Origin of the sequence: Curtobacterium sp. SP.BCp (assembly GCF_051903255.1) — a bacterium.
In the GTDB taxonomy this organism is placed as follows: domain Bacteria; phylum Actinomycetota; class Actinomycetes; order Actinomycetales; family Microbacteriaceae; genus Curtobacterium.
Window position 1 is genome coordinate 1,632,688 of record NZ_CP194338.1, and the last position, 225,828, is coordinate 1,858,515.

Here is a 225,828-nt window from a genome sequence, read left to right on the forward strand (position 1 = left end):
AGGGCACGGCGCCCGACGAGCCGGAGGAGCCCGACGAGCCCGACTCGCTCTACCCTGGGCAGGATGGACACGTCGCTCCGACCAGCCGTCGCCGCCGACATCGACTGGCTGGTCGAACTCCGCGCGGTGGTGCTCCGTGATGACCTCACCCGGCTCGGCGTCTTCGACGAGATCCGGGTGCGCTCCCGCATGCGGGACGCGTGGCAGCCGGAGTGGAGCCGCGTGGTCGTCGTCGACGGTGCCGACGTCGGCTCCGTCACGACGCGGCTCGACGGAGACACCCGGTGGATCGAACACCTCTACCTCGCGCCCGAGGTGCAGGGGCGGGGGATCGGCGCCGCCGTGCTCCGGGCGGTGCTCGACGAACCGCACGCAGGGCCGACGCGGCTGAACGTGCTGCAGGGGAGTGCCGCCCGTCGCCTGTACGAGCGGCTCGGGTTCGTCAGCGACGAGGAGGACGACGTCGACGTGTTCATGACCCTCCGTGCCGGCGAGGTGTGACCGTCAGACGTCGCCTGCGGTGAGCTCGAAGTGTCGCAGGACGACGTCAGCGACGTCGGCAGGCGCGATGGTGTCCGTGTCGACGACGAGTTCGTCCAGGTCCGCGGCTGCTTGTCGTTCGGCGATCCGCTCGAACCTGTCCAGATGCCACTCGAGGTGGTGCTGACGGCGCTGGTCGTACCGGGTCCGCAGCCGAGCCTCGATCGTCGCCGGGCGCGCGACCAAACGGATCGACCGCACGGGCAGGTCGACCGCCTCCGCGTACCGGTCGAGGTCCGCGCTGCTCGTGAGGACACCGCTGAGGACGAGCTGCCGCGGGCCCGCGGCCCGGTAGTTCGCCCAGGCGGCAGCGATGTTCCGCGCCTCGAGGACGGTGTTCTCCGTGTCGCCCTCCGCGACCGGCCACGACCGGTGGAACCAATCCACGTCCATCAGGCTGAACGCGCGTCCGGTCGCAGCGAAGCGGTCGCCGACAGCATCGAGCACCGCGGACTTTCCGACGCCGTACGAGCCGTTGAGGAAGATCGCGTACTCGCCATCGCGCGCCATGCCCCCGACCCTACGGTTGCCGGGGGCGTTCCGTTCCCGAACGCCCCTAGGATGGTGCGGCAGGGGCTCTTAGCTCAGTTGGTAGAGCGCTTCGTTTACACCGAAGATGTCGGCGGTTCGAGTCCGTCAGGGCCCACCACCGCCACCGCGGCCGTCAGGGCCCACCACCGCCACCCGGCAGCGGCCCGCGCACACCCGTTCATGCCCGGTTCGCCAGCCACTCCGAGAACGACGGTCCCTGCACGACCGCGTCCGGTCCGGGGAGCAGCGCGCCACCGCGGAACGCGGAGCCGAGTCGCCCGGGGATCGGCAGTGGCAGCGGCCACGGTCGGTGACCGCCGAGCCTGCGCGTCATCGACCAGAGCGTGGTGGTGTCCGGGCCTGCCACCTCGTCGACGGGCGCATGGTCCGCGTCGAGTGCTGCAGCGGCGATGACGTCGGCCACACTGTCGAGCGCGACCGGCTGGATCAGCATGCCCGGGACGAGGGCGATCGGTCCGGACCGCATCCGCTCGAGGTTCTGCTCGGTGAACTCGAACCACTGGGTCGACCGGACGATGCGCAGGTGTCGGCTGGTCGATCGAGCGAGCGTCTCCTGGGCCGTCTTGCCGGCGAAGTACCCGTACCCCTGCACGTCCGGTCGGGTGCACTGCGCGATGGACAGCAGGACGTGTCGTGCGCCGGTCCGGTTCGTGGCGTCGGAGACCGCCTTCGTCGACGCCGTGAAGAACGCCGAGGCTCGTCGGCGGCTCGTCGTGAAGCGCCCGGTGGCCTCGACCACGGCGATCGCGTCGCCGATCGCGGACTCGACGTCGTCGCGGGTGACGTCGAACCCGCGGGAGGGTGAGAGCAGGACCGGGGTCCCGCCTGCTCGCTCGATCGCGGCGGCGATCGCCGCGCCGGACCGACCGCCGCCGATGACGGCCACCCGCGCTGTTCCCATGACGTCCTCCCCATCCTCTACAAATGTAGAGGATGATACGGTCGGGCGTCCAGAGGGGGCCAGGCATGACCAGACGCGACGACATCGGTGACGCCGGCATCCGTTGCATCGCCCGAGGCGGCTCGCGAGCCCTCACGCACCGTGCTGTCGATGCCGAGGCATCCCTGCCGCCGGGATCGACGTCGTACTACGCGCGGTCACGACGCGAACTCCTCCGGCTGGTCACCGGGCGGATCAGCGCACAGCTCGACGCGGACCTCGACGCGCTGGCGCTCCCGGCCGAGGGCGATCCGGCTGTCGTCGCAGCGACGTTCCTCGACACGATCGCCGAACGTCACGCCGCCCAGGTCGCCCGGTACCTCCTGCTCGTCGAGCTGCGCGACGACGACGAGCTCCGCAGCACGCTCACCGCCGCGGACGCCGTGCGGCAGCGGCTCGACGCCGTCGGCACCGCGCTGCTCCGCACTGTCGGAGTCTCCGATCCGGAGCAGCGTGCCCCGGAGCTCGTCGCACTCGTCGACGCGCTCCTCCTCCAACGGATCGCCGACGCGGCACCACTCGACGTGCGGTCGGTGCTCGCCGCGTACCTGCGTGGGATCACGGACGCGCACTCGCGCTGACCCGCAGCCGTACGACAGGATGAGAGCCCAGAACCCCCGGAGGTGACCGGTGCCCGCAGCGCACGACGACGGACCCCGCGCGGGCCGCGTCCCGGCCGCCGGACGCCTGGGCGTCCTCGCGATCGTCGTCACCGCCGTGCTCTGGGGCACCACCGGCACCGCCGCGGCCGCCGCCCCCACCGCGGGTCCGCTCGCGATCGGCGCCGCAGCCCTCGGCATCGGTGGACTCCTGCAGGCGGCGATCGCTGTCCGACCCCTGCGTGCCGCCTGGCCGGTGGTGCGACGGCACCGCGGGCTGGTGGTCCTCGGTGGTGTGGCGGTCGCCGTCTACCCGCTCGCGTTCTACAGCTCCATGCACGTCGCCGGGGTCGCGATCGGGTCCGTGGTGTCGCTGGCGTCCGCGCCGCTCGCCTCCGGCGTCCTCGAGCGGGTCGTCGACCAGCGTCCGCTCGGGCGTCGGTGGGTGGTCGCGGCGGCGATCGGCGTCGCGGGCAGCACCGTGCTGTGCCTCTCCGGGGCGGGCGCGGCACACGGCGCCACCGACGCGGCCGCCGACGCGGACCCGGGCGCCACGGTGCTCGGCGTGCTCCTCGGCCTCGTCGCCGGGGCGACCTACGCCGTCTACTCCTGGGCGGCGCACCGCCTGATGGGCGCCGGCGCAGGACGAGCCGCGTCGATGGGCGCGGTCTTCGGCACCGGCGGCGTGCTCCTGCTGCCGGTGCTCCTCCTGACCGGCGGCCCGTTCGTCACCTCACCGTCCGACGCTGCGGTGGGGCTCTACATGGCGCTCGTCCCGATGTTCCTCGGCTACCTGCTCTTCGGCGTCGGCCTCGCGTCCGTGCGACCGAGCACCGCGACGACGATCACCCTCCTGGAACCCGCGGTCGCGACGGTCCTCGCCGTCCTCGTGGTCGGCGAGCGCCTCGGCCCGGCTGGCTGGGCCGGCCTCGCACTCCTCGGCATCGCGCTCGTGCTCCTCGTGGCACTGCCCGTCCGGCGGCCCACCCGGTCCTGACCACACCAGCCACGGCCGGGAGGCGCGGTGCGCGTCGGACGCGCACCGTGCCTCCCGGCCGTGGCCAGGGATCGACGGACGGCTGCCGCCGTCGACACGGCGAGCACCCGACGCGGCGACCACCCGACGGACGGGGCGTCAGCCGACGGGGACGTCCTCGCGGCGCTTCTGACGCCACGGCTCCGCCGGCTGCTCCGGTCCGTTCCACACCTGCACGACGCCCCACGCGGCGGCGAGGAGCGGCACCGAGATGATCGCGCCGGTGACCCCGCCGAGGACCGTGCCCGCGGTGAGGCCGACGAGGATGACGAGGCCGTGCAGGCTCAGCGTCTTGCCCATCAGCACCGGCTGGAGGAAGTTGCCCTCGATCTGGTTCACGAGGACGACGATCGCCACGACGATGATCGCCTGCACCGGGCCGACCGACACGAGCGTCACGAGGGCGGCGAGCGTGCCCGCGATGGGGGCGCCGATCATCGGGATGAACGACGTCACGAACGCCACGACGGCGAGCGGGATCGTCAGGGGGACGCCCAGGATCGCCAGACCGGTCCCGATCGCGAGCGCGTCGAACGCGGCCACGGCCGCCGTCCCGCGCACGTAGCCGCCGAGCGTCTGCACGACCCGGTCGCCCACCCGACGAGCACGGTCGTACTGCCCACCGGTGAACGGGCGGAGCAGGAACTCCCAGAGCGCCGGACCGTCCTTGAGGAAGAAGAAGAGGATCACGGCCATCAGCACGGCGCCCGTGACGAAGTTCGTCACCGCCGAGATGCCGGCGATCGCCCCGGAGCCGAACTGCGGACTCGTGACGAACGACACCACACCGTCGACGGCGTCGTTGATCTGCGAGTCCGTGATCCGGACCGGGAGGTCGTGCAGCACGTCCTGCAACTGCTGCAGCCCGCTCACCGCCGACGACTGCAGGCTCGACCACTGGTTCGCCACCGCCGCGACGAGCAGCCACGTCACACCGGCCATCACCGCGAGCACCGCGACGAAGCACGCGATCGTCGCGAGCACCGACGGGACGCCGTGCCGCCGGAGCCACGACACGAGCGGGAACAGCGCCGACGCCACGATGAGCGCGAGCAGGACCGGGATGGTCACGAGGCTCAGCTTCACGGTCGCGAGGACGATCATCGACGCCACCACGACGACCACCACGAGCTGCACGCAGCGCACCGCGAGCCGCCCGAACGGGTCGGACCACAGCGACCTCCGGCCGTCGATCGGGGCGGTGGTCCGGTGCAGGAAGGGCATGGCGTCCTCGGGGTCGGTGCGGTGGAGCGGGCAGGACCCCGTCGTCACCCGACCGACGCTACCGACGCGCGTCCGTCACCGCTCACCGGAACGGACGGACGTCGCTCGTGGTCTCGCCCCGCGGCGACAGCCGCACGAGCCGGTACGACGCACCACCGTCGTACGCGAGCACCACGGTGTGGCCCTGCCACAGGTAGGGGTACGCACTCGGCTTCGGCCGGTTGGCCGTGAACTCCGACAACACCGCGCTCCGGACGAGTTCCCCGCCCCGCCGGTCGTACACGGCGACCTCGTCCGGCGAGCTCGCGGTCGCCAACGAACAGGTGGTGTCCACCAGGTACTGCTGGCCGCCGTCCCCGCGGAGGTCGCCCGAGGCCGTCACCAACGACGCGAGGTCGCCGTCGCAGCTCTGCAGGCCGGGGTGCGGCGTCGCAGCGATCGCCTGCTGCAGCCCGGCGACCGACGTCGCCTCCGGGTACGCGTCCTGCGCGCCGGGCCGCGGCGGCTGCCCGGACGGGAACCCGGCGCCCGCACCCGCTGCGGCGCTCCCCGTCGCACCGGTCGCACCCGTCGCACCGGCCGCCTGGGACGGGGGAGCGGCCGAGGCGGTCGCCGTCACGGCGGGGGTCGCCGTCGGTGTGGACGCCACCGCCGTGGGGGAGTCGGACCCCGCCGAGGTGACGGACGCGGGGGACGACGGCTCCACGGCGCCGGAGGCGGCACACCCGGAGAGCGCGAGCGTGGACGCGGCGACGACGATCATCGCCGAACGGACGAGAGGCGTGTGGAACTGCATGGTCTCGACCGTAGCCACCCGTCGTCGCAGCACCACGACAGCTCCGTCGCGGTGACGAGCGCACGGCGTTCCCGAACCGCACGACAGCGTGGGAACATCTGTCACGGGACTGACACATCCCTGCAGCGCGACCGAGACCGGCAGGACGGAGGCTCACACCATGACCCGAACCGTCCCCTGGCGGACCACCGGCCTCGCCGCCGCCGCGCTCGCCGTGGTGAGCGTCCTCGTCGCCGCCACCGGCGCCATGGCCGCACCACTCGGACACGACGCCGCGCCGGTCCGTGCCGACCCCGCCGTCCGCACCGCCTACTACGCCGGCTGCGGCGACCAGGCCGTCGCCGAGCCCGTGTCCGTCCCGATCTGGTGCCAGTCCGCCGACCAACGCCTCGAGGACCTCACCTGGTCCTCCTGGGGCGGCAGCCGGGCACTCGCGACCGGCGTGTTCACCGACAACCCGTGCGACTGCGCCGGCGGCTCCGTCACCACGTACCCGGTCGCGGTCCGGTTCGACGACCCCACCACCGTCGGTGCGGCGCAGCGGTACGGGCGGCTCAGCATCACGTTCGCCGCTGACCGACCGGCGTGGGCCGTCCGACCCACCATGCACTTCCTGTGGGGCGACCTCGGCTTCCTCACCGACCAGGAGCGCCCGTGAGACGCGGGAACGCCGACGGACCGGCCCCGCTCGTCCTGCTCGCCGAGGACGACCCCGACGTGCGCGAGACGACCCAGCTGCTCCTCCTGCGCCGAGGCTGGTGCGTGACCCCGACCGCGGACGGCGTCGACGCGCTCGCCGCCGTGGACGTCGAGGTGCCCGACGTCGCCGTCGTCGACGTCGCGATGCCGCGGATGAACGGCCTCGACCTCACAGCACGGTTGACGGCGCTCGGCATCCCCGTCGTGCTGCTCACGGCCCGGAGCCTCCCCGTCGACGAGGTCTCGGGACTCGCCGCCGGCGCCGACGACTACGTCACGAAGCCGTTCGACGCCGACGTCCTCTCGGCACGGCTCCACGCGGTGCTCCGCCGTGCGCGAGGGGTCGTGTCCGAGGCCGTCACGATCGGCGACGTCCGGATCGATCTGCGCGCCCGACGGGTCGAGCGGAACGGGGTGCCGGTGAGCCTCACGTCGGTGGAGTTCCGTGTCCTCGAGGCCCTGCTCCGCGAGCGTGGTGCGGTCCTCAGCCGGGAGCAGGTCGTCGCGATGGCGTGGGACAGTACCTGGCAGGACCCCCGCATCGTCGACACGAACGTGCAGCGGCTCCGGCGGAAGCTCGGCGCCGAGGTCGTCGAGACGGTCCGTGGGTTCGGCTACCGCATCGAGGCCGACCGCGCATGAGCCGGGCGTGGTCCTCCGCGGACACGGTGCGTCGCCCCGCGGCCCCCAACGAGCGCGTCCCCTGGTGGCGCTCCCTCCGCTTCCGGACCGCCGTCGCCATGACCCTCCTCGCGACGACGCTCGTCGTCGGTGCCGGCGCGGTGTTCGCGCGGACCGCGATCGACGGGGCGACCGCGCAGCTCCGGCAGCAGGCGCTCACGCAGCTCGACGAGACGACGGCGACCCAGGCGTTCGGCGGCAACCTCCCGCCGCGCGCCACCGACGACCCCTCGGCGCTCCCGGCGGCACTCCGACGGGCGCTCGACGCCGGCGGTCCCGTCACCTACGACGACGGCGACTCGATGTGGGCGGCGCGTCGACAGAGCTCCGGCATCATCGCGACGCGGATCGACGACACCCCGGTCCGGGAGCAGTGGGCGAACCTGCAGCGAACCTTCGTCGTGGCCGCCGTCCTCGCCGCGGCCGTGGCGGCCGTCGGTTCCTGGATCGCCGCCGGACGACTCACCGCCCGACTCCGGCGGGCCGCGGCGGCGGTGGACGACACCGTCGCGGGACGCACGCCCGACGAGGTCACCGGGGACGACGAGGTCGCCGTGCTCTCCCGTGGGCTGGCGGAGACGGCCGCCGCCCTCGCGCGGAGCCTCGACCACGAGCGGGCGGTCACGGCCGAGGTGGCGCACGACCTCCGGACGCCCGTCACCGCCCTGGTCGGTGCCGCCGAGCTGCTGCCGGACGGCCCGGACGCCGCTCGGGTGCGACGGGTGGCCGACCGCCTCCGCCAGCTCCTCGACGACCTGCTCGACCTCTCGCGCGCCGCGCACGACGCCGGTGCCGTGCACGCCGTCCCGCGCGACCTCGGGAGCACGGTCGATGAGCTGCTCCGACGCGAGGGGCTGGACGGCCGGGTGGAGCGCGACGCCCAGCCGACCGACACGGCGATGGTCGACCCGGAGCACCTCGCACGGGCGGTGACGAACCTCGTCACGAACGCCGAACGGCACGGCGCCCCACCGGTCGTCGTCCGCACCGAGGGCACCACGCTCACCGTCCGCGACGCCGGCCCCGGGTTCCCCGAGGAGCTGCTGCGCGACGGCCCGAGGCGCTTCGGTGCGCTGGGATCGCACGCCGGTGCCGGCATCGGGCTCGCCATCGTGCTGCAGCACCTCGCCGCGTTCGGGGCGGTACTCCGGCTCGAGGACCCGGGGGACGGAGCGGCGGCGGTCGTCGAGCTCCGGGCGGCCGACCCCGACGCACAGTCGGGTGTCAGCGCGTGACCGGGAGCACCCACAACACGGCGAGACCGACGATCACGGTGAACGTCACGGCGATCGCCACCTCGAGCAGCAGCACCACGAGGTCGTCCTGCGCGGGGGAGTCGTCGGTCTCGTGCGTCGGGAAGGTCATGGCGTCATGGTGGGTCCCACGCGTGACAGCCGTGCGGCAGCTCCGTGTCCGGACGCCCACCGATGAGCCCCGAATCCCGGTGCGTCGGCTCGTGTGCTGTCACCGAACTGCCACGGACCGACCGCAACAGCGCACCCTGTACGATCGCTCAGATGGGGAAACAGCAGCTCGCCGGATGGTCCTGGATCGCCGCGGCGATCGCGCTCCTCGCCCAGCTCCTGGTGGCGGCGGCGTGGCCCAACCAGTACTCCTGGGCCGACAACACGATCAGCGACCTCGGCGCGACCACCTGCGGTGTGTTCGACGCCGGCACCAGGGTCGAACGCACCGTCTGCTCACCGCTGCACGTCGTCGCGAACGCGGCCACCGTGGTGAACGGTCTGCTGCTGACGGTCGGCGCGATCGCCGTGACGCTGGTCCGGTCCCGCCCGCTCGGGGTCGTCGGACCGGTGCTGCTCGCGGTCGGCGGTCTGCTCGTGGTCGGCGTCGGTGTCACGCCGCTCGACAAGGCACCGGCCGCGCACGAGGCGTTCGCGCTCGCACAGGCTCCCGTCCAGTGGACCGGGATGGTCGTGGCCGCTCTCGCCGCCCGGCGAACGGGCATGGGGACCCTGGCGGTCGTGACGCTCGCCGCGACGGCGGCGTCCGTGGTCGGCCTCGGCCTGTTCGTCAGCGCGGTCGGCGGGGGAGCCGCCGCCGCGGTGGGCGTCGGCCTCGTCGAGCGGTTGGCGTTCGACACGCTGACGATCTGGGGCGTCGTCGCCGGCGTGCTCCTGCTCCGCCGCACCGTTGCGGTCTCCGCCTGACGGTCGGGAGGCACGGTGCCGGCCCGCACCGTCCTCCCTCGCAGGCTCGGTCGGCGCACCCCGCGCAACGCTCCGCGTCGCAGCTGAGCGGCATGCGCCCGTCCGTCAGGACGCGCGTCGATGCGTCAGCAGTCGGCCTTGCTGATCGCGAGGTCCAGCGTCTTCTGGTCGCTCGCGAACACGTAGTGGTACTGCATGCCGATGCCGTCGTCGAGCAGCTTCTTCGTCGCGCTCGTGGTGCAGGCGTTCGACACGACGGACTGCCGCAGCGTGCTCTGCTGCACCGATGACGAGTCAACCGACTCCGAGATCGTGTAGTCGTAGCGGATGGCCTTGCCGCGTGCCTCGATGTCGGTGAGCGTCGTGACGGAGTCGATCTGCTTCGGCAGGTCGTAGTCCTTCTTCAGTTCGGTCACGCCCTGCTGGACCTGCTCCTCGGCGGAGGGCTGCATCGCCGACGTGATGGCGTACCGGACGCCGAACGCGACGACGGCCGCGACGACGACGGACGCGATCGTGATGCCGATCGCGGCGGCACGGGACCGCCCGGCCTTCGGCGGCGGCGCGTACGGCGCGGCCCCCGGGTACGGCTGGCCCGGGTACGGCGGGCCGGGCTGCGGCTGCTCCGGGTACTGCTGACCGGCCTGCGGCTGCGCCGGGTACTGCTGACCGGCCTGCGGCTGCGCCGGGTACTGCTGACCGGCCTGCGGCTGCGCCGGGTACTGCTGACCGGCCTGCGGCTGCGCCGGGTACTGCTGGCCGGGCTGCTGCGGCTCGCCGGTCGGGCCGCTCGGTGGTGTCGTGCTCATGCGTTCCCCCTGTGCTCCTGCGCGCGACCACCCCGGCCGCGCCCCCGAGACAGTACCAGCGTGGAACGACGGCACGGCAGGCGGACCCGGGACGGCCGGTGGCCGATCCGGTGCGCGCACCCCGGGGATCGCGCACCGGATCGGCCACAGGCCGGATCGAGGTCGTGGTCGCCGTCGTCAGGGCGTGACCATGCCGCCGTTCACGTTGAGCGTCTCGCCGGCGACGTAGCTCGACTCCTGCGACGCGAGGAACACGTACGCCGGTGCCAGCTCGGCCGGCTGCGCGGCACGCCCCATCGGCGACTCGCTCGACCCGAACTCCGGCAGCGTCGACGGGTCGACCCCGCCGCTCGGCTGCAGCACGCTCCACGTCGGGCCGGGGGCGACCACGTTCACCCGGATGCCGCGCTCGACGAGCAGCTGCGACAACCCCTTCGAGAAGTTGTTGATCGCACCCTTCGACGCCGCGTAGTCGAGCCGGTCCGGAGCCGGCTTGTACGCCTCCATCGATGCGGTCGTGGTGATCGTCGAGCCGGGCTGCAGGTGCGGGAGTGCCGCCTTGACGAGGCGGAAGAGGCCGAACACGTTGACGTCGAACGTGGCCTCGAACTGCTCGTCGGTGATGTCGAGCAGGTCCGGCTGCCAGCGTTGCTTGCCCGCGACGCTGACGAGGGCGTCGAGTCCGCCGAGGCCCTCGACGGTGCGCTCGACGAGTTCGCTCGCGTACGAGCGGTCGCGGAGGTCGCCGGGGACGGCGACCGCGGTGCGACCGGCCGCCTCGATCTGCTCGACCACATGGTCGGCGTCCGACTGCTCCTCGGGCAGGTACGCGATCGCGACATCGGCGCCCTCGCGGGCGAACGCGATCGCGACGGCCGCTCCGATGCCGGAGTCGCCACCGGTGACGAGGGCCTTCCGGCCGGCGAGCCGGCCGGTGCCTCGGTACGTCGACTCGCCGAGGTCGGGCACCGGAGTCATCTCGGACTGGAGGCCCGGCTCGGCCTGCGTCTGCGGCTCCGGTGAGACGTCCGGGTAGCGGGTGCGGGGGTCCGCCCAGCCGTACTGGTCGGAGGGCGCTGCCTGGTCGTCCGTGCTCATCGGGTCGCCTCCAGCTCCACCTTGATCCAGCCCGGCTCGCGCCGGTCGAACGCCTCGTAGGCCTCGATCGCCGACCCGATCGGCTCGTGCTCGGTGATCAGTGCGGTCGGGTCGAACTGTCCCGCGGCGACCATGTCGATGAGCGGGGGCGTCACCGAGTGGTGGTCGCAGTTGCCCATCCGGACGGTGAGGTTCTTGTTCATCGCCTCGCCGATCGGGTAGTGCTCGGCGGTCGGCCCGTAGACGCCGATGATGCCGATCCGGCCGTACTTCGCGACCGACGCGACGGCCCAGCGCGCAGCCTGCGACGGCCCGTCGCCCGGCTTCCACTGCTGCTCCTCGCCGCGCCCCTTCGCCGAGGCGTCGGGCGCGACCTGCGCCACCTCGTCGTCGAAGTCCGCCGCCTGCTGGTCGTCGACCGCCGCCGGACCGTGCTTCGGCCGCTCGGCGTCGATCCCGACGGCGTCGATCACGCAGTCCGCGCCGATCCCGTTCGTGAGGGCCGTGATGGCCTGCACGGGGTCCTCGGTGTTGTAGTTGACGACCTCGCAGTGCTGCTCGAGCGCCGCGGCGAGCCGGGTCTCCTCGCCGTCGACGACGATGACCCGCGCAGCACCGAGCTTGTACGCCGAGGCGGCGGCGAACTGACCGACGATGCCCGCGCCGAACACGACGACGACGTCGCCGCGGGTGACACCGGCGAGTTCGGCGCCGAACCAGCCGGTCGGGAAGATGTCGGACAGCAGGATCGCCTGCTCGTCGCTGACGTTCTCGGGCAGCGGGTGCATGGTGTTGCGCGCCCAGGGCACCCGCACGTACTCGGCCTGCAGGCCGTTGACGGGGCCGGTCGACTGCGGACCGCCGAAGAAGCTCGTGCCTGCTTGCGGTCCGTTCGGGTTCGCGACGTCGCACTGTGCCGTCTTGCCCATCCGGCAGTACCGACAGGCGCCACAGGAGATCGTGGAGTTGATGACCACGCGGTCACCAGGGCTGAAGCCGCGGACCGCGTCGCCGACCTCGGTGACGACGCCCACCGCTTCGTGGCCGAGGATCGTGCCCGCGTCCATCGGTGCCATCGTGCCGCGGACGAAGTGCAGGTCGGTCCCGCAGATCGCGCTCTTGGTGATGCGGACGATCGCGTCCTCGGGGTGCTGGATGGTGGGCTCCGGGACCTCGTCGAGTCGGATGTCCCCGATGCCGTGCCAGACGACTGCGCGCATGTCTTCCTCTCCTTCGTGGGGTTTCGCGCAGACCACACAACCCGCCGACCGCTCCGAGGACGTGGAGCGTCAGTCCGCTGGGCGCACCGCACCCCGACGATCAGGCGGATCGGGTTGGGTCGGAGCATGAGCGACGACCAGAAGGAGATCCGCGACGACTTCGCGGACGCCGTCAACATGACCGCCTCGGAGCTGAAGAAGTGGCTCGACACCGACGAGTCGAAGGAGGTCGGGCAGAAGTCCGACGGCGGCGGCGAGTCGACCGGGCACGAGAGCGGGCGGCACATCGTGCGGATCCTCGAGAAGAAGCAGGGTGACTACACCGACGACGACTACGCCCACATGAAGAAGGTCGTCGGCTACGTCGCCCGACACTCGAAGCAGCGGCCGAAGGGCGACGTGCACGACACCAAGTGGCGGTACTCGCTCATGAACTGGGGCAACGACCCCGAGAAGGACTGAGGGCCGCGGCGTAGCCTCCGGGCCATGCCGAACCAGTTGAAGAAGCCGGACATGTACGAGGAGCTCCGCAAGGAGGGCGCCTCGAAGGAGAAGGCCGCGCGCATCAGCAACGCCGCTGCCGCCCGGGGCACGAAGGCCGTCGGGAAGAAGGGCGGTGAGTCCGGCTCCTACGACGACTGGACGGTCGCCGACCTGCGGAAGCGGGCGAAGGAGCTCGGACTCACCGGGTACTCGTCGAAGCGCAAGAGCGACCTGATCGACGCGCTGCGCAACCACTGAGCCCGGACATCACGCCACGTGGGCGTTCCGTCGGACGGAGGGCAGGGGTCGGTGGTCGCGGACGAGGGCGAGGACTTCGCGGAGGCGTCGGTCGATGCCCCACTTCGTGACCAGGGTGAGTGATTCGCGAACGATGTTGCCGCTCATCTTCGACACCCCGTGCTGCCGTTCGGTGAACGTGATCGGCGTCTCGACCACGTGCAGCCCCGCCTCGAGGGCACGCCAGCACAGGTCGACCTGGAAGCAGTACCCCTTCGACGCGATCCCGGCCAACTCGATCCGCTCCAACGCGCTGCGGGTGAAGACCCGGAACCCGCCGGTGGCGTCGCGGACCGCGATCCCGAGCGCGATCCGGGTGTAGAGGTTGCCGCCGCGGGAGAGCGCTTCCCGGTACCAGGGCCAGTTCTCGACCTGTCCGCCCTTGACCCAGCGGGAGCCGAGGACGAGGTCGTTGGTGTCGGCGAGTTCGAGCATCCAGGGCAGGTACTCGGGGTGGTGGGAGCCGTCGGCGTCCATCTCGACGAGCTTGTCGTAGCCGTGTTCCAGCCCCCAGGCGAAGCCAGCGAGGTAGGCGCCGCCGAGGCCGTCCTTCACGGTGCGGTGCAGCACGTGCACCCGGTCGGTCTCGGTCGCGAGCTGGTCGGCGATGTCACCGGTGCCGTCGGGTGAGTTGTCGTCCACGACCAGCACGTGCACCGTGTCGTCGGTCGCGGCCAGGGTACGGCCCACGATCGGACGGATGTTCTCCGCTTCGTCGTACGTCGGGATGATGACCAGTGACTCGTCCATCGTCGTCTCCTGTCGGGTCGGTCAGTCGTGCACGAGGGTCGCGAACACGATGAGGTTGTCGGTGTAGTGCCCGGTGGCGGTGTCGAAGGTGCCGTCGCACGTGATGAGCCGCAGCGCCGGCGTCGGGGAGGTGCCGTAGACGTCGCTCGTGGGGAACGCGGACTTCGCGGCGCGCTCGGAGCGCTGCACCTGGAACACCCGTTCGCTGCCGTCGGACATCCGGACGGTGATCCGGTCACCGGCGACGAGTTCGTCGAGTCGGTAGAACACGGCTGCGCTCGTGGGGGAGTCGACGTGGCCCGCGATCACGGCCGGGCCGACCTGTCCGGGGACGATGCCGTCGCTGAACCATCCCGCGCTGTCCCAGTCCTTCGGCGGGTCGAGCTCGCCGGCCGACCCGCGGTGCAGGTCCTCCAGCCCGCTCGACACCCCGATCGCGGGGATCTCCACGTGGACGGGTGTCGCCGTCGAGGTCGCTGCTGGCGCCGCCGGGTCCTGGAACCCCTCGGTCGCGGAGTCCGACCGGCCCGCCCCTCCCGTCGCGCCCGCAGCGCTGGTGGCGCTCGCGCTCGCTGTGGCCTCCGGGGTGCCGCCGTTCGACGCGGCGACCGCGACCCCGGCGACCGTCCCGCCGAGGAGCAGCACCGCGACGCCGACAGCGACGGCGAGCAACCGGCGACGCGGCGAGCGCGGAGCGCCGGGCGTCCGGTGCGACGCAGCCCGGCGGCTCACGAGTCGCTCCCGGAACCGGCCGCGCACCCACCGAGCACGTCCGAGGTCAGCATCGTCGCGCCGAGTGCCGCCCACGCGTCGCCGTAGTAGGTCGGCGTGGTGGCCGCGGTCCGGTCCGCCCGTTCGAGGTCGGCCCGTGCCGCCGACGTGCTGCCGGCAGCGTGTTCGGCCGCCGCCCGCGCTGCGTAGGCGAGGGCGTTCGTGTCGCCCGTGACCGCGGTGCCGCCGAGGTCGAGCTGCGCCGCGAGCTGTGTCGTGCGGCGGAGCGTCGGCGCGATCGACCCGGCGAGCTTCCGGTCGGCACTGGTGCACGCCTCGGCGTACCGCAGCGGGAGGCGCATCGCGTCGTAGCCGTAGAGCACCCGTCCGTCGTCCGCCGACGCGGGCATCGGTTCGACGCGGCCGTCCGCGTGCACCTGTGACCAGTCACTCGGCAGGTCGGTGGCGCGCAGGAGGGAGGCGGTCACGGTGCGCGACCCCGTCTCGAGTTCGTTCCACCGGTCGTCGCCGGTCGCCTGGGCCAGGATCCGGTAGGCGGCGGGCGAGGCGTAGGAGGCGTCGTACCGGTAGGGCTCCTGGTCGGCCCAGGGACCGGCGAGCAGGATCCGGCCGGCGTCCGTCTCGACCGTCTCGTGCTCGAGGATCGCCGACGCGATGCGCTTGCCCGCGGCGGTGTAGCGGGGCTCGTCCCACGCCTTCCCGGCGAGGACGAGGGCCCGCGCAGCGTCGAGGTCCGCGTCGCTCGCGGACTGCTCGTCGGCGACGCCGCCCTTCGTCGTCCACCGCCAGGCGAGCAGGTCGTCGTCGGTCAGGAGGTGCCGCGCGGTCCAGCGCCACACGTCGTCGAAGGTCGAGCGGTCGCCGGCGGCGTAGGCGATGAGCAGGCCGTACGCCTGGCCCTCGCTGACGGTGTCGCCGCCCTGGTCCTTCCGGACGACGCGGCCGTCCTCGACGTAGCGGTCGAGGAACGCGGTCCGCAGCTGCGCGGCGGACCGGGTGGTGTCGGGGGCGGTGGTGGAGGTGGGGGTCGAAGCCGCCTGCGGCGACTGCTCGTCCGACCAGGGGTGGACGGCGACGACCGCCGCGCCGGCGGCGACGGCGACGGCCGCGATCGCGGCGACCGGGATCCAGGTCCTGCGCTGCACGGGGCCTGCCTCTCGTTGGGTGTCGGGTGGGGGTGCGGACGGGAGGCACGGTGCGGGTGAGCCGGTCGACGCACCGGCACCGCGCCTCCAGGCCGTCACCCGAAGATGCTGCGGAACGCGGCGACGAGCGCGTGGAACGCGTCGGTGGCCGGACGGTCCGCGGCGGTGCCGCCGCCGCCCGTCTGGACACCGCCCTTCGGGGTGGCGGCGGTCGCCGCCGCGTCGGTCACGGGCACTACCGTGAGGTCGCCCTTGCTGTCGTCGAGCACGAACAGCGTCGAGACGGTGTTGCCGGCGAGGTCGACCTTCGCCGTGCCGCGCTGGCCGCTGCCGCTCACGTCGAGCGTCCACTTGCCGCTCTTCACGGTGGCGTAGCCGGTCGCGGTGCCGAACGCGGCGTCCTCGGCCACGGTGGTGCCGGTCGAGGTCGACACGTCGACGCGCTTCGCGGTGGTCGCGGCCTGCACGAGCCGGAGCTTCGCCTTGCCGTCGCCGGGCTGCTCCAGGTCGTCGGTGAACGCGGTGGTCTTGAGGTCCGAGTTCTTGCCGTAGGCGACGACGGTGTTCGCGTCACCCGCGCTGACCGTGACGTCGGTCGAGATCACCGGGGTGGAGTCCGGGGCGTCGGCGGCGCGCATCGACAGGACGTACGTGCCGACGGGCAGCTCCTGGTACGGGCTGACCTGGCCGTAGGTGACGTCGTCGAGTTCGAAGACCTTCTTGCCGCCGGACAGGCTCGACAGCTCGACGTCGACGCCCTTGGTGTCGGGGGAGAGGTGCCCGACGCGGAGCCAGCCGTCCTCGGGAGTCGCGGCCGATGCGGTCTGGGGCGCGAGGCCGACGGTCGCGGCGACGAGGGCCGCGGCGAGGGTGCCGATCACGACGGGGCGTGCGGTGCGGGTGCGTGCGGTCATGGTGGTGCTCCTTCGGATGGAGGTGCGGTTCGGGTTCGTGCGGGGGCGGCGGACCGGCGCACTGCCGGGTCGCCGGCGTCGCGTCACGCGGCGGTGGGGGCGGTGGTCGGGTCGATCGGCGCGTAGGTCACGGCGAGCTCGTCACCGTGCCGTTCGACCGACTCGGGGCGGTACGAGTCCGACATCGCGTCGAGGGTGCGCTCGATCCGGGTCGCCGCGGCCGCTCCGTCGGCGTGCAGGACCACGCGGCGGAATGCCTGGCCGGTCTCCCCGGCGAGCGGGGTGAAGCGGTCCACGCTCACCGGCTGGTCGGCGAGCACCTGGCCGAGGGCGATCATCGCCCGGCTGTCGACCTGGCCCGCGCGGAACTGGGACTTCGTGCCGGCGTTCGCCTCGAGCGCGGGGTTGGCGGCGAGCTCGGTGCCCATCGTCTTCCGCTGGTCGGTGGCCTTCGTGATGGCCCGCTCGGCTGCGGCCTCGCCCTCAGAGTGGATGCGCCGGACGTCGACCTGCTGGTCACCCGTGCCGAACACCGCGACCGTGGTCGAGTTGCGGATGGCGTCGGCGACGTCCTTCGACGAGTTGCCCCCGGTGCGCATCGAGTCGGTCGTGACGACGTAGTCCGAGTCCTTCCAGCCGTTCGGCGACTGGCGCTCCACGGCGGCGTCGGTGTCGAGCTTGTAGTACCAGACGACGTTGTCGCGGGCGAAACCGGCCTTGACCAGGTCGACCCACATGGCGTCGTCGACGAGCAGGCGTGAGGACTTCGGCACGTTGTCCCCGACCCAGCGCTCGGCCTGCTGCATCGGCTGGTCGAGGTTGCTCGTCGTGAAGCCGCGGAGCTGCGCGGTCCAGAGCGGTGCCGCGACGGCGAGGGCAGCCACGGTGACCGCTGCCCACGTGATCCCGAGGGTGCGACGGACGCCACCGGGGAGTCGGGTCCGGCTCCGAGACCACCCGGCGATCGCGACGACGGCGCGGTCCGCGGTCCACGCCACGAGGAGCGCGGCGAACGGGATGAGCATGATCACGTACGGCACGGGCAGGTAGCCGTTCGGCCGGAACATGAACGCCAGCAGGAAGACGAGCATCGCGGCGATCGGGCGGACCCGGCGGAGGAACAACCCCACGACGGCGGCCAGGCTGCCGAGCACGATGAACACCGGGTCGAGCGCCCACCACTGTGCTGCGGCCTGGTGCGCGAGGCTGTCCCCCGCGAAGATCGACCCCGACGCGGCGCGCGAGCCGAGCTGGTAGGTGATGCCCTCGAGGAGGCTGACGCGACCGGGTCCGGGGAGGAGCTCACCCTTCACCGCGGCGAGCAGGAGGTAGCCGCCGCCGATCACCGTGAGCACGGCACCGGCGACGCTGAGCGTGTACCGGCGGGTGCTCCTGTCGGCCCCGCGCACCGCCATCCAGATGAGGAACGGCAGCGCGAGCAGGTAGGTCTCCTTCGAGAGCACGGCGATGCCGAGGCAGGCGGCCGCGCCGGCGAACCCGGCGAGCTGCTTGCGGCGGCTCAGCACCAGCACGAACGCGGCGAGCAGCCACGGGGTCGCGACGTTGTCGATGTAGACGGTGCGGTGGTACTGGAGCGCGAGCGGCGACAGCGCGAAGACGAGCACGGCGACCGCTGCCGTGGGACGTGCCGCACCGATGCGACGGGCGAGCACGAACAGCAGCACGCTCGACACCGCGGTGAAGAACACCATCGATTCACGCGCTGCCTCGACGGCGAAGGGGTAGCGGGCGAACGCACCGGTCACGGACGTGTACGCCGCGATCTGGATCCAGCCGAGCGGCGGGTGGTCGTACCAGTACGTGTAGTGCGTGAGCTCGCCGAGGTTGGTGATCGCCCACGCCTGCGCGGTGTAGGTGCCCTCGTCGTCGATGCGCTGCGGCGTGCCGGTCATGTTCCACAGCTGCACGGCGGCGGCGATCGCGAGGACGGGGAGCAGCCAGGCGAGGCTGACGGCGTGGCGGCGGACCCAGCCGGCCGCGCCGGTGTGGGCGATCGCACCCCGGATCGGGATGCCGGTCGTGTGCGTCGTGCTGGCGGTCATCGGGTGCCTCCGGTGGTCTGCAGCTCACGGGCGTCGACGGCCTGGGGGTCGTCCTCGGACACGGCGTCGGGGAAGCCGACGACCTCGGGCGCGGGCGTGCGGTGCTGCCCGGTGTGCTCCGTCTTCTCCCAGCCGTTCTGGCCCTGGACGTGTCGCACGACGGCGCGGACGGCCGCCGCGGCGAGGAACACCTGGTACGGGATCAGGCCGAGGACGAGCTTCACGTAGTCGCGGATCCGGACCTTCTCCTTGTAGAGCCGCCCGAACTCGCCGAGGCCGACGATCTCGACGGCCAGCAGCATGAGGGTCGGGGCGAGCGGGATGAACGAGATGAGCGCGATCGAGGTCGGGACCTTCACGAACGCGATCATGAGGACGCTGAGCGGGATGAGGAGCCCGGTCGCGGCCTGGATGAACGGCATCGTCAGGAGGTACCGCGCGAAGAAGCGCTGCTTGCGGGTCGGGAGCTTCTTCCACTCGCCCTTGCCGAGCACCTGGAGGAAGCCCTGGTTCCAGCGCGTGCGCTGCTTGAGCAGGGACGCGAACGTCGGCGGGGTCTCCTCGCGGGTGACCGCCTCCGGGGAGTACGCGACGACGACCTTGGCGTTGTCCGCGCTCAGCCGCACGCCGAGCTCGCAGTCCTCGGCGAGGCAGTGGGCGTCCCAGCCGTTCGACCACTCGAGTCGCTCGCGGGTCACGAACACGGTGTTGCCGCCGAGCGGGATGAACTTCGACTCGGCGTGGAAGTGCAGGCGCGAGCGGAACCAGAAGTAGTACTCGAGCACGTTGCGGAGCGACCACCAGCTCGACTTGAAGTTCATGAGCTGCACGCCGCCCTGCACGACATCGGCGCCGGTCTCCTGGAACCGGGAGTCGACGAGCGTGAGCAGGTGCGGGTAGACCTCGTCCTCGGCGTCGAACACGCCGACGATGTCGCCCGTCGCGTACTGGAGGGCGAGGTTCATCGCCTTCGGCTTGTTCTTCGGCGCCGTGTCGTCGACGACCACCCGGATGAGTTCCGGGTGCCGTGCGGCGGCGGCACGGACGACCGCGTCGGTCTCCGGGTCGTCCTCACCGACGATCGCGATGATCTCGAAGTCCGGGTGGTCCTGCGTGGCGAGCATGTCGAGGGTCTGGCCCATCACGTCCTGCTCGTGCCGACCGGGCACGAGCAGCGTGAAGCGGTGCGCGGCCGGACGCGGCGTCTCGCTGAAGCGGGTCGCCTTGAGTGCGTCGCGCGATCGCCACGCGTGCAGCATCCACCAGAGGGTCGACAGCGCGACCAGCGTGAGCAGGACGGAGACCGCGACCAGCGCGGAGTAGCCGATCCACTCGCCCAGCGTCCAGGCGGCGTGCGGGAGCTGCCCCGAGCCTCCCGTCGGGGCGTTCGTGGTGCCGCGGTTCGGCACGGTGCCGGACGTGGCGGGGGAGCCGGGCTGCAGCAGGGGAGCGGCCGCGGTGACCAGCGCGGCGGAGAGGGTGGTCGTCATCAGGCCGGAGCCTCCTTCGTGGGACGAGCGTCGGTGGAACGGAAGACGAGGGCCTTGTACGCGGCGAAGCGGAACGCTGTGCCGAGGACCAGGCCGACCCCGTTGCCGGCGACGTTGTCGGCGAGGGTGGATCGGAGACCGAGGACGTAGTGCGAGACGAACAGGCAGGCGGCCGCGATGCCGAGGCCGACGAGGTTCGCGAGGGCGAAGAGGAGCCCCTCGCGGACGGTGGCGCGACGGTCGACGCCGCGCTCGGAGCGGAAGGTGATGGACCGGTTCGCGATCCAGGCGACGGCGGTCGACACCACGGCCGACACGACCTTCGCCCAGATCGGGCCGTCGGGCAGGACGGTGGCGCGGAGCAGGTTGTACACGGCGAGGTCGATCACGAAGCAGACGGCGCCGATGGTGCCGAAGGACGCGATCTGGCGTCCCAGGGTGAGCAGGCGCGCGGCACGGGCAGCGCGGACCGGAGATGGGGCCTCGGTCTCGGGTGACACCAGAACGGGGGTATCGGTCGAGGTCATGCCCCCGATTCGGGGGGCTTCGCGGACCGGTTTGGTCGGGATTGCCCGATGCCAGGCGATTGCCAGCTTGGCGACATCTGCTGTTCATCCGGGGGACAATCAGCCGAACCGGTCTGTGTACGGCCGGGGTCTCGGACGGTCGCGGTGTCGGCCACGGTACGCGACAATGGCCGGGTGAGCTTCACCGGCATGCCCCGCTTCCGCAAGTTCTGGTCGACCGTGCAGGTCGCCGTGCTGTCCGCGGCCGTGGTGTTCTGCATCGTGATGCTGGTCATCGGGCAGGGCAAGCTCGACCGGGTCTACGCCGTCGCGGCGATCTTCTTCGGCCTGGCGCTCGCCGGGCACGCGACGTACCTCTGGCTGACCGCGCGGGCGGCGCGCAGCGGCCGCTGACGGCGCGCGGGCGGCGCGGTGCGGCGAGTCGTGGCGCGGCGTGTCGTGGCGCGGCGTGTTCTGTCGCTTTCGCGAAAGCGACAGATCGCCGGGCGGAGACGGCGGCGATCTGTCGCTTTCGCGACGGGCACCGGCGCGGCGAGGTGGGATCTGTCGCTTTCGTGACCGAGGGGCGGACTGGAGGCGCGGGGTGGGCCCGCCACGTCTGCCCTTGCAGGCTCGGGCAGCGCGCCCCGCGTGGCGCTGGCGCGTCACCGCTGAGCGGGGCGCGCCACGCCGACGTCAGGCGAGCTGGGAGACGCGCACCCAGTCGACGAGCATCTGCTGCGGGAAGCGCGTGGTCGCGTCCGGCGACCCCGGCCAACCGCCGCCGACCGCGACGTTGAGGATCACGAAGAACGGCCCGTCGAACACCCACGGGTTCGAGCCGACGTCCGCGCGGGTGACCGTGCGGTACGCCACGCCGTCCACGGTCCACGTGATCGAGTCCGGACGCCAGTCGACGCCGAAGACGTGGAAGTCGTCGGCGAACGCTGCGCCGGACGGGTTGCGGTAGGTCGACGAGATGCCGTTCGCGCCGGAGTACCCGGGGCCGTGCACCGTGCCGTGGACGAGCGTGGGTTCGTAGCCGACGTTCTCCATGACGTCGATCTCGCCGCACGCGGGCCAGCCGACCTGCCCGATGTCGGCGCCGAGCATCCAGAACGCCGGCCAGATGCCCTGACCGCGGGGGATCTTGATGCGGGCCTCGACCCGGCCGTACTGGGCGGTGTAGGTGCCCTCGGACTTGAGCCGCGCGGAGGTGTAGGTGCCGTCGGGCTCGCGGCGGGCGGTGATGACGAGGTTGCCCTTGCCGTCCAGCTGCGAGTTCCGCCGCGAGTCCGTGTACGTCTCGAGCTCACCGTTGCCCCACCCGCCGGCGCCGAGGTCGTACCGCCAGATCGACGGGTTCGGGGCGCTCCCGGCTGCTCCGTCGAACTCGTCGGCGGCGAGGAGCGTCGTGGTGCCCGTGGTCGCTGCGCGGGCGCTGTCGGAGCCGCGCACGAGTGCAGCGGTCGTGGCGGCTGCGGTGGCAGCGGCGCCGGTGAGGCCGAGCGCCACGAAGCGGCGTCGGTCGATGGCTGGTCCCTGATCCATGAGCGGAATTGTCCGATGCAACGTCGACGGGGTCCAGTGATTCGCCGGAACCCGCAGGTCCGCGTGGCCCGGAGCGGTCCGCGGGGCTCGGAGCGGCCGCGGGGCTCGGAGCGCGTGTCAGCGGGTGAGGTGCCAGATGAGGGGGAGGATCAGCCCCGCGACCCAGGCGGCGACGACGACGAGACCGCACACGGCGATCCACCGGCGTCGGCGGCGGAGCTTCGGGCTGCGGTCCTCTCCCCACATCTGCGCGCGGACGAGGACCCGGTTCGCCTGGTCGACGACCTTCTGCACCTCGGGGTCGTCGAGCGGGAGGGTGCCGGACCGGGCGTGCTCGGCGATGGCGGTCGCCTCTTCGACGGTCAGCTCGTCCTTGCGCATGGTCCCATCGTCGCATCCGCGGAGGCCTCGGCGCCCGCGCTCGTCGCATTCGCGGGTGCTTCGGCGTCCGAGCTCGTCGCATTCGCGGGTGCTTCGGCGTCCGAGCTCGTCGCTGTCGGCGCGTAGCGGACCGCGACCTCGTACGGCAGCGAGCCCTGGAGCTCGTCGACACGCGGGTCGTGCAGTCGTCGCCCGTCGGCGGTCGGCAGGTCGAGGTAGCTCCGGCGCACGACGTGGCGGTACACGCCGACACCGGAGGTGCGACCGACCCGCAGCCGCCACCGCTCGGGGTGCCGCCGGAGCGTACGGGCCTCGTCCGCGGTCGACGGATCCGTCGCGAGGAGCGCCCAGAGCTCGTCATCGGTGGCGGCAGCGAGCTGCCCGTCGTCGAGCAGACCGCCGGCGACCGCGCGCGACACGAGCGCTCGCAGCACCGTGACCGGCACGAGGTTGGCGGTCGAGCGCTGCGCGCGGGCCTCCCGGACGGCGAGGTCGACGAGTTCCGCGGCGTCGTCCGGGTCGGCATCGACCGCGCCGTCGACCAGTCGGAGCCGCCGGAGCAGTTCGTGCGGCGGCGTCGTCGTGCGGCCGTGCACCTGCCCGCTCCGGAGGAACGAGTCGAGGTGGTCGAGCTTGAGGCCGCCGTGCGCCGGGGTCAGCACCGAGGGGACCCGACCGTCGTCGGTGGCGATGAGCCGCTCGGCGTCGATCGGGTGGTCCTCGGCGAGGGCCCGGACCGCGGCGCGCCCGAGGGTGTGGTGCTCGAGACCCGCGATCCCCTCGAGGGTGTGGCTGAACGGCAGGTGCCCGACGTCGTGGAGCAGCGCCGTGACGCGGGCGTCGTGGTCGTCCGGGGCGAAGTGTGCGACCAACGCGAGGACGCCGAGGGAGTGCTCGAGCCGCGAGTACGCCTGGGTCGTCGTGATCGACGCGGCGCCGGCGTGGGCGACGAACGCGAGGCGCCGAACCGGCCACGCGGTGAGCAGGGCACGCTCCGTCGGGGTGAGCGCGACCTCGACGCGCCAGAGCGGGTCGAACCACACTCCGTCGTGGCCCAGGGTGTCCACCGCGTCGTCGTGCACGCCCCCACGCTAGCGGGCGGCACCGACGCTGCACGCCGGCGCGCCAGCCGGCGTCGTCGCCTGTCCTTCCTGTGCTGTGGCGGACGCGTGACCGGGTACCACGGAGTGCATGGCACATCGGTTCCGCGGTCAGGTCGTCGTCGTCACGGGAGCATCGAGCGGCATCGGGAGGGCCGCGGCACACGAGTTCGCGCGGCAGGGTGCCACGCTCGTGCTCGCCGCGCGCTCGCTCCAGAGCCTCGAGGCCGCCGCTGCGGAGTGTCGACGACTCGGGGCCCCCGAGGCGATCGCGATCCCGACCGACGTCGCCGACGAGCACGCGGTCGCGGACCTCATCGGGACGACGACGACCCGTTTCGGACGGATCGACGTGTTCGTCGGCAACGCGGCCCTGTTCGTCTACGGCCTCTTCGAGCAGACCCCGACGGACTCGTTCAAGTGTGTGGTCGACACGAACCTCTACGGCCACCTCAACGCGATCACCCACCTGCTGCCGCACTGGAAGCAGCGCGGGAAGGGCACGTACGTGCTGGTCGGATCGATCCAGTCGCTCCTCAGCGCCCCGTACCAATCGGCGTACGTGACGAGCAAGCACGCCGCCCTCGGTCTGGTCGACGTCCTCGGGGACGAGTACGCGGGCACCGGGATCCGCTTCACCTCACTGCTGCCGTCGACGATCGACACGCCGATCTACCAGAACGGCGCGAACTACACCGGCAAGGCCTCGCACCCGCTGCCTCCGACGGTCTCGGTCGAGCGGGCCGGACGTGCGGTCGTGCGTGCGGCACTCCACCCGAAGCGCTACCGCTTCGTCGGGCGGGTGCAGGCGTCCCTCGTGCCGCTGCAGTACGTGTTCCCGGGGCTGTTCCACCTGATCACGAAGCCGATGGTGGAGACGTTCGCGCTCCGCGGGCGGCAGGAACCCACCGACGGGAACCTGCACGTCCCCGCCGACGCCGGGAACGCGACGAACGGCGGCTGGGTCGCGAAGCGGCGGCGGGTCACCCGGCCGCTCGTGTGGGGCGGGGCGCTCGCCGCCGCCGCGGCGCTGGTCCTGCGTCGGCGCGGGTGAGGCCGGCGCGCAGTACACCGCGGGCGCCCGTCGCGGCGGGCGTGCGACGAAGCACGTCGTGATCGACGCGTGGTTCGTCGCGATCGGCACGCGAACGTCGATGCGGGTGCATGGTGCAACGATGCGCGGCGGGATCGACGCGTGGTTCGTCGAAACGCGCGCGTTTCGTCGACCGGCACCGACTCTCGCGAGCGGGGGACGAACGGGAGGCACGGGGCGGGGTCGACCCGCGCCTCCCGGCCGTCAGGTGGTCGCCCTGGTGGCGGACGAGAGCCGCGCGATCGACGCGCCCGCGTCCTCGGCCACCGCGAACGCGAGTTCGCAGAACATCGCGTCCGCCCACGAGAACCACGGCCGCGAGAACGCCGACGGGTCGTCCACGTCGAAGGACTCGTGCATGCGCCCCGTGCCGGCGTCCGTCGCGAGGAGCACCTCGACGAGCTCCCGACGGCGCGACGGCGTGCCGGTGAGCCCCTCGACCGCGAGGGCGATCGGCCACACCCGGCCGGGCTCGGTGTGCGGGCTCCCTATGCCCGCGGCGGCCGAGCCACTGAACCAGTACGGGTTGTCCGGCCCGAGGACGAACGTCCGGGTGGCGTCGGCGACCACCGGGTCGAGGACGTCCGGCGCGTCGAGCGGCAGGGACAGCAGCGACGGGGTGTTCGCGTCGTCCATGAGCACCACGCCGCCGAGACCGTCGACCTCGTAGGCGTAGACCTGCGTGCCCGGGTCACGCGGGTGCGGGACGACGCCGTGCTCCGCCACGCCGCGCAGGATGCCGTCGCGGAGCGCGACCGCGTCGGCGGCCAGCGCCGGGTCCGACCAGACGTCCGTCGCGAGCGCCGCCAGGTCGCCGAGCGCCGACGCGGCGTGCAGGTTCTCCGGCACGTTGTAGCCGTACGTGCAGGCGTCGTCCGAGGGGCGGAAGCCGCACCACGTCATGCCGGTGACGGCGACCGGGGTGCCGCGGCCCTCGCGGACGAGGGTCTCGGTCGGCTCGGGCGCGGCCCGGACGAACCGGTACGGCGACCGGTCGTGGTCCGTCTCGAGGCGGAGCTGGTCGACGATCGTCAAGGCGACCGCGTGTGCCTCCGGGCCGAGGTGCTCGGTCCGGCCGGTCGCGCGGTGGAGCGCCGCGGCGAACTGCACCGGGTAGGCGAGGCTGTCGACCTCGTACTTCTGCTCCCACACCGTCGGGTCGTCGCACAGGTCGCGGTCGTCGTAGTGCGCGCCGGTCGGGCCGCGGTTGAACGCGTTGGCGTACGGGTCGTGCGCGATGCTGGCGAACTGCCGCCGGACGACGGCTACGAGGACGTCGGCGAGCTCCCGGGCGGCGGGGTCTCCCGGGGTCGCCGCGGCCACGAGCCGCAGGTACGGGAGCATCTGCGTCGTCGAGTCCCGCATCCACATCGCCGGGATGTCGCCGGTGATGACGAACGCCGTGCCGTCGTCGTCGATCGTGATGGTGTCCTCGAGGGTCCGGCGGAGGGCGTCCTCGACCAGGTCGCCCGCGCGCTCGCCGACGCTCGTCCGGACGGCGTCGGCCGCGGTCCTGAGCAGCGCGGCGACGCCCGCGCCGACGATCACGGCGACCCCGGACGGTCGGCGCCGTCGCGGGCGGTCACACCGACACCGGGCGGTCGGCCGTGCGGACGGGGGCGATCGTGCCGGTCCGGGCGCCCTCGTAGGCAGCGAGGATCATGCCGAGGACGGCGAGTCCCTCGCGCTCGGTGTGGATCGGCCGGGTGCCGTCGCGCAGGCAGGCGCCGAACGCGGCGATCTCGGCCGAGAACGTGTCGACCTCGTCGAAGGTCACGGTCTCGCTGGTCGTCGGTCGACCGCCCGCGTCGCGCAGGTCCCAGCGGAGGGTCGTGCCGTCACTCGTCAGCGACCCGAGTTCGCCCACGACGCTGAACCGCTCGGTCCCGGCGGCAGGCTCGTACGCCCAGCTCGTGACGAGCTGCCCGACCGCGCCGTTGTCGAAGCGGAACAGACACTGTGCCGAGTCCTCGCCCTCCATGAACGTGAGGCGGTGGGTGGAGAGCATCGCGGTCGCCGACACCGGGACACCGCCGGCGAGGTGCATGAGCAGGTAGCTCGGGTGGTAGCCCGTGTCGATGAGCTCGCCGCCGCCGCTCGTCGACGCGTGAGCGCGCCAGCCCATGTTCGACGGGTCGAACTCGTTCCGGAACGAGTCGGTGGTGCGGACCTCGTACACGGTGCCGAGTGCGCCGCCGTCGATGAGCTCCTTGGCCTTCGCGACCGCGGGCATGAACAGCTGGTTGTGGGCGCACATGAGGGTGACGCCGGCCTCGCGGACGGCGGACTCGACGTCCGCGGCCTCCTCGGGCGTGAGGCAGAGGGGCTTCTCGCAGAGGACGTGCTTGCCGGCTCTGGCAGCGGCGACGATCGCGTCGCGGTGGAGGTGGTGCGGCAGGCAGATGTCGACGGCGTCGATGTCCGCCCGCTCGAGCATCTCGCGGTAGTCGGTGAACGAGGGCACGCCGAGCTCGGTGCCGCGGGCCTCGGCGGTCGCGGGGACCGCGTCGGCGACGGCGCCGATCGTGATGGTGTCGGCGTGCTCGCGGTACCCGTTGATGTGGAAGGTGGCGATGCCGCCGCCGCCGATGAGGCCGACGCGGATCGGGGTGGGGAGGGAGGTGGTCATGCGTGTGCTCCGGTGGTTGGTGGTCGTCGGTCGGGTGCAGGTGCGGGGGAGAGGCAGGATCAGGCGTGGACGGATGCGGCGGGCGCGGCGGCGGGCGTCGCGGCGCCGCCGGCTGCGGCCGCGTTCGCCGCGACGACGAGTCGTGTGAGCTCGATCGCCCGCGCGACGTTGTCCTCCGCCCGGGTGCCGTCGTGGACGTGCGTCACCCACTGCGCGAAGGCGTCCGGGGCGTCGTCCGGCACCGGCAGCTCGATGGTCTCGCCGCCGTACCCGGGCCCGCCGGCGGTGAGGCGGTTCCCGTCGTCGGTGTACGAGACCCGGCCGGAGGTGCCGAACAGGTCGATCGTGAACGGCGTGCCCGCGACGAAGCCCGCCTCGATCACCCCGATCGCCTGCGACGGGTAGCCGACCGTCACGACCGCGTGGTCCTCGACGGCACGGCCGGTGACCGAGCGGTACACGGCCGACACGGAGTCCGGGGCGGCGCCGAGGAACAGCTGTGTCAGGTAGACCGGGTGGCAGCCGAGGTCCGTCAGTGCGCCGCCGATCGCCGTCGCCGGGTCGAAGAACCGCTCGGGCAGCCACGGAGCGATCGCGCCGTCGTGCGAGAGCCGCACCCGGGCGTACGTGAGCTCGCCGAGTCGACCGCTCGCGATCTCGTCCCGGATCGCCGTCGTGTACCCGTGGTACAGCCGGGGCAGGGAGACGACGAGGGCGACGCCGGCCTCCTCGCAGGCACGGACCACCGCCTCGCACTCCTCGACGGTCGGCGCGAGCAGCTTCTCGGTGAAGACGTGCTTGCCGGCGCGCGCCGCGCGGGTGATGACGTCGTGGTGCACGTCGGTGGAGGTGGTGATCGTCACGGCGTCGACGTCGTCCCGGGCGAGGAGGGCGTCGAGGTCGTCGGTGTACGGGACGCCGAAGCGGTCGGCGCCCTCGCGGCCGCGGGCCTCGTCGTCGTCCCAGACGGCGACGAGTTCGGTGTCCGGGTGGTCGACGGCCTGCTGGGCGTAGTCGCCGGCGTGGACGTGCCAGAAGCCGAGGACGGCGACGCGGAGGGGGGCGGTGGGCATGCGGATGGTCCTTCTCGGTTCACGGTTGTCGGTGGGTCCGGCCCGTCGGGCGCGGGCGGGCAGGCGCGTCGTTCCGGCCTGGAGGCACGGGGCGCGCCGCACGGGCGGGTGGCGCTCCGCTAGATGCGGACCTTGTCGTAGTCCTTCGGCAGCTTGAACGGCGCGTAGGTCTGCATCATCGGGTCGACGCGGTTCTGCGCCCGCTCGACGGCCTGCTCGGGGGTCGCGGTGCCGAGGAGCACGCTCGAGCGCGCGTCGGCGAGGGAGTCCCACCACGCGCCGCCGACGGGCAACGGTGGGCGGCAGGTGCTCGCGGTGATGGACTCGACGAAGTAGCGGATCGACTTCGCGGAGCCGTTCGGGTCCTCGAGCGCGGCGATGTTCGTCGGCACGCTCGTCGCGGGGACCATGTAGGTCTCCTGGCCGCGCTTGCCCGTGAAGTACTTCATGAGCTCCCACACCGCCTTGGTCTTCTTCGACCCCTTCGGCAGGCAGAGCGCGAAGCCGCCCGACCAGGTGTACTTCGGGTCGCCCTCCTTCTGGACGGGCAGGTACGCGGTCGTCCAGTCGAGGTCCTTCGGTCCGTAGTTGTCGAACGTCTGGATGGTCGACGGCACGCTGACCATGAACGCCATGCGGTTCGCGAGGAACGCGGTCTGCCCCGGCGGGTGGCCGGTGGGCTCGTAGGTCGCGATGAAGGTGTCGGCGTCGCGGTACCCGTAGCGCTTCGCCCACTCGGCGTAGAAGTCGTAGATGCCGCGGACGCTCGCGGAGTCCATCGTCATCCGCGAGTCCTGCTGGTCGTAGTAGGACGCCCCGAGTCCGAGGCCCCAGGTGAACGGCCAGCCCTCGCCGTACCAGGGCAGGAGCCCCATGTGCGTGTAGTCGCCGGCGGACTTCTTGGTGACCTGCTGGCTGACCTCCCACATCCGGTCCATCGTCACCGGGCCGTTCTGCTCCCAGTCGAACTCGTCGAGGTCCACCCCGGCGTCCTTGAGCATGGTGCGGTTGACGAACATGCCGCGGGCGTCGGTGTCGTGCGGCAGGCCGTACGTCTTGCCCTCGTAGGAGACCTCGCCGACGGCGAACCCGAGCCACTGCGACAGGAACTCCTCCTTCGACTGGTCCTCGTACTCGGCGATGAGGTCGTCGATGGGTTCGATGAGCCCGATCGCGGCGTACTGCGCTGCGCTGAACCGGTCGAGCAGCCACAGGTCCGGAGCGGTGCCGCCGCGGACCGCGGTGATGATGCTCGTCGCGTCGCCGGTGCCCTGCGACGGCACGACGTCGACGCGGACGTCGACCTCGGGGTGCAGCTGCTTGAACTGGTCGATCACCTTCGTCTGGAAGGGGACGAACGTGCCCGTGACGCCCCAGAGCGACACCTGGTTCGGGTTCGAGGACCGTGATCCGGTCGCGCACCCCGCGGCGAGCAGCGCGAGGGCTCCGGCCCCGGCCGTGGCGGTCGCCCCGCGGAGGAAGGAACGGCGGCTGAACGCGGAGGTCATTTGAAGCTCCCGATCTGGACGCCCTTGAGGAACGTCCGCTGGAACACGAAGAACAGGATCACGAGCGGCAGGATGATGAGCACCGAGGCCGCCATCAGCTGGTTGAACTGGAAGTCCTGCGAGTTGTTGAGCCGGAACACCTGCAGACCGATCGACAGCGTCTGCACGCTCTGGTCCTGCAGGTAGATGAGCGGCCCGAGGAAGTCGTTCCACGCGCCGACCGCGGCGAAGATGCCGACCGTCACGAGCGCGGCACGCGCCTGCGGGAACACGATCGTCCAGAGGATCCGCCACTCCGACGCCCCGTCCATGCGGGCGGCGTCGAGGAGGTCCTTCGGGATCTGCAGCAGGAACTGCCGGAGCAGGAACGTGTAGAACGCCGACCCGAACAGCGCCGGGACCACGAGCGGCAGGAACGTGTTGATCCACCCGAGTCGCGCGTACAGGTCGAACATCGGGATGAGCGTCACGGGGAACGGGATGAACAGCGTCGCGAGCACGACGTAGAACAGCCGGTCGCGGCCACGCCACTCGATGCACGCGAACCCGTACGCGATGACGAGGTTCGACACGACCGAGAACACCGTCACGAGGACCGTGATGATCAGCGTGTTCCGGAAGAACGTGAAGAACGGCATCGCCTGCACCGCCTGGGCGAAGTTGCCCCAGTCGAGCCAATGCGGGAACCAGGTGGCGGGGAAGGTGCCGAGCTCGGTGTTGCCCTTGAGTGCCGAGATCACCATCCAGTAGATCGGGATGAGGAAGAGCACGCTCATGGCGATGAGCACGATGCGCGCCGTGATCGACGACCAGACGGACCGGACGGACCCGTCGGCGTTGCGGGACGCCCCGCGATCGCCCTTCGCGGCAGCGGTGGTGATGGACTTCGTCACTTCGGTGGTCACGTCGGTCACTCCCCGGTCACGTCGTAGTTCACGAACCGCTTGGACAGCCAGTAGACGAGCCCCGAGAGGATCATCCCGGCGAGGAACAGCAGGACGGCCATCGCGCTCGCGAACCCGAGCTGCGCGTAGCTGAACGCGTTCTTGTAGAGGTAAAGCATGTAGAACAACGTCCCGTTGTCCGGCGACCCGAGGCCTCCCGTCCCGGACGAGATCACGTACGCCTCCGTGAAGACCTGCAGCCCGTTGCTGATCCCGGTGATGAGGTTGAACAGGATCACCGGGGAGAGCAGCGGCAGCGTCAGCGCGAAGAACTGCCGCACCGGTCCGGCGCCGTCCACGCGGGCTGCCTCGTACAGCGTCTTCGGGATGCCCCGCATGCCCGCGAGGAAGATCAGCGCGGCGTTGCCCGCACCCATCTGCGCGAGGGCGATGATCACGAGCTTCGCCGTGGTCGGGTCCCCGAGGAGGTTCGTCGCCGGGACGCCCACGAGCTTGAGCGCCTGGTTCACGAGTCCGGTCTGCGGGTTCACCAGCACGACGAAGATGAACGCGAGCGCGAACGTCGGGATGAGCGACGGGATGTACAGCGCCGTCCGGTACCAGCTGATCTCCCGGACGTCCTGGTTCATGGCGATCGCGATGATGATCGCCACCACGATCCCGACCGGCACCGCGATGACCGCGTAGAACACCGTGTTGCCCACCGCGGTGTGCACCAGCGGGTCGATGAACGCCGCGACGTAGTTGCCGAACCCGACCCACGTCGCGCCCTGCATGCCCGAGTACCGGGTCAGGCTGATCGCGAACGAGTACACGAGCGGGTAGCCGATGAACACGAGCACGCCGACGATCCACGGGGACACGAACGCGAGCCCGATCCGCAGGCGGCGCTTCTCGGCGGCGGTCCACGGGTGCTTCTCGCGGTGGCGTCGGCCGGAGCCCGCGGTGGTGATGCTGCGGGTCGTCGGCCTCGGAGGTGCTGCGGCCCCTGTTCGTGTCATCGTCGTCACGAGCGTCCTCTCGGATCCCGGGCCACCTCGTCGTGGCCTCGGTCGAACTCGAGGTCCGCCCGACCGGATCGCTTCAATCCAATCGATTGACAAAACCCCTCGAGCAGCGATGCTAGGGAGCATGGAGCAGCCCCGTCAACCCTCCCGGCGCACCGTGCTGCACGGTGGAACGTCCCACGGCGGGACGAACATCGCCGACGTCGGCAGCCGGAACCGTGCCCTCGTGCTCGACCTCGTCCGCCGCACCGGGCCCGTCCAGCGGGTCGCACTCGCCCGCGGCACCGGCCTCAGCGCGCAGACCGTCTCCAACATCTCCGCACGACTCGTCGCCGAGGGACTCGTGCGCCAGGACGAGGACCGGGCGCTCGCCGTGGTGCCCTCGGCGCGGACGGGGATCGGCGTGCACCTCGACCCGGCCGCGTTCGAGGTCGTCCTCGTCGACCTCTCCGGGACGGTCCTCGCAGCGGAGCACCACGACCTCGCGGCGAGGACGGCGCCCGGCGCGGTGCTCGACGTGATGGCGGCGGCGGTCGGACGACTCCGAGCCGAGGCACCCGGGCAGGTCGTGGACGGGATCACCGTCGCCGTCCCGGGCCCGATCGACACCGTCTCCGAGCGGCTCCGGACCCCCGCCCAGCTGCGCCCGTGGTCGGCGTACCCACTCGCCGCCGAACTCGCCGCACGGACCGGCGCCGAGGTGCACCTCGAGAAGGACGCCATCGCCGGGGCGTTCGGCGAGGCCTGGACGACACCGGAGCGCGAGGACCTCGTGGCGGTGCACCTCGGGAGCGGGGTCAGCGCGGCAGCGGTGGCCTCGGGCGAGGTCGTCCGGGGCGCGACCGGCAACGCGGGGGAGTTCGGCGGCATGCCCGTCTACGCGCACGGTCGGTGGACCGCGGTCTGGGAGGCCTGCCAACCGCTCCAGCAGGTCCGGCGCGCCGTCTCCGCCGGGGTGCTCGACGCCGAGGTCTCCTCCGATGACGCCGCGGCCGTCCGCGCCGCCTACGCCCGGATGTGCCGGGAACCCGCGGCCGCTGAGTTCGTCACCGAGGGCGGCGCAGCCCTCGGATCGGCACTCGCGCACGTGGTCGAACTCCTCGACGTGCCGCGGGTCACGATCGGCGGCAGCGCGGCCGTCCTCGGCGGCGAGCCCTTCCTCGCGGCGGTCCGGTCGCGCCTCCGGGATCGCCTGCCCCGCGGGCCGTTCGCCGAGGTCGCGTTCTCGACCGCGGGCGTCGTCGCCGTCGCGCGCGGCGCGGCGTGCTCCGCCATCGCGCGGAGCCTCGCGACGGCGCCGCGCGTCCCGGCGGTGCGGCAGCGGACGGGAGGCACGGGGCACGCCCGCAGCATCAGCCACCCCTGGTGAGCGACGTGCGTCGGGCAGGTGGGCCGTGCCTCCAGGACGGCGCTGTGTTACCGGCCGCGTCGCGGCCGCGGCCCGAGCGTCGTACGGTCGCTGCATGACGACCTCGACGACCGCCCCCTTCGCCGCCGACTGGACCACCTGGCACGACGCACACGAGGCCGCACGGTCCGCGCCGCACGGGTTCCTCGCGATCACGAGCATCCGGTGGCTGCAGGCCGAGCCCGAGCGGTTCGAGGACGCACCCGGGGCGTGGTCGACCTCCGAGGACGGGCCGGTCGTGGCGCTCGACCCGGGGCAGTCGATCGAGGTGGACGGCCAGGCCGTGACCGGCACGTACCGGTTCGGGTCGCTCGCCGAACGGTCCGGCGTCGACGCGGTGTGGCACGACGGCGACGAGACCGTCGTCATCGAGGTCGCACGGCGCGGCGGCAGCGACATCATCCGGCCGCGGCGTCCCTCCGCCCCGCTGCGCACGTCCTACCGGGGGACGCCGGCGTACGCGCCGGACCCCGCGTTCGCCGTCGAGGCTCGCTTCGAGCCGTTCGACGAGCCGCGCGAGGTGACCGTGGGGTCGGTCGTCGACGGCCTCCAGCACGTGTACACCGCGCCCGGCGTGCTGCGGTTCGACCTCGACGGGCCGCGGACCCTCACGGCGTTCAACGGGTACGGCGACGGGCTGCTCGTGCTGTTCACCGACCGGACCTCGGGCGTGACGACGTACGCGGCGACGCGGAGCCTCGACGTGCCGGCGCCGGACGCCTCGGGCCGGACGACCATCGACTTCAACCGTGCGACGAACCTGCCGTGCGCCTACACGCCGCACGCGACCTGCCCCCTGCCGCCCGCCGAGAACCGCCTCGGCGTCGCCGTCGAGGCCGGCGAGCGCCTGCCCGCGTAGCGGCGCCGCTGCCCGCGAGTTTCGCGCTGAGCGACTTCTCTCGCGGCCATCGGCCCGAGCAGTGTCGCCCAGCCCGAGACTCGGCGCGCGTCAGGTGGGCAGGGGCAGCCGCTGCCAGTCGCTCGTCGCGCGCCACGACACCGGGTCGAGCGTCAGCACGCTGCCCATGCCCGGCTGCTCGGCTGCTCGTGAGATCGGTCCGCCGGACAGCGAGGCGAGCAGCAGCGCACCCACCGCACCGTGCGACACGAGCACGACGTCACCGGCCCCGGCCTGGGCGCGGACCGCCGCGACGATCCGTTCCTGGGCGTCGACGGCCCGTTCCCACCCGCGCACCGACTCGGACGGCCGGGCGAAGAACGCGTCCACGACGGCGTCGAACTCGTCGAACGGCAGGTACCCGGTCGCACTCCGGTCGATCTCCCCGAGGGCCGGGTCCTGCTCCACCGGACGGCCGCCGGCGACGAGCTCCGCGGTCTCGACGGCCTTCCGCTCGGTGCTCGTCACCACCGGGGAGGCCGGCGCACGCCACGCCCCGGCCCGCGTCCGGCCGACGGGGGAGAGCCCCCACGTCTCGATCGGTGCGGCCGGGTCCACGACGGGCTCCGCGTGCGTGACGAACCAGACGGTCATGGTCCGAGCCTCGCACGGTGGTGCCCGAGTCTCGTGGCGGCCCGCCCGAGTCTCGGCGTCAGCGACGTTCCTCGCGCCCGCGGCCCCGAGCAGTGTCGCCCAGCCCGAGACTCGGCGCACCCGCCCGGCGCCGCCGGCTGCCGGCGCGCCGCCCGCCCCGTGACGGTGCGCGACATCGCCGCGCCACCGCTCGCGTCACACGACGCAACGTCCGGTCACGTGCGGCAACACCGGTCGTGGGCAGTGCGGATCCGCCGTAGCGTCACGGCATGACCGACGCCCAGCACCGTCCGGAGGCGCACCGTGCCTGACCGCACCACCCTCGTCACCGCCCTGCACGGCGCCGGCTGGCACCCTGCCGCCTGGCGCGTCGCCGGTCCGACCGCGACACGGCTGAGCAGCCTCCGGCACTGGCGCGACCTCGTCGTGGAGCAGGACCGTGCGGGCATCGACGCCGTCACGATCGAGGACTCCTTCACCGCCGGCCCCGCCGACGCGACCGGCGACCTCGACACCTCGACGGTCGTCGGACACCTCGACGCGCTCCTCGTCGCCAGCGCGGTCGCCCCGGCGACCCGCGCCGTCGGGTTGGTGCCGACCGTCTCGGTCACGCACACCGAACCGTTCCACGTCGCCACGGGCCTCCAGACCCTCGACCACGTCTCGCTCGGCCGCGCCGGCTGGCGTCTCCAGGTCAGCCCGTCGACGCGCGAAGCCGCGCTCTTCGGCCGCCGCCCCGGCGGCGAGACCACCGAGCGCCTCTTCGCCGAGGCCCGCGAGGTCGCCGAGGTCGTCAGCCGCCTCTGGGACAGCTGGGACGACGACGCGATCATCCGCGACGTCACCACCGGTCGCTTCATCGACCGCGACCGCATCCACGGCGCCGCGTTCGTCGGGGAGCACGTGTCGGTCCACGGCGCGTCGATCGTGCCGCGGTCGCCGCAGGGGCGGCCCCCGGTGTTCGCCCTCGCGCACCGCGCCGACGCCGCCGCCTTCGCCGTCGACGCCGCGGACGTCGTGCTGGTCACGCCCCGACTGGACACGGACGCACGGTCCGGTCTGACGGGACGACCCGACCTGGAGGCACGACCCGCCCTGACACTCGTCCGTGATGCCGAGCAGGCGGCCGGGTCGGACCGCGTGCGTCCGGTCCTCGCGGACGTCGCGGTGCTCCTCGGGTCCTCGGCGGCGGAGGCCGCCGACGACCTCGCCGCGCTCGACGCCGCGGCCGGTGCGTCGTGCGCCGCGACCTCGGACGCGGCCGTGCTCGCGACGACCGTGCCCGCGCTGGTCGAGCACATCGCCGAGCTCCGCGCGCTCGGGTACGCCGGTGTCCGGCTCCGGCCGCTGCGCATCCCCGAGGACAGCACCGCGATCGCCCGACGACTGGTCCCCGCACTCGTGACGGCCGGTCTCCGGGCCGACGTCGCCTCCCGTCCCACCGCCGACCTGCGGACGCGGCTCGGCCTCGCACCCGCCGTCAGCCGCCACGCCACCGAAGGGGTCCCCGCATGAGCCGCAAGCGTCAGGTCCACCTCGCCGCGCACTTCCCGGGGGTCAACAACACCACCGTGTGGAGCGACGAGCGTGCCGAGAGCCAGATCGCGTTCTCGTCGTTCGAGCACTTCGCCCGGAACGCCGAGCGCGGGTTCTTCGACTTCCTGTTCCTCGCCGAGGGGCTGCGGCTCCGCGAGCAGAAGGGCCGCATCCACGACCTCGACGTCGTCGGGCGGCCGAACACGCTCGCGATCCTCGCCGCCCTGGCCGGCGTCACCGAGCACATCGGTCTCGTCGGGACGCTGCAGACCACTTTCAACGAGCCCGTCGAGCTCGCGAAGCAGCTCGCCACGCTCGACCACCTCTCGGACGGCCGGGCCGGTTGGAACGTCGTGACCAGCTCCGACGCGTTCCACGGCGCGAACTTCCGCCGTGGCGGGTTCCTCGACCACGCCGACCGGTACACGCGAGCAGCCGAGTTCGTCGAGCTGTCCCGCGAGCTCTGGGACTCATGGGAACCCGACGCCGTCGTCGCCGACGTGACCGCCGGACGGTACGCCGAGCGCTCCCGCATCCGCGACGTCGACCACCACGGCCCGCAGTTCGACGTCGTCGGGACCTTCCCGGTCCCGCGGAGCCCGCAGGGGCACCCGGTCGTCGTGCAGGCGGGCGACTCCGACGAGGGCCGCGACCTCGCCGCCCGGCACGCCGAGGTGATCTTCTCGCTCCACACCGAGTTCGAGGACGCGCGGGCCTTCCGCCGGGACGTCACCGCGCGACTCGAGGCCGTCGGCCGGACCGAGGACGAGCTGCTCGTGCTGCCCGGTGCGACGTTCACGATCGGCGACACCCCGGCCGACGCCGAGGAGCGGTCCCGGGCGATCCGACGGGCTCAGGTCAGTCCGGCCACCGCGATCGCGTTCCTCGAACAGGTGTGGAACCGCGACCTGTCCGACCACGACGTCGACGGCCCGCTGCCGACGGTCGAGCCGGACGTCGTCGCCGACGCGATCACCCGCGGCCGGGTGCGGCACGTGCGGGACCCCCGCGCGACCGTGCAGGAGTGGCGGGACCGTGCCGCTGCGGAGCACCTGACCACCCGGGAGCTCGTCATCGCGGTCTCGACCCGCGGCGGCTTCGTCGGCACGCCCGACCACCTGGCCGCCGAGATCGACCGGTACGTGCAGGAGCGGGCATCCGACGGGTTCGTCGTCGTGCCGCACACGAACCCGTACGGCCTCGACGAGTTCGTCGACCGCGTCGTGCCCCTGCTGCAGGAGCGCGGGGTGTACCGCGAGTCGTACGGCGACGAGGCGACGCTCCGGCAGACGCTCGGCCTGCCGGGCACCATCACCCAGCGTCAGGTGGTGCCCGCATGAGCGCCACCCCGCTCTCGGTCCTCGACCTCGTCCCGGTGCCGTCCGGCTCGACCGCCGCGGACGCCCTGCACGCCACGGTGGACCTCGCCCGCGCGGCGGAACGTGCCGGGTACGCCCGGTACTGGCTGGCCGAACACCACCTCAACCCCGGGGTCGCGGGCAGCGCGCCGAACATCGTGATCGGAGCCGTCGCGGCCGCGACCTCGACGATCCGCGTCGGCAGCGCGGCCACCCTCGTCGGCAACGTCCGTGGGCTCCAGATCGCCGAGGCCTTCGGCACGCTCGCGGCGCTGTACGGGCCGCGCATCGACCTCGGGCTCGGCCGCTCCGGCGCTCCCGCGCCCGGCGCCCCGAAACCGCCGGTACCCGCGCCCCGCGGCGACGAGGTCGTCGACGGGTTGCTCGTCCCGGCGCCGTACGCCTTCCGCATCGCCCCCGGCTCGCGCTTCGCGTTGCAGGGGGAGCTGCTCGGTCGGGTCCCGGGGGACGTCGAGCGCTTCGCCGACGAGCTCGCCCTGGTCCGCGCGCTCTTCGCCGGGGACCACACCGTCGACGGAGCGGTCGTGGAGGCGCCCCCGGCGTCCGGCGCGCCGGTCGAGCTGTGGATCCACGGGTCGACCGGCGGTGAGAGCGCGCGGATCGCCGGATCGCTCGGTCTGCCGTACGGGGCGAACTACCACTCGTCGCCGGGCACGGTCCTCGACTCCGTCGCCGCGTACCGGGCGGCGTTCCGACCCGGGGTGCGCGCCGCGCCGCACGTGATCGTCTCCGCGGACGTCGTCGTGGGCCGCAGCTCCGACGAGGCGGACGGCCTCGCGCTCGGCTACGACCGGTGGGTGCACTCGATCCGCTCGGGCGTCGGCGCGATCCCGTACCCGACGCCGGACGAGGCGCGCGCACACCCGCTCGACCCCGCGGACGCGCTGTCGGTGGCCGACCGGGTGGCGACCCGGTTCGTCGGCACCGCGTCGTCCGTGGCCGACCAGCTCGACACCCTGCGCCGGGTCACCGGAGCGGACGAGTTGCTCGTCACGACGATCACGCACGACCACGCCGCGCGGGTCCGCTCCTACGAGCTGCTCGCCGAGGAGTGGGCGCTCCGGACGATCCACACACGAGGAGACGTCGCGGTCCCCGCCTGACGGACGCGCGCATGATGGGCTCCGAGGCGGAAGGGGTGACCGATGCAGCTCACCATCCACGAACAGATCACGCTCGACGGCATCGCGCAGGCGAACGGCGGGAACGACGAGGACACCGATCCGGGGTTCACCCGCGGTGGCTGGGCGCTGCCGCTCGGTGATGCCGAGGGCGTCGCGTACATCCTCGACGCCTGGCGTCGTCCGGACGCGTTCCTGCTCGGACGGCGGACCTACGACCTCTTCGCGTCGTACTGGGGCTCCCGCACCGGCGACGGCGGCTTCGGCGACGCCATCAGCGACAAGCCGAAGTACCTCGTGTCGAACACCGTCACCGAGCCGCGGTGGGCGGGGACGACGGTGCTCTCCGGGGACGTCGCGTCCGCGATCCGGGAGCTGAAGGCCCGACCGGGCGGCGAGCTGCTCGTGGTCGGCAGCGTCGCCCTCGCGCGGTGGCTGCTCGAGCAGGACCTGGAGGACCGGATCGACCTCGTGCAGTTCCCGGTGCTCGTCGGTGAGGGACGTCCGTTCTTCCCGGTCCCCGGGCAGGACCACGCCCTCGAACTGGAGTCCCACCGGGTCTTCGACACCGGGGTCGTCGCGCACACCTACCGGGTCGGCGGCCGGCCCGAGTACGCCTGATCCTCCCGCGCCCGCCCGGGAGTCAGGCGGGCTCGTCGGCGGGGTGCATCCAGAACGGCGACCAGTGGTACCCGTCCAGGTCGTCGAACTGGCGCTGGTACATGAACGGGTACTCGTCGGTGTCGCCGATCCGACCTCCGGCGGCCCGGGCACGTTCGACGAGGTCGTCGACGGCCTCGCGGCTGGCGAGGTCGAACGACACGGTGACCTTCGACGGCGTGTCCGGCCCGCCGACGAGGTCCTCGGTGCCGCCGACGCTCGCGTACGCGGCGCGGGAGCTCAGCATGACGAACTGGTCCGGGGCGATCGCGGGCAGCTGATGAGCAGGCTCATGCGGCCGATGCTCGCGCGGTCCGTGGCACACGTCAACGCCCGCGGCGCGCGTCGACGCCCCCGTCACCGATCGGCGACGGGGGCGCGGTGACGCCGAGCGGGTCAGCTGTTGTCGAGCGGGAGCCCCTCGGGGTTGACCTCGGAGGTCTTCACCGACTCGTTCGACAGGTTGTACGCCTTGAGCCACTTCGCGTAGGTGCCGTCCTCGATGAGCTCGTCGATCGCCGCGGCCACGGGCTTCGCGATGCCGCTGCCCTTCTTCGTGGTCGCCGCGATGAGCCCCTGCAGGGTCGAGCCGGCTCCGGAGTACGTGCCCGCGGTCGTGGTCGGCTTCGCGGAGCCCTTGCTCTGGGTGTTCTGGTACGCGATGGTCGGGTTCGGACCGAAGTAGCCGTCGATCTTCCCCGAGTCGAGCGCGAGCTTGATCGCGTTGCCGTCCGGGTAGTACTTGATCGTGAACTCCTTCCCCTTCGCCTGGAGCTCCTGCTGCCACTCGAGCAGGATCTTCTCCTGGTTCGTCCCGGAGCTGACCGACAGGGTCTTGCCGGCGAGCACGGACGGGTCGCCGTCGAACTTCCAGGCCGTCGACGCGAGCACCTGGAACGCGAGCTCGTCGCGGCGGTAGGAGGCGAAGTCGTACTTCTCCTTGCGCTGCTCGGTGACGGTGATGTTCGAGAAGCCGGCGTCGTACTTGCCGCTGTCGATGCCGACGAAGAGGTTGTCCCACGTGGCGTTCTGCACGTCGGCCTCGAGTCCGAGCTTTGCGGCGACCAGACGGCCGAGGTCCGGCTCGGAGCCGGTCAGCGTCTTCTGGTCGTCGCCCGTGAACGCGAGGGGTGGGAACCCGGACGGCAGTGCACCGACGCCGATGGTCAGCTTGCCGGACTGCTTGACCGCTGCCGGGAGCTCGTCGTGGAGCTTCGTGTCCTCCTGGACGGTGAGCTTCGTCTCGGTGGCCGCGCCGTTCGCATGGGCGCCGATCGTCACGGTGCCGTCGGCGTTCGACGTGTCTGCCGAGGCGTTCGCGGAGCAGCCCGCGAGGGCGGCGACGACGCCGGCGGCGAGGACGAGGGCGCCGACGCGGTGCGGCCAGCGGGGGAGCGTGGTGGTGGACATGGTTCTCCTGGGGTCGGGTCGGGGCAGTGCGGGACGAGTGGGGTCAGCGCGGGACAGGGCGGACAGCGCGGGACAGGGCGGTCAGCGCGGAACGGGGAGGACCGGGTCAGCGCACGCGGGCGAGGAAGTCGCGGGTCCGCGGGTGCTGCGGGGCGTCGATGACCTGGGCGGGCGGCCCCTCTTCGACGACCCGTCCGTGGTCGAGGAAGACGACGTGGTCGGCGACCTCGCGGGCGAAGGCGACCTCGTGGGTGACGATCACGAGGGTCGTCCCGGAGTCGGCCAGCGATCGGATCACGCCGAGCACCTCGCCGACGAGCTCCGGGTCGAGCGCGGAGGTCGGCTCGTCGAGGAGCACGACCGACGGCTCGAGGGCGAGCGCCCGGGCGATCGCGACGCGCTGCTGCTGGCCACCGGAGAGCTGCCTGGGTCGAGCGTCCCCGCGGTCGCCGAGGCCGACACGGTCCAACAGCTCCCGCGCACGCGCGAGCGCCGTCGCGCGGGGCACCCCGGCGGCGATCGGCCCCTCCGCGACGTTCTCCAGCGCGGTCAGGTGCGGGAACAGTTCGAACCGCTGGAACACGAACCCGATCCGCGACCGCTGGCGCCGGATCTGCCGCTCGGGGAGCTCCCGGTAGCGTGCCGAGCCGTCGCGACCGGTCCGGAGGCGAACGCCGACGGTCTCCCCGCCGATCGTGACGACGCCCCGGTCGAGCGGTTCGAGGTGGTTGATCGCCCGGAGGAGCGTGGACTTCCCGGAGCCCGACGGCCCGAGGACGGCCGTGACGCTGCCGGCGGCGAGCGACAGGTCGATGCCGTCGATGACCCGCAGGTCGCCGAAGGACTTCACGGCGCCGGTGACGGCGATGGACGCGCTCACGAGATGACCTTCCCGTCGTTGTCTCCGGACGTGACCACGCGCCGGGCCGAGGCGGCCTGCGCACGGTGATCCGTGCCTCCAGGCCGGCCCCGCCGCACCGCGGCACGCAGCCGCTGGAACGGCGTCGGCGGGAGCGCCCGTGCGGAGCCGCGTGACGTCCAGCGCTCCACGTAGTACTGGGCGACCGACACGGCGCTCGTCAACGCGAGGTACCAGATCGTCGCGACCACGAGGAGCGGGATGATGTCGGTCGGGTAGGTGCTCGACAGGTTCTGGACCACGCCGAACAGGTCGAGCAGCGACACGTAGAACAGCAGCGACGAGGCCTTGAGCAGCCCGACGATCTGGTTCACGAACGCCGGCACGATCGAGCGGAGTGCCTGGGGCAGCACCACCCGGACGAACTGCCGGCGGCGCGAGAGACCGAGGGCCTGCGCGGCCTCGAGCTGCCCGTGGTCGACGGCGAGCACCCCGGCGCGGACGATCTCCGACGCGTACGCGATCTCGCTGAGGCTGAGGCCGATCACCCCGATCGCGAGGTCACCGAGGACGTTCGCGGTCGGGACCTCCCACTGCGGGCCGAACGGGATGCCGATGCCGATCGTCGGGTACAGCGAACCGAGGTTGTAGAGGAACACGAGCACGAGGATGAGCGGCACCGACCGGAACAGCCACACGTACCCCCACGCGAGGCCGGACAGCACCGGATTCCGCGACAGCCGGGCGACGGCGACGACGACACCGCCCGCGAAGCTGATCACCGCGCTCAGCGCCGTCGCGACGAGCGTCAGCTGCAGACCCGTGAGGATCGCCGGGCTGAACAGCCACTTCCCGACCGCGGGCCAGCCCCACTGCTCGTTCGTGAAGAGCGTCTCGACGAAGTTGAGGAGCACGACGAGGACGAGGGCGGCGGCGATCCAGCGGACCGGGTGGCGGAGCGGGACGACGGGACGGTCGAGTGCTGCGCGACCGGCGGCGGTGAGGGCGTCGTCCGCTGGACGCTGCGTGTCGTCCGTCGCGTCGTCGCTGCGTTCCGGCCTGGAGGCGCGGTGCGCGTCCGCAGTGCCCGCCGCGTCGTGGACGCGGGTCGCGTCGTGCTCGCCGGTCGCGTCCGCGCTCGGCGTCGCGTCGTGGACGCGGGTCGCGTCCGCGGTCGGCGTCGCGTCGTGGACGCGGGTCGCGTCCCGTCGCGGGACCTCGGTGGTGTCGGTCATGCGGCGACCGTAGGAGGCCTCATCGCACCTCGACAACGGTGGTCGAAACAGTCCGGCACGCGACGGAACACACCGTCACACGGGGGTCCGATCGTGACGTCGAGTGACGCACTCCGGCGCTGTGCGGGGCTTCTGTGACGCCGTGTGCAGCGCTACCGTGAGCGCATGACCGGACACCGAGTGACCGCCCCCGAGCCGCCCGCCGTCGGTACGAAGGCGACGGGGCCGCAGTCGTACTTCCCGAGCATCGAGGCGAAGTACAGCCGCCCCGTGCAGGAGTGGCTGGACCTGGTGGCCGACCGGCTCGACGACCACCAGCACATGGAGGTCGTGTCCTGGCTCAAGGAGGAGCACGGCCTCGGGCACGGTCACGCCAAGGCCCTCGTCGCGTACGCCCGGAACGCACTCGGGCGCTGAGCGGCGCGGCCACGGTCCTAGCCGCGGAGCACGCTCGCGAGCCGCGGGAGCGTCGCCGTGTCCTCGTGTGCGCCGCCGCCCTCGTGGCCGTTGTACTGCCACACCGTGATCTCCTTCGGGCCGGCGTAGGCGTTGTAGGCCGCGTACACCGTGGACGGCGGACAGATCGGGTCCATCAGCGCCGTGGAGAACCACGCCGGAGCCGTCGCGCGTGCCGCGTGCAGCGCTCCGTCGAAGTACGCGAGGGTGCCGAACACCTGGTCACGACGATCCCGGTGCACCGTCAGGTAGCGGGCGATCTCACGGTAGGGGTCGGCGTCGGTGATCACCGAGGCGCGGGGGAAGTCGCACAGGAACGGCACCCGCGGGAACACCCCGGCCAGCCCCTCGACGAGCCCGGCGACCGCGATCGCAAGGCCACCGCCCTGGCTGACGCCGAGGACCGCGACCCGCTCGGGGTCGACGAGGTCGATCGACCGGACGGCGTCCACGGCGCGGACCGCGTCGACCGTGAGCCGCCGGTAGTAGTAGGTCTCGCGGGACTCGATGCCCCGGGTCATCACGCCGGGGGCTGCCGGTCCGCTGCCGTCCGGGTCCGGGGTGTCGCCCACGGACCACCCCGAACCCTGGCCACGCGTGTCCATCACGAGGTGCGCGTACCCGGCGGACGCCCACAGCAGGCGCTCGGTCGCGAGTCCCCGCCCGCCGCCGTACCCGATGTACTCGACCACCGCCGGAAGCGGCGCGTCGGCCGAGGTGCCCGCCGGCACCGTCAGCCAGCCACGGACGCGCTGTCCGTCCCAGCCGGCGAACGACACGTCGTACGTGTCGAGCGTCGACAGGCCCGTGTCGACCCGGGACAGCTCGACGGCGCTCGGGTGCTGCCGTGCGGATGCGAGGGTGTCCGCCCAGAAGGCGTCGAAGTCGGCGGGTTCGACGGCGCTCCCGCGGTGGGTGAGGAGCTCGGGGCCGGTGATGTCGGTGTACACGCTCTCGACCCTGGCACGGGTGCGCATCGGTCGCCAGGGAGCCGAACGGACTGTGGACGGCCCGCGCTCCGGCGCTCGCTGTGCAGGACCGGTTGTCGGCGGTCGCTCCTACCGTGGCGACGTGGTCGAACCCGTGGACGCGTGGTGGCGCCGCCGACAGTGGTCGCGTGGCGTCGCGGTGCCGTACGCCGTCGGCGAGTTCCGCGCCGCGTGGGAGTCCTACCCGGTGCTCGTCCGGCAGTACCACCCCGAGTGGAACCACGGCGTCGTCCTGACCCAGGTCCCGCCGGCGGCCGAGGTCCTGCTCACGTGGGAGTGCGACGTCGGACACGTCTTCGTCGCCACCCCCGCCGAGCAGCGCGGACGGCCGGGCCGTGAGCGACGCCGGTCGGTCTGGTGCCCCGAGTGCGCCGTGCAGGCACAGCCGCAGCGGTGGCCCGCCCTGCCCGCCGACTGGCCGGCGGCCGTCCCCGCACCCCAGCGGGTCGTGCGGCTGACCGGCCGGCAGACCCTGCCCGCCGCACCTGCTCGGGGTGTCCCGGCCGGAGCGGTCGCGACGTCGCGGAACCGACCCGACCGCAGCGGCGCGCGGCGGACGGGCGAGCGGCGGCCGTCGGTACCGCGCACGATCTGCCCGAAGACCCCGCGCGTCCCCTCGGGTGAGGCGTTCACGAGCGTCTGCGCTCCCGCGACGGCCTCCGCGGTCGAGGCCGAGCTCCGTGCGGCCCTCTCCGGCCGCTTCGACTTCACCTTCGACCGGAACGCGATCCGCCTCGACCGGCCGTTCTTCGACCACGTCGAGGCCTGGCCGGACATCGTGCTGCCGGAGCTCCGTGTGGCGATCGAGTACGACTCCACCGGGCGCCACGGTCTCGAGCACGTCGGGCCACGGCAGGAGACCGACCGGCGGAAGGACCGTGCCGTCCGCGCCGTCGGGTGGGAGGTCGTCCGCATCCGGACCGGTCGGCTCCCGGCGCTCGGACCGTACGACCTGCAGGTGTCCGGCATCTCCAAGCGGACGATCGAGCAGCTCGTGGACACCCTGCGGGACCTGCGCGGGCCGTTGTTCGTCGACGCCTACGCCCGCTGAGCCGGGGTCAGCGCCAGAGCCACCGCAGCGCGTCAGGCAGGACCACCCCGCCGTGGTTCGGGCTGTGACCGCCGTCGCCGAGGACGAGTCGGTGGTCGTACCCGCGTTCGGCGAGGGCGGCGGCGACCAGCAGGTTCTCGCTGTACCAGTTCCGTTCCCGCTGGTCGTGTCGCAGGTCGAAGCGGTTCGCCTCCAGGAAGACCCGGATCGGCTTGTCCTCGGCCGAACGGATGAGTGCGGGGTACGGGTCGCCTCCGGGGATCTGGGCGAAGCTGGACACGAAGCCGAGCACGAGACCGAATGCGTCCGGTCGGTGCCAGGCAGCGGTGAACGCACAGTTGCCGCCGCTCGAACCGCCGCAGATCGCGCGCCGCGCGGGGTCGTCGGTGAACCGGACACCGGTTCGCTGCTCGACGGCGGGCAGTACCTCGTCCAGCAGGAACGTGACGTAGCGGTCGTCGGCAGGGTCGTACTCGGCGTTGCGGTTCGTCGGCTGGCCCGGATCGACGAAGACCCCGACGGTGACGGGCATCGAGCCCTCGTGCACGAGGTTCTCGAGGACGGTCCCGGCACGCATGTCCTCGGCATCGTCGAGGTACAGCCGACCGTCCTGGAAGACCATGAGCGCGGCCGGCTCCGAGCCGTCGTACTGGGCGGGCACGAACACGCGGACGGTCCTGGTCGTCCCGGGGTACACCGTGCTGTCGGTGAGGTCGAACTGCACGACCCGACCTCGCGGCACGCCCTCCGCCCGTCTCGACGACGGCCCGTGGGTGTAGTGCATCGCGCCGGTCACGACCGGGAGCGGGGAGAACGGCAGCGGCGACGTCGACACGTCCGCACCGTACCGTGTCGGGAGACGGGTGTGGTGTGCTGAGCGCATGACCGTGCACGAGTACCTGTCGAGGTACGACGCGTTGTGGGCCCGTGCGCGTTCCTCGTACGAGACGGGGGACCTCGTGATCGACCGCCCGCCCGTGGACGGCGATGCCCGCTGGGGGCTCAGCCTCGTCGTGCTCCCGGGTGCGGAGCTGCACGCACGACTCGTCGAGGCGACGGATGCGCTCGCCGACCGGATGGCCGGCCCACAGACCGTGGTCGCTCCGTCCGATCTGCACATGACCGTCACCAGCCTCGAGCCGTACCGCGACGAGGTGGACCCCGTACTCGTCGACGCCTACTGGGTGGCGGCCGGAGAAGCGCTCCGTGGAGGGATGCCACAGGTGTCCTTCCGCGGCCTCGGCGGTTCGGCTGCTGGCGTGTTCGCACAGGGCTTCGCCGACGACCGGCTGCTCGCCGTCCGGCGACGGATGCGCGAGGTCGGTGCCGCCCTGCACGGCGGAGAACCGCCCACGCCGGCGTTCATCCGCGACACCGCCCACGTCTCCCTGACGGTGCACCGCGCAGCCGCGCCGGAATCGCATGTCGCCGCGTTCGTCGACTCGGCGCGCGACGTGCCGCTCGGCGACCTCCGAGGAGCGTGCCTCGCCCTCGTCCGGTACCGCGAGGTCGGCGGCGCGATGCGGCTCGAACCGATCGCGTCGACAGACCTGAGCGGTTGACCGCAGATGTCGATCAGCCCCGCAGCGCCAGCGCCTCGCTCCGCCACCGGGCCAGGAGCTGCCACGGGTCCCCGACGCCGGCAGCGACCACGTCGACGTGGGCGAGCAGCTCCGGAGTCGTCCGGAACCACTCGGTGCCCGGGTAGCGCGTCGCGGCGAACTGTGCGTGCCGTCGACGTTCGACCGTGCGGTCGCCGCGCTCGAACGTGAGGAGGTCCTGGTGCGCGATCGCCGCGAGCCGCTGCCGGGGGTTCGCGGTCGTCCCGATCTTGATGCGGTCGCCCGAGGCGTCCCGCATCCGCAGGTAGTACACGACGTCGACCCGTGGGGGAGCGAGGTCGCCGTCGGGCACGTCGCCCCAGCGCCACTCGCAGACGGCGCACACGGCACCGCTCGGGTAGCGGACGCCGACCCGCGATCCACAGAGCAGGCACGGGCCGGGCAGGACGTCCTCGACCCCGGCCGCGTCGAGCACGGCCTCGTCGATCACGGCCTCGTGGTGCACGCCGCAGAGCGGCACCGCAGCGGCAGCGTCCGTCGCGGGGGAGTCGCACCCGGGTGCACAGCAACTCGTCACCCGGCGAGTCTCACACGAGCCGACGACACAGCGTCCCCGGCCCGCGACCGAGACGCTCCCGACCCTCGTAGGGTTCGGGCATGCACTGGCAGCTCGACCTCCTCGAACGGCTCCGCACCGCCGCCCCGACGGTCAGAGACGTCCGCCCCTACGGGTCCGTCACGACGCCCGATCACCTCGACCGGTGGAGCGACCTCGACGTCGAGCTCGACCTCACCAGCGACGCGGACGCCGGGCAGCTCTTCGACGGGACGCCCTGGGCGTGGCAGGACACCCGGGACCGTACGGACCCCACCGTGCAACGCCTGCGGCTCGTCCTCGCCGACGGTCGGCGGGTCGACGCCGCGGTCCGGGGCGGGACGGTGCGGCTGCCGGAGCCGTCGCCGGACAACGCCGTGCGCTTCGACCTCGCCCTCGCGGCCACGCGGTTCGGCCGCGGCGCCGACCTGATCGGCCTGCACCTCGTCCTCGGCGTCGTCAGGAGCACGCTCGAACTCTGGATGGCCGTCGAGGACCGTCGCACCGGGACCACGCACCACCGGTCCGGGTCCGCGACCGACGCGGCCGCAGCCCGCGCCCTCGCCGCGTTGGCCGGCCCGCTCGGCCCGGCCACGGTCCTCCAGGCCGCTGCTCTGCACGACGAAGCCCGCGCCGCACTCCAGGAAGCCGCACGCGCCGAAGCGCGCGCCGCCCTCCGCGAAGCCGCGCGCGCCGCCGCGCACGACGGCGCACGCGCCGACGTCGACACCGACGCCTCGACGCCCGACTGGACCGCCCTGCGCACCATCGTCGGTCAGACCGGAACGGACCCGGCCTGACCGACGCGGAGCGACCGCTCACGCCCCCGGCTGCACCGCCTGCACCTGCAACTGCTCCACACCCGACGCCGTGCACGCCGACAGCTCCAGCTGCCCCGCGTCCACGAACAACGACTGCTTCGACCCCGGCGGGTACACCCGGAACCCGTCCGCCGTCGTGATCCCGCAGTCCTCGTAGTTCCGCGCCTGCGCCACGAGCAGCGTCGCGTGCGCCGTGCTCCCGGCCGCGATCGTCACCGTCCCGTGCGCACTCGACCGGTCGAACGTCGCCGGCGCGCCGAGCTGCGTCCCGTTGCCCTTCCCCACGAAGGACACCCCCGGCCAGCCCTGCAGGGTGCACGGCGACGAGCCCGTGTTCCGGAAGACGATCTCGTACGCCTGGTGCCCGGCACTCCCGCCGCCAGCCGCGGTCGTCACCGACCCGTGCAGGTGCGTCGCCGTGCACGCACCCGAACGGAGCGACCCGGCCTCCGACGACGTCCCGTCGGCGTCGCTCGCCGACGACGCGGTCGCCGGACTGGAGGCGCTGCTCGCCTCGGTCGCGGACGCCGCGCCGGCAGCGCTGTGCGTGCTCCCCGTGGTCGGTTCTGCCTGTACAGCGCCGCCGCTCGCACACCCGGCGAGGGCGACGAGGGCGATGATCCCCGCAGCCCCCGCGAACGCCGCGCTCTTCCACGTCGTGGTGGTCATCTCAGGTTCCTTCCTGTCTGCCTGCGTCCACGCTCCGCCCGCGAGCATGAGGTTTCGATGAGGCGCGGGCGTGACCCTGCCGGAACCGCACGACCACGGTCAGCCCGGGGTGCTCGGCGTCCTCCGGGGCGGTGGGCAACAGGGACAGCTCGGCCCGCTGCGCCCGCGCCGCCCACTGCACGATCGCCAACCCGGTCCCCGTCCCGAGCCCGCCGGTCGCCCCCGGACGCAGGGCCCGCCGACGGTCCCGTGCCGGGACGCCCGGGCCACGGTCGGCGACCCGCAGCGCACCGTCCCCGACCCGGACCGCGACCGGCGCAGCCCCGTGGCGCTCCGCGTTGGCGAGCAGGTTCTCCACGATCCGCTCGACCAGCTCCGGGTCCGCGTCCACCACCGTCGGCTCGGTCCGCAGCTCGATGTCGGCGTCGACGGCGGCACCGGGACCTGCCGCCTCGACGTGGGCGATCAGGGCGCGTTCCACGACCTGGTCGAGCCGCACCGGCACCGTCGACACCACTGCCGGACCCGCCGAACGCGCCCGGAGCAGCAACCGCTCGGTCAGCGCCACGAGCCGGTCCACCTGCCGCACGGTCTGCTCCGGCGGCGCCCGACGCTCGGCCAGCACCCGCAGCGTCGCGAGCGGGGTGCGGAGCTCGTGCGCTGCCTCCACCAGGAACTGCTCCTGCGCCTCCAACCCCCGCACAGCCGGACGCACCGCGATCCCCGCGACGACGTGCGCGAACGCCGCGGCCACGAGCGTCAGCGCGCCGGCCGCGAGCAACAACCCGGTGCGGAGCTGGGTGTGCCCGACCGCGGCGGCCACCGGCTTGCCCGCGACGGCGATCCCACCCGTGTACCCGCCGTCCACGTAGGTCCCGAAGTCCGTGATCGTCGCCGCCGCCCAGTGCAGCTCGGGGCCGTCGGGAGCCGAGGCCTCCGGCGCGACGAACGTCACGACCTGCCCGTCGGCTCGCCGGGCGTCTGCGAGCGCTCGCCGCAGCACACCGTCCGACGGCAGCGCGTCCTGCCCGGGTTGCGCGTACGCGATCGCCCGGTCCGTCACGAACCCGTACACCGGCACGGACTCGGCGGCGTGGCTCTGCTGCACCGGTCCGAGGTTGAGCGCCTGGTCGTCGCCGAACGTGACGAGGTCCGCGAGCGTCTCGGCGCGCTGCCGGAGGTCGGTGTCGGTCGCCTCGCCGCGCGACGCGAGGTCGATCCGGAGCGCCGCGCCCACGAGCACCCCGAGGCACGCGGCCGTCGCGGCGGCGAACACGAGCGTCGTCGTCCACCGGATGCGGGCGATGCGCCGGCGTGCCGGGTCCGACCGGCGTCGGTCCCGGCTCACCCCGTCACCCGGTAGCCGACACCCCGGACGGTCTCGATCGGGTCCGGGCTCCCGAGCCGGCGTCGGAGCTGCCCGACGAGGACGTCCACCACGTTCGAGCCCGGCGCGCTCATCTCGTCCCACCCACGCTCGAGCAGCTCCGTCCGGCCGACCACCCGCCCGGCCGCGGTCAGCAGCACCTCGAGCACCGTGAACTCCTTCGCCGTGAGCGACACCGGCTCTCCGCCGCGGTGGACCTCGTGCCGGGCGGTGTCGAGCTCGAGGTCCCCGACCCGGAGCACCGGGGGAGCCGGGTCCGCCGCCCGACGCCCGAGTGCCCGGATCCGCGCGGTCAGCTCCGCGAACGCGAACGGCTTGACGAGGTAGTCGTCCGCGCCGTGCTCGAACCCGGCGACCCGGTCGGACACCCGGTCCCGCGCGGTGAGCAGCAGCGTCGGCGTGGTGTCCCCGGCCCGTCGCAGCGCGTCGACGAGGGCCACGGCGTCACCGTCGGGGACCATGCGGTCGAGCACGAGGCAGTCGTAGTGGGTCACGGAACGCTGGAGGTCCGCGTCCCGGAGCGTCCCCACGTGGTCGACGACGAACCCCTCGTCGCGCAGGCCGTCGACCACCGCGGCGCCGAGCTCCACGTCGTCCTCGAGCAGCAGCACCTTCACGGCGCCGACGCTACGTCCTCGGGTCGTGCTCGTCCGCGGCGCACCCTGTCACTCCTCGAAGATCACGCCGATCGGCTCCCGCTTCTCCTCCTGGAACCGGTCCTCCGCCCGCCCGAGCGCCCAGTACGCCGACAGCGACAGCTCGGACTTCTCGAGCCCCCAGTCGTCCTGCAGCAGCCGACGGATCGCCTTCACCGCGGTCCGCTCGCCGTGCGCGAAGACCTGCACCGGCCGGGAGGGACGGGGCAGCGAACGCGCCGCCTCCAGCAGCAGGGTGCCCGGCTCGGCGCCGGTGGCGTCGCGGTGCAGCCACCGCAGGTCGACACCCGCCGGGTGGGCGATCGGCTGCTCGTCGGCCGGACCGGCCACCTCGACCAGGGCGACGCCCGTGGCGGCGTCGGGCAGTGCCTCCAGGGCGGACCCGATGGCGGGCAGCGCGCTGTCGTCGCCGAGGAGCACGTGCGTGACCGACGTGTCGGTGGACGGCGCGTAGCCGCCGCCCGGGCCGGACAGCGCGAGCCGGTCGCCGGGTCGCGCCGCGGCCGCCCAGGGCCCGGCGAGGCCGTCGTCGCCGTGCACCACGAAGTCGATCGCGATGGTGCCCGCAGCGTGGTCGATGCTCCGCACCGTGTAGGTGCGGCGGGCGGGGCGGTCCTCCTTCGGCAGCGCGGCGCGGAGCTCGTCGAGGTCGTACGGCGGCTCCAGCCCGAGCCCCGGCCTCGCGAGCAGGAGCTTGACGTAGCGGTCGGTCGCGGCGATCCGGGCGGGGTCGGCGCCGGACACGAAGTCGGCGAAGGCGGGGCCGCCGAGGTGCACCCGGACCATGTGGGGGCTCAGCCGCTCGGTGCGGTCGACGACGAAGACGTGCTGGGGGCGGTTCGGCTTGGGACTCATCGGGGACGAGTCTCCTCTCGGTTGCGCGTGCGTGGTGCTTGACTCTCCAGGAGGTGAGGTTAGCCTTACCTCATGGACACCACCGTCACGCCGTTCTCGGAGCTGCTGCGCCGCCGCACCCGGCGTGCCGTCGGTTCCGCGACGGGGGACGGCCTGCTGCACGACCTCGCCGCGGGGACGTGCGACGTGGCGGACCACGCGGACCTCCTCGGCCAGTACGCCTTCGTGTACGACGCCCTCGAGCGCGCTGCCGAGCGGATGGCGGACCACCCCGTCGTGGCGCCGTTCGTGACGCCGCAGCTCACCCGGATGCCCGCGATCCGTGCCGACCTCGAGTACCTCATCGGGCCGGACTGGCCCGAGCTGGTGTGCCCGCTGCCGGCGACGACCGCGTACGTCCGACGGCTCAACGAGGTCGCCGCCACCTGGCCGGGCGGCTTCGTCGCGCACCACTACACGCGCTACCTCGGCGACCTGTCCGGCGGTCGGGCGATCGGCACAGTGCTGAGCGACCGCTTCGGTTTCGAGACGAACGGCGTGCTGTTCTGGATCTGCGAGCAGGTCGCGGACCCGGCGGCGTTCGGTGACACCTACCGCGAGCAGCTCGACCGGGCGCCGTGGGACGCCGACGAGCAGGAACGGGTGATCGCAGAGGTCGAGACCGCCCACGCCCTCGACCGGCGGCTCCTCGCCGAGCTCGAGGCGCTCCGGACGCCCGCGTCCGCTCCGCGAGTCGTCCACGGCTGACCCGCGCCACCGACCCGCCGGGACCGCGGCGCACGGCGATTGCAGGGGTGCTCCTGCCGCGTGCCGCGGTCCCGGTGCTCATGCTGCCTGCTCCGCGCCGCCGCGGTGGCGGATGCCGTCGTCGCTGCTGTTGGTCCGTCCGGATGCCGTCGTCGCTCCTGCTGGTCCGTCCTGACGCCGTCGTCGCTGCTGCTGGTCCGTCCGGACGGTTGTCGTCACCCGTCCCGGCGGCCCGATACGCTGCTGGGATACCGGGGCTCGTCCCCGGCAGACCCGGAAAGGACGACATGACGGCGATCGACGGCCAGACGCGTCACGGACGCGCCAGGGACGACGTGAGCGGAGCGGTCGACAGCGACCTCCGCGCCGACGTCCGCTACCTCGGCAACCTGCTCGGGCGGGTGCTACGCGAGGTCGGCGGCGACGACCTGCTGCGCGACGTGGAGACCCTGCGTGCCGCGGTGATCGAGGCCTACGAGGGCTCCGGCACCGACGGGGCAGCGCGGGCCGAGGAACTCGTCGCGGGCATGTCCGCCGAGCGGGCCGAGGCCGTCGCACAGGCGTTCACCACGTACTTCCACCTCACGAACCTCGCCGAGGAGCACCATCGCGTGCGCGTGCTCCGGCAGCGCGGCGACGACGGCGGTCTCCCCGGCGACTCGTTCCCGGCGACGTACGGTTCGCTCGTCGAGCAGGTCGGCGCCGACGAGGCGGCGGCACGGCTCGAGGGGCTCCGCTTCCACCCGGTCCTCACCGCGCACCCGACCGAGGCCCGTCGCCGCGCCGTCACCACCGCCGTCCGACGCATCACCGACCTCATCGACGAGCGCGACCGCGCGCGGAACGCCACCGCCCGCGCCGAGAACGAGCGACGCCTCCTCGAGGAGATCACCACACTCCTCCGGACCTCGCCGCTCCGGACCACCCGGCCGACCCCGCTCGACGAGGTCCGCACGGCCATGAGCGTGTTCGACCAGACGCTCTTCGAGATCGTCCCGCAGGTGTACCGCCTGCTCGACGACCGGCTGCAGGGCGACGACGCGGGCCGCGCCCCGGTGGTCGCCCCGGCGTTCGTGCGCTTCGGCACCTGGATCGGCGGCGACCGCGACGGCAACCCGCACGTGACCGCCGACGTCACCCGGCAGGCCGCCGAGATCGCGTCCGAGCACATCCTGCTCGGCCTCGCCCGTGCCGCGACCCGCATCGGCAGCGCCCTCACCCTCGACGCGAGCGAGACCCCGGCCGACGCCGGACTCACCGCCCTCGTCGCCGAGCAGGAGCGCCTCGACCCCGCCGTCGCCGAACGGATCGGGGTCCGCGCGCCGAACGAGACGCACCGTCGGGCGCTGCTGTTCGTGGCCGCCCGCATCCGTGCGACGCGTCGCCGTGACGACCGCACCGCCTACGCGAGTCCCGAGGAGCTCCTCGCCGACCTGCGCACGATCCAGGCGTCGCTCGTGGCGGCCGGTGCCGTCCGACCGGCGAACGGCGAGCTCCAGAACCTCGTGTGGCAGGTCGAGACGTTCGGGTTCCACCTCGCCGAGCTCGAGGTCCGGCAGCACTCGCAGGTGCACCGCACCGCCCTCGCCGAGATCCGCGCGGGCGGCGCACTGAGCGACACGACCCAGGAGGTCCTGTCGGTCTTCCGGACCATCGCCGACCTCCAGGCCCGCTTCGGCGTCCGTGCCGCACACCGGTACATCGTGTCCTTCACGCAGTCCGCTGCGGACCTGGCGAACGTCCACGAGCTCGCGGTCGCCGCACTCGGGTCGGCCGAGGCGGCCCCGGTGCTCGACGTCATCCCGCTGTTCGAGACCTTCGCCGACCTGCACGCCAGCGTCGACATCCTCGACGAGGCCGTCCGCACCGAGCCGTTCCAGCGTCGACTCGCAGCGACCGGGCGTCGGCTCGAGGTCATGCTCGGCTACTCGGACTCGTCGAAGGACGTCGGTCCGGTGTCCGCGAACCTGGCGCTGTACGACGCACAGGCCCGCATCGCCGACTGGGCCACGGCGAACGACGTCGAGCTGACGCTGTTCCACGGCCGTGGTGGATCGCTCGGGCGTGGGGGCGGACCGGCGAACGAGGCCGTCCTCGCGCAGCCGCCGGGGTCGATCGACGGACGGCTCAAGCTCACCGAGCAGGGCGAGGTCATCTTCGCCCAGTACGGCGATCAAGACATCGCCGCGCGGCACCTCGAGCAGATGGCGTCGGCCACGCTGTTCGCGTCCTCGCCGTCGAACGAGCAGCGCACGGCCGCGGCGGCCACCGAGTTCGCCGACCTCGCGCAGCAGCTCGACGACGTGTCGCGCCAGGCGTTCTACGACCTGGTCAAGGCCGACGGGTTCGCTCCGTGGTTCGCCCGGGTCACCCCGATGGAGGAGATCGGCCTGCTGCCCCTCGGGTCGCGGCCGGCCCGTCGCGGGCTGTCGGTCGAGTCCCTCGAGGACCTCCGCGCCATCCCGTGGGTGTTCTCGTGGACGCAGGCGCGGATCAACCTCGCCGGCTGGTACGGCCTCGGTTCGGCGCTCGAGGCAGTCGGGGACGTCGACGTGCTCCGCCGTGCCGCCGCCGAGTGGCCCCTCTTCGGCGCGATGATCAAGAACGTCGAGATGTCGCTCGCGAAGACCGACGAGTACATCGCCGGCCGGTACCTCGAGCTGGCGGACCGCGACGACCTCGCCGCACGCGTGCTCGACGAGATGCGCCGCACCCGGGCCTGGGTGTTGCGGATCTCCGGCGGCGCGGACGTCCTCGAGGACCGCCCCGTCCTCGCCCGCGCCGTCCGACTCCGCAGCCCGTACGTGGACGCGCTCTCGCACCTGCAGCTCCGGGCGCTCCGGTCCATCCGGACGAGCGGCAGCACCGACCCGACGGACGGCGACCACCGCCTGCTCCTGCTGACCGTGAACGGCATCGCTGCCGGCCTGCAGAACACCGGCTGACCCGGCTTCTGGCCCACGAAACGCGCGCGTTCCGACGTCCCACCCGTCGAACGACGCGCGTTTCGTCGTGCTCGGCGCGCGTCACGTCCCACTCCTCGATGCCGCGATCCCACGCCCCCCCCCGCCCCCCGATGAAACGCGCGCGTTTCGTGGGCTTGGCGCGCCCCCGGCGCAACGCGACCGCCTGGAGGCCCGGGGCGCGTCCGGCGAGCCGGCACCGGTCCTCCAGGCCGTGGCTGGTGCACGAAACGCGCGCGTTCCGACGTCCCACCCGTCGATCGACGCGTGTTTCGTCGTGTCCGGCGCGCGGTGCCCGCCCGTCGTTGTCGAACGACCGCGCCGCTGTCGAACGACAGCGACCGCGTCGCTGGTTGCGCGTGCAACCGTCCGCGCACCGAGCGTCGCGCCCCCGGCGCAACGCGACCGCCTGGAGGCCCGGGGCGCGCCCGGCGGTCCGGCACCGGTCCTCCAGGCCGTGGCTGGTGCACGGGACGCGCGCGTTCCGACGTCCCGCCCGTCGAACTACGCGTGCGGTGTCGAAACGCGCGCGTTTCGTCAGCCGATCTCCGTGTCGAATCGATTCGAGGCGGCGTAGCGTGGGCCGGGTGACGAGGGAGCGCGGCGCGGAACTAACGACCACCCAGCGGGGAGCGCTGCCGCCGATCGTGCCGCTCGCCCTCATCGTCGGGGTGTCGCCGTTCGCCACGGACATGTACATCCCCGCGCTCCCGGCGATCGCCCGTGACCTCGCGACGACCCCCGGAGCCGTACAGCTCTCGTTGACGGCGTTCCTCGTCGCGTTCGCCGTCGGGCAGCTGCTCGCGGGCCCGGTGAGCGACGGGATCGGACGTCGGCCGCTGATGCTCGTCGGCACCGCCGTGTTCGCCCTCGCGTCGGTCGGCTGCGCACTCGCCCCGGACGCCGTGACACTCGTCATCGCGCGCGTGCTCCAGGGACTCGCGGGGGCAGCCGGTGCGGTTGCAGGACGGGCGATGGTGTCCGACGTGACGGACGGACCGCGGATGGCGAAGGTGTTCGGCACCCTCGCGGCCATCAACGCGATCGGCCCCGTGGTCGCGCCGCTGGCCGGGGGAGCCGTGCTGGCGGTCGCGAGCTGGCGCCTGATGTTCGTGGTGCTCGCGGCGCTCGGAGTGGTGTTCTTCGTGTTCGTCGTCCTGCGGTTCCACGAGACCCTGCCGCGAGAGCGTCGCGGCGGCGTCGGGTTCTCCGCGAACCGGGACCGGATCCGGCAGCTCCTGGCGATCGGACGGTTCCGCGCCTACGTGCTCACCGGGGTGCTGTCGACGATCGGGTTCTTCGCGTACATCGCCACCAGCTCGTTCGTGTTCCAGACCCAGTACGGGTTCAGCGAGGGCCTGTACACGCTCGTCTTCGCCACGAACGCCTCGATGATGATCGTGACGACGCTGGTGTTCCGGCGGGTCGTCGGGCGGTGGTCCGAGGACGGGTTGCTCTCCTTCGGTCTGGCGGTCGGGACACTCGGCGCGCTGGGGGTCCTCACGTCGGCGCTGCTCGGTCTCGGGCCGGTCCCGGTGTGGTGTTCGCTCGCCGTGGTGACCGGGGCGTGGGGCTTCGTGCTCCCCGCCGCCATGACACGGACGCAGCACGTCGGGGCGGCACACCCGGGGACCGCAGCGGCGCTCCAGGGTGGCTTGACCTTCGGCCTCGGCGGGCTCGGGACACCGCTCGCCGGTGCGCTCGGGGGCACCGCGCTGGCGATGGGGTCGGTCATGGCGGCCCTCATGGCCGCAGCGGTCGTCGTGCAGCTGATCGCCACGCGCCGGGCCCGCGTCGACGCGTGACCGGTGGTCGGCACGCTCGTGCGCCGGGCGAGCATGCCCACGCGCCGTGCCGGTGGCGACGCACGACCCGGGTTGCCCGGTAGGTTCGACGCGGTAGGTTGCGAGCACGAACCGAAGGGGAGCGCACCGGATGGACATCGTCGTACACGAGGCATCAGCGAACACAGCCGTCCTGGAGTGCAGCGGCCGACTCAACATGGTCTCCGCTCCGGCCTTCCGCGAGCGGGTGGCCGAGGTCGTCGGAGGCGGGCGCGCGAACCTCGCGGTCGAGCTGTCCGGGGTCGACTTCATGGACTCCTCGGGCCTCGGCGCCCTGGTCGGGTCGCTCAAGACCGCACGCCAGGCCGGGGGAGACCTCCGCATCGCCGCACCGTCGGAGCAGGTGCAGATGGTCCTCAAGCTGAGCAACATCGACAAGATCCTGCGGACGTACCCCAACGGGGACGCCGCGGTGTCCGACTGGCTGTGACCACCGCGACCGGCGCGCACCGCGTCGAGTTGGACTGCCCGCCGGACGACGTCACCGCGGTGCACGAGTTCCTGGCGCGCGTGTGGCAGGCTGAGCCGTCGGTGTCCGCCGAGGATCGGATGGCGCTCGAACTCGCGCTCGTCGAGCTGACGTCGAACGTGATCGAGCACGCGGGCCGCGGGCGGCAGCTCGCGTGCCGGGTGGACCTCTCGTGCTCGTCCGACGGGTACGCCGCCGTGGTGAGCGACGACGGGGCCCCGGCAGGCGTCGACCCGGGGGCGGCCGAGCTGCCGGACGACCTCGCCGAGAGCGGGCGTGGGCTCGCGCTGGTGAAGATGGTCGTCGACGACCTCCGCTACGACCGGGTGGACGAACGGAACCGCTGGTCGCTCCAGCGCGCCCGGCACGACTGAGGCTCGCTCGACTGATCCACGGACCGCACTCGTCGGGCCGTTTCCCGCACGGAGCGGACACCGATTGCCCGATGCGCGACCCGTCGTGCGACGCTTCGGACGATGAGCACCGCCGCCGCCGCAGACGCACGGGCCGACCGCGATCCCCGGTCGACCTTCGACGTGTCCGGCACCGATCCGGACGAGGCCGTCCGGATGTACCAGGACGCTTACGAGGGCGCGGGGTTCGCTGCCGACCGGACCGACCGGGTGTTCGGGTACCGCTTCAAGGTCGTCGGTGACGACACGATGACCTTCCGGTCCACCCGCTTCGACGGGCGGATGCGCGGCGAGGTCGAAGTTCGGGACGAGTACGTCGTGATGTGGACCGCGGAGGGCGGCGGCCGCGTCGACATCGATCGCGACGAGGTGGCCTTCGGACCGCGGACGCCGATGATGTTCCCGTCCGGGCGGCCCTTCGTGTTCGACCTCGCCGACCTCCGTCAGAGCCTCGTGCAGTTCGACCGCGCGTACCTCGAGGGCGTCGCCGCCGAGGTGCACGGGGTCCAGCCGGGGCCGCTCGTGTTCGACCACGCGCGGACCCCGGACCCTGCGGACCTCCGGGCCTGGAACGCGCACGTGCAGCGCGCCGCCCGCATCGTCCTCGGGCCGGCACCGCTCTCGGGCCTCGCCCTGGCGGAGACCACTCGCGAGACCGCGCACGTCCTCCTCCGCACCTTCCCGCACACGGTCCTCGCTCCAGAGGTGCTCCTGCCCCAGGGCGCGACCGGACGGGTGCGCACCGCCATCGAGTACATGCACGCGTCGGCGCACACCCCGATCACCACGACGGACGTCGCCGAGCGGGTGGGTCTCAGCGTGCGCGGGCTCCAGCAGGCGTTCCAACGCCAGGTCGGCACGGCGCCGAACGCGATGCTGCGCGGCATCCGACTCGACCGGATCCACGACGAACTGGAGCGCGGCCGCCCCGGCGAGACGACCGTGGCGTCCGTCGCCGTGCGCTGGGGCTTCGCGCACCTCGGTCGGTTCAGCGCCGCCTACGCCCGGCGTTTCGGCGAGTACCCGCGCGACACCCTGCAGCGCTGACGCGGGAGTGCCTGCGCGACACCCTGCAGCGCTGACGCGCGGCACCCTCCAGCGCTGACGCAGACGGACTCCAGTGCTGACGCAGACGGCCGTCCCCGGCCGGACCTGCTGGACGACGCCAGTGTCGACCCGACGCGGCCGACCGGCCCATCTGCCCCGTGCCGACCCGACCGCTACGCTGCTCCCGTGCAGCGACCGCGACCGTGGGTGATCGTGCCCGGCATCTGGAACTCCGACCCCGAACACTGGCAGTCCCGGTGGCAGGCGGACCGCGAGGCCGCGGACGGACGGGTGGTCCGGATCGCTCCGGCGTCGTGGTCCCACCCGGACCCCGAGGACTGGCAGGCGGCGATCACGTCCGCGGTCGCGTCACTCGACCCGGCGGACGGGCCGCCGGTCCTCGTCGCGCACAGTCTCGGCGTCCTCGCCGCCGCACGGTGGCTCTCCGATCCCGCGCGCGGCGACCGCGAGCGACGCACCGGCGGTGCCGCCCCCGTCGCGGGAGCGCTCCTCGTCGCACCGCCGGACCCGGAGGCACCCGGCTTCCCCCCGGAGGCAAGCGGGTTCACGGCACCGGCGCACCGCTCCGTGTTCGGCAACGTGCACCTCGTCGTCAGCGACGACGACCCGTACTGCGCAGCCGACCGGGCACTCGCGTTCGCCTCGACGCTCGGCGCGACGGTCCACCGGATCGGCGCGGCGCAGCACGTCAACGTCGCCGCCGGCGTCGGTGAATGGGAGGCCGGACGGGCCCTGCTCGGGACGATCGACCGACCGGACTGAGGCCGCACCGGGCCGTCCGGCGCGACACGCCGCTCACGTCCGGGTGACATGGCAGCGGATCTCGCGACACTCCGCGGATCTCCCACGGTTCTCCGCCTCCGATATTTACGGTTCGGGCATGGAGACGCAGTCCGGTGCACGCACCCCCCTCGTCGACCCCTTCGGTCGCGAGCTCGAGGAGTGGCTCCGTGACGCCCCGGCCACGCGCGCACCGTACCTGGCGGACCTCGTCGTCCCGCCGGTCACCGGTCCCGTGCAGCGACCGGACGCCGCGACGCTGACCACCCCGACCGCCGAGCCGGCGATCGACCACAGCGACGAGTGCACCGACGCTGACGACACCGCCGTCGCGGCCCCCGACACCGCCGCCGAGGCCTTCCGCCGCCCGCGCGACCGCGCCCGCCACGCTGCGTGCGCCCCGTCGTTCCCGGAGCCCCCGGCGCGCCTCGCCCTCCGCATCGAGGACCTCGCGATCGAGGTCGACCCCGCCACCGGACGGCCCACGATCGAACGCATCGTCCTGCTCGAGGACGAGGTCCGCCGCCGTGACGAGGACCTCGCGCGCCTCGCCGCGTGGGAGGCCACCGTCGCCGACCTCGACGACCCCGAGGTGCGCGCCGCCCGTGCATTCGCCCGCACGGTCTTCGCCGACCTCCTCTCCGATGCCGCCGTCGAGGCGGACCGCCGCGAGCGCGCCGCAGCCCGCCGCGCGGCGACCGCCCCGGTCCGCACCGTCGCCGGACCCGTACCGGCGGCCGCGACCACGGTCGCGACCGTCGCAGCGCCGACCGCGACCCCGGCACTGGTCGAGCCCGAGCGTGCACCGGAACCCGTCGCCGACCGCGACGAACCCGTCCGACCCGCACCGGGCCTCCTGGCCGTCACGCCGGTGTCCGCGAACACGCGACCGACGCCGCTCGTCCAGCCCGCCACCGGACCCACCGTCATCGACCGCCAGGCGTTCGCCGCCGCGCTCACCGCGCACGTCGGCGCCACCGCGAGCACGCCGGTCGTGCTCCCCGAGGCGGCTCGCCCGGTCGACGCGGAGCCGACGGCGGAAGCCGCTCCGCAGGAGCGCGAGCAGGAACAGCACACCGGCTGGTGGCAGCGGCTCGTCGCCCGCATCCTGCGGGTGCTCGGACGCGCCTGAAGTGCGGCCTGGAGGCACGGATCGCCCGGGCCGCACGACCGACGTGGTGCGTGTGGTCGGCTCGGTAGACTGACGGGATGCCGAAGCTCCGCGAGATCCAGGACGTCGTCGAGCAGCTGTGGCCGTCCGCCGGGGCGGAGTCGTGGGACGCGGTCGGCCTCGTCGCCGGCGATCCGGATGCCGACGTGCAGCACGTGCACCTCGCCGTCGACGCCGTCCCCGCGACCGCCGCGGAGACCGTGGCGCTCGGGGCAGACCTGCTCCTGACGCACCACCCGCTGCTGCTCCGCGGTGTCACGACCATCGCCGAGTCGACGTACAAGGGTGCCGTCCTCGCGACCCTCGTCCGCGGTGGCGCCGGACTCCTGGCCGTCCACACCAACGCCGACGTCGTGACCACCGGCACGTCCGCCGTGCTCGCCGACCGCCTCGGTCTGACCGACCAACGACCGATCGACCCCGGAGCCGACCCCGCGACGGGGATCGGTCGCGTCGGCACGCTCGCTGAGCCCACCACGCTCGGCGCCCTCGCCCGGACCCTCGTCGACCTCCTGCCGGGGACCGCTACGGGCGTCCGCGTGTCCGGCGGGTACGACGACCCGGTCCGGACCGTCGCGCTCTGCGCCGGCGCGGGCGATTCGCTGCTCGGGCACCCCGCCGTCCTCGGCGCCGACGTCTACGTCACGAGCGACCTTCGTCACCACCCGGCGTCCGAGTTCCGCGAGCAGGCACAGCTCGCCCTGGGCCCCGCGCTCATCGACACGTCCCACTGGGCCACCGAGTGGCTCTGGTTCGACGTCGCCGCGTCGGAGCTCGCCGCCGCCGCGGGGGTCCGGGTGACCGTGAGCGACCTCCGGACCGACCCGTGGGACTTCGCCGTCCTGCCGGCTGCCGGGCCCGACGGGGCCGCGGCCGGACCCACCACCGAAGCAGAAGGAGCCTGACCGTGAAGGCAGCACCCGAGGACCAGGCCATCCTCCTCGAAGTCCAGCGACTCGACAACGACGTGACCCGCATCGAGCACCGCATCACCGCGCTCCGCAAGGGCGACCAGCTCACCGAGCTCAGCACGAAGGCGGCGAAGCTCCGTGGCGAACTCGCCGCGGCGACCGGCCTCGTCGAGGACGCCGAGCGTGAACTCGCACGCCTCGAGTCGGACACGGCGATCGCGCAGGCACGGGTCGAGCGCGACACCACGCTCCTGCAGAACGTCGCGAACGCGAAGGACGCCGCAGGCCTGCAGAGCGAACTCGACTCGCTGCAGCGGCGCATCGGCGACCTCGAGACGAGCGAACTCGAGGTCATGGAGCAGCTCGACGGCCTCCGCGCCCGCGTCGGGGACATCGAGGCGCAACTCGCCGACGCGGACGCCGCGCGCGCCGGACTCGTCTCCGAGCGGGACACCGAGATCGCTCGGCTCGAGGCCGACCGGACCTCCGCCGTGCAGTCCCGCGCGGACGTCGCCGCGAAGGTGCCGGCGGACCTCCTGGCGCTGTACGACCGGCAGCGCGCCCGGTACGGCTTCGGCGCGTCGCTCCTGCAGGGTGGCGTGTCGACGGCCTCCGGCGTGACCCTGACGAACTCCGACCTGCAGACGATCCGTGCGGCGGCGCCGGACGACGTCGTGCTCTGCCCGGACAGCGACGCGATCCTCGTGCGCACGCCCGAGTCGGGGCTGTAGACCCGGCCACCGGAACGACGGGAGGCCCGGTGCCAGCTGGCACCGGGCCTCCCGTCTGTGCGAACGGGCCGGCCGTACGCCGGGTTCTGTCCCGCTCTCGCGGTGACGGCCATCTCTCTCGGACCGACGTTGCCGTCGGCCTCCAGCGGTCTACCCGAGGACTCGGCGAGCAGCCTCGACGTCCTCTGTCTGACCTTGCTCCGGGCGAGGTTTACCGAGCGGATCCGGTCACCCGGACCCCTGGTGGTCTCTTACACCACCGTTTCACCCTTACCGACGTCGCCGCCGGCGGTCTGCTTTCTGTGGCACTGTCTCGCGGATTGCTCCGGGTGGGTGTTACCCACCGCCCTGCTCTGTGGAGCCCGGACGTTCCTCGGCACTCCCGGGGGAGTGACGCGACCGTCTCACCGACCCGTTCGCAGTGTCGAGTGTACCGGTGGACGCGCCCGTACAGCGTCCACACCGGCGACCCGTTCGCAGTGTCGAGTTCACCCGTGGACGCGCCCGCACAGCGTCCAGCGGTGCGCTCGCCCTCCGAACCGCGAAGGCGACATCGAACCAGACCGCGCGGGTGGTTCGATGTCGCTTTCGCGGTTCGGCTGGCGTGTCTGCTGCCGCCGCTACTGCTGCGGCTGCGACCGGGCAGCGAGCGTCGCCGCGCCGATGATCCCCGCGTTGTTGCGGAGCGTCGCGGGGATGATGCCCGCCTGCAGGTCGAGCAGCGGCAGGAACTCCTCGTGGTGCTTCGACACGCCGCCGCCCACGACGAAGAGCTCGGGGGAGAGCAGCGCCTCGAGCGTCGAGTAGTACTTCTGCAGGCGCTTCGCCCAGTGCTTCCAGGACAGGTCGTCCCGCTCCTTCGCGGCGAACGAGGCCTTCGTCTCGGCGTCGTGCCCGTCGATCTCGAGGTGCCCCAGCTCGGAGTTCACGATGAGCACGCCGTCGTTGATGAGCGCCGTGCCGATCCCGGTGCCCAGGGTCGTGACGACGACGAGGCCGTCCTTGCCCTTCGCCGCGCCGAACTGCTGCTCCGCGAACCCGGCGGCGTCGGCGTCGTTGACGAAGTGGATCGACCGCCCGAGCTCCTTCTCGAAGAGCGCCTCGGCCTCGAAGCCGATCCACTTCTTCGACACGTTCGCCGCCGACATGGTCTTGCCGTCGCGGACGATCGCCGGGAAGCACACGCCCACCGGGACGTCCGCTGCCGGCGCGAGCTCGTCGAGGATCGACTTCGCCACCGCGACGATGTCGTGCGGCTTGCCGCCCTCGGGCGTGGCCTTCTTGATCCGGTCGGTCTGGAGTTCGCCGGTGGCGACGTCGACGATCGCGCCCTTGATGCCCGTACCGCCGATGTCGACGCCGACTGCGAGGGTGGTCATGAGGAGCCTTTCGGTAGGGAGGTCAGGGGCTGTCAGGAGACGGTGAGGAGCTCGGCGCCGCGCTCGGTGACGACGAGGGTGTGCTCGGACTGCGCGGTCCACGACTTGTCGCGCGTGGAGACGGTCCAGTCGTCCGACCAGATGTCCGCCTCGATCCCGCCGAGGGTCAGCATCGGCTCGATCGTGAACACCATGCCCTCCTCGATGACGGTGTCGTAGTGGGGCGCGTCGTAGTGGGGGATGATCAGCCCGGAGTGGAACGCCCGTCCGACCCCGTGCCCGGTGTAGTCGCGGACGACGCCGTAGCCGAAGCGCTTCGCGTACGCCTCGATCGCGCGGCCGATGACGTTGACCTGCCGCCCGGGAGCGACGGCCTTGATTCCGCGGCGGAGGGCTTCCTCGGTGCGGGTGACGAGGTCCTGCACCTCCGGGGCGGCCTCGCCGACGAGGAACGTCCGGTTCGTGTCGCCGTGCATCCCGTCCTTGTAGGCGGTGATGTCGATGTTGACGAGGTCGCCCTCCTGCAGCACGGTGTCGTCCGGGATCCCGTGGCAGATGACCTCGTTGAGGCTCGAGCACAGCGACTTCGGGTACCCGCGGTAGCCGAGCGTCGAGGGGTAGGCGCCGTGCGACACGACGAACTCGTGGCCGATCCGGTCGAGCTCGTCGGTGGTGACGCCCGGACGGATCGCTGCGCCGACGGCGTCGATCGCCTGCGACGCGATGCGTCCGGCGGTCCGGATCCGCTCGACCTCCTCGGCGGTGTACGTGTCACCGTGGCCGTGCTCGTCGGGCTCGGCGCGGCCGACGTACTCGGGCCGCTCGATGTCCTTGGGGACGGGTCGCTGCGGGGAGATCCGGCCGGCGGTCAGGTGTCCGTGTGCGTCCCGGGGCATGCCGACCACTCTATCCGGGCGCGCGGGCGAGGACGCGCGGGTGCCGACGCGGTGCGCGGGCGAGGACGCGCGGGTGCCGACGCGGTGCACGGTGACCGCCTGGAGGCCCGCAGGCCGCCCGGCGGGCCGGCACCGGGCCTCCAGGCGGTCGCGTCGGGCGCGGGGCGCACCGCGGGGGCGACAGATCTCGCCGCAACCGCGCAGCCCGCGCGCCACGCAACGCCCCACTCCGACCCCCGCCGCCCGCCCGTGGGTACGGTGGCGGCATGAGCGACGAACGCATCGAGTCCCAGTGGTGGTTCAACGAGAAGACGCACGAGGTGGAGCAGGGCCCGCAGTCCCCGCAGCGCGACCGCATCGGCCCGTTCGACACGCGTGAGGAGGCGCAGCACGCCCTCGACCGCATCAAGGCGAACAACGAGCGGTGGGACGACGAAGACTGACCCGGGAACCAATAGGCTGAGCATCCCAGCTGCTCCACGGAAAGGGCGTCAATGGACAAGCAGACGGACTTCGTGCTCCGCACCATCGAGGAGCGCGGCATCAAGTTCATCCGACTCTGGTTCACCGACGTCATCGGGACGCTCAAGTCGGTCGCGATCGCGCCGGCCGAGGTCGAGGGTGCCTTCGCCGAGGGCATCGGCTTCGACGGCTCCGCGATCGAGGGCCTGACCCGCAGCTACGAGGCCGACGTGCTCGCGCACCCGGACCCCTCGACGTTCCAGATCCTCCCGTGGCGCGGCGAGATCGACCCGACCGCGCGGATGTTCTGCGACATCACGACGCCGGACGGGCAGCCCGCCGTCGCCGACCCGCGCAACGTCCTCAAGCGGACGCTGGCGAAGGCGAGCGAGCGCGGGTTCACGTTCTACACGCACCCGGAGATCGAGTTCTACCTCCTCAAGAGCCGCGACTGGAAGGACGGCGGCCCGCAGCCCGTCGACCAGGCCGGCTACTTCGACAACGTCCCGGGCGGCAGCGCACACGACTTCCGCCGCCGCTCGGTCCGGATGCTCGAAGACCTCGGCATCTCGGTGGAGTTCTCCCACCACGAGGCCGGCCCCGGCCAGAACGAGATCGACCTCCGCTACGCCGACGCACTGACGATGGCGGACAACATCATGACCTTCCGTACCGTCGTGAAGGAGGTCGCGATCGAGCAGGGCGTCTACGCCACGTTCATGCCGAAGCCGATCTCCGGCCAGCCGGGGTCGGGCATGCACACGCACGTGTCGCTCTTCGAGGGTGACCAGAACGCCTTCTACGAGGCCGGCGGCCAGTACCAGCTCTCCGAGACCGCGAAGCACTTCATCGCGGGCGTCCTCCGCCACGCGCCCGAGATCACCGCGGTCACGAACCAGTTCGTGAACTCGTACAAGCGCCTCTGGGGCGGTGACGAGGCCCCGTCGTTCGTGACGTGGGGGCACAACAACCGCTCCGCCCTCGTCCGCGTCCCGCTGTACAAGCCGAACAAGGGCCAGTCCGCGCGCATCGAGTACCGCGGTATCGACTCGGCGGCGAACCCGTACCTGGCGTACTCGCTGCTCCTCGCGGCGGGGCTCAAGGGCATCGACGAAGGCTACGAGCTCCCCGCCGAGGCCGAGGACAACGTCTGGAGCCTCTCGGACTCGGAGCGTCGCGCGCTCGGGTACAAGCAGCTCCCGGCGAGCCTCGACCACGCGCTCGGCCTCATGGAGGACTCCGAGCTCGTGGCGGAGACCCTCGGCGAGCAGGTCTTCAACTTCGTGCTGCTCAACAAGCGGCAGGAGTGGAAGGCCTACCGCGACCAGGTGACGCCGTTCGAGCTCGACACGAACCTCGGCGCCCTGTAGTCCAGCGCACATGACCGGTCGGACGAAGACGTCACGGTCCGAGCTCGCCAGGCTCGGCTTCGCCGAGCTCTCGGAGAGCCTCGAACGGATCGCCGCCCTCGAGCGGACCACCGGCCTGGAGGCACGGTTCGGCCCGGTCCTGCCCCAGGCGGGGAACGGGTCTGCCGCGGTCGGCGGCGGGGCCGCTCCCGCGGGCCCGGCCGGGTTCGACCCGGCCGCCGTGTGGGGTGCGACGGCAGACCCGGACGGCGCCCTCCGACTGCTCGAACGCCTGTCGGAGCGCGCGTCCGAGGAACTCGGTGCCGTCCTCGCCGACGGTGCCGCGGCCGAGCGCCTGGTCCGGCTGCTCGGGGCATCGGTCGGGCTCGGTGAGTTCCTCCACCGTCGTCCCGCCGAGCTCGCGTTGCTGTTCGACCCCGTGACGCCCCCGTGGACGCAGGAGGCCTACACCGCCTCGCTGCTCGACGCCGTCGACGGAGCCACCGGTGAGGACGCCCGGCTCCGGCTCCGCGTGCGCTACCGGCGGCACCTCGCGCACATCGCCCTCTTCGATGTCCTGCACGAGGCCCCGACCGAGGCGTTCCCCGCCGTGGCTGCCGGGCTCGCCGACCTCGCGGGGGCGGCGCTCGAGGCCGCGGTCGACATCGCCCGGCGCGAGGTGCCGTTCCCGGCCGCGGACGTCGCGGCGACCCCGCTCGCGGTCATCGCGATGGGCAAGGCCGGCGCACGCGAGCTCAACTACGTCAGCGACGTCGACGTGATCTTCGTGACCGAACCGACGCGCGACGACGAGGCCGACACCGGCGTCGGCACCGATCGTGCGGTGCTCATCGCCACCCGTCTCGCCGTGGCCGCGACCCACGCGATCACCGACCTCGCCGCCGAGCCCGCGCTGTGGGAGGTCGACGCGAACCTCCGACCGGAGGGCAAGGACGGCGCGCTCGTCCGGACGCTCGACTCGCACGTTGCCTACTACCAGCGCTGGGCGAAGGAGTGGGAGTTCCAGGCGCTCCTCAAGGCGCGGCCGATCGCCGGCTCCGCGGACCTCGGGCAGCGCTACGCCGACGCCGTCGCCCCCTTCGTGTGGAACTCCGCCACCCGTCCAGGGTTCGTCGAGTCCGTGCAGCGGATGCGGGAGCGCGTCACCGAGCACATCCCCGACGCCGAGGTGGACCGTCAGCTCAAGCTCGGGCCCGGCGGGCTGCGGGACGTCGAGTTCACGGTCCAGCTGCTGCAGCTCGTGCACGGCCGCGACGACGAGAGCGTCCGCGAACGCTCGACCCTCGACGCGATGGAGGCCCTCACCGCCGCCGGGTACGTCGGCCGGCCCGAGGCCGCACGCTTCGGCCCGGACTACGCCCTGCTCCGCGTGCTCGAGCACCGCATCCAGCTCCGGCGGCTGCAGCGCACGCACCTGATGCCCTCCGACGAAGAGGAGCTGCGCGTCCTCGCGCGGGCGAGCGGCTTCGCGACATCGGCGGCCGCGCTGGAGACACGCTGGCGGTCGGTCAAGCTCGAGGTACGTGGCCTCCACGAGCGGCTGTTCTACCGTCCGCTGCTGTCGGCGGTCGCTGCGACCGACGGCGACATCGTCCTGACCAGCGACCAGGCGGCCGACCGCCTCGGCGCGATCGGCTTCGCGGACCCGGCGGGAGCGCTCGGCCACATCCGTGCCCTCACGCAGGGCACGAGCCGACGAGCGACGATCCAGCGGAACCTGCTCCCGGTGCTCCTGCGGTGGATGGCCGAGGGGCCGGCGCCGGACCGGGCGCTGCTGGCGTTCCGGCGGCTCAGCGACACCCTGGGGGAGTCGAGCTGGTTCCTCCGGATGCTCCGTGACTCCTCGGGGGCGGCACACTCGCTCACCACGGTGCTGTCCGAGTCGGCGTTCCTGTCCGGTCTGCTCGAACGCTTCCCCGAGGCCGTCGCGTGGCTCGACGAGCCCGAGTCCCTCCTGCGGCCGAGGCCGATCGACTCGCTGCTCGCCGAGATGACCGCGACCACGGCCCGGCACGGGGACGACGTCGACGGCTCGGCTGCCCTCGTGCGGTCGGCTCGACGTCGGGAGACCCTGCGGCTCGGCATGGCTGCGGTGCTCGGGTGGCTCGACGTCGACGCCCTCGGACCTGCCCTGACCGACGTCACCGAGGCCACCCTCGCCGGCGCACTCACGCTCGCCCGGCGGAACGCGCCGGAGGGGCTCGAGTTCGGCATCGTCGGGATGGGCCGGTACGGCGGTCGGGAGCTCGGCTTCGGCTCCGACGCGGACGTCCTCTACGTGTACCGCGTGGCGGAGGGAACTGAGTCCGAGGTCGCTTCCCGGGCGGCGCAGGCGATCGTGCGCGAGCTCGGCCGGCTGACCGAGGACGCCATCCACCCGTTCGAACTCGACGTGGACCTGCGACCCGAGGGGAAGAACGGACCGCTCGTCCGCACGCTCGACTCCTACGCCGCCTACTACGCCCGCTGGTCCCTGACGTGGGAGGCGCAGGCGCTGCTCCGTGCCCGTGGTGCCGTGGGCGACGCGGGGCTGCTCCGTGACTTCGAGCACCTGGCCGACCGCACCCGTTACCCGGAGCGCATCGACGACCACGCCGTCCGCGAGGTCCGCCGCATCAAGGCCCGTGTCGAGTCCGAACGGCTGCCGCGTGGCGCGGACCCCGCTCGGCACCTCAAGCTCGGCCGTGGCTCGCTGAGCGACGTGGAGTGGTTCGTACAGCTCCTGCAGCTCCAGCACGCGCTCACGGTTCCGGGCCTCCGGACGACCTCGACGCTCGAGGCCCTGGCGGCCGCGACCGAGGCCGGACTCGTCGCGGCGGACGACGCCGAGCGGCTCGGTGCCGCGTGGCGGTTCGCCTCCCGGGCCCGCAGCGCCCTCGTGCTGTGGTCCGGGAAGACCACGGACGTGCTGCCCGTCGACCGCATCCAGCTCGAGGGGATGGCGCGGCTCATGGAGTACCCGCCGGGCTCGGCGACGCGGCTCGAGGAGGACTACCTCGGGGTCACGCGGCGCGCCCGTCAGGTGTTCGAGCGGGCGTTCTACGGCGCCTGACCCCGGTCGCAGCGCCGGCGCACAACCGAAGACGCCGCGAACCACGGTTCCCCGCGGTGCGAGCCGCCTGTGGTTGTGCGGACGCAGCTCGCGCCGCGTGAGCGCCGGCGTGCGCCAGGGCGGACGGGAGGCCTGTGGCGGGGCCGCCCCGCGCCTCCCGTCCGTCGCCCGGTCACGTCCACCGCGCCGCCGTCCACCGCGCCGCCGCACAACCGAAGACGCCGCGAACCGGGGTTCCCCGCGGCGCGAGCCGCCTTTGGTTGTGCGACGGTAGCTCGCGCCGCGTGAGCGCCGGCGTGCGCCAGGGCGGACGGGAGGCCTGTGGCGGGGCCGCCCCGCGCCTCCCGTCCGTCGCCCGGTCACGTCCACCGCGCCGCCGAGCGCCGCGCCGCCGCACAACCGAAGACGCCGCGAACCGGGGTTCCCCGCGGCGCGAGCCGCCTTTGGTTGTGCGAACGCAACTCGCGCGCGCTGCGCGCCGCGCACCCCGACGCCCGCCGCGCTCCGCCGCCGCCCAGCGCGCCTCGACACGCCCGGGGTGACGCGTCCGGTCCGGAGATGACGCGTCGTCGAAAGTGAATTCCACGTGTCCGGAACCGTCCCCCACTGTCGCCGCGCCTGTACCCCGCAGATGGGACCGCTCCCACACGACGAGCCGCCGGCTGTGGTCGTGTCTACAACCATCAGGGTGACGGTCGACGGTGCGGCAGGTCGCCACACAACCCCCTGCTGATCGGGGATTTCCGCCTGAGTCGGCACGCGCCTCCCGGCCGGCCGCCGACCCTGCGAGCACGCGACGGTCACGCGGAGCGGTCCACCGCATTGCTGTCAGCACTGGTGGGGACAACGCTCGTCCGCCCCGAGGCGGACAACCGTGTACCCCGTAACGCGCTCGTAACACCCCCGGACGGGGGCCGTGTTGCGAGGGGTGTCACGTTTCTGCATCAATGGCTCCACCCGAACCGACCACTGGTTCCTCGATGAAGCGGAATCCCCACCTCGAACGTTGAAGCAGGGATCGATGTTCACCTTCATTCTGCAGATCCGGCAGATGGTCGAAGGGCACCCCGAGTTCTACCTGTTCGCCGTGTACTCCGCGGTGATCTGGTTGCTCTGGCTGCTCAAGGTCGTCCTGTCCGCCCGCTACCGCCCCTTCACCGGCACCTACACCGGTACCACCAGCGTCGTCGTCCCCGTCGTGGACGAGCCGCTCGACCTCTTCCGGGACGTCATCGGCCGCATGGTCGAACAGCAGCCCGGCGAGATCATCGTCGTCATCAACGGCGCCCGGAACGAAGCGCTCGAGGGGGTGTGCGACGAGTTCGCCCCGCTCGTCCGCTGGACCCACACGCCGATCCCGGGCAAGCGCAACGCCGTCAAGGTCGGCACCGAGATGTCGACCGGCGACATCACGATCCTCGTCGACTCCGACACCGTGTGGACCCCCGGCACGCTGTCCGAGCTCCTCAAGCCGTTCGCGGACGAGTCCGTCGGCGGCGTGACCACCCGGCAGCGCATCCTCGAGCCGACCCGCAGCTGGATCACCCGCTGGGCGGACTGGCTGGAGAACTCGCGCGCGCTCTACTCGATGCCCGCGCAGAGCGTCCTCGGGCAGATCGGCTGCCTCCCCGGCCGGACGATCGCGTTCCGCCGGAACATCCTCGTGCGCGTCATGGACAAGTTCATGCACGAGAAGTTCATGGGCGTCTTCCTCGAGGTCTCGGACGACCGCACGCTGACGAACCTCACGCTCAAGGAGGGGTACCGGACCGTCTACCAGTACACGTCGCTGGTCTACACGGACGCCCCGCTCCAGGTGAAGAAGCTCTTCAAGCAGCAGCTCCGCTGGGCCCGCGGATCGCAGTACAACACGCTGCGGATGCTCCCGTGGATGATCGGCCACGCGCCGGTCCTCGCGCTGTTCTTCGTGACCGACATCATCCTGCCGTTCATGCTGTTCGGCGTCATCGCCGGCTGGATCTACCGCGCGGTGACCGGTCAGGGCGAGAACCTCTACCAGGGCATCCTGCAGCAGTACGGCTTCTCGACCGGGTTCGTGTACGTGGCGGCCCTCATGGTCGTGTCGAGCGTGCTGAGCATGGCGATCCGGCAGATCCGGCACCTCTCCGAGAAGCCGAGCGACTTCTTCCGCCTGCCGATGTTCATCATCGTGTCGACGTTCTTCCTCATGCCGATCCGCCTCATCGGCTTCTTCCGCCTCGCGCACGCGTCCGGCTGGGGGACCCGGGCGGGTGCCTACGCCGGCGGGCCGATGGAGGAGGACCCCGCGCAGCCGCAGGAGCTCGCGGCGCAGACCCCGGTCAGCCCGGTCGACGCACTCCGGTACCCCGACGACCAGGCCGCGGCCGACCGGGCGTTCGACGAGATCTTCGGCGCCGGCGCCAGCACCCGCCGGACCGACTTCGACGACGGCGCGGACGCGACCACCAACTCGACCGCGACCGTGCTCGCGACCCGACGCTCGCCCGAGCACGCGCTCACAGCGGTCCCGACCAGCTCGGCGACGCCGACCCGCGCGGCTGCGAAGCCGGCCAAGGTCCGCCGCTACAACCCGTACGCCGCGATCCCGTACCTGATCGGCATCGCGATCTTCGCCCTGGAGGCGTTCCTCATTGTCTGACCTCATCCGCTCCTCCGGTGCCTGGTGGGCCCAGTCCAGCAAGCACGCCCGACTCACCGCTGTCGGCACGACCGCCATCCTGGTCGTCCTCGGCCTCATCACCTGGACGGTCTGGGTGTCCCCGGCCGGCCCGGTGTCCACCGCCGTCCACCAGGCCCTCGGCGTCACCCCGCCGAAGAAGCAGGTCTCCGCCGCCGAGCTGCAGACGAAGCTCACCGCGGCCCAGGAGAAGATCTGGGCCCTCGAGGGCAAGCTCGACTCCTCGACCGCCAAGGCCGGGTCGCGTGGCGACCAGATCGCCGACCTCAAGGCACAGCTCGCCTCGCTGCAGTCGCAGCTCGGCGCCGCGAAGGGTCGGTCGGGAGGCTCGGCGAACGCGAGCGGGTCGGGTTCCGGCTCCGACGGGGCCGGTTCCTCCGGCGGGTCCGGGTCGGGCACGTCGGCCGGCGGGTCCGGTCCGTCGGGCGGCGACGCCTCCGCTGGCGGCTCCGGCGCGTCCGCCGGCGGGTCCGGCTCGGGCGGCAACGCGTCGAACCCGAACACCGGGCCCTCCACCGACCCGGGCCCCGAGCCCGTCACCGCGCCGAGCAAGGCACAGGTCCTCGGGCAGCAGTCCCGGTGGTACGGCCTCTACACCGCACAGTCGCCGTTCAACTGGTCCGAGTACGACCAGGTCTCCCAGGAGGTCGGCAAGGCCACGAACATGGTCGGCTTCTTCCAGGGCTTCGACCAGGACTTCAACGCGAACGCCGTCCAGCGCTCGTGGGCGAACGGCCGTCTGCCGATGATGACGTGGGAGTCCGTGCCCGCCAAGACCGGCAACGACGAGCCGTACGTGCCGGGCTACACGAACGAGGACATCCTCTCCGGGAAGTTCGACGCCTACCTCACGAAGTACGCGAAGGACGTCGCCGCGAACGGGATGCCCCTCGTGATCCGCTTCGACCACGAGATGAACGGCCAGTGGTACAACTGGTCCGAGTCGACGAAGCAGCAGAACGCGGCCGGCTCCTACGTTGCGATGTGGAAGCACGTCTGGCAGGTGTTCCAGGACAACGGCGCGAACCAGTACGCCATCTGGGACTGGTCCCCGTCGCGCATCGACAAGCTCGGCAACCCGAAGTACCAGACCGTCGACTACATGCGGAACTACTACCCGGGCTCGGAGTACGTGGACTGGGTCGGCATGAGCGGCTACTACCGCGACGCCACCGAGCAGCCGACGTTCGAGAACACCTTCGGTGCCACGCTCGCCCAACTCCGCGAGATCGCCCCGGGCAAGGGCATCGTCCTCAACGAGATCGGTGCCACCGAGACCGGCGGCAGCGTCTCCGACTCGCAGAAGTCCCGCTGGATCTCGTCGCTCTTCGACGCTCTCGCGGACCCCGCGAACGCCGACGTCATCGGTTTCAACTACTTCAGCCTGACCGCCACCACGATCGTCGACGGTGCCCGCACCACCAACGACTGGCGACTCAACTCCCGCGCCGACAGCCTCGAGACCTTCCGAGAGGGCATCGCGCGGACCGACATCGACTACGACCTGCAGGAGGTCGAGCAGTGACCGCTCAGAAGAAGACCCCGTCCGCATCCGCGACGTCCTCGTCGGACGTCCGCCCCGCACCCGTCATCAGCGTCATCGGCACCGGTTACCTCGGTGCCACCCACGCGGCCGCCATGGCCGAGATGGGCTTCGAGACCATCGGCGTGGACGTCGACCCCGCGAAGCTCGCCGCCCTCACCGCCGGCGCGGTCCCGTTCTTCGAGCCCGGGCTGCCCGAGCTCATCACGAAGCACGTGGCGAGCGGCAAGCTCCGGTTCACGGCGTCGCTCCCCGAGGCCGTCGCCGCGGCCGACGTGCACTTCGTCTGCGTCGGAACCCCGCAGAAGGCCGGCTCGCACGCCGCGAACCTCGCGTACGTCGAGGCAGCCACCCGCGGCGTCGCCGAGCACCTCACGCACCCCGGCCTCATCGTCGGTAAGTCGACCGTCCCCGTCGGCACCGCAGCCCGCCTCCGCGAGCTCGTCCGGGAGTTCACGCCCACCGGCATCGACGCGGAACTCATCTGGAACCCCGAGTTCCTCCGCGAGGGCAAGGCCGTCGAGGACACCCTGCACCCGGACCGGCTCGTCTGGGGCGGCGCCTCGCCCGAGGCCGACGCCGTCATCCGCGAGGTCTACGCCGCACCGATCGCCGAGGGGTGCCCGGTCATCACCACGGACCTCGCCACGGCGGAACTCGTCAAGGTCAGCGCGAACGCGTTCCTCGCGACCAAGATCTCGTTCATCAACGCGATCTCGGAGATGTGCGCCATCACCGGTGCCGACGTGTCGACGCTCGCGGACGCCCTCGGCCACGACGCCCGCATCGGCCGGAAGTTCCTGAACGCCGGCCTCGGCTTCGGTGGTGGATGCCTGCCGAAGGACATCCGCGCGCTCATGCACCGCGCGAACGAACTCGGCGCCGGTCGGGTCGTCGGCCTCATGCAGCAGGTCGACGAGATCAACATGGGCCAGCGCGAGCGGGTCATCGACATGGCGATCGAGGCCGTCGGCGGATCGGTGCTCAACCGCCGCGTCGCCGTCATCGGGGCCGCGTTCAAGCCGCTGACCGACGACGTCCGCGATTCCCCGGCGCTCAACGTCGCCGCGGCGCTGCACCTCCGCGGCGCCCAGGTCTCGCTGTGGGACCCGGAGGCGAACGAGACCGCCCGCCGTTCGTTCCCGACGCTGACCTACGCCGTCACGAAGGAAGCCGCCATCGAGGGCGCCGACGTGGTCCTGGTCCTCACCGAGTGGGACGAGATCATCGAGGCGTCGCCCGTGTCGCTCGGCGAGGTCGTCGGGCGCCGCGTCGTGATCGACGCGCGCAACTGCCTCCCGGTCGAGGACTGGGTCGAAGCGGGTTGGACCGTCCGTTCCCTGGGACGGCCCACCCCGGTCACGGGTGCACCCGTGAGCGTCGCCGCGGGGGCGAACGACGTGCTGGCGACGGCGCGCTAGTCCTGCCACCGCAACGAGCGGGGTCCGTGCCGGGGGCGGCGCGGGCCCCGCTCCGTCGTGCGCCCCGCGCGGCCGCGGTACGGCGGCGCGATCTGTCGCTTTCGCGAAAGCGACAGATCGCGCCGGAACGTTCGCGCGGGACTGTCGCTTTCGCGGGATCTCCGTGGCGGGCTGACGCGCATCTGTCGCTTCCGCAGTGGACGCAACCGACTGGAGGCGCGGTGCCGGTCCGCCGGACCGGCACCGCGCCTCCAGACCGGGTCGCCACACATGCGGAAGGCCCCCGCACCTGACGGTGCGGGGGCCTTCGTCGTCGTGCGTCAGACCCCGAAGTACAGTTCGTACTCGAACGGGTGCGGGCGCTGCGCGAGCGGGAGGATCTCGTTCTCACGCTTGTAGTCGATCCAGGTCTGGATGAGGTCCTCGGTGAAGACGTTGCCCTTCGTGAGGAACTCGTGGTCCGCCTCGAGCGCCTCGAGCGCCTCGTCGAGGGAGCCCGGCACCTGCGGGATGCCCTTGGCCTCCTCCGGCGGGAGCTCGTAGAGGTCCTTGTCGACCGGCTCGTGCGGCTCGATGCGGTTCTGGATGCCGTCGAGGCCCGCCATGAGCTGCGCGGCGAACGCGAGGTACGGGTTGCCCGAGGCGTCCGGCGCGCGGAACTCGATGCGCTTGGCCTTGGGGTTCGTGCCCGTGATCGGGATGCGGATCGCAGCGGAGCGGTTGCCGGCCGAGTAGACCAGGTTGACCGGCGCCTCGAAGCCCTTGACCAGACGGTGGTACGAGTTGATCGACGGGTTCGTGAACGCGAGCAGCGCCGGAGCGTGCTTCAGGATGCCGCCGATGTACCAGCGCGCGACGTCCGAGAGGCCGCCGTAGCCGTTCTCGTCGTAGAACAGCGGCTTGCCGTCGTTCCACAGCGACTGGTGGGTGTGCATGCCCGAGCCGTTGTCCCCGAAGAGCGGCTTCGGCATGAACGTGGCGACCTTGCCCCACTGGTCCGCCGTGTTCTTGACGATGTACTTGAACTTCAGGATGTCGTCCGCGGCGTGGACCATCGTGTCGAACTTGTAGTTGATCTCCTGCTGGCCGCCGGTGCCCACCTCGTGGTGCGAGCGCTCGAGCTCGAAGCCCGCCTCGATCAGCTTGAGGGTGATGTCGTCGCGGAGGTCAGCCGTCTTGTCGACGGGGGAGACGGGGAAGTAGCCGCCCTTGTACGGGGTCTTGTTGGCGAGGTTGCCGCCCTCTTCCTCGCGGCCGGTGTTCCACGCGCCCTCCTCCGAGTCGACGCTGTAGAACGACTTGTTCTGCGTGACCGAGTAGCGGACGTCGTCGAAGATGTAGAACTCGGCCTCGGGGGCGAAGAACGCGGTGTCCGCGATGCCCGTCGACGCGAGGTACTTCTCCGCCTTCTTGGCGACCTGACGCGGGTCGCGGCCGTAGATCTCGCCGTTCCGCGGGTTGTAGATGTCGAAGATCATGATCAGCGTGCGCTCGGCGCGGAACTGGTCGATGTAGGCCGTCGTCACGTCGGGGATGAGCTGCATGTCCGACTCGTGGATCGACGCGAAGCCGCGGATCGACGAACCGTCGAAGAGCTGTCCGACCGAGAAGAAGTCCTCGTCGACCGTCGACGCCGGGATGTTGAAGTGCTGCTGGACACCGGGGAGGTCCGTGAAGCGGATGTCGAGGAACTTGACGTCCGTGTCCTTGATGAAGGCGAGCACCTCGGAGGAATCGCTGAACATGTGTGTCGATCTCCTGTGGGGTTGGGTGATGTCGGCAGGGACCTTTCGGCACCCTCCGACGAGGCTATTGACACCGAGTTTCCCGGACGTGACTGCATTGTTTCGTGCGTGTTACGCGGCGGCGCTCGCCTACGCTTGGAGCATGCCCCGCAGCACCTCCCCGTCGTCGTCCGCCGCCCCGCACCCCGACGGTTGGCCCGGCAAGGACCTCGGGCTCCCGGAGGACGGGCCGCGCAGCGTCGGGCGGATCGGCCGGCGCGTCGTCGCACTGCTCATCGACGGGGCCCTCGCCGACCTCGTGGCCTACGTCACCGGCGTCTGGTCGCCGGTGAACGGATCCGGCGACATCGCGCACTCGTGGATCCAGATCGCCATCTTCGCCGCGCTGCAGGTCCTGTTCATCTGCCTGCTGTCGGGCTCGTTCGGGCACATCTGCGTCGGCCTCCGTGTCGTGCCGCTCCGAGGTGGCTACGTCGGGGTGTGGCGTCCGGTGGTCCGGACGGTGCTCCTCTGCCTCGTCGTGCCGGCGCTCATCATCGACCGCGACAGCCGAGGTGCACACGACCGGATCGCCGGGACCGTGCTCGTCCGGCGCTGACCCGTCCCGCGCCCCGCACGCAGAACGCCCCCGACCGAGGTGGTCGGGGGCGTTCCGTGTGTACCGGGTCCGCGGATCAGCGCGGGCGGCCGGCGCGTGCCCGCATCGGGTCCATGCCCTTCGGGATGGCGGCGGCCGGGCTCTGCGTCAGCGAGTCGAGCCGGTTGGCGACCGCGAGGACCTCGCTGCGGTTGAGCGCCTTCTTGAACTTGTTCATCGCGCGGGGGAGCTTGTGCAGCGTGACGGCGTCGTCGCCGCCACCGACGTGCACGACGTGCACCGGGACGTTCGGGACGATGCGCTGCACCTTGCGACGCTCCTCGTCCACCTGACGGGTGAGGTTGCCGAGCTGGCCCTCGGTGATGAGGACGACGCCGGGGGTGCCGACGGCGCGGTACACGGCGGCCTGCGAACGACCGTGCACGGCCACCGGCATCTCGCTCGAGCGCCACTGGCGACGGAGCGAGTTCGAGAGGACGGCGCCGACGGCACCGGGCTGGCCCTCGATCTGCGAGTACGCGGCGCGCTCGGCGAGGCGGCCGAGGACGATGAGGAAGAGCAGGACGCCGAGCAGGACACCCGCGACGATCCAGAGGAGGACCGCGAGCCAGTTCTGACCCGGCAGCAGCAGTGCCAGGAGGACGCCGAGGACGACGGGGACCAGGAACGCGAGGGCGAACCACCAGACGGACGTCGGGTCGGCCCGACGGGTCATCTGGAAGACCTGGTACATCTGCTTGAGACGACCCGGCTCCTTCGCCTTCGTGTCGGAAGAACTGCTGCGTGCCATGCACACAGGATACGGCCTGAGCAGGCACTCCGAGACCGGCTCGGAGGAGGCTGTGGGCGAACGGCGTCGCTCCACAGTCGTCCGTGCGGAGACCCACGCCGGTGCAGCCGGTACGAGCATCGACGCGTGGACACGGACGAGGAGCGCAGGACCTGGTGGGCGGCCACGTCCGAGGAGTCCTTCCTCGCCTGGGTCGCTGCCCGTTCAGCGGCGACGGAGCGGCACCTCGGACCAGTGCTCGCGGTCGGTCGCAGCGGCGCGGGCGTCCTGGTCGCCGAGACGTTGCAACCCGCCGGCCCGTCGATCGCGGCGGCGCTCGACCGTCTCGGGACACCCAGCGTCGGCGTCGCGGTCACCCTGACCACGCCGCTGCTCGACCTGGCCGTCGCCGCGTCGCGCGGGGCGGTCCTGCTCGGACGTGCGCGCCCCGACGACGTCGTGGTGGACGACTCCGGAGCCGTGGTGTTCTGCGACCGGCCGACGGGTGCCGCAGCGCTCGTCGCCGGGGCGAGCGCCGACACGGGTCTCGTCGAGGGCGTCACCGCGCTGCTGCTCGCCGTCCGGGTCGTGTGGGAGCGGGTCGACCCGCGGGAGCCCTGCCGTCCGGGCGTCGACGCAGCTCTCGTCGCGGCGCGGTCCGGCGACCCGGGCGCGCTCCACGTCCTCCTGGAGACCGTGCGGGCTGCCGGGGCTCCGCGGCCGGTGCGCTGGGATCCGCCGGCGGGACTCTTCACCTTCGAGGAGGCGGTGCCGTCCGCCCCCGGGACGCTGTCGGACCAGTCCGTCGTCGACGCGGCGATCGGCCGGGTGCGGGACCTCGTCGAGCGCGGCGTACCGGTCGGCCGACGGCGGTTGCCGGTGCGACAGGTCGTCGTCGGTGTCGTGGTCGCGGCCGGACTGGCGGCCGCCGCGGTGACGGCACTCGGCGGGTGACGTGCGGGCGCGGCGCGGTCCGTCCTGTCGGGGACGCGGAACGGCCCCGCTCCCTGGGGAGCGGGGCCGTTCCGTCGAGCCGGGCCGGAGCGCCGGGTCTCAGCGCCCGAGGGCTGTGGTGCGGTGCCCGAGGGCAGTGCCTCAGTAGCCCAGGTTCGGGGCGAAGTTGCCCTCCTCGAGGCGGTTCTTGACCGCGACGAGGTAGCGCGACGCGTCCGCACCGTCGATGATGCGGTGGTCGTACGACAGCGCGAGGTAGACGAACGAACGGATCGCGATCGCCTCCTGTCCGTCGACCTTCACGACTGCCGGACGCTTCGTCACGATGCCCGTGCCGAGGATCGCCGACTGCGGGAGGAACACCACGGGGGTGTCGAACAGCGCGCCGCGCGAACCGGTGTTCGTCAGCGTGAAGGTGCCGCCCGCGAGCTCGTCCGGCTTGAGCTGGTTGTTGCGCGTGCGCTCGGCCAGGTCGGCGATCGACTGCGAGAACTGCGCCAGGTTCAACGACGCAGCGTCCTTGATCACCGGGGTGAGCAGACCGCGCTCGGTGTCGACCGCGATCGAGACGTTCTCGGTCTCCGGGTACACGATCTCGTCGCCGTCGACCGTCGAGTTGATCTTCGGGTGCGCCTTGAGCGCCTCCGACGCCGCGAGGGCGAAGAACGGCATGAAGGAGAGCTTCGAGCCGGTCTTCTCGAGGAACTCGGCCTTGTGCGCGTCGCGGAACTGCGCCACCTTCGTGACGTCGACCTCGACGACGCTCGTGAGCTGCGCGGTCGAGGTCATCGACTGCACGGCACGCTCGGCCACGACCTTGCGGAGCCGGGTCATCTTCTCGCGGGTGCCACGGAGCGGCGACACCTCGGCGACGAAGGGACCGGACGGAGCCGCTGCGGCCTGACCGCCACCGGCGGCGGGCTTCGCGGCTGCGGCGGCGAGGACGTCCTCCTTGCGGATGCGTCCGCCGACACCGGAGCCGGTCACGGTCGACAGATCGACGCCCTGCTCGTTCGCGAGCTTGCGCACGAGCGGGGTGACGTAGCCGGAGGCCGAGCCGTCCTGCGTCGGGTTCGGCACGGACGCCGACTGGCCGGAGGCGGCCGGAGCGGCGGCAGGGGCCGGCGCGGCTGCAGGAGCCGGGACGGCTGCCGGGGGAGCGGCGGCGGGCGGCGGGACCGGAGCGGCCTGCGGCACCGGAGCGGCGGCCGGCGGAGCGGACGGCGCCTGCGGGGCGGCGGGCTGCGTCTGGCCGCCCGGGGCGGGCTCGGCCTGCTGCGGCTCGGGAGCCTTCTGCTCCTCCTGCTGCTCAGTGCTCGGGGCCGGCTCGGGCTCGGTGGCGTCGGCCTGGGCCTCGTCGGAACCCTGCGCGGAAGCGTCCTGCTCGGGTGCGCCCTGGTCGGAGGCACCCTGGTCGGCGCCGCCCTCGTCCGAGCCGCCGTCGGAGGAGCCGGAGCCGTCGCCGATCTTCACCAGCGCGGTGCCGACCTCGACGGTCTCGTCCTCCTGCACGAGGATCTCCTCCACGACGCCCGCGACGGGCGAGGGGATCTCGGTGTCGACCTTGTCGGTCGAGACCTCGAGCAGCGGCTCGTCGACCTCGACCCGGTCACCGACGTTCTTCAGCCATCGGGTCACCGTGCCCTCGGTGACGCTCTCGCCGAGCGCCGGGAGGTTGACGGATTCGCTCATCGGGTGGACTCCTCTTCGCAGGGGTGGATCGTGGTGGTGGTCATGGTGTTCACAGGGCGTGCAGCGGCTTGCCCGCGAGGTGCAGGAACGCCTCGCCCAGCGCCTCGTTCTGCGTGGGGTGTCCGTGGACCAGGGGAGCGATGTCCTCCGGGTAGGCCTCCCAGTTGACGGCGAGCTGTGCCTCGCCGATGAGCTCGCCGACGCGGGCGCCGATCATGCTGACGCCGACGACGGGGCCGTCGACCACGCGGACGACCTTGACCGAGCCGGACGTGCCGATGATGTGGCTCTTGCCGTTGCCGGCGAGGTTGTACTCGTAGGAGTCCACCTTGTCGGCGCCGAACTGCTCCTCGGCCTTCGCCTGGGAGAGCCCGACGGACGCGACCTCGGGGTCGGAGTACGTGATCTTCGGGATGTTCGTGTCGGAGATGACGACCGGGTTCAGACCGGCGATCTCCTCGGCGACGAAGATGCCCTGCTGGAAGCCGCGGTGCGCGAGCTGCAGGCCCGGGACGATGTCGCCGACGGCGTACACGTTCGGGACGTTCGTGGCGAGGCGCTCGTTCGTCGTGACGAACCCGCGGTCCATCGTGACGCCGACCTCCTCGAAGCCCATGTTCTGGGTGAGGGGGCCGCGACCGACGGCGACGAGCATGACGTCGCCCTCGAAGGTCTTGCCGTCCTCGAGCGTGACGACCACACCGTTCTCGTGCTGCTCGACGCTCTGGAAGCGGACACCGAGCGAGAACTCGATGCCGCGCTTGCGGAACGCGCGCTCGAGCTGCTTCGACATGGACTCGTCCTCGGCCGGGACGAGGTGGGGCAGCGCCTCCACGATCGTGACCTCGGCGCCGAAGGACTTCCAGACGCTCGCGAACTCGACGCCGATGACGCCGCCACCGAGGATGACGACCTTGTTCGGGACGTAGTCCATCTTGAGCGCGGTCTCGGAGGTGATGACCCGGCCGCCGATCTCCAGCCCGGGGAGGGACCGCGAGTAGGAACCCGTGGCGAGCACGACGTTCTTGCCGGTGACGGTCTGGTCGCCGACCTGCACGGTGTTCGGGGCGGTCAGGCGACCCCAGCCCTCGACCACGGTGATCCCCCGCGCCTTGATGAGGCCCTGGAGGCCCTTGTACTTGGACGAGATGACGCCCTGCTGGTACTCGATGACCTTGGGCACCTCGACGCCGGCGAACTCGGCGATGACGCCGTACTTCTCGGCGTCACGGGTGCCGTCGGCGATCTCCGCTGCGTGCAGGAGCGCCTTCGTCGGGATGCACCCGCGGTGCAGACACGTCCCCCCGAGCTTGTCTCCCTCGATGAGCGCGACGCTCATCCCGAGCTCGGCGGCCCGGAGCGCTGCGGCGTACCCACCGCTGCCGCCACCGAGGACCACGACGTCGTAAGTCTGTTCCGTCACCTGGTGCAACTCCCTCGTGCGTGTTCGGGACCGGTCAGGCCCCGTGGACACCGCGGCGAGCGGCGTCCCACGGTCGGACCGTGTGGTTCCGGTCCCGTCCCGTGTGGGTCCGGCGGGGTGCGCGCACACGCGGCCGCCCCGCCGGACTCAAACCTACTACTTGGACTGGAGCTCTTCTGCGAGGCTGATGAGTGTCCGGACCATGACGCCCGTGGCGCCCTTGCCGACCCACCCGTAGCCGCCGCCCTTGTGCTCCGAGGGCCCCGCGATGTCGAGGTGCGCCCACGGGATGCCCTCGCCCACGAACCGCTCGAGGAACTTGCCCGCGAGGAGCATGCCGCCCGCCGGGTTGCCGACGGTCGCGTTGACCATGTCGGCCACGTCGCTCGCGAGTCGGGCGTCGAGCTCCTCGGGCAGCGGCATCGGCCAGATCGGCTCGGCCACGGCGTCCGCGATTGCGCGGACCTGTGCCACGAGGTCGTCGCTGCCCATCAGGCCGGTGGTGCGGTCGCCGAGCGCCACGACCTGCGCGCCGGTGAGTGTCGCGACGTCGACGATCGCGTCCGGGCGCTCGAGGGACGCCGCGGCCATGCCGTCACCGAGGACGAGACGGCCCTCGGCGTCGGTGTTCGTGACCTCGACGGTCTTGCCGTTCTTGAGCGTCAGGACGTCGCCGGGGCGGGTGGCCGAGCCGGACGGCATGTTCTCGGCGAGGCACAGCCACGCGGTGACCTTCGTGTCGAGGCCGAGCTTCGCGGCGGCGACCGTGGCGGCGAGGACCGTCGCGGCGCCGGTCATGTCGGTCTTCATGCCGAGCATCGAGGCGGCCGGCTTGAGCGAGAGGCCGCCCGAGTCGAACGTGATGCCCTTCCCGACGAGCGCGAGGTGCCTCGACGCGGACTCCGGGGCGTACCGGACGACGACGAGACGCGGCGGACGGACCGAACCGCGGCCGACCCCTGCGATGCCGCCGAAGCCCTGCGCCTCGAGCTCGTGTTCGTCGAGCACCTCGACGGTGAGCGGCAGGTCCGCGGCGAGCCCCTGCGCGACGTCCGCGACGTCGGACGGGCCGAGGTCGCCGGCGGCGGTGTTCACGAGGTCACGGACGGTCGACGCGGCCTCCGCCACGACGGACGCGCGGGTCGTGTCGACCTCGACGCCGGCGGGCGCCACGACCGCGATGCGCTGGTCTCCGCGGGCGGGCCCGGTGGTGCCGGTGCCCTTGTGGGCGGTGAAGGCGTAGGAGCCGAGGGCGGCCCCCTCGAGCGCCGCCTCGACGAGCTCGGCGGAGTCGGTCGGCAGGGCGATCGCGATGGACCCGACGAGCGGGAGCTGCCGGACCGCGCTGCCGGCGGCGCTCCGCACGGCGGCAGCGTCGGTGGCGGCGCCGAGACCGACGAGGGCGACCGAGGACGCGGCGACGCCCGTCCCCGGGAGGCGGACGAGCTGGTCCTTCGCGCCCGTGACGCCGATCGCGGAGAGGTCGAGGTCGCCGAGGAAGTCGGCGCCGACGGTGGTCGCGGGACCGCCGTCGACCCCCGGCCGGACACCGACGACGAGGACGTCGGCCTCCGTCCCTGCTGCGGCGGACGAGACGGTGGAGAGGATCGGTCGGACCATGCCCCAACCCTATCCACGCACTGTTCGCTGTCGGCGTGGCCGGGCATCCCGGGCCGCGGTGCACGCCCGCCTAGCATGGGGACGGTGAACCACCCCGAGGACCTCTACTCGTTCGTCGACGGCGCCCCCGAGGTGCCGGCGGGCCTCCACCTCGTCGCTGCGCTGACCGGCTTCGCCGACGCGGGAGCCGCGGTGGCGCAGGTCACGACGGCGATCGAGGGCACCCTCGAGGCGACGACCATCGTCGAGTTCGACCCCGACGTCCTGCTCGACTGGCGCGCCCGTCGGCCGGTGATCACGTTCGAGCACGACCACATCGAGTCCGTCACGGTCCCGCGGCTCACGCTGTCCCTCGTGCGCGACGAGATCGGCCAGCCGTTCCTCTTCCTCTCCGGGTACGAGCCCGACTTCCGATGGAACGCCTTCGTCGCCGCGGTCACCGACCTCGCCGAGCGGCTGCAGGTCGTCGACACGACCTGGGTCCAGTCGATCCCGATGCCCGTGCCGCACACCCGTCCGATCCGCATGACCGTGTCCGGCACGCGCGCCGACCTCGTCGAGCAGATGAGCGTGTGGAAGCCGGAGACCCAGGCGCCGGCGAACGTGCTGCACCTCGTCGAGCACCGGCTCGCGCAGTCCGGACACGACGTGACCGGGCTGGTCCTGCTCGTGCCGCACTACCTCTCGGACACCGAGTTCCCCGACGCCGCGGTGGCTGCCCTGGCGGGGGTCTCCGCCGCGACCGGCCTCATCTTCCCGTCCGACGCCCTCCGCGAGGAAGGGCGCGAGTTCCTCGCCCGCGTCGACGAGCAGGTCGGCGGGAACGGCGAACTGCAGCGGCTCGTCTCGGTGCTCGAGGAGCGGCACGACGAGTACATGGCAGGCAACCCGATCGGCTCGCCGCTCACCGGCGTCGACGGCGAGGTGCCCTCCGCCGACGCGATCGCGGCGGAGCTCGAGCGGTTCCTGGCGGACCGGCGCGGGCAGGCGGACGGCACCGCCGACTGACGGGGTGACCGGCCGGCGGACGCGGGTGCTGCGGTCGACGCGTGACGGGCCTCCCGGCCGGTCCCTGCCTGGAGGCACGGTGCACGTCCGCCCCGCCCGTCGCGTTCTCCACAGCTCGCCCCCGGCGGCCGTGGCGGCGCCGGTAGCCTGGCCGGGTGAACTCGCGCCGTGCCTTCCTCGTCTGGGGCATCGCGGTGCTGGCCTACGTCCTCGCCGTGGTGCAGCGGTCCACGCTGGGCGTCTCCGGCGTGGACGCGCAGGAGCGCTTCGCGGTGTCCGCCGCCGTGCTGTCGACGCTCGCGGTGGTGCAGATCGCCGTGTACGCGGCGCTGCAGATCCCCGTCGGCATCGCGCTCGACCGGTTCGGGCCACGGCGGCTCGTGCTGCTCGGCGCGGTGCTCCTCGTCGTCGGGCAGGCGGTCGTCGCGGTGTCGCCGACGATCGGACCGGCCGTGGTCGGGCGCGTCCTCGTCGGCGCCGGTGACGCGATGACCTTCATCTCGGTGATCCGGCTCCTGCCGATGTGGTTCAGCGGGCGGATCCTGCCCCAGATCTCGCAGTGGACCGGCAACCTGGGGCAGGTCGGGCAGGTGCTCTCGGCGTTCCCGTTCGCGCTCCTGCTGCACACCACGGGCTGGGGCACGGCGTACGGGGTGGCCGCCGGCGCCGGGGCCGTCGGCCTGGTGCTCGCGTTCGTCTTCGTCCGCAACGGTCCGGTTCCGGTGCGCACCGGCGCGATCCCGCTGCCGCACTCGTGGGGCGGGGCGCTCCGGACCTTCGCGCACGCGGTCCGGCGCCCCGGGACGCAGCTCGGGTTCTGGTCGCACTACGTGACGCAGTCCTCCGGCACGGTCTTCTCGCTGCTGTGGGGCGTGCCGATGCTCCGCGGGCTCGGCTACACCCCGACCGAGGCCGCCGGCTTCCTCACCGTGATCGTCGTGACGGGGTTCGTCGCCGGGCCGTTGCTCGGTGTCCTCTGCGCCCGGTACCCGCTCCGCCGGTCGAACCTCGTGCTGGGGTGCGTGGCGCTCCTCGCCGTGGTGTGGACGGCGGTGCTGACCTGGCCGGGGCAGCCGCCGACCTGGTTGCTCGTGCTGCTCGTCGTCGCGATGGGCATCGGCGGACCGGGATCGCTCATCGGGTTCGACTTCGCCAGGTCCTTCAATCCGGTCGGCGCGCTCGGCTCGGCGAACGGGCTCGTGAACGTCGGGGGCTTCCTCGCCGCGTTCGTGATGATGTACCTCGTCGGCACGATCCTCGACGCCGCGTCCCACGCCACGGGGCAGACCGTCTTCGCCTGGGCGAACTTCCGGATCGCCCTCACCGTGCAGTACGTCGTCGTCGGCTTCGGGGTCGCGATGCTGCTGCACGCACGCCACCGGACCCGCCGTGTGCTGCACGAACAGGAGGGAATACGCGTCGGCCCGCTCTGGGTTGCACTGGTTGCACGTCTGCGGAAGCGCGGCGTGCAATAATGACTACCGGACCCATCGGGCCCCTCGTGACCAACCACTCCTCGGAGCGCGCGGAAACCCGGGGACTTGACATGGGTCCTAGTGCTGCCCGGATTGGTAGGACCGGCTGACGCGGGGGACTGCGGCGACGGCCCTGGGCGGCGAGGGAGGCCACGACCCCACGAACGTGGCACGACGAGAGAGGTGATCGCATGGCTGCCCGGAGCACGACGATCGATCCCACGAAGGACACCGAACCCGAGGGCACGGCGGCTGAGTCCGCCGAGGCCGAGGGCACGGCCGCGCCGAAGAAGCGCGCCACCAAGGCGCCGGCGAAGAAGGCCGCGCCGAAGAAGACCACCGCCAAGGGCGGGAAGAAGGCCAAGGCCGACGATGACGAGCTCGACGACGAGCCGGTCGAGCCCGTGGACGAGGCGGCGGACGACGCCACCGACGACGCCGACGCCGACGAAGAGGCCCCGAAGGACACCAAGGCCGAGGCCGCCGCGGTCGCCGCCGGCGCTCTCGTCATCTCGCAGTCCGACGACGACGAGGCCCCGGTCTACTCGACGACCATCACGGGGGCGACCGCCGACCCCGTCAAGGACTACCTGAAGCAGATCGGCAAGGTCGCGCTCCTCAACGCCGAGCAGGAGGTCGAGCTCGCGATGCGCATCGAGGCCGGCCTGTTCGCCGAGGACAAGCTGCAGCACTCGACGGGCCTCTCCAAGCCCAAGGAGCGCGAGCTCCGCTGGGTCGCCCGCGACGGTCAGCGCGCGAAGTCGCACCTGCTCGGCGCGAACCTCCGCCTCGTCGTGTCGCTCGCCAAGCGCTACACGGGCCGCGGCATGCAGTTCCTGGACCTCATCCAGGAGGGCAACCTGGGCCTCATCCGTGCCGTCGAGAAGTTCGACTACACGAAGGGCTTCAAGTTCTCGACCTACGCGACGTGGTGGATCCGCCAGGCGATCACCCGCGCGATGGCTGACCAGGCCCGCACCATCCGCATCCCGGTGCACATGGTCGAGGTCATCAACAAGCTCGCGCGCGTCCAGCGTCAGATGCTCCAGGACCTCGGTCGCGAGCCCACTCCGGAAGAGCTCGCCCGCGAGCTCGACATGACCCCGGAGAAGGTCGTCGAGGTCCAGAAGTACGGTCGCGAGCCGATCTCGCTGCACACGCCCCTGGGCGAGGACGGCGACTCGGAGTTCGGTGACCTCATCGAGGACACCGAGGCCGTCGTGCCGGCCGACGCGGTGGGCTTCACGATGCTGCAGAAGCAGCTCGAGAGCCTGCTCGACTCCCTGTCCGAGCGCGAGGCGGGCGTCATCCGCATGCGCTTCGGCCTCGGTGACGGTCAGCCGAAGACCCTCGACCAGATCGGTGACACGTTCGGCGTGACGCGCGAGCGCATCCGCCAGATCGAGTCGAAGACGATGGCGAAGCTCCGCCACCCGTCGCGGTCGCAGTCGCTGCGCGACTACCTCGAGTAGGCCGATGCGCTTCCTCATCCCGATCCTGGTCGGGCGGATCCTCCGTGCCCTCGCTCGTGCGCGGGGCGGAGGGTCCGCCTACCCCGGCTACATCGTCCTCAAGCTCGTGCCGGACTTCCTGCAACACGTGACGAAGCAGTTCCCGAACGGCGTCGTCTTCGTGCTCGGGTCGAACGGCAAGTCCACGACGACCCACATGATCTCCGACATCGTGCGGGCGCACGGCCTCCGGGTCTTCACGAACCCGTCCGGTGCGAACCTGCCGCAGGGCATCGCGTCGGCGCTCCTCTCCGAGGTGTCGCTGACCGGCAAGCTCAAGGCAGACATCGGCATCCTCGAGGTCGACGAGGCGTTCGCGGTCGAGCTCGCCGGCATCCTGTCGCCGTCCACGGTGACGATGCTGAACGTCCAGGTCGACCAGCTCTACCGGTTCTTCGAGACCGAGCGCGTCGCCACGATGATGCTCGACACCGCGGCCCTGTCGGCGCGGAACGTCATCACCAACCGCGACGACCAGTTCCTCGACGCGTACGCGGGCACGGCCGGGCAGCAGGTGCTCCGCTTCGGTGCCAGTGCCGAGGTCGTGGCCGCGGCCCCGAACGGCCTGCAGAACGCCGACGACTTCGACCGGCAGGACGCCGTGCCGAACGTCGCCGACGCCGAGGTCGTCGTGAACACCGGCGACGGTGCGACCATCCGGTTCGGCGGTGCGGACATCCCCGTGCGGCTCCCGGCCCGTGGCCTGCACTACGCCGTGGACGCCGCGGCCGCCACCGCCACCGCGAGCGCAGCCCTGGGCGACCAGTTCCGTGCGGACGCGGTCACGAAGGCGTTCGGCACGATGAAGCCGGCGTACGGCCGTGGCGAACGGCTCCCGATCGCCGGCGAGGCCGCCGAGTTCACGATGTTCAAGAACGCCGCGAGCCTCCAGCTGAACCTCGACGCGCTCCCGGACCGCCCCGAGCAGGTCCTCATGGCGATCGACGAGGGAACGCCGGACATCTCGTGGATCTACGACATCGACTTCTCGGCGCTCGACCACGTGGACGTCGTCTCCGGCGACAAGGCGTGGCAGATCGCGATCGCCCTCGAGCACGCCGGCGTCCGCATCGGCAAGGTCGAACCGGACGTCGAGGCTGCCATCCGGCACATGGAGCAGCTCGGCGCGACGTCGAGCGGGACGAAGAACTTCATCGTCAACTACGAGATCATGATGATCGCCCGCAAGGCCCTCGGCCACCCGGACATGGAGAAGACGGCATGACCGCCGACCGGTTGACCATCCTGCACGTGTACCCGCGGCAGATGGGCGTCTCGGGGGACCGCGGCAACGTCGCTGCCCTCGTCCGCCGTGCCGAGACCGCGGACATCGCCACCGAGGTCGTCGAGTACGCGCCGGGTGACACCCTGCCCACCGCTGCCGACGTCGTCGTGATCGGCAACGGGCCGCTCAGCGCCATGCGGTCCCTCGGGGGCGACGTCACCCGGGTCGGTGTGGCACTGCGCGACTTCGCGACCGCGGGCGTCCCGGTGGTGGCGGTCGGCGGCGGGTTCGACCTCGCCACGAACGCCGTCGTCGCGACCGACGGTGCCGACGTCCCGGGCTTCGGGGTGTTCGACGCCCGAGCCGTGCGCGGCGCCGAGCGTCGGGTGAACTACTTCGTGCTCGAGACCCGCTACCCGCTGCTCGGCGACGCCTCGACCCGCCTCGCGGGCTTCGAGGACCACGCGACGCGCATCGAGCTCGGCGACGGCGTGACGCCCTTCGCCGACGTCGTGTCGGGCGGCGGCAACCAGGCGGGCAGTCCGGTCGAGGGTGCGATCACCGGCACCTCGTTCGGCACCCACACCCAGGGTCCGATCCTGCCGCTCAACCCGCAGCTGACCGACGGCGTGCTCGCCGCCGCCACCGCGCGGCTCGGTCGCGAGTACACGCCGGACGCGCAGCGGACGGCGTCGATCGACCGGTACGCGCGCGAAGCGCGTGCGACCATCGACCGCTACGTCGACAAGGCGTTCAAGCGGATCGCCTGACGCGACGCGGGGTCACGCACCCCACGGCAGACGGGAGGCGCGGTGCCAGCTGGCACCGCGCCTCCCGTCTGTCACATGCGGACGCTGTCGCGTCCGGACGCTACTTCGACTCGTAGAGTCGGCTGCTCTCGTCGTGCCACTCGATGGCGGTGGCTGCGAGCTTGTCCTTGAACTCGGCGCCGTGGTGGGCGCAGAAGAGGAGCTCGCCGCTCGCCATGGTCGCTCGGATGTAGGCCTGCGCTCCGCAGCTGTCGCAGCGGTCAGCAGCGGTGAGCTGGTTGCTGCCGAATTCGTCGATGGAGAGGTCCTGCACGGTCTGGGTCATTGCTGTGCTCCTCACGGATCGCAGGGCGGGTGCCGGGTTTCCACCCAACGGGTGCCGGTTGCTGACCATTTGAACACGTGGTGCCTGGATGTACGGCATTTTCGGGGCACGTTTCGCTCAGCGCGGACCCACTGGCCCCAGACCGAGTGTCAGGGCGCTGGGCGTCGGTGGTGCTCAGTACGATCGGACGGTGAGCTCCGACTACTCTGCGCGCCATCTCTCCGTCCTCGAGGGGCTCGAGGCGGTCCGCAAGCGGCCGGGCATGTACATCGGCTCGACCGACTCCCGCGGCCTCATGCACTGCCTGTGGGAGATCATCGACAACTCCGTCGACGAAGCCCTCGCCGGGCACGGTGACGAGATCGGCGTGGTGCTGCACCCGGACGGCTCGGTCGAGGTCCGCGACACTGCTCGTGGCATCCCCGTCGACGTCGAGCCGAAGACCGGCCTGACCGGGGTCGAGGTCGTGTTCACGAAGCTCCACGCGGGCGGCAAGTTCGGCTCGGGCTCGTACGCGGCGTCCGGTGGTCTGCACGGTGTCGGGGCGTCGGTCGTCAACGCGCTGTCGGAGCGGCTCGACGTCGAGGTCGACCGCGGCGGCAAGACCTACGCGATGTCGTTCCACCGTGGTGAGCCGGGGACGTTCGCCGGTGACGGTCCCGATGCGCCCTTCACACCGTTCACGTCCGGCAGCGAGCTCCGGGTCGTCGGCAAGGTCAAGAAGGGCGTCACCGGGTCGCGCATCCGCTACTGGGCCGACAGGCAGATCTTCACGCCCGATGCCCGCTTCAGCACGCAGGACCTCGTCAACCGTGCGCGCCAGACGGCGTTCCTGGTCCCCGGGCTCGGGATCACCATCACGGACGCCCGACCGTCGTCGATCGAGGCGGCCGCGTCGCGTGCCGCCGCCACGGGTGCGCCGCTTGAGGACGGTCCGGTCATCGAGCGCTTCCGGTACGAGGGGGGCATCAGCGAGTTCGTCGAGCACCTCGCCGTCGACGGCGCCGTGACCGACGTCTGGCGCGTCCAGGGCACGGGCACCTTCACCGAGACCGTGCCGATGCTGGACGACAAGGGGCACATGGTGTCGACGTCGGTGTCGCGCGAGTGCGAGGTCGACCTGGCGCTGCGGTGGGGCAGCGGCTACGAGACGGTGTTCCGCAGCTTCGTGAACATCATCGCAACGCCGAAGGGCGGGACGCACCAGGCAGGCTTCGAGTCTGGTGTCGTCAAGGCGGTCCGCGCCCAGGTCGAGGCGAACGCCCGCAAGCTGAAGGTCGGGCAGGACAAGCTCGAGAAGGACGACGTGCTCGCCGGACTCACCGCGGTGCTCACCGTGCGCCTGCCCGAGCCGCAGTTCGAGGGCCAGACGAAGGAGGTCCTCGGCACGCCGGCGGTCCGGAAGATCGTCGACCAGGTGGTGTCGAAACGGCTCACCGAGATCCTCACCTCGACGCAGCGCACCGAGAAGGCCCAGGCCGCGACGTTGCTCGAGAAGGTCGTCGCGGAGATGAAGACCCGCATCTCGGCCCGGGCGCACAAGGAGACCCAGCGGCGGAAGAACGCGCTCGAGAACTCCTCGCTGCCGACCAAACTCGCCGACTGCCGCAAGCAGGACGCCGAGGGCACGGAGCTCTTCATCGTCGAGGGCGACTCCGCGCTCGGCACCGCGAAGCTCGCGCGGAACAGCGAGTACCAGGCGCTGCTGCCGATCCGGGGCAAGATCCTCAACGTGCAGAAGGCCTCGGTCTCGGACATGCTGTCGAACGCCGAGTGCGCGTCGATCATCCAGGTCATCGGCGCTGGCTCGGGTCGGACGTTCGAGATCGACCAGGCGCGCTACGGCAAGATCATCATCATGTCCGACGCCGACGTCGACGGCGCCCACATCCGCACGCTCCTGCTCACGCTCTTCTTCCGGTACATGCGCCCGATGATCGAGCAGGGCCGGGTCTTCGCTGCCGTGCCGCCGCTGCACCGGGTCGTCGTGGTGAACCGCGGCAAGGCGAACGACACGCTGTACACCTACTCCGAGGCCGAGCTGCAGGCGGTCCTGAAGAAGCTCGAGAAGCAGGGCAAGAAGTACCAGGAGCCGATCCAGCGATACAAGGGCCTCGGGGAGATGGACGCCGACCAGCTCGCCGAGACCACGATGGACCGCACACACCGGACCCTCCGACGGGTGAACGTGCCCGATGCCGAGAACGCTGCGAAGGTGTTCGAGCTGCTGATGGGGAACGACGTCGCGCCGCGCAAGGAGTTCATCCTCGCCGGCGAGGGGCTCGACCGCGACCGTATCGACGCGTAGCGCGCTGCGACGCGCATCGTGCCGCGTCGTCGTCCGTGCCGCGAAAGCGACAGGGTCCCGCGTGTGTACGGCCACACTTTGTCGCTTCGGCGGGTTGATCCGGGTCCGTGCACCGCGCGGCGTGCGACCTGCGAATGCGACAGCGTGCTGGGTGCAGTCGCCGTCCGTGCCGCGAAAGCGACAGATCGCGGGGCTTCGTTGCCGTCCGTGCCGCGAAAGCGACAGATCGCGGGAGAACTCGGCGGTGAACTGTCGCTTTCGCGAGATGAAGCGGGAGCGCGGCGCGGCGCGGCGCGGCGCGGGAGCGCGGCGCCGCCCGCGGCGCCCGCGGCGCGCCTACTGCGCGGCGCGGCAGCGCGGCGCCGCCTGCCGCGCGCCTACGCCTCGCCCGCGGTCCCGTCGAGCGCGGCCGCGCTCCCACCGATCGTGCCGATGACGGCGTCGAGCGGACTGCCCGAGCCGTCGCGCTTCGACAGCCAGTCGGGCAGGGTCCGTGCTGCGCCGTCCGTGCCCACCGCGTGCGGCGGGGCGATGCCCGCCCACGCCACGGTCAGGCCGTCCTCGCCCTTGAGGAACGCGTGCGCCCGGACGCCCTGGGTCGCGCGGCCCTTCGCCGGGAACTCGGACAGCGCCGACACCTTGGCGCGCCCGTTGTCCGTCCCGGGCAGCGCGGCCGACGACGTCGACACGGTTGCCACCACGGCGTCGTCGGAGCGGGGGACCGACCCGAACCAGATGACCGATGCACCGGCAGCGAGCGCGACCCCGGCGACACCACCGGCGGGCAGCCCCTGCGGCCGGACGCCGGACGCCGGGAACCGCAGGAGCTGGGCGTTCGAGGTGATGAACACGAGGTCGTCGTCCTCGGGCGCCTGGACTGCGCCGACGACCGAGTCACCTGGCTTGAGGCCGATCGCGACGACCTCGGGCTTGTCCGGCCACGCGCCTGCGATGACGCGCTTCACGACGCCCTGGGTGGTGCCGATCGCGACGGAGTCTTCGCCGGTGAGCGCGACGAGCGCCACGACCGTCTCGGTGCGGGGCACGCCGAGGTACTCCGACACCCGGACGCCGGCGTCGAGCCGCACGGAGGCCGGCGGCACCGCGGGGACGTCCACGGGGGAGAACCGCACCACGCGGCCGGTCGACGTCAGCGCGCCGAGCTGACCACGGACGGTGGAGACGACGGACGACCGGACGGCATCGTGCTTCGAGCGCTTCGGCACCCGCACGATCCCCAGGTCGGTGTCCGGGATGTCGACGCGGACGAGCCGCCCGGTGGTGGAGAGGATCACCCGGCACGGCGAGTCCGCGATCTGCAGTGACTCGGGGTCGACCGCGGCCTTGCGACCACCGCGGACCGGGGCGTCGGCCTCGGTCAGGAGGGTCCGGCGTGGCGTCGCGAACCGGTCGGACACCTCGGTGAGCTCGAGCGACACCTGCGCGCGGAGCCGCTCGTCGGACCCGAGGAGCTCCTCGAGCGCGGCGATGTCGGCGAGGAGCTGGTCGCGCTCGCCCTCGAGCTCGAGGCGGGAGAACTTCGTCAGGCGGCGGAGCCGGAGCTCGAGGATGTACTCGGCCTGCACCTCGGACAGGTCGAACACGGTCTGCAGCCGGGAGCGCGCGGCCTCGGAGTCGTCGGAGGACCGGATGACCTCGATGACCTCGTCGATGTCGAGGATCGCGATGAGCAGGCCCTCGACGAGGTGCAGCCGTTCACGACGCCGTGCCAGCCGGTACTCCGACCGTCGCGTGACCACGGACAGACGGTGCCGCACGTAGACGTCGAGCAGGTCCCGGAGGCCGAGCGTCCGCGGCGAGCCGTCGACGAGTGCGACGTTGTTGATGCCGAAGCCGTCCTCGAGGGGGGTGTGCTTGTAGAGCTGCTCGAGCACGGCGGTCGGGTTGAAGCCGGACTTGATCTCGATCACGAGCCGCAGCCCGTGGTTGCGGTCGGTGAGGTCCTTCACGTCGGAGATGCCGACGAGCTTCTTCGACTGGACGCCGTCCTTGATCTTCTCGATCACGCGCTCGGGGCCGACGAGGTAGGGGAGCTCGGTGACGATGAGCCCGGCCTTGCGCGGCGTGAGGTTCTCGACGCTGACCTTCGCCCGGGTGCGGAACGAGCCGCGGCCGGTGGCGTAGGCGTCACGGACCCCGGAGAGCCCGACGATCGTGCCGCCACCCGGCAGGTCCGGCCCCGGTACGAACTCCATCAGCTCCTCGAGGGAGGCCTGCGGGTTCATGAGGAGGTGCTTCGCCGCCTCGACGACCTCGCCCAGGTTGTGCGGCGCCATGTTCGTGGCCATGCCGACCGCGATGCCGGACGCGCCGTTGACGAGGAGGTTCGGGAACGCCGCCGGCAGGACACCGGGCTGCATGATCTGGTTGTCGTAGTTCGGGACGAAGTCGACGACGTCCTCACCCAGGCCCTCGGTCATCGCCATCGAGGGTTCGGCGAGCCGTGCCTCGGTGTAGCGGGCCGCGGCGGGGCCGTCGTCGAGGGAGCCGAAGTTCCCGTGGCCGTCGACGAGCGGCACCCGCATCGTGAACGGCTGCGCCATGCGGACGAGGGCGTCGTAGATGGCGCTGTCGCCGTGCGGGTGCAGCTTGCCCATCACCTCGCCGGTGACGCGCGCGCTCTTGACGTGCCCGCGGTCGGGTCGGAGGCCCATCTCGGCCATCTGGTAGAGGATGCGGCGCTGCACGGGCTTGAGGCCGTCGCGTGCGTCGGGGAGCGCCCGGGAGTAGATGACGGAGTACGCGTACTCGAGGAAGGAGCCCTGCATCTCCTCGGAGACGTCGACGTCCTCGATGCGTTCACCGTCGGGCAGGCCGACTGCTTCCGTGCGTGCCATGGCACCCTTCTGCGAGACTGGGGGGAATGGGAACCAGCGTACCGACGGCCCCCGACGCCGCCGCGAACCTCGCCGACGTCTTCCCGAGTTGCCTCGTGGCGCTCGGCGCTGCGGACGACGCGTGGTTGCGAGCACACGGCCTGGAGGCACGGATCGCCCTCCGCCCCGCCCGCTCGGCGGTCGTCGTGCTGGTCGACGGGCTCGGCTCCGCCGCGCTCTCGGCGCGCGCCGGGCACGCGCGGTGGCTGGTCGCCCCGCCCGCGAGCGGCTCCGCGAAGAAGCTGCGGAGCGGGTTCCCCACGACGACGGCCGCGGCGCTGAGCACCCTCACGACCGGTCGACCGCCCGGTTCGCACGGGGTCGTCGGCTACAGCGGGTGGAACCCGGACACCGAGCGCGTGATGAACCTGCTCAGCGGGTGGGACGACGAGGTGCCGGCGGACTGGCTGCTCGGCCCGACGCTCTTCACCGAGGCCGCGGCGCTCGGCGTCGACCCGGTCGTCGTCGGCCCCGGGCGGTACCGGTCGTCGGGCATGACGGCGAGCGTCCTCGGCGGCGCGCGGTACGTGTCCGCCGACTCGATCGCGCAGCGCGTCGACGCCGCCCTCGCCGAGACCGCGACGGGCCGCTCCCTCGTCTACCTCTACGTGCCCGAGCTCGACTCGGTCGGGCACAAGCACGGGTGGCAGTCCGACCGGTGGACCGCGGTGCTCGAGCTGCTCGACGGCGAGCTCGCCCGCTTCGACCGTGCGCTCCGCCCGGACGTGGGGGTCGTCGTGACGGCCGACCACGGCGTGCTCGACGTCCCGGAGCACGCGAACCTGCCGATGGACCCGGCGCTGCTGACGGACGTCGTCGGGGTCGCCGGAGACCCGCGCTGCCGGCAGCTCGCCGTCGCGCCGGGCACCGACGTGCGGGACCTCGTCGGCCGCTTCCGGGCCCGCTACGGGAAGAAGGCGTACGTCGCGACCCGTGCCGAGGCGATCGAGGCCGGGTGGTTCGGTGTCGTGGCACCCGAGGTCGTCGACCGCATCGGCGACGTCGTGCTCGTGGCCCGCGGCTCGTGGGCGTTCAACGACGACCGGGCACTCCGTCCCGGGGAGGTCCCGAAGCGCATGCTCGGGCAGCACGGCGCGATGACCGACGAGGAGACCTTCGTCCCGCTCCGCCTCGCCGGCGCCTTCGCCGGCTGACGACGCGAGCGAACGCGGACGCCCTGGACGGGACCGGCCCCGTCACGCGCGGTGCGTGACGGGGCCGGGCCGTGCCTCCAGGGCGGGGATCAGGCGGGGTCCTCCGGGCGCGTGCCGAATACGATCTCGTCCCAGCTCGGCATCGAACGGCGGCTCCGCTTCTTGCGGTCGCGCGCCTCGGGTTCCGGGGCCGACGACGGACGTGCATCGGGCTGCGGGGCGGTGTCCGACGAGTCCTCGAAGCCGTGCAGCGGCACGTCGACGACGCTGATCGAGGTCCGGCGGGGCTCCTCCTGGTGCTCCGTGAACGATGCGGCCTCACGCTCACCCCGGCGGCGACGGAGGGCCTCGAGCAGGTCGGCGGTCTCGTTGCCGGGAGCGCGCTCCTCGGGAGCGGCCGCGCCGATGCGCGGGAGCGGGGCGCGGAGCGGGGCACGCTCGGCGACCTCGGGGTTCGTGAGCTCTTCGTCGGCGGACTCGACCCGGAAGGCGCCGGAGTCGAAGCGGGTGCCGTCGGCGTCCTCGTGCTCGAACTCGACCGCGCGGAGGCGGGGCGCGATGCCCTCGTCGTCGGTGTGCGAGAGCCGGTGCGCGTCGCCGTTGTCGGGCACGAGCGTCGAGGTCTTCGGGTCGAAGCGCCACTGTGCGTCGTGCTCGACCTCGTCGACGGCGTAGCGGACGCGGACCTGCCAGCCGGTGTCGACGTGCTTCCACGACGCCCACTGCACGCTCGACGCCTCGCCGGCCTCGAGCTTGGCGGTGATCGCCTCACCGAAGGTGTCGGGCGCCTCGTCGTCGACCGGGGTCACGGACACGCGGCGGGCGGCGTCGAGGATGAACGCGCGCTCGGCGAGCACCGGGCCCTCGAAGCGGCGGACGTAGTCGACGTCGACGTCGAGCGCGGCCGCGACGTCGGCGGCGTCGGCACCACCGCGGATGCGCGCCTGCACGTCCTTCGGTGACACGCGCTTCTGCGGTCCGCCCTCGGGGTTCGCCTGCCGGACCTGGCCCGGGAGGGACGAGGTGACGGGCAGCCGGTACTCCGTGCCGCCGTCCGTCGCGAGCAGGAGTGCGCCCGACTCCACTCCGATGACTCTCAGGTCCTGCATGGTTCCGCCTTCCGATGCGTGCGTACGGTCGTGCGTCGTACCCCGTGAGTATGCAGCGCGCGGACCCCGATCCCGGGGAGGCGCACGGCGTGCCGCGAGGTGCGGCCCACGGCTCCGGACAGTGCGGGAATGGCGGGGCTCGACGGCGGGTTGCAGCGCCAGAACGAACCGCCGGGACGCTCGGTTTGCACTCCGGCGGGTCGTGGTGCAAACTGTCGCCGCCGATCACCGGCGACGACCTCTCGATACGAGAAATGGATGGGCATGGCCACCGATTACGACGCCCCCCGGAAGACCGACGACTCCTCGGACTCGGAGTCGATCGAGGCTCTGAAGGAGCGCGTCCCCGACAAGATGTCGGGCGTCGTCGACGATGATTCCGACAACCCGGGCTCGTTCGAGCTCGCCGGTCAGGACCTCTCCGACGTCGACCTCGACGTCGTCGTCCTCCCGCCCCAGGTCGACGAGTTCACCTGCGTCGAGTGCTTCCTCGTGAAGCACCGATCGCAGCTCGACCACGAGTCGAAGCTCGGCCCGGTGTGCGCTGAGTGCGCGGCACTGTAAGCACGCGATCCTCGAGACCCCGTCACCCTCCGGTGGCGGGGTCTCCTGCGTGTCCGGCCGCGCGGCGCGGCTGCCGAGTCTCGTGGCGCCGATGCCGAGTCTCGTGCTCGTGCGCACGAGCGTTGTCCGCCACGCCGAGTCTCGTGCGGCTGGCGGCCGGCGGCTGCGGCCAGCGGCGCGCGACCAGCGCGTGCGCGCCGCGCCCGGCGCTACGAGCAGACGGACGGGAGGCTCCCCACCCGCCACGAGCCTCCCGTCCGTCAGATCGCGGGTCAGGCGCGGAGCGCCGCCACCACCTCGTCCGGACGACGGACGCTCACCAGCCAGTAGGGGGTCGGGTCGGCCTCGTCGCGGACCTCGACCTTGACGACGCCCCGGACGTAGCCGCGGAAGAGCGTCCACGCACGGGCGTCGAGCTGCGGTCCGCGCTGGGCCGTGGCGTCGGCGCCGGTGAAGCCCTCGACCTCGCCGACGAGCTCCCGAGGCAGGTGTGCCCGGCCGGCCCGGAACTCGGTCTCCGTGACCTCGACCGTCGGAGCGAGCGCCCAGAGGAGCACGAGCACCCCGATCTCCATCCCGATCGCCACGAGGACCCCGGCGAGCACGCTGATGGGGAGGAAGACGAGCAGGCTGGCGGGGATCACGAGGGCCGTCGCCAGGTAGAGCGCCGGCGGGGCCCAGAGTCGTTCGCGGTACAGGGTCACGAGACCATCCCACCACGAGTCGGGCTGCGTCCTCACCGCACATCACGGAACGGTCACGGTCTGCACTACCCTCGTCACGTGACCGAACCAGTCGACGTCCTCTGGACCGGGGAGAACCCGCCCCACTACGCCCACCCCGGGGACGCCGGCGGCGACCTCGTCTCCGCCGAGGCCTTCGTGCTGCAGCCCGGGGAGCGTCGACTCGTCGGCACCGGCCTGCGGATCGCCTTGCCCGAGGGGTACGCGGCGTTCGTCGTCCCGCGGAGCGGACTCGCGGCGAAGCACGGCATCACGATCGTGAACTCGCCGGGCACCGTCGACGCGGGCTACCGCGGCGAGGTGAAGGTCGCGCTGCTCAACACGGACGCCTCCGAACCGTACGAGGTCCACGTCGGCGACCGCATCGCGCAGGTCGTCGTCATGCCCGTGCCCCGGGTCGTGTTCACGCGCGTCGACGAGCTGCCCGAGAGCGTCCGCGGCCAGGGTGGGTTCGGCTCCTCGGGCTACGGTGACCGGAGCGGTACCGTCAGCAGCGCCGCAGAGAACGTCCAGGAAGGATCCCGCGCATGAAGTTCGGCCGCCGCAAGCGTGACGAGGTCGAGGTGGCGGACGCCGTCGCCGACGAGGTGGAGGTCGCCGAGACGACCCCCGAGGTGGACATCGCCACCGACGCCGACGCCGACCTCGACGAGGTGGACGCGGTCGCACCGACCGACAAGTCCGCTCCCGAGGACCGCGCCGAGAACGGCCCGCACGACGAGACCGAGGCGAACCTGGTCCGTCCGTACGTCGACCTCGGCGGGGTGAAGGTGCTCCCGCGCGAGGGCCTGCACCTGCGACTCGAGGTCGAGGAGGGCTCGCAGCGCGTCGTCGCCGTCGGGCTCGACTTCGACGAGTCGACGCTCCAGGTCCAGCCGTTCGCCGCGCCCCGTTCCACCGGCCTCTGGCACGAGATCCGCGCGCAGATCGCCGAGCAGATCGAACGCCAGGGCGGCGAGGTCACCGAGGTCGACGGCCCGTTCGGCCCCGAGCTCCGCGCCCAGGTCCCGGTCGCGAACGAGGACGGCGTCACCGAGGGGGCGCGTCCGGCGCGCTTCGTCGGCGTGGACGGTCCGCGCTGGTTCCTCCGCGGGGTCATCGCCGGCAAGGCCGCCGAGTCCCCGGACGACGCCGCCGACATCGAGGAGCTGTTCCGCAGCGTGGTCGTCGTGCGCGGCACCACGCCCATGCCGCCGCGCGACCTCATCCCGCTGCACATGCCGAAGTCGACGCAGTCGGCGATCTGACCCCGCCTGGAGGCACGGTGCCGGACCACGACGACACCCCCCGACCCGACGGGGTCGCGCCCGACGGGATCGCACGCGACGGGGTCGCGCCCGACGGGCTCGCCTCCGACAAGGTCGCGCCCGACGACGACCGCTTCGCGGCGGAGCGCGCCGAGCCGCTGTCGCTGAACGCCCAGCTCCGCGACGCCGTCCGGAACGCCGGCATCGGCCAGGTCGCCCCGGGCGAGGCGCCGTCCGGCCGTGCGCTGCTCACGGCGGTCGGTGGTGTCCGGGGCCTCGCGGAGTCGGTGCTGCCCGGGTTCGGTTTCCTCATCGTGTACGCGGTGACGAAGGAACTCGTCCCGAGCGTCGTGATCCCCGTCGTCATCGGCCTCGTCTTCGTCGTGCTCCGGCTCGTGCAGCGGCAGTCGCTCGCGATGAGCTTCGCGGGCATCCTCGGCGTGGCGATCTCGGCGGGGCTGGCGCTGCTGACCGGGAAGGCCGAGAGCAACTTCATCCCGGGCATCGTCATCAACGTGGTCTGCCTCGTCGTGCTGCTCGTGACGCTCGCGATCCGGCGGCCGCTCATCGGGCTGATCGTCGGACTGCTGCTGCCGCAGGACGAGGACGGCACCGGGACCGACTGGCGCGCGGACCCGGGGAAGCGCCGCGTCCTGACCGTCGCGACCTGGATGTGGGTCGGGCTGTTCGCGCTCCGGCTGCTCATCGAGATCCCGCTGTACCTCACCGCGCAGGTCGAGCTGCTCGCCGGCATCAAGCTCATCACGGGCGTCCCGCTGTACGCCGCGCTGCTCTGGGTGACGTGGTTGCTCGTCCGGACGGTGTTCCGGCACGAGGACGAGGACGACACCGCCACGGTGTAGAGTTGTCTCGACATCGAGATACTTTCCGCCGGACCCTCGCGGGCTGGCGGGTTTAGGTTTGCCTTGCTGGTGGGACGTTCTGCGGCCCGCTTGGATGGGGGCACACCGATCAACCAGGGAGGCGGCACAGTGGCTGCAGTCAACAGCTTCGGCTCGAAGGACACGCTGTCGGTTGGGGGTGTCGACTACGCGATCCACCGGATCGACACGGTGCCCGGGCACGAGAAGCTCCCGTACAGCCTGAAGGTGCTGCTCGAGAACCTCCTCCGCACCGAGGACGGTGCGAACGTCACCGAGGAGCAGATCCGCGCCCTCGGTTCGTGGCAGCCCGACGCCGAGCCCGACACCGAGATCCAGTTCTCGCCGGCCCGCGTGGTCATGCAGGACTTCACGGGCGTCCCGTGCATCGTCGACCTCGCCACCATGCGTGAGGCGATGGCGCAGATCGGCGGCGACCCGAACAAGATCAACCCGCTGTCGCCGGCCGAGATGGTCATCGACCACTCCGTCGTCGCGGACCTCTTCGGTCGCGAGGACGCCCTGCAGCGCAACACCGACCTCGAGTACGAGCGCAACGGTGAGCGCTACCAGTTCCTCCGCTGGGGCCAGACCGCCTTCGAGGACTTCAAGGTCGTCCCGCCGGGCACCGGCATCGTGCACCAGGTGAACATCGAGTACCTGGCGAAGGTGACCTACACGCGCGAGTTCGACGGCGAGCTGTACGCGTACCCGGACACCCTCGTCGGCACCGACTCGCACACCACGATGGTGAACGGCCTCGGCGTGCTCGGCTGGGGCGTCGGCGGCATCGAGGCCGAGGCGGCCATGCTCGGTCAGCCCGTGTCGATGCTCATCCCGAAGGTCGTCGGCTTCAAGCTGTCCGGGTCGATCCCGGCCGGCGTCACCGCGACCGACGTGGTGCTCACGATCACGCAGGAACTCCGCAAGCACGGCGTCGTCGGCAAGTTCGTCGAGTTCTACGGCGAGGGTGTCTCCGAGGTCCCGCTCGCGAACCGCGCGACCATCGGCAACATGAGCCCGGAGTTCGGCTCCACGGCCGCGATCTTCCCGGTCGACGCCGTCACGCTCGACTACCTGCGCCTGACCGGTCGCTCCGAGGAGCAGATCGCCCTGGTCGAGGCGTACTCGAAGGCCCAGGGCCTCTGGCACGACCCGTCGGTGGAGCCCGCGTACTCCGAGTACATGGAGCTCGACCTGTCCACGGTCGTCCCGTCGATCTCCGGCCCGAAGCGCCCGCAGGACCGCATCGAGCTGTCGAAGGCCAAGGACCAGTTCGAGGTCGACCTCGAGAACTACGCCACGGCCGACCACTCGCAGCAGGACAAGGCCGTCGCCGACACCTTCCCGGCGTCCGACCCGGTGGCCGCGGCCCCCGGTGACGAGCACGCCGTGCAGGACGACGAGTACGCCCAGCCGTCCGAGACGCACGTGTCGAGCGCGCCGACCACGATCACGAAGCCGACGAGCGTCACCGTGGGCGACGGCGACGCGTTCACGATCGACCACGGCGCCGTCGCGATCGCCGCGATCACGTCGTGCACGAACACGTCCAACCCGTCGGTCATGATGGCCGCCGGCATCCTCGCGCGGAACGCCGCGAAGAAGGGCCTCAAGGCGAAGCCGTGGGTGAAGACCACCCTCGCGCCCGGCTCGAAGGTCGTCACCGACTACTACGAGAAGGCCGGTCTCACCAGCTACCTCGAGGACCTCGGCTTCTACACGGTCGGCTACGGCTGCACCACCTGCATCGGCAACTCGGGTCCGCTGCCCGAGGAGATCTCGCAGGCCGTGCAGGACAACGACCTCGCCGTCACCGCGGTGCTCTCGGGCAACCGCAACTTCGAGGGCCGCATCAACCCCGACGTGAAGATGAACTACCTGGCCTCGCCGCCGCTGGTCATCGCGTACGCCCTCGCCGGCTCGATGCACTTCGACTTCGACAACGACGCCCTGGGCACGGACCAGGACGGCAACGACGTCTTCCTCAAGGACATCTGGCCCGACGCCGGCGAGGTCCAGCAGGTCATCGACGACTCGATCGACACCGAGATGTTCACCCACGAGTACGGCTCCGTGTTCGAGGGCGACGACCGCTGGAAGAACCTGCCGACCCCGACGGGCGACACCTTCGAGTGGGACAGCGAGTCGACGTACGTCCGGAAGCCCCCGTACTTCGAGGGCATGACCATGCAGCCGGACGCGGTCTCGGACATCTCCGGCGCCCGAGTGCTCGCGAAGCTCGGCGACTCGGTCACGACCGACCACATCTCGCCGGCCGGGTCGATCAAGGCCGACAGCCCGGCGGGCCAGTACCTCGCCGAGCACGGCGTCGACCGCAAGGACTTCAACTCCTACGGCTCGCGCCGCGGCAACCACGAGGTGATGATCCGCGGCACGTTCGCGAACATCCGTCTGCGCAACCAGCTGCTCGACGGCGTGGAGGGAGGCTACACCCGCGACTTCACGACGCCCGACGGCGCGCAGTCGTTCATCTACGACGCCTCGCAGCACTACCAGGAGCAGGGCATCCCGCTCGTCATCTTCGGCGGCAAGGAGTACGGCTCCGGGTCGTCCCGTGACTGGGCGGCGAAGGGCACGAACCTGCTCGGCGTCAAGGCGGTCATCACCGAGAGCTTCGAGCGCATCCACCGCTCGAACCTCATCGGCATGGGCGTCGTCCCGCTCCAGTTCCCCGCGGGTGAGACGGTCGAGTCCCTCGGTCTCGACGGCACGGAGGTCGTCTCGATCTCCGGCCTGACCGAGCTCAACGAGGGTCGCACGCCGAAGACCGTGCACGTCACGGCCGAGCCGAGCGAGCACTCGCCGGCGGGCAAGCAGACGGTCGAGTTCGACGCGGTCGTCCGCATCGACACCCCCGGAGAGGCCGACTACTACCGCAACGGCGGCATCCTGCAGTACGTGCTCCGTTCGCTCGTTTGAGCAGCGCCCGTACCGGTCGCTGACGCGACCACCTGACGGACTGGAGGCGCGGTGCCAGCTGGCACCGCGCCTCCAGTCCGTCGCCCGATTGCGTGGATAGTGTGGGGACCTGCCCCACGAAAGGAGCGCCCCGTGGACCTGCTTCCGAGCATCACGTCGCCGCGCGACCTCAAGCGTCTGTCCGACGCGCAGATGACCGACCTGGCCGCGGAGATCCGGCGGTTCCTGGTAGCGGAGGTCGCGAAGACCGGTGGGCACCTCGGACCGAACCTCGGGGTCGTGGAGCTGACCCTCGCGATGCATCGCGTGTTCGACTCCCCGCACGACCCGATCGTCTTCGACACGGGCCACCAGTCCTACGTGCACAAGCTCGTGACGGGGCGGCAGGACTTCTCGCGGCTCCGGGAACGGGGCGGCATCGCCGGGTACCCGCAGCGCAGCGAGTCCGAACACGACATCGTCGAGTCGTCGCACGCGTCGTCGTCGCTGTCGTGGGCGGACGGCATCTCGCGCGCGTTCCAGCGCACCGGACAGGCCGACCGGACCGTCGTCGCCGTGGTGGGTGACGGGGCGCTCACGGGCGGGATGACCTGGGAGGCGCTCAACAACATCTCCGACAGCAACGACCGTCGGCTCGTCATCGTCGTGAACGACAACGGGCGGTCGTACGCGCCGACGATCGGCGGCATGGCACGGTTCCTCAGCTCGGTCCGGACCCGCCGCGAGTACCGGGCGCTGTTCGAGAAGTCGCAGGCCGTCGCCTCGCGCTTCGGCGCCCCCGGTCGTGCGTTCTACCGCGGGATGCGCGGCGGGCTGCACGGGTTCCTGTCGCGGTTCACGAACAACGAGGCCCTCTACTCGAACCTCGACATCAAGTACATCGGCCCGGTGAACGGGCACGACCAGCGGGCGATGGAGGCGGCTCTTCGTCAGGCGAAGGCGTACGGGGCGCCCACGATCGTGCACGCCATCACGGAGAAGGGGCACGGGTTCGAGCCGGCGCTCCGCGACCAGGCCGACCAGTTCCACGCGGTCGGGCACATCGACCCGGAGACGGGGGAGTCGCTCGACGTCTCGTCGGGGCCCTCGTGGACGTCGGTGTTCGCGTCGTCCCTCGCAGAGGTCGGTGGTGCGGACGAGCGCATCGTCGCGATCACCGCAGCCATGCTCCGGCCGACCGGGCTCCACCTGTTCCAGGAGCAGCACCCCGACCGGGTGATCGACGTCGGGATCGCCGAGCAGCACGCGGTGACCACCGCCGCCGGACTCGCGTACGGCGGGCTGCATCCCGTGGTCGCCCTGTACGCGACGTTCCTCAACCGGGCGTTCGACCAGGTGCTCATGGACGTCGCCCTGCACCGGGCCGGCGTCACGTTCGTGCTCGACCGGGCGGGGATCACCGGGCCGGACGGGCCATCGCACCACGGCATGTGGGACCTCGCGCTCCTGCAGGTCGTGCCGGGCATCCGGATCGCCGCACCCCGTGACGCCGCGACCCTCCGTGAGGAGTTCCGCGAAGCCGTCGCCGTCGACGACGCCCCCACCGTGCTGCGGTGGTCCAAGGGGCAGGTCGGGCCGGACATCCCGGCGCTCCGTCGGCTGTCCGACGGTGTCGACGTGCTGCGGTCGCCGTCGTCAGACCAGGAACGCGACGTCCTGTTCGTCGCGGTCGGGTCGATGGTCCCGGTCGCGCTCGAGGCGGCGGCGCTGCTCGAGGCGCAGGGCATCGGGACGACCGTCGTCGACCCGCGGTGGGTGGTGCCGATCCCGGCGTCGCTCATCGACCTCTCGCGCGACCACCGGCTCGTCATCACGATCGAGGACGGCGTCCGCGTCGGGGGTGTCGGGACGCGGTTGCGGCAGGACCTCCGCGCGGCCGGGGTGGACACGGGCGTGAACGAGCTCGGGTTGCCGGACGAGTTCATCGACCACGCGTCGCGGTCGCAGATCCTGCAGGACGTCGGGCTGACGGCGCAGACGATCGCCCGCGAAGTGATCGACCAGGTCGTCGGGACGAAGGTGCCGCAGGCGAAGCCCGCGCGGTCGCGGCAGACGAGCTCCGCGGAGCGTTGATGCTTGTGTACACATCGGCTACGGTGTGCACATGAACAGCATCTCCGCATCCCTCACGACGAGAGAATTCCGTGCTGAGCTCGCTGCCGTGATGGGCCGGGCCACGTTCGGCCACGAGCGCATCGCCGTGACCCGCAACGGCAAGGTCGCAGGCGTCGTGATCGGCCTTGATGACCTCGAACTCCTCGAGCAGCTGGAAGATGCTGCGGATCTTCGTGCATACCGCGATGCGAAGGCTGAAGACGACGGGTCTCGCGTCTCCCTCGACGATCTCCGCGGGGAGGCGTGAGTCGCTACAGCGTCGAGTTCACCTCTGCTGCAGCGAGAGCGATCCGGAAGCTCCCGAAGAACGTCCGGACGCGCTTGCTCGACGCCACCGAAGGACTGCGTGACGACCCTCGGCCGAGCGGATCGCGGAGGCTGAGCGGCACTGAGTTCGCCTGGCGCATCCGGATCGGTGACTACCGAGTGATCTACGAGGTCGAGGACGACCTGCTGCTCGTCACTGTCGTCCGTGCTGCCCATCGTCGAGAGGTGTACCGGTGAGCGCCGAGGCCTTCTCGAACGTCGGCAATCGGACGAGTATGCAACTGGTGCTCGCGTCAGCTTGCACCCTCGCGGTCCTGGCGGCGGTCTGCACCGTCGTTGCGATGCTGGTCGTCCAAGACCTGACGGATGGCACGTTCGGGGACTCTGCGCACGTCGTTCTTACAAACGTCGGAGGGGGCATCGCAGGTTCGCTCGATGCTTTGTTCGGCGGCGCGCTGGCACTCCTTCTCGGGTTCTACGCCGTTGTCATCGGGCCGCGTGTGGTCCCGGGTGCCATGCCTGTCCCTGAACTGAACCGTGCAACGCGGTACGCGGTCCCGCTCTCTGCGTTGTTCTCGACTTGCGCCGTCCTCGTACTGTTCTGGTCGATCGGGGTGCAGCACGACACCGGAAGATCCCTCGTGGCGTTGCTCGAAGTGCTCGTGGTCGTGGTGCTCGCCGGTGATCTGGGTTCGGAGACACTTGTGCGGCATGACCTACGACTCGATCGAGCGCGCGCGGAGTTTGCGCAAGCTGACGCGCGTGTCGCTGATGCGCGAGCGCGACTCGCTGAAGCGAGTCATGTCACTGCGACGGGAGCCATCCTCGGCGGAATCGGGGTCCCGTCACTCACGTGCCTCGTTCTGGGCTTTCATGATTCACCCCCATCTGTGCTGGACATCTCGATCACAGTTGGGCTGTTCCTTGTGAGTCAGGGGTTGTTCGCATGCGCCATCGCGCTTCGCGACACCGAGAGCAACCCGTTCCTCCGCATCTTCGCGATGCTGTTCGCTGCTCCAGTGCCACTGTTCCTCTTGTTCTTCGGCGCTCTCCTCGCTGCAGGAGGGCAGACCTGGACAGGAGTTGGCTTCTTCCTGTCCACGACGATGATCATCGCGGCGAACGTCCTTCCGCGGAGGGCATGGTTGTCCCGGTTGTCATGGCGGAGGGCAGTGATCTCGTCCCAGCTACGAGCAGCAGAGCAAACGAAGCGACGTTGGTCGGGACGGCTCGAGGAATTCGACACTCAGAGATCGCAAGACGAATTCGATGAGCACGCACTGCGTGACGCTCTGATCGAAGGACTCAGCCGTCGCGCAGTCCCCGAAGGATCGCGCGAGCCATCGGGGTGACGAACAGCACGCGACCGAAGTCTGCGCCGTCGCGGCCCTCACGGAGGATCTCGACGCGGGACGACGACGGTCCCTCTCGGTGGAAGGCGAACACGATGTTCTCGGCGCGGAGCGCGAACGAGGTCCGGCGTCCGACCACTGCGCCGTCCTCACAGATCTCCATCGCCGCGGCTCCCGGCACGGCATCGACCGCGCGCTGGAGCAGCGCCGGTACCTCGGCGAGCGGGACCGGCACGACGACGGACGGACGGTTCGTCGTCCTCGGTGCCCACCACTCCTGCCGCATGGCTGCACGCTACGCCGGGCAGCAGAGGCGAGGCGCGCGACGGCGCGGTGCGCGTGGTTCCGATCGCGTTCGCACAACCGAAGTCACCCCGAACCGCGGGGGACCGTGGTTCGGGGTGACTTCGGTTGTGCGGGCGGCGGCCGCAGCGCGGGGCGTCAGCGCGAGGCGGGCCCGACGATCGCGGGGTCGTGGAACCGGCCGCCGAACACCCGCTCGGACGCGCCGGAGCGGTCGAGGTACGGGCTGATGCCGCCCGCCTGGAACGGGTAACCCGCGCCGAGGATCAGCCCGAGGTCGATCTCCTCGACGTGCTGCACGACGCCGTCCTCGAGCATGCGGTGCACCTCGTCGGCGAGGGCGTCCTCGAACCGCTGCTGCATCGTGGCGGCGTCGACCGGCTTCGCATCACGCCGAGCCGGTGCGACGAGCTTCACGGCAGCGGGGTCGTACCCGGTCGCGTTGCCCTTCTTGTCGCGCGTGAGGATCTTCCCGTGCTCGGCGATGCGCTTCAGGCCGTCACCGGGGTAGAAGCGCTCCGGCCAGGCGGCGTGGTGCGAGTCGAGGACGTGCGCACCGACGGGCAGGCCGACGAGTTCGAGCAGCTCGAAGGGCGACATGGGCAGACCCAGGGGAGCGGCGCCGTCCGCGACGGTCTCGAAGGGGGTGCCCTCCTCGACACCGCGCATCGCCTCACCGAGGACCCGCGCGAGCACGCGGTTCACGACGAAGCCCGGCTGGTCGGCGGTGATGATCGCCGTCTTCTTGAGGGTCTTCGCGACCGAGAGCGCCGTGGCGAGCACCTCGTCGGACGTGTCCGCCGTCCGGACGACCTCGAGCAGCGGCATCACCGCGACCGGGTTGAAGAAGTGGAAGCCGACCAGGCGGGAGGGGTCGGACAGCACGGACCCCATCTCGGAGACCGAGAGCGACGAGGTGTTCGTGGCGAGGATCGCATCCGGCGCGATGACCTGCTCGATCTTGCGGAACACGTCCTGCTTGACGCTCATCTCCTCGAAGACGGCCTCGATCACCCAGTCGGCGTCCGCGAAGGCGTCGTACGACACCGAGCCGCTGACGAGCGCCTTGATGCGGTTCGCCTCGTCCGGGGAGACACGACCCTTCGCGAGCATCTCGTCGACCGACTCGTGGATGCGGGCGACGCCGGCGTCCACGCGCTCCTGCGACACGTCCGTGATGACCACGGGGACGCTGAGACGACGGGCGAAGAGCAGGGCGAACTGGGAGGCCATGAGTCCGGCGCCGAGCACGCCGACCTTCGTGATCTTCCGCGGCTCGACACCCTCGGGGGCACCGACGGGACGCTTCGCACGCTTCTGCACGAGGTCGAACGCGTACATCGACGCCGCGAACTGGTCACCGGACAGCAGGTCGGCGAGGGCGTCGTCCTCGTCGGCGAACCGCTCGTCGAGGGAACCCCCGCGAGCAGCGGCGACGAGGTCGAGCGCACGGAACGGCGACTTCGGCACGGTGCCGATCTTGCCGGCGACCTGGCCACGCGCGACCTTCACGACCGTGCCCCACGCTGCCTTCTCGAGCATGCCCGGCTCGTTCTTCCGGACGACCTTGGTCCGGCCGGACACGACGCCGTCGGCCCAGGCGACGGCGGACGGCAGGAAGGTCACCGAGGGGATGAGCGCATCACCGATGCCGAGCTCGACCGCGGCCGTGCCGTCCATGAGCCGGTTGTTCTTGAGCGGGTTCTCGACGATGACCCGCAGCGCCTTCTCCGGGCCGATGAGCCGGGGGAGCAGTGTGGCACCGCCCCAGCCGGGGATGATGCCGAGGAAGACCTCGGGCAACCCGATGCCCTGCGCGGCCGACGAGAACACGCGGTAGGTGCAGTGCAGCGCGATCTCGAGTCCGCCGCCGAGGGCGATGCCGTTCACGAACGCGAACGACGGCACTCCGAGGTCGGACAGCTTACGGAGCGTGGCGTGTCCGAGCACACCGAGCTCGTGCGCCACCTCGCGCGAGGGGAGCGCTGCCGCCTGTGACAGGTCCGCACCGGCGGCGAAGCAGTACTCCTTGCCGGTGATCGCGACCGCCTGGATGCTCCCGGCGGTCGCCGCTTCGCGCAGGGTGTCGAGGACGTCCGACAGCTCGCGCATCGTGCGGGGACCCAGGGTCGAGGGCCGCTTGTAGTCCTTGCCGTTGTCGAGCGTGACGAGGGCGAGCGTGCCGCCCGACGGAAGCGGGACGTGCTTGACGTACGAGTGGGTGACGACCTCGTCGGCGCTGAGCTCGGTCAGCTGGTCGATCGGGGTGGTGGTCATGATCAGGCGTCCTTCCGGGCGGAACGGGCGGCGGACTTCGAGTAGTTCGGGTTCTCCCAGATGACGGTGCCGCCCTGACCGAGCCCGATGCACATCGTGGTGATGCCGTACTGCACGTCCGGGCGTTCGGCGAACTGCGCGGCGAGTTGCGTCATGAGACGGACACCACTGGACGCGAGGGGGTGACCGACGGCGATGGCTCCGCCCCAGGCGTTCACGTTCGTGGAGTCCTGGGCGATGCCGTAGTTGTCGAGGAACGCGAGAACCTGCACCGCGAACGCCTCGTTGATCTCGAACAGGCCGATGTCGTCGATGGAGAGCCCGGCCTTGGCGAGTGCCTTGTCCGTCGCGGGGACGGGGCCGATGCCCATCACCTCGGGATCGACCCCGGCGAAGGCGAAGGACACCATGCGCATCTTCTGCGGCAGGCCGTGCTCCTTCGCGGCGTCGGCGGAGGCGAGGAGGCTCATCGTGGCGCCGTCGTTCAGGCCGGCCGCGTTGCCCGCGGTGATGCGGCCGTGCGGGCGGAACGGCGTCTTGAGGGCGGCGAGTGCCTCGAGCGTGGTGCCCGGGCGCGGCGGCTCGTCCTTCGTGACGATGTCCCAGCCCTCGCCGGTGTTGACTTCGACCGGGACGACGTCGGGCTGCAGCTTGCCGGCTGCCCACGCGGCGGCGTACCGCTGCTGCGACTGCACGGCGTAGGCGTCGGTGCGGTCCTTGGTGATGGCCGGGAAACGGTCGTGGAGACGCTCGGCGGTGGAGCCCATCACGAGCGCGTCGGTCGCGACCATGCGCTCGGCGACGAAGCGCGGGTTGACGTCGGCACCGAAGCCCATCGGGTGACGGCCCATGTGCTCGACGCCACCGGCGATCGCGACGTCGGCCGCGCCGAAGGCGATCGCGCCGGCGAGGGTCGTGACGCTCGTCATGGCTCCGGCACACATGCGGTCGATCGCGTAACCAGGCACCGACTTCGGCAGGCCCGCGAGCATCCCGACGGTTCGACCGAGGGTGAGCCCCTGGTCGCCCTGCTGCGTCGTGGCCGCGACGGCGACGTCGTCCACGGCGGCACCGTCGAGGGAGGCGTTGCGGTCGAGCAGGCCGCGCATCGCGTGGACCGCGAGGTCGTCCGCGCGGGTCTTCCAGAACACCCCCTTCTCTCCGGCACGTCCGAACGGTGTCCGCACGCCGTCAACGAAGACGACGTCTGCTGCCTTGGGCAATCTGGGCCTCCAGATCCTCATCGATCGAGTCGGGGCACGTTCCGCCCCGACCGGCCGGGTCGTACCCGGCGACGGTACCGACGCTATGCCCGCCGCCTGGGCGGACGCATGCCGGTTGGGGTGTTCCTACGAGCCGGTGTTGCTCTCAGCAGCAGGCTCCTGTGCAGCAGCGACAAAGGCCTGCGCGATGATCGACGCCGTCTCCTCGACCTGCCACGGCCGGGCGTCGTGCGCGGCGAGGGCGGCTCCGACGGTCTCGGTCGCGATCGACGCGGGCGGCTCCCACGACACGACACGGAGGGTCTCCGGCGTCAGGAGGTTCTCGACGGGCAGGTCGAGTGCCTCGGCGCGCGCGACGACCGCGGCACGTGCCGCCTTGTAGCGACGGTCGGCCTCGGGGTTGCGATCGGCCCACGCACGGGGCGGCGGCAGCGACGGGTCGCCGACGGCGCGGAGCCGGGGGAGGTCCTCGGTCGTGCGACCGGCTTCGACGGCGGCCCACCAGCGGTCCATCTCGCTCCGGCTCGCACGTCCGGTGAAGGCCTTGAGCCCGGCGAGCTCGCCCTTCGACGCGGGGTTCGCGGCCGCCGCTGCGACGATCGCGGCGTCGGGGATGGTCCGACCCGGGGCGATGTCCGCCTCGCGGGCGTACTCGTCGCGCGCCGTCCACAGCGCACGGGCGATCGCGAGCGCACGAGCACCGCGCAGGGCGTGCATGCCGGAGAGACGACGCCAGGGCTCGGCGCGCGGGGGCTTGGGCGCGCGAGCCAGCACGGCGGCGAACTCCTCCTCCGCGATCCGCGTCTTGCCCGCCTCGTCCAGGACCGCCGCGAGGGCGTCCCGGAGGTCGGGGAGCAGTTCGACGTCGAGCGCGGCGTACACGAGCCAGGACTGCGGGAGCGGTCGGGTCGACCAGTCGGCGGCGGAGTGCGCCTTCGCGAGCGTGATGCCGAGCAGCTGCTCGACGACGGCGCCGAGCCCGACCCGGGGGAACCCGGCGATTCGCGCACCGAGCTCGGTGTCGAAGATCCTCGTGGGGACGAGTCCGACCTCCTGCAGGCACGGGAGGTCCTGCGAGGCGGCGTGGAACAGCCACTCCTCGTCCACGATGGCGTCCTGCAACTCGGCGAACGAACCGATCGCGATCGGGTCGAACAGGAACGAACCCGCTCCTCGCCGGAACACCTGGATGAGGTAGGCGCGCTGTGAGTACCGGTACCCGCTGGCGCGTTCGGCGTCGACGGCGACCGGCCCGTAGCCACCCGCGAGCGCCTCGACCGCGGCGAGGTACTCGGTGCGCGACTCGATCACGTGTACCGTCGCGTGCCCCTCCTCGAACGGGGACGAGTCCGACGCGGCAGCACCGGTCGACGGAGCGGGGTCAGTCACGTGCGGTCCTCCTCGGGGCCAACAGGGTCACGCCGTCCGAGGTGGGCGGCAGGCCCGCGAGCATCGCGACGATGTCCTCCCAGGCTCGGACGTGCGCCGTGAGGTCCTCGTCACGCGGCGTCCACGACGCCCGCAGCTCGAGCTGCGCGCCGTCGCCCTGCGCCGCGAGGTCACCGTACCCGCGCGAGATGATCTTCGTGGCCGTCCCGGACGCGTGGTCGTACGTCGCGCCGTGCGCTGCGAGGGCGTCGACGAGCCAGCTCCACGTCACGTCGGCGACGAACTCGTCGACACCGATCTCCGGCTCGAGCGGTGCCTGCGCGAACGTCACGATGCGGAACGCGCCGTCCCAGCCCTCGGGTTCTTCGGGGTCGTACAGGGCGATGAACCGGCCGGTGCCGAGGTCGGAGTCGACCCCGTGGGCGGCGCCGGAGACGTCCGCCGCGAGTGCGAGGGACCACGGCGCGATCCGCGACGGGGAGGGGATCTCGGTGACGGTGGTCTCGGTGCGCGGCCGGTCGGACGCCACGAACGCACGGAGCCTGGCGAAGGCGTCGGGCTCTCGGGATTCGGACACGGATGCAGACTAGGCTCCCGGGCATGCCCGGATCCGCACGACCCGCCGAGGACGCCCTCCAGCGATCGGCCCGGTCGGCCGGGGTGGTGGCGCTCGGGGCGGGGATCGCGGCCGCCACGATCGGCGCGGCGGTCGTCGGCGGGTTCGTCGCGGCGGTCGCCCGGGCCGTCGTCACGCCGGACCGCAAGCGCACCGAGCGGGTCCCGATCCACGCGGTCGACCCCGGTGCCCGCACGGTGACGATCGAGCGCACGGCGGACACGGAGCTGCAGGGGCGGTACAGCCTCTGGTTCGGCGCCGGCACCGGCCACATGCGCGTCGGCGAGGTCCTCGGGACGACCGACACCACCGTCACGCGCCGGATCATCGCGATCGACGCCGGTGACCCGACGAACGCCCGCCGTGGTCGGTGGGGCGGATGGTTCTACCTGACGCCCGGCGAGCTCGACGTCCCCGTCGAGGACGTCGACGTCCCCACCCCGAACGGCCCTGCGCCGGCGTGGGTGGTCCGTGCTGACGACCCGGAGGCGCCCTGGGCGGTGCTCGTGCACGGCCGCGGTGTCACCCGCGCCGAGACCATCCGCGCCGTGCCCGTGTTCCGGGCCGCGGGCTACTCGGTGCTCCTCGCGTCCTGGCGCAACGACGGGGTCGCCCCGCGGAGCGTCGACGGGCGGTACGGCCTCGGCAGCACCGAATGGGAGGACGTCGACGCCGCCCTGCGCTGGGTCGCCGGCGAGGGCGCGACGAGCGTGGTCCTGATGGGCTGGTCGATGGGCGGCGCGGTCGTGCTCCAGACACTCCTGCGGTCGTCGTCGGCGCACCTCGTGGACGGCGTGGTCCTCGAGTCCCCGGTGGTCGACTGGCACGCGGTCCTCAAGTCGCAGAGCCGCCTGCTCCGCTTCCCGAAGACCGTGCGGAAGGTCGCACAGTGGCTCCTCCGGGCGCCCGTGCTGCACCGGGTCGCCGGACTGCGCGAGCCCGTGGACCTGCGCGAGCTCGACATGGTCGCCCGCGCCGACGAGCTCCACGTCCCGATCCTGCTGCTGCACTCCGACGACGACGGCTTCGTTCCGTCGTCGGCGTCCCACGACCTCGCGCGCGTCCGACCCGACATCGTCCGGCTCGAGGTGCAGCACACCGCACGGCACACCAAGCTCTGGAACCACGACGCCGACTGGTTCGACGCCCGCATCCTCGCGTGGCTCACCGAGGTGGTCCAGCACCAGGGCGCGGCGCGCGCGTCGTAGACACGACCACCTGACGGACTGGAGGCGCGGTGCACGCTGGCACCGCGCCTCCAGTCCGAGGGTGGGCGGGATCAGGCTGAGGCGAGCGTGCGGACCTGCCGCTGCACCCGGCCGAGCATCCCGACCATGCCGCGGATGCGCAGCGGGCTGACCGCCTCGGAGAGCCCGATCGTCAGCGGGTAGTCGGCCGGGACGGCGAGGACCTCGTCGACCGTCAGGCCGGACAGCCCCTGCGCGAGGATCGACGCGAAGCCACGGGTGGTCGGGGCCTCGCGCGGTGCGGTCGCGTGCATCCGGACGACGTCGGGGGCGTCACCGTCCTCACCGACCGTGACCGTGATGAACACGGGGGACTGGCACTCCTCGACGCGTTCGAGCTCGTCCTCGTGGCCCTGCAGCCGCTCGGGCAGCGCCGGGAGTTCGTCGGAGAACTCGAGGAGCAGCTGGAGCCGGTCCTGCTGGGAGAGCTCGAGGAAGTCGTCCCGGATCTCCGCGAGCGTCGCCGGCAGCGCCGTGGTGTCGTCGGTCATCGGGTCGGGGCCTCGCCCGGCTCGGAGCCCTGGACGATCGGGACGCGGACGGCGCTGCCCCACTCGGTCCACGAGCCGTCGTAGTTGCGGACGTTCTCGTAGCCGAGGAGGTGCTGCAGCACGAACCACGTGTGGCTCGACCGCTCACCGATGCGGCAGTAGGCGATGACCTGATCGGCGTCGCCGATGCCGGCACCGTCGCGGTAGATCGCGTCGAGCTCGGCACGGTCCTTGAAGGTGCCGTCGGGCGCTGCCGCGGTCGCCCACGGGATGTTGACCGCGGTCGGGACGTGTCCGCCACGCAGCGCGCCCTCCTCCGGGTAGTCCGGCGCGGTGGTCCGCTCGCCCGAGTACTCCGGGGCGCTCCGGACGTCGATGAGCGGCTTGCCGAGGTGGGCGAGCACGTCCTCCTTGAAGGCGCGGACCTGCTCGTCGCTCCGCTCGACGACCGGGTACTCGACCGGGGTGACCTCGGTGCGGTCGGTCGTGAGGGCGCGGTCCTCGGCGATCCACTTCGCCCGCCCGCCGTCGAGCAGTCGGACGTCCTCGTGGCCGAAGAGCGTGAAGACCCAGAGGGCGTACGCGGCCCACCAGTTGTTCTTGTCGCCGTAGACCACAACGGTGGTGTCGCGCGCGATGCCCTTGCCACCGAGCAGCCGGGCGAAGGCCTCGCCGTCGATGTAGTCGCGCTGCACCGGGTCGTTGAGGTCCGTGTGCCAGTCGATCTTCACCGAGCCGGGGACGTGCCCGGTCTCGTAGAGCAGGACGTCCTCGTCGGACTCGACGACGACCAGGTCCGGAGCGCCGACCCCGGCGTCGAGCTGCTCCTGCAGCCACTCGGTGGAGACGAGGCGCTCCGGGTGGGCGTAGGCGGCGAACTTCTCGGACGGGTCGACCGGTGCGGTCATGGCGTGCTACCTCCAGGTGGTGATCGGGCGCCGGACTAGGATCGGTCCTCGGTGCCTGTGGGCAACGGTACGCGTGCGGACCGTGCTCCAGCCGCAACGTTGCACCGCACGACATGCTTCCCGGAAGGGCCGTCCTTGCCTGAACACGCCTCGGTGCCGAGCCACCTCGTCGACCGCGACCCGCAGGTGTCCCCGCAGCAGATGGCCGCGGCCCTCGTCCCGCCGCCGCAGTTCACCGACGCGTCGTTCGAGTCGTACCGACCGGACCCCGACTACCCGTCCCAGGCGTCGGTCCGGGATGCCGTGGAGGCGTTCGTGACGGCCGGCGGCGGCGGGGCAGCGCCGCGACGGGGACTGTTCGGGCGGCGCCGGAGCGCCGCACCGGAGGCAGCCGCCAAGTCGGGCGTGTACCTCGACGGCGGGTTCGGTGTCGGCAAGACCCACCTGCTCGCCGCGGCGTACCACGCGGCCTCGGGGCGGAAGACCTTCGGCACGTTCATCGAGTACACCGCACTCGTCGGGGCGCTCGGGTTCCAGGGCACCGTCGACCTCCTCCGCGGCACGGCACTCGTGTGCATCGACGAGTTCGAGCTCGACGACCCGGGCGACACGATGATGATGACGCGGCTCATCAAGGAGCTCTCCGAGACCGGCACCCGCTTCGCCGCCACCTCGAACACCCCGCCGGGAGCCCTCGGCGAGGGTCGCTTCGCCGCACAGGACTTCCTCCGCGAGATCCAGGCGATGTCCGACCGGTTCGACACGCTCCGCATCGACGGGCTCGACTACCGCCGTCGCGCCGTCGACGAGTCCGCCGCGGTGGTGTCCGACGTCGCCGCGGCACTGCCCGCCGGTGCCGTCACCCTCGACGCCTTCGCGGACGTCGTCGCCCACCTCGGCACCGTGCACCCCTCGAAGTACGTTGCGCTGGTCGAGGGGCTCGACGCGGTCGGCCTCACCGATGCGACGCCGTTCACGGACCAGACCGACGCGCTCCGCTGGGTCGCGCTCGTCGACCGGCTGTACGACGCGCAGGTGCGCATCGTCGCGTCGGGCACGCCGCTCGACGCGGTGTACCCGCAGACGATGCTCGACGGCGGGTACCGGAAGAAGTACCTCCGCGCGGCGTCGCGCGTGGTCGCGCTGACCCGCGCCGCCTGAGGCGACCACCCGACGGCCGGGAGGCGCGTGGCGGGCCCGCACCGCGCCTCCCGTCCGGTGGTGCCCGCCCTGGTGGCGCGACCGTCCAGACGGTCGCCGGGGACCCACCGCCCGCCGAAACACAACGTTCACACGGCGCGACGTCGCGTTACATCCGCGAAACAGATCGTGCTCATCGGTGAAACAGCACCTCGCCAAACTCGACAGCACCCGAGGCGGTCCAAGAGCCGTTCGTGCAATCGAGAGGTGAACAGATGCTTGATCAGGGCAACACGACCTTCGTGTTGGTCATGGCGGCGCTGGTGTTGTTCATGACACCCGGCCTGGCCTTCTTCTACGGCGGTCTGGTGAAGGCCAAGTCCGTCATCAGCATGATGATGATGTCGTTCGGCGCGATCGCGCTCGTCAGCGTCCTCTGGGTGCTGTACGGCTACGCGATCGCCTTCGCGAACACCGGTCCGCACACCGCCGTCAGCGGCGTCGTCGGGTTCTTCAGCATCGACTGGAACCTCATCGGCCTCGGCCAGGCGTTCGAGGAGGCCAAGGCCTCCACGATCAACGCCGCGTACCCGTCGATGGCGTTCGTCGGCTTCCAGGCCACGTTCGCGATCATCACCGTCGCCCTGATCTCCGGCGCCATCGCCGACCGCGCCAAGTTCGGCGCCTGGATGCTCTTCGCGGGCATCTGGGTCACCGTCGTGTACTTCCCGGTCGCGTCGTGGGTGTTCAACCTCACCTCCGGTTGGGCCGCCACGTGGGGCGTCATCGACTTCGCCGGTGGCACCGCGGTGCACATCAACGCCGGTGCCGCGGGGCTCGCCCTGGCGATCGTGCTCGGCAAGCGCGTCGGCTTCGCCAAGGGCGCGCACAAGCCGCACAACCCGCCCTTCGTCCTCCTCGGTGCCGCGATCCTCTGGTTCGGCTGGTTCGGCTTCAACGCCGGCTCCGAGGGTGCTGCGGACGGCATCGCCGCGATCGCCTGGGTGAACACGCTCGCCGCCCCGGCCGCCGCCATCCTCGGCTGGCTGCTCGTCGAGAAGCTCAAGGACGGCAAGGCCACCTCCGTCGGTGCCGCCTCTGGTGCCGTCACCGGTCTCGTCGCGATCACCCCGGCCTGCGCCGCCCTCACCCCGGGCTGGGGCATCCTCCTCGGGTTCCTCGCCGGCATCGTCTGCTGCTTCGCGATCGACTGGAAGTACAAGCTCGGCTTCGACGACTCGCTCGACGTCGTGGGCGTCCACCTCGTCGGCGGCATCTTCGGCACGCTGTTCCTCGGCTTCTTCGCCAACGACACCGGCCTGATCTACTCCGGCTCGTTCGTCCAGCTCGGCAAGCAGGCGGCCGCCGCCGGCGCCGTCGGCCTGTACTCCTTCGTCCTGGCCTTCGCGATCGGTTGGATCATCGAGAAGACCATCGGCTTCCGCGTGAAGACCGAGGACGAGGTCGCCGGCATCGACACCGCGGTCCACGGTGAAGAGGGCTACGTCCTCTACGAGGAGCGCGACGAGACCCCGGTCTCCGTCCGGTAGCTCCGGCTCTCTCCGCCCCGTCCGACGGGCCCCGCGCACACAGCAGGCGCGGGGCCCGTCGTCGTGTGCGGTCGTCGTCGGGCTCGCCGTGGGTGTCGGTGTCGTCGCCGTCCCTGGCAGGGTGGGGGCATGACGACGACGTCCACGCTCACCAACCTCCGGCCCGTCGGCGGACCGGACCTGCAGGCCGACCGCTCCCGCACCGTCCACCGCGCGAACACCGAGCCCGTGTCGCCGGCGGCGTACCCGGCGGACCTCGCACTCGTGGTGGACCTGCGCCGCGAGGACGAGGTCGCGCGCGTCCCGCACCCCCTCCGGGAGTCGACCGGCTACCGGCAGGTGCCGATGTTCGACCCGTCCGTGCCCGAATCCGGTGCCTCAGCGGTCGCGTTGGAGGACCAGTACACCGACTGGACCGAGCGCCACGCTGCCGGGATCGCCGCCGCACTCCGGGCCGTGGCCGGGACGCGGGGCGACGTGCTCGTGTGCTGCTCGGCGGGGAAGGACCGCACGGGCATCATCGCGGCACTGCTGGCACGGCACTGGGGTGCGTCGATCGCCACGGCCGCGGAGGACTACGCGGCCAGCGCGGCCGGGCTCGTGGAACGGTTCGCTGCCGAGCGGGCGGCGAGCGAGGACCCGGAGGCGACCGCGGTCGCGCAGCGGTGCGTGCCGGAGATCATGCAGACCGTGCTGGAGCGGATCGAGGCGCGCTGGGGGAGCATCGACGGCTACCTGCGCTGGCTCGGGTTGAGCGAGGAGGAGGTCGCGGCGCTCTGACGGCGCGGTCGGCGTCCCCGCGGGGCGCGGTCGGTGCGGGTGGCGCGTGCGGGGGCGCCGACGCAGCGCGTGCGGGGCGTCGGCGCCGCGGGCGGAGTGCAGGGCGCGGTGGGCGCGGCGAGCGTGTGCGGGCCGCCATCGACGCGGGCAGCGTCTGTGGGGCACGGTCGACGCGGTTCGCGCGGACGGCCTGGAGGCACGTGGCGAGCCGTCGAGACGGGCGCGCCACGTGCCTCCAGGCCGGTCTGGCGATCACCGGATCCGACCGGCGGGTGGCGCCGGATCTGTGGATCGGGTGACCGCCGATCAGGCGGGTCGGGTCACCAGGCGTAGTCCTCCGGGGAGGTCTCGTGCCCAGGGAAGATCTCGTCGAGGCGCGCGAGCGCCGCGTCGTCGAGGCGGATGTCGACCGCGCGGACGGCGGACTCCCACTGCTCCATCGTGCGCGGCCCGGTGATCGGCGCGGTGACGGCCGGTTGGTGCAGCAGCCACGCCAGCGCGAGCTCACCCGGCGTGTGGCCGAGCTCCTTCGCGAAGGCCTCGTAGGCCGACAGCTGGTCGTGGTGGCCCTCGACGTACTCGGCGCTGCGGCCGGACAGCCGGCGTGAGCCGTTCTCGGTCTTCTCGATCACGCCGCCGAGGAGTCCGCCCTGCAACGGCGACCACGGGATGACGCCCAGTCCGTAGTGCTCCGCGGCGGGCAGCACGTCGCGCTCGACGTCTCGGACGACCAGGTTGTAGATCGACTGCTCGCTGACGAGGCCGAGGAAGTTCCGGCGGGCCGCCGCCTCCTGCGCCTGCGCGATGTGCCAGCCGGCGAAGTTCGAGGAGCCGACGTAGAGCACCTTGCCCTGGGCGACGGCGACCTCGAGGGCCTGCCAGATCTCGTCCCACGGCGTCGCACGGTCGACGTGGTGGAACTGGTAGAGGTCGATGTGGTCGGTCTGGAGGCGCCGGAGGCTCGCGTCGAGTGCCTGACGGATGTTGTAGGCGCTGAGCTTCCCGCCGTTCGGCCAGTCGATCATGTCGCCGTAGACCTTGGTGGCGAGCACGGTCTTCTCGCGCCGACCGCCGCCCTTCGCGAACCAACGGCCGATGATCTCCTCCGTTGCGCCCTTGCCCACCGAGCCGCCGTAGCCGTTCGCGGTGTCGAAGAAGTTCACGCCGAGCTCGTGTGCGCGGTCCATGATGGCGTGCGAGTCGTCCTCGCTGGTCTCCGGTCCGAAGTTCATCGTCCCGAGCACCGCTCGCGACACCGACAACCCTGTCCGTCCGAGGTGTGTGTAGTCCATGGAGCCGGTCTACGCGGGGTGCGCTGGGTGAGCCAGGCCCTGGCGGTACCGGTTGCGAGCTTTTGTCGCGCGTGTGCGCTCGGTGCGGGGCGCATGCGTTCGCGGGCATGCATCGGTCGTCGGTGGGAGTAGCGTGCCGCGGGTGAACATCCCCGCACTCCGAGGCAGCCGGATCATCGGGTTCGGCCACCACCAGCCCTCGCGCATCCTGACCAACGACGAGCTCTCGACGATGGTCGACACGAACGACGAGTGGATCACCACCCGCACCGGCATCAAGACGCGCCGCATCGCCGGGCCGGACGACACCGTCACCACGATGGCGGTCGAGGCCGGGCGTGCGGCCCTCGCCGATTCCGGGGTCGATCCGTCCGACGTCGGGCTCGTCATCGTGGCTTCCACGACGCACGAGGACCGCGCGCCGTACACCGCCGGACGGGTCGTCGCGGAACTCGGACTGTCCGCGCGGGCAGCGCCCATCGACATCAACACCGCGTGCAGCGGGTTCGAGTACGCGATGGGCATCGCCGACCAGGCCGTGCGCACCGGATCCGCCGACACCGCGCTCGTGATCGGGTCCGAGAAGCTCTCGGCCATCGTCGACTGGACCGACCGCTCGACCTGCGTGCTCGTGGGCGACGGAGCCGGGGCAGCGGTGGTCGGGGTCTCCGACGCGCCGCAGATCGGGCCGGTCTCGTGGGGGAGCGTGCCGCACCTGCAGCAGGCCGTGCGGGTGTCCGGCGACCCCGCGCGGTTCTCCCAGGAGGGCCGCTCAATCTACCGGTGGGCCATCACGGAGGCGGCCGACCACGCGCGCGCCGTCGTCGCCGCTGCCGGGCTGACGATCGACGACATCGAGGTCTTCGCGTTCCACCAGGCGAACCTGCGGATCATCGAGCCCCTCGTCGAGGCGCTGGGCGGATCCCCGAGCTACGTCGTCCGTGACGTCGTCGAGTCGGGCAACACGTCGGCGGCGAGCGTGCCACTGGGGCTGTCGAAGGCGTGGTCGCGCGGCGAACTGCCCGAAGGGGTGCCGGCGCTGTTGTTCGGTTTCGGCGGTGGCTTCGCGCACGCAGGGCAGGTCGTGACGACGCCGGTGCGCCGAGACTGAGGGGTCGCCGGACTGCGGAGCTGGGCTCGGCTCGGCGCTGGTCGGTGTCGGCTCGGTGCTGAACCGGTGCCGGTTCGGTGCCGGTTTGGTGCCGATCGGCCGGGCCGGTGTCGGTCGGCCGGGCCGGTGTCGGCTCAGCGCTGGTCGACCGGACCCGGGTCGGGTGTCTCCGCCCAGAGGTCCTCGTCCGCCTTGCGACGTCGCCAGGGCAGCGCCTTCCGGCCCTCGGACGTCGGCTCGCGACGCTCCTTCGCCGCGCGGGTCGGCTTGGCGTCGAGTACGATCGGGAACTGCGCCGGGGGCGTCCCGAAGCCGGTCCGCGAGGCGTTCACCACCTTGCGCCCGAGCGCGTGGTTGCCGAGCCCGCCCACCGCAGCACCGATCCCGAAGGGCAGGGCGCGCCCGACGATCGTCGACCCCTGCCGAGCCGCGAAGCGCCGGACGAACTGGTCGCGGACCTGACCGCCGATGCCGGACACGACCTGCTTCGGCAGCGAGGCCGTCACCATCTCGCCCCAGAACGCCGTCCGCGCCTGACCCCCGGCCGCCTGACCGGCGAGCTGCTTGATGAGCTGGGTCCCCGGGGTGCCGAGGATGAGCGCCATCACGAGCGTGCGTGCGCGCTCGGGGTCGTCCAGCGCGATCCCGTGCACCTCGGTCACCGACTGCGCGAACAGCGCGGTGGTCTCGAGGAACCCGACCGTCTCCGCACCACTCAACCCCAGGGCCGCGGCCATGCCGACGCCCGGGATGACGGCACTCGCACCGACCGCCGCGCCGCCCGACGTGACCGCCGTGAGGTACTGTCGCTCGAGGATCTGGATGATCTCCGCGGGGCTGGCGTCCGGGTGGCGGCGACGGAGCCGGTTGACGTGTGCGACGACGATGGGGCGCTGCACGCTGAGCACCCGGTCCAGCCACTTCACCCAGCCGGTGCCGGTGTCCAGACGCTTGCCGTCGGCATCGGGTGCGGGGGTTTCGACCGGGGCGACCGGCATCGGGATGATCGCCTGGTCCTTCTGCTGTCGGGCCATGGAGCAGACCGTACGCCGCGGGGGTGGGAGCGGTCCCCACGGTCACCGGCACGGCACACCCGCTCGGCGGAGTGCGGCACGGACCCGCTCGGGGTGGGCGAGGTCCTGCCAGGAGAGCCGGAGGACGAAGCGGACCTCCGGGAAGGACCGCACGAAGTCCTCGCGACGCTTCTCCCGCCAGTGCGCCTCGGCCGTCGATCGCCCGTCGAGCATCGCCGGGTCCTCGTACTTCCCGCGCCCGTCGACCTCGACCACCACGCCCTGGTCAGGGAACCAGAAGTCGACGATCGCCGCAGGTTCACCAGGACGGCGGAACTCGTGCTGCTGGATCGGCTCTGGCGTGCCGAGCTGCCGGAAGCGGACGCGGCACAGCGACTCCGCGGGCGACCCGGACAGCGCCGACCCCATCTCGACGACGCTCTGCGCCTTGGTCGCTCCGATCTCGAGTCGCCCGACCTCGCGGCCGAGTGCCTGTGGTGTCGCCAGGCCGACGCGGAGCACGTGGTCGACGACTGGGAGAGCGATGACCGCAGATCGGCGCGCCGCGATGTCGACCGCGGTCCGGGCGCCGTCGGACGTCCGAAGTCCGAGGGCATCCAGAACGGTTGCGATCGGACGTCGGCGGACTCCGTGACGGACGAAGTGGGCCGAGACGCGGGTCGTGCCGGTCGTGGCGTCAGCGAGGTGCACCCGGACCGGCCAGTCGCCGATGACCGGGATTCCGAGGAGCGCGCACGCGGACTCGTGTGACACCACGGCACGCTCGTCGATGAACGGCGCGTTTGCCCGGAGGACGACGAGGTGACGCTCTTCCGGCCACAGACCGTCGAGTGCACCCGCTCGCACCAGGACGCCCGGCCGTACTCGTTGCAGGAGCCCGCGCATCGCCGATCGTTCCACGGCACGCCGTTCAGCGCTCGGCAGACCCCGTGTGCGGATCAGTTCGACGTCCAGTGCTCGTTGCATGCGCCGACGATGTCGTGGACCTGCGCGTCCTCGGACCCGAGCGGCAACAACCGTGGACGACTGTCGTTCGACCGGCTCCTGTGCAGGAGATGTACCGCGTTCGCACGAGACCGAGTGCGACAACACGCGTGTCGATCGACACGTGCTTCGTCGCCCCATGCACGTGCATCGGATACGGGTGCATGTTCCGACGTCCCACACGTCGAACGACGCGCGGGACGTCGAAACGCGCGCGTTTCGTGGACCCCGATCCGCCCGACCCGCCGCGCCCTAGCGGCGAGCGAGCTCCGCGCGCAGCGGGAAGTCCTGGTCCTCGAGGATGAGCTGGGCGCCGACCGAGGTCCGGGCGTTCACGACGACGGGAGCGAGCAGGTTCACCGTGGTGCCCTCTGCTGCCGGGTTCGCGACGACGAGGAGCATCGCGTCCTCGGGCGCGGTGAGCCCGAGCACGTCGACCTGTGCGGTGGAGAGCACCGGCTCGTACGCGGGCAGGTGCACCGCGGCGTCGAGCAGGAACAGGCGCGAACCGTCCCCGACCAGGGTGAACAGCCCCTCGGAGCCGTCGACCGGGGTCAGCGTGAAGGCGGAGCCGGTCAGGCCGAACGGCGGGACCGGGAACGTCAGGTCGATGCTCATCGGAGGTAGTCCATCAGGGTCGGCTGCAGCACCTTCGCGGTCACGGCGAGTGCTGCCTGGTAGTTGGTCTGCTGCACCTGGAGGTCGAGGACGGCCTTCGCGAGGTCCTTGTCCTCGACGTCCGACCGGCGCCCCTCGAGCGCGACGGACGCGGTCTTCAGCGTGTTCTGCGCGGTCAACGCAGCGGCGTGCCGGACACCGACGTCGGCCTGCGCACCGCGCACGGTGTCGATCGCGCCGTCCACCTCGTTCAGCCTCGGGTTCACGTTCACGCCGTTCTGCAGGTCGGACACGATCGAGTCGATCACCGAGAACACCGAGCCGGTCCCGCTGCCGAACACGGCCGCGCCGGGGGTGTCGACCCGGACGGACTCGGCGTCACCGACGCGCCGCGAGACGGCGGTGCCCGAGGCGGCGAAGCCGGTGGCCGGGTCGTACGCGGCGGCGGCGGTCGACGAACCCGCGAACACGTTCCTGGTGCCGTACGTCGTGTTCGCACGGGCCTCGAGGTCGGACTTCAGCGCCCGGAACTCGGTGATGAAGGCATCGCGGTCGGTGTCGCTCATGGTGCCGGAGTTCGCGGCCTGCACGGTGAGGTCGCGCACGTTCGTGAGCACCGAGTACACCGAGGTCAGGGTGCTGTCGGTCGTCGCGAGCCAGCCGACGGCGTCGTCCGCGTTCCGGGCGTACTGCGCGTTCGCGGCCTGCTCCTTGCGGACCTGCATCGACGTGCCGGTGCCGACCGGGTCGTCGGACGGCCGCGAGATGTTCTTCAGCGAGGTCGCCTGGTCGGTGAGCTGCGCGACCTTCGCGGCGCCGGCCTGCAGGCGCGCACTGGCCGCGGCCATCGACATCTGGGTGGTCACCCGGGTGATCATGTTCAGCTCCTGCCGACGAGGCCGACGCGGTTGATGATGGTGTCGAGCATCTCGTCGACGGCGGTCAGGACGCGCGCGGCGCCCTGGTACGCGTGCTGGTAGCTCAGCAGGTTGACGTTCTCCTCGTCGAGGTCGACGCCGGCACCCGACTGCTGCTGGGTGCGCGCGCTGGTCAGCGCGAGGCCGGTGAGCGTCGATTCCGAGGCGGCCGACCAGGAGGCACTGCCCACCCCCGTCACGAAGGTCGCCCAGGCAGCGTCCGGGCCGTCGGAGGCCGCCCCGAGTCGCGCGAGCGCGTCGGCGAACGAGTCGTCGAGTTCCCCCGCCGCGTTCCGCGTCGCCAGACCGCTCGCGTCCGCGGGGATGACGGACAGCCCCTGTGCTGCTGGCACCCCGGTCGCGACGGCGAAGAAGGCGTGGCCCGTGGTGCCGTCCGCCGTGGAGCCGGTCTCGTGCACCGCGTTCACGACGGCCGCGAGCTTCGTCGCCACGGCGTCGTACGAGGCAGACGCCTGTGCGAGCGCACCGCCGGTGCCCTGGGCGTCCGCGGGGGCCAGGAGCGACAGCGCGCCGCCGATCGACCCGCCGGACAGCGACACCGCGCCGGCCTGCCCCGAGGTCCAGGTCAGGGTCACCGAGGCGCCGTCGCGCAGCGCGGTCGCGCCGCCGAGGGCCAGGGAGCGCGCGTCGGTGCCCTGCACGATCGGGTTCCCGCCGATGAGCACGTCGGCCGTGCCGTCCGCGTTCGTCCGGACGGTCCCGCCGGCCAGGGTCGCGATCTGCTCGGTGAGCTGGTCGCGCTGGTCGAGCAGTTCGTTCGCGTTGCCGCCCGCAGCGAGCGCGGACCGGATCTGCCCGTTCAGGTCGGCGACCTGCTTCGCGGCGTCGTTCAGCTGCGTCACCTGGGCGGCGACGGTCGTGCGGACCTGCGACCACTGCTGGTCGAGCGCCTTCGAACCGCTCGACAGCGTCGACGCGACGGTGTTCGCGGCGCCGAGGAGCGTGCTCGCGGCACCGGGGTCGTCGGGGTGTGCCGCGACCTGGCCCCACGCCGACCAGAACGCGTCGAGCTTGGCGGAGAGGCCGTCCTTACCGGGCTCCTGCAGGCCGGTCTCGAGGGCGCTCAGCGCGGTGGCGCGGGCGTCGGCGTACGCGGAGGACCCCGCGGCGACGCGCACGCCGGCGTCGAGTGTCAGGGACCCGAGCCGGGCGATGCCGTCGACCGAGACGCCCTGCCCGGCGAGGGCCGCCGTGCCGCGCATGAACCCGGTCTGGGCGGCGGGGATCGACGACTGGGTCACCCGCTGCCGGGTGTACCCGGCGGTCCCGGCGTTCGCGATGTTCTGCCCGGTGACGTCGATGCCGGCGCGGGCGGCGGCCAGGCCGGAGTACGCCGTCGCGAGGGAGCCGAAGGTGCTGACCACGACTACAGGTTCCCCTCGAACAGGCGCGCCCCGTCGGCGCCGGAGCCACTCGTGCCGGTGGCGTCGTAGGTGGCCGGGGCACCCACGGTGCCGGCGAGGGTCTCCTCGGTCGCGTGGGCCGCGGCACGGAGGAAGCGGTCGTTCTCGTCGCGGAGCGCACCGATCTGCGTCGTCAGCTCGACCATCGCGGTGAGGTGTGCGCCGAGGATCTCGCCCCAGGGGCCGTTCGGCGCGGCGGCGACGACGTCACGCAGGGGAGCATCTGCTGCGACGCCCCACTCCTCGGCGACCTCGGCGCTCGACGCGGCCCGCTCGAGCCCCGTGCTGCGGAGTCGTTCGAGCACCTGCTCGACCTCACGGCTGGCGTGCGACACCCAGCGGGAGCGTCCGGCGGCGAGGAGCAGCTGCTCCTCCTCGAGCTTGAACGTGAGCAGTTCGAGCAGTTCGCGTTCGCGCCACAGTACGGCGGACAGGTCGTTCACGCTCATCAGCTCCTCCCGGGTGGTGGTTCGGTCCGTCATCCTGCGGACACCGTGGACTATCGGTCCGCGAGGTGGTGACGTAAGCGCCGTGCGCTGACGTGCGTGCAGACCCGATGGGACGCGATGCGGCGCGACCGGCGGGGCGGGCGTACCCCGGGCCTCCCGTCCGGACCGCGATCGGGGGACAGAACCGGCTGTCCCGGGCCTCGTGTCCTCCCAAATGCCGACCCGGATCGACGGGGGTCACCCCCGCACTGGGTACGGATGAGGGCCTGTTCAGAGCCTTCCCAGCCGATACATTCAGAACGCACCCCGGGGGACAGACCCGGCACGCGTCGCAGGGACGCGGAGGTGCTCGCCCGGAGGGACCCGGGCGGTCTTCGACGTACGTTCCGGCCTGCCGAGGCCGGTGTCCGTCGTGCCCACCGACGGGCGACCCACGGACGGGCTTCAGGTCGATCAGGGGATCAGCAGCATGGACCGCACCGAACGCAACACGATGATCGTCGAGCACCTCCCGCTCGTCGGCTACATCGTCGCCGACGTCCGAGCACGCGCCACCCACCTCGACCGGGACGACCTCGCCGCCGTCGGTTCCCTCGCCCTCGTCGCCGCCGCCGACGCGTTCGACCCGACCCTCGGCGTGCCGTTCGGTGCGTACGCCCGCACCCGCATCACCGGGGCGATCGCCGACGACATGCGTTCCGCCGACTGGGCCTCCCGCGGCACCCGGAAGCGCATCCGCGAGACCCTCGCCACGCAGGAGGCGCTGTCCGCCCGGCTCGGCCGCTCCGTCGGTGTGCAGGAGATCGCCGACGCGATGGGCGTCGACCGCCAGACCGCCGCGGACGCCATGAGCGACGCCGGCCGCACCGTCACCGCCATCGACGAGACCGTGCACGACGTCGTCGCCGCGGACATCGCGCTGCCGGGCGACGACCTCCTCGAGACCGAGAAGCGCCGGTACCTCCGTGCCGCGGTCGAGGCGCTCCCGGAGCGGATGCGCTTCATCGTCGAGCAGGTCTACTTCGGCGACCGGTCCGTCACGGACGTCGCCGCCGAGCTCGGGATCACGCACTCCGCGGTGTCGCAGCAGCGCTCCGAGGCGATGCGCCTGCTCCGCGACGGACTCGCCACGCACTACGGGGACGGCGGGGCCACGCCCGAGCCGGCGTCCCGGACCACCGCCGCCCGCCGCAGCGCCTACCTCGCGAAGGTGGCCGCGAACGCCGCCGCCGGGGTGGCCCGCGCCGTGCACGACGCCGCCGCGGCGCCGGTGCCCGCGGCGGGGTAGCCGTCCCGTTGCGGAACTTTTCCGCAACGGGCACTAACGACTCGACGCCGCCGGCCGAGAGTCACCCGTGTCAGCCCATGGACGGGCAGGCACCGAACCCAAGGATTCACGGAGGAAACCACCATGGGTATGTCCATCAACACCAACCTCTCGGCACTCAACACGTACCGGAACCTCAACGCGACGCAGAACGACCTGTCGAAGTCCCTCGAGAAGCTCTCGTCGGGTCTCCGCATCAACCGTGCTGCCGACGACGCTGCCGGTCTGTCGATCTCCGAGGGGCTGAAGTCCCAGGTCGGTGGCCTCACGGTCGCCGCCCGCAACGCCCAGGACGGCATCTCGGTCGTGCAGACGGCGGAAGGCGGTCTCACCGAGACGCACGCCATCCTCCAGCGCGTCCGTGACCTCGCCGTCCAGGCGGGCAACGACTCGAACAACGCGGACTCGCGCACCGCGATCTCGACCGAGGTGACGCAGCTCAGCGCCGAACTCGGCCGGATCGCCGACTCGACGAACTTCAACGGCATCAACCTGCTCGACGGCACCGCCGGCACCGCAGGCGACGGCAAGCTGAACTTCCAGGTCGGCGCGAACGGCGACGCCGCGAGCCAGATCACCGTCGACCTGTCGGGTGCGAACGTGAAGACGGTCTCGACCGCCGTCGCCGCGCTCAAGTTCGACACGGCGGCCGACGCGCAGGCGTCGATCACCGCGATCGACGCGCAGATCAAGGACGTCTCGTCCGCTCGTTCGAACATCGGTGCCATCCAGAACCGCTTCGACCACGCCATCAACGTGACGAACGTGGCCAAGGAGAACCTCACCGCGGCCGGCTCGCGCATCACCGACGTCGACATGGCAGAGGAGATGGTCAAGTACACCCGCGACAACATCCTCAGCCAGGCCGGCACCTCGATGCTCGCGCAGGCGAACCAGAGCACGCAGGGTGTGCTCTCGCTGCTCCGCTAGTGAACCCCGCGGCGTCCACCGGCAGAGTTCAGGCATGCCGGTGGACGTCGCACCCCCTCTGAGTCCCGTCAGAGTCCGTCGGAAGGAGCGCACGTGTCGTCCGTGTCCTCGGCGTCGTCGCTCGCGATCGACGGCCTGGTCAGTGGCCTCAAGACCACCGACCTCATCAACTCACTGATGTCGATCGAGCAGGTCCCGCAGACGCTGCTCAAGAACAAGGTCACGTCGACCAACTCGTTCATATCGTCACTGCAGACGATCAACGGGCTCGTCCAGACCCTGGCCACCAAGGCGTCCGACGCCGCGAAGGCCACTTCGCTCGACGTCTTCGTCGCCACGTCCTCGACGCCGTCGGTCACCACGACGACCGGCACCGGCGCCTCGGCCGGCTCCGTGTCGTTCACCGTCGGCTCCACCGCGACCGCGCAGGTCGGGGTCACCGCCGCGATGTCGACGTGGTCGGCGGACGCGGGCCCGCTGACGATCGTCGGCTCCGACGGCACGAAGACCACCGTCACCCCGGCGTCGGGTTCGCTCGACGACACCGTGTCAGCGGTGAACAAGTCCGGCGCGGGCGTCACGGCGACGAAGGTCGCCGCCGGCACTGCCGCCGACGGAACGAAGCTGTACCGCCTCCAGTTCACCGCGTCGACGACCGGTGCGGCGGGCGCGTTCAGCGTGTACCGCGGGTCCGGTGTCGACGTCGACGCCGGGACCGCTACGGACGTGCTCGCCGGGACCGGAGCGGCCGTCGTCACGCCCGCGAAGGACGCGAGCGTCACCCTGTGGGCGGGGACCGCCGCGGCGCAGACCGTCACGAGTGCCTCGAACACGTTCACCGACCTGCTGCCGGGCCTCAGCGTCACCGTCACTCAAGTGACGAGCGACCCCGTCACGGTGACCGTCGCGCAGGACACCACGAAGGCCCAGGCGGTCGCGTCGGGCCTCGTCGACGCGCTCAACGCCGTCACGAACTACTACGGCTCGAACACGGGCGTCACCAGCACGACCAGTCCGACGACCGGCACGACGACGACGACCGCGGGCGTCCTGCTGGGAGACGCGACGACCCGCTCGGCCGTGCAGGCCCTCAGCTCCGCGATGTCCGCCCCGGTGAACGGGAAGTCCCCGTCGTCCATCGGCATCGTCGTGACGAAGGACGGCGACTTCACGTTCGACGCCGACGCCTTCCAGAAGGCCCTCGCCGCGGACCCCGCAGGCACCCAGGCGATGCTGTCCGGGATCGCGGTGACGGTGGGTGCGGCCGCCACGGCGGCGTCCGACAAGTACGACGGTTCGATCACCTCGGCGATCTCCGGTCAGCAGTCGGTCGTGAAGGACCTGAACACCCAGATCGACAGCTGGACCGACCGCCTCACCATGCGCCGCGCGACCCTGCAGGCGCAGTACTCGGCGCTCGAGACCAGCCTCAGCAAGCTCCAGTCCCAGTCGAGTTGGCTCGCCGGCCAGCTCTCCGGACTGTCGAGCTCGAGCTCCTGACGGGAACGACCATGACCTACGACCTCCAGACCGCCGCCTTCCGGCAGGCCGCCCAGCCCCGGACCGTGACCGACCAGCGTCGCGCGCAGTACACGAACGAAGCCGTGCGCTCCGCGACGCCGGCCCAGCTCGTGACGATGCTGTACGACCGGCTCCTGCTCGACCTGCACCGCGCCGAGGCCGCGCAGACCGGCTCCGACTGGGAGGCCGCGCGCGAGCAGCTCCTGCACGCGCAGGCCATCGTCGGCGAACTCTCCTCCACCCTGCGCATCGACGCGTGGGACGGCGGCGAGGGTCTCCTGGCGATCTACAACTACGCGAGCACCTCGCTCATCACGGCGAACGTGCACCGTGACGTCCAGGCGACGCGCGACTGCATCCGCATCCTCGAGCCGCTCCGGCAGGCCTGGCACGACGCCGCGGCGTCGCTGCCGGCGGCGTCCGCCGCACCGGTCGTCGGACACGCGGCGGGCGGGGCGCTCGGTGTCGCCTGACGACGGCGCCCTCCGGGCCGGCTGGGAGGCACTGCTCACCTCCCTGGAGCAGGACCTCGCCGCGCAGGTGGCCGGGTCGGCGACCGGACCCGATGCGGAGTCGGTGACGGTGGCGTGGACCGAGCCGACGGGGATGGGACCGGTGCCGCGCGACCTGGTGGGTCGTGCCTCCCGGCTGTTGGCCGCGCAGCGGGACCGGGCGAGTGCCCTGGAGGCCGAGCGTGCTGCGGTCCTGGAGCACCTCGGAGCCCTGCGCGCCGTCGACGCGACGCGCGAGCCGCGCGGCGCCGTGTACCTCGACGCCTCCGCGTAGCGCAGCCCCCCGAAACGCGCGCCCCACGCCCCACCAAACGCGCGCGTTCCGACGTCGCACGTGTCGATCGACGCGCGGCACGTCGGAACGCGCGCGTTTCGTGAACCGCCCTGCCCCGCCCCCCGTTCGGGGCGACGGCTAACGCCCTCGCGCACGGCGGCCGACAGGCCCGTACGAGCAGGGATCGCTCGCCCAACCGGCCACGGATCGGCCACCGCACATCGACGACGTCAGGGGACGCGCGTCGACCGAGGGGACGGTCCAACTGTGTTCGATTCCGTGACGAGCGCCGCACTGCAGAGTGCCCTCGACGGCCTGTCGATGCGCCAGCGGGTGATCGCGAACAACGTCGCGAACATCAACACGCCGAACTACCACGCCGAGAAGGTGCAGTTCGAGGACGCCCTGGCGAAGTCGATCGTCGACGGGAACGGTGCGACGACCCCCACGGTGGCGCGCAGCCTCGAGCCGACGAACACCAACGGCAACAACGTGAACCTCGACGAGGAGACCCTCTCGAACGTCGACACGGTGCTCCGCTACCAGTTCGCGACACAGGCGATGAACTCCGAGCTCACCAGCGTCCGTGCGGCGATGCGGACGAACTCGTGACCACGTTCGACGCGATCGGCATCGCGAGCACCGGCATGACCGTGCACCGGAAGTGGCTCGACGCGATCTCGGACAACATCGCGAACGTCAACACCGTCCGTTCGATGGACGACTCCGCGTTCCAGGCCCGCTACGTCGAGGTCCAGGAGGGTGCCGGTGTCTCCGGCGCCTACGTCAAGGGCGCCGCGTTCGGCAGTGCCGCCGGCCGGGTGACGTACGACCCGGACAACCCGCTCGCGAACGCGGAGGGCTACGTCCGCATGCCGGACATCGACCTCGGCACGCAGATGGCGGACCTCATCATGGCCCAGCGCGGCTACCAGGCGAACGCCGCCGTGGTCGACCGTGCCAAGACCGCCTACGAGGCGGCACTGCAGATCGGGAAGAACTGATGCCCATCGACGCCGTGAACGGTGTGACCACCAACGCGATGACCCGTGCCTTCGCCGGCGCGACCGACGCCGCGACCGGCGCCGGTGCCGTCGGCGCGACCGGGGTCGGGACGAGCGCCGCGACCGGCACGTCCGGCGACGGCTTCGCCGCGAGCCTCGGGAACGCGGTCGACGGCCTCCAGCAGCTGCAGAGCGACTCGAAGACGCTCGCGCTCAAGGCCGTCACCGGCAACCTCGACGACATCCACGACGCCACCATCGCCGCCACCCGCGCGCAGGTCACGCTCGAGCTCGTCGCAGCGGTCCGCAACAAGGGCGTCGACGCCTTCAACGAGATCATGAGGATGCAGGCCTGATGCCCGTCGCCGTCAAGAACGTCTGGGCGCGCCTCGCCGCCTACGTCAAGGGGTTCAGCGCCGCCCAGCGCACCATCGCGATCCTCGTCGTCGCCGCGCTCGTGCTCGGCGGCATCGCCCTCGCCAGCTGGCTCGGCAAGGCGTCCTACGCGCCGCTCTTCACCGGCCTCGCAGCCGCGGACGCCGCGAGCGTCACCGACCAGCTCACCACCGACGGCGTCCCCTACCAGCTCACCGACGGCGGTGCGACGATCCTCGTCCCGCAGGGCTCCGTGTACTCCGAGCGCCTCAAGGCCGCGGCGAACGGCCTGCCCTCGTCGAACGAGGGCGGCTACTCGCTCCTCGACCAGATGGGCGTGACGAGCTCCGAGTTCCAGCAGAACGTCACCTACAAGCGCGCGATCGAGGGCGAGCTCGCGAAGACGATCCAGGCGATGGACGGCGTGCAGACCGCGTCCGTGCAGCTCGCGATCCCGGAGAAGACAGTGTTCGTGTCCGAGGAGAAGGACCCGACCGCGTCGGTGTTCATCGCCACGAAGAACGGCGCGCAGCTCAGCTCCGACCAGGTGCAGGCGATCGTGCACCTGACGAGCGCCGCGGTCGAGGGCATGCAGCCGACCGACGTGTCCGTCGTCGACTCGAAGGGGCAGACCCTCTCGGCCGTGGGCACGGGCGCCGCCGGCAGCGGGACCGACCAGGCGGCCGACTACGACCAGGCGACGAGCAAGAAGATCCAGGACCTCCTCGACACGACCCTCGGCGCGGGCAACGCGACCGTCGTCGTGTCCGCCACGATGAACCAGAACACCGGCACGAAGACGTCGGAGTCGTTCGCGGCGCCCACGAGCGGCCCGGTCGCCCTCAACGAGTCGAGCACGACCGAGCAGTACGGTGCCGGCTCGGGAACGGGCGGTGCCGGGGCCACCGGCGTCCTCGGCCCGGACAACATCGCGGTCCCGAACGGCACCGCGAGCAGCGGCACCGGCAACGACTACAAGAACGAGTCCGCGACGAAGAACAACGCCGTCGACCACACGACCGAGACGACGCAGATCCCGGCCGGGGCGCTGGAGAACCAGTCGATCTCCGTCGCGCTGAACTCGAAGGCCGCGAGCGTGCAGAACGCGAACCTGCAGAGCATCAACGACCTCGTGTCCCGGGCCGCCGGCGTCGACTCGAACCGCGGGGACAAGGTCGCCGTGGCGATGATGGACTTCGACACGACCGCCGCCTCCCAGGCCGCTGCCGCGCTCAAGGCGCAGCAGCAGGCCGACCAGCAGGCCTCGCTCTGGGCGACGATCCGGACCGCCGGCATCGTCATCGGCAGCCTGCTCGCCCTCATCGCGATCATGTGGGTGATCGCCCGACGTGCCCGGCGCCAGGAGCGCGAGGCGGTCGACCTCGGCGAACTCGACGCGTTCGCGGGGGAGACGTTCCAGCTGCCGCTCGCGGTCGACGAGCCCGACGCACTCCGCGCCGGCGACGCCCCGACCGTCGCACTGCCGACGCTCCCCGTCGAGGACGCCCCGACCGAGCTCCTCACCACCGAGGACATCAGCGCCGAGCGCCGCCGCCAGGACATCCAGTCCCTGGCCGAACGCGACCCGAAGCGCACGGCCGACCTCCTCCGCGGGCTCCTCGACGACCGGGCGTCGGTGTGAGCGCCCTCAGCCCGAGCGGCGGCGGTCTCGGCGGCCCCGGCTCGTCCGGCGGCGTCGACCGTCCCCTGACCGGGTCGCAGAAGGTCGCGCTCATCCTCATGCAGATGGAGACCGACCGCGCCGCCGAGGTGATGAAGCAGTTCACCGAGCTCGAGGCCGAGGAGATCTCCGCCGAGATCGTCCGGATGCGCCGCGTCGACGACACCGTGGTCGACCGCACGATGACCGAGTTCCACCGCATGACCCAGAGCGGCCGTCTGCAGAAGCGCGGCGGCAAGGAGACCGCGATGGGGCTGCTCGAGGCCTCCTTCGGAGCCGAGCGCGCCGCGGGCGTCATGGACCGGCTCGCGTCGAACCTCGCCGGGCAGTCGTTCGACTTCCTCGACGACGCCGAGCCCGGCCAGGTCGTCACCCTGCTCGAGGGCGAGCTCCCGCAGACCATCGCGCTCGTCCTGGCGCACCTGAAGCCCGGACAGGCGAGCGCGGTGCTCGCGGGCGTCGACGAACGTGCCCGCACCGACGTCGCGCAGGCGTTCGCCACGATGGGCTCCGCCACCCCGGAGGCCGTCGGGATCGTCGCCGGGGTGCTCCGGCAGCGTGCCGGCGCCGTGGTGTCGCCCCGCGAGAGCGTCGAGGTCGTCGGCGGCATCGCACCCCTGGTCGAGATCATCAACCGGTCCGACGTCGCGACGGAGAAGGCCGTGCTCGACGGACTCGAGGCACGGGACCCCGAACTCGCCGAGGACATCCGCTCCCGGATGCTCACCTTCGAGGACATCGTCAAGCTCGAGGCGCGCGACATCCAGCAGGTGCTCCGCGGCATCGACTCGAAGATCCTCGCGACCGCCATGAAGGGCGCTGCCGGGCCGGTCGTCGAGACCATCCGCGCCAACGTGTCCGAGCGCAACCGCGAGCTCCTCGACGACGAGCTGCAGGCTATGGGTCCGATCCGCGTGTCCCAGGTCGAGGAGGCCCGCGCCGAGGTCGTCCGCTCCGTGCGCGAACTCGAGGCCCAGGGCGTCATCACCGTCCACCGCGCCGAGGAGGACGAGCTCGTTGACTGACCAGACCGTCCAGCGCATGACGTTCCCCGTCCTCGGGTCGGGTGCCGGCACCACCGCCGACCCGGCGGCCGAGGTCCGTGGGCACGCCGCCGGCTACGCCGCGGGGCTCCGTGCCGCGCAGGCCGAGACCGCCGCACTGCGGGTCCGGTTGCAGGCCGAGCACGACCAGCGCCTCGCGTCGCTCACCGCCGACACCGTCCGACGCGTCGCCGTGCTCGACGCCGCGACGAACGCGCTGCTCTCGCAGGTGGTGCCGGTCCTCCGTGACGCCGAGGCGTCGCTCGCGGACGCGGCCATGGACCTGGCCGAGGCCGTCGTCGGGTACGCGATCCGTGCCTCCCGTCCGGTGGACGCCACCAGCGACGGCTCGGAGGCACGGGGTGCGTCCGGCGCGGAGGCCACCGTCCTGCGGGCGCTCGCCTCGGTCGACCCGACGGTCGCGCTCCGCGTCCGCGTCAGCGTCGCCGACGCGGCGCGCGTCGCCGACCTCGACACGGCGGTCCCCGTCGTGGGCGACCCGTCGCTGTCCGACGGGGACGCCGTCGTCGACCTGCCGGACGGGCTGCTCGACGCCCGCATCGCCGCGGCGCTCGACCGTGCACGCGAGGCCCTGGGAGCTGCCCGGTGACCGCGACCCTCCTGCGTCCGCGCGGCCTCGACGCCGCGGTCGCCGATGCCCGGCCCGTCCGCCAGGGCGTCGTGACGAGCGCCGTCGGGCTCGGCCTCACGGTCGCCGGACTCGACGCGCACGTCGGCGAGGTCGTCCTCGTCGGCGCCGAGGGGGCATCGCAGACGGCCGTCGAGGTCGTCGCGACGGACCCGTCCGGGGTGCGGTGCATGCCGCTCGGACGGCTCACCGGGGTCACCGCCGGCACGCCCGCCCGACCCACCGGTCGTCCGGTGCTCGTCCCGACCGGTGCAGGACTCTTCGGGCGGGTGCTCGACGGGCTCGGACGGCCGATCGACGGCCGCGGACCGCTCGACGCCGACGTCATGGTGCCGCTCGACCACCCGACGCCGAACGCCATGGGGCGCGCCCGCATCGACACACCGCTGCAGCTCGGTGTCCGTGTGCTCGACACCCTGACCACCGTCGGCCGTGGGCAGCGCATGGGCCTCTTCGCGGGCTCCGGCGTGGGGAAGTCCTCGCTGCTGTCGATGATCGCGCGGGGGAGCGACGCGGCCGTCAACGTCATCGCACTCGTCGGGGAGCGCGGCCGCGAGGTGCGTGAGTTCCTCGAGGACGACCTCGGCGCGGAGGGCCTCGCCCGGTCGATCGTCGTCGTGTCGACCTCGGACGAGCCGGCCCTGATGCGCCTCCGTGCTGCGTTCGTCGCCACGCGGATCGCCGAGTCGTTCCGCGACGCCGGCCAGGACGTCGTGCTCATGATGGACTCGCTGACCCGCGTCGCCATGGCCCAGCGGGAGATCGGCCTGTCGGTCGGGGAGCCGCCGGCCACCCGGGGCTACCCGCCGTCGACGTTCTCGGTGCTCGCCGGACTGCTCGAGCGTGCCGGGACCGACCGGGTCGGCAGCGTCACGGGGCTCTACACCGTGCTCGTGGACGGGGACGACCACAACGAGCCGATCGCCGACGCCGCGCGGAGCATCCTCGACGGGCACGTCGTCCTCGACCGGAAGCTCGCCGTGACCGGTCACTTCCCGTCGGTCGACGCGCTCGGGTCGGTGTCGCGCGTGGCCTCGAAGGTGACGACCCGTGAGCAGCGGGACACCGCGACGGCACTCCGGACGGTGATGGCCGCCCGCCGTGCCGCGCAGGACCTGCTCGACGTCGGCGCGTACCAGCGCGGGACGAACCCGCTCGTGGACGCCGCGGTCGACCACCAGCACGCGATCGACGCGTTCCTCCGGCAGGGCATGGACGAGCGCGTGACGGCCGCCGGTTCGTGGGACGCCCTCGGCTCCCTCGTGCGCACGCTCGGCGTCGGGGGTGGTGCCTGATGCCCAGGAGGTTCCCGCTCGCCGGCCTGCTCCGGCTCCGGCACGCCGAACAGGACCGTGCGGCCGCCGGTCTCGCAGCCGCGAACGAGCGGCTCCGCGACGCCGCCGACGCCCGGGTCGCTGCCCGCCGGTCGCTCGCGGACCAGGCCGATGCACAGCCGGTCCAGGACGCCGCGACCCTCAGCGCCGTCGCCGCCGCCCGGGCAGCCACGCGCGGGATGCTCGAGGAGCTCGACGCCGTCGTGCAGAGCCGCCGCGCCGACGCTGACCGGGCCCAGGACACGTACAACACCGCACGACGCGCGGCCCTCGGGCTCGAGAAGCTCGAGGAGCAGCACACCGTCGCCGCCACCGCGGAGGAACTCCGCACCGAACAGAACGCCCTCGACGAGATCGCGGCACGGAGCCGCGCGGAAGGTGGTGCCCGATGAGCGTGGACGCCGTGCTCTCCCGGATCTCGGAGATCCAGGGCCAGATCGACGCCCTGCGCACGGGGAGCGTCGACACGACGTCGTCCGCCGGGTCCGCGTCGACGGCGTCCTCCACGGCGTTCGCCGACGCCCTCGCCACGGCGAACGGATCGGGGACGGGGTCGACCGGCGCTGCCGGTGCCTCCGGCCTCACGGCTGCCGCGGGGCTCGCCGGGGCGACGCCCGCCACGTCGGTCGACGCCGGGAAGGGCACCGTCGCCACGGGCAGCGGCGCGACCGGTGCCGACGTCGTCGCCGACGCGAAGAAGTACCTCGGCGTCCCGTACGTGTTCGGCGGGACCACGACCGCCGGCATGGACTGCTCGGGGCTCGTGCAAACCGTGTTCAAGGACCTCGGCGTCACCATGCCGCGGGTCGTGCCGGACCAGGCGAAGATGGGGGTCGAGGTCGGCTCGCTCAAGGACGCGCAGCCCGGGGACCTCATCATCCCCAAGGGCGAGCAGCACATCGTCATCTACGTCGGCGACGGCAAGGTCCTGCACGCGCCGCGACCGGGCAAGGACGTCCGGATCGTCGACAACTGGTACTCCGACGCCGACATCGCCACGATCCGCCGCATCGTGCCGTCCGCACAGGACGCCGCCCGGACCGCAGCCGTCGGCAGCGCCGGCACTGCCGGGTCCGGTACCGCGGGGTCCGGTACCGACCTCCAGACCGCCGCACTGATGGCCCTGATGCAGTCCGGGAGCGCCGCATGAGCACGATGATCGCCACCACGCCGCCGACGGCAGCCGCCACCGGACGGCCGTCGTCGGCGCGTCCCGGCGACGGGGGAGCAGCGTTCGGCGACGTGCTCGCCGGTGCGGCGCCCACCGGCCCCCAGCCCCGCGGTCCGCGACAGGACCGTGCTGCGGCCGGCACCGGGGGAGACACCGCTCCCCGGGCGACCGGCGCCGACACGACGTCGTCCGACGCTGCCGCACCGGGCACGGAGCGGCCGGACGCGCAGGGCGGCACGACGTCGAGCGCCGTCACCGGCAGCAGCGCGGACGGCACCGCCGGCGCGACGCCCGCGGCGACGCCGGTGCCGATGGTCGCCCTCCTCGGCGCGGCAGTCCCCGCGAGCGCCGGCACGACCACGAGCGGGACGGACCCCGTCGGCGTGACCGGGACGGCCGGTGCGTCAGCCGCTGGCACCGCAGCCGGTGCCGTGGCGACAGCCGCCCCGACCGCCGCGACCACCGCCCCGACCGCCGCGACCACTTCCCCGACCGCCGCACGGGCCACTGCCCTGGCCACCCCGGCACCCGTCCCCGCTCCGACCCCGCCCGGGGCCGCCCCCGCCGACGCCGTCCCATCCGCCACCACGACCGGTGTCCCCGCGTCCGGCACGCCCGCGGGAGCCCACCGGAAGAGCGTCCCCGCGACGGCGTCTGCCCCGACGGTGCACGCCTCGACGGCACTCGCCGGCAGCCCGACGGTCACGACGACCCAGGAGCCGACCGCCACCTCGGGCGCAATCGCGTCCACGACAACGGCCACGGTCACGGCACCGTTCCCGACGACGGCCGCACCCGCGCAGCCGGTCAACGCTTCGGCGCTCACGACGGACCCCAGTGCGACGGCCGCCGCGGCACTGCCCTCGGGCACGAGGACGACGCAGCCCGCCACGGCCCAGCCCGAGGCGAGTGCAGCCACCACCGGCACGGGGACCGCGAGCCCCGTCGTGCCGACGGCGGCCGCGGGCACCCGCACGGGCGGCGACGGGACCGGCGCCGGGACGGACCGGCGGCCGGGTGCCGGGGTCGAGCCGGGCCTCCAGGCCGTCGACGGTGCACGCGCCGGAGCCGCACCCGCACCGTTCCCGACCCCGTCGACGACCGCTCCCACGGCGTCGGCGACGCCGTCCGGCGCCGCGACCGCGAACGCCGCGCCCGCGACGTTCACCCAGCAGCTCGCCCGACCGGTGTTCTCACTCGCCCACGCCGGACCGGGGGAGCACGTCGTCACCGTGCAGGTGACGCCGGACACACTCGGACCGGTCACCGTGCGGGCCCACGTGACCGCGCACAGCATGCACGTCGAGCTCTACGCGCCGTCCGACGCCGGACGCGAGGCCGTCCGCCAGGTTCTGCCGGACCTCCGCCGTGACGCGGCGGGGACCGCGCTGTCGACGACGCTCGACCTGTCCTCGCAGAACCACCCGGACTCCGCCCCGCGGCGCGACGAGCGCCCGGCGCCCGGTCCGCAGGCGGTCCGCGACGACCGGGAGGCACGACCCGCCCCCGCCGCACACCGCACCCCGACCACGACAACCGTCCGCACCGCGGGCCTCGACGTCCTCGCCTGAGCGACGGCACGAAAGGACCACACCATGCCCCTCGACGGCATCACCGGCTCGGTCGACCAGGCCACCCAGGCCGCGGCCCTCGCCGCGAACCAGTCGTCCTCGCGGTCGCAGACGATGGACTCCGAGGTGTTCATGAAGCTGCTCGTCACGCAGCTCCGGAACCAGGACCCGTCCTCGCCGATGGACACCAACCAGATGATCAGCCAGCAGACGCAGCTCGCGATGATGGAGCAGATCACGAACCAGACCACGACGGCGAACGAGAACTTCTCGCTGCAGATGCGGATCGCCGCCGCGAACCTCGTCGGGAAGCAGGTCAGCTACACCGACGCGACGTCCGGCAAATCGATCACGGGGACGGCGACCGCCGTGTCGTACGCGGAGAGCGTGCCGACCGTGACCGTGGACGGGAAGGAGGTCGATCTCGACGTGATCTCCGGGATCAAGACCACCTCCTGACCGCCCTCCTCCTCCTCCTTCTTCTTCTTCGGTACCGCGGTACCTCCACGAAAGGACGCACCATGCTCCGCTCGCTCTACTCCGGGATCTCCGGCCTCCGCTCCCACCAAGAGATGCTCGACGTCACGGGCAACAACATCGCCAACGTCAACACCGTCGGCTTCAAGTCGTCGTCGACCGTCTTCCAGGACACCCTGTCCCAGATGACCCAGGGCGCCGGTGGGCCGCAGACCGGCATCGGCGGCACGAACCCCGCGCAGATCGGCCTCGGCGTGCAGGTCGCCGGTGTCTCCACGAACTTCGCGCAGGGTTCGGCGCAGGCCACCGGCAAGGCCACCGACCTCATGATCTCGGGCGACGGCTTCTTCGTCACGCGCCTCGGCAACGACACCGTGTACACCCGCGCCGGCGCGTTCGACTTCGACGCCGACGGCCGCCTGGTCTCCTCGGACGGCAAGATCGTCCAGGGGTACCCGGCCGTGAACGGCGTGGTCAACGACAACGGTCAGCTCGGCGACATCACGCTCCCGCTCGAGGCCGCCGCGCCCGCGGTCCGCACGACCACCGCGGCCCTCACCGGCAACCTGCCCTCCGACACCGCCGTCGGCGACACCGTGACCCGCGACGCCACCGTGTACGACGCGTCCGGCGCCAAGCACACGATGTCGATCGCGTACCAGCGCACGGCGACCGGCTGGGACGTCACCGCGACGAACGGGCAGGGCGCGAACGCCACCTCGACGATCACGTTCGGTGCCGACGGCAAGGTCGCCACCGGCGGTGCGCTCACCGTCGGCGGGATCGCGGTCGACATGTCCGGCCTCACCGGGTTCGCGACGCTCAACACCGCGACCATCTCGTCGCAGAACGGCCACGAGGCCGGGTCGCTGCAGGGCTACTCGATCGCGAAGGACGGCACCGTCACGGGCACCTTCTCCAACGGTGCCTCGCTCGCCCTCGGTCGGATCGCCCTCGCGACGTTCGCGAACCCGGCCGGCCTCGAGAAGACCGGCGCCTCGGGGTACCGCGCGACGGCGAACTCCGGCCAGGCCTCGGTCGGCGGACCCGGTTCGGCGGGCGTCGGCTCGCTCGCGGCGGGGACGCTCGAGATGTCGAACGTCGACCTGTCGCAGGAGTTCACGAACCTCATCGTGGCGCAGCGCGGGTTCCAGGCGAACGCGCGCATCATCACGACCTCGGACGAGGTGCTGCAGGAGCTGACGAACCTGAAGCGGTAGGTCCTGCGAGCGCGTGCTCGCGTTGAACCACGAAACCGACATCGAACCGGGGCGAGGACCCGGTTCGGTGTCGGTTTCGTGGTTCGTCTGCCGGACGCGCGGGCGCCGGCAGTGCCGCGAGCGGCGCTACTCGGCGTGCGCCTCGAGGAAGCGGTAGACCTCGCCGTCGTCCACCCCGGGGAACCGGCCGGTGGGCAGGGGAGCGAGGACGTGCTCGCCGAGCTTGGCGCTCGGCCAGGCGACGTCCTTCCACTTCGCCTCGAGGGGCGCGGGCGGGCGCCGGCAGCACGACGGGTCGGGGCAGTTCGACTGCCGCCGGACGGTGGTGTCGCGTCCCCGGAACCACTGCGCGTGCGCGAACGGCGTCCCGAGCGTGATCGAGAACTCGTCGTCGTCGGTGCCCGTCTGCACGCTGCACCAGTACGTGCCGTTCGGTGTGTCCGTGTACTGGTAGTGCTCGCGTGAGCGGTTCCGGTCCTCGAACGCCGTCCGGGACGCCCACTTCGCACAGACGACCTGCCCGACGATCCCACCGTCGGTGTCGGTCGGGAACGTGATGCCGTCGTTCTCGTAGCCCTTCACGATCGCACCAGACCGGCGCACACGGACGAAGTGCACGGGGAGGTCGAGGAAGCGCGTCGCGAGCGTGGTGAACCGGTGCGCCGCCGTCTCGTGCGTGACCCCGAACGCGTCGCGGAAGTCCTCGAGGGCGATGTCACGCCGGGACTTCGCCTGCTGCAGGAACGGCACGGCGGCGTCCCGCGGGACGAGGCAGGCCGCCGCGAACGCCGTGATCTCGATGCGCTGCCGCAGGAACTCGGCGTAGTCGGTGGGCGGCCGGTGCCCGAGGACCACGTGCGCGAGTGCCTGCAGCGCGAGGCTCCGCAAGCCCCGACCACCGGGTGTCGCGGCCGGCGGCAGGTAGATCACGCCGTGCTCGCGGTCGGTGATCGTGCGCGAGGAGGCGGGCAGGTCGTCGGCGTGCACGAGGCGGTACCCGAGCTTCGACGCCAGCGCCGCGACGGTGTGGTGCATGAGCGGCCCCGGCGGACGCTCGACCGTCCCGAGCAGGTCGGCGGCCTGGTCCTCGATGTCCTCGTAGTAGTTGTCGGACGACTGGCCCTGCAGCCGCAGTGCGATCATCGCCTCCCGGCCGGCGGCCTGGGTGACTGCGGATTCACGGACCCGTCGCTCCAATGCCTCGTGCAGGGCGACGACGCTCGCGAGGACGTCGTCGGGCAGGCTCCTCCGGACGTCGATGCGCGGCAGGTCGAGACGAGCGGCGAGCGGGCCGTCCTGGTGGGCGGCGAGCTCGAGCTCGAGTCGGGCACGCTCGGTCGGCGGGGTCGACGAGGTGAGTGTGGACACGGGGACGTCCAGCGCCGCCGCGATCTTCGTGAGCACGGAGACCTTCGGCTCGCGGAGCCCGTTCTCGATCATCGAGAGGCGGCTCGGCGCGAGGTCGGTGGCGCGACCGAGGACGTCGAGGGTCATCCCGCGGGTCGTGCGCACGTGGCGGATCCACTGCCCGAGCAGTCGCTGGGGGCGGTCGTCGTGGGACATGTCGTCACTCTTCCTCGAGTGTGAAGAACTGCCGTTCTTCTCCGTCTGGCCGAGAGCCTAGCGCGCGGACAGCCCCGCATGCTGGGGACCACGACCACCGTAGGGCTCGACGAGGAGACCACCATGACGATGACCGTTCCGTCCCGTGACCGCCGCTTCGGCGACGCCGAGACCGGTCCGATCCCCACTGCGACCGTGCACCGGCACACCCACCCGCCGGTGGGGCCGTGCCCCAGCGCCGAGGTGCCGGACGGTGCGTACCGGCACGGACTGGCGAACCGCGCACTCGCGGACTGGGTCGTGCGCACGGCGCTGCTGACCCGACCGGACGAGGTCGTCTGGTGCGACGGTTCCGACGCCGAGTGGACCCGCCTGACCGACCGGATGGTGGAAGAAGGCGCACTCATCCGCCTCGACCCGGGGCTCCGGCCGGACAGCTTCCTGGCCCGGAGCACCCCGGACGACGTCGCCCGGATGGAAGACCGCACCTTCATCTGCACGAGCGACCCCGCCGACGCCGGCCCGACGAACAACTGGCGCGACCCGCGGTCGATGCACGCCGAGCTCAACGGCCTGTTCGCGGAGTCCATGCGCGGCCGGACGATGTACGTCGTCCCGTACTCGATGGGGCCGGTCGGCGGCGCGATCTCGCAGCTGGGCGTGCAGGTCACCGACTCCGCCTACGCCGCCGTCTCGCTCGCGCTGATGGCTCGGGTGGGCGACGACGCGCTCGAGCGCATCGGACCCGACACGCAGTGGGTCGCGGGCGTGCACAGCGTCGGGTACCCGCTCCGGAACGCCGACGGCACCCGGCGCCCGGACGTCGCGTGGCCGAGCAACCCGACGAAGTACATCTCGCACTTCCCGGAGGAGCGGGCGATCTGGTCGTTCGGCTCCGGCTACGGCGGCAACGCGCTGCTGTCGAAGAAGTGCTTCGCGCTCCGGATCGGTTCGACGATCGCCCGCGACGAGGGCTGGCTCGCCGAGCACATGCTCCTGCTCAAGCTCACCGACCCGGCCGGCCGTGCGTTCCACGTCGCCGCGGCCTTCCCGAGCGCCTGCGGCAAGACGAACCTCGCGATGCTGCAGCCCACGCTTCCGGGCTGGCGCGTCGAGACGATCGGCGACGACATCGCCTGGCTCCGGCCGGGCGCGGACGGACGGCTGTACGCGATCAACCCCGAGGCCGGCATCTTCGGCGTGGCTCCGGGGACGTCGGTGGCGACGAACCCCGTCGCGATGGACACGATGCGGAAGCGGACGATCTTCACGAACGTCGCCCTGACCGAGGACGGGGACGTCTGGTGGGAGGGGCTGACCGACGAGCCGCCGGCACACCTCATCGACTGGCGGGGCGAGCACTGGACACCGGCGAAGGGCACGCCGGCGGCGCACCCGAACGCCCGGTTCACGAGCCCGATCGAGCAGTGCCGGACCCTCGCGGACGACTGGTACGAGCAGGACGGTGTCCCGGTCGACGCGATCCTCTTCGGCGGGCGCCGGGCGACGAACGTGCCGCTCGTCGTCGAGACGCAGAGCTGGGCGCAGGGCGTCTTCGTCGGCGCGACGGTGTCGAGCGAACGCACCGCGGCGCAGGAGGGCACGGTCGGCGAACTCCGTCGGGACCCCTTCGGCATGCTCCCGTTCGTCGGCTACGACATGGGGTCGCACTGGCAGCACTGGCTCGAGGTCGGCGAAGCGCTCGGCGCGGGTGCTCCGAAGGTCTTCCAGGTCAACTGGTTCCGGAAGGGCGAGGACGGCGCGTTCCTCTGGCCCGGCTTCGGGGAGAACGCCCGCGTCCTCGCGTGGATCGCTGACCGGGTCGCGGACCCGGACGCGCCGACCACGCGCGCGACGCCACTCGGCGCGGTCCCCGCGGAGGGCGCGCTCGACGTGCGCGGTCTCGGGGTGTCGGGGACGAGCCTCCAGGCCCTGTTCGACGTCGACCCCGCCAGCTGGCTCGACGAGGCGGACCGGACCGAGGCGTTCTTCGAGTCGCTCGGTGGGACCGTCCCCGCCGCGGTGCGCGCGGAGCTCCGGGCACTGCGGGCTCGGCTCGAGGCGGCGGCAGCAGCACCCGCAGCGGCCGGGGGCACGACGCCGGCGCGCGTCGAGGTCGCGGCGTGAACCGCGCGGGGACCGAGCGGGTCCTCGACGAGTGGGTCGACCGGGCGTCGGTCGCCGCCGCGATGGTCCCGATCGTCGACGGACTCCACCGACGGCACGACGTCGTGACGACGATCCACGGTCGCCGGCTCGTGGGGCGTTCGGTGCACGAGATCCTCAAGCTGCACCGGTTCGCGCGGCACCTGGACGGCGTCGAACTGTCCCCGCACGAGATCCTGCCGGTCCTGCACGCGCTGACGACCCTCGACCTCGGTCCGTCGGTGGTCGACGTCGCCGACTGCAACGCCGGCTTCCGCAGGCAGGACGCGCTCGAGCTCGACGACTACCTCCGGCACGTCCTCGCCGAAGCGGTCGGCACCGGTCAGTACGCGGCGCCGCCGCGCGACGTCGTCATCCACGGGTTCGGACGGATCGGCCGGCTCGTCGCGCGGATCCTCCTGGCCCGGTCGGGAGGCGCGTACGGACTCCGCCTCCGAGCGGTCGTCCTGCGCTCCACGGGTCCGGAGGACCTGGTCAAGCGGGCGAGCCTGCTGCGGCGGGACTCCGTGCACGGGCCCTTCGACGGGACGATCACCGTCGACCAGGAGGCGCAGACGATCACCGCGAACGGGACCGTCATCCGGTTCATCGGTGCGGCGTCGCCGTCCGACGTCGACTACGCCGCGTACGGCATCGACGATGCCGTCGTCGTCGACAGCACCGGGGTCCGGACCGACCGGGAGTCGCTGTCGGCGCACCTCGCGGCCCCAGGGGTGTCCCGTGTCCTGCTGACCGCCCCGGCCTCCGGCGGCGTGCCGAACATTGTGCACGGGGTCAACGACGCGATGATCGCGGACGAGCCGATCGTCGCGGCGGCGTCCTGCACGACGAACGCGATCACGCCGGTGCTCGCCGCGCTCGAGACCGAGTACGGCATCGAGCACGGCCACGTCGAGACGGTGCACTCGTTCACGAACGACCAGAACCTCACCGACAACCACCACCCCGGGCCCCGGCGTGGTCGGTCGGCGGCGCTCAACATGGTGCCGACGAAGACCGGGGCCGCGAAGGCCGTGGCGAAGGCGTACCCGCCGCTCGCGGGGAAGCTCACCGGGAGCGCGATCCGCGTCCCGACGCCCGACGTGTCGATCGCGGTGCTCACCCTCACGCTGGGCAGGGGCGTGACCCGCGAGGAGCTCAACGCCCACCTCCGCGAGGTCTCACTGCGCTCGGCCCTCCGCCGCCAGGTCGACTACGTCGAGTCGCCGGAGGTCGTGTCGAGCGACTTCCTCGGTTCGCGGAAGGCCGGGGTCGTCGACGGGCTCGCGACGATCGCCGACGGCGGCCGGCAGGTCGTGGTCTACGTCTGGTACGACAACGAGTACGGGTACAGCCGGCAGGTCGTGCGGGTGCTCGAGACGATGAACGGGCACCGGGCGCTGACGCTCCCGGCGGTGTCCGCGGCGTCGGCGTCGGCTGCCGACGCGCCCGTCGCGCTCGCGGTGTGAGCCGCGGCCGACGCTCGCACGACCGAAGTCGTCCCGAACCGCGGATGCGCGTGGTTCGGGACGACTTCGGTTGTGCGCAGGCAGCCCCGCCGCGCCCGCGCCGGGCGCCTCAGCTCACGGCACCCGATCGCGCGCCGGACCACAGGTCCACGTCGAGGACACCGACGGAGTGCTCGTCGATCGTCCGGAGCTCGTCGTCCGTGAACGTCAGGTTGCCGAGCGCCGCGACGTTCTGCTCGAGCTGCTCCACCCGCGACGCGCCGATCACGAGCGATGTCACCCGCTCGTCGCGGAGCGCCCACGCGAGCGCGAGCTGCGCCAGGCTCTGGCCGCGCGCCGCCGCGACGTCGTTCAGTGCCCGCAGGTGCTCGACGACCTCCGGGGTGAGGGACCCGGCGTCGAGCGACTTGCCCGCTGCCGCACGCGAGTCGGCCGGCACCCCGTCGAGGTACCGCCCCGTCAGCAGCCCCTGCGCGAGCGCGGTGAAGCCGATCACGCCGAAGCCGAGCTCGCCGGCTGCGTCGAGCAGCCCCTCGTCCTCGATCCACCGGTTGAGCATCGAGTACGACGGCTGGTGGATGAGGAGCGGGGTGCCGAGGTCGCGGAGGATCGCCGCGGCCTGCCGGGAGCGCTCGGCGTCGTACGACGAGATCCCGACGTACAGCGCCTTGCCCTGCTGGACGGCGGTGTGCAGCGCACCCATGGTCTCCTCGAGCGGCGTCGAGGCGTCGAGCCGGTGGGAGTAGAAGACGTCGACGTACTCGAGGCCCATCCGCTGGAGCGACTGGTCGAGCGAGGCGAGGACGTACTTCCGCGAGCCGCCGCCCTGCCCGTACGGCCCGGGCCACATGTCCCACCCGGCCTTCGTCGAGATCACCATCTCGTCGCGGTAGGGCCGGAAGTCCTCCCGCATGAGCCGGCCGAAGTTCACCTCCGCGGCGCCGTAGGGCGGGCCGTAGTTGTTCGCGAGGTCGTGGTGCGTGATGCCGAGGTCGAACGCGCGGCGGCTGATCGCCCGCTGCGTCTCGAAGGGCTTGTCGTCGCCGAAGTTGTGCCAGTACCCGAGCGAGAGCAGGGGCAGGTCGAGGCCGGAGCGGCCGGTCCGGCGGTAGGGCATGGAGTCGTAGCGGTCGTCCGCCGCGGTGTAGGACATGGTCCCGAGCCTACGGAGGCGAGGCGGGCCGCGTCGCGACCCCTCGCGGGGCGGACCGGAGGCCCGTGGCGGGCGCCGCCACGGGCCTCCAGTCCGGTGGTCACCGCGTCAGCGGTGCCGGGTCACGCCGCGGGTGCGCTCGCGTTGACCAGCCAGGTCGTGCCGAAGCGGTCGGTCAGCATGCCGAAGGTGTCGCCCCAGGGGGCCTGCGTGAACGGCTCGAGGATCGTCGCACCGTCGGACAGCCCCTCCCAGTAGCGGGTGAGCGCGTCGAGGTCGTCGCCGCTGAGCGACACCGAGATGCTGCTGCCGGTGTCGGCGCGCATGCCGGAGGGGGAGTCGGAGGCCATGAGGAGCAGACCGTTCTCGCCCTCGAGCTGCCCGTGCATGACCTTGTCGCGGTCGGCGGCGTCGACCTCCATGCCCATCTCGGCGAAGGTGCCGACGGTGAGCGAGCCGCCGAAGACCGAGTGGTAGAACTCGAGCGCTGCGCGGGCCGAGTCGCGGAAGCCGAGGTACGGGTTGAGTCGGACGGTCATGGCGGTCTCCTTCGAACCGGACGGGCACGACGCCCGCCCTGACCACATCGTGGCAGAGCGGGCGCCGACCGCGGAAGGGTGTCAGGCTGACATCGGGCCGTACCGCTTGTGTCCCTTCACGTCGAACCGGTCGAGCATCATGAGCTTGTCCCACGCGGCGACGAAGTCCGTGACGAACCGCTCCGGTCCGTCGCTACCGGCGTAGACGTCGACGATCGATCGGAGTTGTGCGTTCGACCCGAACACGAGGTCGTGTCGGGACGCCGTCCACCGCTGCTCGCCGGTCGCCTGCACGGTGCCGGCGAAGGTCGTCTCGCTGTCGTCGGTCCTCGTCCACACCAGGTCGGTGTCGGTCAGGTTGACGAACCAGTCCGTCGTGAGCGCGCCGACCCGGTGCGTCAGCACGCCGACGTCGGAGCCGTCCCAGTTCGTGCCGAGGGCCCGCAGGCCTCCGGTGAGGACGGTCCACTCGGGCGCGGTCAGTGTCATGAGGTTCGCCCGGTCGAGGAACACCTGCTCGAGCGCGACGCCGGGGGCGAACTGCTCGAACCGCTCGGAGCGGAAGTTGCGGAAGCCGTCGGCGACCGGCCGGAGCCACTCGAACATCTCGACGTCGGTGAGCTCCTGTGTGGTGTCGACGCGCCCCGGGGTGAACGGCACCGTGACCTCGACGCCGGCGGCGCGCGCGGCGTCCTCCACGCCGACGCAGCCCGCGAGCACGACGAGGTCGGCGAGCGACACCGACGGGTGCTGCTCCTTGATCCGCTTGAGTGCCTCGACCACCGGCACCGTCCGACCGTTCACCGCCCAGTCCTTCTGCGGGGACAGGGCGATCCGGCCGCCGTTCGCACCGCCGCGCTTGTCGCTGTCGCGGTAGGTCGACGCGGCCGAGTACGCGGTGAACACGAGGTCGGAGGCGCTGATCCCGGCGGAACGGACCGCGGCCTTGAGCGCTTCGACGTCGGCGTCGCCGATCGGGGCGCCCTCGGCGTCGGGCAGGGGGTCCTGCCAGAGCAGGTCGTCCTGGATCGTCACCTCGGGGCCGAGGTAGCGGAACTTCGGGCCCATGTCGCGGTGGGTGAGCTTGTACCAGGCCTTCGAGAACGCCAGCGTGAAGGTGTCGAAGTCGGCGAGGAACTCCTCGCACACCTTCCGGTACTCCGGGTCGACCTTCAGCGCGATGTCCGACGTCATCATCATCAGCGCGTGCGTCTGCCCCGGCACGTGGGCGTCCGGCGTGCGCGGAGCGTCGGGGTCCTCCGGCGTCCACTGCAGCGCGCCGGCGGGGCTCTTCGTCTGCTCCCACTCGTGCCCGAACAGGTTCTCGAGGTAGCTGTTGTCCCAGCGGGTCGGGTCCTGGGTCCAGCTGCCCTCGATGCCGTTCGTCGAGGTGTACTCGGCGTTGCCGGTCCCGACCGGGTTGTGCCAGCCGAGGCCCATCTGCTCGATCGGGGCGAGCTCGGGCGACGGGCCGATCTCGGTCGCGGCCACCTGGCCGTGGCTCTTGCCGAAGGCGTGACCGCCCGCGATGAGCGCGACGGTCTCCTCGTCGTTCATCGCCATGCGGGTGAAGGTGATCCGGATGTCCCGGGCGGACCCCATCGGGTCGCCGTTCGCGTACGGGCCCTCGGGGTTGACGTAGATGAGCGCCTGGTGCGAGGCGGCGAGCGGGCTCTGCAGGTCGTAGTCCTCGTCGCCGTTCTGCCCGTGCCACCGCTCGTCACGGGAGACCATCTCGTCCATGCTGTGCACGTCGTGCGGGTTCCACACCTCCGGGCCCCACCACGTGCCGTCGTCGGGCTCCCACGCGTCGAGCCGACCGCCGCCGAAGCCGTACGTCGGCAGGCCCATGAGCTCGAGCGAGCAGTTGCCGGTCAGCACCATGAGGTCCGCCCAGCTCAGCGCGTTGCCGTACTTGTGCTTGATCGGCTGGAGGAGTCGCCGCGACTTGTCCGTGTTGCCGTTGTCCCACCAGCTGCCGATCGGCGCGAACCGCTGCATGGCCGTGCCCGCACCGCCCCGTCCGTCCGCGATCCGGTAGGTGCCGGCGGCGTGCCAGGCCATGCGGATCATCTGCGGGCCGTAGTTGCCGTAGTCGGCGGGCCACCAGTCGACGCTGGTGGTGAGCAGCTCCTTGATGTCGCGCTTGAGCTCCTCGAGGTCGATCGTCGCGAACGCCGCGGCGTAGTCGAAGTCGGCACCGAGCGGGTCGGCGTCGACGCCGTTGCGGTGCAGCGCGTCGACACGGAGTCGCTGGGGGTACCAGTGCTCGAGCGTCGGCGACTGGGCGAACGCCCCGCCCAGGTGGTCACCGCCGGCCGGCAGCGCCCCCTCCATGTGGTAGCTGCAGGTGTTCGTTGCGTCGTGTTCCATCGATCCTGTTCCCTATCCCTTCCAGACGGACACGGCCCCTGCGTGTCCGATGACGACGACCTCGATGAGCGAGCCGATGCCGGCCGCGATCAGGAGGACCGGTCCCACGACGCCGACGACGCGGACGAGTCCACGACCGTCGACCCGCTCGACACCGAAGCGCTGCCAGGCCCACCAGAGGGTGAGCAGCGCGAAGACCGCGACGGACCACGGCAGGAGGCCGTCGGCGAGCTCGGTGTGGCGTTCGAGCAGCGCGGTCTCCCGCACGTGCTCCTCCAGCCACTCGCCGGACTGCGTGGCGAGCGGGACGGACACGAGGGCGACGAGGCCGATGATCGGTGCGCCGACCGCGAGCCACCGTCGGGCCGCCGGCCAAGCGGCGACCGCGATGGCAGCCAGTGCGGCGACCGGCACGGCCACGGTGGTGAGGTGGACGAACAGCGGGTGGAGCGGGACGCCCCCGTACTGCCAGTTCATCAAGAGCCCTTCCAGGTTCCGCGCCGAGCGACCTCGACGTCCACGGGCCACTGAACGCGCTCGCTGGACGGCGTGCCCGGGAGTCGGCCGCTCGCCGCACTCGGACTCGTTCGAATCCACACACGAACCGGCGATCAGTCACCGACGCGGTCGGCGGTGTCCGGCACGATGGGGGCGGGAAGGAACGAGCATGGCGGAGATCCTGGTGGTGGAGGACGACCCGGAGATGGGTGCACTCGTCGAACGCGGTCTGCGCGGTGACGGCCACGAGGTCACGCTCGTCACCGACGGGGTCGCTGCGCTGGTCGCCGCACGGGCCACGTCGTTCGACGCGGCGGCGATCGACGTGATGCTGCCGGAGATGAGCGGGTTCGAGGTCTGCCGGCGGCTCCGGGAGATGGGGCAGGACCTGCCGGTCGTGCTCGTCACCGCCAGGGACGCCGTCGACGACCGGGTGTTCGGACTGGACGCGGGCGCCGACGACTACCTGACGAAGCCGTTCGCGATCGCAGAGCTGAACGCGCGGCTGCGAGCGCACCTGCGGCGTCGCGCCGCGGGGACACCCACCGTCGTCGAGGCCGGCGCGGTGCGGCTGGACACCGTGGCGGTGCGCGCGACGGTGCGGGGGCGGGACCTCCCACTCAGCGTCAAGGAGTTCTCCCTGCTGCGCTTCCTGTTGCAGGGCGTCGGGCAGACCCGCTCGCGGAGCGAGGTGCTCGACGAGGTCTGGGGGAGTGCCGAGCACTTCGATCCGACGATCGTGGACCAGTACGTCAGCTACGTGCGGAAGAAACTGCAGGCCGCGGACGCCGACGTCGCGATCCGCACCGTGCGGGGCGTCGGCTACGCGCTCGACGTCATGACGGACCGGTCGTCGTGAGGTTGCTCCGTCGCCTGTCGATCCGCGCCAGGATCACGCTCGGCAGCGTGCTCGTCGGCGCGGTCGTCCTCGTCGCGAGCGCCGTCGCCCTGCACGTGCAGATCGACCGGGCATCGCTCGAGACCGACCGCTCCCTCGCGATGAGCGACGCGGCGCCGTTCGTGGCGGACCTCCGGTCGAACCCGGGGGAGGCGCCGGACCGGCCGACCGAGGGACTGCTCATCGGCATCCGGTCGTCGTCGGGTTCGTGGATCCTCGACCGGCTGCCGGACGGGCTGCGCGCCGCACTCCCGCGCACGGTGGACCGCGAGACGACGCTCCGACTGGACGTGCACGGGCACCGGAACACCGTGGTCGGCATCCCGGTGCGCAACGACGTGGGCTCGTTCGTCGTCTGGGCGGCGCAGGACGGTCGGGCCGGGCACGAGACGCTGGAGCGGGTGGACCGGTCGCTCGTCGTGGGGACGCTCCTCGCCCTCGTCGCGTTCGGCGGGACGGCGTGGCTCTTGACGACCCTCGCGCTCCGACCGGTGGGGCGGATGCGCCGCACCGCCGAGGCGATCAGCGCCGGATCGGCTGACGGCCACCTCCCGGCCGGCCGTTCCGACGACGAGCTCGCCGGCCTCGCCCGGACGCTCAACGCCTTCCTCGACCGACAGCGCGACAACGCCGAACGTGAGCGACGCATGGTCTCCGACGCGAGCCACGAACTCCGGACACCGCTCGCCGCGCTGACCGCTCGGCTCGAGCTCGCGCACCGTTCCACCGGCGACGCCGACGCGCTCGAACGGGAACTGAACGCTGCCGAGACGGACGCGGCACGACTCGTGTCCCTGGCGAACACCATGCTCGAACTCAGCCGACTCGACGAGGCCGGCCCGGTGCCGTCCACCCCGGCGGCGGCGCTCGTCACCGAGCTCATGGCATCGATCGACCGAGCACGCGCGATCGACGTCGTCGGGCCGCGCGACGTCGACTTCACCGTGGACGTCGGTTCGCCGGACGTCCGGTACGGCATCGGCGCCGCGGCGTTCGCGAGGATCGTCGACAACCTCGTCGCCAACGCGATCGCCGCGGGCAGCGCGGGTGGTTCGGTGCGGGTGACGCTGCGACAGGACCCGCAGCAGGACCTCGAGCTGGTGGTCGTCGACGACGGTCGCGGGATCCCGGTGTCCTTCCTGCCCCAGGCGTTCGACCGGTTCACGCGCGCGGACGAGTCACGCACGGCCCTCGGCGGCAGCGGGCTCGGACTCGCCCTCGTGCGGGGCACTGCGGAGCGGGCGGGGGGAACGGCCTCGCTCGAGAACCGGTCGGACGGTGGCGCGATCGCGACCGTCCGGCTCCCACCGCGCTGATCTGTCCATCACTCGAGATCTCGAACGAAGCACCTGGCCTGTTCCGGGTTCGTTCATGGTTCCGGTGCAGATGCTGGGTGCCACCCGATCAGCTGCTGGAGAGGACCACGACGATGATCGACACCGCCGGCCCCGCCACCCGCCCTCCTGCTCGTTCCGCCGCCGCGAGCCGCCCGCGCCTCCGTCCAGCGCCCGCCGAACCGCTCGCCGCTGCCGCGCGCCGTCGTCGTCGCTCGGCACGGGCCCGTTCCGCCGCAGCCGACCTGCTCGGCGTGCTGGCGTGGATCTCGGCGGCCGTCGCGGTCCTGCTCTGGCTCGTCACCCCGTCCTCCCGCGAGGTGACCGGAGTCGGCAGTGTGCTGACCGACGCCGGGATCGTCGCCGGCCTCATCGGCACGGACCTCACGCTCGTGATGCTCGTGCTCGCCGCCCGCGTGCCGCTCATCGACCGGGTGTTCGGGCAGGACAACGCGATCGCGGTGCACCGCTCCCTGGGCAAGCCGGTGCTGTACCTGCTCCTCGCCCACGGGGCCCTGCTCACGCTGGGCTACTCGGCCGAGTCGGCGAACAGTCCGGTCGCGGAGACGATCGCGCTGTTCTCCACGCCGGACATGCCGCTGGCCTACCTCGCCCTCGGCCTGTTCCTCGTGGTCGTCGTGTCGTCCCTGGTCGCCGTCCGACGTCGCCTGCCCTACGAGGTCTGGCACGTCATCCACCTCCTGAGCTACGCCGCCGTGCTCGTCGCGCTGCCGCACATGCTCAGCGTCGGCGGGGTCCTGTCCGCCGGTTCGTGGCAGCGCACCTACTGGATCGCGCTGTACGTGCTGGCCCTCGGGCTCATCGCCCTCTACCGCTTCGTCCTGCCGGTCGTCGTGACGTTCCGGCACCGGATCCGGGTGACGGCCGTCGAGCCGATCGCGCCCGGCGTCGTGTCGATCCACCTGGCCGGTCGGTCCCTCGACCGGCTCGGGGTCGAGGGCGGCCAGTACGGCGTCTGGCGGTTCTGGACCGCACGCACGTGGTGGCACGCGCACCCGGTGTCGTTCTCGGCGGTCCCCGGCTCCGCGCACGCCCGCATCACCGTCCGTGACCTCGGTGCCGGCTCGGCCCGGCTCGGCCGCATCAGCCCGGGCGCCTTCGTCTCGCTCGAGGGACCGTACGGACTGTTCACGAGTCGGGCGCGCACCGCGCCGTACCTCGCGCTCGTCGCCTCCGGCATCGGGATCACCCCCGTGCGGGCACTCCTCGAGGACACCGACCTCCGACCCGGCGAGGCCACGGTGCTGCTGCGCGGGAGCGACGGTGACCAGCAGTACCTGTGGGACGAGACGGCGGGTCTGGCGAACGCGACCGGCAGCGCGCTGTACGCGATGGTCGGGCACCGCGCGCACTCGCGGGAGAGCTGGATGACCGAGGAGGACGTCCGACGGGGCGTGACGCTCCGGACGGTGTTCCCGCGGCTGCTCGAGTCCGACCTGTACGTGTGCGGGCCCCGGGTGTGGTCCGACCTGGTCGTCCGGGAGGCCCGGCTCGCCGGCGTCCCCGAGCACCAGATCCACCAGGAACGGTTCGAGTGATGCGCGCGCGGGTGGTCGCTGGGGGCATCGTCACGTCGGCAGCGGTCCTCGTCATCGGCTGGCAGGTCGGCGCGCAGCCGGGGCTCACCGCCACACAGCAGCAGACGAGCACGTCGGGCGGCACGAGCGCGGGTGGGACGGGCAGCGCAGCCACGGGCACCGCGGGCACGGGCAGCGGCTCCGGCAGCGCGGGTACGGGCAGCGGCACGAGCGGCGGTGCGTCCGCGTCGGGCGCGGCGAAGGACGGCACCTTCACCGGCCACGCGGCCCAGACACAGTACGGGCCCGTCCAGGTGGAGATCACCGTCGCAGGCGGGAAGATCACCGACGTCACCGCCCTGGAACTGACCGACCGCGACGGCCGGTCGGCGCAGATCAGCCAGCAGGCCGCACCGATCCTCCGGCAGGAGGCTCTGCAGGCGCAGTCTGCGCAGATCCAGGCCGTGAGCGGCGCGACCTACACGAGCGAGGGCTACGTGACGTCGCTCCAGTCCGCGATCGACCAGGCCGGGCTGTGAGCGTCGCGACGTTCGAGACGATGGGCACCGTGGTGAGCATCCGCGGTGCCGGCCCCCGCGCGGCTGCCGAGGTGCGTCGGGTCTTCACCGGGTACGACCACCGGTACAGCCTGTACGACCCGTCGTCGGTACTCAGCCGGATCGCGGCCGGGGCCCTGCGCCTGACGGACGCTCCGCAGGAGGTCCGCGACGTCTACGCGCTCGCCCTGGAGTGGCGCGAGCGGACCGGCGGCGCCTTCACGCCGCACCGGCCCGACGGCGTCGTCGACCTGTCCGGGGTCGTCAAGGCGCTCGCGATCCGGGACGCCGGCGCCGTGCTCGACCGGGTGTCCGAGGACTGGCTCATCGTCGCCGGTGGAGACGTCCTCGGCCGCGGACGGCACGAGGGGGAAGCGCCGTGGAGCGTCGGCGTCGTCGACCCCGCGCACCGTGACACCGTCGTCGGGGTCGTCGCGCTCGAGGGCACCCGCCGCGCCGTCGCCACCTCGGGCACCGCCGAGCGCGGCGAGCACGTCTGGCGACGCTCGACCCCGACCTTCGCGCAGGCCACGGTGGTGGCGGACGACATCGTCACCGCCGACGTCCTCGCGACGGCGATCGTGGCGGGGGACGCGGACGACCTCCGGCGGATCACCGACGACGGGTCCGTCGACGTCCTCGCGTTCGACGTGGACGGGACGGTCTGGGCGACACCGGGAGCCGAGCAGATGGTGCGGCCGACGGTCACCGCCCGGTCCTGAAGCGGTCGCTGTCGCCCGGGAGGCCCGGCCCACCTCCGTCACGCCGCCGCCGTGGGCACGGCGGTGCGTCAGTCGGCGCGTACCGGGCGGGTCCGCACCGGCGCGAGCAGGCGCGTCAGCGTGACCGCGACGAGCGCCCCGGCCGCGATGATCGCCGCGAGCACCACCACCTGGAAGCGGCCCGCCTCGAGCGGCGAGACCCCGCCGAAGACCGCGCCGACGAACGCTCCCGGCAGTGTCACGAGGCCGGTCGTCCGGGTCTGGTCGGTGCTCGGCACCATCGCCGCGTGGACCGCACGACGGACGAGGTCGGTGGTGGCCCGTCGTGGCGTGGCACCGAGTGCGAGCCACCCCTCGACGTCGTCCCAGCGGTCGTCGACGAGCTCCACGAAGCGCCGCCCGGACAGCGTGGCGATGGTCATGGCGTTGCCGATCACGATGCCACCCATGGCCAGGACGTAGCGCGGCGAGAACGCGATCGCGCCGGTCGCGAAGACCACGACGAGCGCAACACCGATGCCGGTCACCATGGACGCCGCCACCGGCAGCAACCGGGTCCGGAGCGTCCCGAGGCGGCGGGCCGCGGTCGTCGTCGCGACTCCGAACATGACGGCGAGGGCGACCCCGATCCACACCGGGTCGCGGATGACCCCGGACAGGACGATGCTCAGGACCGCGAGCTGGACGGTGCCGCGCAGCACGGCGAGGGCCGGTGCCCACGGGGACGGTGCGCGGGCGAGCAGCAGCGCCGCCGTGGCGATCGCGACGAGCACGGCGACCCCGACGAGGGTCCACAGGAGCGTGCCGAGGTCGGTGGTCACGGCGGCGTCGATCCGTCGAGGCGTGCCTCTTCGGCGTCGTAGCCGGCGCGGACCTGGCGGAGGACGAGGTCGTCGATCTCGTCGGCGTCGCGGAGCCGGAGGAGCGTCGCGGCCTTGTGCTGCACGAGGGCGAGTTCGAGGGCGACCGCGGCGTCGTGCCGCTGCAGCGCCGGGTGGTCGTCGTCCTCGGCCTCCTCCCGCGCCTGGATGACGTCGAGGTGTGCTTCGTAGTCCTTGCGCACGCGCTCGATGATCGTCCGGTCGGCACCCGCGGCGCGCGCGAGCCGGGGCAGCGCGTCCAGGGCCTCCTCGATCGCGGTGCGCTCGGCGTACCGGCGTTCCTCGCCGACGGACTCGTCCTCGGGCAGGGCGGCACGGCGGAGGACCGCCGGCAGGACGAGCGCCTGTCCGACGACCGTGAGCACGACCACCCCGGCGGTGACGAACACGATGAGGTCGCGGTCCGGGAACGCGCCGCCCGACTCGAGCGTGCGCGGCACGGCGACGGCCATCGCGAGCGACACGGCGCCACGGAACCCCGCGAACCCGCTCACCAGTCGGTCGCGGTGTCCCTCGCGCGGTTCGCCGCCGGTCCGCCGGGTCACGAGCCAGACCGTGCCGCCGGCCGCGTTCAGGAACGCGAACCGGACGACGACGAGCAGGACGGCGACCGCCACGATGAGGCCCGTCGCGCGGAGGAGCTCCCCGCCGTCGAGCGCACGGGCGGCGATCATCGCCTCGATGCCGACGAGCACGAACAGCGCGCCGTTGAGCAGGTACGTCAGGAAGGACCAGAACGCCCGGACCTGTTGCCGGGTCTCGGCACGGTCGAGCTTCGGCGCGACCTGGCTGACGACGATGCCCGCCGTGACCACCGCGAGCACCCCCGAAGCGTCGATCGCCTCCGCGCCGAGGAACGCGACGAACGGCACGAGCAGGGTCAGGAGGTTCTGCAGCACGACCGAGTCGACGCGGCGGAGCGCCAGCGTCCCGAGCCACGCCGCGGCCAGTCCGGCCGCGACACCGCCGACGTAGGACAGCACGAGCATGCCCGAGACGCCCCAGAACGTGAGCTCCTGCGTCCCGACCGTGACGGCGACGGCGATGCCGTAGACCACGAGGGTGGTGCCGTCGTTCACGAGGCTCTCGGCTCGGAGCACGGTCACGTTCCGCCGGGGCAACATCCGTGTGAGCACGCCGACGGCCGTGGCGTCGGTCGGCGCGACGGCGGCACCGAGGACCCACGCCGGCCCCCAGGGGACCCCGAGCAGGTGGAGCAGCACGGCGACGGCGCCGGCGGTCAGGACGACGAGGAGCGTGCCCATGAGGACGATGCCACGGAGGTTCTTCCGGATCTCCCGGAGCGACGTCGTCAGGCTCTCCCAGTACAGCAGCGCCGGCAGGAACAGGAGGAGCACGGCGTCCGCCGGGAGCTGCAGGTCCGAGAACTCCGGGACGAGCGCGAGGCCCGCACCGATCACGAGCAGCAGCACGGGCGGCGCGATCCGGATGCGGTCGGCGATGCCCGCCGTCACCGCGATGGCGAGGCCGAGCACCACCACCAGTTCGGGTCCGAGCACGCTGGTTCCTCCTCCTGTGACCGACGTCCCAGTCAACCCGCTGGTCGCTGACGACGGTGTCGGAGGACGATGCTCGGCCGGGCCGACGCCGACGACGGACGGGAGGCACGGTGCGGGCCCGCACCGTGCCTCCCGTCCGTCGCGTCGACGCGACCTGACGACCGCCGTCAGCGACGCGGACGGATCCGGAGCGTCACCACCTGGAACGGCCGCAGGCCGAGCGTCACTGCGCGCCCGTCCCACGCGAAGCGGCGGGCGGTGCGCTCGGCATCCTCGATCGGGCGCTCGAGCAGGTCGACCTGCTCGACGGACTCGGCGTCGATCCGCAGGTCGAGCACGGTGTCGGTGCGCGCCCCCAGCGCCTCGTAGAGCCGGACGACGACGTCGCCCGAGCGGTCGTCGGCGAGCTTGACCGCCTCGACCCGGACGCCGACGGACGACGACACGACCGGAGCGGTGACCGGATCCGACGACGCCGACCCCTCGGGGAGGGGCACCGCGCGCAGTGGCAGGTTCTGGTCGTAGCCGCTCGCGACCACGTCCGCGATGGTCGCGCCCGGGTGCACCGCGTACGCGAACGCGTGGTGCCCGAGGTCCTGTTCCGGGTCGGGCGACTGGGCGCCGCGCACCAGGCTCAGCCGGACCTCGGTCTCGACCTCGCCGGTCGTGCCGACGCGTCGCGTGACGTCGTGCCCGTAGGTGCCGGCGTTCGTGACGCCGATGCCGTACCCGGGCTCCTCGACGTGCACCCAGCGGTGCGCCATCACCTCGAAGCGGGCGTCGTCCCACGAGGTGTTCGTGTGCGTCGGACGGCGCAGGTGTCCGAACTGGATCTCGGCGCTGTGGTGCTGCGCGTGCACGACGAACGGCAGCGCGGCCTTGAGCAGCTTCTCCCGCTCGCGCCACTCGACCTCGACCCCGAGGTGCACCCGGACGTCGTCGGCGTGGACGGCGATCGTCTGGACGAGCTCGGACGAGCCGAACACCCGGCGGACGCGCACGACCGCGCGCAGGTCGTCGTCGGTGGCGAGCTCGACCGACTCGGCGGCGCGGAGCTCGATGACGGAGTGCCGGTAGTGCGCGTCGATGTCCCACGCGTCCCAGGCGTTCGGGAGGTCCTCGTGCAGGTGCAGCAGGTTGGCGCTGCGGTCGGCGGGGACGAGCTCGCGGTCGTGAGCGACGTCACGGATCGAGTCGACGAGTCCGTCGGCATCGACGTGCACGCGCACCAGGCCGTTGTCGAGCACCGTGCCGTCGGTGTCCTGCGTGGCCGTGACGGGGTGTGCGGGAGGGACGACCCGGAGCGGGGACACGGCGTGCGCGCGGGCCTCGACGACGCCGATCGCCGAGCCGTCGGCCCCGACCACGAGTGACCGCCGGTCGTGGTCCGCCGGGTTCGCGACGACGCCGGCCGCGCCGAGGCGTGTCAGTGCGTCGGTGATGAGCGCCTCGATCTCGGCGTGGTTCCGGGCGTAGGTGTCCTCGTTCTCCTCGTGCACCCACTGGATCGACGAGCCGGGCAGGATGTCGTGGAACTGCTGGAGCAGGGTGGACTGCCAGAGCCGGTCGAACGTCTCGTACGGGTAGTCGGCACCGCGGAGGGCAGCGGCGGTCCACCAGAGCTCGGCCTCGCGCAGCAGGTGCTCGGCCTTCCGGTTGCCGCGCTTCTCGCGGGCGTGCGAGGTGAACGTGCCGCGGTGCAGTTCGAGGTACAGCTCGCCGACCCACGTCGGGGCGTCCGGGTACTCCTCGCGTGCGCGGGCGAAGAAGTCGTCCGGGTGCTCGATCTCGACGCGGGGCGAGCCCTCGAGCGACTCGACGCGCCGCTGCCGTTCGAGCATCTCCCGGATGGGTCCACCGCCGCCGTCGCCGTAGCCGAAGGGCACGAGGGACGTGGTCGCGGCGCCCTTCTCGCGGAACTGGCGGACGGCGTGGTGGAGCTCCTCGCCCTCGAGGGTGGAGTTGTACGTGTCGATCGGCGGGAAGTGGGTGAAGATCCGGGAGCCGTCGATGCCCTCCCACCAGAACGTGTGGTGCGGGAACGTGTTCGTCTGGTTCCACGACAGCTTCTGCGTGAGGAACCACTCGAGGCCGGCGAGCTTGGCGATCTGCGGGAACGCGGCGGTGTAGCCGAACGAGTCCGGCAACCAGATGCCGTGCGTCTCGACGCCGAGCCCGTCCGCGAAGAACCGGAGGCCCTGGGTGATCTGGCGGACCATCGCCTCGCCGCCGGGGAGGTTGCCGTCCGGTTCGATCCACTGCGAGCCGACGACGATCCACTGGCCGCGGGCGATCGCGGCCTTGATGCCCTCGAACACCGCCGGGTACCGCTCCTTGACCCACGCGTACTGCTGGGCGCTCGAGGCGGCGAACTTGAACTCGGGGTACTGCTCGGCGAGCGCGAGCACGTTCGAGAAGGTCCGGCCGGTCTTCCGCTTCGTCTCCCGGATCGGCCAGAGCCAGGCGCTGTCGATGTGGGCGTGCCCGATGCCGCTCAGGCGGTGCGCGGAGGGGTTCGCCGGGCTGGCGAGGGCTCCGGCGAGCTCGGCGCGGGCCGCGGCGGCGGTCCCGACGATGTCGTCGAGCGCGAGGACGTCCATCGCGCGCTCGAGGTCGCGGAGCACCTCGTGCCGCCGCGGGTCCGTGTCGGGCAGCTCCTTGACCATCTGGAACAGCACCTCGACGTCGAAGCGCAGCGCCCAGACCTCGGGCTCGAAGACCGCGAGTTCGGCGGTGCGGAAGGTGTAGATCGGCGTCTCGGGGGCGGTCTTCTTCGAGCCGTACTTCGTCGGGACGAACTCGTTCACCAGGATGTCCGGGTTCGCCGCGGCCTCGAGGAACAGGTGCACCTGCTCACCGCCCTGCGCCGCGTCGGCGATGCGGAGGTAGTGGTTGCGTGGGTGGATGCCCTTGATCGGCGTGCCGTCCGGCGTGTGCAGCAGCCCCTCGGCCTGGTTGCCGGGCCAGTCGCCCTGGAACCCCGGGTCGACGAGGAGCTCGACCGTGCGCCCGGCCCACTCGGCGGGGACGGTGCCGGTGACCTCGAACCACCACGTGGACCAGGCGCGACCCCACGGGTCGCCGACCGCGAACGGCCGGTACTCGGCAGCGAGTGCCTCGGCCGCCGGGACCGGCTCGTCCGGCACCTGCCACGCGGCGAGCGTCACGGGGGTGCGCGCCTGGTGGACGGCGGGGGTGATGCGCTCGTGCAGGACGCGCTCGACGCGCGCCTCCACGAGCTTCTGGTTCTGGTGCATGGCTGGGTCTCCGGGGGAAGGTGCGCCTCCAGGTCGCGGATCAGGGACGACCTGGAGGCGCGGCTCAGGACAGGTACGACAGGTGCGGGAACGACGTGCGTGCGTCGTCCAGCAGGGCGCGCGCGACGCGCACCGAGTCGACCAGTGGGTGGTGTGCGAGGGCACGGAGGGCCGCGGCGCGGTCGGCGTGCAGCGCCGCCTGGATCGTCTGGCGTTCCACGTACTTGACGGCGGTGACCGTGCCGAGCCCGAAGTCCGGCACGCGGGCGCCCGGGATCGGGTGCGCGCCGGTGGCGTCCACGATGCAGGGGACCTCGACCACGGCGTCGTCGTCGAGACCCGCGAGGGCGCCGCGGTTCCGGACGTTGAGGATGAGCCGGGCGCGCTGGTCGTACGCGATGCCGCGCATGAGCGACAGGGCGACGTCCTCGTAGCCGCCCGAGGTCATGTCCTCGACGTCGCGCTCGCCCATGCCGGCCGAGTCGCGGTTCGTCGCCATGTAGCTGGCCTCGCGCTCGTTCCGGCTGTCCTGCCAGGCACGGTACGGGTGGTCGCACGACCCGGCGGCGTCCCAGAAGCGGTCCTGCTGCTCCACGAGGTACCGGGCACGGGTGTGCGGGGCGTACTGGTCGGCCTGCAGGACGTCGCGCCGGTAGGAGTAGTAGTGCAGGTACTCGTTCGGCAGCGCGCCGAGGGCCTGGATCCACTCGGCACCGAAGAGCTTGCCCTCCTCGAAGGACTCGATGCGCCCGGCGTCGGCGAGGACCTCGGGCAGTCGGTCGACCCCGTCCACCCGCACGGCGGTGAGCCAGCCGAGGTGGTTCAGGCCCGCGTACTCGAGCTCGACGTCGGGACCGTGCTCGACACCGATGGAGCCGAGGGCACGGCGGGCGAGGCCGATGGGGGAGTCGCAGATGCCGATGACCCGCTCGCCGAGCACCGTGGACATCGCCTCGGTGACGACGCCGGCCGGGTTGGTGAAGTTGATCACCCAGGCGTCCGGGGCGAGGCGCTTGACGGTCTCCGCGAGCGCCATGACGGTGGGCAGGGTGCGGAGCGCGTAGGAGATGCCCCCGAAGCCGACGGTCTCCTGCCCGATCACGCCGTGGGACTGCCCGATGCGTTCGTCGGTGGCACGGCCCTCCATGCCGGCGACCCGGATGGCCGAGAACACGAAGTCCGCACCCGGCAGCGCCTCCTCGACGTCGGTGTGCACACTGACGGTCGGGGCGTCCGCGACGCCCTCGGCCTGGTCGGCCAGGATCCGTGCCATGGTCGTCAGCCGCGCCGCGTCGACGTCGACGAGCGCGACCGCGGTGACGCGGCCGGGGGCGTGGTCACGGAGCAGTGCGGAGTACACGAGCGGTGTGCGGAACCCGCCACCGCCGATCATGACGAGCTTCATGCGACGAGGACCTCCACGCCGTGCGCAGCGAACGCGGCGGCGACCGGGACCGGCGGCTCGTCGTCGGTGACGATCCGCACGATCGATGCCGGCAGGTCGATCCGTGCTGCCCCGGTGCCCGGGAACTTGCTGCTGTCGGCGAGGACGGTGACCTCGTCGCACGCATCGGCGATCGCCTGCTTGATGGGGACCTGGGCGATCGTGGTGTCGCGCAGGTCGCCGCTCGCCGAGATCCCGCTGACGCCGAGGAAGGCGTGGTCGGCGCGGATGAGTCGGAGCGAGTCGGTGGTCAGGTGCCCCGAGACCGAGTGGTAGACGGGGTCGTAGTCGCCGGGGAGCAGCACGAGGTGCACGGCGGGGTCGTCCTTGAGCAGCTCGAACACGGCCATGTTCGCGGTGATGACGGTGATGGGCCGACCCCGCAGCAGGTCGGCGAGTTGCAGCACGGTCGTCCCGATGTCGAGCACCACCGTGTGGCCGTCCTCGACCAACGCCGCCGCCGCCTCGGCGATCCGTCGCTTCGCGGCGCGGTTCACGGTCTCGACCTCGAGGAACGGGGAGTCGCCCTCGTGCGCGTCGGCAAGGACGGCACCGCCGTGCGTGCGCCGCAGGAGGCCGGCGTCGTCGAGCCGCTGGAGGTCCCGACGGATGGTCGCGACGCTCGACCCGGTCGCGGCGGCGAGGTCGGTGACCGAGGCGGCGCGCGAGGCACGGAGGTGGTCGAGGATGGCGAGATCGCGGATGTCCTTCACGTCGGTCAGCATAGCGATCAACTTCGCTCAACATGCAATTGTTTTCAAACAAAACGTTGCGTGGAATCGATCGATCTGTGCTAGAAAATGCTCACCCACCGACCGATGGAGCAGCGATGGACGACCGACGGACCTCGAGCACCGATGCCGACGTGCTCGTCGCCGGCCAGCTCTTCTTCGACGCGGTGTTCGCCGACCTGGCGCAGGGGCCCGTGCTCGGGCAGGAGCACTGGACGCCGCACTTCGCCTGGACACCCGGCGGCATCGCGAACTTCGCGATCGCAGCCGCACGCCTCGGTGCCTCCACGGACGTCGTGGCCGCGGTGGGCGACGACGAACTCAGCGGGCTGTGCCGAGCAGCGCTCGCCCGTGAGGGCATCGGCACCGCACTCCTGCACCGGGTGCCCGGGTGGACGATCCCCGTGAGCGCCTGCATGGGCTACGACGGCGACCGCGCGATCGTCACCGGCGGGACCCCGTCGCCCGTCGCCCTGCCGACACTGCTCCCGGCCCACGGCGGACGGGTCGCGGCACTGCACGTCGACGAGACGACGGCCGAGTGGGTGCGCACGAGCGGCAGCCGCGGGCTCCGCGTCTTCGCCGACGTCGGGTGGGACGCCACCGGCACGTGGGACCCCGCGCTCCTCGACACCGTCGACGGCGCGTACGCGTTCACGCCGAACGACCGCGAGGCGATGGCGTACACGCGCACCGACGACGCGCGGACCGCCGCCAGGGTCCTCGCCGAACGCGTCCCACTGAGCGTCGTCACCATGGGCGGCGACGGGGTCGTCGCCGTGGACTCCTCCACCGGCGAAGAGGTCCTCGCGCCGCCCGTCCGGGTGTGTGCCGTCGACGCCACCGGTGCCGGCGACGTGTTCTGCGCGGCCCTCGCCGTGGCGTCGCTCGAGGACCGCCCGCTGCGCGAACGCATCGACTTCGCGGCGCTCGTCGCCGCGATCACCGTGTCCCGACCCGGCGGCGCGTCCACCGCGCCCCGACGGGACGAACTCGTCACGTGGCTCGCTGCCAACCCGGCCGCCGCGGAACCGGACCGGTACGGCTTCGTCACCACGGGCCTCCCGGCAGCGACCGCCGGACCGGCGGGCAGCCCCCGCTGAGACCCGCACCACCCCGTCCCCGAACTCCCTTCCCTTCCACCCGACCACAGGAGAACCCATGCGCACCCCCACGAAGCGACGCCGCACCGCCGCGGTCCTCGCCACCGCGGTCGCCGCGGCACTCGTCCTCACCGGCTGCTCCGCCGGCTCGTCCGCGTCCGACGGCAAGCTCACCGCCTGGCTCTGGCCTGGCGCCCTCGGCGACTCGGTCGTCTCGAGCGCGAAGAAGGAGTTCGCGTCGGACAAGCTGCAGGTGAACGTGATCGGCGGCGACTTCAAGCAGAAGCTCGTGACGACCTTCACCGGCAAGACCAACATCCCCTCGATCACCGGGGTCAAGGGCGAGGACATGCCCTACTTCCTGCAGCAGTCGAGCCTCTTCACCGACCTGAAGTCGATGGTGCCGGCGTCGTACCTCGCGCAGTTCCCGAAGTGGAAGCTCGCCGAGGCCACCACCGCCGACGGCAAGCTCATCGGCATCCCGACGGACATCGGACCCTCGGCACTCTTCTACCGCGAGGACGTCCTCGCGAAGGCCGGCCTGCCGAGCGATCCCGCCGCCGTCGCCGACGCCACGAGCACCTGGGACAAGTACTTCGCCTTCGGCAAGGAGCTCAAGGAGAAGACGGGCGCCTCGCTCGAGGTGTCGATGGGTGACGTGTTCAGCTGGTCGATGGCGCAGGCCGACAGCGGATTCGTGAACAAGTCCGGGAAGTTCACCGGCGACGACGCCACGGTCAAGCAGGCCTGGGCGCGGGCGGTCACGGCCGAGAAGGCCGGCATCGTCGCGAACATCGAGGACGGCAGCCCCGACTGGGCCTCCGCCGTCAACCAGGGCAAGATCCCCACCGTCATCGGCGCCGCCTGGCACGCCGGCGACATCAAGAGCGCCGCGCCGGACACCTCCGGCAAGTGGCGCGTGACCGCGACGCCAGGCGGTCCGGGCAACGCGGGTGGCTCGTTCCTGACCATCCCCTCGGCGACGTCCGACAAGAAGGCCGCGCTGAAGGTCATCGAGGCGCTCGTCGCCCCGTCCGCGCAGGCCACCACCTACAGCCAGGTCGGGAACTTCCCGTCCTCGTCGAAGGCACTCGACGAATCGGCACTCACCAAGGGCGACTCGTTCTTCGGCGGACAGGACACGGCCTCGGTCTTCCAGAAGTCGATCGAGTCGATGCCCACGAAGTACACCAGCCCGTACGACGCGCAGGTGTCGGCGCCGTACCTCACCGAACTGACCAACGTGCAGGGCGGCAAGGACCCGGACCAGGCGTGGAACGACGCCGTGAAGGCCGCGAAGTCGGCGCTGGAATCGGCGAAGTGACCACGTCCGTCGCACCGTCGCTGGCGGGGCCGGGTCCCACGACCCGGCCCCGCCGGCGGGGCATCCGCCGCACCTGGCCGATGTACCTCGCGGTCGCCCCCTTCTTCGTCCTGTTCCTCGTCTTCGGGCTCTACCCGACGATGTACTCGCTCGTGCTCTCGTTCCAGGACTGGAACGGGCTGGGCGACCCCACCTGGGTCGGTCTCGAGAACTTCCAGAAGCTCTTCACCGACCCGACGTTCTACCTCTCCATCCGGAACACCTTCGTCATCTTCGCGCTGTCGACCTTCCCGATGCTCGTCATCGCGATCGTCATCGCCGCGATGCTCAACTCGGCGGTCCGCTACAGCACCGCGTTCCGCATCGCCTACTTCATCCCGAACATCACGTCGGTCGTGGCGATGGCCGTGCTCTTCGGCTCGATCTTCGGGCAGAACTTCGGGCTCGCCAACACGCTGCTGCACGCCATCGGGCTCCCGGCGGTGCCGTGGCTGAGCACCCCGTTCGGCATCCAGGTCACCGTCTCGCTCCTCATCACGTACCAGTGGACCGGGTACAACGCGATCATCTTCCTCGCCGGCATGCAGTCCATCGGCGGCGAGGTCTACGAGGCCGCGAAGATCGACGGTGCCGGGGCCTTCCGCAGCTTCTTCTCGATCACGCTGCCGCTCCTGCGGCCCACGGTGATCTTCGTCCTCGTCGTCAGCACCATCACGGGCCTGCAGAGCTTCACCGAGGCGCAGGTCCTCACCACGACGGCCGGCTCGACGAACAGCGGCGGCGCGGGCCAGGGCGGCCTGACGATGGTCCTGTACTTCTACCAGCAGGCCTTCGGCTTCAACCGCTTCGGGTACGGCGCGGCCATCGCGTGGGGCGTGTTCCTCATCGTGGTCGTCTTCACGATCATCAGCTGGCGCTTCACGGCCGGTCGCAAGGAAGAGGCACGCGCATGACCGTCCTGACCCGACCGACGACGTCCGCCCAGACCCCGAGCCGCACGACGGTCACGCGGCGCCGCCGCCGCGGCCCCGGTGCCTCGCGCGTCGTGCTCTACACGCTGCTCACGATCGGTGCCGTGGTCTCGATCTTCCCGCTGTACTGGCTGTTCGTGATGGCCAGCAACACCACGAGCGACATCTACAAGTCGCCGCCGGTGTTCGTCCCCGGGCCCTGGCTGTTCCAGAACATCGGCGAGGTGTTCGACAAGATCGACTTCGGCGGGGCGCTGCTCAACACGGTGATCGTGTCCGTGAGCGTCACGGTGCTCGTGCTCTTCTTCGACTCGCTCGCCGCGTTCACGTTCGCGAAGTTCGACTTCCCGCTGCGGAAGACCCTGTTCACGATCGTGCTCGTGACCTTCATGCTCCCGATGCAGCTCTCGATCATCCCGCAGTTCATCACCATGACCAACCTCGGCTGGGTCGGGCACCTGCAGGCCCTCATCGTCCCTGCCGCCGCGAACGCGTTCGGCATCTTCTGGCTCCGGCAGTACATCCTGTCGAGCATCCCCGACGAGCTGATGGACGCCGCGGTCATCGACGGCGCGGGGTTCTTCCGGCAGTGGTGGACCGTGTGCATCCCGCTGATCCGGCCGGGCCTGGGCTTCCTCGGGATCTTCACGTTCATCGGCTCGTGGAACGACTACCTGTGGCCGCTCATCGTCCTGAACGACCCGAACCACCTCACGCTGCAGGTGGCGATGGCGCAGCTCAACACCACGTTCGCGAACAACTACAGCATGGTGATGGCCGGGGCGCTGCTCTCGGTGCTGCCCCTGCTCGTGGTGTTCCTCATCGGCGCCCGGCAGTTCATCGGCGACATCGCCAAGGGTGCGATCAAGTGACGGCGGCGCGGTAGCGTGCGGGCATGAGCGACGACGCCACCACCGACCGCCCCGAGCGCACCGCGATCGTCACCGGGGGCGGGAGCGGGATCGGCCGAGCAGCAGCCCTGGCGCTGGCCGCCGACGGCTGGACGGTCGTGGTCGCCGGACGCCGGCCCGAGCCGCTCGCGGAGGTCGCCGCGCAGTCGTCGCGCATCGTCCCCGTGGTCGCCGACGTGTCGGTGGAGGCCGACGTGCGACGACTGTTCGACGAGACCGTGGACCGCTTCGGCCGCGTCGACCTGCTGTTCAACAACGCCGGCACCGGCGCGCCAGCGACGCCGTTCGACGAACTGACGCTCGACACGTGGTCCTCGGTCCTGTCGGTGACCCTCACCGGCGCGTTCCTCTGCGCCCGCGAGGCGTTCCGGGTGATGCGGACGCAGACCCCGCAGGGCGGTCGGATCATCAACAACGGGTCGATCTCCGCGCACGCACCGCGGCCGCTGTCCGCACCGTACACGGTCGCGAAGCACGGCATCGCCGGGCTGACGAAGCAGCTCCAGCTCGACGGCCGCCCGTTCGGCATCGCGTGCGGGCAGATCGACATCGGCAACGCCGCCACGTCGATGGGGTCCGGCGCAGCGTCCGGCACCCTCCAGGCCGACGGCTCCACCCGCAGCGAACCGACGATGGACGTCGCGGAGACCGGTCGCGCGGTCGCGTACATGGCGGGCCTGCCGGCCGGCACGAACGTGCCGGCCCTCACGATCATGCCGACGGCCATGCCGTTCGTCGGACGCGGCTGACGACGGACGGGAGGCACCGTGCCAGCTGGCACCGTGCCTCCCGTCCGTCATCCGGTCACGTCGGCGACCGCAGCCCACGCGGCTCAGTCGTGGAACGTCTCGATCGACGCGCCGAGCGAGTTGAGCCGCTCCTGCAGGCCCTCGTAGCCGCGGGCGATGATGCCGACGTTGCGGAGGACGCTCTCGCCCTTCGCGGCGAGCATGGCGAGCAGGATCACGACCGCGGGGCGGAGCGCCGGCGGGCAGCTGACCTCGGCGCCGGAGAAGTGCGTCGGCCCCGTGACGTCGAGGCGGTGCGGGTCGCGCAGCGTGACGTTCGCGCCGAGCCGGGTGAGGTCGAGCAGGTGGATCGCCCGGCCCTCGTACACCCAGTCGTGGACGAGCGTCGTGCCGTTCGCGCAGGCCGCGATGACGACGAAGAAGGGCAGGTTGTCGATGTTGAGCCCCGGGAACGGCATCGCGTGGATCTTGTCGATCGGGGCGTGCAGCTCGGACGGGTGCACCGTGATGTCGACGAGTCGGGTGCGACCGTTCGCGGCGTCGTACTCCTCGGAGACGTCGAAGCGGAGGCCCATCTCGGCGAGGGTCGCGAGCTCGATCTCGAGGAACTCGATCGGCGCGCGCGTCACGGTGAGCGTGGACCCGGTGACGATGCCCGCGGTGAGGAGGCTCATCGCCTCGACCGGGTCCTCGCTCGGCCAGTAGTCCACGACCTCGTCGATGACGCTGCGGCCGGTGATGCGGAGCGTGGTCGTGCCGATGCCCTCGACCTGCACGCCCAGGAGCTCGAGGAAGAAGCAGAGGTCCTGCACCATGTAGTTCGGGCTGGCGTTGCGGATCGTCGTCACGCCGTCGCGGGCAGCGGCGGCGAGGATCGCGTTCTCGGTCACGGTGTCGCCGCGCTCGGTGAGCACGATGGACTTCGTCGGGACGTCCTTGTTCGCCACGTCGACCTCGTACCAGCCGTTCGTGGCCTCGACGTCGACCCCGAACGGGCGGAGCGCGATGAGGTGCGGCTCGACCGTGCGCGTGCCGAGGTCGCAGCCGCCGGCGTAGGGCAGGCGGAACGCGTCGAACCGACCGCTCAGCGGGCCGAGGAACATGAGCACGCTGCGGGTGCGGCGGGCGGCGTCGGCGTCGATCGCGTCGAGGCGGAGGTCCGACGGGGCGACGATCTCGAGCACCTCGCCGTCCTCCGACCACGTGACGCTCGCGCCGAGGCTGCGGAGGACGTCGATGATCCGGTCGACCTCGACGATGCGCGCGACCTTGTGCAGGCGCGTGACTCCGCGGTTGAGGAGCGAGGCACAGAGGAGCGCGACGGCGGCGTTCTTCGACGAGTTGACCGCGATCGACCCGCTGAGCTTCCGTCCGCCCTGGACGCGGAGGTGCGCGCGCTGCGGGGCGCCGCCGATCGACACGATCTGCTGGTCGAGGGCGTCACTGATCCGGGTGAGCATCTCGAGGCTGAGATTCTGGCCGCCCTGCTCGATGCGGTTGATCGCGCTCTGGCTCGTGCCGACGCGTTCGGCGAGCTGCGCCTGGGTCATGCCGCGGCCCTTGCGGGCACCGCGGATCAGCGCGCCGACCTCGCGGAGGGGTGCTGCGGTGGTCTGGGGAGCGACGAGGGTGGTGTCGGTCATGAGGGGCACGCTAACACGCTCGTGAGATAAATCGGGTGACATCCGCGCCCGAACTCTCAGGAACGGGTCGGGAATACACCGTCTGTGAGAAGTCAGTCGCTCCGGTGCCACTGCAGTCGGTCGTTGTCGAACACCAGGTCGACAGCCCGTGGCACGTCGGCCGGGGGCACCGGATCGCGGAGCCAGACGGTGCTCCCCGGCGTCCACCCGGCGATCACGCTCGCGGCGTCGGCGCTGACCGGGATCGCCGTGCCCGCTGCACGCAGCCAGCACCGCACGCTGAGGTGCACCGCGTCGTTCGCCTCGGCGACGCCCTCCCAGTCGGGCGTGACCCACCGGCCGTCGCGGCCGGTCGTTCGGTACCAGTCGTGCCGTCGAGTGGTCCAGCTGACGTCGATCGGCCAACGGCGACAGAGCGCTGCCCAGTCGTCCGCGTCGTCGAGGACGAGCACGCGCGCGCCTTCCCTCGGGACGACCGGGGTGACGGTCGCCCGCTCCCAGCCCATGTCGTCCTCGACCGCCCACACCCCGAGGGGCCCGTGCGACGGGACGGACGGGGTCGTCACGAGGAGCCCGGACGGCGGGGTCGACCACCACTCGCCGCCGTAGCGCGCGTCGACGCGTCGTCGTCGGTCTCGCCACCCGACGGCGTCGACCTCGGCCTGCAGTGCTCGACGCCAGTCCCGTAACGCACGTGCGGCGTCGCCGGGCGCGGTCGAGCGGAGCGGTTCCGGGCCGTGGTCGCCGTCGAACACGGTGCTCCACGGTGCGGCCGGATCGCTCGGTGCGACCACCGCGTCGACAGCGGGAGCCCCGGCCCACGCGCGCGCCAGCCGTGCGAGCTCCGGGCCCAGGCCTGCGCGGGCCAGCAGGACGTCCTCGCCGTCGGGTTCCTGCCAGTACCGGGCGGCGGCGGCCGTGTCGGCCAGTGCGCGGAGCACGTGCACCGGTCGGACGGACGACGGGTCCGCGACGTCGACGGCGGCGCGGAGTGCGTCGGCGAGTTCCTGGTCGCGCGGAGCGGGTTCCGGTCGGTCGGCCCCGGGGCCGAAGAGGGTCCCTGCAGTCCCGCGTGCGCCCTCGAGGTGGTACCGGGCCCAGAAGAGCACGTGGTGGAGGTGCTCGCCGGGCCCGGACCGCTCGTCGAGGAACTGGCGGAGGAGTTCGAGGAGGAACCGACGGCCACGCGGGCCCTCGAGCAGGTCGGCCGCGGTGATCACGCACCCAACCTACCGACCGTCGGCCGCTCGCTAACGGCGCGGCCCGCTCCGCCGATAGCCCTCGGTGCACGCCCACGGAAGGGCGGCATCCCGCCCCACGGACGGCGGCGGGACGATCGAGAACCAGGACGGGCCATGATCGTCGTCACACGACTCAACGGCAGCGGTTTCGCTGTGAACCCGGACCTCGTGGAGCGCATCCAGGAGACGCCGGACACCACCCTCATCATGGTCGACGGCGCGAAGTACATCGTGCGGGAGTCCATGGAGGAGGTCATCGACCTCATCGCCGCGTACCGCGCCCGCATCGTCGGGATGGCGTACGGCACCGACGGGCAGGCGAACCGCCACGCGACCGGCCCCGTCCCCACCCTCGCCCCGGTGGCGCCGCTGCACGCGCACGACGGGGGGCGCTGACGTGGACATCGCGACGATCATCGGCATCCTCATCGCGTTCGGCGCGCTCTTCGGCATGGTCGAGATGGAGCACGTCGAACTCGCCGGACTCTTCCTGCCGGCCCCGATGCTCCTCGTCTTCGGTGCCACGATCGGCTGCGGCATCGCGAGCACGACGCTGAAGGACGCGATCGCCTCGTTCAAGGCCGTCCCGAAGGCGTTCACGGGCAAGGTCACCCCGCCGCAGTCCGTCATCGACGACGTGGTCGGGCTCGCCGAGACCGCACGGGCGAACGGGCTCCTCGCCCTCGAGCAGGAGGCCGACAAGCACGACGACCCGTTCATGAAGAAGGCGCTGCAGAACATCGCTGACGGCACCGACGGCGACGAGCTCCGGATCCTGCTCGAGGACGAGATCGAGTCGAACGCCGCTCCCGTGCGCAGCGCGAGCGCCTTCTTCATGGGGCTCGGCGGGTTCGCCCCGACCGTCGGCATCATCGGCACGGTGGTGTCGCTGACGCACGTGCTCGCGAACCTCGGCAAGCCGGACGAGCTCGGCCCGCTCATCGCCAGTGCGTTCGTCGCGACCCTGTGGGGCCTCCTGACCGCGAACTTCCTCTGGCTGCCGATCGGCGGCAAGCTCCGCAAGCTGGCGCAGCTCGAGTCCGACCGGCAGACGCTCCTCATGGAGGGACTGCTCGCGGTGCAGGCCGGCAGCCAGCCGCGCCTCCTCGGTGAGCGCCTCAAGGCCATGGTCCCGCCCGCCGCGCGGATCGCGGACGCGAAGTCGGCGAAGAAGCGGACCGCGGCGGACGACGACCAGCAGCTGGCGGCCTGACGATGAGCGGCAACCCCCGGGGTCGTGGCCGTGGTCGGGCGAAGAAGGGCCACGACGAGGCCGAGCACCCCGACGAGCGGTGGATGGCGTCCTACATGGACATGATCACCGTCCTGATGTGCATGTTCCTCGTGCTCTTCGCCATGTCGACGGTCGACCAGCAGAAGTACATCGCCCTGAAGAACTCGCTCGCGACCGGGTTCGGCGAGGTGAAGTCGCAGAAGGTCGACACGGCGTCCGGCACCGTCGTCACGAAGGACCAGGTGCAGGACGGCTCCGGGTACTCGATCGACAAGTCCCAAGCGGACCACTCGAGCGCGTCGAGCGGCGACGCGGGCAGCAACGCCGAGGCCGGTCCTGGCACGGCGACGGCCGACCCGACGAGCACCGCGGTGCCGAAGACGGCGTCGAAGGCCGACGTCGACGCCGCGAAGCAGGAGCTCGACGACCTCCAGGGCATCGAGCGCGCGATCAAGGCGAACCTGCGGAAAGCGGGCCAGACCGCGAACGTGCAGTTCACGGTCGACGCCCGCGGACTCACCGTGCGGCTCGTCGGCAGCGAGACCTACTTCGCCACGAACAGCGCCGACCTCTCCGACCAGGCGAAGCGGATCATGGACGCGATCGCGCCGGTGCTCAAGACGAGCGACCACGACGTCAGCGTCGAGGGCCACGCCGACCAGCGGAACTCGACGGCGCCCTACGCCACGAACTGGGAACTCAGCGCCGCGCGGGCCACCGGGGTGCTGCGGGACCTCGTCGAGCGGGGCGGGATGCCGGCGGCCCACGTGCAGAGCGTCGGCTTCGGGTCGAGCCGGCCGCTCGCGGAGGGCGACTCCGACCAGGCGCTCACCCTGAACCGGCGGGTCGACATCGTGGTGCTGTCGAACCAGGACCAGGACGTCAGCGCGCTGATGCCCGCCCTCGCCGCGGCCCAGGACACCGCGAAGGGCGTGACGCACGGGTAGCGCGCAGACCGGGCGGCGACGACGCCGCTGCCCCAGAAGGGGGCACAGCGCTGACGGGTGGTCCACAGCGGACCGATAGACGCACCCGTGATCGAGACCGCCGCAGCACCGCCGTCGGCGTCCGGCGTGCCCGCGCGGACCGACGCGGCGACGGGCCCGTCCGCCGACGCACCCGTCGACGTGTACGACTTCGCCCGCCCGTCCACCCTCGCCCGGGAGCACGCGCGGGTGCTCGAGCTCGCCTTCGAGACCTTCGCCCGGCAGTGGGGCACCCAGCTCACCGCGAAGGTGCGCGCCGTCAGCCAGGTCACGTGCGAGTCGGTCCAGATGAAGACCTACGACGAGTACGCCGCATCGCTGCCCGCGCTCACCGGCATGGTCCTGCTCCCGATCGCCGACGTGGTGCCGAAGGGCGTGCTCCAGGTCCCGCTCGACGCCGCGCTGACCTGGGTGTCGCACGCCCTCGGCGCGTCCAAGCCGCTCCCGACGCCCGAACGCACGTTCACCCCGATCGAGCAGGCACTCGTCCGCAAGATCGTCGAGGACGCCCTCGACGACCTCCGCTACTCGTTCGGCGGGCTCCTCGTCCACGACGTGACCGCCGGTGGGTTCCAGTTCAACTCGCAGTTCGCCCAGGCCGCACAGAAGGGCGACCTGATGATCGTCGCCTCCTTCGAGATCCGCGTCGGCGACCGCGTCGCGCCGGGGACGCTCGCGCTCCCGGCCGAGGCGGTCCTGCCGCAGCTCGGCGAGACCGCGGCGCACGTCTCCGCCGCCGAGGCCCGCCACCTGCTCGACGAACAGCTGGCGAACGTGCCGGTCGGCGTCGCGCTGCGCTTCGCGCCGGCGACGGTGCTGCCGGCACAGGTCCTCGGCCTCGCCGTCGGCGACGTCCTGCCGCTGCCGCACCCGCAGCACCGCCCCCTCACCATCGCGGTCGACGGCGAACCCGTCGGCACCGCGGCCGTCGGCGCGAACGGGTCGCGCCTCGCCGGCATCGTCGTCACAACCACCGCAGCTACGGAGCCCTCCGCATGACCGCCACCACCACCCTCCACGCCACCGCAGCCGACGCCCTCGTGGTCGCCCTGCCGACGGCGGCGCCGCTCAGCGCGGTGGCACAGCCGGGAGGCGCGACACCGGCCGCGCTCGAAGCGGCGGCCACCGGGGTGGTCGCGTCCTTCGTCGGCGGCCTGTCGGCCGATCTCGTGCTCGTCCTCACCGACCTCGCGGCCGTCACGGCGGCGGGTGGTACCGAGCACGGGATCGTCGACGTCACCGACGTGTTGCGCCCCTCGCTCGAGGCGGCGGCGTCGGTCCTCGGCATCGGGGTGCTCGGCGACGCGCGGCTCGAGTCCGGCGCAGCGCTCCTCGCGGACCCCGAGACCGCCGTGTTCGAGCTGACCGCTGGTGGCGTGCCCGGTGGTTGGTTCGGCATCCGGGTGCGCGAGAACGGCACCGTGTCGGCGTCGCACGTGCCCACCGCCACGGCGCCGGTCGGGAACCTCGGCCGGATCAACAACGTCGAGATGACCCTCACCGTCGAGATCGGCCGCACGCGGATGTCCGTCCGCGACGTCCTCGGCATGGAGCCCGGCGCCGTCGTCGAGCTCGACCGCAGCGCCGGCGCGCCCGCCGACGTCCTGCTGAACGGCCGCCTCATCGCGCACGGCGAGGTCGTCGTCGTCGACCAGGACTACGCCGTGCGCATCACGAAGATCCTCGACGTCGCCGAGACGGTCTGAGCGTGGACACCGCGATCATCGTCCTCCGCGTCGCGCTCTCGCTCGGCGTGGTGCTCGCCCTCATGTGGGTGCTGCACCGCGTCAGCCGGAAGAAGCTCGTGGGCGGGAAGGCCCACGGCCGCCGTGCCGCGTCGGTCGAGGTCGTCGGTCGTCAGGGCATCGGCGGCAAGGCGAGCGTGGTCGTCGTCGACGTCGAGGGGGAGCGGCTCGTGCTCGGGGTCACCGAGCACGGGGTGTCGCTCCTCACGAGCGGTGCCGCGCCCGCTCCGGAACTGACCATCGTCACCGGACCCGTCGTCCTGCCCACAGGGCGGGACACGACCCCGACCCCGTCGGCCGACGTGTTCCGTCGTGAACTCGAGCAGCAGGGCGGGGCCGACCCGCGCCTCCCTGCCGACCTGCCGATGCGCCCGCGCAACCGGCGCCCGCAGCGCGCCGTGGTCCCGACCGCCGCGCAGCTGCAGGGCTCGATCCTGTCCGCGGACACCTGGCGGCAGGCCGCCGCGGCCCTGAAGAACCGGCGAGCCGGGTGACCGCCCTGCGGTCCGGTCGACTGATCGCCCTCGTCCTCCTCGGGCTGGCGATGGTCGCCGGCTTCCTCCTGCTCACCGCATCCGGCGCGCACGCCGCCGTCGTCCAGCCGACCGCGCCGGCGACCCCGACCCCGCCCGCGACGGGCGACTTCAGCGTCAGCGTGAACGGCCCGGACGGCACGCCGTCCTCGGCCGTCGTGACGCTCATCGGCATCACGCTGCTCAGCGTCGCACCGGCCCTCATGCTCATGATGACGTCGTTCACGAAGATCTTCGTCGTCCTCGCGATGACCAGGAACGCCCTCGCACTCCAGTCGATCCCGCCGAACCAGGTGCTCGCCGGCCTCGCCCTCTTCCTGTCGCTGTTCGTGATGGCGCCGGTCATCGGGCACATCAACGACGACGCGCTCCAGCCGTACCTCGCGGGACACCTCGACTTCAACCAGGCGGTCGAGGTCGGGACGAAGCCGCTGCGGACCTTCATGCTGCACCAGACGCGCGAGGAGGACGTCGCGCTCATCACCCGCGCAGCCGGTCAGGCGAACCCGAAGGACCTGTCCGACGTGCCGATGACGACGGTGATCCCGGCGTTCATCATCTCCGAGCTGCGGAGCGCGTTCATCATCGGGTTCGTCATCTTCATCCCGTTCCTCGTCATCGACCTCGTCGTCTCCGCCGCGCTCATGTCGATGGGCATGATGATGCTCCCGCCGGTGATGATCTCGCTGCCGTTCAAGATCCTGCTGTTCGTGCTCGTCGACGGCTGGGGACTCATCATCAAGTCGCTCATCGAGTCGTACCAGGTGGTGCACTGATGGACCAGCAAGCCGTCCTCGACCTCGTGCTCCAGGCGCTCCTCGTCGCCGGCAAGCTCGCCGCCCCGGTCCTCGTGACCTCGCTCGTGGTGGGCTTCGCGATCTCCCTCTTCCAGTCGGTGACCCAGATCCAGGAGGTCACGCTGTCGTTCGTCCCGAAGGCCGTCGCGGTCGCGATCGCGCTCGTCGTCTGCGGCAACTGGATGATCTCGGAGATGATCGCGTTCACACACGCCGCGTTCGACATGATCCCGAAGCTGCTCGGGGCGGCCTGATGGAACTCAGCATCGACGCCGCGCGCCTCGAGGGGACCATGCTCGCTGGCGTGCGCCTCGTGGCGTTCTTCGTCATCGCACCGCCGTTCGCGTACAAGGCGTTCCCGGGCACCGTCAAGGTCGCGCTCGGCATCGCCCTCGCCATCGGGGTCGCTCCGCGGGTGACCGCCGGGTACGCGACGCTCGACACCGGAGCCTTCCTCGTCGCGTTGGTCACGCAGCTCGTGGTCGGGCTCGCCCTGGGCTTCCTCGTGTACCTCGTGTTCGCAGCCGTGCAGTCCGCGGGGTCGCTCATCGACCTGTTCGGCGGATTCACGCTCGCGCAGGCGTTCGACCCGCAGTCGCAGGTGAACGGTGCGCAGTTCACGCGGCTGTTCCAGATGACGGCGCTCGCGCTCCTGTTCGCCTCGGGGGGCTACCAGCTCATCGTCGCCGGGCTCGTCCGGTCGTTCGACGCCGTGCCGCTCGTCGCCGCGGACGGCAGCCCGGCCGGCTTCGCACTCGGGGGCTTCGCCGGGGTGCTCGTGCACGCCCTGACGCAGATGTTCCTCGCGACGCTGCAGATCGCCGGGCCGCTCGTCGTCGTGCTCTTCCTCGCCGACGTCGGACTCGGGCTGCTCACCCGGGTCGCCCCGGCGCTCAACGCCTTCCAGATGGGCTTCCCGATCAAGATCGGGCTCACCGTGCTGTTCGCGGGGGCGCTCGTGATGGCCCTGCCCTCCGTGGTGTCGTCGCTCACCGGCGACGCCGTCCAGGCGATCACGGGCAGGGGGTGACGGCGTGTCCGACAGTGGAGAACGGTCCGAGAAGGCCACCGACAAGCGGATGCGCGAGGTGCACCGCAAGGGGCAGCTCGGCCGGTCGCAGGACCTCGGCGCGTGGGTCGGCATCGCGGCGGCGGCGCTGATGATCCCCGCCGCGGTCGGCAACGCGGCGGCGGCGGGGGAGTCCCAGCTCGCGGCGGTGCGGACGGTCATCGCGGACCCGACGATCGGCACGATGAACCGGGTGTTCGCCGAGGCCATGGCGTCCGTCGGCACGATCATCGGCCCGATGCTCGGGGTCACCGCGGTCGCCGTGCTCACCGCCGCCGTCGCCCAGGGCGGCGTGCACTTCCGCCGGATGGCGCCGCAGCCCGACCACTTCGACCCGGTGCAGGGCTTCAAGCGCGTGTTCGGCGTGCAGGCGTTGTGGAACGGCGTCAAGGCGCTCCTGAAGACCACCGTCGTCGGGCTCGTGCTCTGGTTCGCCGTGCAGGGACTCGTGCCCGTGCTCATGACGAGTGGCTCACTGCCGCTGACCGCGGTGCTCGCGGCCGCCGGGGACGGGGTCGGCACACTGCTCCGTGCGGCGATCGCCGCGGGGCTGCTGCTCGCCGCCCTGGACGTGTTCGTGGTCGTCCGCCGGAACCGCAAGCGCACGATGATGACCAAGCGCGAGGTCAAGGACGAGAACAAGCAGTCCGACGGCGACCCGCTGATCAGGTCGCAGCGTCGTTCGCGGCAGATGGCGATGAGCCGGAACCGCATGATCTCCGCCATCGGCGACGCGGACGTCGTGATGACCAACCCGACGCACTACGCGGTCGCGATCAAGTACGAGGCGGGCAAGTCCGCACCGCGGGTCGTCGCCAAGGGAGCGGGGCCGGTCGCCGCGGCGATCAAGGACAGGGCGCTCGAGGCCCGCGTGCCGATCGTGCAGGACGTCCCCCTCACCCGCGCCCTGCACGCCGCGTGCGAGCTCGGGCAGGAGATCCCGGTCGACCTCTACACGCCCGTCGCCCGCGTGCTGTCGTTCGTCATGCAGCTCGCGGCCCGGGGCGCGGCTGCCGGCACGCACGCCGCGCCGCGTCCGACGACCGAGGCAGAGGTCGCGACCGTCCTCGACCCGACGACGCTCACGGGCGACGTCCGGCCCCGCAAGCTCCGCACCCCGCGCCCTGCTCAGACCCCGCGCGAAGGCGCTCCCACGGAAGGGGTTCCCGCGTGAACCGCAAGGACCTGCCGAAGCTCGCCGTCCCGGTCTTCATCGTCGGCATCATCCTGCTGCTGATCCTGCCGGTGCCGTCGTTCCTGCTCGACGTGCTCATCATCTGCAACATCCTGCTGGCGCTCGTCATCCTGCTCACGACGCTGTTCGTCAAGAAGCCGCTCGACTTCTCGGTGTTCCCGTCGCTGCTGCTCGTCGCGACGCTGTTCCGCCTCGGCCTGAACGTCGCCTCGACGCGCCTCGTGCTCGGTGACGGCTTCGCGGGCGACGTCATCCAGGCGTTCGGGCACGTCGCCGTGTCCGGGTCGATCATCATCGGCGCCGTGATCTTCCTCATCCTCGTCGTGATCCAGTTCGTGGTCGTCACCAAGGGTGCCGAGCGCGTCGCCGAGGTGGGCGCCCGCTTCACGCTCGACGCGATGCCGGGCAAGCAGATGGCGATCGACGCCGACCTCAACGCGGGGCTCATCACGGACGCCGAGGCGAAGGAGCGCCGCGCGGCGGTCTCCGCGGAGGCCGACTTCTACGGCGCGATGGACGGTGCCTCGAAGTTCGTCAAGGGCGACGCCATCGCGGGCATCCTCATCATCGTCATCAACCTCGTCGGCGGCATCGCGATCGGGATGACCCAGAACGGGCTCTCGATCACCGACGCCCTCGGCAAGTACGGCATCCTGACGATCGGCGACGGCCTCGTCACGCAGATCCCCGCGCTCCTCATGGCGGTGTCGACGGGCATGATCGTCACCCGCTCCGGTGCCGAGACCGAGATGGGGTCGAGCGCCGCCGCCCAGCTCGGCCAGTCGCGGAACGCCCTCACGATCGCCGGGGTCGCCGCGATCGCCATGGGCTTCATCCCCGGGATGCCGATCGTGGCGTTCCTCATCGTCGGTGGGCTCCTGCTGTTCACCGGGTGGCGCATCGGGCAGAACGCGAAGCGCGAGGCCGCGGCGGCGTCGCAGGCGCAGGCGCTCGAGGCGGCGGCACCCGCCGCCGACACCCCGGAGGACCTCATCGAGCAGATGCGCGTGCACGCCCTCGAGATCCTGCTCGCCCCCGACCTCGTCGACATGGTGTCCGGCGCCTCGGACGACCTGCTCGGCCGGGTGCGGGCACTGCGCCGGAAGATCGCGGTCGACATGGGCATCGTGGTGCCCCCGGTCCGGACGCGGGACAGCATCGACCTGCCGCCGTCGACGTACGCGATCCGGATCGCCGGCGTCGAGGCCGGCCGGGGGACCGCACCGTCCCGCAGCGTCCTCGCCCTCGGCGACCAGCTCGACGGACTCCCGGGCGCCGCCACCGTCGAGCCGGTGTTCGGCCTCGCCGGCAAGTGGGTCCCCGCAGAGCTCCGGCACGCCGCCGAGATGACCGGGGCGACCGTCATCGACCGGGTGTCCGTGCTCGTGACGCACCTGCAGGCCGTGATCGGTGACAACGCCGCGCGCCTGCTCACCCGCGAGGACGTCAAGGTCCTCACCGAGGGCGTCAAGCAGGTCAACCCCGCCGCGGTCGACGAACTCGTCCCCGGCATGCTGTCGATGGCCGAGCTCCAACGCGTCCTGCAGGGGCTCCTCGCCGAGCGCGTCCCGATCAACGACCTCGGCCGCATCTGCGAGGCACTGACCCTCCGCGCGAAGGTGTCGACCGACCCCGAGGGGCTCGTCGAGTCCGCCCGTGCGGCCCTCGGTCCCGCGCTCGTCGCCCGGCACACCGACGGCGGCGTGCTCCGCGTCATCATGATCGACCCGCTGCTCGAGCAGGCGATGCTCGAGGGGCTCCGCCCGTCGGAGCAGGGCAGCCAGATCGTCCTCGACGCGCACCGCATCGAGCAGGTCCTCGGCTCGGTCCGCGACGCCGTCCGGTCGGTCGAGGACCAGGGACTCTCCGCCGTCCTCGTCTGCGCGCCGCAGCTCCGGCCCGCCGTGCACCGCATGGTCGCCGCGCAGTCGAACGGCCTGCCGGTCCTGTCCTACCAGGAGGCCACGGCCGCGGGCTCCACCATCGAGACCGTGGGGGTGGTCCGTGTCACCGACGCGGTTGCAGCGTGACGGAGCCACCCTCGAGGCGGTGCGCGACGCCGTCCGCGAGGAGTTCGGCCCCGCCGCCCGGATCGTCGCCGCCGAACGGGTGACGACGCCGGGCATCGCCGGACTGTTCCGCAGGGCCCACGTCGAGGCCACCGTCGAGGTCCCGTCGCCGGACGAGGCACCCACCGCCGTGGTGGCGATCGCCGACGGGCCCGTGCAGCGCGCGGGCATCGCGGCGCTGCTCGCCGACGCGGAGGCCGCCGAGGCACGCATCATCGCGGCCGACGGCACCGGCGCGACCCGCGCCGACGCGTTCGCGTCGGTCCTCGACGGGTTCGTCGCGGACGGCATCGCACCGGCGTCCGCACCGGTGGTCCGCAGCCTGCCCGACCAGGGCGGGTCGCGCCTCCAGGCCGTCACCGACACGCTGCCTGGAGGCGCGGCGCGCCTCCTCGACGACCCGGCGGTCCTCGACGAGGTCGTCCCCACCGTCGCCGTCGCGTCGCCGGTGCGCCCGGTCGTGCCGTCGGTCCGCTCCGCGGACGGCGACCTCGTCCTGCTCGTCGGCCGTGCGGGCGACGTCGACGCGGTCGCCGGGCTGTTCGCCACCCGGCACGCGCTGCGGCCGACCGCGGCCGCGGACCGGCGCTCCGGGATCCTCGCGCGGGCCGACGGCGTCCGCGACGGCGCGACGGTGCTCGCGGTCGCCGCGTGGGACGACGCGGCGACGATCGAGGCACTCGGTGCCGACCAGGTCTGGCTCGTCGTCGACGCGGGACGGAAGACGGAGGACGCCGCTGCGATGCTCCGGGCGGTGGCGGCGCGTGTGAAAGTCGCAGGCGTGGTCGCGATCGGTACCGCGGAGACCGCCACGCCGGAGTCGGTGCACCTGCTGGGAGTGCCGGTCCTGTCGCTAGGCTGACGGGGTGCTGGTACTCACGCGGAAGGTCGGCGAGCGGATCCTCGTCGGTGACGACATCGTCATCACGGTGCTCGACGGTCGTGGCGACGGGGTGCGCATCGGCATCGACGCCCCGCGCGGTGTGAAGATCCAGCGCGAGGAGGTCGTCCGGGCGGTCATCGAGGCGAACGCCGAGGCCGCAGCCGCCGCGGGTGCTGCCGACGACGATGCCGAGGCCCGGCTCCGTCGTGCGCTGGGCGACCAGGGTGGTCCGTCGGCCGGGTCCTGACCGTCCGCCGCTCTTCCTAGAGGAGGACGACCGCCGCGGCGAGACCCGCCCAGCAGGTGCTCGTCAGGGTGCCCACGATGAAGCGTTCGCGCGCCGCGGGGGAGTCGAGCTCGGAGAACCGACCGAGGCCCTTGACCGCGATCACCGCGGCGACGATCTCGAGGTGGCCCACGAGGGCGGCGCCGACGATGGCGAAGCGCTCGAGGAACCCGATGACCGCGCCGCCGCGGAGGACCTCCGAGGGTGGCGGGACCGTGGCGTTCCCCAGCGGTTCGTCCGTCGTGCTCACGAGGATGCCGCCGTGCGTGCCCCGGCGGACGTCGCCGCGGCGCAGGTCGCTCCGCATCGCGACGCCGAGGACGGCTCCGGTGACGGCGCTGCCGGCGAGGATGCCGAGGAGGCAGACCGCTGCGGCCAGGACGGTGCCGACCACGGGGTCCGGGGCGGTCGCTGCGAGGCCGACCACGGCGGTGCCGGTGCCGGTTCCTGTGCTCGTGCCGGTGCCGATGGTCCCGGTCGCGATGCGGATCGTGAGGAGGGCCAGGAGCACGACCACCGGCGGTGCGGCTCGGACGACCGGGGGCAGGGGGCGGACGGTGCTCCAGACGGCGGCGGCGAGCACGACGACGGAGGCGGTGGTCCAGAGCGCGGCGGTCACGGTGTGGGCTCCTCGTCGGCGGGTCGGTCGGCAGACTCCAGCAGGGCGGCCAGCGCGGCGCGCACCGGGGCGTCGCTCCGGAGCTCGGCCGACGCGTACCGCTTCGCGACCGCCTGCGGTGTGATGTCGAGGCGGGCCGCGGCCTCGGTCCGGGACAGGCCGGCGTCGAGCAGGTCGGCCAGTTCCCACCCCTCGGCGGAGCGGCGGCCGAGGGCGCGGACGGTCTGTGCGACGAGCGGCTCCACCTCGGACGTGTCGCGCGAGGCACCCGGTGCCACCTCGAGCGCGAAGCGCTCCGGCGTGGACTTCGCACGCTCGACGGCCGCCCGCGCCGCGTAGAACGCCGGGCCGGTGGCTGCACGGGTGGACGTCGGCAGGGGTGACTCGACGGCTCCGACGCCGACACCGATGCTCCAGCCGCCCTGCCGCGTCAGCGCTCGGACGACGTCGACGGCCGCACCCCCGGAGGACACGAGCACCTGGAACTCGTCGCCCGCGGTGCGTTCCGGCGGCAGCACCGCGGCGTCCCCGAGGACGTCGGACACTCCCAACAGAGCCGCCTCGACGCGGTCTGATCCCGCTCGGCTGTCGATCTGGTCCGCCGTGATGACGATCATGATCCCTCCTGTCGTCAACCCTACAAGGTTGACAAACGCACAATCAACCCCACAAGGTTGATCACAGGGGAACGGATCAAGGGCGCGGCTTCTTCTCCTGCTCGGGCAGGCGCCCCGCGGCGGCCTCGGCGGCGAACCAGGCGCGCGCCTCGTCCTGTCGCTCCCGCTCGGCACCGAGCGCGATCGGTGCCCGCACGTGTCCGGGCTCGTACCCGAACGTCTCGAGCAGCTGCGGCACGACCGGGCGGACCCGGGCGACCAGTCGGTCGATGTACGCGGACACGGCCCGGGCGCGCTGAGCGGTCAGACGCCCGTGCACGAGGTACCAGCCGAGGTGCTGCTCGAGCAGGCCGAGGGCGAACATGTCGCGGAGCCAGACGAGCACCCGCCGGGTGTCACCCTCGGGGACCTCGTCGAGGGCCTCGGTGAAGGCGTCCCACTGCATGAGCTCGGCGTGCGCCTTCGACGCCTCGATGAGTTCGTGCTGCGAGCGGTTCAGGAGCAGCGCCGCGCGCTCCCGGTCCTTCCCCGCCCCGGCGAGCCGCATGCCGATCTCGGTCACCATCGTGTCGACGCGGCCGGCGAGGAGTTCGCGCTGGGTCGTCGGGTCCTGGAGGTCCGTCACGCTCGCGGCGAGGGAGCCGCGGTCGGCGAGGGTCTGCTCGAGCCGCCGGATCCCCATGGCGTCGGCGAGCTTCGACGCTGCCGTACCCGCGACGAAGCGCGCGGTCGCTGCCGCGTCCTTCGGTGCCCGTGCGCGGAACTCGGTGAGCAGCCGCTTGCCGACGAGCTGGAGCAGGACGGTGTTGTCGCCCTCGAACGTCACGTAGACGTCGAGGTCGGCGCGGAGGCCGGTGAGGCGGTTCTCCGCGAGGAACCCGGCACCGCCGCAGGCCTCGCGGCACTCCTGGAGCGTGTCGAGTGCCGACCACGTCGACATCGCCTTGAACGCGGCCGCCTGCGTCTCGAGGTCCTCGCGGCGCTGCGGCGTGTCCTCACGTCCGCTGAAGACGTCGTCGAAGGTCCGGAGCAGCTTCTCGTGCGCGAACGACTGCGCGAACACGGTCGCGAGCCGCGGGATCAGCCGGCGCTGGTGCCGGCCGTAGTCGAGCAGGACGCCCTCGGTGCCGTCGCCGGTGGGGAACTGCCGTCGCTCCATCGCGTAGGTCAGGGCGATCTGCAGACCGATCTTCTGCGCCACGACCGCCGCGCCGTCGAGCGAGACCCGGCCCTGCACGAGCGTGCCGAGCATCGTGAAGAACCGACGGCCGGGCGACGCGATGGGGGAGCTGTAGGTGCCGTCCTCGGCGACGTCGCCGTAGCGGTTCAGGAGGTTCGTCCGGGGCACGCGCACGTGGTCGAAGTGCAGGCGACCGTTGTCGATGCCGTTCAGGCCGCCCTTGTAGCCGTCGTCCTCCCCGCCGACGCCGGGAAGGAACGTGCCCTCGTCGTCGCGGATCGGGACGTAGAACGCGTGCACACCGTGGTCGACGCCCTGCGTCACCAGTTTCGCGAACACCACGGCGGCCTTGCCGTGCAGGGCGGCGTTGCCGATGTAGTCCTTCCACGCACCGCGGAAGGGCGTGTGGATGACGAACTCCTGCGTGTCCGGGTCGTACGTGGCGCTCGTGGCGATGCTCTGCACGTCCGACCCGTGCCCGGTCTCGGTCATGGCGAAGCACCCCGGGACCTCGAACGAGACGATGCCGGGGAGGAACTCGCGGTGGTTCCGTTCGGTGCCGAGGTGGTGCACGGCGGAACCGAAGAGGCCCCACTGCACGCCCGCCTTGATCTGCATCGACGGGTCGGCCGTCGTGAGCTCCTCGAACGCCGCGAGGTTCCCGCCGTGGTTGTCCTGGCCGCCGAACTCCGGCGGGTACGGCCGCTGGATCGCACCGGCCTCGACGAGGATGCGCAGTTGGTCGAGCGTGCGCGACCGGGCGTCGGCGTAGGGCATGCCCTCGATCTTGTGCATCGCCGGGTCGAGCGCGAGGCGACGGGAGATGCGCCGGTCCTCGGCCCACCGGCCGAGCAGGAGTTCGGCGACCAGGTCGACGTCGATGTGCACGTCGGCAGCGGTGGACCCGACGGGGGTGCCCGCGGCGGGGTCACCGGCGGCGTCGGCCTTCGGGGTGCTGGCCTTCGGGGTGCTGGTGCTGTGCGCGGGCGCGGTGTCGACCATGGTCGGGAGTCCTCCTGAACTGCGGTGTCCGGTGTTGCAGAACCCACGCTATGCACTCCGCCTGCTCGTGACGTGAACGCCGTGCGGGCGAGACAAACCACGGTCGGGGCAGGCCGCTCGTCCTCGTGGGAACCCTCCAACCGGACACCGCGCAGTTTTGTGAGCACCCGTCGACGATTGTGCCGCCGCGCCTCGTCCGGGGCAGACTGTGCGGCATGTCAGGTACCACCGCTCCGGGTCACGAGCCCAGCACGAAGCGCACGTTCTTCGGACAGCCGTTCGAACTGTCCACGCCGTTCGCGGTCGAGCTGTGGGAGCGGTTCTCGTTCTACGGCATGCAGGGCATCGTCCTGATCTACATGTACTACTCGCTGACGCAGGGCGGGTTGGGCATCGACAAGGGCATCGCGAGCGGGATCATGGGCGCCTACGGCGGCGCGGTGTACCTCTTCACGATCATCGGCGCGTGGGTCGCCGACCGGCTCATCGGCGCGGACCGGACGCTGTTCGGCAGTGCCGTCGTCGTCATGCTCGGCCACATCGCGCTCGCGGTCCTGCCGGGTGTCACCGGCGTCGGCGTCGGACTGGTCCTCATCGCCCTCGGCTCCGGCGGACTGAAGGCGACCGCGACCACGATCGTCGGCGGTCTCTACACGAAGGACGACCCGCGCCGTGACGCGGGCTTCTCGCTGTACTACCTCGGCGTGAACCTGGGCGCGTTCTTCGGCCCGCTGCTGACCGGGCTGCTGCAGAGCACGCTCGGGTTCCACTTCGGCTTCGGCCTCGCCGCCGTCGGCATGGCCGCGGGTCTCGTGCAGTACGCCATCCGTCGCCGCCACCTCCCCGAGGTCGTCCGGCAGGTCACCAACCCGGTCGACCGTCGACGCCTGCCGCTCGTGGCCGTCCTGGTGGTGGTGGCGCTCGTGGTGATCGTCGCCGCGGTCCTCACCGGGCTCCTCAACGTCGGCAACCTCCCGACCGTGGTCGTCGCGATCGTGGTCCTCGCGACCATCGGGTACTTCGTCGTGATCCTCGGCAGCGGCATCAGCGCCGAGGAACGCTCGCGCGTGTTCGCGTTCATCCCGCTCTTCATCGCGAGTGCCGTGTTCTGGTCGCTCTACCAGCAGCAGTTCACGGTCGTCACGGTCTACGCGGACCAGCGGCTCGACCGCTCGCTGTTCGGGTGGGAGATGCCGGTGTCGTGGGTCCAGTCGATCAACCCGGTTTTCATCATCGTGCTCTCCGGCGTGTTCGCCGCGATCTGGACCAAGCTCGGCGACCGTCAGCCCTCGACCCCGACGAAGTTCGCCCTCGGCACGGGCATCATGGGCGTCGCGTTCCTGCTCTTCCTGCCGTTCGTGCGCTCCGGCGAGAACGGCACGCCGCTCCTCGCACTCGTCGGCATCCTGCTCGTCTTCACCATCGCCGAGCTGCTCCTGTCGCCCGTCGGGCAGTCCGTCGCGACGAAGCTCGCACCCGCGAAGTTCCAGACGCAGATGGTGGCGCTGTTCTTCCTGTCGGTGTCGCTCGGCACCGCGGCGACCGGCGTGCTCTCGCGCTACTACGACCCGGCGAACGAGGCGCCGTACTTCACCGTGCTCGGCCTCGCGGCGGTCGTGGTCGGCGTCCTGCTGCTCGTGTTCGCGAAGCCGGTCCTCCGCCTGATGCGCGGCGTCCGCTGACCAGCGCGCCCGACCACGGCGGGTGGTCGCACCGGGTAGGCTGGTGTCGCCAGATCGGCCCCCGGAACCAAGGAGTCAGGACATGCTCGAAGTCATCGCAGGCGTCATCATCGGGATCTGCGTGCTCGGCGGCGTCGGGCTCTGCATGGCCACGGCGGCCATGATGAAGAGCGGCTCCGAGGAGTACTAGGCTCGCTCGTCGGCCCCGGTGGCCGCTGCCGGCTCGACCGGCACCAGTTGACGACTCAGGACGGTCGCGCGCTCGAAGGGGCCGCGGCCGTCCGTCGTGTACGCGGGCTCGTCGAACGCGACGGTCCACGTCCGCTGCGTCCCGCCGAGTTGGCTCCCACCCGGTGCGACGATGACGCCGATCGGTTCGTCGGCCCAGTGCTCGCCGCCCTGCTGGCCGGGGTCGACCACCTGGACGAGTGCCCCGATCCCGAGGCCGGGACGGTCGTCGGGGCGTGGGCTGGGGGAGCGGCGTCCGAACACCCGCCCACCGTACCGCTCCGTCCCTGCCCGCCGACCGCTGCCCGTTGGTCGCGGGACACGCCGTCCGCGCCCCGCGTTGGTCGCGGGACACGCCGTCCGCGCCCCGCGTTGGTCGCACGACGTGCCGTCGCGCGGCAGCCGGGGCGACATGTTCTGCGACCAGCCGCAGGCGACGGACGGCAGGCGCGTGGCGGCCTCGCACCGCCTCCCGTCCGCTGCGCCGGTCGCGTTGGTCGCAGGACATGCCGTCCGCGTCGCGCGTTGGTCGCAGGACACGCTGTCGCGCGGCGGCCGGGGCGACATGTTCTGCGACCAGCGGCAGGCGACGGACGGGAGGCGCGTGGCGGCCTCGCACCGTGCCTCCCGTCCGCGTCCGGATCGCGTTGGTCGCAGGACACGCCGTTCGCGTCGCGCGTTGGTCGCACGACGTGCCGTCGCGCGGCGGGCGGGGCGACATGTTCTGCGACCAGCCAGCCCCGCGCCGCCCCACGCCGCTGCCGCGCCCCGCGGCTACGCGCCGGGCGCGACCCGCGCGATCTCGGTGATGGACGAGTGGCCCGTGTCGGGGTGCTTCCGCATCGAGAGCAGGCGCTCCATGGACGGTTCGAGCGCCGTCACCTTGTCGAGCGGCGCGCTCACCACGAGCTGGAAGCCGAGCCGGAGCCACGCCGTCACCGCACGCCCGGCGAACTCCGAGTCCGCCTTGATGAAGGCCTCGTCGAGGAACACCGGCGCGAACCGGGGCCGTGGCCGGGTCTCGTCGCCGAGCTGGTACCGGAGCGCGGCGCCCACGATGAACGCCACGAGCTCCTGCGTCTCGCCGCCGGACTTGTCGCCGAGGGACGAGTACACGCCGAGGTCGTTCCCGTCGACGTCGTAGCGGACGGCGGTGATCTCCATGTGCCGGCGGACGTCGAGCACGGCGTCCCGGGCGGTGGTGCGGCCCCGGGGTGCGGCGGAGTCCGGCCGGATGATCGCCATGAACCGGCGGAGGCGACGGAACCGGGTCTCGAGCACGTCGTCGGTCAACTCGGTGTCCACCGAGGCCGACAGCGCGCGGAGCTCCTTGCGGAACGACGCGACCTCTTCGCGGGTGACGCGGCGGATGACGATCTTCAGCCGGTCCCGGTTCGCGCCGAACGGCAGCTCGCGGAGGATCTCGTTGACCGGCTCCAGGCGCTCCTCGATCTCGACGACGGCCCGGTCGAAGGCTCCTGCGAGCGGCACGAGGTCCTCGCCGCTCCACTGCGAGAGCCGCCGACGCCACTCGGTCCGACGGGCATGGAGGCCGGTCGCGAGGATCTGCTCGAGGATCGCGTGGTAGTCCTCGTAGGAGGCGACCCCGGTGCCGAGGTTCGGGTCCGGCCAGGCGTCCTGGTACCGCTGGAACGTCAGGGTCAGGGCGTTCGAGGCCGAAGCGGCACCGTCGAGCGCCTGCGACAGCCGCTCGTCGAGCCGTCGTCGCAGCCGACGGGTGGCGTCGTCGAAGCCGTCGATGCCGTCGGGAGCACCGACCTCCTCGAACGTCTCGGACAGCAGCTGCGCCTGTTCGTCGTCCGGCAGCGAGTCCGGGGCGTCGTCGAAGCGCGCGAGGATCTCGGCGGCGGCGTCCTGCCCGTCGACGAGGACACCGTGACGCTCCTCGAGTCGCGAGACCGACAAGCGCGCTGCGGACCGGCGGTCGGAGGCCTCGTCGAGGGCGGCCCGGAGCCGAGCGACCGTCGCCCGGAGCGTCCGGAGACCGTCGTCGGCGGCGAGCAGCGCCTGGCGTTCGGCGTCGAGCTGCGCGAGCGACTCGTCCAGACCCGCGACGTCGATGCCGTCCCAGGTCGCGTCGACCACGTGCTGGTGCGCAGTGCGGAGGGCGTCGAGCGCGGCGATGTCCTGCGCGACGTCGGTGCGCCGGGCCTCGAGGGTCGCGAGGTCCTGGGCGATGGAGGCGAGCTCCTCCTCGACCGCGGTGACCCTGGCCTCGTTCGTGAACCCGATGACGTTCGCCTGGCGCCGGTCGCCGTGTGCGCCACGTCGGCCGTCACGGAGCTGTCCGGACCGCGTCACCCGACGGCCCCCGCCGCCGAGGTCGCCCGCGTCCTCGACGCAGCGGGCGTCGGTGCGGTCCGACTCGATGCGTTCGCGCACCCAGGTGCTGAACGGGGACGGCTTGATCGCGAGCTTCCCCGACACCATCGACGGGTCGCCGTCGAGGTCGATGTGCGGCCCGGTGGGGACGCCCTCGAACTGGACCCGCACGGGCAGGCGGAGGGAGTCGATGGCCTCGCTGAAGGCCGCGAGGTGGTCCTGGTCGACCAGGAGCGTGCGGGCGACGGGCGCGAGCACGGACTCGATCGCCGTCCGCCAGGCTTCCTCGCCCGGGAGCACGTCGAGGAGCTCCGCCACGAAGGGCAGGTCGGCGGGGTCGGTGCCGGCGGCGCGGGCCATCGCGACCCGGGCCTCGTGCATCGGTAGCGGCATGGCGCCCTGGCGGTGCTCGAGCGACTGCCGTTCCTGGCGCAGGGTGCGTTCGCGGTCGAGGAGCGGGTACTCCTCGCGGGTCAGGGCGTCGCGGCGCTGGTCGAGTTCCTGCCGAGCGGTGGCGTACGTCCCGAGGAAGTCGTGCGACGCTCGCTGCGCCGCGGAGAACCCGGTCTCGGAGTCGACCGTGGTCTCGAGGACGGCGGTGCGCTCCTCGAACACGGCGCGGGACCGGGCCGCTGCGTCACGCTCGCGCGTGCGGCGGTCGATGCGGTCCTCGAGCTGCGCGAGCGCGTTGCCGCCCTGGTCGCGGAGCCGGGCCTCGGCGTCCCGGAGCTCGATCTCGACGGCTGCGTGCCGAGCGGACGCGGCGGCGACCTCCGCTCGCGCGGCCGTGCGCTCGCGGGTGTTCCGGGCGACCTCGTCGTCGAGGAGCGCGCGTTTCCGGGAGGCCGTCCAGTGCGCGAACGGGGAGACCTCGGCGCCGGTGGCGATGCCGTCGAGCGCAGCGGCAGCCGCCTTCGACCGGGCGATCTCCGCGTGGAGGTCGACGATGGGCGAGAGGATGCGGACCTTGCGCTCCTCGGTGTCCATCGCCTCGTACGCCTCGTCGAGGGCCGAGAAGTGCGCGAGGGCACGGTCGGCCGCCTCGTAGGTGGCGGGCGTCTCGAGGACGAGCGACTTGTACAGGGCGTCGACGGTCGGGAGGTGCTGCCCGGCCTGGATGCGGGCGAGCAGGCGCATCGCCCGGTTGCCGCCGCCGGAGTCACCGATGCCGAGCCGGGTCTGCAGGGTGTACGCGAGCTCCTGGTAGGTGTCGCGGATCACGAGCCCGGGCACGCGGCCGGTCAGTTCGAGGTGGTGGAAGCGCGACGGCACGAACTCCTCGAGCCGGCGCAGGTCGAACGTGTCGTCGACCGTCGCCATCGTCATCTGGATGTCGCCGACGCCGCGCGCCCGCTTCGGCACGATGTACGCGCGCAGCACCGTGAAGCGACGCTCGTCGTCGTTCCGGAAGGTCACCGCGACGGCACCCCACGTCGTCTGGTCGTCGCCGCGCAGGTTGACGTCGCGGAGCGCGCCGGTCTCCGGGTCGCGCTGGGTGTCGACCTTGCCGCGCAGGTACGTGAGCAGGTTCCGCTGGTCCGCACCGCGTGCGCGGCCGGTCGTGGTGTCGTTGGACGCCCCGTTGAAGGGCACGTCGGACGGCATCATCACCGCGAGGTACGCGTCCATCAACGTCGACTTGCCGGTGCCGGACGCGCCCGAGATGAGGGTCGCGGTGCCGGACAGCTCCACCTGGCGGTGGCCGTGGAAGCCGCCCCAGTTCACGACCTGCATCGACTCGGCACGCCACTGCGCCACCGTGTCGAAGAGGGCGGGCATCGCGTACTCCTCGTACGCGGTCGTGCCGGTCGCGGTGTCGGTCATGCTGCCGGCTCGCCTTCGTCGTCGGTGTCGGTCGGCTCGGCCTGGAGGCCCGGCTCGGCTCCGGCGGTCGCCTCGCCGTCGCCGCTGGTCGCGGTGCGGAGCCAGGTGTCGAGCTCGAGCAGCCGTTCGAGGGGCAGGAGCACCTCGACGACGCTCGCCACGCGGAAGCGGTCCGGGTCGGTGGTGCGGAGCAGGATCCGGGCGCGGACCAGCCGCTCCACGGCGCTCGCGACGCGGGCCTCGTCGCGCGTGCGGTCGGTGGAGCCCGCTGGGAGGAAGCCGGCCACGTGCCCGAGGATCTCCGAACGGTCGACGACGACCTGGTCGGGGCCGGGGCGGGTGTCGGCGCGGAGGCGCATGCGCAGGTAGACGAGGACGATCGTCTCCTCGCGCGTGTACGGGACGTCGCGGAGCAGGGTCGGGAAGGCCCGGCGCTGGCTCTCCGAGCGGGCCTGGCGCTTCCAGGCGACCTCGCGGTCCCGGTCGACGTGGAGCTCGAGGAAGAGGTCGTTGAGGCGCGACCGGAGCTGCCCCTCGGCGTCGAGGACCGCTCGCCACTCGTCGGCGTGCGTCCGGGCGCTCACGTAGGTGTGCCGGAGCAGCGCGACCAGCGCGCGTCGCTGCGGCTCGTCGAGACGACCCTCGTCGCCCTCGAAGAGGGCGAAGCTCGTCTCGTCGCGGTCCTCGTCCTGCGGGACCGTGTCGAGGCCCTCGAACCCGGCCGTGTCGTCGACCGGTGCCGGCGTGGTGTCGCTCACCGTGCCTCCTGTGCGTGTGGTGCTGTGGGTGCTGGTTCGTGCGCTGCGTCGTGCTCGGCCGTGGCGTCGCCGTCGGCGAGGGCGGCGGTCGGCATGTGGAAGGTGACCGCGCTGCCGTCGGGCCGGACCGTGTGGTGGGCGACCACGTGCCGGGCCTCCTCGAAGTCCGGTCGGCCCGTGAGCAGGTGTGCGAGGCCGAAGAGCTCGACGGGTCGGCGGTGCTCGTCGGGCAGGCCGTGGAAGGCGGCGGCGCTGGTCGTGTCGACCGCGGACCGGAGTGCGTCGCGCAGCTCGGCGAGGAGCGGGCCGCCGTGGCGCCGGAGCGTGTCGACGTCGAGGTCGTCGAAGACGTCGTCGTCGGGCTCCTCGATCGGTGGCGGCACCGACTCGTTGTCCGGGTCGTAGAAGCGTTCGCGGAGGGTCTCGACCTCGGCCGGCTCCGGCAGGAGGCCGAGCGGGACGCGGTCCCGTGCCGATCCCCGCTCGATCCAGTCCGCGAGCCCGCGGTTGACCGAACGGAGGACCGCGTCGAGCTCGCGGTCGCGGACGACGTCGTGCGCGACGATCTGGTCGCGGAGGGTCGCGGTGAGCTGTCGTCGACGGGCGAGGACGTCCTCGATGCCCTGCCGCAGGATGCTGACCGTGTTCCGGAACGCGCGGCGCTCACCCGGCTCGAGTGTCGAGGCGAACGGGTGCGCGAGGATCGTGCCGATGTCGTCACGGAGTCGGAGCAGGAGCGCGTCGTCGCGGAGGAGCTCGAACGCACCCTCGAACGCGCGGCCCTCCGGCGTCGACTGCATGAGGTTGTCGGTGCGGGCGAGGTAGTCGTCGAGGATCTCGCCGATCGGGCGGACCTCGCTGCGGAAGTCCTCGACGATCGAGCGGTGCATCGTCGCCACCGCTTCCTCGACCCGCTTGAAGTCGCTCGGCAGCTGGCGGATGAGGTCGGAGATGTTCGTGTACCCGTCGCGCATCCGGTCGTCGTCGACGGTCTCGACCGTGTCGCCGCTCGCCAACCGGTCCCGCTCTGCCTGGAGCTCGGCGATCTGTGCGTCGAGGCGGCGGATCTGCACGTCGGGGTCGGGTTCGGCGCGTGCCGCCCACCGGTGCACGGCGTCGACGATCATCGCGAGGCGGCTCTCGCTGATGAGGGCCCGGTCCGCGCTCAGGGCGTCCACGAGGCTCAGCGCCTCGAGGGCGTGGCTCGTCAGGGAGTACTGCTCGTCGCCGTCGGGGGAGTTCGACCGCACGAGCCACTGGGCGGCGACCCACTCGCGACAGAGCGCCCGGCCGTTCGGTCGTGTCTCCTCGACGTCGCCGCCCTGCTCGCTCGCGGGCACCCGGGCGCCCATCGCCTGGAGTCGGGCGACGTGCTCCTCGACCTGGAGGTGCATCCGGTCGGCGGGGACGTACTGGACGTCGCGGTCGAACACCGCGCGGAACACGGCCACGACCGCGGCGCTGGTCGGACGCGAGAGGAGCCGGAGGGTCGGACGGTCGAGGACGGCGCGGACGCGGGCGAACTCGAGGTCGACGTCGGTCATGTGCCCCTGTGGATCGTTCTGCTGGTGTCGGATTGCTGGAGTCGGCGTGCGTCGTCTGCTTGCCGGAACGACGAGAGCCCGACGCGTGCTGCGTCGGGCTCTCGGTCGTGTCGTCAAGCGACACAGCGGGTGGGCGATACCAGACTCGAACTGATGACCTCTTCGGTGTGAACGAAGCGCGCTACCAACTGCGCCAATCGCCCGCTGCACTTGTCGTGCCAGTCGATAGTAGCGGATGCGGGAGCCGGAGCCGAACGCGACGTGCCGCCCGGGTGTGGCGCGGGGGTTCGATGCCCACGCATCCGCGTGAACACGGGGGACACGCCCGGTGAACCGGAAGGATTTTGGCGGATGCGCCAGGGTTCGTATAGAGTTTACGACGTCGCCGAGACGGCAGGCCAGCATGAACGGCCAGCCGAGCAGCGACATGCGGATGTGGCGCAGTGGTAGCGCATCACCTTGCCAAGGTGAGGGTCGCGAGTTCGAATCTCGTCATCCGCTCGAGTGTCTCGACCTCCGGGTCGCGACGACTCACCAGAGGGTATCCCACCGTTCGGGTACTCACGGAGACGTGAACCTCGATGGTGGGGTGGCCGAGAGGCTAGGCAGCGGCCTGCAAAGCCGTCCACGCGGGTTCGAATCCCGTCCCCACCTCCAGCTCCACACTCCTCTGGGCGATTGGCGCAGCGGTAGCGCGCTTCCCTGACACGGAAGAGGTCACTGGTTCGATCCCAGTATCGCCCACCACGAAGAAGCCCCCGGCAGACGCCGGGGGCTTTCGTGTTCCCCGCGCACACTGTCCGACCTCAGCCCCGCACGCTCCGCACCGTGCTGACGCGGAGGCCGTCGAACGTGCTCGTGAAGCCGGCGCCACCGAGCGAGATCAGCCCGATGCGCGGGTGCGCCCCGAGGTCCGCCGTCCAGGTGCCGCCCCGGACGAAGTGTCGGCCGTCGTCGCTCGTGGACGCCGTGTACTGGTCGAGCCCGTCGACGACACGGTGCACGATCCGCAGCGTGGTGCGGTCTCCCACCGGCCCGACGACCATGTTCCCGTAGTTCGGTGCTCCCGCCGGCTGCGGCGAGACCTCCTTGCCGAACTCCGTCTGCCGGGTGTCGAAGATCGAGTTGGACGTCAGACGGACGTAGTTGCCGTCGTCGCCGTACACGATCAGTCCACCCTGGACGTAGTTCACACCGTCGCCGGTGGCCGGGGTGTCCACCGCGACCGTCGTCTCGACGACGTAGTCGCCGCGCGGTGCGGGTTCGGCGAGCACGGAAGCCAGTGGCGTCGCCGGTGGGTGGATGTCGGCGTCCTGGGTCTGCCAGCGGAGGGCGCCGCCGCTGACCGTCCACGTCGACGGATCGGGTTCACGGATCCAGCTGAGCGATGCCGGCAGCGTCGACCCGTCGAACGAGGTCGAGGCAGAGCGGAGCAGTCGCCCGGGGACGTCGACCGGTGTCCGGGTCGGACGGTACGTCGGGCGTTCGCCGGGCTGGGCGACGGGTCCGGGCTGCACCGAGTCGGACGGACCCGCACCACCCCGGACGACGGGCCAGCCACCGACCCAGTCGAGCGGGTCGATGAGCACCGGGCGCTTCGTGTAGGTGCCCTGACCGGCGTAGTACGGGTCGTCACGGTCGACCGCGTGGTAGACGATCCAGTCCTGACCGGCGAGGTCCGTCACGACCGCGTTGTGCCCGGTCCCGACCCAGCGGTCGCCGTTCTGCGCGAGCATCGGGGTGCCGCCCACGCGGGTCGCCGTGATCGCCACGCCGTCCCGGTCGGTGAAGGGCCCGAGCGGGCTGCGAGACCGCGCGACGAAGACGCCGTACCCGGTGAGCGCGCCGTTGCAGCAGTTCGTCGCGGACCCCATGAAGTACCACCAGCCGTCGTGGCGCATGAGGTAGGTGCCCTCGTACCGGTTGTCGATGGCGATCTCGCGCTCGGTGGACGGCACCGAACGCAGCCCGTCCGGGGTCAGACGTCGGACGTTCACCCCGCCGAAGTAGCTGCCGAAGTACAGGTAGGTGGCGCCGTGGTCGGTGATGACCTCGGGGTCGAACTCCCAGCGCTGTCCGGCGCCGTTCGGCGCGGCCTGCGGCGCGACGACGGGACCGCCCGAGTCCTTCCAGGGACCGGTCGGGCTCGTGCTCGTCGCAACACCGACGGCCGATCCGCCACCGGTCGGCGAGGTCGCCGTCGGGGTGTCCGACGCGGCGTAGTACAGGTACCAGCGACCGTTCCGGTACACGACGTCAGGGGCCCAGATGCCGTTCGCGTCGCCGACCCAGGCCGGCTTGGCCGTGAAGGCGTCGCCGACGTACGCCCAGTGCGTGAGGTCCGTCGAACGGTAGGTGGGGACGACGTGCTGGACCAGCGATCCGTCGGGGTCCTCCTCGGTCGCGGTGAGGGCGTCACTCGTGCAGTAGAGGTACCAGTCGCGGTCCCGCCCGACCCCGTGCACGACGGTCGGGTCCGCACAGCTCGCGGCGGTCCGCCCGTCCGGCAGCGACAGCGTCATGGGGTTCTTGTGGGTCGGCGCGGCCTGGCCGCGTGCGGACGTCGCGCTGGCGGCCAGCGCGGGTGGCGCCTCGGCACCGGCCTGGAGGAACGTGGTCGCGAGTGCCGCGACCGTCGCGATCGTGAGGACCGCCTGCAGGGATCGGCGCACGGTGTGACCTGCTCTCGTCGTCGAGGAGCGTGCTGACGACGGTGAGACTACGCCGCACACGGCTGTCCCGCGATGGCGGGGTCGCCGGACGGCGGTGGCGCACGGCAGGATCATCACGTGCACCCGCTCCGTCGTCACTCCGTCAGCGCGCTCGTCGTCAGCGTCGTGGCAGCGTCGCTGCTCGTCGGCTGCTCCGGCGGCGACCACAGCGAGGCCCTCTCGGAGGACTCCGCCCAGTGGATGAGCCTGGCCTCCGCGCAGCTCGGCGTGGACGGCACGGCGAACCACGGTGGAGGGGTTGGGGGACTGATCGCCGAGGACGGCAGCAGGACGGCCCGCGCTCTCGTGTCGCTCGAGTACGACCTCCACGGCCCGTACGACGTGCTGGCCGTCTGCCGGTCAGAGCAGAAGGTGCACCTGCGCATCACCGAACTCACCGTCGACGATGACGGACCGAGTGCACTCCTCGGGCAGGCCGACATCACCTGCGGGACATCGAGCCGGATCCCGATCGACGTCCCGGCGGGCAGCGACGGGATCACCCTCGACGCATCGACGACGGACCGCTCGGGGCGGTCGTTGTTCGACGCCGTCGTCGTCACCCGGGGAGCGGGACGGTGAGCGCCCGCGAGGGCCGGAGACGGACCGTCCGACGGGTCGTCGCGCTCGGCATCGCGATCGCCGGTGCAGTGGCTGTCGTGGTCGGGGTGGGCGCCGTCGCCGGCGCCGTCGACCCCCGCGATCAGCAGGCGGCAGCCGCGTCCCCGACCCCGCCGGGACCCACGATCACGGCGGTCGGTGCCAGCAGCACCAGCTCGTCGACCCGGACGACCGTCCGGACCAGCGTGACGGTGCGGAACACCGGCACGTCGAGGACGTCTGCGCTCCCAGCGTGGCTGTACCTCGCGTCGGGCAGCGGGCGCTACGCGCTCGGGCACGTGCCGGTCCGGGCGCTGGCCGCGGGCAGGACGGCGACCGTCGGTGCGACGCTGACCACCGCGTCCCGGGTGCCCGCCGGGGAGTACACGGTCGTCGCGTGCACGGGCGTGTACTCCGCGTCGACCTGTCGCACGTCGACGTCGACGGTGCGCACCGGGCGAGCGACCCCGGCCCGGCCCGAGACCGGCGTGATGCTCGACGTCGCCCGTGCCTACTACCGCCCGGCGCTCATCGAGCGGTACATCGACCTCCTCGCCGCACACGGAGGCCGCTTCCTGCACCTGCACCTCACCGACGACCAGAACGTCGGGATCGAGAGCGCGGTCCTCGGGCAGACTCCGGCGAACGCCGACCTGCGCGACGGTGTCTACACGAGCCGGGTCACGGGCCGCCCGTTCCTCAGCACCGCCCAGGCGAGGGCGATCGCGGCGTACGCCGAGAAGCAGCGGATCGCGATCGTCCCCGAGATCGACACCCCGGGGCACACGGCCGCGGCGTTCGCGCTCCTCGAGGCGCGACACGGGCAGCGGTGGGTGGACCGCATCCGCGGCGGCGAGAGCGAACTCGACCCGTCGGCGCCCGGCAGCGTCGCGTTGGCGAAGGACCTGCTCAACGAGGTGACGCGGACGTTCCCGCACAGTCGAGCGGTCCACATCGGTGGCGATGAGTGGGGTGCGGACGTCAGCGCCGGTGATCGGGTCACGTGGCTGAACACGATGGCGGCCGCGGTCAGCACCCGATCGGTCTGGGCGTGGAACGACGGCATCGACCGGTCGGCGATCCGACGCCTGGACCCGCGCATCCGCGTCACGTACTGGAGCTTCGACGGGGACACGGAGGACCCGGCGGAGCGTCGGGAGCGACGGGCGCACCGAGCCGGGGCGGACGACCTGGCCGCGGTCGGGACCGACCTGCTCGACTACGACTCGTACTACCTCTACGAGGTGCCGTCCGACCTCGATCCGGCGGACAGCCGGTACACGGTCGCAGACCTCCGCGCCCACTGGACGCTGCGCACGTGGGACGGGGACTCCGGAGCCCGGCTGTCCGAGCCGATGTCGGGCGCGGCCGTCGCGATCTGGGGCGAGGACCTGCAGGACCGCCCGTCTGCGGCGCTGTTGCGCTGGAGTGCCCCGCACGTCGTCGCGATGATCGAGACGGCGGACCGCACCGCACGCCGCTGAGCGCGACACCGTGCCGCGGCGTCCGACACTCCTCCCGCGTCAGCGGTCCTCCAGGATGCGCTGCACGACGTCGCTGAGTGCCTCATCGGGCAGGATCCGCCGTTCCGCCACGAACGGCAGCGGATCCCACCCGCGGTACCAGGGCCGCATCTGATCCGGACCGAACTCGGCCGCCTGTGACCGCCCGGCGTGCCGCCGGACGGTCTGCTCGAAGGAGAGGTCGAACGCGAAGAAGCGCGCGTCGTCGGACCGGTGCGCGACGCGCTCGAGCATCGCCGCGTACCGATCGGCCCGGAAGATGCCCTCGAGGACGACGTGCTGGCCGGCGCCGAGGCAGTGGGCTGCCGCTGCCTCGATGAGTGCGGCGTGCGCCATCCCGTCGGCGAACCCGGCGTCCTCGCGCTCCTTGTGGACGACCCGCCGGAAGTGGTCCTGACCGAGCACGGCGGTGGGCCAGCCGAGGGCGTGTTGCACCTCCTCGGCCACGGTCGACTTGCCCGACCCGGAGTTCCCGCGGATGACGATCAGCACGACAACACGGTACGTCCTCCCGTCCGGCGGGACCGCTCGTCAGCCCGTGTACGTGTAGGTGGACACCCAGTCGATGTAGAGGTGCCCCTTCCCGCCCCAGTTCCCGACCTGGAACATGTAGCGGTGTGCGGTCCGCGGGACGTCGCGGGTGACCGTCGAGATGACCTTGCCGTCGAGGAAGTACTTGACGGACTTCCCGGGGATCCACTCGACCGAGTAGACGTGCCAGTCCCGCCACGACACCCGGGTGGACGTGCTGATGGCGTTGACCTCGTTGCCCGGCTTCATGGAGTGGTGGTGCGCCATGGGGGAGTCCTCGAAGTTGGCCTCCGGGTAGTCGATCTCGCCGTCGCTCCACACGTTCGACGTCGGCCAGAGCATGAACGCGGCACCGTTGCCGTTGCCACCGATCGCCTTCGCCCGCACGCTGAACTTGCCGCCCTTGTGCCCCCAGGCGCCGGTGGGGGTGCCGAAGGTGCCCGCGGCGCCGTGCTTGCCGTCGAGGTACACGTCCATCATCCCGTTGAGCGCACGGATCTGCTTGCCCGACCAGTACATGTTGCTCATGCCGTCCGGGTACGGCTGCCAGCTGTTCTTGTACGTCTGCGCGAACTTCCCGCCCCAGTTGGCCGCGGTCTTGAACTCCTCGACGAACTGCTGCTTGAACTGCCCGATGTTCCCGCGGGGGGCGTTCACCGCCGCGGCCTCCGCGGGTGCACTGGTCCCGAACGGCACGAACGTGAGGCCCGCGGCGAGCACCATGACGGTGAACACGGCCCGGATCGAAGTGTGCTGGGGCATGCTTCTTCCACTCCCTGGTCTGGGACGGGCTGCCACGGAGCAGCACGTCTCGGCGGCGACACCGGTCCCTCGGTGCCGCGACGTCCCGGGCCGGGCTCCCCAGGCCGGACCGGTGCGTGTTGGTCGAGCGTAGGCAGGAGGCGTTGCCCAGGGCACGCCCGGGATGTCCCCAGATGACGGGGCGACGGCACCCCATTTGGAGGGGGTCGACGCGCCCGACGAAGGCCGTCGGCTGTGCACGGCGGGATGGAGGGGCTACGCTGATCGGGTACGCGGATGTGGCGCAGCGGTAGCGCATCACCTTGCCAAGGTGAGGGTCGCGAGTTCGAATCTCGTCATCCGCTCGCTGGAGAAGGCCCCGGTCGCAGTGACCGGGGCCTTCGTCGTACCGCGACGGGTACCGGGCCGGTGGATGTCCGCGGCGGGCACCACGGACGCGAGACGCACGGCGGGCGCAGGATTCGGGTGCCCGCGCTCGTCGGCGTCGGGGCCACCGTGCCCCTGGGTCGTGGCGGATGGGTGGTCCGCACGCCCGATGGAGCATACGGAGCAGCTCGCCCCCCGGATGGGTGCCGGGTTCGTGTTTGCGGTTTCCCGCATGATCCCCGCCGGATCCGGCTGCACGCTTGCGCTCAGGCCGCCGGTGTGCCGTCCCTCCGGCCGTGGAGACGGGCGGTGCCCGACAACCGGACACGGTGGCCGGTCGGAGAGTCGACGACGGTGACGAGCACGGTGTCGCAGTCGCGGCAGCGCGCGACGGCTCCCATCGCCGTCAGGTGGACACGGGTCCGGGCGAGGACACCGTCGCTCGCACAGCCCGGGCACCGGAGCAGGACTGTCGTCGCGTCCGGTCCGAACCGCTCGACGAGCACCCCGGCGAGCGCGTTGCCGTCGACGATCGACATCAGCTGCCCCCGAACCGTTCGGCGCGGACGTCGCTCGTGTCGTGCCCGAGCTCGGTGAGCCACCCGAGCACCTGCTCGACGAACGGGGTGGAACCGCACACGTAGACCTGGGCTCGCGCATCGGGCGGGAAGACCGCGGCCGCGAGGGTCTCCCGGGTCAGGCGTCCCACGGGTTCGCCGGCGGGGGCTCGTCGGCTGTGCACGAACGTGGTGGTCACCCCCGCGTCGGCGGCCCGGTCGAGTTCGTCACGGAAGAAGACGTCGTCGGGGGTCCGCACGGCGTACAGCAAGCGGAACGGCGCAGCGTCGCCGACCTCGGCGTGCGCTGTGGCGATCGCCGCGAGGGGCACGATGCCCGATCCGCCCGCGATGAGTTGCACCGGCCGGGCCTCCGGCGACGGGTGCCAGACGAACCAGCCGCCGAGCGGACCGTGCACCTCGAGGACGTCGCCGACCTCGATCGCGTCGACCAGGAACGGGGAGACCTCGCCGCCGTCGACCCGGTCGACCGCGAGGACCACCTGCGTCCCGGATCCCGACGACGCGACCGAGTAGGACCGGGACGCCTGGTAGCCGTCCTCGGCGGTGAGGCGCAGGTCGAGGTGCTGGCCGGGGTCGTTGCCGGGCCAGGTCGGGACGTCGAGGACCAGGCGCCGGGCGTTCGGGGTCTCGGGTGTGACGGAGGCGACCGTCGCGGGGTGCCACGCCGGCCGTCGACGGACCGGTGCCGACGGATCGGGGGTGAGCCGTGCCTCCAGGCCGGTGGACGGGGGTCCGCCGCTCACCAGTACCGCTCTTCCTTCCAGGGGTCGCCGTGCATGTTGTAGCCGGCGTTCTCCCAGAACCCGGGCTCGTCGTCGGACTGCATGACGATCCCGCGCACCCACTTGGCGCTCTTCCAGAAGTAGAGGTGCGGCACGAGGAGCCGTGCGGGTCCGCCGTGCTCGGGTGTCAACGGTTCGCCGTCGGCCTCGAACGCGATCCAGGACTGCCCGTCGAGCAGTTCGTCGAGCGGGACGTTCGTCGTGTAGCCGCCGAAGCTGTGCACCATGCAGAAGTCGAGCGACGTCTCGACGTCCGCGAACAGCCGGTCGAGAGGGACGCCGCGCCACGGCATGTCGAGTTTCGTCCAGTGGGTCACGCAGTGGATGTCGACCGTGACGTCCTCGACGCCGAGTGCCTGCACCTCGTCCCACGTCCAGGAGTGCAGGCCGCTCTCGGTCCGGACGGAGAACGACCAGTCCGACCGCTCGATCTCGGGCGTCGCGCCGGCGGACAGGACGGGCCAGTCCTGGACGAGGGTCTGGCCGGGCGGGATGCGGGAGTCGTCGCGTTCGTGCCGTCGACCGCCGAAGCCGCGGGTGAAGGTCGCCATGCTCGATCATCCCGCCTGCTCGTCGCCCCGCATGTAACGGGTTGGTAAACACTCGGGCTGCCGCGCACACCGGACCGACCACGCCGGATCGGTGCACCCGTGCGCATCGAGGCCGCCCTGGACGGGTCCGGCGGCCGGCTGCAAGGGGTTGGTCGATCGCCGTCGTTCCCTTATCGTTCACCGGAACGATTACCAGGAGGGGTCACCCCGAATGCAGCCCATCGTCCACGAACCCCGGAACGCCCGCGGCCCGAGCCGCCGGACGCTCCTGTCCGGCGCCGCCGGACTCGCCGGCCTCGGCCTGCTCACCCTGACCGGGTGCAGCTCCGGCGCCTCGGCCGGCACGAACGCCCTGCCCGAGGTCGCCGCCACCGGCACGGCACGACGCGGCGGCCGACTCCGGGTCGCCCGGCCAGCCGCCTCGGCCGCCGAGACCCTCGACTCCGCGAGCTCGCTCTCCGCCTACGAGTACCTGGGCGCGCTGTACAACCGGCTCGTGAAGCTCGACCAGCAGGGGCAGCCGGTCCCCGACCTCGCCGAGGAATGGTCCGCCAACGCAGACGGCACCGAGTGGACGTTCCGACTCCGCCGCGGCGTGCGGTTCCACGACGGGTCGCGCTTCGTCGCGGCGGACGCGATCGCGAGCATCCAGCACATCCTCGACGAGAAGACCGGCAGCCCGCAGGCCGGGGTCCTCGGCGAGGTGATGGACGCCCGGTCGATGACCGCCGTCGACCCGTACACGCTCCGGTTCGCGCTGACGAAGCCGAACGCGGAGTTCCCGTCCCTGCTCACGGCGTACCAGTGCTACATCGTCCCCGCGGACGCCGTGGCCGACATCGGGCGGACCGGCATCGGCACGGGCCCGTTCCGGCTGTCGTCGTTCACCCCGGCCGGTGCCGGGAGCGTCGAGGCGTTCGACGACCACTTCGCGGGGCGCCCGGCGCTCGACGGCATCGACTTCTTCTCGATCCAGGACACCACCGCGCGGGTCAACGCCCTCCTCGCGGGACAGATCGACCTCATCTCGCAGACGAACCTCGACTTCGCCACGGCCCGGGTCGTGGCGGCGTCGGACCGGGCGACGATCGCCCGTTCGAAGAACGCCCAGTGGTACACGATCCCGATGCTCGCGACGAGCGACGAGTTCCGCGACCCCCGCGTCCGCCAGGCCATGAAGCTCGCCTACGACCCCCGCTCGATCGTCGAGACCGCGCTCCAGGGCACCGGTTCGCCCGGCTGGGACAACCCCGTGCCGCCGCAGCTCGCCGCGTTCGTGGACGACCACCGCGAGCACGACCCGGACAAGGCGAGGGCACTGCTCAAGGCCGCCGGCCGGTCGGACCTGCGTGCATCGATCTACACGTCGAGCTACGAGTCGGTCTTCACCCCGATGGCCGTGGCCTACCGTGACGCCGTCGCGGACGCGGGCATCCGCCTGACGGTGCAGAACGCCAGCTCGGACTCGTACTACACGCAGATCTGGATGCAGAAGCCGCTCATGGTGAGCTACTGGTTCACCGGGCGCCCGATCGACCAGCTGCTGAACCAGATCTTCCGGTCCGGGTCCTCCTACAACGAGAGCGCCTGGTCGAACGAGCGGTTCGACGCCCTGCTCGACGACGCCCGCGCCGAGATGGACGACGCCAAGCGCCTGACGCTCTACCAGGACGCCCAACGACTCATCGTCGAGGACGGCGCCGACATGACCCCGATGTTCGGGGACCGCCTGGTCGGGCTGTCCCGCGACGTCGTCAACTACTCGGAGTACGGCTTCGAGTTCGACTGGCTCCGGATCGGACTGCGCCGATGACGACCACCACCAGACCGACGGACGTCATCGTCCCCGTCCTCCGCCGACTCGGGATCGCCGTGCTCACGGTGGTCCTCGCGTCCCTCTTCGTGTTCCTCGCGGTGCAGGCGCTGCCCGGCGACGTCGCACAGCAGCTCCTCGGGCAGAACGCCACACCCGAGGCCGTCAAGCAGCTCCGCGAGTCCCTCGGCCTCGACCAGAACGTGTGGCTGCGCTACCTCGAGTGGCTCGGTGGTGCGGTGCACGGCGACTTCGGGACGTCGCTCGTCAGCGGCGAACCCGTCGCACCGACGCTCTTCACGGCCTTCCGGAACAGCATGCTCATCGCCGTCCCCGCGATGCTCGTCGGCATCACGCTGTCGCTGTTCCTCGGGGTGCTCGCCGGGGTCCGTCGCGGCCGCGCCACCGACCGGGTGGTCTCGATCGTCAGCCTGGTCGTGATGAGCGTGCCCGAGTTCATGGTCGCGACCGTGCTCGTCCTGCTCTTCGCGATCGGTCTGCCGCTGTTCCCCGCGGTCGTGCTGCGGGGGAGCGACGCCACGGTCGGTGAGCTCCTGCCGACCATCTGGCTGCCGATCATCGTGCTCACGCTCGCGATGGCCGCGTACATCGTGCGGACGGCGCGGTCCTCGACGATCGACGTGATGGCGTCCGAGTTCGTCACGACCGCGGAGCTCAAGGGCCTCTCGATGCGCCGGGTGGTGTGGAAGCACGCCGTGCCGAGCGCCCTGCTGCCGACCCTCACGGTGATCGCGCTCAACGTGGCGTGGCTGCTCGGCGGCGTGGTCGTCGTGGAGAACGTCTTCAACTACCCCGGCATGGGCAAGCTCATGCTCGAGTCCGTGTACGACCGCGACCTGCCGACCATCGAGGCCATCGCGCTGCTCAGCGCGGTCGTGTACGTCGTGTGCAACCTCGCGGCGGACCTCGTCGCGCTCGTGCTCGACCCGAAGCTCCGCACACGGCAGCGCCGGACCCGCGTCCGACGCGCGAGCGCGACGAGCCGATCCAGGAAGGCAGCCGCATGACCGCCGTCGTCCCCCGTCCGACCGGCACCCTGCGACCCGGTGCGGTCGGCCGTGTCCTCGCCCCGCTGCGCGGCTCCACCGCCTTGTCCGTCGGGCTCGGTCTCATCGCGGTCCACCTCGTGCTCGCGGTGCTGGCGCCCGTGATCGCCGGTCACAGCCCGGTCGTGACGAACGCCGGCGACGTCCTCTCCGGCCCGACGTGGACGCACTGGCTCGGCACCGACCAGTACGGCCGCGACGTGCTGTCCCGCACGCTGAACGGCGGCCGGTACGCGCTCCTCGTGACCTTCCTCGCGACGACCATCGCGGTCGCGGTCGGCACCGTCCTCGGCGCCGTCACCGCGTACGCCGACAACTGGTTCGACGAGGTCGTGATGCGGATCGTCGACGCCCTGCTCAGCGTGCCGTCGATCCTCGCGCTCCTCGTCGTCGTGACGGTCTTCGACGCCGGGCTCTGGGTCATCGTGCTCGCGGTCACGATCGTCTACGCCCCCGCCGTGACCCGCGTGGTCCGCGGTGCCGCACGCACCGTGATCACGCAGGACTACGTCACCGCAGCGCGCGCCCGCGGCGAGCGCCCGTTGTCGATCGTGTTCCGGGAGATCCTGCCGAACGTGCTCGACGTGGTGCTCGTCGAGTACGCGATGCGGGCGTCCTGGATCGTGCTGCTCGTCGCGTCGCTGTCGTTCCTCGGGTTCGGTGCGAACCCGCCGACGCCGGACTGGGGTCTCATGGTGCAGGAGAACCGGACGGCGTTGACCGTCGTGCCGCTCGGCACGCTCGCGCCGATCGTCGCCCTCGCGACCCTCGTGGTCGGCCTCAACCTCGCCGCGGACGGACTCGCGAAGTCCCTCGGCGTCGACCGTGCGACGCAGGGAGCGACCGCATGACCGCCACCGTCACGACCACCGCGACCGCACCGGGCGGGGCTGCCGACGATCCCGTCGTCCAGGTCGACGACCTCGCGATCTCCTACGCCGCGGGGTCCCGGACCGTCCCGGTCGTCCGCGGGGTGTCGTTCACGATCGCCGCCGGCCGGACCTTGGGGCTCGTCGGGGAGTCGGGCAGCGGGAAGTCGACGGTCGCCCGCACGCTCCTCGCGCACCTCCGTGCCGGTTCCGTGGTCGAGCGCGGCACCGTCCGGGTCGGCGGCGAGGACGTCTTCGCGCTCTCACCGGCCGGTCGCCGAGCCCTCCGCGGCGGCACGGCGAGCGTCGTCGCGCAGAACGCCGGACAGGCACTGACACCGTCGATGCGGATCGGCGAGCAGATCCGCGAGGCGCTCCGGGCGCACGGCGAGCCCGACGGCCCGGAGCGGGTGGCGGAGCTCGCGCGTCTGGTCCGTCTGCCGTCACCGGAGACGATCGTCCGGCGCTTCCCGCACCAGCTCTCGGGCGGGCAGCAGCAGCGTGTCGCGATCGCGATGGCGGTCGCCGCCCGGCCCCGGGTCCTCGTGCTCGACGAACCGACGACCGCGCTCGACGTCGTCACGCAGGCGGCGGTCCTCGACCTCGTCGCGGAGCTCGGCCGTGAGCTGGGGATGGCGGTCCTCCTCGTCAGCCACGACCTCGGCGTGGTGTCGGCCATGGCCGACGAGATCGCCGTCATGCGCGCCGGCGAGGTCGTCGAGCACGCCGCGACGGCGGCGCTGTTCGCCTCGCCGCAGCACGAGTACACGCGTGCCCTGCTGGCTGCGGTGCCGGACGGGCGACGGCCTGGGCCCACGTCGCCGGTCCCGGATCGACGCGTCAGCGGCGAGTCGGCCGTGCCGACGGGGAGAGGCGCGGGTCGCCCGGCCCTGGAGGTGACCGTCCCGGGGACGGTCGCCGACGACGCCACGCGCTCCGGGCCTCCCGTCGGCACTTGTCCGGTGGTGACCGCCGAGGACCTGGTGATCCGGTACGGACGCGGCCTGCCGGCCGCGGTCGACGGTGTCTCCTTCACCGTCGGCGCGCGCGAGACGCTCGCGGTCGTGGGGGAGTCCGGCAGCGGGAAGTCGACGCTCGCGACGGCCCTCGCGGGGTTGGTGCCGGCCGAGTCGGGGACGTTCGCGTTCGACGACGGCACGGTGGCCGGCGACCTCGGCGTGCCGGTCGCCGGACGGTCGCCCGAACTGCGTCGCGCGGTGCAGCTCGTGTTCCAGAACGCGGACACGTCGCTCAACCCCCGGCGGACGGTCGGTGCGGCGATCGCCCGCCCGCTCCGGCTCTTCACGGGGTCGTCGTCGCGGGAGCGGGTGGGCGAGCTCCTGACGCTCGTCGGCCTCGGTCCGGAGTTCGCGGACCGGTTGCCGGCGCAGCTGTCCGGCGGGCAGCGGCAGCGGGTGGGGATCGCCCGTGCGCTCGCAGCGGAACCGCGGCTCGTGATCGCGGACGAGATCACCACGGCGCTCGACGTGCAGGTGCAGGCGGGGATCCTCGCGCTGCTGGCCGACCTGCAGCGCGAGCGGGGCCTCAGCTGCCTGTTCATCAGCCACGACCTCGCCGTCGTGCGCGGTGTCGCTGATCGGGTCGCCGTGATGACCGGTGGTCGGATCGTGGAGGTCGGGCCGACCGAGGCGGTGTTCGGCGGGTCGAACCACCCCTACACGTCGACGCTCCTCGCCGCCACGCTCGAACCGGGCAGCACGGAGTTGCCGGACGTCGACGACGGCGTGCCGCACTGGCAGCACGACGAGGGGTGGACCGACCACGGTGACGGCCACCTCGTGCGGAACTGGACCGACCGCGCCGTGGGCGTCGGGAACGGAGTGGAAGGATGACCCAGCACCTCACCGCGATCGGGACACCCGACGGCCCGCCGGACGGCGTCGTCGTCCGTGACGAGTGGATCCCGATGCCCGACGGGCTGCGGCTGCACGCCCGGATCTGGTCGCCCGCGTCCGCTTCGCCGTCGTCCGGGGCGCCGGTGCAGCGCGTCCCCGTGCTGCTCGAGTACCTGCCGTACCGGCTCGACGACTGGACGGCGCCGCGTGACTCGGAGCGGCACCCCTGGTACGCCGAGCACGGGTACGCCTCGGTGCGGGTCGACGTGCGCGGGACGGGGTCGTCCGACGGGTTCTTCGACGACGAGTACAGCGAGCAGGAACTGCGTGACGGCGAGGCCGTGATCGCGTGGCTCGCCGAGCAGCCGTGGTCGACCGGAGCCGTCGGCATGTTCGGCATCTCGTGGGGCGGGTTCAACGCGCTCCAGCTCGCGGCCCGCGCCCCAGAGGCCCTCACGGCGATCGTGACCGTCTGCTCGACCGACGACCGGTACGACAACGACGTGCACTACGTCGGCGGGGCGCTCCTCGGGATCGACATGGCGGCGTGGGGCGCGACGATGTTCGCGTTCAACTCGCGTCCGCCGCGCCCCGAGGTCGTCGGCGACGGTTGGGTCGAGCGGTGGCGGGAGCGGCTCGACGCGAACCGTCCGATGACGCCGACGTGGCTCGCCCACCAGGAGCGCGACGACTACTGGCGGCACGGCAGCGCTGCCGAGGACTACGCCGGGATCTCCGCCGCGGTCCTCGCGGTCGGTGGGTGGGCGGACCCGTACCGGGACGCCGTGCTGCGGTTGGTCGCGAACGTGTCGGCGCCGGTCAAGGGCATCGTCGGGCCGTGGTCGCACCAGTACCCGGACCGCGGGCTCGCGCCGGGGCCGTCGATCGGGTTCCTGCAGGAGACGCTGCGCTGGTGGGACCGCTGGCTCCGAGGGATCGACACGGGCGTCGAGGACGACCCGGCCCTGCGTGCGTGGATCAACGAGGGCGAGCCGCCCGCCACGTACTACGACCAGCGACGCGGTCGCTGGGTGGGTGCGGAGGCGTGGCCCTCCACGGCGACGTCCGTGCGGGCGGTGCCGCTGTCGGCGCTGCGCGGCGGCACGGACGGCGCCGTCGTCGTCCGGTCGCCGGAGCACACCGGCGTCGACGCGGGCCGGTTCTTCCCGTTCGGCAACGCCACCGACCTGCCGCCGGACCAGCGTGCCGAGGACGGCCGGTCGGTGTGCTTCGACCTGCCGGTGGACGAGTCGTTCGACCTGCTCGGGAACGTCCTCGTGGACCTGACCGTCACGAGCGACCTGCCGCGCGCCACCGTCACCGTGCGCCTGTGCGACGTCGCGCCGGACGGGTCGTCGACGCTCGTCACGCGCGGTGTGCTGAACGCGTCGGCCCGGGGAGGGATGGACCGCGCCGACCCGCTCGAACCGGGTGAGCCGACGGCGCTCCCCGTGCGCCTCGTCTCGACCGGACACCGGTTCGCCGCCGGGCACCGGCTCCGGATCGCGGTGTCGACGGCGTACTGGCCGTGGGTGTGGCCGCACGGCGCGAGCCCGACCCTCGTGGTCGATCCGTCGGCGTCCGCGCTCCGGCTGCCGGTGTGGACGAGGACGACCGACGACGGCGTCACGTTCGAGGCGCCGGAGCGGTCGACACCGCTCGCGATCGAGCGCGTCGAGCCGTCGGAGCCGCTGCCGCAGCGGACCGTCACGCACGACGTCGAGACGGGGGAGTGGACGCTCGACGTCGATCCCGGCTACGGCGGGGGCCGCGTGTACCCGGACGGGCTCGTCTTCTCCGAGGACGCGCGCGAGACCTACCGCATCCGGACCGGCGACCCGACGAGCGCCCGGGCGTCGTCGCGGTGGGCGATCGGACTGGCGACGGACGACTGGGCGGCGCGCCTCGAGACGACCTCGGAGCTCAGCGCGTCCAAGGACACGTTCCACGTCGAGAACACCGTGTGGGCGTGGGCGCGGGACGGCGCGGCGGGCACGCCGGAGGTGCTCGTCGCGGAGCACACGTTCGTCGACGACGTGCCGCGGACGTCCGCGTGAGCGCGGCGTCGGGTGCTCCGGCGGCGGGCGGTCCCCGGACCCGTGCCCGGCAGCGCCCCGAGGTCCGCCGGGCGATGATCGTCGCGGCCGCCCGCGAGGTCATCGTCCGCCGCGGGGTCGGCGCCACCGGCCTCCGCGACATCGCTGCCGAGGCGGGGGTGTCGGTCGGGACGGTCACCTACCACTTCGACAGCGTCGCCGAGATCCTCAACGAGGTCGTGGTGCTCGAGACCGAGCGCTTCTACGGCGCGATCGTCGAGGCCGTCGACGCCGAACCCGACCCGGTGCGGGCCGTCCGGATGCTCGTCGAACCGCTGTTCGCCGAGCGGCAGGAGGTCCGTGAGCACTGGCGGGTCTGGTCGGACTACTGGACCGCCGTCGTCCGCCGGCCGGAGGTCGCGGCCGAGTACGCCGAACGCATCCGCGTCTGGGAGGCCTGCCTCGTGCGGGTCCTGCGCCGCGGCGTCGAGACCGGCGTGTTCGCGGCGTCGGCGCACCCCGAGACCGTCGCCCTCCAGCTCGCGGCGTACAGCGACGGCGTCGCGACGCAGATCCAGCAGGGCGTGCCGGGCCTGACCAACTCCGTCGCGCTCGAGTGGATGTGGTCGTTCCTCGCCCACGAACTCGGTCCCGCGCTGGTGCGGGTCCCGACGGAACCCTTGTCGTGAGCGCGCACGGGCCCTACGGTGTCCGGATGACCAGGAACCGGCAGGAGCCCGCCCCGCGCGTGCTCGTCGCGGGCTGCGCCGACGACCTGCCGGAGATCCACCGCCAGCTCCTGGAGTTGCCCGACACCGCGTACGGGCAGGTGTTCGTCGAGGTCGCCCTCGCGGACGAGGTCCGCATCCTGCCCGCCCCGCCCCGCGTCGGCGTCACCTGGCTCGTCCGGAGCACCAGGGGGTCACGGATCGCGTCGCTCGTCTTCGCGGACCGCGGTGAGGCCCTCGCCGAGGCCGTCATCGGCTGGGCGGCGGAGTGGTGCGTCGCGGGCAGCGAGCCGTGCACCGTGCTCTGGATCGGGTGCACCGAGAGCCCCTGGGTCGAGCGGGCCCGGTCGGTCGTGCAGCTCGACCTCGACGACGCCGGCCAGCAGGTCGAGATCGGCGGCTGACCACGGTGGACCGTCCGCTGCACGTCGTCGTTCACCTGCGAGTCGTGGCGCGTTCACGAGCCTGTACCGCTGCACAGGCATCCTCTGACGGCACCCGTTCGGGGCACGTCCAGAGGGGATCCACCACATGCAGCACACGACCAAGCGACGCCGCGCGGCGCTCGCGTTCGGCGCCGCCGTCATCGTCGGCGCCGTCGCACTGCCGGGCACGGCCGAGGCCGTCGCCCAGCTCGCGCTGAACCAGCACGGCGGTGCCGCCCGCCACCAGGGCGACCAGACCCGGAACGTCCGCCAGGCGATCCAGAACGCCGGCGCGAAGAACGTCATCCTGCTCATCGGCGACGGGATGGGCGACTCCGAGATCACCGTGGCGCGCAACTACCAGTACGGCGCAGCAGGCCGGCTCCCCGGGCTCGACGCCCTGCCGATGACCGGCTCGTACACCACGTACTCGCTCGTGAAGAGCGGGAAGAACAAGGGCAAGCCCGACTACGTGACCGACTCGGCGGCGTCCGGCAGCGCGTGGGCGACCGGCACGAAGACCTACGACGGCGCCATCTCGGTCGACGTCGACGGGAAGCCCCAGCAGTCGCTCCTCGAACTCGCGAAGGCGAACGGCTACAAGACCGGCGACGTCTCCACCGCCGAGATCCAGGACGCCACCCCCGCCGTGCAGGTCGCGCACGTCGGCTCGCGCTCCTGCTACGGCCCCGACACCGCGGCCTGCGGCACCGACGCCCTGCAGGCCGGCGGCCTCGGCTCGATCAGCGAGCAGTTGCTGAACGCCCGCCCGGACGTCACCCTCGGCGGCGGCTCCGCGAGCTTCGAGCAGACCGCGAAGGCCGGCCAGTGGGAGGGCAAGACCCTGTTCGAGCAGGCCGACGAGCGCGGCTACCAGCTCGTCGACGACGCCGCCGGGCTCGCTGCGGTCCGCAAGGCCGACCAGCGCCAGCCGCTCCTCGGGCTCTTCACGCCGGGCAACTTCCCGACGCGCTACGCCCCGACCACCGCGACCGTCGGTGGAGCGGACGCCGCACCGACGCGCTGCACGCCGAACCCGGCACGTCTCGACACCGGGCTCTCGCTCGCGTCGCTGACGAACAAGTCGATCGGTCTCCTGCAGCAGAAGCACGGGAAGAAGGGCTTCTTCCTCCAGGTCGAGGGCGCCAGCATCGACAAGCAGGACCACGCCGCCGACGCCTGCGGTCAGATCGGCGAGACGATCGACTTCGACGAGGCCGTCCAGGCCGCGCTCGCGTTCGCGAAGAAGGACGGCAACACGCTCGTCATCGCGACCGCCGACCACGCCCACTCGAGCCAGATCGTCGACAACACGCCGCCGGCGGCGCTCTCCACCGCGCTCGTGACGGCCGACGGCACCACGATGAAGGTGTCCTACGGCACCGCGGCGGCCGGCGGCTCGCAGCAGCACACCGGCACGCAGGTCCGCATCGCCGCGTACGGCCCCAGCGCCGCGAACGTCGTCGGGCTCTCCGACCAGACCGACACGTTCTTCACGATCCGCGACGGGCTCGGCCTGTCGGAGGACGTCGCCGCGCTCAGCCGTGGCGCACGGGTCGACGTGTCCGACCGGTCGCCGCGTCGTGATGAGCGCGTCACGGTCACGGGCAGCCGGTTCGCCGGCGACCGCCAGGTCCGGGTGCAGCTCGGCGACACCGACCTCGGCACGCTCGACCTGGTCGACGGCACCGCGGCGACGACCTGGCGCGCCGAGCGCGGCACCACGACGTTCACCTTCACCGGCGTGCAGACCGGCAAGGTCGCGACCGCCCAGGTGCGCGTGCGCTGACGCGCGTGATGCGGACGGGAGGCCCGTGGCGGGATCGCCACGGGCCTCCCGTCCGTCACGCGGTGCGTCGCACCGTCCTCAGCGGAAGACGACGTCCGGTGCGTCCACCCGTCGGTCCGTGACCGTGGTGGGCGACTCCAGGTGCACCGCACCCGACGGCACGATCCCCGCGCCGCCGAAGCGCTCCATCACGCGCCACTGGGCGACGACGTCCTCGCCGGCGTGTTCCGGCGGCAGGTCCGGCCAGAAGCGGAAGCCGCCGACGGACTCGAGCCGCTCCCGGTCGTAGAGCACGCAGGCACCGACCCAGGCCACCCGGTAGGGCACCCAACCGCCGTGCTCGACGTCGAGGTCCGAGGCGACGTGGGCGAGGTTCGCGGCGTTGTGGAGCGACCAGCGGTCGTGGGCCGGGGTCCCGCGGCGGACCACCTCCGGCTCGACACCGTCCGACCACGGTTCGAACAGCGCGGTCTCGTGCGGGCGCCGGTCGGCGAGGTACGACAACCCCTGCACCGCCGACCCCACGAAACCGCAGTCGAGCGTCCGGAGGGCGTCGAGCATCCGCCGCACCGTGCCCGGTTCGAGCCAGACGTCGTCGTCGAGGAACAGCACGGTCGGCGCCGAGGCGTGGTCGAGCAGGAACTGCCGGTGCTCCGCGAGACCCAGCCGCTCACGGTGGGTGCGGAGCGTGACGGGCCGGCCCTGTGCCTCCAGGACGCGGAGCATGGCGGCGACCGCCGGCCGGGAGGCGGCGTCCCCGTCCGTGGACTGGTCGCTCAGGACGAGTCGCAGGTCGACGTCCACCTGCGCCGCGAGCCCGGCGAGCGTCGTCGCGAGTTCGGCGTACCTGCCGACCGTCGGTACCAGGACGTCGACCGCGGGCGCTGCCCCGTCGACCCGGGGCCGAGCCCAGTCGCCGGACCAGCGCGCGGTCACGAGGATTCGCGGATGCGTCGCACGACCGCGGTCGTGGAGTGCTCCGCGACGTAGTCGACCATGACGACCTCGCCGCCGTACTCCCGCACCACCGCGGTCTCGCGGAGCATCTCGGGGGAGTAGTCCCCGCCCTTCACGTAGACGTCCGGGCGGATGCGACGGAGCAGCGGGATGGGCGTGTCGGTCGCGAACACCGTGACGAGGTCGACGCACGCGAGCGCTGCGAGGACTCCGGCGCGGTCCTCCGCCGTGTTGATCGGGCGCTCCGGCCCCTTCAACCGGCGCACGGAGTCGTCGTCGTTCAGCGCCACGACGAGCAGGTCGCCGAGCTCGCTCGCCTGTCGCAGGTACGTGGTGTGCCCGCGGTGGACGACGTCGAAGCAGCCGTTCGTGAACACGATGCGGCGACCGGCTGCGCGGGCTGCGGCGACGGCGTCGGCGAGTTCGTCGTGGTCCACGACGGTCTCCGCCGGGGCGGTCACCGAGTCGACCAGGGCACGCGCCGAGCACACCGAGGTGCCGGCCTCGCGGACGACGACGTCGGCGGCGGCCTGCGCGAAGGACACGGCCTGCCGATGGTCGGCGCCGACGGCGAGGGCCACGGTGGCTCCGGCGCAGAAGGTGTCTCCGGCACCGGACGCCTGTTGCTCGGCAGCCGGCGTCGCCCGGGTGCGGAAGGCCTCGTCGGTGTCGGGGTCGAGCAGCACGGTGCCGTCGCGGTCGAGCGTCACGACGGCGGCTCGGGCACCCGTCGCGGCGAGGAGCGCGTCGCGGGCGTCGACGACCGCGGCCGCACGGGCGGCGCCCTGGCCGAGGTCGACACGGGCTCCGTCCGCGCCCGCGCGCGCCAGGAGTGCGGTGGTCTCGCCGGCGTTCGGCGTCACCAGGTCCGGGTGCAGTCCCGCCCAGCGGGTCAGGTCGTGCGCGTCCACGACGACGGCGTCCGGACGGTCGCGGTCGAGCACCGGCACGACGGTCTCCGGGTCGACGCCGAGGCCGTAGTCGCAGACCACCGCGGCGTCGGCGCAGCGGACGGCACGGGCGACGGCCTCGCCGAAGCGTGCCCGGGCGGCGTCGTCCGGCGGTGCGGCGATGTCGTCGACACGGACCACGACGCGGTCCCCGCCGACGACCCGGTCCTTGGTGGTGGTGCGGGCGCCGGGGACCTCCACGAGGAAGGTCGTGTCGACGCCGGCCGCGGCCAACCGGTCGCGCAGGGTCCGGCCGGACTCGTCGTCGCCCACGTACCCGACCATCCGGACCCGGGCGCCGAGCGCGCGGGCGTTCACGGCGGTGTTGGCCGCGCCGCCGGGCACGGCGATGCTCTCGGTCACGCGGACGATCGGGGCCGGGGCCTCGCGCGAGACCCGCTCGGCCTCGCCGACGGTCCAGCGGTCGAGGATGCCGTCGCCGATGACGACGACGAGCGGCTCGCGGTCGTCGATGCGACCCACGAGTTCGCGGACGAGCCGCACGTCGGCGGTCACCGGACACCACCCGCGGGCTCGAGGTGGACGACGGTCGTGGTGGTGAGCTCGTCGAGGAGGTGCGGCCCGTACCCGAACCCGGAGCCGGACGCACCACGGGGTTCGGCGCTGCCGCCGGGCGCGCCGCCGAAGACGGCGTTCACCTTGACGGTGCCGACCGGCAGCTCCACCGCGGCGCGGAGCGCGTTGCCGGTGTCGTTCGTGAGGACCGTCGCCGCGAGGCCGTAGCGGTCGGCTGCGGCGAGCCGGATGCCCTCGTCGAACGAGTCGACGACGCGGACCGGGGCGACCGGGCCGAAGGTCTCCTCGGTCATCACGGTCATCTCGTCGGTCACCTCGGTGAGCACGGTGGCCGGGTACGCCGACCCCGGTCCGTCCGGGACGACCCCGCCCGTGCGGAGGACGGCCCCGCGGTCGACGGCGTCACGGACCTGCGCGTGCACGGCGTCCCGCATCCGACCGTCGACCAGCGGGCCGTACTCGGCGGAGGGTGCGGCCGTCCGGCGGTCGGCCTCGGCGACGAGCGCGGCGACGAAGGCGTCGGCGACGGCACGGTGGACGTACACCCGTTCGACGCTCGTGCAGATCTGGCCGGTGTTCGCGAAGGCTCCGAGCGCCACCTGCGCCGCGGCCCACGCGGGGTCGACGTCGGCGTCGACGACGACGGCGTCGTTCCCGCCGTTCTCCCGCACGACGTGGGCGCGGGTGCGGGTGGCGACCTCGGACAGCCGGTCGCCGGTCGCGGTCGAGCCGACGTGCGCGTACACGTCGATGCCGTCCTGTTCGAGCAACAGCTCACCCGTGGCCGCGTCACCGTCGACCCCGACGAGGACGCCGTCGGGCAGGACCTCGGCGAGGAGGGCGTTCAGGCGGGCGATCGTGGCCGGGCTGCGCTCGGAGCCCTTGTGCACCACGGTGTTGCCGGTGACGATCGCCGCGCCGAGGATCCCGCACGCCACCGCGACCGGGTCGTTCCAGGGCGTCAGGGCGAGCACGACGCCGCGGGGGTGCGGGACGGTCCAGTCGGCGGCGCCGTGCTGACCACGGAGCGACTCGCCGCGGTGGACGGGCCCGAGCTCCGCGTACTGCAGGAGCGTGCCGATCCCCGCCTCGACCCCGCCGAGCGCGTCCCCGGGGACCTTCCCGGTCTCGCGCGTGTTCAGTGCAGCGAGCTCGTCCGCGTACCCGCGGAGGTGCTCGGCCGCGGCCCGGAGCAGCGCCCCGCGTTCCGCAGGAGCCGTCCGACGCCAGGCCGGGGCGGCCGCACGGGCTCGTGCGACGGCGTCCCGCACGTCCGCGGCGGTGGCACGCGGCGTGGTCGAGGCGACGGAGCCGTCCACCGGGTCGGTCACGACGAGGTCGGACGAGCCGGAGTCGTTCGTGGCGGAGTCGGTGGCGGCGGTGCGAGGGGCGGCGAGGGTCATGCGGGTCCTTCCGTGCGGGACTCGCACGTTCCTCGGACGGCCCTGGACACGGTCACGGATCCGCGCTTCTCGTCCATCCCCCGACGGACGGTCGGCCCCGGGTCGGTAGACCTGGACCGGTGCAACTGATCGGCAACGGTGGTCCCCGGTTCGACGACGTCCACGAGATCGCGGTGCTGCGGGGCGGGGGACTCGGTGACCTGCTGTTCGCCGTACCCGCGATCGACGCCCTCGCCGCCGCGTACCCGGACGCCCGCATCACCTTGCTCGGCACCCCCGTCGCGCCCGCGGTGCTCGCCGGACGCACCGCCTCCGTGCACGCCTTCGAGGAACTGCCGATCGCGACGGGCGTCCGGGACTCCGGTGCCGGCGCGCCCAGCCGGGAGGACTTCGACGCCCGGACGCGCGGACGCTTCGACCTCGCCGTGCAGCTCCACGGCGGTGGTCGGAACTCGAACCCGTTCCTGCTCGCGCTCGGCGCTCGGCACACCGTCGGCACCGCCACCGAGGACGCCGAGGTCCTGGAGCGCTGGGTCCGCTACGTCTACTACCAGCACGAGGTGGTCCGTTCGCTGGAGGTCGTCTCGCTCGCCGGGGCCGCTCCGGTGACGCTCGACCCGCACGTCCTCGTGACGGAGCCGGAGCGGGCCGCGGTCCGCGAGCGGCTGGGGGTCGCGGACCGACTCGTCGCGCTGCACCCGGGAGCGACGGACCCGCGGCGGCGCTGGAGCCCGGAGCGCTTCGCTGCGGTCGCCCGGGAACGGCTGGCGGCCGGGGACGACGTCGTCCTGGTCGGTGACGCCTCGGACCGGGCGGCGGCGGACGCGATCCGCGCCGAGCTCGGGGACCCCGCACGCCTGCACGACCTCGTGGGCACCCTGCCCCTGACGGAGCTGCCCGTGGTGCTCGCCGCTGCCGACGTCATGGTCGGCGACGACTCCGGGCCGCGACACCTGGCGGTCGCGGTCGGCACGCCCACGGTCGGCGTGTTCTGGTTCGGCAACGTCGTCAACGCGGGTCCGTTCGACCGTGGCCGCCATCGCGTCCACATGTCCTTCGTGACCCGGTGCCCGGTGTGCGGGATCGACGTCACGCAGGTCGGGTGGACGGCCGAACGTTGCGAGCACGACCCGTCGTTCGTCGACGAGGTCACACCCGAGGTCGTCCTGACGGACGTCGCCGACCTGCTGGCGACGGTCGCGCCGCGACGCTGACGATCGCGCTGGGTCGCGACGCGACCACGTGACCGACTGGCGCGCCCCGCTCAGCGGCGACGCGAAGCGTTGCGCGGGGCGCGCCGACCGAGCCTGCGAGGGAGGACGGTGCCAGCTGGCACCGCGCCTCCCGTCCGTCGCGAGGTCGCGACCACGACGCCTGGTGACGCCTACGGCCAGCTCGGCTCGGTCGCCGGCATGATCGACAGCTCGCGGATCTCGCAGCCCGCGGGCTGCGCGAGGGCGAAGACGATCGCGTTCGCGACGTACTCCGGCTCGATGAGCTGCGCGTCCGGACCCGGCTTGTACTGCTCCGTGCGGTCGGCGAAGAAGTTCGTGCGCATGCCGGCCGGGATCACGTTGGTGACGCCGATGCGACCGCCGGTCTCCGCGGCGAGTGCCTGCGAGAACCCGCGGACGCCGAACTTCGACGCCGAGTAGGCGGTGCCGTCGCCGACGCCGCGCAGGGCGAGCGACGAGGAGATCGTGACGACCCGGCCGTGCGTGGCCTCGAGGGCGGGCAGCGCGGCACGGACGACCGCAGCGGTGCCGAGGAGGTTCACGGCGACGATGCGCTCCCAGTCGCCGGACGAGATCCCGCCGATCGGGGCCGGCTTGTCGATCCCGGCGGCGGTGACGACCGCGTCGAGACCGCCGTGGCGCTCCGCGGCGTCCCGGACCGCCTGCTCGGTCGCGGCGGTGTCCGTGACGTCGACCGCGACGGCGTCGACGCCCTCGGGCACGGCGTCGACGGCGAGGTCGAGCACGACGGGGGTGCCGCCGGCCTCGGTGACGGCGGCGACGACCGCTGCGCCGAGCCCGGAGGCGCCGCCGGTGACGAGGACGCGACCGATGGGGGTGGTGGGGACGGGCATGGACTTCCTTTCGTGGGGGTGGGGCACGGTCCTGGTCCCGCGTGCTGCGGGCAGGGCGTGCCGCTCAGCCGACGTGCGCGAGCGCCGCGGCGAGACGGGTGGTGGAGCGGCCGGGGTGGAAGGGCACGGTGACGACGCGTCCGCCCCACTCGGCGAGGGTGGCCGCCTCGGGGAGGTCCGCGGCGTCGTAGTCGCCGCCCTTCGCCCAGACGTCCGGGTGGAACCGCCGGAGCGCCTCGTCCGGCGTGTGCTCGTCGAAGACCACGACGGCGTCGACGCAGTCCAGCGCGAGCAGGAGCTCCACGCGGTCGTCCTGCGTCATGATCGGCCGCTCGGGACCCTTGAGCGCCCGGACGGAGTCGTCCGAGTTGAGGCACACGACCAGGCAGTCACCGAGCGCCCGGGCCGCCGACAGGGTCCGGGCGTGCCCGGCGTGCAGCAGGTCGAAGCAGCCGCCGGTGGCGACGACGGTGCCGCCCTCGGCGCGGACCCGGTGGACCAGGCGCATCGCGTCGCGGTCGACGCCCGGCACGGCCACGGGCTCGGCACCGTGGTCGGCGAACAGCGCGGTCACGCCACCCGCCGCGAGGTAGGCGGAGGCGTCCGCGACCCCGGCGGCCACGGCGTCGGCGACGTCGGCTCCGTCGGCGAGCGCGACCGCGACCCCGGCGGCGAGTCGGTCGCCCGCGCCGCACGGGTCGCCGACCGTGGCGGAGGGGGCCGGGACGAAGCGGCTGCCCGACGGGGAGGCGACGAGTGCGCCGCGGTCGCCCATCGTGACGGCCACGGCGTGCGTGCCCCAGCACTCGCGGAGGGCTGCGGCGGCGTCGGTCGCGAACGGGACGCCGTCGCCGCCGATGCCGCTGGCGGCCCGGGCCTCCGCGGTGTTCGGGGTCGCGATCGTGGTCCCCGGGACCGGCTCGGCGCCCTTCGGGTGCGGGTCCCAGACGACGGGCGTGTGCGCGGCCACGGCGGACAGTGCCTCGCGGAGAGCGGGCGCGGCGGCGACGCCCCGGCCGTAGTCGGCGACGACGATCGCGTCGGCCCCGGCGAGGGCGGCGGTCATCTCGGCGGTGACGTCCGGGACGGGCGGGGTCGCGCAGCCCTCGTCGATGCGGACGAGTGCGTGGTCGACGACGCGGACGCGGGTCTTCACGGGCGTCGGTGCACCGGACGGCCCGGCGACGACGCGCACACCGGGGAGGAGGGCACGGACCTCCTCGCCGCGGCCGTCGTCGGAGAGCACGGTGACGAGGGTCACGTCGTGGCCGTCCTTCGCGAGCATGGTCGCGACGAGTCCGGCGCCGCCGGCGCGGCGGTCGTCGGTGCGGACGTCGACGACGGGCACCGGGGCGTCCGGGCTCAGGCGTTCGCTCGTGCCGGAGACGTCGACGTCGAGCAGGGTGTCCCCGACGACGACGATCCTGCGTGCGGCGCCGGTCACCGGCGGGCTCCGCGGCGCAGGGCCGGCTCCATCGCGCGGCACAGGGCGTGCACGAGGACGAGCTGCGCCTCCTGCACGTTCGCGGAGGGGCCGTCGATGCAGATCGCGTCGTCGACGATCGACGCGAGGGGGTTCGGCCGGGGCCCGGTCATGGCGATCGCGAGCGCGCCGACGGCCCGTGCGGCCTCGGCGGCGCGGAGGAGGTTCGGGCTCTTGCCGCTCGTGCTCAGCAGCACGACCACGTCCCCGGCGCGGGCGTGGGCCCGGACCTGGCGGGCGAACACCTCGTCGTACCCGTAGTCGTTGCCGATCGCGGTGACGGCGGAGGTCTCGGCGTGCAGCGAGATCGCCGAGTACGCCGGACGGTCGCCGTCGAAGCGGCCGGTCAGCTCGGACGTGAGGTGCTGCGCCTCGGCCGCCGAACCGCCGTTGCCCGCGGCGAGGAGCCGCCGGCCCGCGACGAGTCGCGTCGCGATGTCGTCGGCCCAGGCCGCGATGTGGTCGCCGTGGTCGACGAGCGAGGCGATGACGGGGACGGACGCGGCGACGTGGTCGCGGACGAGCCGGACGCTGTCCACGCCGGTCCCGGTCGCGGGTTGGGTCGGGGAGATGGTCATCGTGCGGTCCTCTCGGTGGTCGCGGTGCGACGGGGGGCGCGACGTGCGCCGGAGCGGGTGTCCGCGACCGCGCCGCCGCCGGCGATGAGCCGGTCGTAGACGCGCTCGCTCTCGGCGGCGACCTTCTGCCACGTGTACCGGGCGACCGCGCGTTCGCGGCCGGCGGCACCGAACGCCTCACGGCGCTCGGGGTCCTCGAGGAGCGTGCCGATCGCGGTCGCGACGGCGTCCTCGTCGCGCGGCGGGACGTGCAGGCCGGTGGCGTCCTCCACGACGGTGTCGATGAGGCCGCCGACGCTCGACGCGACGACCGGTCGGCCGCACGCCATCGCCTCGAGGGGCACGATCCCGAACGGCTCGTACCAGGGGGCGCACACCACGACGTCGGCGCTCCGGTACACGGCGGGCATGTCGTGCTGGCCGAGCTGCCCGCGGAAGTGCACGTGGTCCCGGATGCCGAGCGACCGGGCGAGTGCGTCGAGGCGCTGGTACTCCGGGTCGTCGGGCAGGTCGGCTCCCGCGACACCGGCACCGCCGACGACGACGAGTTCGACGTCGCGGCCCTCGTGCACGAGCTCGGCGACGGCCGCGATGGTCGTGCCGACGCCCTTGCGCTGCACGAGTCGGGACGCGGTGAGCACCCGCTGCGTCCGGCCCCGAGCCTCGACGGGTCCGTCCGGCCGGAAGGTCTCGACGTCGACACCGCACGGCACGACGGAGATGCGGTGCAGCGGGACACCGAGGGCCTTGAGCTCGAACGCCTCGTCCGAGCAGGTCGCGACGACCTGGTCGACGCTCCTCCCGACGGCGGGCTCGACCCACTCGCGCTCGACGGGGCTCGTGTCCGCCGCTCCCTGGTGGCGGCGCTTGACGACCCCGAGCGCGTGGAACGTCTGCGCGACGGGGATGCGCACCCCGCCGGTGCGGGCCTGCACCTGCGCGACGGCCTCGAGTGCGGCGTGCCCGGACATCCAGAAGTGCGCGTGCACGACGTCGGGCCGGTCGACGAACCACTCGGCGGCCAGGACCGAGGCGAACGTGCCCATGTACGGGAACAGCTCGTCCTTCGGCACCGCGCGGGCGGGTCCGGCGTCGACGTGGACGACCTCGACGCCGGGGCGCAGGAGCACCCGCACGGGCAGGTCGGACGCGTCGCGTCGGGTGTAGACGGTCACCTGGTGGCCGCGGTCGGCGAGCGCGCCGGACAACTCGGCGACGTGCACGTTCTGGCCGCCGGCGTCGACGCCGCCGAGGGTCGCGAGCGGACTCGCGTGCTCGGAGACCATCGCGATCTTCATCGGGCACTCCCTTCGAGCACGACCTCGGTCGTGCCGTTCCGCCGCGCGGAGCGCGCGGTCCGGTGGTCGGTGACGACCCGGTCCAGCAGGTCGTCCCAGTCGGCGGTGAACCGCGCGAGCGCGTGGCGCTCCAGCGCAGCCTCCCGGGCGACGGCACCGCGTCGGCGCGCCTCGTCCGGGTCCTCCAGCAGCAGCCGGGAGGCACGGACCAGCTCGTCGACGTCCGTCGCGATCGCGCCGGCGTCGGCGGGCACGGTCCGTGGTGCGTCCGTCGTCGCGAGGACGAGGACGGGCATCGCCATGTGCATCGCCTCGATGAGCGACAGCCCGAGGGACGTCCACCGGTTCGGGTGCACGTACGCACGACGCTCCGCGAGCGCGCGGTGCATCGGGTCGGCGGGCACGTCGCCCTGCGCGACGACGCGGTCGCCGAAGCCGAGTTCGCCGATCCGCTCGGTGCCGATGCCCCAGAGGTCGACGGGCGCCACCGAGGCGAAGCGGGGGAGCAGGTCGGTGCCGACGACCCGGCCGCGGCGGACCGGCTCGTTGATGACGACACCGAAGCGTCCGAGGGACCCGGTGTACAGCGGCCCGGGGTCGACGACGCCGTGCTCGACCACGGTGGTCGGTGTCGTGCCGCAGTCCCACATGAGGGCGTTCCAGTGCGTGACGTGGGCGATGACGAGGTCGTCGCGGTCCCGCAGCGGGTGGCGGCTGTTCGGGACGTCGACGCGTGGTGCGTTGTGCTCGACGAACACGATCGGTACCGAGCGGCCCCCCAGCAGCCGCTCGGCCGCCTCGAGCTCCTCCGTGCG

At 72.1% G+C, this 225,828-nt stretch carries 207 protein-coding genes, 6 tRNA genes, 1 other RNA gene and 1 pseudogene (1 of these 215 only partly in view); 119 read left to right on the forward strand and 96 right to left on the reverse strand.

The window, feature by feature from the left end:
• Positions 1–63 precede the first annotated feature (63 nt).
• A complete protein-coding gene (locus ACRQ4C_RS07890) occupies positions 64–501 on the forward strand; it encodes a GNAT family N-acetyltransferase (protein WP_439690735.1) in 438 nt (145 codons plus the stop codon).
• Between the two features lie 3 nt (positions 502–504).
• Here the strand turns inward: ACRQ4C_RS07890 and ACRQ4C_RS07895 are convergent, their stop codons facing one another.
• Positions 505–1,050: a hypothetical protein gene (locus tag ACRQ4C_RS07895; protein WP_439690736.1), complete on the reverse strand. Its 546-nt coding sequence runs from the start codon at positions 1,048–1,050 to the stop codon at positions 505–507.
• A gap of 63 nt (positions 1,051–1,113) precedes the next feature.
• On the opposite strand from ACRQ4C_RS07895, the gene ACRQ4C_RS07900 reads away from it, so the two are divergent.
• Positions 1,114–1,189: transfer RNA gene (locus ACRQ4C_RS07900), tRNA-Val, on the forward strand.
• A 60-nt stretch (positions 1,190–1,249) separates the two neighbouring features.
• Here ACRQ4C_RS07900 and ACRQ4C_RS07905 read toward each other — a convergent pair.
• Positions 1,250–1,993: a hypothetical protein gene (locus ACRQ4C_RS07905; RefSeq protein WP_290131977.1), complete on the reverse strand. Its 744-nt coding sequence runs from the start codon at positions 1,991–1,993 to the stop codon at positions 1,250–1,252.
• Between the two features lie 65 nt (positions 1,994–2,058).
• Here ACRQ4C_RS07905 and ACRQ4C_RS07910 point away from each other — a divergent pair, with 65 nt between their 5' ends.
• Positions 2,059–2,613, forward strand: coding sequence for a TetR/AcrR family transcriptional regulator (locus ACRQ4C_RS07910; RefSeq protein WP_439690737.1), 555 nt, complete (start codon positions 2,059–2,061; stop codon positions 2,611–2,613).
• A gap of 49 nt (positions 2,614–2,662) precedes the next feature.
• On the forward strand, positions 2,663–3,628 hold the full coding sequence (locus ACRQ4C_RS07915; RefSeq protein WP_439690738.1) for a DMT family transporter: 966 nt from the start codon (positions 2,663–2,665) through the stop codon (positions 3,626–3,628).
• Positions 3,629–3,766: 138 nt separating this feature from the next.
• On the opposite strand, the gene ACRQ4C_RS07920 is transcribed toward ACRQ4C_RS07915, so the two are convergent.
• Together ACRQ4C_RS07920 and ACRQ4C_RS07925 are read right to left on the reverse strand one after the other, a co-directional pair.
• A complete protein-coding gene (locus ACRQ4C_RS07920) occupies positions 3,767–4,939 on the reverse strand; it encodes an AI-2E family transporter (RefSeq protein WP_439690739.1) in 1,173 nt (390 codons plus the stop codon).
• A gap of 34 nt (positions 4,940–4,973) precedes the next feature.
• Entirely contained in the window at positions 4,974–5,687 is a 714-nt protein-coding gene (locus tag ACRQ4C_RS07925; protein ID WP_439690740.1) for a hypothetical protein, read from the reverse strand.
• Positions 5,688–5,847: 160 nt separating this feature from the next.
• Between ACRQ4C_RS07925 and ACRQ4C_RS07930 the strand changes: the two genes are divergently transcribed.
• From ACRQ4C_RS07930 to ACRQ4C_RS07940, 3 genes are read left to right on the forward strand one after another with little or no spacing between them, the layout of a single operon-like run.
• Complete coding sequence (locus ACRQ4C_RS07930; protein ID WP_439690741.1) at positions 5,848–6,345, forward strand: hypothetical protein; 498 nt, start codon at positions 5,848–5,850, stop codon at positions 6,343–6,345.
• A complete protein-coding gene (locus ACRQ4C_RS07935) occupies positions 6,342–7,028 on the forward strand; it encodes a response regulator transcription factor (RefSeq protein WP_439690742.1) in 687 nt (228 codons plus the stop codon). Before ACRQ4C_RS07930 ends, ACRQ4C_RS07935 begins: the two co-directional genes overlap by 4 nt.
• The gene (locus ACRQ4C_RS07940) at positions 7,025–8,302 is read left to right on the forward strand and encodes a sensor histidine kinase (protein ID WP_439690743.1); all 1,278 of its coding nucleotides are present in this window, start codon (positions 7,025–7,027) and stop codon (positions 8,300–8,302) included. The genes ACRQ4C_RS07935 and ACRQ4C_RS07940 overlap by 4 nt, the downstream gene beginning before the upstream one ends.
• Here the strand turns inward: ACRQ4C_RS07940 and ACRQ4C_RS07945 are convergent.
• A complete protein-coding gene (locus ACRQ4C_RS07945) occupies positions 8,292–8,432 on the reverse strand; it encodes a hypothetical protein (protein ID WP_439690744.1) in 141 nt (46 codons plus the stop codon). The genes ACRQ4C_RS07940 and ACRQ4C_RS07945 overlap by 11 nt on opposite strands.
• 152 nt (positions 8,433–8,584) lie before the next feature.
• Between ACRQ4C_RS07945 and ACRQ4C_RS07950 the strand changes: the two genes are divergently transcribed.
• Positions 8,585–9,238 carry a DUF998 domain-containing protein gene (locus ACRQ4C_RS07950; protein WP_439690745.1) on the forward strand — a complete coding sequence of 218 codons (654 nt, stop codon included), beginning with the start codon at positions 8,585–8,587 and terminating at the stop codon, positions 9,236–9,238.
• Between the two features lie 125 nt (positions 9,239–9,363).
• Here ACRQ4C_RS07950 and ACRQ4C_RS07955 read toward each other — a convergent pair whose 3' ends face one another.
• From ACRQ4C_RS07955 to ACRQ4C_RS07965, 3 genes are all read right to left on the reverse strand, one after another.
• On the reverse strand, positions 9,364–10,047 hold the full coding sequence (locus tag ACRQ4C_RS07955) for a hypothetical protein (protein WP_439690746.1): 684 nt from the start codon (positions 10,045–10,047) through the stop codon (positions 9,364–9,366).
• Positions 10,048–10,224: 177 nt separating this feature from the next.
• The gene (locus tag ACRQ4C_RS07960; protein ID WP_439690748.1) at positions 10,225–11,145 is read right to left on the reverse strand and encodes an SDR family oxidoreductase; all 921 of its coding nucleotides are present in this window, start codon (positions 11,143–11,145) and stop codon (positions 10,225–10,227) included.
• Positions 11,142–12,365 carry a zinc-dependent alcohol dehydrogenase gene (locus ACRQ4C_RS07965; protein ID WP_290131965.1) on the reverse strand — a complete coding sequence of 408 codons (1,224 nt, stop codon included), beginning with the start codon at positions 12,363–12,365 and terminating at the stop codon, positions 11,142–11,144. The genes ACRQ4C_RS07960 and ACRQ4C_RS07965 overlap by 4 nt, the downstream gene beginning before the upstream one ends.
• A gap of 126 nt (positions 12,366–12,491) precedes the next feature.
• On the opposite strand from ACRQ4C_RS07965, the gene ACRQ4C_RS07970 reads away from it, so the two are divergent.
• Positions 12,492–12,827, forward strand: coding sequence for a DUF3140 domain-containing protein (locus ACRQ4C_RS07970; protein WP_058725761.1), 336 nt, complete (start codon positions 12,492–12,494; stop codon positions 12,825–12,827).
• A 24-nt stretch (positions 12,828–12,851) separates the two neighbouring features.
• Positions 12,852–13,106: a DUF7218 family protein gene (locus tag ACRQ4C_RS07975; protein WP_290131963.1), complete on the forward strand. Its 255-nt coding sequence runs from the start codon at positions 12,852–12,854 to the stop codon at positions 13,104–13,106.
• 9 nt (positions 13,107–13,115) lie between these two features.
• Here the strand turns inward: ACRQ4C_RS07975 and ACRQ4C_RS07980 are convergent, their stop codons facing one another.
• From ACRQ4C_RS07980 to ACRQ4C_RS08010, 7 genes are all read right to left on the reverse strand, one after another.
• Entirely contained in the window at positions 13,116–13,895 is a 780-nt protein-coding gene (locus tag ACRQ4C_RS07980) for a polyprenol monophosphomannose synthase (protein ID WP_439690750.1), read from the reverse strand.
• A 21-nt stretch (positions 13,896–13,916) separates the two neighbouring features.
• Complete coding sequence (locus ACRQ4C_RS07985; protein WP_439690751.1) at positions 13,917–14,567, reverse strand: class F sortase; 651 nt, start codon at positions 14,565–14,567, stop codon at positions 13,917–13,919.
• Positions 14,568–14,623: 56 nt separating this feature from the next.
• Positions 14,624–15,772 (reverse strand): glycosyl hydrolase family 8, encoded by a 1,149-nt coding sequence (locus tag ACRQ4C_RS07990; RefSeq protein ID WP_439690752.1) that lies wholly within the window; start codon positions 15,770–15,772, stop codon positions 14,624–14,626.
• 95 nt (positions 15,773–15,867) lie between these two features.
• Positions 15,868–16,686, reverse strand: a complete 819-nt coding sequence (locus ACRQ4C_RS07995; RefSeq protein ID WP_439690753.1) for a DUF4397 domain-containing protein — start codon at positions 16,684–16,686, stop codon at positions 15,868–15,870.
• A gap of 83 nt (positions 16,687–16,769) precedes the next feature.
• Positions 16,770–18,749, reverse strand: coding sequence for an ArnT family glycosyltransferase (locus tag ACRQ4C_RS08000; RefSeq protein WP_439690754.1), 1,980 nt, complete (start codon positions 18,747–18,749; stop codon positions 16,770–16,772).
• Positions 18,746–20,239, reverse strand: a complete 1,494-nt coding sequence (locus tag ACRQ4C_RS08005) for a glycosyltransferase (protein WP_439690756.1) — start codon at positions 20,237–20,239, stop codon at positions 18,746–18,748. Before ACRQ4C_RS08005 ends, ACRQ4C_RS08000 begins: the two co-directional genes overlap by 4 nt.
• Positions 20,239–20,766 (reverse strand): GtrA family protein, encoded by a 528-nt coding sequence (locus tag ACRQ4C_RS08010; protein ID WP_083513673.1) that lies wholly within the window; start codon positions 20,764–20,766, stop codon positions 20,239–20,241. Before ACRQ4C_RS08010 ends, ACRQ4C_RS08005 begins: the two co-directional genes overlap by 1 nt.
• Positions 20,767–20,940: 174 nt before the next feature.
• On the opposite strand from ACRQ4C_RS08010, the gene ACRQ4C_RS08015 reads away from it, so the two are divergent.
• Entirely contained in the window at positions 20,941–21,159 is a 219-nt protein-coding gene (locus ACRQ4C_RS08015) for a hypothetical protein (RefSeq protein ID WP_290131955.1), read from the forward strand.
• 282 nt (positions 21,160–21,441) lie between these two features.
• Here ACRQ4C_RS08015 and ACRQ4C_RS08020 read toward each other — a convergent pair whose 3' ends face one another.
• The 3 genes from ACRQ4C_RS08020 to ACRQ4C_RS08030 all read right to left on the reverse strand — a co-directional run bounded on the left by ACRQ4C_RS08020 (position 21,442) and on the right by ACRQ4C_RS08030 (position 23,759).
• Positions 21,442–22,296, reverse strand: coding sequence for a glycoside hydrolase family 16 protein (locus ACRQ4C_RS08020; protein ID WP_439690758.1), 855 nt, complete (start codon positions 22,294–22,296; stop codon positions 21,442–21,444).
• A gap of 117 nt (positions 22,297–22,413) precedes the next feature.
• Positions 22,414–22,677 (reverse strand): hypothetical protein, encoded by a 264-nt coding sequence (locus ACRQ4C_RS08025; RefSeq protein ID WP_290131953.1) that lies wholly within the window; start codon positions 22,675–22,677, stop codon positions 22,414–22,416.
• On the reverse strand, positions 22,659–23,759 hold the full coding sequence (locus ACRQ4C_RS08030; protein ID WP_439690760.1) for an HD domain-containing protein: 1,101 nt from the start codon (positions 23,757–23,759) through the stop codon (positions 22,659–22,661). The genes ACRQ4C_RS08025 and ACRQ4C_RS08030 overlap by 19 nt, the downstream gene beginning before the upstream one ends.
• 109 nt (positions 23,760–23,868) lie before the next feature.
• Here ACRQ4C_RS08030 and ACRQ4C_RS08035 point away from each other — a divergent pair, with 109 nt between their 5' ends.
• Positions 23,869–24,831 carry an SDR family NAD(P)-dependent oxidoreductase gene (locus ACRQ4C_RS08035; RefSeq protein ID WP_439690761.1) on the forward strand — a complete coding sequence of 321 codons (963 nt, stop codon included), beginning with the start codon at positions 23,869–23,871 and terminating at the stop codon, positions 24,829–24,831.
• Between the two features lie 243 nt (positions 24,832–25,074).
• Here ACRQ4C_RS08035 and ACRQ4C_RS08040 read toward each other — a convergent pair whose 3' ends face one another.
• From ACRQ4C_RS08040 to ACRQ4C_RS08065, 6 genes are all read right to left on the reverse strand, one after another.
• Positions 25,075–26,418, reverse strand: a complete 1,344-nt coding sequence (locus ACRQ4C_RS08040) for a glycoside hydrolase family 125 protein (protein ID WP_439690762.1) — start codon at positions 26,416–26,418, stop codon at positions 25,075–25,077.
• Positions 26,419–26,452: 34 nt separating this feature from the next.
• Positions 26,453–27,499: a Gfo/Idh/MocA family protein gene (locus ACRQ4C_RS08045; protein ID WP_290131947.1), complete on the reverse strand. Its 1,047-nt coding sequence runs from the start codon at positions 27,497–27,499 to the stop codon at positions 26,453–26,455.
• 59 nt (positions 27,500–27,558) lie between these two features.
• Positions 27,559–28,572, reverse strand: a complete 1,014-nt coding sequence (locus tag ACRQ4C_RS08050; protein ID WP_290131946.1) for a Gfo/Idh/MocA family protein — start codon at positions 28,570–28,572, stop codon at positions 27,559–27,561.
• A gap of 119 nt (positions 28,573–28,691) precedes the next feature.
• The gene (locus ACRQ4C_RS08055; RefSeq protein ID WP_439690765.1) at positions 28,692–30,080 is read right to left on the reverse strand and encodes an ABC transporter substrate-binding protein; all 1,389 of its coding nucleotides are present in this window, start codon (positions 30,078–30,080) and stop codon (positions 28,692–28,694) included.
• Positions 30,077–30,985, reverse strand: a complete 909-nt coding sequence (locus tag ACRQ4C_RS08060; RefSeq protein WP_400413686.1) for a carbohydrate ABC transporter permease — start codon at positions 30,983–30,985, stop codon at positions 30,077–30,079. Before ACRQ4C_RS08060 ends, ACRQ4C_RS08055 begins: the two co-directional genes overlap by 4 nt.
• A gap of 5 nt (positions 30,986–30,990) precedes the next feature.
• Positions 30,991–31,986, reverse strand: a complete 996-nt coding sequence (locus tag ACRQ4C_RS08065) for a carbohydrate ABC transporter permease (RefSeq protein WP_439690766.1) — start codon at positions 31,984–31,986, stop codon at positions 30,991–30,993.
• A gap of 130 nt (positions 31,987–32,116) precedes the next feature.
• Between ACRQ4C_RS08065 and ACRQ4C_RS08070 the strand changes: the two genes are divergently transcribed.
• Both ACRQ4C_RS08070 and ACRQ4C_RS08075 read left to right on the forward strand, forming a co-directional pair.
• Positions 32,117–33,361, forward strand: a complete 1,245-nt coding sequence (locus tag ACRQ4C_RS08070) for an ROK family transcriptional regulator (RefSeq protein ID WP_439690768.1) — start codon at positions 32,117–32,119, stop codon at positions 33,359–33,361.
• Positions 33,362–33,455: 94 nt separating this feature from the next.
• Entirely contained in the window at positions 33,456–34,259 is an 804-nt protein-coding gene (locus ACRQ4C_RS08075) for a DUF1684 domain-containing protein (protein ID WP_439690769.1), read from the forward strand.
• Positions 34,260–34,349: 90 nt separating this feature from the next.
• On the opposite strand, the gene ACRQ4C_RS08080 is transcribed toward ACRQ4C_RS08075, so the two are convergent.
• Positions 34,350–34,892, reverse strand: a complete 543-nt coding sequence (locus ACRQ4C_RS08080; protein ID WP_439690771.1) for a histidine phosphatase family protein — start codon at positions 34,890–34,892, stop codon at positions 34,350–34,352.
• A 303-nt stretch (positions 34,893–35,195) separates the two neighbouring features.
• On the opposite strand from ACRQ4C_RS08080, the gene ACRQ4C_RS08085 reads away from it, so the two are divergent.
• The 4 genes from ACRQ4C_RS08085 to ACRQ4C_RS08100 are packed head-to-tail and all read left to right on the forward strand — an operon-like array spanning position 35,196 to position 39,549.
• A complete protein-coding gene (locus ACRQ4C_RS08085; protein ID WP_439690772.1) occupies positions 35,196–36,407 on the forward strand; it encodes an LLM class flavin-dependent oxidoreductase in 1,212 nt (403 codons plus the stop codon).
• Positions 36,404–37,768, forward strand: coding sequence for an NtaA/DmoA family FMN-dependent monooxygenase (locus ACRQ4C_RS08090; RefSeq protein ID WP_439690773.1), 1,365 nt, complete (start codon positions 36,404–36,406; stop codon positions 37,766–37,768). Before ACRQ4C_RS08085 ends, ACRQ4C_RS08090 begins: the two co-directional genes overlap by 4 nt.
• On the forward strand, positions 37,765–38,910 hold the full coding sequence (locus ACRQ4C_RS08095; RefSeq protein WP_439690774.1) for an LLM class flavin-dependent oxidoreductase: 1,146 nt from the start codon (positions 37,765–37,767) through the stop codon (positions 38,908–38,910). Before ACRQ4C_RS08090 ends, ACRQ4C_RS08095 begins: the two co-directional genes overlap by 4 nt.
• Positions 38,911–38,952: 42 nt before the next feature.
• Positions 38,953–39,549, forward strand: a complete 597-nt coding sequence (locus tag ACRQ4C_RS08100; RefSeq protein ID WP_439690775.1) for a dihydrofolate reductase family protein — start codon at positions 38,953–38,955, stop codon at positions 39,547–39,549.
• A gap of 22 nt (positions 39,550–39,571) precedes the next feature.
• Here the strand turns inward: ACRQ4C_RS08100 and ACRQ4C_RS08105 are convergent.
• From ACRQ4C_RS08105 to ACRQ4C_RS08120, 4 genes and pseudogenes are all read right to left on the reverse strand, one after another.
• Positions 39,572–39,859, reverse strand: a pseudogene (locus ACRQ4C_RS08105) (VOC family protein); the annotation flags it as partial.
• A gap of 125 nt (positions 39,860–39,984) precedes the next feature.
• Positions 39,985–40,998, reverse strand: coding sequence for a transporter substrate-binding domain-containing protein (locus tag ACRQ4C_RS08110; RefSeq protein ID WP_439690776.1), 1,014 nt, complete (start codon positions 40,996–40,998; stop codon positions 39,985–39,987).
• Between the two features lie 106 nt (positions 40,999–41,104).
• On the reverse strand, positions 41,105–41,878 hold the full coding sequence (locus tag ACRQ4C_RS08115) for an amino acid ABC transporter ATP-binding protein (protein WP_439690777.1): 774 nt from the start codon (positions 41,876–41,878) through the stop codon (positions 41,105–41,107).
• Positions 41,875–43,092, reverse strand: a complete 1,218-nt coding sequence (locus ACRQ4C_RS08120) for an amino acid ABC transporter permease (protein WP_439690778.1) — start codon at positions 43,090–43,092, stop codon at positions 41,875–41,877. Before ACRQ4C_RS08120 ends, ACRQ4C_RS08115 begins: the two co-directional genes overlap by 4 nt.
• A gap of 165 nt (positions 43,093–43,257) precedes the next feature.
• Here ACRQ4C_RS08120 and ACRQ4C_RS08125 point away from each other — a divergent pair, with 165 nt between their 5' ends.
• Complete coding sequence (locus ACRQ4C_RS08125) at positions 43,258–43,509, forward strand: DUF4287 domain-containing protein (RefSeq protein ID WP_439690779.1); 252 nt, start codon at positions 43,258–43,260, stop codon at positions 43,507–43,509.
• A 17-nt stretch (positions 43,510–43,526) separates the two neighbouring features.
• On the opposite strand, the gene ACRQ4C_RS08130 is transcribed toward ACRQ4C_RS08125, so the two are convergent.
• Complete coding sequence (locus ACRQ4C_RS08130; protein ID WP_439690780.1) at positions 43,527–44,498, reverse strand: acetylxylan esterase; 972 nt, start codon at positions 44,496–44,498, stop codon at positions 43,527–43,529.
• Positions 44,499–44,619: 121 nt separating this feature from the next.
• On the opposite strand from ACRQ4C_RS08130, the gene ACRQ4C_RS08135 reads away from it, so the two are divergent.
• A complete protein-coding gene (locus ACRQ4C_RS08135) occupies positions 44,620–45,588 on the forward strand; it encodes a hypothetical protein (protein ID WP_439690781.1) in 969 nt (322 codons plus the stop codon).
• 7 nt (positions 45,589–45,595) lie between these two features.
• On the opposite strand, the gene ACRQ4C_RS08140 is transcribed toward ACRQ4C_RS08135, so the two are convergent.
• Complete coding sequence (locus ACRQ4C_RS08140; RefSeq protein WP_439690782.1) at positions 45,596–46,423, reverse strand: alpha/beta hydrolase; 828 nt, start codon at positions 46,421–46,423, stop codon at positions 45,596–45,598.
• Between the two features lie 46 nt (positions 46,424–46,469).
• Between ACRQ4C_RS08140 and ACRQ4C_RS08145 the strand changes: the two genes are divergently transcribed.
• Positions 46,470–47,150, forward strand: a complete 681-nt coding sequence (locus tag ACRQ4C_RS08145; RefSeq protein WP_439690783.1) for a 2'-5' RNA ligase family protein — start codon at positions 46,470–46,472, stop codon at positions 47,148–47,150.
• A 13-nt stretch (positions 47,151–47,163) separates the two neighbouring features.
• Here ACRQ4C_RS08145 and ACRQ4C_RS08150 read toward each other — a convergent pair whose 3' ends face one another.
• Complete coding sequence (locus ACRQ4C_RS08150; protein ID WP_439690784.1) at positions 47,164–47,727, reverse strand: GIY-YIG nuclease family protein; 564 nt, start codon at positions 47,725–47,727, stop codon at positions 47,164–47,166.
• 80 nt (positions 47,728–47,807) lie between these two features.
• Between ACRQ4C_RS08150 and ACRQ4C_RS08155 the strand changes: the two genes are divergently transcribed.
• Positions 47,808–48,545 carry a hypothetical protein gene (locus ACRQ4C_RS08155; RefSeq protein WP_439690785.1) on the forward strand — a complete coding sequence of 246 codons (738 nt, stop codon included), beginning with the start codon at positions 47,808–47,810 and terminating at the stop codon, positions 48,543–48,545.
• A gap of 18 nt (positions 48,546–48,563) precedes the next feature.
• Here the strand turns inward: ACRQ4C_RS08155 and ACRQ4C_RS08160 are convergent, their stop codons facing one another.
• Genes ACRQ4C_RS08160 through ACRQ4C_RS08175 form a run of 4 tightly spaced genes read right to left on the reverse strand, consistent with a single transcriptional unit; the run spans position 48,564 to position 52,133 of the window.
• On the reverse strand, positions 48,564–49,235 hold the full coding sequence (locus ACRQ4C_RS08160) for a DUF4232 domain-containing protein (RefSeq protein ID WP_439690786.1): 672 nt from the start codon (positions 49,233–49,235) through the stop codon (positions 48,564–48,566).
• Position 49,236: 1 nt separating this feature from the next.
• A complete protein-coding gene (locus ACRQ4C_RS08165) occupies positions 49,237–50,583 on the reverse strand; it encodes a sensor histidine kinase (RefSeq protein ID WP_439690787.1) in 1,347 nt (448 codons plus the stop codon).
• A complete protein-coding gene (locus ACRQ4C_RS08170; protein ID WP_290131923.1) occupies positions 50,580–51,239 on the reverse strand; it encodes a winged helix-turn-helix domain-containing protein in 660 nt (219 codons plus the stop codon). Before ACRQ4C_RS08170 ends, ACRQ4C_RS08165 begins: the two co-directional genes overlap by 4 nt.
• 48 nt (positions 51,240–51,287) lie before the next feature.
• Entirely contained in the window at positions 51,288–52,133 is an 846-nt protein-coding gene (locus ACRQ4C_RS08175; protein WP_439690788.1) for a siderophore-interacting protein, read from the reverse strand.
• Between the two features lie 72 nt (positions 52,134–52,205).
• On the opposite strand from ACRQ4C_RS08175, the gene ACRQ4C_RS08180 reads away from it, so the two are divergent.
• The 10 genes from ACRQ4C_RS08180 (at position 52,206) to ACRQ4C_RS08225 (ending at position 63,230) form a co-directional block, all read left to right on the forward strand.
• Positions 52,206–52,880 (forward strand): heme oxygenase (biliverdin-producing), encoded by a 675-nt coding sequence (locus ACRQ4C_RS08180; RefSeq protein ID WP_290131921.1) that lies wholly within the window; start codon positions 52,206–52,208, stop codon positions 52,878–52,880.
• A 287-nt stretch (positions 52,881–53,167) separates the two neighbouring features.
• Complete coding sequence (locus ACRQ4C_RS08185) at positions 53,168–55,825, forward strand: phosphoenolpyruvate carboxylase (RefSeq protein WP_439690789.1); 2,658 nt, start codon at positions 53,168–53,170, stop codon at positions 55,823–55,825.
• A gap of 605 nt (positions 55,826–56,430) precedes the next feature.
• A complete protein-coding gene (locus ACRQ4C_RS08190; protein ID WP_439690790.1) occupies positions 56,431–57,648 on the forward strand; it encodes a multidrug effflux MFS transporter in 1,218 nt (405 codons plus the stop codon).
• A gap of 130 nt (positions 57,649–57,778) precedes the next feature.
• Complete coding sequence (locus tag ACRQ4C_RS08195; RefSeq protein ID WP_058726050.1) at positions 57,779–58,117, forward strand: STAS domain-containing protein; 339 nt, start codon at positions 57,779–57,781, stop codon at positions 58,115–58,117.
• A complete protein-coding gene (locus ACRQ4C_RS08200; RefSeq protein WP_290131917.1) occupies positions 58,114–58,530 on the forward strand; it encodes an ATP-binding protein in 417 nt (138 codons plus the stop codon). The genes ACRQ4C_RS08195 and ACRQ4C_RS08200 overlap by 4 nt, the downstream gene beginning before the upstream one ends.
• Positions 58,531–58,632: 102 nt before the next feature.
• On the forward strand, positions 58,633–59,616 hold the full coding sequence (locus ACRQ4C_RS08205) for a helix-turn-helix transcriptional regulator (protein WP_290131916.1): 984 nt from the start codon (positions 58,633–58,635) through the stop codon (positions 59,614–59,616).
• A gap of 186 nt (positions 59,617–59,802) precedes the next feature.
• The gene (locus ACRQ4C_RS08210; protein ID WP_439690791.1) at positions 59,803–60,399 is read left to right on the forward strand and encodes an RBBP9/YdeN family alpha/beta hydrolase; all 597 of its coding nucleotides are present in this window, start codon (positions 59,803–59,805) and stop codon (positions 60,397–60,399) included.
• A gap of 118 nt (positions 60,400–60,517) precedes the next feature.
• On the forward strand, positions 60,518–61,549 hold the full coding sequence (locus ACRQ4C_RS08215; protein WP_439690792.1) for a hypothetical protein: 1,032 nt from the start codon (positions 60,518–60,520) through the stop codon (positions 61,547–61,549).
• A 77-nt stretch (positions 61,550–61,626) separates the two neighbouring features.
• Positions 61,627–62,493 carry a Nif3-like dinuclear metal center hexameric protein gene (locus tag ACRQ4C_RS08220; RefSeq protein ID WP_439690793.1) on the forward strand — a complete coding sequence of 289 codons (867 nt, stop codon included), beginning with the start codon at positions 61,627–61,629 and terminating at the stop codon, positions 62,491–62,493.
• 2 nt (positions 62,494–62,495) lie between these two features.
• On the forward strand, positions 62,496–63,230 hold the full coding sequence (locus ACRQ4C_RS08225; protein ID WP_439690794.1) for a zinc ribbon domain-containing protein: 735 nt from the start codon (positions 62,496–62,498) through the stop codon (positions 63,228–63,230).
• 60 nt (positions 63,231–63,290) lie between these two features.
• Here the strand turns inward: ACRQ4C_RS08225 and rnpB are convergent.
• The 3 genes from rnpB to map all read right to left on the reverse strand — a co-directional run bounded on the left by rnpB (position 63,291) and on the right by map (position 65,505).
• Positions 63,291–63,645, reverse strand: an RNA gene (gene rnpB / locus ACRQ4C_RS08230) — RNase P RNA component class A.
• Positions 63,646–63,850: 205 nt separating this feature from the next.
• The gene (gene ppgK / locus ACRQ4C_RS08235) at positions 63,851–64,609 is read right to left on the reverse strand and encodes a polyphosphate--glucose phosphotransferase (protein WP_290131911.1); all 759 of its coding nucleotides are present in this window, start codon (positions 64,607–64,609) and stop codon (positions 63,851–63,853) included.
• Positions 64,610–64,641: 32 nt separating this feature from the next.
• Positions 64,642–65,505, reverse strand: a complete 864-nt coding sequence (map, locus tag ACRQ4C_RS08240) for a type I methionyl aminopeptidase (protein WP_439690795.1) — start codon at positions 65,503–65,505, stop codon at positions 64,642–64,644.
• 266 nt (positions 65,506–65,771) lie between these two features.
• Here map and ACRQ4C_RS08245 point away from each other — a divergent pair, with 266 nt between their 5' ends.
• From ACRQ4C_RS08245 to ACRQ4C_RS08270, 6 genes are all read left to right on the forward strand, one after another.
• Complete coding sequence (locus tag ACRQ4C_RS08245) at positions 65,772–65,948, forward strand: SPOR domain-containing protein (RefSeq protein ID WP_152997990.1); 177 nt, start codon at positions 65,772–65,774, stop codon at positions 65,946–65,948.
• Positions 65,949–65,999: 51 nt separating this feature from the next.
• Complete coding sequence (glnA, locus tag ACRQ4C_RS08250) at positions 66,000–67,337, forward strand: type I glutamate--ammonia ligase (RefSeq protein WP_290131909.1); 1,338 nt, start codon at positions 66,000–66,002, stop codon at positions 67,335–67,337.
• A gap of 10 nt (positions 67,338–67,347) precedes the next feature.
• A complete protein-coding gene (locus ACRQ4C_RS08255; protein WP_439690796.1) occupies positions 67,348–70,389 on the forward strand; it encodes a bifunctional [glutamine synthetase] adenylyltransferase/[glutamine synthetase]-adenylyl-L-tyrosine phosphorylase in 3,042 nt (1,013 codons plus the stop codon).
• A 1,021-nt stretch (positions 70,390–71,410) separates the two neighbouring features.
• Positions 71,411–73,030 carry a glycosyltransferase family 2 protein gene (locus tag ACRQ4C_RS08260; protein ID WP_439690797.1) on the forward strand — a complete coding sequence of 540 codons (1,620 nt, stop codon included), beginning with the start codon at positions 71,411–71,413 and terminating at the stop codon, positions 73,028–73,030.
• Entirely contained in the window at positions 73,023–74,594 is a 1,572-nt protein-coding gene (locus ACRQ4C_RS08265; RefSeq protein ID WP_439690798.1) for a glycosyl hydrolase, read from the forward strand. The genes ACRQ4C_RS08260 and ACRQ4C_RS08265 overlap by 8 nt, the downstream gene beginning before the upstream one ends.
• Positions 74,591–76,033, forward strand: a complete 1,443-nt coding sequence (locus ACRQ4C_RS08270; protein ID WP_439690799.1) for a UDP-glucose dehydrogenase family protein — start codon at positions 74,591–74,593, stop codon at positions 76,031–76,033. The genes ACRQ4C_RS08265 and ACRQ4C_RS08270 overlap by 4 nt, the downstream gene beginning before the upstream one ends.
• A gap of 320 nt (positions 76,034–76,353) precedes the next feature.
• On the opposite strand, the gene glnA (ACRQ4C_RS08275) is transcribed toward ACRQ4C_RS08270, so the two are convergent.
• Entirely contained in the window at positions 76,354–77,778 is a 1,425-nt protein-coding gene (gene glnA, locus ACRQ4C_RS08275; RefSeq protein ID WP_058724294.1) for a type I glutamate--ammonia ligase, read from the reverse strand.
• A gap of 142 nt (positions 77,779–77,920) precedes the next feature.
• Here glnA (ACRQ4C_RS08275) and ACRQ4C_RS08280 point away from each other — a divergent pair, with 142 nt between their 5' ends.
• Complete coding sequence (locus tag ACRQ4C_RS08280; RefSeq protein WP_290131904.1) at positions 77,921–78,376, forward strand: RDD family protein; 456 nt, start codon at positions 77,921–77,923, stop codon at positions 78,374–78,376.
• A 76-nt stretch (positions 78,377–78,452) separates the two neighbouring features.
• Here ACRQ4C_RS08280 and ACRQ4C_RS08285 read toward each other — a convergent pair whose 3' ends face one another.
• Positions 78,453–79,166, reverse strand: coding sequence for a DUF4191 family protein (locus ACRQ4C_RS08285; RefSeq protein ID WP_290131903.1), 714 nt, complete (start codon positions 79,164–79,166; stop codon positions 78,453–78,455).
• Between the two features lie 126 nt (positions 79,167–79,292).
• On the opposite strand from ACRQ4C_RS08285, the gene ACRQ4C_RS08290 reads away from it, so the two are divergent.
• Positions 79,293–80,099: a hypothetical protein gene (locus ACRQ4C_RS08290; RefSeq protein ID WP_439690800.1), complete on the forward strand. Its 807-nt coding sequence runs from the start codon at positions 79,293–79,295 to the stop codon at positions 80,097–80,099.
• A 141-nt stretch (positions 80,100–80,240) separates the two neighbouring features.
• Here the strand turns inward: ACRQ4C_RS08290 and sucB are convergent, their stop codons facing one another.
• The 3 genes from sucB to ACRQ4C_RS08305 form a co-directional block, all read right to left on the reverse strand.
• Positions 80,241–81,791 carry a 2-oxoglutarate dehydrogenase, E2 component, dihydrolipoamide succinyltransferase gene (sucB, locus tag ACRQ4C_RS08295; RefSeq protein WP_439690801.1) on the reverse strand — a complete coding sequence of 517 codons (1,551 nt, stop codon included), beginning with the start codon at positions 81,789–81,791 and terminating at the stop codon, positions 80,241–80,243.
• 49 nt (positions 81,792–81,840) lie between these two features.
• Positions 81,841–83,214, reverse strand: a complete 1,374-nt coding sequence (gene lpdA / locus ACRQ4C_RS08300) for a dihydrolipoyl dehydrogenase (RefSeq protein WP_439690802.1) — start codon at positions 83,212–83,214, stop codon at positions 81,841–81,843.
• A gap of 156 nt (positions 83,215–83,370) precedes the next feature.
• Positions 83,371–84,834: a leucyl aminopeptidase gene (locus ACRQ4C_RS08305; protein ID WP_439690803.1), complete on the reverse strand. Its 1,464-nt coding sequence runs from the start codon at positions 84,832–84,834 to the stop codon at positions 83,371–83,373.
• Positions 84,835–84,909: 75 nt separating this feature from the next.
• On the opposite strand from ACRQ4C_RS08305, the gene ACRQ4C_RS08310 reads away from it, so the two are divergent.
• From ACRQ4C_RS08310 to ACRQ4C_RS08330, 5 genes are all read left to right on the forward strand, one after another.
• Entirely contained in the window at positions 84,910–85,842 is a 933-nt protein-coding gene (locus tag ACRQ4C_RS08310; protein ID WP_290131898.1) for a proteasome assembly chaperone family protein, read from the forward strand.
• 155 nt (positions 85,843–85,997) lie between these two features.
• A complete protein-coding gene (locus ACRQ4C_RS08315; RefSeq protein WP_439690804.1) occupies positions 85,998–87,317 on the forward strand; it encodes an MFS transporter in 1,320 nt (439 codons plus the stop codon).
• 191 nt (positions 87,318–87,508) lie between these two features.
• A complete protein-coding gene (locus ACRQ4C_RS08320; protein ID WP_439690805.1) occupies positions 87,509–88,789 on the forward strand; it encodes an RNA polymerase sigma factor in 1,281 nt (426 codons plus the stop codon).
• Positions 88,790–88,793: 4 nt separating this feature from the next.
• Complete coding sequence (locus tag ACRQ4C_RS08325; protein WP_400413798.1) at positions 88,794–90,053, forward strand: MurT ligase domain-containing protein; 1,260 nt, start codon at positions 88,794–88,796, stop codon at positions 90,051–90,053.
• A complete protein-coding gene (locus ACRQ4C_RS08330; RefSeq protein ID WP_439690806.1) occupies positions 90,050–90,823 on the forward strand; it encodes a type 1 glutamine amidotransferase in 774 nt (257 codons plus the stop codon). The genes ACRQ4C_RS08325 and ACRQ4C_RS08330 overlap by 4 nt, the downstream gene beginning before the upstream one ends.
• A gap of 100 nt (positions 90,824–90,923) precedes the next feature.
• Here ACRQ4C_RS08330 and ACRQ4C_RS08335 read toward each other — a convergent pair whose 3' ends face one another.
• The gene (locus ACRQ4C_RS08335; RefSeq protein ID WP_058725269.1) at positions 90,924–91,148 is read right to left on the reverse strand and encodes a DUF7455 domain-containing protein; all 225 of its coding nucleotides are present in this window, start codon (positions 91,146–91,148) and stop codon (positions 90,924–90,926) included.
• Positions 91,149–91,338: 190 nt separating this feature from the next.
• Here ACRQ4C_RS08335 and ACRQ4C_RS08340 point away from each other — a divergent pair, with 190 nt between their 5' ends.
• A complete protein-coding gene (locus ACRQ4C_RS08340) occupies positions 91,339–93,456 on the forward strand; it encodes a DNA gyrase/topoisomerase IV subunit B (RefSeq protein ID WP_400413803.1) in 2,118 nt (705 codons plus the stop codon).
• 377 nt (positions 93,457–93,833) lie between these two features.
• Here ACRQ4C_RS08340 and ACRQ4C_RS08345 read toward each other — a convergent pair whose 3' ends face one another.
• A complete protein-coding gene (locus ACRQ4C_RS08345; protein WP_439690807.1) occupies positions 93,834–96,314 on the reverse strand; it encodes a DNA gyrase/topoisomerase IV subunit A in 2,481 nt (826 codons plus the stop codon).
• Positions 96,315–96,340: 26 nt separating this feature from the next.
• Between ACRQ4C_RS08345 and ACRQ4C_RS08350 the strand changes: the two genes are divergently transcribed.
• Entirely contained in the window at positions 96,341–97,507 is a 1,167-nt protein-coding gene (locus ACRQ4C_RS08350) for an alkaline phosphatase family protein (protein WP_439690808.1), read from the forward strand.
• A gap of 89 nt (positions 97,508–97,596) precedes the next feature.
• On the opposite strand, the gene sepH is transcribed toward ACRQ4C_RS08350, so the two are convergent.
• Positions 97,597–98,616, reverse strand: coding sequence for a septation protein SepH (gene sepH, locus ACRQ4C_RS08355; protein WP_290131890.1), 1,020 nt, complete (start codon positions 98,614–98,616; stop codon positions 97,597–97,599).
• Positions 98,617–98,880: 264 nt separating this feature from the next.
• On the opposite strand from sepH, the gene ACRQ4C_RS08360 reads away from it, so the two are divergent.
• Complete coding sequence (locus tag ACRQ4C_RS08360) at positions 98,881–99,180, forward strand: DUF4193 domain-containing protein (protein ID WP_031272446.1); 300 nt, start codon at positions 98,881–98,883, stop codon at positions 99,178–99,180.
• A gap of 272 nt (positions 99,181–99,452) precedes the next feature.
• Here the strand turns inward: ACRQ4C_RS08360 and ACRQ4C_RS08365 are convergent, their stop codons facing one another.
• Positions 99,453–99,884, reverse strand: coding sequence for a DUF3093 domain-containing protein (locus ACRQ4C_RS08365; protein ID WP_290131889.1), 432 nt, complete (start codon positions 99,882–99,884; stop codon positions 99,453–99,455).
• 78 nt (positions 99,885–99,962) lie between these two features.
• On the opposite strand from ACRQ4C_RS08365, the gene dut reads away from it, so the two are divergent.
• The 8 genes from dut to ACRQ4C_RS08405 all read left to right on the forward strand — a co-directional run bounded on the left by dut (position 99,963) and on the right by ACRQ4C_RS08405 (position 108,728).
• On the forward strand, positions 99,963–100,454 hold the full coding sequence (dut, locus tag ACRQ4C_RS08370) for a dUTP diphosphatase (RefSeq protein WP_290131888.1): 492 nt from the start codon (positions 99,963–99,965) through the stop codon (positions 100,452–100,454).
• Positions 100,451–101,170, forward strand: coding sequence for a DUF3710 domain-containing protein (locus tag ACRQ4C_RS08375; RefSeq protein ID WP_290131887.1), 720 nt, complete (start codon positions 100,451–100,453; stop codon positions 101,168–101,170). The genes dut and ACRQ4C_RS08375 overlap by 4 nt, the downstream gene beginning before the upstream one ends.
• A gap of 17 nt (positions 101,171–101,187) precedes the next feature.
• Positions 101,188–102,033 carry a DUF3159 domain-containing protein gene (locus ACRQ4C_RS08380; RefSeq protein ID WP_290131886.1) on the forward strand — a complete coding sequence of 282 codons (846 nt, stop codon included), beginning with the start codon at positions 101,188–101,190 and terminating at the stop codon, positions 102,031–102,033.
• Positions 102,034–102,162: 129 nt separating this feature from the next.
• The gene (locus ACRQ4C_RS08385; protein ID WP_439690809.1) at positions 102,163–104,994 is read left to right on the forward strand and encodes an aconitate hydratase; all 2,832 of its coding nucleotides are present in this window, start codon (positions 102,163–102,165) and stop codon (positions 104,992–104,994) included.
• Between the two features lie 132 nt (positions 104,995–105,126).
• On the forward strand, positions 105,127–107,067 hold the full coding sequence (gene dxs, locus ACRQ4C_RS08390) for a 1-deoxy-D-xylulose-5-phosphate synthase (RefSeq protein ID WP_439690810.1): 1,941 nt from the start codon (positions 105,127–105,129) through the stop codon (positions 107,065–107,067).
• 31 nt (positions 107,068–107,098) lie between these two features.
• Positions 107,099–107,356, forward strand: a complete 258-nt coding sequence (locus tag ACRQ4C_RS08395; protein WP_439690811.1) for a type II toxin-antitoxin system prevent-host-death family antitoxin — start codon at positions 107,099–107,101, stop codon at positions 107,354–107,356.
• Complete coding sequence (locus tag ACRQ4C_RS08400) at positions 107,353–107,613, forward strand: type II toxin-antitoxin system RelE family toxin (RefSeq protein WP_439690812.1); 261 nt, start codon at positions 107,353–107,355, stop codon at positions 107,611–107,613. The genes ACRQ4C_RS08395 and ACRQ4C_RS08400 overlap by 4 nt, the downstream gene beginning before the upstream one ends.
• Entirely contained in the window at positions 107,610–108,728 is a 1,119-nt protein-coding gene (locus tag ACRQ4C_RS08405) for a hypothetical protein (protein WP_439690813.1), read from the forward strand. Before ACRQ4C_RS08400 ends, ACRQ4C_RS08405 begins: the two co-directional genes overlap by 4 nt.
• Here the strand turns inward: ACRQ4C_RS08405 and ACRQ4C_RS08410 are convergent.
• From ACRQ4C_RS08410 to ACRQ4C_RS08430, 5 genes are all read right to left on the reverse strand, one after another.
• The gene (locus ACRQ4C_RS08410; RefSeq protein WP_439690814.1) at positions 108,682–109,014 is read right to left on the reverse strand and encodes a hypothetical protein; all 333 of its coding nucleotides are present in this window, start codon (positions 109,012–109,014) and stop codon (positions 108,682–108,684) included. The genes ACRQ4C_RS08405 and ACRQ4C_RS08410 overlap by 47 nt on opposite strands.
• A 155-nt stretch (positions 109,015–109,169) precedes the next feature.
• Positions 109,170–111,308: a 3-hydroxyacyl-CoA dehydrogenase NAD-binding domain-containing protein gene (locus ACRQ4C_RS08415; RefSeq protein WP_439690815.1), complete on the reverse strand. Its 2,139-nt coding sequence runs from the start codon at positions 111,306–111,308 to the stop codon at positions 109,170–109,172.
• A 2-nt stretch (positions 111,309–111,310) separates the two neighbouring features.
• On the reverse strand, positions 111,311–112,552 hold the full coding sequence (locus ACRQ4C_RS08420; RefSeq protein WP_439690816.1) for a thiolase family protein: 1,242 nt from the start codon (positions 112,550–112,552) through the stop codon (positions 111,311–111,313).
• A gap of 105 nt (positions 112,553–112,657) precedes the next feature.
• Positions 112,658–113,920, reverse strand: coding sequence for an HRDC domain-containing protein (locus tag ACRQ4C_RS08425; protein ID WP_439690817.1), 1,263 nt, complete (start codon positions 113,918–113,920; stop codon positions 112,658–112,660).
• A complete protein-coding gene (locus ACRQ4C_RS08430) occupies positions 113,913–114,497 on the reverse strand; it encodes a DUF3000 domain-containing protein (RefSeq protein ID WP_290131877.1) in 585 nt (194 codons plus the stop codon). The genes ACRQ4C_RS08425 and ACRQ4C_RS08430 overlap by 8 nt, the downstream gene beginning before the upstream one ends.
• A 23-nt stretch (positions 114,498–114,520) precedes the next feature.
• Between ACRQ4C_RS08430 and ACRQ4C_RS08435 the strand changes: the two genes are divergently transcribed.
• Complete coding sequence (locus tag ACRQ4C_RS08435; protein ID WP_439690818.1) at positions 114,521–115,744, forward strand: alpha/beta hydrolase family protein; 1,224 nt, start codon at positions 114,521–114,523, stop codon at positions 115,742–115,744.
• A gap of 71 nt (positions 115,745–115,815) precedes the next feature.
• On the opposite strand, the gene ACRQ4C_RS08440 is transcribed toward ACRQ4C_RS08435, so the two are convergent.
• Positions 115,816–116,274 (reverse strand): SufE family protein, encoded by a 459-nt coding sequence (locus ACRQ4C_RS08440; RefSeq protein ID WP_290131875.1) that lies wholly within the window; start codon positions 116,272–116,274, stop codon positions 115,816–115,818.
• Entirely contained in the window at positions 116,271–117,182 is a 912-nt protein-coding gene (locus ACRQ4C_RS08445; RefSeq protein ID WP_439690819.1) for a sulfurtransferase, read from the reverse strand. Before ACRQ4C_RS08445 ends, ACRQ4C_RS08440 begins: the two co-directional genes overlap by 4 nt.
• Positions 117,183–117,317: 135 nt before the next feature.
• On the opposite strand from ACRQ4C_RS08445, the gene zapE reads away from it, so the two are divergent.
• The 3 genes from zapE to ACRQ4C_RS08460 all read left to right on the forward strand — a co-directional run bounded on the left by zapE (position 117,318) and on the right by ACRQ4C_RS08460 (position 120,652).
• A complete protein-coding gene (zapE, locus tag ACRQ4C_RS08450) occupies positions 117,318–118,343 on the forward strand; it encodes a cell division protein ZapE (protein ID WP_439690820.1) in 1,026 nt (341 codons plus the stop codon).
• Between the two features lie 254 nt (positions 118,344–118,597).
• Positions 118,598–119,872, forward strand: coding sequence for an ammonium transporter (locus ACRQ4C_RS08455; RefSeq protein ID WP_400413849.1), 1,275 nt, complete (start codon positions 118,598–118,600; stop codon positions 119,870–119,872).
• A 129-nt stretch (positions 119,873–120,001) separates the two neighbouring features.
• Positions 120,002–120,652, forward strand: coding sequence for a tyrosine-protein phosphatase (locus tag ACRQ4C_RS08460; RefSeq protein WP_439690821.1), 651 nt, complete (start codon positions 120,002–120,004; stop codon positions 120,650–120,652).
• Positions 120,653–120,972: 320 nt separating this feature from the next.
• On the opposite strand, the gene ACRQ4C_RS08465 is transcribed toward ACRQ4C_RS08460, so the two are convergent.
• Positions 120,973–121,944, reverse strand: coding sequence for an aldo/keto reductase (locus tag ACRQ4C_RS08465; protein ID WP_439690822.1), 972 nt, complete (start codon positions 121,942–121,944; stop codon positions 120,973–120,975).
• 142 nt (positions 121,945–122,086) lie between these two features.
• On the opposite strand from ACRQ4C_RS08465, the gene ACRQ4C_RS08470 reads away from it, so the two are divergent.
• Positions 122,087–123,055, forward strand: coding sequence for a beta-ketoacyl-ACP synthase III (locus ACRQ4C_RS08470; RefSeq protein WP_439690823.1), 969 nt, complete (start codon positions 122,087–122,089; stop codon positions 123,053–123,055).
• A gap of 134 nt (positions 123,056–123,189) precedes the next feature.
• Here the strand turns inward: ACRQ4C_RS08470 and ACRQ4C_RS08475 are convergent, their stop codons facing one another.
• The 6 genes from ACRQ4C_RS08475 to ACRQ4C_RS08500 form a co-directional block, all read right to left on the reverse strand.
• Positions 123,190–124,089 carry a hypothetical protein gene (locus tag ACRQ4C_RS08475; protein ID WP_439690824.1) on the reverse strand — a complete coding sequence of 300 codons (900 nt, stop codon included), beginning with the start codon at positions 124,087–124,089 and terminating at the stop codon, positions 123,190–123,192.
• A gap of 42 nt (positions 124,090–124,131) precedes the next feature.
• Positions 124,132–125,055: a hypothetical protein gene (locus ACRQ4C_RS08480; RefSeq protein WP_439690825.1), complete on the reverse strand. Its 924-nt coding sequence runs from the start codon at positions 125,053–125,055 to the stop codon at positions 124,132–124,134.
• A gap of 270 nt (positions 125,056–125,325) precedes the next feature.
• Positions 125,326–125,691 (reverse strand): flagellar assembly protein FliW, encoded by a 366-nt coding sequence (gene fliW, locus ACRQ4C_RS08485; protein ID WP_290131866.1) that lies wholly within the window; start codon positions 125,689–125,691, stop codon positions 125,326–125,328.
• Complete coding sequence (gene flgL / locus ACRQ4C_RS08490) at positions 125,688–126,569, reverse strand: flagellar hook-associated protein FlgL (protein WP_439690826.1); 882 nt, start codon at positions 126,567–126,569, stop codon at positions 125,688–125,690. The genes fliW and flgL overlap by 4 nt, the downstream gene beginning before the upstream one ends.
• A 2-nt stretch (positions 126,570–126,571) precedes the next feature.
• Entirely contained in the window at positions 126,572–127,993 is a 1,422-nt protein-coding gene (flgK, locus tag ACRQ4C_RS08495) for a flagellar hook-associated protein FlgK (RefSeq protein ID WP_439690827.1), read from the reverse strand.
• 2 nt (positions 127,994–127,995) lie between these two features.
• Entirely contained in the window at positions 127,996–128,514 is a 519-nt protein-coding gene (locus tag ACRQ4C_RS08500) for a flagellar protein FlgN (protein ID WP_354670480.1), read from the reverse strand.
• A gap of 436 nt (positions 128,515–128,950) precedes the next feature.
• Between ACRQ4C_RS08500 and ACRQ4C_RS08505 the strand changes: the two genes are divergently transcribed.
• The 17 genes from ACRQ4C_RS08505 to ACRQ4C_RS08585 all read left to right on the forward strand — a co-directional run bounded on the left by ACRQ4C_RS08505 (position 128,951) and on the right by ACRQ4C_RS08585 (position 143,570).
• Entirely contained in the window at positions 128,951–129,769 is an 819-nt protein-coding gene (locus ACRQ4C_RS08505) for a sigma-70 family RNA polymerase sigma factor (RefSeq protein ID WP_290131863.1), read from the forward strand.
• A gap of 123 nt (positions 129,770–129,892) precedes the next feature.
• The gene (locus tag ACRQ4C_RS08510; protein ID WP_439690828.1) at positions 129,893–130,738 is read left to right on the forward strand and encodes a flagellin N-terminal helical domain-containing protein; all 846 of its coding nucleotides are present in this window, start codon (positions 129,893–129,895) and stop codon (positions 130,736–130,738) included.
• A 93-nt stretch (positions 130,739–130,831) separates the two neighbouring features.
• On the forward strand, positions 130,832–132,238 hold the full coding sequence (gene fliD, locus ACRQ4C_RS08515; RefSeq protein WP_439690829.1) for a flagellar filament capping protein FliD: 1,407 nt from the start codon (positions 130,832–130,834) through the stop codon (positions 132,236–132,238).
• Between the two features lie 11 nt (positions 132,239–132,249).
• Positions 132,250–132,732, forward strand: coding sequence for a flagellar export chaperone FliS (gene fliS, locus ACRQ4C_RS08520; RefSeq protein WP_439690830.1), 483 nt, complete (start codon positions 132,250–132,252; stop codon positions 132,730–132,732).
• Positions 132,722–133,045, forward strand: coding sequence for a hypothetical protein (locus ACRQ4C_RS08525; RefSeq protein ID WP_439690831.1), 324 nt, complete (start codon positions 132,722–132,724; stop codon positions 133,043–133,045). The genes fliS and ACRQ4C_RS08525 overlap by 11 nt, the downstream gene beginning before the upstream one ends.
• A gap of 267 nt (positions 133,046–133,312) precedes the next feature.
• A complete protein-coding gene (locus ACRQ4C_RS08530) occupies positions 133,313–133,657 on the forward strand; it encodes a flagellar basal body rod protein FlgB (RefSeq protein ID WP_400413880.1) in 345 nt (114 codons plus the stop codon).
• Positions 133,654–134,049 carry a flagellar basal body rod protein FlgC gene (locus ACRQ4C_RS08535; RefSeq protein ID WP_096899330.1) on the forward strand — a complete coding sequence of 132 codons (396 nt, stop codon included), beginning with the start codon at positions 133,654–133,656 and terminating at the stop codon, positions 134,047–134,049. The genes ACRQ4C_RS08530 and ACRQ4C_RS08535 overlap by 4 nt, the downstream gene beginning before the upstream one ends.
• On the forward strand, positions 134,049–134,405 hold the full coding sequence (gene fliE / locus ACRQ4C_RS08540) for a flagellar hook-basal body complex protein FliE (protein WP_290131857.1): 357 nt from the start codon (positions 134,049–134,051) through the stop codon (positions 134,403–134,405). Before ACRQ4C_RS08535 ends, fliE begins: the two co-directional genes overlap by 1 nt.
• Positions 134,405–136,066, forward strand: coding sequence for a flagellar basal-body MS-ring/collar protein FliF (fliF, locus tag ACRQ4C_RS08545; protein WP_290134246.1), 1,662 nt, complete (start codon positions 134,405–134,407; stop codon positions 136,064–136,066). Before fliE ends, fliF begins: the two co-directional genes overlap by 1 nt.
• Positions 136,063–137,130: a flagellar motor switch protein FliG gene (gene fliG, locus ACRQ4C_RS08550; RefSeq protein ID WP_290131856.1), complete on the forward strand. Its 1,068-nt coding sequence runs from the start codon at positions 136,063–136,065 to the stop codon at positions 137,128–137,130. Before fliF ends, fliG begins: the two co-directional genes overlap by 4 nt.
• A 16-nt stretch (positions 137,131–137,146) precedes the next feature.
• A complete protein-coding gene (locus ACRQ4C_RS08555; protein WP_439690832.1) occupies positions 137,147–137,758 on the forward strand; it encodes a hypothetical protein in 612 nt (203 codons plus the stop codon).
• Positions 137,755–139,092 (forward strand): FliI/YscN family ATPase, encoded by a 1,338-nt coding sequence (locus ACRQ4C_RS08560; protein WP_290131854.1) that lies wholly within the window; start codon positions 137,755–137,757, stop codon positions 139,090–139,092. Before ACRQ4C_RS08555 ends, ACRQ4C_RS08560 begins: the two co-directional genes overlap by 4 nt.
• Positions 139,092–139,523, forward strand: a complete 432-nt coding sequence (locus tag ACRQ4C_RS08565) for a flagellar FliJ family protein (protein ID WP_290131853.1) — start codon at positions 139,092–139,094, stop codon at positions 139,521–139,523. The genes ACRQ4C_RS08560 and ACRQ4C_RS08565 overlap by 1 nt, the downstream gene beginning before the upstream one ends.
• Positions 139,520–140,281 (forward strand): C40 family peptidase, encoded by a 762-nt coding sequence (locus ACRQ4C_RS08570; RefSeq protein WP_439690833.1) that lies wholly within the window; start codon positions 139,520–139,522, stop codon positions 140,279–140,281. The genes ACRQ4C_RS08565 and ACRQ4C_RS08570 overlap by 4 nt, the downstream gene beginning before the upstream one ends.
• Positions 140,278–141,873 (forward strand): flagellar hook-length control protein FliK, encoded by a 1,596-nt coding sequence (locus ACRQ4C_RS08575; RefSeq protein WP_439690834.1) that lies wholly within the window; start codon positions 140,278–140,280, stop codon positions 141,871–141,873. The genes ACRQ4C_RS08570 and ACRQ4C_RS08575 overlap by 4 nt, the downstream gene beginning before the upstream one ends.
• A gap of 24 nt (positions 141,874–141,897) precedes the next feature.
• On the forward strand, positions 141,898–142,332 hold the full coding sequence (locus ACRQ4C_RS08580; RefSeq protein ID WP_290131850.1) for a flagellar hook assembly protein FlgD: 435 nt from the start codon (positions 141,898–141,900) through the stop codon (positions 142,330–142,332).
• 62 nt (positions 142,333–142,394) lie between these two features.
• Entirely contained in the window at positions 142,395–143,570 is a 1,176-nt protein-coding gene (locus ACRQ4C_RS08585; protein WP_439690835.1) for a flagellar hook protein FlgE, read from the forward strand.
• A gap of 126 nt (positions 143,571–143,696) precedes the next feature.
• Here ACRQ4C_RS08585 and ACRQ4C_RS08590 read toward each other — a convergent pair whose 3' ends face one another.
• The gene (locus ACRQ4C_RS08590) at positions 143,697–145,133 is read right to left on the reverse strand and encodes a helix-turn-helix domain-containing protein (protein ID WP_439690836.1); all 1,437 of its coding nucleotides are present in this window, start codon (positions 145,131–145,133) and stop codon (positions 143,697–143,699) included.
• A gap of 129 nt (positions 145,134–145,262) precedes the next feature.
• On the opposite strand from ACRQ4C_RS08590, the gene ACRQ4C_RS08595 reads away from it, so the two are divergent.
• The gene (locus ACRQ4C_RS08595) at positions 145,263–147,260 is read left to right on the forward strand and encodes a phosphoenolpyruvate carboxykinase (GTP) (protein ID WP_439690884.1); all 1,998 of its coding nucleotides are present in this window, start codon (positions 145,263–145,265) and stop codon (positions 147,258–147,260) included.
• Positions 147,257–148,747: a glyceraldehyde-3-phosphate dehydrogenase gene (locus ACRQ4C_RS08600; protein WP_439690837.1), complete on the forward strand. Its 1,491-nt coding sequence runs from the start codon at positions 147,257–147,259 to the stop codon at positions 148,745–148,747. Before ACRQ4C_RS08595 ends, ACRQ4C_RS08600 begins: the two co-directional genes overlap by 4 nt.
• A 109-nt stretch (positions 148,748–148,856) precedes the next feature.
• Here the strand turns inward: ACRQ4C_RS08600 and mgrA are convergent, their stop codons facing one another.
• The 4 genes from mgrA to ACRQ4C_RS08620 all read right to left on the reverse strand — a co-directional run bounded on the left by mgrA (position 148,857) and on the right by ACRQ4C_RS08620 (position 153,289).
• On the reverse strand, positions 148,857–149,900 hold the full coding sequence (mgrA, locus tag ACRQ4C_RS08605) for an L-glyceraldehyde 3-phosphate reductase (protein ID WP_290131845.1): 1,044 nt from the start codon (positions 149,898–149,900) through the stop codon (positions 148,857–148,859).
• 122 nt (positions 149,901–150,022) lie between these two features.
• Entirely contained in the window at positions 150,023–150,439 is a 417-nt protein-coding gene (locus tag ACRQ4C_RS08610) for a VOC family protein (RefSeq protein WP_439690838.1), read from the reverse strand.
• A gap of 81 nt (positions 150,440–150,520) precedes the next feature.
• Positions 150,521–152,812, reverse strand: a complete 2,292-nt coding sequence (katG, locus tag ACRQ4C_RS08615) for a catalase/peroxidase HPI (RefSeq protein ID WP_439690839.1) — start codon at positions 152,810–152,812, stop codon at positions 150,521–150,523.
• A 12-nt stretch (positions 152,813–152,824) separates the two neighbouring features.
• Positions 152,825–153,289 carry a DUF2231 domain-containing protein gene (locus tag ACRQ4C_RS08620; RefSeq protein ID WP_439690840.1) on the reverse strand — a complete coding sequence of 155 codons (465 nt, stop codon included), beginning with the start codon at positions 153,287–153,289 and terminating at the stop codon, positions 152,825–152,827.
• 190 nt (positions 153,290–153,479) lie between these two features.
• Here ACRQ4C_RS08620 and ACRQ4C_RS08625 point away from each other — a divergent pair, with 190 nt between their 5' ends.
• The 5 genes from ACRQ4C_RS08625 (at position 153,480) to ACRQ4C_RS08645 (ending at position 158,359) form a co-directional block, all read left to right on the forward strand.
• Positions 153,480–154,169, forward strand: coding sequence for a response regulator transcription factor (locus ACRQ4C_RS08625; RefSeq protein WP_290131841.1), 690 nt, complete (start codon positions 153,480–153,482; stop codon positions 154,167–154,169).
• The gene (locus tag ACRQ4C_RS08630; RefSeq protein WP_439690841.1) at positions 154,166–155,524 is read left to right on the forward strand and encodes a HAMP domain-containing sensor histidine kinase; all 1,359 of its coding nucleotides are present in this window, start codon (positions 154,166–154,168) and stop codon (positions 155,522–155,524) included. The genes ACRQ4C_RS08625 and ACRQ4C_RS08630 overlap by 4 nt, the downstream gene beginning before the upstream one ends.
• Positions 155,525–155,637: 113 nt before the next feature.
• Positions 155,638–157,101: a ferredoxin reductase family protein gene (locus ACRQ4C_RS08635; protein ID WP_439690842.1), complete on the forward strand. Its 1,464-nt coding sequence runs from the start codon at positions 155,638–155,640 to the stop codon at positions 157,099–157,101.
• A complete protein-coding gene (locus tag ACRQ4C_RS08640) occupies positions 157,101–157,619 on the forward strand; it encodes an FMN-binding protein (RefSeq protein WP_439690843.1) in 519 nt (172 codons plus the stop codon). Before ACRQ4C_RS08635 ends, ACRQ4C_RS08640 begins: the two co-directional genes overlap by 1 nt.
• Positions 157,616–158,359 (forward strand): FAD:protein FMN transferase, encoded by a 744-nt coding sequence (locus tag ACRQ4C_RS08645; protein ID WP_439690844.1) that lies wholly within the window; start codon positions 157,616–157,618, stop codon positions 158,357–158,359. The genes ACRQ4C_RS08640 and ACRQ4C_RS08645 overlap by 4 nt, the downstream gene beginning before the upstream one ends.
• A gap of 68 nt (positions 158,360–158,427) precedes the next feature.
• Here the strand turns inward: ACRQ4C_RS08645 and ACRQ4C_RS08650 are convergent, their stop codons facing one another.
• The 5 genes from ACRQ4C_RS08650 to ACRQ4C_RS08670 form a co-directional block, all read right to left on the reverse strand.
• Positions 158,428–159,180 (reverse strand): ABC transporter permease, encoded by a 753-nt coding sequence (locus ACRQ4C_RS08650; RefSeq protein ID WP_439690845.1) that lies wholly within the window; start codon positions 159,178–159,180, stop codon positions 158,428–158,430.
• Positions 159,177–160,760, reverse strand: coding sequence for a Na+/H+ antiporter (locus tag ACRQ4C_RS08655; RefSeq protein ID WP_290131835.1), 1,584 nt, complete (start codon positions 160,758–160,760; stop codon positions 159,177–159,179). Before ACRQ4C_RS08655 ends, ACRQ4C_RS08650 begins: the two co-directional genes overlap by 4 nt.
• 167 nt (positions 160,761–160,927) lie before the next feature.
• The gene (locus ACRQ4C_RS08660; protein ID WP_439690846.1) at positions 160,928–164,017 is read right to left on the reverse strand and encodes an alpha-mannosidase; all 3,090 of its coding nucleotides are present in this window, start codon (positions 164,015–164,017) and stop codon (positions 160,928–160,930) included.
• 64 nt (positions 164,018–164,081) lie between these two features.
• A complete protein-coding gene (locus tag ACRQ4C_RS08665; protein WP_439690847.1) occupies positions 164,082–165,422 on the reverse strand; it encodes a 6-phospho-beta-glucosidase in 1,341 nt (446 codons plus the stop codon).
• Positions 165,419–166,174 carry a DeoR/GlpR family DNA-binding transcription regulator gene (locus ACRQ4C_RS08670; RefSeq protein ID WP_290131832.1) on the reverse strand — a complete coding sequence of 252 codons (756 nt, stop codon included), beginning with the start codon at positions 166,172–166,174 and terminating at the stop codon, positions 165,419–165,421. Before ACRQ4C_RS08670 ends, ACRQ4C_RS08665 begins: the two co-directional genes overlap by 4 nt.
• A 116-nt stretch (positions 166,175–166,290) precedes the next feature.
• Here ACRQ4C_RS08670 and ACRQ4C_RS08675 point away from each other — a divergent pair, with 116 nt between their 5' ends.
• From ACRQ4C_RS08675 to ACRQ4C_RS08695, 5 genes are read left to right on the forward strand one after another with little or no spacing between them, the layout of a single operon-like run.
• Positions 166,291–167,295, forward strand: coding sequence for a carbohydrate kinase family protein (locus ACRQ4C_RS08675; RefSeq protein ID WP_439690848.1), 1,005 nt, complete (start codon positions 166,291–166,293; stop codon positions 167,293–167,295).
• 58 nt (positions 167,296–167,353) lie between these two features.
• Positions 167,354–168,619, forward strand: coding sequence for an ABC transporter substrate-binding protein (locus tag ACRQ4C_RS08680; RefSeq protein ID WP_439690849.1), 1,266 nt, complete (start codon positions 167,354–167,356; stop codon positions 168,617–168,619).
• Positions 168,616–169,572 (forward strand): carbohydrate ABC transporter permease, encoded by a 957-nt coding sequence (locus ACRQ4C_RS08685; RefSeq protein WP_439690850.1) that lies wholly within the window; start codon positions 168,616–168,618, stop codon positions 169,570–169,572. The genes ACRQ4C_RS08680 and ACRQ4C_RS08685 overlap by 4 nt, the downstream gene beginning before the upstream one ends.
• On the forward strand, positions 169,569–170,462 hold the full coding sequence (locus ACRQ4C_RS08690; RefSeq protein ID WP_439690851.1) for a carbohydrate ABC transporter permease: 894 nt from the start codon (positions 169,569–169,571) through the stop codon (positions 170,460–170,462). The genes ACRQ4C_RS08685 and ACRQ4C_RS08690 overlap by 4 nt, the downstream gene beginning before the upstream one ends.
• Positions 170,463–170,485: 23 nt before the next feature.
• Positions 170,486–171,250 carry an SDR family oxidoreductase gene (locus ACRQ4C_RS08695; protein WP_290131827.1) on the forward strand — a complete coding sequence of 255 codons (765 nt, stop codon included), beginning with the start codon at positions 170,486–170,488 and terminating at the stop codon, positions 171,248–171,250.
• A gap of 83 nt (positions 171,251–171,333) precedes the next feature.
• Here ACRQ4C_RS08695 and ACRQ4C_RS08700 read toward each other — a convergent pair whose 3' ends face one another.
• Together ACRQ4C_RS08700 and ACRQ4C_RS08705 are read right to left on the reverse strand one after the other, a co-directional pair.
• On the reverse strand, positions 171,334–172,893 hold the full coding sequence (locus tag ACRQ4C_RS08700) for a helix-turn-helix domain-containing protein (protein WP_290131826.1): 1,560 nt from the start codon (positions 172,891–172,893) through the stop codon (positions 171,334–171,336).
• Between the two features lie 92 nt (positions 172,894–172,985).
• Positions 172,986–174,113 (reverse strand): hypothetical protein, encoded by a 1,128-nt coding sequence (locus ACRQ4C_RS08705; protein ID WP_439690852.1) that lies wholly within the window; start codon positions 174,111–174,113, stop codon positions 172,986–172,988.
• Between the two features lie 135 nt (positions 174,114–174,248).
• Here ACRQ4C_RS08705 and ACRQ4C_RS08710 point away from each other — a divergent pair, with 135 nt between their 5' ends.
• From ACRQ4C_RS08710 to csrA, 13 genes are all read left to right on the forward strand, one after another.
• Entirely contained in the window at positions 174,249–174,530 is a 282-nt protein-coding gene (locus tag ACRQ4C_RS08710; RefSeq protein WP_400413968.1) for a flagellar FlbD family protein, read from the forward strand.
• A gap of 1 nt (position 174,531) precedes the next feature.
• The gene (locus ACRQ4C_RS08715) at positions 174,532–175,347 is read left to right on the forward strand and encodes a motility protein A (RefSeq protein WP_290131819.1); all 816 of its coding nucleotides are present in this window, start codon (positions 174,532–174,534) and stop codon (positions 175,345–175,347) included.
• Positions 175,348–175,349: 2 nt separating this feature from the next.
• On the forward strand, positions 175,350–176,315 hold the full coding sequence (locus tag ACRQ4C_RS08720) for an OmpA/MotB family protein (protein WP_439690853.1): 966 nt from the start codon (positions 175,350–175,352) through the stop codon (positions 176,313–176,315).
• Positions 176,316–176,402: 87 nt separating this feature from the next.
• Complete coding sequence (locus ACRQ4C_RS08725) at positions 176,403–177,353, forward strand: flagellar motor switch protein FliM (protein WP_439690854.1); 951 nt, start codon at positions 176,403–176,405, stop codon at positions 177,351–177,353.
• Positions 177,350–178,060 carry a flagellar motor switch protein FliN gene (gene fliN / locus ACRQ4C_RS08730; protein ID WP_290131816.1) on the forward strand — a complete coding sequence of 237 codons (711 nt, stop codon included), beginning with the start codon at positions 177,350–177,352 and terminating at the stop codon, positions 178,058–178,060. Before ACRQ4C_RS08725 ends, fliN begins: the two co-directional genes overlap by 4 nt.
• Positions 178,061–178,062: 2 nt before the next feature.
• The gene (locus tag ACRQ4C_RS08735; RefSeq protein WP_439690855.1) at positions 178,063–178,593 is read left to right on the forward strand and encodes a FliO/MopB family protein; all 531 of its coding nucleotides are present in this window, start codon (positions 178,063–178,065) and stop codon (positions 178,591–178,593) included.
• A 50-nt stretch (positions 178,594–178,643) separates the two neighbouring features.
• A complete protein-coding gene (fliP, locus tag ACRQ4C_RS08740) occupies positions 178,644–179,408 on the forward strand; it encodes a flagellar type III secretion system pore protein FliP (RefSeq protein WP_290134245.1) in 765 nt (254 codons plus the stop codon).
• A complete protein-coding gene (fliQ, locus tag ACRQ4C_RS08745; RefSeq protein ID WP_058726005.1) occupies positions 179,408–179,683 on the forward strand; it encodes a flagellar biosynthesis protein FliQ in 276 nt (91 codons plus the stop codon). Before fliP ends, fliQ begins: the two co-directional genes overlap by 1 nt.
• A complete protein-coding gene (locus tag ACRQ4C_RS08750; RefSeq protein ID WP_290131814.1) occupies positions 179,683–180,459 on the forward strand; it encodes a flagellar biosynthetic protein FliR in 777 nt (258 codons plus the stop codon). Before fliQ ends, ACRQ4C_RS08750 begins: the two co-directional genes overlap by 1 nt.
• A 4-nt stretch (positions 180,460–180,463) precedes the next feature.
• Entirely contained in the window at positions 180,464–181,672 is a 1,209-nt protein-coding gene (locus tag ACRQ4C_RS08755) for an EscU/YscU/HrcU family type III secretion system export apparatus switch protein (protein WP_439690867.1), read from the forward strand.
• Positions 181,669–183,723 (forward strand): flagellar biosynthesis protein FlhA, encoded by a 2,055-nt coding sequence (locus ACRQ4C_RS08760; RefSeq protein ID WP_439690868.1) that lies wholly within the window; start codon positions 181,669–181,671, stop codon positions 183,721–183,723. Before ACRQ4C_RS08755 ends, ACRQ4C_RS08760 begins: the two co-directional genes overlap by 4 nt.
• A 19-nt stretch (positions 183,724–183,742) precedes the next feature.
• A complete protein-coding gene (locus ACRQ4C_RS08765) occupies positions 183,743–184,624 on the forward strand; it encodes a hypothetical protein (protein WP_439690869.1) in 882 nt (293 codons plus the stop codon).
• Between the two features lie 4 nt (positions 184,625–184,628).
• Complete coding sequence (gene csrA, locus ACRQ4C_RS08770; protein ID WP_058726010.1) at positions 184,629–184,892, forward strand: carbon storage regulator CsrA; 264 nt, start codon at positions 184,629–184,631, stop codon at positions 184,890–184,892.
• Between the two features lie 16 nt (positions 184,893–184,908).
• Here csrA and ACRQ4C_RS08775 read toward each other — a convergent pair whose 3' ends face one another.
• The 3 genes from ACRQ4C_RS08775 to ACRQ4C_RS08785 all read right to left on the reverse strand — a co-directional run bounded on the left by ACRQ4C_RS08775 (position 184,909) and on the right by ACRQ4C_RS08785 (position 188,349).
• On the reverse strand, positions 184,909–185,550 hold the full coding sequence (locus ACRQ4C_RS08775; RefSeq protein WP_439690870.1) for a hypothetical protein: 642 nt from the start codon (positions 185,548–185,550) through the stop codon (positions 184,909–184,911).
• Entirely contained in the window at positions 185,547–186,167 is a 621-nt protein-coding gene (locus ACRQ4C_RS08780; protein WP_439690871.1) for a DNA-binding protein, read from the reverse strand. Before ACRQ4C_RS08780 ends, ACRQ4C_RS08775 begins: the two co-directional genes overlap by 4 nt.
• A gap of 76 nt (positions 186,168–186,243) precedes the next feature.
• Positions 186,244–188,349, reverse strand: coding sequence for an acyl-CoA dehydrogenase family protein (locus tag ACRQ4C_RS08785; protein WP_439690872.1), 2,106 nt, complete (start codon positions 188,347–188,349; stop codon positions 186,244–186,246).
• Positions 188,350–188,564: 215 nt separating this feature from the next.
• Here ACRQ4C_RS08785 and ACRQ4C_RS08790 point away from each other — a divergent pair, with 215 nt between their 5' ends.
• A complete protein-coding gene (locus tag ACRQ4C_RS08790; RefSeq protein ID WP_290131807.1) occupies positions 188,565–190,031 on the forward strand; it encodes a peptide MFS transporter in 1,467 nt (488 codons plus the stop codon).
• Positions 190,032–190,217: 186 nt separating this feature from the next.
• Here the strand turns inward: ACRQ4C_RS08790 and ACRQ4C_RS08795 are convergent, their stop codons facing one another.
• The 5 genes from ACRQ4C_RS08795 to ACRQ4C_RS08815 form a co-directional block, all read right to left on the reverse strand.
• Positions 190,218–190,523 carry a hypothetical protein gene (locus tag ACRQ4C_RS08795; protein ID WP_290131806.1) on the reverse strand — a complete coding sequence of 102 codons (306 nt, stop codon included), beginning with the start codon at positions 190,521–190,523 and terminating at the stop codon, positions 190,218–190,220.
• Positions 190,524–191,033: 510 nt separating this feature from the next.
• Positions 191,034–194,426 (reverse strand): ATP-binding protein, encoded by a 3,393-nt coding sequence (locus ACRQ4C_RS08800; protein ID WP_439690873.1) that lies wholly within the window; start codon positions 194,424–194,426, stop codon positions 191,034–191,036.
• On the reverse strand, positions 194,423–195,184 hold the full coding sequence (locus ACRQ4C_RS08805) for a DUF4194 domain-containing protein (protein ID WP_290131804.1): 762 nt from the start codon (positions 195,182–195,184) through the stop codon (positions 194,423–194,425). The genes ACRQ4C_RS08800 and ACRQ4C_RS08805 overlap by 4 nt, the downstream gene beginning before the upstream one ends.
• Positions 195,181–196,728: a DUF3375 family protein gene (locus tag ACRQ4C_RS08810; protein ID WP_439690874.1), complete on the reverse strand. Its 1,548-nt coding sequence runs from the start codon at positions 196,726–196,728 to the stop codon at positions 195,181–195,183. Before ACRQ4C_RS08810 ends, ACRQ4C_RS08805 begins: the two co-directional genes overlap by 4 nt.
• 130 nt (positions 196,729–196,858) lie before the next feature.
• Positions 196,859–196,931 (reverse strand) — tRNA-Val (locus tag ACRQ4C_RS08815).
• A 226-nt stretch (positions 196,932–197,157) separates the two neighbouring features.
• Between ACRQ4C_RS08815 and ACRQ4C_RS08820 the strand changes: the two genes are divergently transcribed.
• The 3 genes from ACRQ4C_RS08820 to ACRQ4C_RS08830 all read left to right on the forward strand — a co-directional run bounded on the left by ACRQ4C_RS08820 (position 197,158) and on the right by ACRQ4C_RS08830 (position 197,475).
• Positions 197,158–197,229: transfer RNA gene (locus ACRQ4C_RS08820), tRNA-Gly, on the forward strand.
• Between the two features lie 82 nt (positions 197,230–197,311).
• Positions 197,312–197,385 (forward strand) — tRNA-Cys (locus ACRQ4C_RS08825).
• Positions 197,386–197,400: 15 nt separating this feature from the next.
• A tRNA-Val gene (locus tag ACRQ4C_RS08830) sits at positions 197,401–197,475 on the forward strand.
• 59 nt (positions 197,476–197,534) lie between these two features.
• On the opposite strand, the gene ACRQ4C_RS08835 is transcribed toward ACRQ4C_RS08830, so the two are convergent.
• On the reverse strand, positions 197,535–199,400 hold the full coding sequence (locus tag ACRQ4C_RS08835; RefSeq protein ID WP_439688419.1) for a family 43 glycosylhydrolase: 1,866 nt from the start codon (positions 199,398–199,400) through the stop codon (positions 197,535–197,537).
• Positions 199,401–199,517: 117 nt separating this feature from the next.
• On the opposite strand from ACRQ4C_RS08835, the gene ACRQ4C_RS08840 reads away from it, so the two are divergent.
• The gene (locus ACRQ4C_RS08840) at positions 199,518–200,021 is read left to right on the forward strand and encodes a hypothetical protein (RefSeq protein WP_439688420.1); all 504 of its coding nucleotides are present in this window, start codon (positions 199,518–199,520) and stop codon (positions 200,019–200,021) included.
• Positions 200,018–201,523 carry a family 20 glycosylhydrolase gene (locus ACRQ4C_RS08845; RefSeq protein WP_439688421.1) on the forward strand — a complete coding sequence of 502 codons (1,506 nt, stop codon included), beginning with the start codon at positions 200,018–200,020 and terminating at the stop codon, positions 201,521–201,523. Before ACRQ4C_RS08840 ends, ACRQ4C_RS08845 begins: the two co-directional genes overlap by 4 nt.
• Before the next feature lie 39 nt (positions 201,524–201,562).
• Here the strand turns inward: ACRQ4C_RS08845 and ACRQ4C_RS08850 are convergent, their stop codons facing one another.
• On the reverse strand, positions 201,563–202,054 hold the full coding sequence (locus ACRQ4C_RS08850) for an AAA family ATPase (protein WP_439688422.1): 492 nt from the start codon (positions 202,052–202,054) through the stop codon (positions 201,563–201,565).
• A 39-nt stretch (positions 202,055–202,093) separates the two neighbouring features.
• Positions 202,094–202,855, reverse strand: coding sequence for a glycoside hydrolase family 16 protein (locus ACRQ4C_RS08855; protein ID WP_439688423.1), 762 nt, complete (start codon positions 202,853–202,855; stop codon positions 202,094–202,096).
• A gap of 272 nt (positions 202,856–203,127) precedes the next feature.
• Here ACRQ4C_RS08855 and ACRQ4C_RS08860 point away from each other — a divergent pair.
• Positions 203,128–203,199: transfer RNA gene (locus ACRQ4C_RS08860), tRNA-Gly, on the forward strand.
• 288 nt (positions 203,200–203,487) lie between these two features.
• On the opposite strand, the gene ACRQ4C_RS08865 is transcribed toward ACRQ4C_RS08860, so the two are convergent.
• Genes ACRQ4C_RS08865 through ACRQ4C_RS08875 form a run of 3 tightly spaced genes read right to left on the reverse strand, consistent with a single transcriptional unit; the run spans position 203,488 to position 205,135 of the window.
• A complete protein-coding gene (locus tag ACRQ4C_RS08865; RefSeq protein WP_439688424.1) occupies positions 203,488–203,760 on the reverse strand; it encodes a DUF6510 family protein in 273 nt (90 codons plus the stop codon).
• The gene (locus tag ACRQ4C_RS08870) at positions 203,760–204,545 is read right to left on the reverse strand and encodes an FAD-binding oxidoreductase (protein WP_290131792.1); all 786 of its coding nucleotides are present in this window, start codon (positions 204,543–204,545) and stop codon (positions 203,760–203,762) included. The genes ACRQ4C_RS08865 and ACRQ4C_RS08870 overlap by 1 nt, the downstream gene beginning before the upstream one ends.
• Positions 204,542–205,135 carry a molybdopterin-dependent oxidoreductase gene (locus tag ACRQ4C_RS08875; protein WP_400414036.1) on the reverse strand — a complete coding sequence of 198 codons (594 nt, stop codon included), beginning with the start codon at positions 205,133–205,135 and terminating at the stop codon, positions 204,542–204,544. Before ACRQ4C_RS08875 ends, ACRQ4C_RS08870 begins: the two co-directional genes overlap by 4 nt.
• A gap of 211 nt (positions 205,136–205,346) precedes the next feature.
• On the opposite strand from ACRQ4C_RS08875, the gene ACRQ4C_RS08880 reads away from it, so the two are divergent.
• The 8 genes from ACRQ4C_RS08880 to phoA all read left to right on the forward strand — a co-directional run bounded on the left by ACRQ4C_RS08880 (position 205,347) and on the right by phoA (position 215,718).
• Positions 205,347–206,948, forward strand: a complete 1,602-nt coding sequence (locus ACRQ4C_RS08880; RefSeq protein ID WP_439688425.1) for an ABC transporter substrate-binding protein — start codon at positions 205,347–205,349, stop codon at positions 206,946–206,948.
• Positions 206,945–207,976: an ABC transporter permease gene (locus ACRQ4C_RS08885; protein ID WP_439688426.1), complete on the forward strand. Its 1,032-nt coding sequence runs from the start codon at positions 206,945–206,947 to the stop codon at positions 207,974–207,976. The genes ACRQ4C_RS08880 and ACRQ4C_RS08885 overlap by 4 nt, the downstream gene beginning before the upstream one ends.
• Complete coding sequence (locus tag ACRQ4C_RS08890) at positions 207,973–208,866, forward strand: ABC transporter permease (RefSeq protein WP_439688427.1); 894 nt, start codon at positions 207,973–207,975, stop codon at positions 208,864–208,866. The genes ACRQ4C_RS08885 and ACRQ4C_RS08890 overlap by 4 nt, the downstream gene beginning before the upstream one ends.
• Positions 208,863–210,737 (forward strand): dipeptide ABC transporter ATP-binding protein, encoded by a 1,875-nt coding sequence (locus tag ACRQ4C_RS08895; protein ID WP_439688428.1) that lies wholly within the window; start codon positions 208,863–208,865, stop codon positions 210,735–210,737. Before ACRQ4C_RS08890 ends, ACRQ4C_RS08895 begins: the two co-directional genes overlap by 4 nt.
• Positions 210,734–212,797: a CocE/NonD family hydrolase gene (locus ACRQ4C_RS08900; RefSeq protein ID WP_439688429.1), complete on the forward strand. Its 2,064-nt coding sequence runs from the start codon at positions 210,734–210,736 to the stop codon at positions 212,795–212,797. The genes ACRQ4C_RS08895 and ACRQ4C_RS08900 overlap by 4 nt, the downstream gene beginning before the upstream one ends.
• The gene (locus tag ACRQ4C_RS08905; protein WP_439688430.1) at positions 212,794–213,465 is read left to right on the forward strand and encodes a TetR/AcrR family transcriptional regulator; all 672 of its coding nucleotides are present in this window, start codon (positions 212,794–212,796) and stop codon (positions 213,463–213,465) included. Before ACRQ4C_RS08900 ends, ACRQ4C_RS08905 begins: the two co-directional genes overlap by 4 nt.
• Positions 213,466–213,491: 26 nt before the next feature.
• Positions 213,492–213,908, forward strand: coding sequence for an SIP domain-containing protein (locus tag ACRQ4C_RS08910; RefSeq protein WP_290131784.1), 417 nt, complete (start codon positions 213,492–213,494; stop codon positions 213,906–213,908).
• A gap of 127 nt (positions 213,909–214,035) precedes the next feature.
• Positions 214,036–215,718, forward strand: coding sequence for an alkaline phosphatase (gene phoA / locus ACRQ4C_RS08915; protein WP_439688431.1), 1,683 nt, complete (start codon positions 214,036–214,038; stop codon positions 215,716–215,718).
• 78 nt (positions 215,719–215,796) lie between these two features.
• Here phoA and ACRQ4C_RS08920 read toward each other — a convergent pair whose 3' ends face one another.
• Genes ACRQ4C_RS08920 through ACRQ4C_RS08930 form a run of 3 tightly spaced genes read right to left on the reverse strand, consistent with a single transcriptional unit; the run spans position 215,797 to position 219,565 of the window.
• The gene (locus tag ACRQ4C_RS08920) at positions 215,797–216,654 is read right to left on the reverse strand and encodes a glycosyltransferase family 2 protein (RefSeq protein ID WP_439688432.1); all 858 of its coding nucleotides are present in this window, start codon (positions 216,652–216,654) and stop codon (positions 215,797–215,799) included.
• Positions 216,651–218,141 carry a D-glycero-beta-D-manno-heptose 1-phosphate adenylyltransferase gene (rfaE2, locus tag ACRQ4C_RS08925; protein WP_439688433.1) on the reverse strand — a complete coding sequence of 497 codons (1,491 nt, stop codon included), beginning with the start codon at positions 218,139–218,141 and terminating at the stop codon, positions 216,651–216,653. Before rfaE2 ends, ACRQ4C_RS08920 begins: the two co-directional genes overlap by 4 nt.
• Complete coding sequence (locus ACRQ4C_RS08930; protein WP_439688434.1) at positions 218,138–219,565, reverse strand: aldehyde dehydrogenase family protein; 1,428 nt, start codon at positions 219,563–219,565, stop codon at positions 218,138–218,140. Before ACRQ4C_RS08930 ends, rfaE2 begins: the two co-directional genes overlap by 4 nt.
• 119 nt (positions 219,566–219,684) lie before the next feature.
• On the opposite strand from ACRQ4C_RS08930, the gene ACRQ4C_RS08935 reads away from it, so the two are divergent.
• Complete coding sequence (locus ACRQ4C_RS08935; protein ID WP_439688435.1) at positions 219,685–220,779, forward strand: glycosyltransferase family 9 protein; 1,095 nt, start codon at positions 219,685–219,687, stop codon at positions 220,777–220,779.
• 170 nt (positions 220,780–220,949) lie between these two features.
• Here the strand turns inward: ACRQ4C_RS08935 and ACRQ4C_RS08940 are convergent, their stop codons facing one another.
• The 5 genes from ACRQ4C_RS08940 to ACRQ4C_RS08960 all read right to left on the reverse strand — a co-directional run.
• Complete coding sequence (locus ACRQ4C_RS08940) at positions 220,950–221,654, reverse strand: SDR family oxidoreductase (protein ID WP_290131778.1); 705 nt, start codon at positions 221,652–221,654, stop codon at positions 220,950–220,952.
• Positions 221,655–221,718: 64 nt separating this feature from the next.
• Positions 221,719–223,098 (reverse strand): PfkB family carbohydrate kinase, encoded by a 1,380-nt coding sequence (locus ACRQ4C_RS08945; protein ID WP_439688436.1) that lies wholly within the window; start codon positions 223,096–223,098, stop codon positions 221,719–221,721.
• Positions 223,095–223,715, reverse strand: a complete 621-nt coding sequence (locus ACRQ4C_RS08950) for a D-sedoheptulose-7-phosphate isomerase (protein ID WP_290131776.1) — start codon at positions 223,713–223,715, stop codon at positions 223,095–223,097. Before ACRQ4C_RS08950 ends, ACRQ4C_RS08945 begins: the two co-directional genes overlap by 4 nt.
• The gene (locus ACRQ4C_RS08955) at positions 223,712–225,013 is read right to left on the reverse strand and encodes a glycosyltransferase (protein WP_290131775.1); all 1,302 of its coding nucleotides are present in this window, start codon (positions 225,011–225,013) and stop codon (positions 223,712–223,714) included. The genes ACRQ4C_RS08950 and ACRQ4C_RS08955 overlap by 4 nt, the downstream gene beginning before the upstream one ends.
• On the reverse strand, positions 225,010–225,828 hold the 3' portion of the coding sequence (locus ACRQ4C_RS08960; RefSeq protein WP_439688437.1) for a glycosyltransferase. Its footprint extends 198 nt past the window's final position; only the last 819 of its 1,017 coding nucleotides appear in the window; its start codon lies beyond the right edge, outside the window — the gene reads right to left on this strand; it ends in the stop codon at positions 225,010–225,012. Before ACRQ4C_RS08960 ends, ACRQ4C_RS08955 begins: the two co-directional genes overlap by 4 nt.

What these genes read in the sequence shown, in the direction of transcription:
- ACRQ4C_RS08620 (WP_439690840.1), bottom strand. Translation starts at nt 153,289, where the DNA reads ATGAACTGGCAGTACGGGGGCGTCCCGCTCCACCCGCTGTTCGTCCAC.
- ACRQ4C_RS08475 (WP_439690824.1), bottom strand. Translation starts at nt 124,089, where the DNA reads ATGGCCCGACAGCAGAAGGACCAGGCGATCATCCCGATGCCGGTCGCC.
- ACRQ4C_RS08625 (WP_290131841.1), top strand. Translation starts at nt 153,480, where the DNA reads ATGGCGGAGATCCTGGTGGTGGAGGACGACCCGGAGATGGGTGCACTC.
- ACRQ4C_RS08505 (WP_290131863.1), top strand. Translation starts at nt 128,951, where the DNA reads ATGGACCGCACCGAACGCAACACGATGATCGTCGAGCACCTCCCGCTC.
- ACRQ4C_RS08120 (WP_439690778.1), bottom strand. Translation starts at nt 43,092, where the DNA reads ATGACCGACACCACCGAGGTCCCGCGACGGGACGCGACCCGCGTCCAC.
- ACRQ4C_RS08455 (WP_400413849.1), top strand. Translation starts at nt 118,598, where the DNA reads ATGCTTGATCAGGGCAACACGACCTTCGTGTTGGTCATGGCGGCGCTG.
- ACRQ4C_RS08350 (WP_439690808.1), top strand. Translation starts at nt 96,341, where the DNA reads ATGGGAACCAGCGTACCGACGGCCCCCGACGCCGCCGCGAACCTCGCC.
- ACRQ4C_RS08555 (WP_439690832.1), top strand. Translation starts at nt 137,147, where the DNA reads ATGACGTTCCCCGTCCTCGGGTCGGGTGCCGGCACCACCGCCGACCCG.
- ACRQ4C_RS07965 (WP_290131965.1), bottom strand. Translation starts at nt 12,365, where the DNA reads ATGCGCGCAGTCGTCTGGCACGGCATCGGGGACATCCGACTCGACGAG.
- ACRQ4C_RS08700 (WP_290131826.1), bottom strand. Translation starts at nt 172,893, where the DNA reads ATGACCGACACCACCCTCGTCGCTCCCCAGACCACCGCAGCACCCCTC.
- ACRQ4C_RS08460 (WP_439690821.1), top strand. Translation starts at nt 120,002, where the DNA reads ATGACGACGACGTCCACGCTCACCAACCTCCGGCCCGTCGGCGGACCG.
- ACRQ4C_RS08215 (WP_439690792.1), top strand. Translation starts at nt 60,518, where the DNA reads ATGGAGACGCAGTCCGGTGCACGCACCCCCCTCGTCGACCCCTTCGGT.
- ACRQ4C_RS07930 (WP_439690741.1), top strand. Translation starts at nt 5,848, where the DNA reads ATGACCCGAACCGTCCCCTGGCGGACCACCGGCCTCGCCGCCGCCGCG.
- ACRQ4C_RS08395 (WP_439690811.1), top strand. Translation starts at nt 107,099, where the DNA reads ATGAACAGCATCTCCGCATCCCTCACGACGAGAGAATTCCGTGCTGAG.
- ACRQ4C_RS08785 (WP_439690872.1), bottom strand. Translation starts at nt 188,349, where the DNA reads ATGGTCGACACCGCGCCCGCGCACAGCACCAGCACCCCGAAGGCCAGC.
- ACRQ4C_RS08220 (WP_439690793.1), top strand. Translation starts at nt 61,627, where the DNA reads ATGCCGAAGCTCCGCGAGATCCAGGACGTCGTCGAGCAGCTGTGGCCG.
- fliE (WP_290131857.1), top strand. Translation starts at nt 134,049, where the DNA reads ATGCCCATCGACGCCGTGAACGGTGTGACCACCAACGCGATGACCCGT.
- ACRQ4C_RS08585 (WP_439690835.1), top strand. Translation starts at nt 142,395, where the DNA reads ATGCTCCGCTCGCTCTACTCCGGGATCTCCGGCCTCCGCTCCCACCAA.
- ACRQ4C_RS08610 (WP_439690838.1), bottom strand. Translation starts at nt 150,439, where the DNA reads ATGACCGTCCGACTCAACCCGTACCTCGGCTTCCGCGACTCGGCCCGC.
- ACRQ4C_RS08180 (WP_290131921.1), top strand. Translation starts at nt 52,206, where the DNA reads ATGGACACCACCGTCACGCCGTTCTCGGAGCTGCTGCGCCGCCGCACC.
- ACRQ4C_RS08090 (WP_439690773.1), top strand. Translation starts at nt 36,404, where the DNA reads ATGAGCCGCAAGCGTCAGGTCCACCTCGCCGCGCACTTCCCGGGGGTC.
- ACRQ4C_RS07995 (WP_439690753.1), bottom strand. Translation starts at nt 16,686, where the DNA reads ATGACCGCACGCACCCGCACCGCACGCCCCGTCGTGATCGGCACCCTC.
- ACRQ4C_RS07940 (WP_439690743.1), top strand. Translation starts at nt 7,025, where the DNA reads ATGAGCCGGGCGTGGTCCTCCGCGGACACGGTGCGTCGCCCCGCGGCC.
- ACRQ4C_RS08100 (WP_439690775.1), top strand. Translation starts at nt 38,953, where the DNA reads ATGCAGCTCACCATCCACGAACAGATCACGCTCGACGGCATCGCGCAG.
- ACRQ4C_RS08565 (WP_290131853.1), top strand. Translation starts at nt 139,092, where the DNA reads ATGCCCAGGAGGTTCCCGCTCGCCGGCCTGCTCCGGCTCCGGCACGCC.
- ACRQ4C_RS08800 (WP_439690873.1), bottom strand. Translation starts at nt 194,426, where the DNA reads ATGACCGACACCGCGACCGGCACGACCGCGTACGAGGAGTACGCGATG.
- ACRQ4C_RS07925 (WP_439690740.1), bottom strand. Translation starts at nt 5,687, where the DNA reads ATGCAGTTCCACACGCCTCTCGTCCGTTCGGCGATGATCGTCGTCGCC.
- ACRQ4C_RS08465 (WP_439690822.1), bottom strand. Translation starts at nt 121,944, where the DNA reads ATGGACTACACACACCTCGGACGGACAGGGTTGTCGGTGTCGCGAGCG.
- glnA (WP_058724294.1), bottom strand. Translation starts at nt 77,778, where the DNA reads ATGTTCAGCGATTCCTCCGAGGTGCTCGCCTTCATCAAGGACACGGAC.
- ACRQ4C_RS08155 (WP_439690785.1), top strand. Translation starts at nt 47,808, where the DNA reads ATGCACTGGCAGCTCGACCTCCTCGAACGGCTCCGCACCGCCGCCCCG.
- ACRQ4C_RS08245 (WP_152997990.1), top strand. Translation starts at nt 65,772, where the DNA reads ATGAGCGACGAACGCATCGAGTCCCAGTGGTGGTTCAACGAGAAGACG.
- ACRQ4C_RS08285 (WP_290131903.1), bottom strand. Translation starts at nt 79,166, where the DNA reads ATGGCACGCAGCAGTTCTTCCGACACGAAGGCGAAGGAGCCGGGTCGT.
- ACRQ4C_RS08900 (WP_439688429.1), top strand. Translation starts at nt 210,734, where the DNA reads ATGACCCAGCACCTCACCGCGATCGGGACACCCGACGGCCCGCCGGAC.
- ACRQ4C_RS08325 (WP_400413798.1), top strand. Translation starts at nt 88,794, where the DNA reads ATGCGCTTCCTCATCCCGATCCTGGTCGGGCGGATCCTCCGTGCCCTC.
- ACRQ4C_RS08010 (WP_083513673.1), bottom strand. Translation starts at nt 20,766, where the DNA reads ATGACCTCGACCGATACCCCCGTTCTGGTGTCACCCGAGACCGAGGCC.
- ACRQ4C_RS08065 (WP_439690766.1), bottom strand. Translation starts at nt 31,986, where the DNA reads ATGACACGAACAGGGGCCGCAGCACCTCCGAGGCCGACGACCCGCAGC.
- ACRQ4C_RS08880 (WP_439688425.1), top strand. Translation starts at nt 205,347, where the DNA reads ATGCAGCCCATCGTCCACGAACCCCGGAACGCCCGCGGCCCGAGCCGC.
- ACRQ4C_RS08580 (WP_290131850.1), top strand. Translation starts at nt 141,898, where the DNA reads ATGCCCCTCGACGGCATCACCGGCTCGGTCGACCAGGCCACCCAGGCC.
- ACRQ4C_RS08890 (WP_439688427.1), top strand. Translation starts at nt 207,973, where the DNA reads ATGACCGCCGTCGTCCCCCGTCCGACCGGCACCCTGCGACCCGGTGCG.
- ACRQ4C_RS08055 (WP_439690765.1), bottom strand. Translation starts at nt 30,080, where the DNA reads ATGACCTCCGCGTTCAGCCGCCGTTCCTTCCTCCGCGGGGCGACCGCC.
- ACRQ4C_RS08335 (WP_058725269.1), bottom strand. Translation starts at nt 91,148, where the DNA reads ATGACCCAGACCGTGCAGGACCTCTCCATCGACGAATTCGGCAGCAAC.
- ACRQ4C_RS08000 (WP_439690754.1), bottom strand. Translation starts at nt 18,749, where the DNA reads ATGACCGCCAGCACGACGCACACGACCGGCATCCCGATCCGGGGTGCG.
- ACRQ4C_RS08045 (WP_290131947.1), bottom strand. Translation starts at nt 27,499, where the DNA reads ATGACCACCTCCCTCCCCACCCCGATCCGCGTCGGCCTCATCGGCGGC.
- ACRQ4C_RS08710 (WP_400413968.1), top strand. Translation starts at nt 174,249, where the DNA reads ATGATCGTCGTCACACGACTCAACGGCAGCGGTTTCGCTGTGAACCCG.
- flgL (WP_439690826.1), bottom strand. Translation starts at nt 126,569, where the DNA reads ATGATCACCCGGGTGACCACCCAGATGTCGATGGCCGCGGCCAGTGCG.
- ACRQ4C_RS08640 (WP_439690843.1), top strand. Translation starts at nt 157,101, where the DNA reads ATGCGCGCGCGGGTGGTCGCTGGGGGCATCGTCACGTCGGCAGCGGTC.
- ACRQ4C_RS08675 (WP_439690848.1), top strand. Translation starts at nt 166,291, where the DNA reads ATGGACGACCGACGGACCTCGAGCACCGATGCCGACGTGCTCGTCGCC.
- ACRQ4C_RS08110 (WP_439690776.1), bottom strand. Translation starts at nt 40,998, where the DNA reads ATGTCCACCACCACGCTCCCCCGCTGGCCGCACCGCGTCGGCGCCCTC.
- ppgK (WP_290131911.1), bottom strand. Translation starts at nt 64,609, where the DNA reads ATGACCACCCTCGCAGTCGGCGTCGACATCGGCGGTACGGGCATCAAG.
- ACRQ4C_RS08375 (WP_290131887.1), top strand. Translation starts at nt 100,451, where the DNA reads ATGAAGTTCGGCCGCCGCAAGCGTGACGAGGTCGAGGTGGCGGACGCC.
- ACRQ4C_RS08590 (WP_439690836.1), bottom strand. Translation starts at nt 145,133, where the DNA reads ATGTCCCACGACGACCGCCCCCAGCGACTGCTCGGGCAGTGGATCCGC.
- ACRQ4C_RS08145 (WP_439690783.1), top strand. Translation starts at nt 46,470, where the DNA reads ATGACCGTGCACGAGTACCTGTCGAGGTACGACGCGTTGTGGGCCCGT.
- ACRQ4C_RS08570 (WP_439690833.1), top strand. Translation starts at nt 139,520, where the DNA reads ATGAGCGTGGACGCCGTGCTCTCCCGGATCTCGGAGATCCAGGGCCAG.
- ACRQ4C_RS08875 (WP_400414036.1), bottom strand. Translation starts at nt 205,135, where the DNA reads ATGGCGACCTTCACCCGCGGCTTCGGCGGTCGACGGCACGAACGCGAC.
- ACRQ4C_RS08780 (WP_439690871.1), bottom strand. Translation starts at nt 186,167, where the DNA reads ATGATCGTCATCACGGCGGACCAGATCGACAGCCGAGCGGGATCAGAC.
- ACRQ4C_RS08575 (WP_439690834.1), top strand. Translation starts at nt 140,278, where the DNA reads ATGAGCACGATGATCGCCACCACGCCGCCGACGGCAGCCGCCACCGGA.
- ACRQ4C_RS08445 (WP_439690819.1), bottom strand. Translation starts at nt 117,182, where the DNA reads ATGACCGCACCGGTCGACCCGTCCGAGAAGTTCGCCGCCTACGCCCAC.
- ACRQ4C_RS08790 (WP_290131807.1), top strand. Translation starts at nt 188,565, where the DNA reads ATGTCAGGTACCACCGCTCCGGGTCACGAGCCCAGCACGAAGCGCACG.
- ACRQ4C_RS08075 (WP_439690769.1), top strand. Translation starts at nt 33,456, where the DNA reads ATGACGACCTCGACGACCGCCCCCTTCGCCGCCGACTGGACCACCTGG.
- ACRQ4C_RS08440 (WP_290131875.1), bottom strand. Translation starts at nt 116,274, where the DNA reads ATGACCGACGACACCACGGCGCTGCCGGCGACGCTCGCGGAGATCCGG.
- ACRQ4C_RS08695 (WP_290131827.1), top strand. Translation starts at nt 170,486, where the DNA reads ATGAGCGACGACGCCACCACCGACCGCCCCGAGCGCACCGCGATCGTC.
- fliQ (WP_058726005.1), top strand. Translation starts at nt 179,408, where the DNA reads ATGGACCAGCAAGCCGTCCTCGACCTCGTGCTCCAGGCGCTCCTCGTC.
- ACRQ4C_RS08185 (WP_439690789.1), top strand. Translation starts at nt 53,168, where the DNA reads ATGACGGCGATCGACGGCCAGACGCGTCACGGACGCGCCAGGGACGAC.
- ACRQ4C_RS08320 (WP_439690805.1), top strand. Translation starts at nt 87,509, where the DNA reads ATGGCTGCCCGGAGCACGACGATCGATCCCACGAAGGACACCGAACCC.
- ACRQ4C_RS08930 (WP_439688434.1), bottom strand. Translation starts at nt 219,565, where the DNA reads ATGACCCTCGCCGCCCCTCGCACCGCCGCCACCGACTCCGCCACGAAC.
- ACRQ4C_RS08595 (WP_439690884.1), top strand. Translation starts at nt 145,263, where the DNA reads ATGACCGTTCCGTCCCGTGACCGCCGCTTCGGCGACGCCGAGACCGGT.
- ACRQ4C_RS07960 (WP_439690748.1), bottom strand. Translation starts at nt 11,145, where the DNA reads ATGAGCACGGACGACCAGGCAGCGCCCTCCGACCAGTACGGCTGGGCG.
- ACRQ4C_RS08195 (WP_058726050.1), top strand. Translation starts at nt 57,779, where the DNA reads ATGGACATCGTCGTACACGAGGCATCAGCGAACACAGCCGTCCTGGAG.
- ACRQ4C_RS08415 (WP_439690815.1), bottom strand. Translation starts at nt 111,308, where the DNA reads ATGACCACCACCCCGATCGACCAGCTGACCGAGCTCAGCGCCGACGAG.
- ACRQ4C_RS08050 (WP_290131946.1), bottom strand. Translation starts at nt 28,572, where the DNA reads ATGCCCACCGCCCCCCTCCGCGTCGCCGTCCTCGGCTTCTGGCACGTC.
- ACRQ4C_RS08510 (WP_439690828.1), top strand. Translation starts at nt 129,893, where the DNA reads ATGGGTATGTCCATCAACACCAACCTCTCGGCACTCAACACGTACCGG.
- map (WP_439690795.1), bottom strand. Translation starts at nt 65,505, where the DNA reads ATGCCCCGGGACGCACACGGACACCTGACCGCCGGCCGGATCTCCCCG.
- ACRQ4C_RS08420 (WP_439690816.1), bottom strand. Translation starts at nt 112,552, where the DNA reads ATGAGGATCTGGAGGCCCAGATTGCCCAAGGCAGCAGACGTCGTCTTC.
- ACRQ4C_RS07905 (WP_290131977.1), bottom strand. Translation starts at nt 1,993, where the DNA reads ATGGGAACAGCGCGGGTGGCCGTCATCGGCGGCGGTCGGTCCGGCGCG.
- ACRQ4C_RS08175 (WP_439690788.1), bottom strand. Translation starts at nt 52,133, where the DNA reads ATGAGTCCCAAGCCGAACCGCCCCCAGCACGTCTTCGTCGTCGACCGC.
- sucB (WP_439690801.1), bottom strand. Translation starts at nt 81,791, where the DNA reads ATGAGCGAATCCGTCAACCTCCCGGCGCTCGGCGAGAGCGTCACCGAG.
- ACRQ4C_RS07890 (WP_439690735.1), top strand. Translation starts at nt 64, where the DNA reads ATGGACACGTCGCTCCGACCAGCCGTCGCCGCCGACATCGACTGGCTG.
- ACRQ4C_RS08280 (WP_290131904.1), top strand. Translation starts at nt 77,921, where the DNA reads ATGCCCCGCAGCACCTCCCCGTCGTCGTCCGCCGCCCCGCACCCCGAC.
- ACRQ4C_RS08855 (WP_439688423.1), bottom strand. Translation starts at nt 202,855, where the DNA reads ATGCCCCAGCACACTTCGATCCGGGCCGTGTTCACCGTCATGGTGCTC.
- fliF (WP_290134246.1), top strand. Translation starts at nt 134,405, where the DNA reads ATGCCCGTCGCCGTCAAGAACGTCTGGGCGCGCCTCGCCGCCTACGTC.
- sepH (WP_290131890.1), bottom strand. Translation starts at nt 98,616, where the DNA reads ATGCAGGACCTGAGAGTCATCGGAGTGGAGTCGGGCGCACTCCTGCTC.
- ACRQ4C_RS08910 (WP_290131784.1), top strand. Translation starts at nt 213,492, where the DNA reads ATGACCAGGAACCGGCAGGAGCCCGCCCCGCGCGTGCTCGTCGCGGGC.
- ACRQ4C_RS08345 (WP_439690807.1), bottom strand. Translation starts at nt 96,314, where the DNA reads ATGGCACGCACGGAAGCAGTCGGCCTGCCCGACGGTGAACGCATCGAG.
- ACRQ4C_RS08025 (WP_290131953.1), bottom strand. Translation starts at nt 22,677, where the DNA reads ATGCGCAAGGACGAGCTGACCGTCGAAGAGGCGACCGCCATCGCCGAG.
- fliS (WP_439690830.1), top strand. Translation starts at nt 132,250, where the DNA reads ATGACCTACGACCTCCAGACCGCCGCCTTCCGGCAGGCCGCCCAGCCC.
- ACRQ4C_RS08260 (WP_439690797.1), top strand. Translation starts at nt 71,411, where the DNA reads ATGTTCACCTTCATTCTGCAGATCCGGCAGATGGTCGAAGGGCACCCC.
- ACRQ4C_RS07945 (WP_439690744.1), bottom strand. Translation starts at nt 8,432, where the DNA reads ATGACCTTCCCGACGCACGAGACCGACGACTCCCCCGCGCAGGACGAC.
- ACRQ4C_RS08810 (WP_439690874.1), bottom strand. Translation starts at nt 196,728, where the DNA reads ATGACCGACGTCGACCTCGAGTTCGCCCGCGTCCGCGCCGTCCTCGAC.
- ACRQ4C_RS08125 (WP_439690779.1), top strand. Translation starts at nt 43,258, where the DNA reads ATGACCGGACACCGAGTGACCGCCCCCGAGCCGCCCGCCGTCGGTACG.
- mgrA (WP_290131845.1), bottom strand. Translation starts at nt 149,900, where the DNA reads ATGTCCTACACCGCGGCGGACGACCGCTACGACTCCATGCCCTACCGC.
- ACRQ4C_RS07970 (WP_058725761.1), top strand. Translation starts at nt 12,492, where the DNA reads ATGAGCGACGACCAGAAGGAGATCCGCGACGACTTCGCGGACGCCGTC.
- ACRQ4C_RS07895 (WP_439690736.1), bottom strand. Translation starts at nt 1,050, where the DNA reads ATGGCGCGCGATGGCGAGTACGCGATCTTCCTCAACGGCTCGTACGGC.
- ACRQ4C_RS08305 (WP_439690803.1), bottom strand. Translation starts at nt 84,834, where the DNA reads ATGGTCCGACCGATCCTCTCCACCGTCTCGTCCGCCGCAGCAGGGACG.
- ACRQ4C_RS08205 (WP_290131916.1), top strand. Translation starts at nt 58,633, where the DNA reads ATGAGCACCGCCGCCGCCGCAGACGCACGGGCCGACCGCGATCCCCGG.
- ACRQ4C_RS08955 (WP_290131775.1), bottom strand. Translation starts at nt 225,013, where the DNA reads ATGAAGATCGCGATGGTCTCCGAGCACGCGAGTCCGCTCGCGACCCTC.
- ACRQ4C_RS08895 (WP_439688428.1), top strand. Translation starts at nt 208,863, where the DNA reads ATGACCGCCACCGTCACGACCACCGCGACCGCACCGGGCGGGGCTGCC.
- ACRQ4C_RS07950 (WP_439690745.1), top strand. Translation starts at nt 8,585, where the DNA reads ATGGGGAAACAGCAGCTCGCCGGATGGTCCTGGATCGCCGCGGCGATC.
- ACRQ4C_RS08160 (WP_439690786.1), bottom strand. Translation starts at nt 49,235, where the DNA reads ATGACCACCACGACGTGGAAGAGCGCGGCGTTCGCGGGGGCTGCGGGG.
- ACRQ4C_RS08435 (WP_439690818.1), top strand. Translation starts at nt 114,521, where the DNA reads ATGCCCGGATCCGCACGACCCGCCGAGGACGCCCTCCAGCGATCGGCC.
- ACRQ4C_RS08255 (WP_439690796.1), top strand. Translation starts at nt 67,348, where the DNA reads ATGACCGGTCGGACGAAGACGTCACGGTCCGAGCTCGCCAGGCTCGGC.
- ACRQ4C_RS08660 (WP_439690846.1), bottom strand. Translation starts at nt 164,017, where the DNA reads ATGCACCAGAACCAGAAGCTCGTGGAGGCGCGCGTCGAGCGCGTCCTG.
- fliP (WP_290134245.1), top strand. Translation starts at nt 178,644, where the DNA reads ATGGTCGCCGGCTTCCTCCTGCTCACCGCATCCGGCGCGCACGCCGCC.
- ACRQ4C_RS07980 (WP_439690750.1), bottom strand. Translation starts at nt 13,895, where the DNA reads ATGGACGAGTCACTGGTCATCATCCCGACGTACGACGAAGCGGAGAAC.
- katG (WP_439690839.1), bottom strand. Translation starts at nt 152,812, where the DNA reads ATGGAACACGACGCAACGAACACCTGCAGCTACCACATGGAGGGGGCG.
- ACRQ4C_RS08950 (WP_290131776.1), bottom strand. Translation starts at nt 223,715, where the DNA reads ATGACCATCTCCCCGACCCAACCCGCGACCGGGACCGGCGTGGACAGC.
- ACRQ4C_RS08020 (WP_439690758.1), bottom strand. Translation starts at nt 22,296, where the DNA reads ATGGATCAGGGACCAGCCATCGACCGACGCCGCTTCGTGGCGCTCGGC.
- glnA (WP_290131909.1), top strand. Translation starts at nt 66,000, where the DNA reads ATGGACAAGCAGACGGACTTCGTGCTCCGCACCATCGAGGAGCGCGGC.
- ACRQ4C_RS08635 (WP_439690842.1), top strand. Translation starts at nt 155,638, where the DNA reads ATGATCGACACCGCCGGCCCCGCCACCCGCCCTCCTGCTCGTTCCGCC.
- phoA (WP_439688431.1), top strand. Translation starts at nt 214,036, where the DNA reads ATGCAGCACACGACCAAGCGACGCCGCGCGGCGCTCGCGTTCGGCGCC.
- ACRQ4C_RS07910 (WP_439690737.1), top strand. Translation starts at nt 2,059, where the DNA reads ATGACCAGACGCGACGACATCGGTGACGCCGGCATCCGTTGCATCGCC.
- ACRQ4C_RS08035 (WP_439690761.1), top strand. Translation starts at nt 23,869, where the DNA reads ATGGCACATCGGTTCCGCGGTCAGGTCGTCGTCGTCACGGGAGCATCG.
- ACRQ4C_RS08680 (WP_439690849.1), top strand. Translation starts at nt 167,354, where the DNA reads ATGCGCACCCCCACGAAGCGACGCCGCACCGCCGCGGTCCTCGCCACC.
- ACRQ4C_RS08360 (WP_031272446.1), top strand. Translation starts at nt 98,881, where the DNA reads ATGGCCACCGATTACGACGCCCCCCGGAAGACCGACGACTCCTCGGAC.
- ACRQ4C_RS08330 (WP_439690806.1), top strand. Translation starts at nt 90,050, where the DNA reads ATGACCGCCGACCGGTTGACCATCCTGCACGTGTACCCGCGGCAGATG.
- fliN (WP_290131816.1), top strand. Translation starts at nt 177,350, where the DNA reads ATGACCGCCACCACCACCCTCCACGCCACCGCAGCCGACGCCCTCGTG.
- ACRQ4C_RS08070 (WP_439690768.1), top strand. Translation starts at nt 32,117, where the DNA reads ATGGAGCAGCCCCGTCAACCCTCCCGGCGCACCGTGCTGCACGGTGGA.
- fliW (WP_290131866.1), bottom strand. Translation starts at nt 125,691, where the DNA reads ATGAGCATCGACCTGACGTTCCCGGTCCCGCCGTTCGGCCTGACCGGC.
- ACRQ4C_RS08080 (WP_439690771.1), bottom strand. Translation starts at nt 34,892, where the DNA reads ATGACCGTCTGGTTCGTCACGCACGCGGAGCCCGTCGTGGACCCGGCC.
- ACRQ4C_RS07975 (WP_290131963.1), top strand. Translation starts at nt 12,852, where the DNA reads ATGCCGAACCAGTTGAAGAAGCCGGACATGTACGAGGAGCTCCGCAAG.
- ACRQ4C_RS08480 (WP_439690825.1), bottom strand. Translation starts at nt 125,055, where the DNA reads ATGCAACGAGCACTGGACGTCGAACTGATCCGCACACGGGGTCTGCCG.
- ACRQ4C_RS07955 (WP_439690746.1), bottom strand. Translation starts at nt 10,047, where the DNA reads ATGAGCACGACACCACCGAGCGGCCCGACCGGCGAGCCGCAGCAGCCC.
- ACRQ4C_RS08005 (WP_439690756.1), bottom strand. Translation starts at nt 20,239, where the DNA reads ATGACGACCACCCTCTCCGCCGCGCTGGTCACCGCGGCCGCTCCCCTG.
- ACRQ4C_RS08885 (WP_439688426.1), top strand. Translation starts at nt 206,945, where the DNA reads ATGACGACCACCACCAGACCGACGGACGTCATCGTCCCCGTCCTCCGC.
- ACRQ4C_RS08310 (WP_290131898.1), top strand. Translation starts at nt 84,910, where the DNA reads ATGGGGACGGTGAACCACCCCGAGGACCTCTACTCGTTCGTCGACGGC.
- ACRQ4C_RS08720 (WP_439690853.1), top strand. Translation starts at nt 175,350, where the DNA reads ATGAGCGGCAACCCCCGGGGTCGTGGCCGTGGTCGGGCGAAGAAGGGC.
- ACRQ4C_RS08690 (WP_439690851.1), top strand. Translation starts at nt 169,569, where the DNA reads ATGACCGTCCTGACCCGACCGACGACGTCCGCCCAGACCCCGAGCCGC.
- ACRQ4C_RS08865 (WP_439688424.1), bottom strand. Translation starts at nt 203,760, where the DNA reads ATGTCGATCGTCGACGGCAACGCGCTCGCCGGGGTGCTCGTCGAGCGG.
- ACRQ4C_RS08940 (WP_290131778.1), bottom strand. Translation starts at nt 221,654, where the DNA reads ATGCCCGTCCCCACCACCCCCATCGGTCGCGTCCTCGTCACCGGCGGC.
- ACRQ4C_RS08665 (WP_439690847.1), bottom strand. Translation starts at nt 165,422, where the DNA reads ATGAAGCTCGTCATGATCGGCGGTGGCGGGTTCCGCACACCGCTCGTG.
- ACRQ4C_RS08410 (WP_439690814.1), bottom strand. Translation starts at nt 109,014, where the DNA reads ATGCGGCAGGAGTGGTGGGCACCGAGGACGACGAACCGTCCGTCCGTC.
- ACRQ4C_RS08500 (WP_354670480.1), bottom strand. Translation starts at nt 128,514, where the DNA reads ATGACGGACCGAACCACCACCCGGGAGGAGCTGATGAGCGTGAACGAC.
- ACRQ4C_RS08750 (WP_290131814.1), top strand. Translation starts at nt 179,683, where the DNA reads ATGGAACTCAGCATCGACGCCGCGCGCCTCGAGGGGACCATGCTCGCT.
- ACRQ4C_RS08095 (WP_439690774.1), top strand. Translation starts at nt 37,765, where the DNA reads ATGAGCGCCACCCCGCTCTCGGTCCTCGACCTCGTCCCGGTGCCGTCC.